The organism is Pseudomonas sp. gcc21, assembly GCF_012844345.1.
Lineage (GTDB): Bacteria > Pseudomonadota > Gammaproteobacteria > Pseudomonadales > Pseudomonadaceae > Halopseudomonas.
The window spans coordinates 1,316,679-1,547,364 of record NZ_CP051625.1 but is presented as its reverse complement, the minus strand read 5'-3'; the positions used below and the strand labels follow the sequence as shown (position 1 = coordinate 1,547,364).

At 57.2% G+C, this 230,686-nt stretch carries 182 protein-coding genes, 4 tRNA genes and 1 pseudogene (2 of these 187 only partly in view); 112 read left to right on the top strand and 75 right to left on the bottom strand.

What is annotated here, in order from left to right; translation table 11 throughout:
• The 4 genes from surE to HG264_RS07145 all read right to left on the bottom strand — a co-directional run.
• Positions 1–616, bottom strand: partial view of a 5'/3'-nucleotidase SurE gene (surE, locus tag HG264_RS07160; RefSeq protein ID WP_169407022.1) — the 5' portion only. It extends 215 nt beyond the left edge of the window; 616 of the gene's 831 nt are visible here — the first part of the coding sequence; the start codon lies at positions 614–616; the stop codon falls past the left edge of the window.
• A gap of 104 nt (positions 617–720) precedes the next feature.
• On the bottom strand, positions 721–1,770 hold the full coding sequence (locus HG264_RS07155; RefSeq protein WP_169407021.1) for a phosphotransferase: 1,050 nt from the start codon (positions 1,768–1,770) through the stop codon (positions 721–723).
• Positions 1,771–1,860: 90 nt separating this feature from the next.
• Positions 1,861–2,625 carry an SDR family NAD(P)-dependent oxidoreductase gene (locus HG264_RS07150; RefSeq protein ID WP_169407020.1) on the bottom strand — a complete coding sequence of 255 codons (765 nt, stop codon included), beginning with the start codon at positions 2,623–2,625 and terminating at the stop codon, positions 1,861–1,863.
• A gap of 75 nt (positions 2,626–2,700) precedes the next feature.
• Positions 2,701–3,897 carry an acyl-CoA dehydrogenase family protein gene (locus HG264_RS07145; RefSeq protein WP_169407019.1) on the bottom strand — a complete coding sequence of 399 codons (1,197 nt, stop codon included), beginning with the start codon at positions 3,895–3,897 and terminating at the stop codon, positions 2,701–2,703.
• Between the two features lie 433 nt (positions 3,898–4,330).
• Between HG264_RS07145 and HG264_RS07140 the strand changes: the two genes are divergently transcribed.
• Positions 4,331–5,185: a class I SAM-dependent methyltransferase gene (locus HG264_RS07140; protein ID WP_218573049.1), complete on the top strand. Its 855-nt coding sequence runs from the start codon at positions 4,331–4,333 to the stop codon at positions 5,183–5,185.
• Positions 5,186–5,275: 90 nt separating this feature from the next.
• On the opposite strand, the gene HG264_RS07135 is transcribed toward HG264_RS07140, so the two are convergent.
• Positions 5,276–6,286 carry an AraC family transcriptional regulator gene (locus HG264_RS07135; protein WP_169407018.1) on the bottom strand — a complete coding sequence of 337 codons (1,011 nt, stop codon included), beginning with the start codon at positions 6,284–6,286 and terminating at the stop codon, positions 5,276–5,278.
• Positions 6,287–6,756: 470 nt separating this feature from the next.
• Here HG264_RS07135 and HG264_RS07130 point away from each other — a divergent pair, with 470 nt between their 5' ends.
• The 4 genes from HG264_RS07130 (at position 6,757) to HG264_RS07115 (ending at position 13,437) form a co-directional block, all read left to right on the top strand.
• A complete protein-coding gene (locus tag HG264_RS07130) occupies positions 6,757–8,646 on the top strand; it encodes a DUF1302 domain-containing protein (RefSeq protein ID WP_169407017.1) in 1,890 nt (629 codons plus the stop codon).
• 25 nt (positions 8,647–8,671) lie between these two features.
• On the top strand, positions 8,672–10,042 hold the full coding sequence (locus HG264_RS07125) for a DUF1329 domain-containing protein (RefSeq protein WP_169407016.1): 1,371 nt from the start codon (positions 8,672–8,674) through the stop codon (positions 10,040–10,042).
• A gap of 153 nt (positions 10,043–10,195) precedes the next feature.
• Positions 10,196–12,019, top strand: a complete 1,824-nt coding sequence (locus HG264_RS07120; protein WP_169407015.1) for a DUF1302 domain-containing protein — start codon at positions 10,196–10,198, stop codon at positions 12,017–12,019.
• Positions 12,020–12,075: 56 nt separating this feature from the next.
• Positions 12,076–13,437, top strand: a complete 1,362-nt coding sequence (locus tag HG264_RS07115) for a DUF1329 domain-containing protein (protein WP_169407014.1) — start codon at positions 12,076–12,078, stop codon at positions 13,435–13,437.
• A gap of 464 nt (positions 13,438–13,901) precedes the next feature.
• Here the strand turns inward: HG264_RS07115 and HG264_RS07110 are convergent, their stop codons facing one another.
• Complete coding sequence (locus HG264_RS07110) at positions 13,902–14,951, bottom strand: AraC family transcriptional regulator (protein WP_169407013.1); 1,050 nt, start codon at positions 14,949–14,951, stop codon at positions 13,902–13,904.
• Between the two features lie 267 nt (positions 14,952–15,218).
• Between HG264_RS07110 and HG264_RS07105 the strand changes: the two genes are divergently transcribed.
• From HG264_RS07105 to HG264_RS07090, 4 genes are all read left to right on the top strand, one after another.
• Positions 15,219–17,129 (top strand): DUF1302 domain-containing protein, encoded by a 1,911-nt coding sequence (locus HG264_RS07105; RefSeq protein WP_169407012.1) that lies wholly within the window; start codon positions 15,219–15,221, stop codon positions 17,127–17,129.
• 32 nt (positions 17,130–17,161) lie between these two features.
• Positions 17,162–18,526 (top strand): DUF1329 domain-containing protein, encoded by a 1,365-nt coding sequence (locus HG264_RS07100; protein WP_169409042.1) that lies wholly within the window; start codon positions 17,162–17,164, stop codon positions 18,524–18,526.
• A gap of 1,320 nt (positions 18,527–19,846) precedes the next feature.
• Positions 19,847–21,178, top strand: coding sequence for a DEAD/DEAH box helicase (locus HG264_RS07095; protein WP_169409041.1), 1,332 nt, complete (start codon positions 19,847–19,849; stop codon positions 21,176–21,178).
• Between the two features lie 512 nt (positions 21,179–21,690).
• Positions 21,691–22,329, top strand: coding sequence for a transposase (locus tag HG264_RS07090; protein WP_169407011.1), 639 nt, complete (start codon positions 21,691–21,693; stop codon positions 22,327–22,329).
• 194 nt (positions 22,330–22,523) lie between these two features.
• Here HG264_RS07090 and HG264_RS07085 read toward each other — a convergent pair whose 3' ends face one another.
• The 8 genes from HG264_RS07085 to HG264_RS07050 form a co-directional block, all read right to left on the bottom strand.
• Entirely contained in the window at positions 22,524–22,922 is a 399-nt protein-coding gene (locus tag HG264_RS07085; RefSeq protein ID WP_169407010.1) for a VanZ family protein, read from the bottom strand.
• Between the two features lie 258 nt (positions 22,923–23,180).
• The gene (locus HG264_RS07080) at positions 23,181–25,268 is read right to left on the bottom strand and encodes a YjbH domain-containing protein (protein WP_169409040.1); all 2,088 of its coding nucleotides are present in this window, start codon (positions 25,266–25,268) and stop codon (positions 23,181–23,183) included.
• A 25-nt stretch (positions 25,269–25,293) separates the two neighbouring features.
• Positions 25,294–26,079: a capsule biosynthesis GfcC family protein gene (locus tag HG264_RS07075; RefSeq protein ID WP_169407009.1), complete on the bottom strand. Its 786-nt coding sequence runs from the start codon at positions 26,077–26,079 to the stop codon at positions 25,294–25,296.
• Positions 26,076–26,735 carry a YjbF family lipoprotein gene (locus HG264_RS07070; RefSeq protein WP_169407008.1) on the bottom strand — a complete coding sequence of 220 codons (660 nt, stop codon included), beginning with the start codon at positions 26,733–26,735 and terminating at the stop codon, positions 26,076–26,078. Before HG264_RS07070 ends, HG264_RS07075 begins: the two co-directional genes overlap by 4 nt.
• A gap of 12 nt (positions 26,736–26,747) precedes the next feature.
• The gene (locus HG264_RS07065) at positions 26,748–27,857 is read right to left on the bottom strand and encodes a polysaccharide biosynthesis/export family protein (protein WP_169407007.1); all 1,110 of its coding nucleotides are present in this window, start codon (positions 27,855–27,857) and stop codon (positions 26,748–26,750) included.
• A 79-nt stretch (positions 27,858–27,936) separates the two neighbouring features.
• The gene (locus HG264_RS07060; RefSeq protein ID WP_178102806.1) at positions 27,937–28,305 is read right to left on the bottom strand and encodes a hypothetical protein; all 369 of its coding nucleotides are present in this window, start codon (positions 28,303–28,305) and stop codon (positions 27,937–27,939) included.
• An 88-nt stretch (positions 28,306–28,393) separates the two neighbouring features.
• On the bottom strand, positions 28,394–30,601 hold the full coding sequence (locus tag HG264_RS07055) for a polysaccharide biosynthesis tyrosine autokinase (RefSeq protein WP_169407006.1): 2,208 nt from the start codon (positions 30,599–30,601) through the stop codon (positions 28,394–28,396).
• A 29-nt stretch (positions 30,602–30,630) separates the two neighbouring features.
• Positions 30,631–31,068, bottom strand: coding sequence for a low molecular weight protein-tyrosine-phosphatase (locus HG264_RS07050; RefSeq protein ID WP_169407005.1), 438 nt, complete (start codon positions 31,066–31,068; stop codon positions 30,631–30,633).
• Between the two features lie 742 nt (positions 31,069–31,810).
• Between HG264_RS07050 and HG264_RS07045 the strand changes: the two genes are divergently transcribed.
• The 32 genes from HG264_RS07045 (at position 31,811) to htpG (ending at position 71,854) form a co-directional block, all read left to right on the top strand.
• On the top strand, positions 31,811–33,217 hold the full coding sequence (locus tag HG264_RS07045) for an MBL fold metallo-hydrolase RNA specificity domain-containing protein (RefSeq protein WP_169407004.1): 1,407 nt from the start codon (positions 31,811–31,813) through the stop codon (positions 33,215–33,217).
• Positions 33,218–33,438: 221 nt separating this feature from the next.
• Positions 33,439–33,945, top strand: coding sequence for a transcription/translation regulatory transformer protein RfaH (gene rfaH, locus HG264_RS07040; RefSeq protein ID WP_169407003.1), 507 nt, complete (start codon positions 33,439–33,441; stop codon positions 33,943–33,945).
• Between the two features lie 451 nt (positions 33,946–34,396).
• A complete protein-coding gene (locus tag HG264_RS07035) occupies positions 34,397–34,606 on the top strand; it encodes a type II toxin-antitoxin system RelE/ParE family toxin (protein ID WP_256663803.1) in 210 nt (69 codons plus the stop codon).
• Complete coding sequence (locus tag HG264_RS07030; RefSeq protein ID WP_169407001.1) at positions 34,596–34,886, top strand: helix-turn-helix domain-containing protein; 291 nt, start codon at positions 34,596–34,598, stop codon at positions 34,884–34,886. The genes HG264_RS07035 and HG264_RS07030 overlap by 11 nt, the downstream gene beginning before the upstream one ends.
• A gap of 591 nt (positions 34,887–35,477) precedes the next feature.
• Positions 35,478–37,307: a glutamine--fructose-6-phosphate transaminase (isomerizing) gene (gene glmS / locus HG264_RS07025; protein WP_169407000.1), complete on the top strand. Its 1,830-nt coding sequence runs from the start codon at positions 35,478–35,480 to the stop codon at positions 37,305–37,307.
• Positions 37,308–37,334: 27 nt separating this feature from the next.
• Positions 37,335–38,570, top strand: a complete 1,236-nt coding sequence (locus tag HG264_RS07020) for a lipopolysaccharide biosynthesis protein (RefSeq protein WP_169406999.1) — start codon at positions 37,335–37,337, stop codon at positions 38,568–38,570.
• Entirely contained in the window at positions 38,567–39,709 is a 1,143-nt protein-coding gene (locus HG264_RS07015; protein WP_169406998.1) for a polysaccharide pyruvyl transferase family protein, read from the top strand. The genes HG264_RS07020 and HG264_RS07015 overlap by 4 nt, the downstream gene beginning before the upstream one ends.
• 132 nt (positions 39,710–39,841) lie before the next feature.
• Entirely contained in the window at positions 39,842–41,188 is a 1,347-nt protein-coding gene (locus HG264_RS07010; RefSeq protein WP_169406997.1) for an O-antigen ligase, read from the top strand.
• Between the two features lie 2 nt (positions 41,189–41,190).
• A complete protein-coding gene (locus tag HG264_RS07005) occupies positions 41,191–42,195 on the top strand; it encodes a glycosyltransferase (protein WP_169406996.1) in 1,005 nt (334 codons plus the stop codon).
• Between the two features lie 148 nt (positions 42,196–42,343).
• A complete protein-coding gene (locus HG264_RS07000) occupies positions 42,344–43,336 on the top strand; it encodes a hypothetical protein (RefSeq protein WP_169406995.1) in 993 nt (330 codons plus the stop codon).
• 6 nt (positions 43,337–43,342) lie between these two features.
• Entirely contained in the window at positions 43,343–44,230 is an 888-nt protein-coding gene (locus tag HG264_RS06995; protein WP_169406994.1) for a hypothetical protein, read from the top strand.
• A 206-nt stretch (positions 44,231–44,436) separates the two neighbouring features.
• Positions 44,437–45,741, top strand: a complete 1,305-nt coding sequence (locus tag HG264_RS06990; RefSeq protein WP_169406993.1) for a hypothetical protein — start codon at positions 44,437–44,439, stop codon at positions 45,739–45,741.
• Between the two features lie 3 nt (positions 45,742–45,744).
• The gene (wecC, locus tag HG264_RS06985; protein ID WP_169406992.1) at positions 45,745–46,962 is read left to right on the top strand and encodes a UDP-N-acetyl-D-mannosamine dehydrogenase; all 1,218 of its coding nucleotides are present in this window, start codon (positions 45,745–45,747) and stop codon (positions 46,960–46,962) included.
• Complete coding sequence (gene wecB, locus HG264_RS06980; RefSeq protein ID WP_169406991.1) at positions 46,962–48,098, top strand: non-hydrolyzing UDP-N-acetylglucosamine 2-epimerase; 1,137 nt, start codon at positions 46,962–46,964, stop codon at positions 48,096–48,098. Before wecC ends, wecB begins: the two co-directional genes overlap by 1 nt.
• 79 nt (positions 48,099–48,177) lie before the next feature.
• Complete coding sequence (locus HG264_RS06975) at positions 48,178–49,833, top strand: heparinase II/III family protein (protein WP_169406990.1); 1,656 nt, start codon at positions 48,178–48,180, stop codon at positions 49,831–49,833.
• Positions 49,830–51,008 (top strand): glycosyltransferase family 4 protein, encoded by a 1,179-nt coding sequence (locus HG264_RS06970; protein WP_169406989.1) that lies wholly within the window; start codon positions 49,830–49,832, stop codon positions 51,006–51,008. The genes HG264_RS06975 and HG264_RS06970 overlap by 4 nt, the downstream gene beginning before the upstream one ends.
• 1 nt (position 51,009) lies before the next feature.
• Positions 51,010–51,963, top strand: a complete 954-nt coding sequence (locus HG264_RS06965; RefSeq protein WP_169406988.1) for an SDR family oxidoreductase — start codon at positions 51,010–51,012, stop codon at positions 51,961–51,963.
• Positions 51,964–52,023: 60 nt separating this feature from the next.
• Positions 52,024–53,043: a glycosyltransferase family 4 protein gene (locus tag HG264_RS06960; protein WP_169406987.1), complete on the top strand. Its 1,020-nt coding sequence runs from the start codon at positions 52,024–52,026 to the stop codon at positions 53,041–53,043.
• The gene (locus tag HG264_RS06955) at positions 53,040–53,612 is read left to right on the top strand and encodes an acetyltransferase (RefSeq protein ID WP_169406986.1); all 573 of its coding nucleotides are present in this window, start codon (positions 53,040–53,042) and stop codon (positions 53,610–53,612) included. The genes HG264_RS06960 and HG264_RS06955 overlap by 4 nt, the downstream gene beginning before the upstream one ends.
• A gap of 922 nt (positions 53,613–54,534) precedes the next feature.
• On the top strand, positions 54,535–55,659 hold the full coding sequence (locus tag HG264_RS06950; protein WP_169406985.1) for a Wzz/FepE/Etk N-terminal domain-containing protein: 1,125 nt from the start codon (positions 54,535–54,537) through the stop codon (positions 55,657–55,659).
• Between the two features lie 148 nt (positions 55,660–55,807).
• The gene (locus HG264_RS06945) at positions 55,808–57,052 is read left to right on the top strand and encodes a hypothetical protein (RefSeq protein WP_169406984.1); all 1,245 of its coding nucleotides are present in this window, start codon (positions 55,808–55,810) and stop codon (positions 57,050–57,052) included.
• 157 nt (positions 57,053–57,209) lie between these two features.
• Complete coding sequence (locus tag HG264_RS06940) at positions 57,210–57,959, top strand: glycosyltransferase family 2 protein (RefSeq protein ID WP_169406983.1); 750 nt, start codon at positions 57,210–57,212, stop codon at positions 57,957–57,959.
• A 76-nt stretch (positions 57,960–58,035) separates the two neighbouring features.
• Positions 58,036–59,265 (top strand): oligosaccharide flippase family protein, encoded by a 1,230-nt coding sequence (locus tag HG264_RS06935; RefSeq protein ID WP_169406982.1) that lies wholly within the window; start codon positions 58,036–58,038, stop codon positions 59,263–59,265.
• Positions 59,249–60,082 carry a glycosyltransferase family A protein gene (locus tag HG264_RS06930; protein WP_169406981.1) on the top strand — a complete coding sequence of 278 codons (834 nt, stop codon included), beginning with the start codon at positions 59,249–59,251 and terminating at the stop codon, positions 60,080–60,082. Before HG264_RS06935 ends, HG264_RS06930 begins: the two co-directional genes overlap by 17 nt.
• 61 nt (positions 60,083–60,143) lie before the next feature.
• On the top strand, positions 60,144–61,130 hold the full coding sequence (locus HG264_RS06925) for a glycosyltransferase family 1 protein (RefSeq protein ID WP_169406980.1): 987 nt from the start codon (positions 60,144–60,146) through the stop codon (positions 61,128–61,130).
• 264 nt (positions 61,131–61,394) lie between these two features.
• On the top strand, positions 61,395–62,273 hold the full coding sequence (gene galU, locus HG264_RS06920) for a UTP--glucose-1-phosphate uridylyltransferase GalU (protein ID WP_169406979.1): 879 nt from the start codon (positions 61,395–61,397) through the stop codon (positions 62,271–62,273).
• Positions 62,274–62,286: 13 nt separating this feature from the next.
• A complete protein-coding gene (locus tag HG264_RS06915) occupies positions 62,287–63,582 on the top strand; it encodes a UDP-glucose/GDP-mannose dehydrogenase family protein (protein WP_169406978.1) in 1,296 nt (431 codons plus the stop codon).
• A 9-nt stretch (positions 63,583–63,591) separates the two neighbouring features.
• Positions 63,592–65,244, top strand: a complete 1,653-nt coding sequence (pgi, locus tag HG264_RS06910) for a glucose-6-phosphate isomerase (RefSeq protein ID WP_169406977.1) — start codon at positions 63,592–63,594, stop codon at positions 65,242–65,244.
• A 9-nt stretch (positions 65,245–65,253) separates the two neighbouring features.
• A complete protein-coding gene (locus tag HG264_RS06905; RefSeq protein ID WP_169406976.1) occupies positions 65,254–66,648 on the top strand; it encodes a phosphomannomutase CpsG in 1,395 nt (464 codons plus the stop codon).
• A gap of 102 nt (positions 66,649–66,750) precedes the next feature.
• A complete protein-coding gene (gene galE / locus HG264_RS06900; protein WP_169406975.1) occupies positions 66,751–67,767 on the top strand; it encodes a UDP-glucose 4-epimerase GalE in 1,017 nt (338 codons plus the stop codon).
• Positions 67,768–67,812: 45 nt separating this feature from the next.
• Positions 67,813–69,816, top strand: a complete 2,004-nt coding sequence (locus tag HG264_RS06895; protein WP_256663802.1) for a nucleoside-diphosphate sugar epimerase/dehydratase — start codon at positions 67,813–67,815, stop codon at positions 69,814–69,816.
• Positions 69,817–69,949: 133 nt separating this feature from the next.
• Positions 69,950–71,854 carry a molecular chaperone HtpG gene (htpG, locus tag HG264_RS06890; RefSeq protein ID WP_169406973.1) on the top strand — a complete coding sequence of 635 codons (1,905 nt, stop codon included), beginning with the start codon at positions 69,950–69,952 and terminating at the stop codon, positions 71,852–71,854.
• A 577-nt stretch (positions 71,855–72,431) separates the two neighbouring features.
• On the opposite strand, the gene gnd is transcribed toward htpG, so the two are convergent.
• Positions 72,432–73,337: a phosphogluconate dehydrogenase (NAD(+)-dependent, decarboxylating) gene (gene gnd / locus HG264_RS06885; protein WP_169406972.1), complete on the bottom strand. Its 906-nt coding sequence runs from the start codon at positions 73,335–73,337 to the stop codon at positions 72,432–72,434.
• 40 nt (positions 73,338–73,377) lie between these two features.
• Positions 73,378–74,082: a succinate dehydrogenase iron-sulfur subunit gene (locus tag HG264_RS06880; RefSeq protein ID WP_169406971.1), complete on the bottom strand. Its 705-nt coding sequence runs from the start codon at positions 74,080–74,082 to the stop codon at positions 73,378–73,380.
• 181 nt (positions 74,083–74,263) lie between these two features.
• On the opposite strand from HG264_RS06880, the gene HG264_RS06875 reads away from it, so the two are divergent.
• From HG264_RS06875 to HG264_RS06845, 7 genes are all read left to right on the top strand, one after another.
• Positions 74,264–75,043 carry a dienelactone hydrolase family protein gene (locus HG264_RS06875; RefSeq protein ID WP_169406970.1) on the top strand — a complete coding sequence of 260 codons (780 nt, stop codon included), beginning with the start codon at positions 74,264–74,266 and terminating at the stop codon, positions 75,041–75,043.
• Positions 75,044–75,358: 315 nt separating this feature from the next.
• Positions 75,359–76,438, top strand: a complete 1,080-nt coding sequence (locus HG264_RS06870; RefSeq protein ID WP_169406969.1) for an efflux RND transporter periplasmic adaptor subunit — start codon at positions 75,359–75,361, stop codon at positions 76,436–76,438.
• Positions 76,439–76,459: 21 nt separating this feature from the next.
• Entirely contained in the window at positions 76,460–79,576 is a 3,117-nt protein-coding gene (locus HG264_RS06865) for an efflux RND transporter permease subunit (protein WP_169406968.1), read from the top strand.
• A 179-nt stretch (positions 79,577–79,755) separates the two neighbouring features.
• Complete coding sequence (locus tag HG264_RS06860) at positions 79,756–81,105, top strand: hypothetical protein (protein ID WP_169406967.1); 1,350 nt, start codon at positions 79,756–79,758, stop codon at positions 81,103–81,105.
• 803 nt (positions 81,106–81,908) lie between these two features.
• The gene (locus tag HG264_RS06855; RefSeq protein WP_169406966.1) at positions 81,909–83,693 is read left to right on the top strand and encodes an ABC transporter ATP-binding protein/permease; all 1,785 of its coding nucleotides are present in this window, start codon (positions 81,909–81,911) and stop codon (positions 83,691–83,693) included.
• A 369-nt stretch (positions 83,694–84,062) separates the two neighbouring features.
• Positions 84,063–85,565, top strand: coding sequence for a DUF3237 family protein (locus tag HG264_RS06850; RefSeq protein WP_169406965.1), 1,503 nt, complete (start codon positions 84,063–84,065; stop codon positions 85,563–85,565).
• Positions 85,566–86,071: 506 nt separating this feature from the next.
• Positions 86,072–86,440: a PH domain-containing protein gene (locus tag HG264_RS06845; protein WP_169406964.1), complete on the top strand. Its 369-nt coding sequence runs from the start codon at positions 86,072–86,074 to the stop codon at positions 86,438–86,440.
• 221 nt (positions 86,441–86,661) lie between these two features.
• On the opposite strand, the gene HG264_RS06840 is transcribed toward HG264_RS06845, so the two are convergent.
• The 6 genes from HG264_RS06840 to pyrC form a co-directional block, all read right to left on the bottom strand.
• Positions 86,662–87,492, bottom strand: a complete 831-nt coding sequence (locus tag HG264_RS06840; protein ID WP_169406963.1) for an SDR family oxidoreductase — start codon at positions 87,490–87,492, stop codon at positions 86,662–86,664.
• A gap of 252 nt (positions 87,493–87,744) precedes the next feature.
• On the bottom strand, positions 87,745–88,173 hold the full coding sequence (locus HG264_RS06835; RefSeq protein ID WP_169406962.1) for a universal stress protein: 429 nt from the start codon (positions 88,171–88,173) through the stop codon (positions 87,745–87,747).
• Positions 88,166–90,775 (bottom strand): TRAP transporter permease, encoded by a 2,610-nt coding sequence (locus tag HG264_RS06830; protein ID WP_169406961.1) that lies wholly within the window; start codon positions 90,773–90,775, stop codon positions 88,166–88,168. The genes HG264_RS06835 and HG264_RS06830 overlap by 8 nt, the downstream gene beginning before the upstream one ends.
• Positions 90,776–90,838: 63 nt before the next feature.
• Positions 90,839–91,813: a TAXI family TRAP transporter solute-binding subunit gene (locus HG264_RS06825; RefSeq protein ID WP_169406960.1), complete on the bottom strand. Its 975-nt coding sequence runs from the start codon at positions 91,811–91,813 to the stop codon at positions 90,839–90,841.
• A gap of 287 nt (positions 91,814–92,100) precedes the next feature.
• A complete protein-coding gene (gene rnt, locus HG264_RS06820; RefSeq protein ID WP_372240206.1) occupies positions 92,101–92,772 on the bottom strand; it encodes a ribonuclease T in 672 nt (223 codons plus the stop codon).
• A gap of 9 nt (positions 92,773–92,781) precedes the next feature.
• Positions 92,782–93,831 carry a dihydroorotase gene (gene pyrC, locus HG264_RS06815; protein ID WP_169406959.1) on the bottom strand — a complete coding sequence of 350 codons (1,050 nt, stop codon included), beginning with the start codon at positions 93,829–93,831 and terminating at the stop codon, positions 92,782–92,784.
• A 232-nt stretch (positions 93,832–94,063) separates the two neighbouring features.
• On the opposite strand from pyrC, the gene HG264_RS06810 reads away from it, so the two are divergent.
• Complete coding sequence (locus tag HG264_RS06810; protein ID WP_169406958.1) at positions 94,064–94,915, top strand: OmpA family protein; 852 nt, start codon at positions 94,064–94,066, stop codon at positions 94,913–94,915.
• Positions 94,916–95,337: 422 nt separating this feature from the next.
• Here the strand turns inward: HG264_RS06810 and HG264_RS18810 are convergent, their stop codons facing one another.
• On the bottom strand, positions 95,338–96,063 hold the full coding sequence (locus HG264_RS18810) for a methyl-accepting chemotaxis protein (protein WP_372240224.1): 726 nt from the start codon (positions 96,061–96,063) through the stop codon (positions 95,338–95,340).
• Between the two features lie 129 nt (positions 96,064–96,192).
• Positions 96,193–96,978: pseudogene (locus HG264_RS18805) on the bottom strand (cache domain-containing protein); the annotation flags it as partial.
• Positions 96,979–97,297: 319 nt separating this feature from the next.
• Here HG264_RS18805 and HG264_RS06800 point away from each other — a divergent pair.
• A complete protein-coding gene (locus HG264_RS06800) occupies positions 97,298–97,978 on the top strand; it encodes an ATP-dependent zinc protease (RefSeq protein ID WP_256663800.1) in 681 nt (226 codons plus the stop codon).
• Positions 97,979–98,069: 91 nt separating this feature from the next.
• On the opposite strand, the gene HG264_RS06795 is transcribed toward HG264_RS06800, so the two are convergent.
• Together HG264_RS06795 and HG264_RS06790 are read right to left on the bottom strand one after the other, a co-directional pair.
• Complete coding sequence (locus HG264_RS06795; RefSeq protein ID WP_169406956.1) at positions 98,070–98,600, bottom strand: DUF2058 domain-containing protein; 531 nt, start codon at positions 98,598–98,600, stop codon at positions 98,070–98,072.
• Positions 98,601–98,645: 45 nt separating this feature from the next.
• Positions 98,646–98,822, bottom strand: coding sequence for a DUF2897 family protein (locus tag HG264_RS06790; protein WP_169406955.1), 177 nt, complete (start codon positions 98,820–98,822; stop codon positions 98,646–98,648).
• Positions 98,823–98,914: 92 nt separating this feature from the next.
• Here HG264_RS06790 and HG264_RS06785 point away from each other — a divergent pair, with 92 nt between their 5' ends.
• Positions 98,915–100,201: a D-serine ammonia-lyase gene (locus HG264_RS06785; RefSeq protein WP_169406954.1), complete on the top strand. Its 1,287-nt coding sequence runs from the start codon at positions 98,915–98,917 to the stop codon at positions 100,199–100,201.
• A gap of 64 nt (positions 100,202–100,265) precedes the next feature.
• On the opposite strand, the gene HG264_RS06780 is transcribed toward HG264_RS06785, so the two are convergent.
• A complete protein-coding gene (locus HG264_RS06780) occupies positions 100,266–101,498 on the bottom strand; it encodes a CaiB/BaiF CoA-transferase family protein (protein ID WP_169406953.1) in 1,233 nt (410 codons plus the stop codon).
• A 363-nt stretch (positions 101,499–101,861) separates the two neighbouring features.
• On the opposite strand from HG264_RS06780, the gene HG264_RS06775 reads away from it, so the two are divergent.
• The 4 genes from HG264_RS06775 to HG264_RS06760 all read left to right on the top strand — a co-directional run bounded on the left by HG264_RS06775 (position 101,862) and on the right by HG264_RS06760 (position 106,030).
• Positions 101,862–102,695: an IclR family transcriptional regulator gene (locus HG264_RS06775; protein WP_169406952.1), complete on the top strand. Its 834-nt coding sequence runs from the start codon at positions 101,862–101,864 to the stop codon at positions 102,693–102,695.
• 62 nt (positions 102,696–102,757) lie between these two features.
• On the top strand, positions 102,758–103,912 hold the full coding sequence (locus HG264_RS06770; RefSeq protein WP_169406951.1) for an acyl-CoA dehydrogenase family protein: 1,155 nt from the start codon (positions 102,758–102,760) through the stop codon (positions 103,910–103,912).
• Between the two features lie 117 nt (positions 103,913–104,029).
• Positions 104,030–105,307, top strand: a complete 1,278-nt coding sequence (locus HG264_RS06765) for an MFS transporter (protein WP_169406950.1) — start codon at positions 104,030–104,032, stop codon at positions 105,305–105,307.
• A gap of 330 nt (positions 105,308–105,637) precedes the next feature.
• Positions 105,638–106,030 carry a septal ring lytic transglycosylase RlpA family protein gene (locus HG264_RS06760; RefSeq protein WP_169406949.1) on the top strand — a complete coding sequence of 131 codons (393 nt, stop codon included), beginning with the start codon at positions 105,638–105,640 and terminating at the stop codon, positions 106,028–106,030.
• Positions 106,031–106,084: 54 nt separating this feature from the next.
• Here the strand turns inward: HG264_RS06760 and wrbA are convergent, their stop codons facing one another.
• From wrbA to HG264_RS06745, 3 genes are all read right to left on the bottom strand, one after another.
• The gene (wrbA, locus tag HG264_RS06755; RefSeq protein WP_169406948.1) at positions 106,085–106,693 is read right to left on the bottom strand and encodes an NAD(P)H:quinone oxidoreductase; all 609 of its coding nucleotides are present in this window, start codon (positions 106,691–106,693) and stop codon (positions 106,085–106,087) included.
• A 131-nt stretch (positions 106,694–106,824) separates the two neighbouring features.
• A complete protein-coding gene (locus tag HG264_RS06750; RefSeq protein ID WP_169406947.1) occupies positions 106,825–107,658 on the bottom strand; it encodes an SDR family oxidoreductase in 834 nt (277 codons plus the stop codon).
• 14 nt (positions 107,659–107,672) lie between these two features.
• Positions 107,673–109,148: an NAD(P)/FAD-dependent oxidoreductase gene (locus HG264_RS06745; protein WP_169406946.1), complete on the bottom strand. Its 1,476-nt coding sequence runs from the start codon at positions 109,146–109,148 to the stop codon at positions 107,673–107,675.
• A 91-nt stretch (positions 109,149–109,239) separates the two neighbouring features.
• On the opposite strand from HG264_RS06745, the gene HG264_RS06740 reads away from it, so the two are divergent.
• Positions 109,240–109,848, top strand: a complete 609-nt coding sequence (locus tag HG264_RS06740; RefSeq protein WP_169406945.1) for a TetR/AcrR family transcriptional regulator — start codon at positions 109,240–109,242, stop codon at positions 109,846–109,848.
• Positions 109,849–109,853: 5 nt separating this feature from the next.
• Here the strand turns inward: HG264_RS06740 and HG264_RS06735 are convergent, their stop codons facing one another.
• Positions 109,854–111,539, bottom strand: coding sequence for a murein L,D-transpeptidase (locus HG264_RS06735; protein ID WP_169406944.1), 1,686 nt, complete (start codon positions 111,537–111,539; stop codon positions 109,854–109,856).
• A gap of 201 nt (positions 111,540–111,740) precedes the next feature.
• Here HG264_RS06735 and HG264_RS06730 point away from each other — a divergent pair, with 201 nt between their 5' ends.
• Positions 111,741–112,463, top strand: coding sequence for a murein L,D-transpeptidase catalytic domain family protein (locus tag HG264_RS06730; RefSeq protein ID WP_169406943.1), 723 nt, complete (start codon positions 111,741–111,743; stop codon positions 112,461–112,463).
• Between the two features lie 4 nt (positions 112,464–112,467).
• Here HG264_RS06730 and HG264_RS06725 read toward each other — a convergent pair whose 3' ends face one another.
• Positions 112,468–113,100 (bottom strand): TetR/AcrR family transcriptional regulator, encoded by a 633-nt coding sequence (locus tag HG264_RS06725; protein WP_169406942.1) that lies wholly within the window; start codon positions 113,098–113,100, stop codon positions 112,468–112,470.
• Between the two features lie 118 nt (positions 113,101–113,218).
• Here HG264_RS06725 and HG264_RS06720 point away from each other — a divergent pair, with 118 nt between their 5' ends.
• The 3 genes from HG264_RS06720 to HG264_RS06710 all read left to right on the top strand — a co-directional run bounded on the left by HG264_RS06720 (position 113,219) and on the right by HG264_RS06710 (position 117,699).
• A complete protein-coding gene (locus HG264_RS06720; protein ID WP_169406941.1) occupies positions 113,219–114,307 on the top strand; it encodes an efflux RND transporter periplasmic adaptor subunit in 1,089 nt (362 codons plus the stop codon).
• Positions 114,304–117,342, top strand: coding sequence for an efflux RND transporter permease subunit (locus tag HG264_RS06715; RefSeq protein ID WP_169406940.1), 3,039 nt, complete (start codon positions 114,304–114,306; stop codon positions 117,340–117,342). Before HG264_RS06720 ends, HG264_RS06715 begins: the two co-directional genes overlap by 4 nt.
• 280 nt (positions 117,343–117,622) lie before the next feature.
• Positions 117,623–117,699, top strand: a tRNA-Asp gene (locus HG264_RS06710).
• A 278-nt stretch (positions 117,700–117,977) separates the two neighbouring features.
• On the opposite strand, the gene HG264_RS06705 is transcribed toward HG264_RS06710, so the two are convergent.
• Both HG264_RS06705 and fdhF read right to left on the bottom strand, forming a co-directional pair.
• Positions 117,978–118,460, bottom strand: coding sequence for a DUF1641 domain-containing protein (locus tag HG264_RS06705; protein WP_169406939.1), 483 nt, complete (start codon positions 118,458–118,460; stop codon positions 117,978–117,980).
• On the bottom strand, positions 118,460–121,435 hold the full coding sequence (gene fdhF, locus HG264_RS06700) for a formate dehydrogenase subunit alpha (protein ID WP_169406938.1): 2,976 nt from the start codon (positions 121,433–121,435) through the stop codon (positions 118,460–118,462). The genes HG264_RS06705 and fdhF overlap by 1 nt, the downstream gene beginning before the upstream one ends.
• Positions 121,436–121,719: 284 nt before the next feature.
• On the opposite strand from fdhF, the gene HG264_RS06695 reads away from it, so the two are divergent.
• Together HG264_RS06695 and HG264_RS06690 are read left to right on the top strand one after the other, a co-directional pair.
• Positions 121,720–122,508: a hypothetical protein gene (locus HG264_RS06695; RefSeq protein WP_169406937.1), complete on the top strand. Its 789-nt coding sequence runs from the start codon at positions 121,720–121,722 to the stop codon at positions 122,506–122,508.
• Positions 122,505–123,719 (top strand): hypothetical protein, encoded by a 1,215-nt coding sequence (locus tag HG264_RS06690; protein WP_169406936.1) that lies wholly within the window; start codon positions 122,505–122,507, stop codon positions 123,717–123,719. The genes HG264_RS06695 and HG264_RS06690 overlap by 4 nt, the downstream gene beginning before the upstream one ends.
• A gap of 234 nt (positions 123,720–123,953) precedes the next feature.
• Here HG264_RS06690 and HG264_RS06685 read toward each other — a convergent pair whose 3' ends face one another.
• Positions 123,954–125,003, bottom strand: coding sequence for an AraC family transcriptional regulator (locus HG264_RS06685; protein ID WP_169406935.1), 1,050 nt, complete (start codon positions 125,001–125,003; stop codon positions 123,954–123,956).
• Positions 125,004–125,214: 211 nt separating this feature from the next.
• Between HG264_RS06685 and HG264_RS06680 the strand changes: the two genes are divergently transcribed.
• Together HG264_RS06680 and HG264_RS06675 are read left to right on the top strand one after the other, a co-directional pair.
• On the top strand, positions 125,215–127,260 hold the full coding sequence (locus tag HG264_RS06680) for an NADPH-dependent 2,4-dienoyl-CoA reductase (protein WP_169406934.1): 2,046 nt from the start codon (positions 125,215–125,217) through the stop codon (positions 127,258–127,260).
• Between the two features lie 200 nt (positions 127,261–127,460).
• Positions 127,461–128,324: a hypothetical protein gene (locus tag HG264_RS06675; protein ID WP_169406933.1), complete on the top strand. Its 864-nt coding sequence runs from the start codon at positions 127,461–127,463 to the stop codon at positions 128,322–128,324.
• 35 nt (positions 128,325–128,359) lie between these two features.
• Here HG264_RS06675 and HG264_RS06670 read toward each other — a convergent pair whose 3' ends face one another.
• Complete coding sequence (locus tag HG264_RS06670; protein ID WP_169406932.1) at positions 128,360–129,307, bottom strand: DUF1853 family protein; 948 nt, start codon at positions 129,305–129,307, stop codon at positions 128,360–128,362.
• Between the two features lie 105 nt (positions 129,308–129,412).
• Between HG264_RS06670 and HG264_RS06665 the strand changes: the two genes are divergently transcribed.
• The 8 genes from HG264_RS06665 (at position 129,413) to HG264_RS06630 (ending at position 139,849) form a co-directional block, all read left to right on the top strand.
• On the top strand, positions 129,413–130,297 hold the full coding sequence (locus tag HG264_RS06665) for an NAD(+) kinase (RefSeq protein WP_169406931.1): 885 nt from the start codon (positions 129,413–129,415) through the stop codon (positions 130,295–130,297).
• 2 nt (positions 130,298–130,299) lie between these two features.
• A complete protein-coding gene (locus tag HG264_RS06660) occupies positions 130,300–131,268 on the top strand; it encodes a metallophosphoesterase (protein WP_169406930.1) in 969 nt (322 codons plus the stop codon).
• Between the two features lie 39 nt (positions 131,269–131,307).
• Positions 131,308–132,120, top strand: a complete 813-nt coding sequence (locus HG264_RS06655) for a rhomboid family intramembrane serine protease (protein ID WP_256663799.1) — start codon at positions 131,308–131,310, stop codon at positions 132,118–132,120.
• Positions 132,121–132,297: 177 nt separating this feature from the next.
• Complete coding sequence (locus tag HG264_RS06650) at positions 132,298–132,570, top strand: YeaC family protein (protein WP_169406928.1); 273 nt, start codon at positions 132,298–132,300, stop codon at positions 132,568–132,570.
• Positions 132,570–133,415: a DUF2797 domain-containing protein gene (locus HG264_RS06645; protein ID WP_169406927.1), complete on the top strand. Its 846-nt coding sequence runs from the start codon at positions 132,570–132,572 to the stop codon at positions 133,413–133,415. Before HG264_RS06650 ends, HG264_RS06645 begins: the two co-directional genes overlap by 1 nt.
• A gap of 10 nt (positions 133,416–133,425) precedes the next feature.
• Positions 133,426–136,077 carry an aminopeptidase N gene (pepN, locus tag HG264_RS06640; RefSeq protein ID WP_169406926.1) on the top strand — a complete coding sequence of 884 codons (2,652 nt, stop codon included), beginning with the start codon at positions 133,426–133,428 and terminating at the stop codon, positions 136,075–136,077.
• Positions 136,078–136,291: 214 nt separating this feature from the next.
• Complete coding sequence (locus HG264_RS06635; RefSeq protein ID WP_169406925.1) at positions 136,292–137,470, top strand: YCF48-related protein; 1,179 nt, start codon at positions 136,292–136,294, stop codon at positions 137,468–137,470.
• A gap of 24 nt (positions 137,471–137,494) precedes the next feature.
• Positions 137,495–139,849, top strand: a complete 2,355-nt coding sequence (locus HG264_RS06630) for an RND family transporter (RefSeq protein WP_169406924.1) — start codon at positions 137,495–137,497, stop codon at positions 139,847–139,849.
• Positions 139,850–139,936: 87 nt separating this feature from the next.
• Here HG264_RS06630 and HG264_RS06625 read toward each other — a convergent pair whose 3' ends face one another.
• From HG264_RS06625 to HG264_RS06595, 7 genes are all read right to left on the bottom strand, one after another.
• Complete coding sequence (locus tag HG264_RS06625; RefSeq protein ID WP_169406923.1) at positions 139,937–140,953, bottom strand: SDR family oxidoreductase; 1,017 nt, start codon at positions 140,951–140,953, stop codon at positions 139,937–139,939.
• Positions 140,954–141,046: 93 nt separating this feature from the next.
• Positions 141,047–142,714: a BatD family protein gene (locus HG264_RS06620; RefSeq protein WP_169406922.1), complete on the bottom strand. Its 1,668-nt coding sequence runs from the start codon at positions 142,712–142,714 to the stop codon at positions 141,047–141,049.
• Positions 142,711–144,504 carry a VWA domain-containing protein gene (locus HG264_RS06615; RefSeq protein WP_169406921.1) on the bottom strand — a complete coding sequence of 598 codons (1,794 nt, stop codon included), beginning with the start codon at positions 144,502–144,504 and terminating at the stop codon, positions 142,711–142,713. Before HG264_RS06615 ends, HG264_RS06620 begins: the two co-directional genes overlap by 4 nt.
• A complete protein-coding gene (locus HG264_RS06610) occupies positions 144,494–145,486 on the bottom strand; it encodes a VWA domain-containing protein (protein ID WP_169406920.1) in 993 nt (330 codons plus the stop codon). Before HG264_RS06610 ends, HG264_RS06615 begins: the two co-directional genes overlap by 11 nt.
• Complete coding sequence (locus tag HG264_RS06605; protein WP_218573048.1) at positions 145,479–145,940, bottom strand: DUF4381 family protein; 462 nt, start codon at positions 145,938–145,940, stop codon at positions 145,479–145,481. Before HG264_RS06605 ends, HG264_RS06610 begins: the two co-directional genes overlap by 8 nt.
• Positions 145,937–146,893, bottom strand: a complete 957-nt coding sequence (locus HG264_RS06600; protein WP_169406918.1) for a DUF58 domain-containing protein — start codon at positions 146,891–146,893, stop codon at positions 145,937–145,939. Before HG264_RS06600 ends, HG264_RS06605 begins: the two co-directional genes overlap by 4 nt.
• A 2-nt stretch (positions 146,894–146,895) precedes the next feature.
• Complete coding sequence (locus tag HG264_RS06595) at positions 146,896–147,855, bottom strand: MoxR family ATPase (protein WP_169406917.1); 960 nt, start codon at positions 147,853–147,855, stop codon at positions 146,896–146,898.
• Between the two features lie 185 nt (positions 147,856–148,040).
• On the opposite strand from HG264_RS06595, the gene HG264_RS06590 reads away from it, so the two are divergent.
• From HG264_RS06590 to HG264_RS06580, 3 genes are read left to right on the top strand one after another with little or no spacing between them, the layout of a single operon-like run.
• Positions 148,041–152,885, top strand: a complete 4,845-nt coding sequence (locus HG264_RS06590; RefSeq protein ID WP_169406916.1) for an NAD-glutamate dehydrogenase — start codon at positions 148,041–148,043, stop codon at positions 152,883–152,885.
• Between the two features lie 16 nt (positions 152,886–152,901).
• The gene (locus tag HG264_RS06585; RefSeq protein WP_169406915.1) at positions 152,902–153,126 is read left to right on the top strand and encodes a DUF2835 domain-containing protein; all 225 of its coding nucleotides are present in this window, start codon (positions 152,902–152,904) and stop codon (positions 153,124–153,126) included.
• A gap of 54 nt (positions 153,127–153,180) precedes the next feature.
• Complete coding sequence (locus HG264_RS06580) at positions 153,181–154,203, top strand: quinone-dependent dihydroorotate dehydrogenase (protein WP_169406914.1); 1,023 nt, start codon at positions 153,181–153,183, stop codon at positions 154,201–154,203.
• Positions 154,204–154,337: 134 nt separating this feature from the next.
• Here HG264_RS06580 and rmf read toward each other — a convergent pair whose 3' ends face one another.
• Positions 154,338–154,553, bottom strand: a complete 216-nt coding sequence (gene rmf / locus HG264_RS06575) for a ribosome modulation factor (protein WP_169406913.1) — start codon at positions 154,551–154,553, stop codon at positions 154,338–154,340.
• 270 nt (positions 154,554–154,823) lie between these two features.
• On the opposite strand from rmf, the gene rlmKL reads away from it, so the two are divergent.
• The gene (gene rlmKL, locus HG264_RS06570; RefSeq protein ID WP_169406912.1) at positions 154,824–157,070 is read left to right on the top strand and encodes a bifunctional 23S rRNA (guanine(2069)-N(7))-methyltransferase RlmK/23S rRNA (guanine(2445)-N(2))-methyltransferase RlmL; all 2,247 of its coding nucleotides are present in this window, start codon (positions 154,824–154,826) and stop codon (positions 157,068–157,070) included.
• A gap of 37 nt (positions 157,071–157,107) precedes the next feature.
• Here the strand turns inward: rlmKL and dacB are convergent, their stop codons facing one another.
• The 3 genes from dacB to HG264_RS06555 form a co-directional block, all read right to left on the bottom strand.
• Entirely contained in the window at positions 157,108–158,580 is a 1,473-nt protein-coding gene (dacB, locus tag HG264_RS06565; protein ID WP_169406911.1) for a D-alanyl-D-alanine carboxypeptidase/D-alanyl-D-alanine-endopeptidase, read from the bottom strand.
• A 119-nt stretch (positions 158,581–158,699) separates the two neighbouring features.
• Complete coding sequence (locus HG264_RS06560) at positions 158,700–159,506, bottom strand: TatD family hydrolase (protein WP_169406910.1); 807 nt, start codon at positions 159,504–159,506, stop codon at positions 158,700–158,702.
• Positions 159,507–159,517: 11 nt separating this feature from the next.
• Entirely contained in the window at positions 159,518–161,227 is a 1,710-nt protein-coding gene (locus tag HG264_RS06555) for a DEAD/DEAH box helicase (protein WP_169406909.1), read from the bottom strand.
• Between the two features lie 143 nt (positions 161,228–161,370).
• On the opposite strand from HG264_RS06555, the gene HG264_RS06550 reads away from it, so the two are divergent.
• Positions 161,371–162,306: a glutathione S-transferase family protein gene (locus HG264_RS06550; protein ID WP_169406908.1), complete on the top strand. Its 936-nt coding sequence runs from the start codon at positions 161,371–161,373 to the stop codon at positions 162,304–162,306.
• Positions 162,307–162,579: 273 nt separating this feature from the next.
• On the opposite strand, the gene greB is transcribed toward HG264_RS06550, so the two are convergent.
• From greB to HG264_RS06535, 3 genes are read right to left on the bottom strand one after another with little or no spacing between them, the layout of a single operon-like run.
• Positions 162,580–163,083 carry a transcription elongation factor GreB gene (gene greB / locus HG264_RS06545; protein ID WP_169406907.1) on the bottom strand — a complete coding sequence of 168 codons (504 nt, stop codon included), beginning with the start codon at positions 163,081–163,083 and terminating at the stop codon, positions 162,580–162,582.
• Positions 163,084–163,085: 2 nt separating this feature from the next.
• Positions 163,086–165,587, bottom strand: coding sequence for an ABC transporter permease (locus HG264_RS06540; RefSeq protein ID WP_169406906.1), 2,502 nt, complete (start codon positions 165,585–165,587; stop codon positions 163,086–163,088).
• Positions 165,584–166,264, bottom strand: a complete 681-nt coding sequence (locus HG264_RS06535; RefSeq protein WP_169406905.1) for an ABC transporter ATP-binding protein — start codon at positions 166,262–166,264, stop codon at positions 165,584–165,586. The genes HG264_RS06540 and HG264_RS06535 overlap by 4 nt, the downstream gene beginning before the upstream one ends.
• A 12-nt stretch (positions 166,265–166,276) precedes the next feature.
• Between HG264_RS06535 and HG264_RS06530 the strand changes: the two genes are divergently transcribed.
• The 3 genes from HG264_RS06530 (at position 166,277) to HG264_RS06520 (ending at position 168,366) form a co-directional block, all read left to right on the top strand.
• Entirely contained in the window at positions 166,277–166,897 is a 621-nt protein-coding gene (locus HG264_RS06530; protein ID WP_169406904.1) for an arylesterase, read from the top strand.
• A gap of 187 nt (positions 166,898–167,084) precedes the next feature.
• Positions 167,085–167,429 carry a hypothetical protein gene (locus HG264_RS06525; RefSeq protein ID WP_169406903.1) on the top strand — a complete coding sequence of 115 codons (345 nt, stop codon included), beginning with the start codon at positions 167,085–167,087 and terminating at the stop codon, positions 167,427–167,429.
• Between the two features lie 4 nt (positions 167,430–167,433).
• Positions 167,434–168,366 carry a L,D-transpeptidase family protein gene (locus HG264_RS06520; protein ID WP_169406902.1) on the top strand — a complete coding sequence of 311 codons (933 nt, stop codon included), beginning with the start codon at positions 167,434–167,436 and terminating at the stop codon, positions 168,364–168,366.
• Between the two features lie 48 nt (positions 168,367–168,414).
• On the opposite strand, the gene HG264_RS06515 is transcribed toward HG264_RS06520, so the two are convergent.
• Positions 168,415–168,675 (bottom strand): Lpp/OprI family alanine-zipper lipoprotein, encoded by a 261-nt coding sequence (locus HG264_RS06515; protein ID WP_169406901.1) that lies wholly within the window; start codon positions 168,673–168,675, stop codon positions 168,415–168,417.
• Positions 168,676–168,906: 231 nt separating this feature from the next.
• Between HG264_RS06515 and HG264_RS06510 the strand changes: the two genes are divergently transcribed.
• Together HG264_RS06510 and HG264_RS06505 are read left to right on the top strand one after the other, a co-directional pair.
• A complete protein-coding gene (locus tag HG264_RS06510; protein ID WP_169406900.1) occupies positions 168,907–170,292 on the top strand; it encodes a GntP family permease in 1,386 nt (461 codons plus the stop codon).
• Positions 170,293–170,435: 143 nt separating this feature from the next.
• A complete protein-coding gene (locus HG264_RS06505; RefSeq protein WP_169406899.1) occupies positions 170,436–170,720 on the top strand; it encodes a GNAT family N-acetyltransferase in 285 nt (94 codons plus the stop codon).
• 73 nt (positions 170,721–170,793) lie between these two features.
• Here the strand turns inward: HG264_RS06505 and HG264_RS06500 are convergent, their stop codons facing one another.
• On the bottom strand, positions 170,794–171,870 hold the full coding sequence (locus tag HG264_RS06500) for a 3-deoxy-7-phosphoheptulonate synthase (RefSeq protein WP_169406898.1): 1,077 nt from the start codon (positions 171,868–171,870) through the stop codon (positions 170,794–170,796).
• A gap of 264 nt (positions 171,871–172,134) precedes the next feature.
• On the opposite strand from HG264_RS06500, the gene HG264_RS06495 reads away from it, so the two are divergent.
• The 3 genes from HG264_RS06495 to cysB all read left to right on the top strand — a co-directional run bounded on the left by HG264_RS06495 (position 172,135) and on the right by cysB (position 175,119).
• On the top strand, positions 172,135–173,085 hold the full coding sequence (locus HG264_RS06495) for a putative 2-dehydropantoate 2-reductase (RefSeq protein ID WP_169406897.1): 951 nt from the start codon (positions 172,135–172,137) through the stop codon (positions 173,083–173,085).
• Positions 173,086–173,103: 18 nt separating this feature from the next.
• Positions 173,104–174,009, top strand: a complete 906-nt coding sequence (locus HG264_RS06490) for a 5'-nucleotidase (protein ID WP_169406896.1) — start codon at positions 173,104–173,106, stop codon at positions 174,007–174,009.
• A 135-nt stretch (positions 174,010–174,144) separates the two neighbouring features.
• The gene (gene cysB, locus HG264_RS06485) at positions 174,145–175,119 is read left to right on the top strand and encodes an HTH-type transcriptional regulator CysB (protein ID WP_169406895.1); all 975 of its coding nucleotides are present in this window, start codon (positions 174,145–174,147) and stop codon (positions 175,117–175,119) included.
• 189 nt (positions 175,120–175,308) lie between these two features.
• On the opposite strand, the gene HG264_RS06480 is transcribed toward cysB, so the two are convergent.
• A complete protein-coding gene (locus HG264_RS06480; RefSeq protein ID WP_169406894.1) occupies positions 175,309–176,040 on the bottom strand; it encodes a phosphoadenylyl-sulfate reductase in 732 nt (243 codons plus the stop codon).
• Positions 176,041–176,253: 213 nt separating this feature from the next.
• On the opposite strand from HG264_RS06480, the gene thrH reads away from it, so the two are divergent.
• Complete coding sequence (thrH, locus tag HG264_RS06475) at positions 176,254–176,883, top strand: bifunctional phosphoserine phosphatase/homoserine phosphotransferase ThrH (protein ID WP_169406893.1); 630 nt, start codon at positions 176,254–176,256, stop codon at positions 176,881–176,883.
• Positions 176,884–176,969: 86 nt separating this feature from the next.
• Here the strand turns inward: thrH and pabB are convergent, their stop codons facing one another.
• From pabB to HG264_RS06460, 3 genes are read right to left on the bottom strand one after another with little or no spacing between them, the layout of a single operon-like run.
• Positions 176,970–178,298, bottom strand: coding sequence for an aminodeoxychorismate synthase component I (gene pabB, locus HG264_RS06470; protein WP_256663798.1), 1,329 nt, complete (start codon positions 178,296–178,298; stop codon positions 176,970–176,972).
• A gap of 13 nt (positions 178,299–178,311) precedes the next feature.
• Positions 178,312–179,328 (bottom strand): alpha-L-glutamate ligase-like protein, encoded by a 1,017-nt coding sequence (locus HG264_RS06465; RefSeq protein ID WP_169406891.1) that lies wholly within the window; start codon positions 179,326–179,328, stop codon positions 178,312–178,314.
• Between the two features lie 10 nt (positions 179,329–179,338).
• Entirely contained in the window at positions 179,339–180,868 is a 1,530-nt protein-coding gene (locus HG264_RS06460; RefSeq protein WP_169406890.1) for an inactive transglutaminase family protein, read from the bottom strand.
• 268 nt (positions 180,869–181,136) lie between these two features.
• On the opposite strand from HG264_RS06460, the gene HG264_RS06455 reads away from it, so the two are divergent.
• The 5 genes from HG264_RS06455 to prpF all read left to right on the top strand — a co-directional run bounded on the left by HG264_RS06455 (position 181,137) and on the right by prpF (position 187,814).
• The gene (locus HG264_RS06455) at positions 181,137–181,820 is read left to right on the top strand and encodes a GntR family transcriptional regulator (RefSeq protein WP_169409036.1); all 684 of its coding nucleotides are present in this window, start codon (positions 181,137–181,139) and stop codon (positions 181,818–181,820) included.
• Positions 181,813–182,697 (top strand): methylisocitrate lyase, encoded by an 885-nt coding sequence (prpB, locus tag HG264_RS06450; RefSeq protein WP_169406889.1) that lies wholly within the window; start codon positions 181,813–181,815, stop codon positions 182,695–182,697. The genes HG264_RS06455 and prpB overlap by 8 nt, the downstream gene beginning before the upstream one ends.
• A gap of 81 nt (positions 182,698–182,778) precedes the next feature.
• Entirely contained in the window at positions 182,779–183,942 is a 1,164-nt protein-coding gene (gene prpC, locus HG264_RS06445) for a 2-methylcitrate synthase (protein ID WP_169406888.1), read from the top strand.
• Positions 183,943–186,555 carry a Fe/S-dependent 2-methylisocitrate dehydratase AcnD gene (gene acnD / locus HG264_RS06440; RefSeq protein WP_169406887.1) on the top strand — a complete coding sequence of 871 codons (2,613 nt, stop codon included), beginning with the start codon at positions 183,943–183,945 and terminating at the stop codon, positions 186,553–186,555. It begins immediately after the preceding gene.
• A gap of 80 nt (positions 186,556–186,635) precedes the next feature.
• Positions 186,636–187,814 carry a 2-methylaconitate cis-trans isomerase PrpF gene (gene prpF / locus HG264_RS06435; RefSeq protein WP_169406886.1) on the top strand — a complete coding sequence of 393 codons (1,179 nt, stop codon included), beginning with the start codon at positions 186,636–186,638 and terminating at the stop codon, positions 187,812–187,814.
• 144 nt (positions 187,815–187,958) lie between these two features.
• Here prpF and folD read toward each other — a convergent pair whose 3' ends face one another.
• Positions 187,959–188,813 (bottom strand): bifunctional methylenetetrahydrofolate dehydrogenase/methenyltetrahydrofolate cyclohydrolase FolD, encoded by an 855-nt coding sequence (gene folD / locus HG264_RS06430; RefSeq protein ID WP_169406885.1) that lies wholly within the window; start codon positions 188,811–188,813, stop codon positions 187,959–187,961.
• Positions 188,814–189,085: 272 nt separating this feature from the next.
• Between folD and HG264_RS06425 the strand changes: the two genes are divergently transcribed.
• The 11 genes from HG264_RS06425 (at position 189,086) to HG264_RS06375 (ending at position 201,827) form a co-directional block, all read left to right on the top strand.
• Positions 189,086–189,162 (top strand) — tRNA-Arg (locus HG264_RS06425).
• Between the two features lie 53 nt (positions 189,163–189,215).
• Positions 189,216–189,291: transfer RNA gene (locus HG264_RS06420), tRNA-His, on the top strand.
• Between the two features lie 53 nt (positions 189,292–189,344).
• Positions 189,345–189,429 (top strand) — tRNA-Leu (locus HG264_RS06415).
• Positions 189,430–189,663: 234 nt separating this feature from the next.
• Positions 189,664–190,140, top strand: coding sequence for a type IV pilin protein (locus tag HG264_RS06410; protein ID WP_169406884.1), 477 nt, complete (start codon positions 189,664–189,666; stop codon positions 190,138–190,140).
• 3 nt (positions 190,141–190,143) lie between these two features.
• The gene (locus tag HG264_RS06405; protein ID WP_169406883.1) at positions 190,144–192,945 is read left to right on the top strand and encodes a bifunctional diguanylate cyclase/phosphodiesterase; all 2,802 of its coding nucleotides are present in this window, start codon (positions 190,144–190,146) and stop codon (positions 192,943–192,945) included.
• A 150-nt stretch (positions 192,946–193,095) separates the two neighbouring features.
• Complete coding sequence (gene tig, locus HG264_RS06400; RefSeq protein ID WP_169406882.1) at positions 193,096–194,436, top strand: trigger factor; 1,341 nt, start codon at positions 193,096–193,098, stop codon at positions 194,434–194,436.
• An 89-nt stretch (positions 194,437–194,525) separates the two neighbouring features.
• Positions 194,526–195,167, top strand: a complete 642-nt coding sequence (gene clpP / locus HG264_RS06395) for an ATP-dependent Clp endopeptidase proteolytic subunit ClpP (protein WP_150299014.1) — start codon at positions 194,526–194,528, stop codon at positions 195,165–195,167.
• A gap of 171 nt (positions 195,168–195,338) precedes the next feature.
• Positions 195,339–196,619, top strand: a complete 1,281-nt coding sequence (clpX, locus tag HG264_RS06390) for an ATP-dependent Clp protease ATP-binding subunit ClpX (protein WP_169406881.1) — start codon at positions 195,339–195,341, stop codon at positions 196,617–196,619.
• Positions 196,620–196,815: 196 nt separating this feature from the next.
• Positions 196,816–199,227: an endopeptidase La gene (gene lon / locus HG264_RS06385; RefSeq protein WP_169406880.1), complete on the top strand. Its 2,412-nt coding sequence runs from the start codon at positions 196,816–196,818 to the stop codon at positions 199,225–199,227.
• A gap of 209 nt (positions 199,228–199,436) precedes the next feature.
• Positions 199,437–199,709 carry a nucleoid-associated protein HU-beta gene (gene hupB / locus HG264_RS06380; protein WP_169406879.1) on the top strand — a complete coding sequence of 91 codons (273 nt, stop codon included), beginning with the start codon at positions 199,437–199,439 and terminating at the stop codon, positions 199,707–199,709.
• A gap of 231 nt (positions 199,710–199,940) precedes the next feature.
• Positions 199,941–201,827 carry a SurA N-terminal domain-containing protein gene (locus HG264_RS06375; RefSeq protein ID WP_169406878.1) on the top strand — a complete coding sequence of 629 codons (1,887 nt, stop codon included), beginning with the start codon at positions 199,941–199,943 and terminating at the stop codon, positions 201,825–201,827.
• 316 nt (positions 201,828–202,143) lie between these two features.
• On the opposite strand, the gene fabI is transcribed toward HG264_RS06375, so the two are convergent.
• From fabI to gloB, 8 genes are all read right to left on the bottom strand, one after another.
• Positions 202,144–202,938 carry an enoyl-ACP reductase FabI gene (fabI, locus tag HG264_RS06370; protein ID WP_169406877.1) on the bottom strand — a complete coding sequence of 265 codons (795 nt, stop codon included), beginning with the start codon at positions 202,936–202,938 and terminating at the stop codon, positions 202,144–202,146.
• 34 nt (positions 202,939–202,972) lie between these two features.
• Positions 202,973–204,592: an ABC transporter ATP-binding protein gene (locus tag HG264_RS06365; protein WP_169406876.1), complete on the bottom strand. Its 1,620-nt coding sequence runs from the start codon at positions 204,590–204,592 to the stop codon at positions 202,973–202,975.
• A gap of 1 nt (position 204,593) precedes the next feature.
• Complete coding sequence (locus HG264_RS06360) at positions 204,594–205,628, bottom strand: ABC transporter permease (RefSeq protein ID WP_169406875.1); 1,035 nt, start codon at positions 205,626–205,628, stop codon at positions 204,594–204,596.
• Positions 205,629–205,630: 2 nt separating this feature from the next.
• Positions 205,631–206,704 (bottom strand): microcin C ABC transporter permease YejB, encoded by a 1,074-nt coding sequence (locus HG264_RS06355; protein ID WP_169406874.1) that lies wholly within the window; start codon positions 206,702–206,704, stop codon positions 205,631–205,633.
• Positions 206,705–208,654: an extracellular solute-binding protein gene (locus HG264_RS06350; RefSeq protein ID WP_169406873.1), complete on the bottom strand. Its 1,950-nt coding sequence runs from the start codon at positions 208,652–208,654 to the stop codon at positions 206,705–206,707.
• Positions 208,655–208,668: 14 nt separating this feature from the next.
• Entirely contained in the window at positions 208,669–210,507 is a 1,839-nt protein-coding gene (locus tag HG264_RS06345; RefSeq protein ID WP_169406872.1) for an extracellular solute-binding protein, read from the bottom strand.
• Positions 210,508–210,655: 148 nt separating this feature from the next.
• On the bottom strand, positions 210,656–212,200 hold the full coding sequence (locus tag HG264_RS06340) for a LysM peptidoglycan-binding domain-containing protein (RefSeq protein ID WP_169406871.1): 1,545 nt from the start codon (positions 212,198–212,200) through the stop codon (positions 210,656–210,658).
• A 145-nt stretch (positions 212,201–212,345) separates the two neighbouring features.
• Positions 212,346–213,125: a hydroxyacylglutathione hydrolase gene (gene gloB / locus HG264_RS06335; RefSeq protein WP_169406870.1), complete on the bottom strand. Its 780-nt coding sequence runs from the start codon at positions 213,123–213,125 to the stop codon at positions 212,346–212,348.
• Positions 213,126–213,199: 74 nt separating this feature from the next.
• On the opposite strand from gloB, the gene HG264_RS06330 reads away from it, so the two are divergent.
• The 7 genes from HG264_RS06330 to HG264_RS06300 all read left to right on the top strand — a co-directional run bounded on the left by HG264_RS06330 (position 213,200) and on the right by HG264_RS06300 (position 219,414).
• On the top strand, positions 213,200–213,973 hold the full coding sequence (locus tag HG264_RS06330) for a class I SAM-dependent methyltransferase (RefSeq protein ID WP_169406869.1): 774 nt from the start codon (positions 213,200–213,202) through the stop codon (positions 213,971–213,973).
• Positions 213,970–214,431: a ribonuclease HI gene (gene rnhA, locus HG264_RS06325; RefSeq protein WP_169406867.1), complete on the top strand. Its 462-nt coding sequence runs from the start codon at positions 213,970–213,972 to the stop codon at positions 214,429–214,431. The genes HG264_RS06330 and rnhA overlap by 4 nt, the downstream gene beginning before the upstream one ends.
• Positions 214,424–215,146 (top strand): DNA polymerase III subunit epsilon, encoded by a 723-nt coding sequence (dnaQ, locus tag HG264_RS06320; RefSeq protein ID WP_169406866.1) that lies wholly within the window; start codon positions 214,424–214,426, stop codon positions 215,144–215,146. Before rnhA ends, dnaQ begins: the two co-directional genes overlap by 8 nt.
• Positions 215,147–215,370: 224 nt before the next feature.
• A complete protein-coding gene (locus tag HG264_RS06315) occupies positions 215,371–216,183 on the top strand; it encodes a crotonase/enoyl-CoA hydratase family protein (RefSeq protein ID WP_169406864.1) in 813 nt (270 codons plus the stop codon).
• A gap of 44 nt (positions 216,184–216,227) precedes the next feature.
• Entirely contained in the window at positions 216,228–217,889 is a 1,662-nt protein-coding gene (locus HG264_RS06310; RefSeq protein ID WP_169406862.1) for a ferrous iron transporter B, read from the top strand.
• A gap of 7 nt (positions 217,890–217,896) precedes the next feature.
• Entirely contained in the window at positions 217,897–218,736 is an 840-nt protein-coding gene (nudC, locus tag HG264_RS06305) for an NAD(+) diphosphatase (RefSeq protein ID WP_169406860.1), read from the top strand.
• Positions 218,737–218,763: 27 nt separating this feature from the next.
• Positions 218,764–219,414: a hypothetical protein gene (locus HG264_RS06300; protein WP_169406858.1), complete on the top strand. Its 651-nt coding sequence runs from the start codon at positions 218,764–218,766 to the stop codon at positions 219,412–219,414.
• 31 nt (positions 219,415–219,445) lie between these two features.
• Here HG264_RS06300 and HG264_RS06295 read toward each other — a convergent pair whose 3' ends face one another.
• From HG264_RS06295 to HG264_RS06285, 3 genes are all read right to left on the bottom strand, one after another.
• Positions 219,446–220,213: an SDR family oxidoreductase gene (locus HG264_RS06295; RefSeq protein WP_169406856.1), complete on the bottom strand. Its 768-nt coding sequence runs from the start codon at positions 220,211–220,213 to the stop codon at positions 219,446–219,448.
• A gap of 266 nt (positions 220,214–220,479) precedes the next feature.
• Complete coding sequence (locus tag HG264_RS06290) at positions 220,480–220,794, bottom strand: SCP2 sterol-binding domain-containing protein (RefSeq protein WP_169406854.1); 315 nt, start codon at positions 220,792–220,794, stop codon at positions 220,480–220,482.
• 50 nt (positions 220,795–220,844) lie between these two features.
• Entirely contained in the window at positions 220,845–221,549 is a 705-nt protein-coding gene (locus tag HG264_RS06285; RefSeq protein WP_169406852.1) for a histidine phosphatase family protein, read from the bottom strand.
• A 165-nt stretch (positions 221,550–221,714) separates the two neighbouring features.
• Between HG264_RS06285 and sohB the strand changes: the two genes are divergently transcribed.
• Together sohB and HG264_RS06275 are read left to right on the top strand one after the other, a co-directional pair.
• Positions 221,715–222,734 carry a protease SohB gene (gene sohB / locus HG264_RS06280; protein ID WP_169406850.1) on the top strand — a complete coding sequence of 340 codons (1,020 nt, stop codon included), beginning with the start codon at positions 221,715–221,717 and terminating at the stop codon, positions 222,732–222,734.
• A gap of 8 nt (positions 222,735–222,742) precedes the next feature.
• On the top strand, positions 222,743–223,729 hold the full coding sequence (locus HG264_RS06275; RefSeq protein WP_169406848.1) for a YhdH/YhfP family quinone oxidoreductase: 987 nt from the start codon (positions 222,743–222,745) through the stop codon (positions 223,727–223,729).
• A 55-nt stretch (positions 223,730–223,784) separates the two neighbouring features.
• On the opposite strand, the gene HG264_RS06270 is transcribed toward HG264_RS06275, so the two are convergent.
• The gene (locus HG264_RS06270; RefSeq protein ID WP_169406847.1) at positions 223,785–224,282 is read right to left on the bottom strand and encodes a DUF934 domain-containing protein; all 498 of its coding nucleotides are present in this window, start codon (positions 224,280–224,282) and stop codon (positions 223,785–223,787) included.
• Positions 224,266–225,924, bottom strand: a complete 1,659-nt coding sequence (locus tag HG264_RS06265) for a nitrite/sulfite reductase (protein WP_169406845.1) — start codon at positions 225,922–225,924, stop codon at positions 224,266–224,268. Before HG264_RS06265 ends, HG264_RS06270 begins: the two co-directional genes overlap by 17 nt.
• Before the next feature lie 250 nt (positions 225,925–226,174).
• Here HG264_RS06265 and HG264_RS18590 point away from each other — a divergent pair, with 250 nt between their 5' ends.
• Positions 226,175–226,297: a hypothetical protein gene (locus HG264_RS18590; RefSeq protein ID WP_256663796.1), complete on the top strand. Its 123-nt coding sequence runs from the start codon at positions 226,175–226,177 to the stop codon at positions 226,295–226,297.
• Positions 226,298–226,340: 43 nt separating this feature from the next.
• On the opposite strand, the gene HG264_RS06260 is transcribed toward HG264_RS18590, so the two are convergent.
• The 5 genes from HG264_RS06260 to metH form a co-directional block, all read right to left on the bottom strand.
• Positions 226,341–226,532: a DUF2970 domain-containing protein gene (locus tag HG264_RS06260; RefSeq protein ID WP_372240223.1), complete on the bottom strand. Its 192-nt coding sequence runs from the start codon at positions 226,530–226,532 to the stop codon at positions 226,341–226,343.
• Positions 226,533–226,629: 97 nt separating this feature from the next.
• Positions 226,630–227,922: an MATE family efflux transporter gene (locus HG264_RS06255; RefSeq protein ID WP_256663795.1), complete on the bottom strand. Its 1,293-nt coding sequence runs from the start codon at positions 227,920–227,922 to the stop codon at positions 226,630–226,632.
• Positions 227,923–228,140: 218 nt separating this feature from the next.
• Positions 228,141–228,677, bottom strand: a complete 537-nt coding sequence (locus HG264_RS06250) for an AAA family ATPase (RefSeq protein WP_169409033.1) — start codon at positions 228,675–228,677, stop codon at positions 228,141–228,143.
• Positions 228,668–229,237, bottom strand: coding sequence for a nicotinamide riboside transporter PnuC (gene pnuC, locus HG264_RS06245; protein ID WP_169406843.1), 570 nt, complete (start codon positions 229,235–229,237; stop codon positions 228,668–228,670). The genes HG264_RS06250 and pnuC overlap by 10 nt, the downstream gene beginning before the upstream one ends.
• Before the next feature lie 61 nt (positions 229,238–229,298).
• A protein-coding gene (gene metH, locus HG264_RS06240; protein ID WP_169406841.1) for a methionine synthase crosses the window boundary here: on the bottom strand, positions 229,299–230,686 show its end. 2,305 nt of this gene lie beyond the right edge of the window; the window shows 1,388 of its 3,693 coding nt (coding positions 2,306–3,693); the start codon falls outside the window, past its right edge — the gene reads right to left on this strand; its stop codon occupies positions 229,299–229,301.

Genomic DNA, 230,686 nt, shown 5'->3' with positions numbered 1-230,686 from the left:
AGGGCACATCGCGGGTGTCGCGCCGGCATTCGATATTGATACCGCCGATGCTGCCCGCGCGGGCGCGGCAGGTGGCGACACCGGTGACCTGTTCAGGGGTGCAGGCAGGGAAGTTCACATTCATGGCGGAATCGGTCGGCCAGCCCTTCTCCAGAAGCGCACGCACGATGCCGGGACCGAACTTGCGCGCCGTATCCCATTGGATTTCGCTGCCTTTGTGATAAGCCTGCGACAGGGCAATGGAGGGTATTCCCATCAGCGTCGCGGTCAGTGCGCCACCAATGGTGCCCGAATAGGCCACCGAATCGCTGATATTGGCGCCGGCATTGACGCCGGAGAGCACCAGGTCGGGCATTTCCGGCATCAGCTCGCCCACGGCCAGCAGTACGCAGTCACTGGGCGTACCGCTGATGCTCAGGCGATTCTCGCCCATGTGGTGCACGCGCAGCGGCGAATGCAGCGTGATCGACATGGACACGCCGCTCTGGTCCAGATCCGGAGCGATGATCCACACTTCTTCGGCAATTTCTCTGGCGATTTCTTCCATGATGGACATGCCGGGTCCGCGCCAACCGTCATCGTTGGTCAGCAGGACGCGCTTGATTGGTTTGCTCATGGCTGTGTTCGCTCATTGTTCTAATCGACATCCGGTGCAGCGCAGGCGCGCCACACCCCAACACCTGGCGTAGCGCAAGCGCGCTACGCCCCCGGCAGGCTGGTTTACTTGCGCTGGGCGATTTCCCAGCCAATGTCGGCCAGCAGGCCGGCGCGCTTGCCGACTTCCAGCGCATCGGCGTTGCTCGCGTTACCCTGCAGCGCGCGGTGGTACACGCCCTGGACAATGGCAGCGAGACGGAACAGTGAGAAGGCCAGGAAGAAGTTCCAGTCCGGCACTTCAGTGCGGCCGGTGAACTCGCAGTACCAGTCCAGCACCTGCTGCTCTTCGGGAATATTGCGCGCCTTGAGATCCAGCCCCTGCATGCCACGCATGCCTTCGGCGCTGGCGGGCTGGTGATAGGGCAGGCAGCAGTAGGCGAGATCGGACAGCGGGTGACCCAGCGTCGCCAGCTCCCAATCCAGGATGGCCACGACCTTCGGCTCGGTCGGATGCAGGATCAGGTTGCCCATGCGGAAGTCGCCATGGGCGATGGTGGTGTGGTCATCCTTTGGTGCGTTTTCCGGCAGCCAGGCCATCAGCGCGTCCATGGACGGCATATCGCCGGTGCGGCTGGCTTCAAACTGGCCGCTCCAGCGCTTGATCTGGCGCGGTACATAGCCTTCGGCCTTGCCGTAGGTTTCCAGTCCAACGGCTTTCCAGTCTACGTTGTGCAGCTGAGCCATGGTCTGGATCATCGACCTGTGAATCGGCATGCGCTGCTCGATGGCGACATCCTGCAGCAGCGGCTGCGAGTACACCCGGCCGTCCACATGGTCCATGACGTAGAACGCGGTGCCGATAACCTCGGGGTCTTCACATAGCAGGCGGGCAGCGGGGACCGGGACGTCAGTCTGGCCCAGGGCATTGATCACCTGGAATTCACGCTCGACCATGTGCGCGGAGGGCAATAGTTTGCCCGGTGGCTTCTTGCGCAGAACGTAGCGCTTCTCGCCAATGGTCAGGAGGTAGGTCGGGTTGGATTGGCCGCCCTGGAATTGCTGAAGCTGCAGGCCTTTGTCCACATCGGGCAGTTTGTCTTTCAGATAAGCCGCCAGCTTCGCTTCATCGATGCGATGCGCGGGTAGTACGTCAATCAGGGTTGCTTCGCTCATTTAGCAGGTCCTGTCTCAATTTTCCGTGCGTTAACGTAACACGCCAGGCAGTGCCTGGCGCGGTTCAGCTGAGCGGTGAATCGTCGGCCATCAGGTAATGGTATCGCCACCATCGGCCACGATAGTCTGGCCGGTAACGTATGCTCCAGCGGCCGAGCCGAGGAAGAGGGCAACGCCGGCGATATCGACCGGCTCGCCAACGCGGCGTAGCGGGAGCTTCTCTTCGACGCGCTTGAGGCGGTCCGGATCGTCCAGCAACGCCTGGGCGAAATCGGTACGAATCAGACCAGGTGCGATGGAGTTGACGCGAATGTTCTTCGGGCCCCACTCCAGCGACAGGTTACGTGCGAGGCCGGCTTCGGCCGCTTTGGACATGCCGTATACGCCGATATTGGCGCTGGCACGGATGCCGGCGATGCTCGACAGCAGCACGATGGAGCCGCCGCCCAGTTCGACCATCTGCGGGATAACCATATTGCACAGCCAGAAAGTACCCTTGACGTTGGTGCCCATGATCTTGTCGAAGGCTTCGTCGCTGACGTTGTGGGTAGGTCCATACACGGGGTTGGTAGCGGCGTTGCAGACCAGAATGTCGATCTTGCCCCAGGTCTCCAGTGTCTTGTCGACCAGGTTCTGCAGCTGAGCCTTATCGCCAACATGGCAAGCGATTGGCAAGGCATCGAAGCCTTGCTCTTTCAGTTCGTTGGCAACCTTCTCGCAGGCGTCTGCCTTGCGGCTGGAAATGACCACCTTGGCGCCGGCTTTTGCATATTCTTCTGCGATGGCCTTGCCGATGCCTTTGGTCGAGCCAGTGATGACCGCCACTTTGCCGGTCAGATCAAATAATTTACTCATGAATCTTCCTCGAAAACGGAGCATCAGTAAGAGGAGCAGCGCCAGGGAAAACCCACTGGCGCTGCCTGGGAGAGCTTACTGGTAACGCTTCAGTTCCAGCTTGGCGATGGTGCCCAGGTGAACTTCATCCGGACCATCAGCCAGGCGCAGCGTGCGGGCCTTGGCGTAAGCGGAGGCCAGGAAGGTGTCCTGACATACGCCCTTGGCGCCGAAAACCTGAATCGCGCGGTCGATCACGTTGCATGCCATGGTCGGTGCGACAGCCTTGATCATCGCGATCTGCTGACGGGCAACCTTGTTGCCGAACTGGTCCATGCTGCGTGCGGCCATCAGGGTAAGCAGGCGAGCCTGGTCAATTTCGCAACGCGAGCGGGCGATGTTTTCAGCGGTGCTACCGTGCTGAGCCAGCGGCTTGCCGAAAGCTACACGTTCGTTGGCGCGGCGGCACATGGCTTCCAGAGCGCGTTCCGCAATGCCGATGCTGCGCATGCAGTGGTGGATACGACCCGGCCCAAGGCGACCCTGGGCGATTTCGAAGCCACGCCCTTCACCCAACAGGATGTTGGAGACGGGTACGCGAACGTTCTCGTAACGGATTTCCGCATGACCGTGCGGCGCATGGTCGTAACCGAATACGTGCAGGTCACGCACGATGGTTACGCCGGGGGTGTCCAGCGGAACCAGAATCATGCTCTGCTGCAGGTGCTTGGGAGCATTGAAGTCAGTCTTGCCCATGACGATGGCGATCTTGCAGTTCTCCGACATAGCTCCGGAGGACCACCACTTGGTGCCATTGATCACATACTCGTCGCCTTCGCGGCGAATTTCGCACTCGATGTTGGTGGCGTCAGAGGAGGCAACATCAGGTTCGGTCATGGAGAAGCAGGAGCGGATCTCGCCTGCCAGAAGCGGCTTGAGCCATTTTTCTTTCTGCTCTTCATTACCGTAGCGCTCGATGGTCTCCATGTTGCCGGTGTCCGGCGCGTTGCAGTTGAACACTTCAGGAGCGATGGAGGAGCGGCCCATGATCTCGCACAGGTGGCCGTACTCTTCGTTGGTCAGGCCCGCACCGCGCTCGCTTTCAGGCAGGAACAGGTTCCACAGACCCTGGCTCTTGGCTTTAGCCTTGAGCTCTTCCTGGATGGCCGGCGCGCCCCAGCGGTTTTCTTCTACTTGCTTGTAGAAAAGGGCTTCGTTGGGATAGATGTGCTCGTCCATGAAGGCTTCGAGCTGTTGCTTGAGATCCTTTACGCGGGGGCTGAGTTCGAACATGTTTGATCCTTGCTTGAAGTAGAGAAGGCGCTGTACCAGACGGCGTGTGGAGTGACCTTATAGTCAGTTAATCCGGGCGTGAACTATGTCCTACGGATGGAATGGAGCTGCATAAGCAGCTTTGATAACGAAGGCCTACTATTATTCGGAAAAATGCGGCTTGAAGTGACGGAGGGCTAACCAGCACCATCGCGACGAGTGGGCTTCATAGAGAGCGGCTTCAGTTGGAAGGACGCGTCTGAATGTCGGATCTTGAAGCGGTGCGGTGGCGGCAAGAGTGGTGAATCGGTTGATACGAACCAACATCCTGATCGCCGGTCTGCTTAAGCATGCCCGGGCTCGGCAGGCCACACGGCCCGCGGTCGGCATAGGAATTGTCATCGCCTACCTGTTAGGCTGGAACCTTTTGAAAGCACCGAGCTGGAATGCAACCATGTCGAAAATCGCTATAGCCGCTGCGGCCTTACTCTTCTCGGGTCTGGGTTTTGCCCAGGAAAAGGCCATGGCGCCCCCGCCACCGGAGTTGTCCTTCGAACAGCGTGACGCCGTTCGCCAGGCAGTCGGCAATCCGACTCGGCGGATATCAAATGTCATGCGCGACGCCTACCGTAACCCGGAAGCCACACTGGGTTTTTTCTCGGTGATGCCAGATCACACTGTCGTGGAAATCTGGCCAGGGGAGGGCTGGTATACCGAAATACTCGCTCCCATGTTGCATGAGGAAGGTAGGTTGATCGCTGCGCATTTCGATCCTGAAAGCTCGGTGGAGTTTTTCCGGAAAAGCCGTGCGGAATTCGAAAAAAGACTCGAGCAAGGTCGCGGACAGTTCGACAAGGTCGAGTTGGCGGTACTGGACTATGATCCGGCCAACCCCATTGCCGAGCCGGGTATAGCCGACCGGGTATTGACCTTTCGCAACGTGCACAACTGGATAGCCGCCGGCAAGGAAGAGGCCCAGATTGTGTTCAACAAAATGTATGAAGTGTTGAAGCCGGGCGGGTACCTCGGGTTGGTCGAGCACAGTGCCCGCCCCGGGACTTCCCTCGAAGAAATGATCGAGACCGGGTATGTCAGCGAAGCGCTGGTTATCGAGTTGGCGACCGAGGCGGGCTTTGAGTTGGCCTCGCGCAGCCCGGTCAATCAGAATCCGCAAGACACCAAGGACTACCCCGAAGGTGTATGGACCCTGCCGCCGACGCTGCGCCTGGGTTATGACAACCGAGCGCACTACATGGCGATCGGTGAGAGCGATCGCATGACGTTGTTGTTTATCAAAAGGGCCGAGTGATACGGGGCTTTGGCGTAGCGCAAGGCGCATTACACTCCCGGTTCTACCACCGTGAGCTCCCGCGCCGCACAGTTAGCGGCGGATCCGTCATTACTCGGCTTCAACGACCTGGCGTCGGAAAGCGGTTGGGCTCATATCGGTCCAGCGGCGGAAGGCCCGAGTAAAACTGCTTGGGTCGAGGAAGCCCAGCTCATAGGCAATGCTGGTCAGGGATAGCTCACCGCCGGTGATCATGCGTACCGCTGCATCCCGCCTGACCTCATCAACCAGTTGCTCGTAGGATGTCCCTGCCTGACTCAATTTGCGCCGCAGGTGCCGTGAACTGATATTCATCGGCGCAGCGATGCGTTCAGCCGATACATCGCCGGAGCCGAGCAACTGCTGTATGCGACGCTTGACCTGTTCGACCAGGTCGTCACTTGGCAGGCTTGCCAACAGGTCCTGCATGGCGTCGGTGAACCTCGACAGCAGGAAGGCATCGGCACTTGCCAGAGGGCTGTCAAACAAGTGCCCGGCCAGTCTGAATCGGTAGTCATCGCCCACGGTTATTTCAGAGCAGCCCAGCAACCTGGCGCATTCGGACAATTCTTCCGGCATGCGACCAAGCTGGATTGATCGCACCAGCTCCTCGTTATCCAGATCCAGCATCCTGAACAGCCGGGCCAGAAAACCCATCAAGCTTTCCAGATGCTGGGTATGCGGCTCGCCGACCGGGTGCACCATAACTTCGGTGTAGTCTTCGGTCGGAAGTAACTCGACCGCAACCTGCGTGGTCACCACGGGTAGGAACCGCGAGATATTGTGAAGTGCCGTGCCGATGGTGGGACTTGCCTGGGCCACCAGGGCGATAGCATTGAAAGAGGTGGGGCAGAACATGCGATACAGACGCATGCCGAACAGATCGTCCTCGGTCAGCCGGGCTGCTTCATCCCATATAAGGGAGCATGCATCCTGATCCATGAGCCTGGACGCGTCACGGTGTTCCTCCATCAGCTTGTAGGCTGGGCTGGTCTGCTGCAGCGATGTGCCGTAATGATGCAAGGCCTGAGCTATCACTGACGCCCACAACGGGCGTTCGCGCACCCGAGCGTTATAGTTCATGAGCACTTCCGGCATCTGTCATCCTTGTCGTTCTAAAAACAGAAATCATTTCTGTATCATCGGCTCAGCCTATAGCCGCCGCGTTTTATCGTCAAACGTCTACACATTGTTGCCTGCTTGGCGTCACTCCCGGCTGGTTTGTGCGGTCACCGAACCTACTGATGCCCAGAACGGTCAGTCACGAAACGCCTATCCCAGGCGCTTGAATTAAGTGAGCCGCTGGCGGCCTTCGCCATTGCAACCTAATCCATCGTTCAGCTAACGCCGTGTCTCTATCTACTCCAGAGTGACGGTGCGACGCAAGCCTCAATATCGCACTGATGAGACGAATTCATTGCATGAATGACCGTTTCGGTCAACTAAATTGGCCTTTGCGGGCAAGTCTTTTCCGTCAGGCTCATGACAGACTGCCACTGTCCTGAACGTGTCAAAGGATACACAGGTTCATGTCACCCAAACGGAGCAGCACAATGACAAAAAAAATCAAAGCATGGCCCCTTGCGGCCTTGCCATTGGCCATCGGTCTGGCCAGTTTCGCAGGTTCTGCCAATGCAGTCAGTTTCAATATCGGTCCGGTCGATGCGCAGTTTGATTCGCAGATGTCGATTGGGGCGAGCATGTCGACAGCAGGACGCGATGACCGTCTTTACTATGGTGATCCGGCCAATACGGACTTTGGTCAGGGCTATGCTACGGCTCGTACTTCCGACGACGGTCGCCTGAACTATAAGAAAGGCGACGTTTTCTCCAAAATTTTCAAGGGCTCCCACGACCTCGAACTGCGCTATGGCGATTCTGGTGCCTTCATTCGTGGTAACTACTGGTATGACTTTGAAACCAAAGACGGTAGCCAGCGTTTCTATGACATCGATGACTCTGGCCGCCATCCCCTGCAGAAAGGTTCGGGTGTCCAGCTTTTGGATGCCTTCGTCTATCACAACTACTCCATCGGCAATAACCCCGGTAACGTCCGTGTGGGCCGCCAGGTAGTCAGCTGGGGTGAGGGTGTCTTCATCCAGAACGGCATCAACTCCATCAACCCGGTTGACGCTTCTGCGTTCCGTCGTCCAGGTGCCGAACTCAAAGAAGGTTTGATGCCGGTTGAGATGCTTTATTTGTCCCAAGGTCTCACCGATAACCTGAGCATGGAAGCGTTTTATCAGCTGAAGTGGCACGGCACCATTGCAGATAACTGCGGTACCTTTTTCTCGACGGCAGACGTAGTGGGACGCGGATGTAATGACCGACTGGTGGTAATGCCAGGTGGACCAGACTATGTACCTGGTGCTACTCCTGAGGGGCACTATATTGCAAGGTCCAAGAAAGATCAGGACGCTAGCGACAGCGGTCAGTTTGGTGTTGCATTCCGTTGGTTCGCGCCTGCGCTGAATGATACTGAGTTCGGCTTCTATGCCATGAACTATCATAGCCGTACTCCGCTTGTCTCTAACGAAGCTGGTAGCTTTCTAGGTAACGCTCAGCTTGCCGCAGCGGTTCCCGCCTACGCGGGACCTCTAATGGAAGCTGCGGCAGCCGGTATGATTGAGGGCTATGATGGTGGCATGGGTGCCGCTGGTTACTTCTTCGAGCATCCAGAGGACATTCGCCTGTACGGTATTAGCTTTGGTACTGATATCGGGGGGGTATCTGTTGCCGGTGAGTTGAGTTACCGCCCGAACATGCCAGTGCAAATCAATACCAGTGACACGAGTCGTACAGCCCTGTTGGCTGCTGGTGCAGCTAGCTTAACCGGCCTCCCTGATGTCTCTTACGATAATACCTATCGCGGGTTAGCAGGCAATGTTGTCGCCGGTGATTATCTGCAGGGTTATGAGCGTAAAGAGTTCTGGCAGGCGTCCATGAGTGCGGTGCACTTCATTGACCGGGTGATGGGGGCCAGTCGTCTTGCTCTGATAGGTGAGGTGGGCGCCAACTATATCAGCGGTATTGGCAGCGGTAACGGCGAAACAAAATATGGTCGTGATTCGCTGTTCGGTCAAAGCCCATCACCTGATGGCACCTGTACTTCGCAGGATCCAGCCAACTCTTACAGCAATAGCTGGTGCGAAAACGACGGCTTCTACACCGACTTTTCCTGGGGCTACCGCCTGCGCGCTTCCCTGGATTACAGCAACGTTATCGCCGGCATCAACCTCAGCCCGAACGTAGCTTTCTCGCATGACGTTGAGGGTTACAGCCCGAACTTCGTCGAGAACGCCAAGTCCGTCAGCATCGGCTTGAACGCAGATTATGCGAACAAGTACAACGCCAGCTTGAGCTACACCAACTTCTTTGATGGCAAATACAACACCTTGGTCGACCGCGACTTCGCAGCTGTCAGCTTCGGCGTAAGCTTCTAAGTAACGGATCAGGAGATATAATAATATGCGTATAGCAACAACTCTTATCGGTGCTGGCGGTCTGGCTCTCAGCCTGTTGGCTACCAGCGTTATGGCCCAAAGTGTTACTCAAGCCGAAATCAACAAGCTCGGCAACGAACTGACTCCGGTCGGTGCCGAGAAGGCCGGTAATGCCTCCGGCACTATTCCCGAGTGGACCGGTGGTCTGCCGACTGATGCCGGCAGGAAACTTGAGCGTAACTTCTGGGAGAACCCCTACGAAAACGAGCAGCCTGAGTTTGTTATTACCGCGCAGAACTATCAGGAACACCGCGACAAACTGACACCTGGTCAGATCGCTATGTTCGAGCGCTATCCTGATACGTATCAGATGCCGGTTTATCAGACCCATCGTAGCGTCGGTTATCCGCAGGAAGTCTACGACCAGGTCAAGGAAAACGCTGGTAAGGCACGGCTGGTCAACAACGGTGATGGTATTGAAAACTTCACCCACGGCAGTTTCGCCTTCCCGGTTCCAAAGGTCGGCGCCGAGGTGGTGTGGAACTATCTGACCCGTTACCGCAAGAACGTGCAGCGTGAATACGCACAGGCCATGCCGCAAACTAACGGTTCCTATACGCTGATCAAGTTCCAGGAAGACGTTGCCTACCCGCAATACATGCCTGACGTTGATCTTGAAGACGCCGCCAACGTGCTGGTTTACTTCAAGCAGCGCGTTAACGCTCCGTCGCGACTGGCAGGTAACGTATTGCTGGTTCACGACACACTCGATCAGTTGAAAGAGCCGCGCATGGCGTGGGTTTACAACGCTGGTCAGCGCCGTGTTCGCCGTGCCCCGCAGGTTGCGTACGACGGTCCGGGTACTGCCTCCGACGGCATGCGTACGACTGATAACTTCTCCATGTTCAGTGGCGCGCCTGACCGGTACGACTGGAAGCTGATTGGCAAGAAGGAAGTCTACGTTCCTTATAACGCCTACAAGATCTCCGATCCGCGTGTTAAGTACGACGATATCCTGCAGGCTGGCCACATCAACCCGGAGCACACTCGTTTCGAGCTGCACCGCGTGTGGGAAGTCGAGGGAACCGTCAAACAGGGCCAGCGCCATATTTATGCCAAGCGTAACTTCTTCTTCGACGAAGACTCCTGGCTGTTGGCGTTGGCTGACCACTACGACAGCCGCGGTACCCTGTGGCGTGTGGGTGAAGGTCACGTGAGCCACTCGTACAACGAGCAGCTGCCGGGCTTTGGTATCGAGACGTTGTACGACCTGCTCGCAGGCCGCTACATCGCGCTGGGGATGTATAACGAAGAGAGCTCCGCGCCCAGCTTCGGTTACTCTCCGTCGTACCGTGAGTTCACCCCTGCAGCGCTGCGCTCCTCGGGTGTTCGCTAAGCTTTAGCTTCATCTGGGTGATTGAAGGGGAGCCTCGTGCTCCCCTTTTTTATTTGTGAACCATGCAATGAATGTCCGTTCATTATTTTGCTAGTCTCAGCGCACCCCGTCGAAGAACGGGCTCGGTTGTTGCTCAAGACAAGGATAAAAATAATGGCAATTTCATTGGCTCCACGGCCTCTCGCCGCGCTCCCGCTCGCGATCGGTCTCGCGCTTTCCCCTATGTCCTTCGCCGCGACGTTCACGCTTGGTGGAATTGAAGGGCAATTCGACTCAGAACTTTCTATCGGTGCAAGCTGGGCGACCGAGGATCCGGAACAGGACTTCATTCACCCTGACAACGGCGGCCGTGCGTCGGCACGAACCACCGATGACGGGCGGCTGAATTACGAAAAAGGCGATGCCTTCTCCAAGATCTTCAAAGGCTCGCACGACCTCGAACTACGTGCAGGCAACACGGGCGCTTTTTTCCGCGGCAAGTATTGGTACGACTTTGAAACCAAGGACGGGCACCAGAACTTCTACGATATCAGTGACTCTGGCAGAAACCCTTTGCAAAAGGGCTCCGGTGTCGAGTTGCTGGACGCGTTCGTTTATCACAACTATTCGATCGGCACCAATCCCGGCAACGTGCGTCTCGGACGGCAAGTAGTCAGCTGGGGCGAGAGTCTGTTTATCGGCAATTCCATCAATACCATCAACCCGATTGACGTGTCCGCGTTCCGCCGGCCGGGTGCTGAGATCAAGGAAGGTTTGATTCCGGTGGAGATGCTGTATATCTCACAGGGACTGACCGCCAACCTGACCGCAGAAGCTTTTTATCAGCTGAAGTGGGCACCGAGCGTGGTTGATAACTGCGGCACCTTCTTCTCCACCAGCGATACCCTGGCCAAAGGTTGTAACGATCGGTTGGTAGTAGCAGGGTTGGATTTGCCCCACGGCGATCCGCTTTTGCGCACGGGTGGCCCCGCCGGGCTGGCGATGTATAACCCGCGCTATGACAAGGACCGGGAAGCCAGCGACAGCGGGCAATACGGCGTCGCGATGCGCTGGTTCGTTCCGGCACTGAACGATACCGAGTTTGGTGTGTACGCCATGAACTACCACAGTCGCACGCCTTCTTTCTCGGTTGTGCGTGGCTATGACACTGTTGCGCCTGGCGTGCCGGGCATAGACGGTGCACGGGGCGCAGGCGGTTATTTCCTTGAATATCCTGAAGATATACGTCTGTACGGCGTGAGCTTCCAGACCAGCATTGCCGGGGCCACGGTGGCGGGCGAAGTAAGCTACCGGCCGAACTACAACCTGCAGATCAATACGTCTGACCTTAGCCTGACCGCACTGCCCGGCGCGATTCTCGGCGGCTTTGACTACGGTGCGATCAGCCCGGTATTCAACAGCGAGAACGTTGGCCTGGCGCCGGAAGACGAAATCAACGGATATCGTCGCAAGGAGTTGTGGCAGGCACAGGTATCGGCGATTCATTTCATCGATCGCGTGCTGGGTGCGAGCCGCCTGGCGCTGCTTGGCGAAGTGGGCGTGAACTATATCGGCGGACTTGAAAGCGGTAAGGATGGCAGCACTCGCTATGGCCGGGACCCGTTGTTCGGGCAAAGCCCGATCAGCCCGCTAACGGGTGGCCTCTGTCTGGCGCATCAGCTTGATAATGCCGAGCGTTGGTGTGATGACGAGGGCTATGTGACCCGCACATCCTGGGGTTATCGAATTCGAGCTGGCCTCGATTACAGCAACGTGTTCGCCGGCGTGAATCTGTCGCCGAATATTGCCTGGTCGCACGACGTTTCTGGCTATGGTCCCAACTTTATCGAGGACGCGAAGTCGGTAAGCCTCGGTTTGAACGCTGATTATGCCAACCGGTACACAGCCAGCATCAGCTACACCAATTTCTTCGACGGAAAATACAATACTCTCAAGGATCGGGATTTTGCCGCTTTAAGCGTTGGCGTTAGCTTCTAGTTGAATAAATACAGCCATTTACCCGAGTGGCACCTTCATCGTTTGGAGAACGAAACATGCATTTTCGCAAAACAATAATTGGGGTAGGCGGGCTGGCTCTCAGCTTGATCGCAACGGGCGTGATGGCTCTGAGTCAGGACGAAATTGCTCAACTGGGCAATAGCCTTACCCCGATTGGTGCCGAAAAGGCCGGTAACGCCGCCGGTACGATTCCAGAGTGGACCGGCGGTCTCAGCCCGGAGGCCGGAGCCGAGCTGGAACGTGGTTTTCGGGACAATCCGGTCAAAAGCGAGCCGGAGTTCGTGATTACTGCGCAGAATTACAACGAGCACAAGGAGCATCTAACGCCTGGCCAGGTTGCGATGTTCGAGCGGTACCCGGACACCTTCAAGATGCCCGTCTACCAGAGTCATCGTACTGTTGCTTTTCCTGCTGACGTGTATGAGCAGGTCAAGCAGACCGCCGGCCAGGCCAGCCTGGTTAACAATGGCGACGGGATAGACAACTTTAGCCACGGCAGTTTCGCCTTCCCTATTCCGAAGTCCGGCGCCGAAGTGGTCTGGAATCACCTGACCCGTTATCGCAAGAACGTGGAGCGCAGTTATGCGCAGGCCATGCCACAGGTAAACGGCTCCTTCACGCTAATCAAGTTCCGTGAAGAAGCTGCGTATCCGCAGTTCATGCCTGACGTGAATTTGGAGAAGGCGGCCAATACCTTGCTGTATTTCAAGCAGCGGGTTGAAGCGCCGCCGCGTCTGGCCGGCAACGTATTGCTGGTCCATGACACCCTTGATCAGGTCAAAGAGCCGCGCATGGCGTGGGTGTACAACGCCGGGCAACGTCGCGTACGCCGCGCCCCCCAGGTGGCTTATGACGGCCCGGGTACTGCCTCTGACGGCATGCGTACCACTGATAACTTTTCGATGTTCAGTGGCGCGCCTGACCGTTACGACTGGAAGCTTGTCGGCAAAAAAGAGATCTATGTTCCCTACAACGCTTATGAGCTATCCAGCCCCGAGCTGAAGTACGACGATATCCTCAAGAAAGGGCACATCAATCCTGAACATACCCGTTATGAACTGCACCGGGTCTGGGAGGTGGAGGGCACGGTCAAGAGCGGACAACGCCATATCTACGCGCAACGTAATTTCTTTGTCGACGAGGATTCCTGGTTGATCACTCTGGCCGATCATTATGACGGTCGTGGTGCGTTGTGGCGGGTGGGCGAAGGTCACATCGCTCATGCCTATCACGAGCAATTGCCGGGCTACGCTATCGAAACCCTGTACGACCTGCTGGCAGGCCGCTACATAGCATTGGGTATGTACAACGAAGAAGAGTCAGCGCCGAAGTTTGGCACCTCGCCCTCGATGAACGAATTCACTCCAGCCGCATTGCGAGCCTCGGGCGTGCGTTAAAAGCTTTGGGGAAAGTGGTCGCGATGGACGCGATCGTTTGGGCATTGGGGCACCCGTGGGGTGCCCCTTTTTTACGTGTTCATGCTGAAGATGCGACGACCTGTGCGGCGAATGCACGCCGTACAAGGCAATGCCATCCTGGGGGTGTAGCGCGCCCGCGCTACGCCAAAGCCAGTAAAAACTCAGAGTCCGTTTGATAAGTCTCAGCGTTGCCCCATCGGCGCGTCCGAACGCGGCCCAAACCGCACGCCAACCCCAGGGAGCCCGTACAAGGCAATGCCATCCTGGGGGTGTAGCGCGCCTGCGCTACGCCAAAGTAGGGTAAAAACTCAGAGTCCCGTTGATAAGTCCCGCCGTTGCCCCGTCCGCGCGTCCCAACGCAGCCCGAGCCGCACGCCAACCCCAGGGAAGCCCGTACAAGGCAATGCCGTCCTGGGGGGGTAGCGCGCCTGCGCTACGCCAAATCAGCCAATCAAGCCCGTTGCCTTGCCCTGTAATTCACTGCGAAACGCCGTAGGGCTCATGCCTGTCCAGCGGCGGAATGCGCGCGTGAAGCTGCTTGGGTCGAGGAAACCAAGTTCAAACGCGATTCGGCCCAGGTTCAGCCGTCCTTCCTGAATAAGCCGCATTGCAAGCTCCATCCTGACCTCGTCCAGCAGCTTTTCATAAGTCGTCCGGGTTTCGCTGAGCTTGCGCCTTAGATGGCGAGGGCTCATGTTGAAGGGTGTAGCAACCAGTTCCTCGGAAATCTCCCGTTCGGAGACCAGAACGCGAATGCGCTGTTTCACTTGTTCGGCAAAATCCACATTAGGCAGATCATTCAGCATGTCTTCCAGGGCAAAATCGAGACGCCGACGCAGAAAGGCATCTGCCGAAGGCAGCGAATTACTCAACAAGCGCCGGTCCATGCGTACAGCTACTCGTTTCGATCCGAAGCGTACCCGACCGCCCATCAATTCCTCGCAGCGGCCGCGTTGTTTGTCGTGCTCTGTTGTCAGGCGGGTCTCCAATACCAGCGGATGTCTTCCGTCCTCCAGCACCTTCCAGATTTTCTGGCATTGCGCAGCGACGGACTCCAGGTGGAGAGCATGGGGTGTACCGCGCGGCTCGAAATACAGCGTCAGGAAATGTTCATCTTCGAGGGAAAACAGCTGAACCTGGGTACTGAAGACAGGCATGTAGCGAACCATGCGCTGGATTGCATCGCCCACCGTTTCGCTGCTGCTCGCTGCGAGGGTGAGGAGTTCGATGGTACTGGAATGATATCGGTTGCCCATCAACAGCCCGAAGGTGTCATCCTGAGTCAATCGGCCAGCGATATGCCATAGGCGATTCATGTCAGTCTGGCTGATCTGGGCAAGGCTTAGATCGCTGGGTGCGCAATGCGCCCGCAGATCTGCCGGGAGATCTCTTACGCTTTTACCGAAAAGCTCAAGTGTTTTACATATTCCCTGCGCCCAAAACGCCCGTTCCTGAAGCCTTTGGCAGGGTAGTGGGGGAAAAGACTGGTTCATTTGGTTGCCTGTTATTGTTGTTCTGAACAGCAGAATCGTCTTGGAAGGATGTAATAAAAAGTAATATATGGTTGGCCATTAGGCAAAAAATAAGAACAAAGTATTCCTGATATGTGATCTGTGTCATTCCAGCGGTGAATGTCCTCCTCAGTAAAAGAATCGGTCCCATTCGGACAAAACAAGCAAAAATGCCATGACAGACTAACCATCGATGCAGGGACCCATCCCCACCCGTGCATTCAAGGTTAAATCTAATGGAGCAGCACAATGACAAAAAAAATGCATGCCTGGACGCTTTCGGCGCTACCGCTGGCAATAAGCCTGGCCAGCCTTTCAGGAGCGGCACATGCGGTTAACTTCAATATTGGACCTATCGACGCACAATTTGATTCGCAGCTGTCGATCGGGGCGAGTGTCTCCACTGCAGACGCCGACGAGCGTTTCATCCACTTTGGTACCTCTGTCGACGGCGTGCCTCAAGGTGGCGAAGCCGTAGCGCGGACTAGCGATGATGGCCGTCTCAACTACGAGAGTGGCGACGTATTTTCCAAGATTTTCAAAGGCTCCCACGACCTGGAGTTGCGTTATGGAGATAGCGGCGCCTTCTTCCGTGGCAACTATTGGTACGACTTCGAAACCAAGGATGGCAGCCAGCGATTTTACGACATTAGCGATTCAGGTAGGCACCCGTTGCAGCAAGGCTCTGGTGTGCAATTGCTTGATGCCTTCGTCTATCACAACTACTTCATTGGCAATAATCCCGGCAACGTTCGACTCGGCCGCCAGGTAGTGAGCTGGGGTGAAAGTACCTTCATTCAGAATTCAATCAATTCGATCAACCCTATCGATGTCTCCGCTTTCCGCCGGCCTGGTGCTGAAATCAAAGAAGGATTGCTGCCCGTTGAGATGCTGTATCTGTCCCAAGGGCTGACGGACAACCTGAGCATGGAGGCCTTTTATCAGTTGAAGTGGGCGCCAACGGTGGTTGATAACTGCGGCACCTTCTTTGGCACAGATACTGCCGGTAGAGGCTGTACTGACCGCCTGGTTGTAGCGGGTCCGGACCGACCACAAGGTGATCCAACGCTGCAAGCCGGCGCATTGGCCGGTTTGGGTGTGACTGACTACATAGTACGTCTAAAAGATAAGGAAGCTAGCGATAGCGGCCAGTACGGTCTTGCGTTCCGCTGGTATCTGCCTGCTTTGAATGACACTGAGCTCGGCTTCTATGCGATGAACTACCACAGCCGTGCGCCTCTTTACTCAAATATCGCTGGCCGGGCGTTGGGGCCGAACGCCTTGGTAGGCGCCGGAGCGATACCAGCTGCTGCGTTGGCAGCTCCCGGTGTAATCGCACCAGTCGAAGGCTATCAAGGAGACTTGGGGCCGGCCGGGTATTTCTTCGAGTTTCCTGAAGACATCCGTCTTTACGGTTTGAGCTTCCAGACCTCGCTCGGTGGTACCTCCGTTGGGGGCGAAATCTCTTACCGGCCAAACATGCCCATGCAAATCAGTACCGGTGATATGAGCCGGGCCGCATTGCTGACAGCTGTAGTGCCGCTCGGCGGCGGGATCGCCGTACCCGGAAGCGACAACACCCATCGTGGCCTGGCCGGCAACGTAGACGCTGGAGATTACATCCAGGGTTACGAGCGTAAGGATTACATCCAAGCCCAGCTTACAGCGGTGCATTTCATCGACCGCATTTTTGGAGCAAGTCGTCTTGCCTTGGTCGGGGAAGTGGGTGTCGCCCACATCGGCGGCATCAGTGACGCTCCCGGAACGACAAAATATGGGCGTGACTCACTATTTGGCCAAAGCCCATTCGCCGATGGAAGCTGCTCATCTAACGATGGCGCTTCGCCAAGAGGCGCTAGCTGGTGCGAAACGGATGGCTTCTACACCAGTACCTCGTGGGGTTATCGCATTCGCTCGAGCCTGGAGTACAGCAACGTTTTCGCCGGCGTGAACCTCAGTCCGAGCTTGGCATGGTCGCATGACGTGGAAGGCTACGGTCCGAGCTTCCAGGAGGACGCAAAGTCTATCAGCGTCGGTTTGAATGCTGATTACGCTAACAAGTACAACGCCAGCCTGAGTTACACCAACTTCTTCGATGGCAAGTACAACACCATGGTTGACCGTGACTTCGCTGCGTTGAGCGTTGGCGTCAGTTTCTAAGAGCGCAACAGGAGAAAATAAAAATGAAGCGTATGCGAAAAACTCTATGTGGTGTCGGTGGTCTGGCTTTGAGTCTTGTTGCATCTGGCGTGATGGCGCAGTCATTAACTCAGGATGAGATCAATAAGCTGGGTAACGAGCTGACGCCAATCGGCGCAGAAAAAGCGGGCAATGCCGACGGGACCATTCCTGAATGGACTGGCGGTTTGCCCACCGATGCAGGGCGAGCGTTGGAGGATAACTTCTATGCAAACCCGCTTGCGAATGACCAGCCAGAATTTGTTATTACTGCGCAGAATTACCAGGAATACCGCGAGAAGCTTACGCCTGGGCAGGTAGCCATGTTCGAGCGTTACCCCGATACCTTCCAGATGCCGATCTACGAAACCAAGCGGACTGTCGGTTATCCTGAAGAGACCTACGAGCAGGTCAAGCGTACGGCCGGACAGGCCAAGCTGGTTAACGGCGGCGATGGCATCTCCGATTTCGCCCACGGCAGTTTTGCTTTCCCGATTCCAAAATCGGGCGCGGAGGTGGTCTGGAATCATATGACTCGCGCGCGTAGCAACGTCAAACGCTGGTATATGCAGGCCATGCCGCAGACCAATGGGTCCTACAACCTGATCAAGATGGAAGAAGAGGTTGGCTACCCGCAGTACATGGACGATGTGAATGAAGCAGAAGTGCCCAACACGCTGCTTTATTTCAAGCAACGTGTGAATGCCCCAGCGCGTCTGGCTGGTAATGTTCTGCTGGTTCACGACACGCTGGATCAGCTGAAAGAGCCGCGTATGGCCTGGGTATATAACGCAGGACAGCGTCGGGTTCGCCGGGCTCCTCAGGTTTCCTATGACGGCCCGGGTACCGCGTCGGACGGGATGCGTACTTCTGATAACTTCTCCATGTATAACGGCGCACCCGACCGTTATGACTGGAAATTGGTCGGCAAGAAGGAAATTTACGTCCCATACAACGCGTATAAACTGACCGAGAAAGGCGTCAAGTACGACGACGTGCTAAAGGCTGGCCACATCAATCCTGAGTTCACCCGATATGAGCTGCACCGTGTGTGGGAAGTACAGGGCGACGTCAAGCAAGGGCAGCGTCATATCTATGCTCAGCGTAACTTCTTCGTCGATGAAGACTCGTGGATGATTAATCTGGCTGATCACTATGATGGTCGCGGCACCCTGTGGCGTGTAGGTGAGGGGCATATCGCATTTGCCTACAATCAGAAGCTGCCTGGCTACGCCATCGAAACGCTGTACGACCTGCTGGCTGGCCGCTATATCGCTTTGGGCATGTATACCGAAGAAACGTCCGCACCTCAGTATGATTTCAAACCGTCCTACAACCAGTTCACCCCTGCAGCTCTGAGGGCCTCTGGTGTGCGTTAAGCAGTAATGTGATTTACCGTTTGGGTTTTAAGGGACATCTTCGGATGTCCCTTTTTTATGTGCGTTTCTCAAGAGTACGTGCGCTGCGGACCGCGCTCGGACTAGCCAATGTTCTTTGGGATGGTGTGCGGCTCTGGCCGCGTTCGGACTCGCCGATGGTTCCTGGGGTTGGCGTGCGCCTGCGCGCCGACAGGGTTTGGTATGACCTCGGCCCGCGCCCGTACGCACTGGCGAGTCCGAGAAGAGTTTCGTGGTTTAAACAACCTTGGCGTAGTGCAGGCGCGCTACACCCCTAGGTTGGCGCAGCAGCTTCGGACTGGATTTTTTCATGGGATCGGTGTGCGGCTCTGGCCGCGTTCGGACTAGCAGACGGTTTTCTGGGGTTGGCGTGCGGCTGCGCGCCGACAGGGTTTGGTATGACCTCGAGCCGCGCTCGGACGCACCGGCGAGGTCGAAAAGAGTTTCGTGGTTTTGAACAGCCTTGGCGTAGCGCAGGCGCGCTACACCCCCAGAGTGGCGCAGCAGCTTCGGACTGGGTTTTTTCATGGGATCGGTGTGCGGCTCTGGCCGCGTTCGGACGCGCCGACGTTTTCCTGGGGTTGGCGTGCGCCTGCGCGCCGACAGGGTTTGGTATGACCTCAGACCGCGCCCGGACGCACTGGCGAGGTCGACAAGAGATTCGTAGTTAAACAGCGTTGGCGTAGCGCAGGCGCGCTACACCCCCAGGTTGGCGCAGCAGCTGCGGACTGAGTTTTTTCCTGGGATCGGTGTGCGGCTCTGGCCGCGTTCGGACTAGCCGATGGTTTCCTGGGGTTGGCGTGCGTCTGCGCGCCGACGAGTTTGGTATGACCTCGGGCCGCGCCCGGACGCACCGGCGAGGTCGAAAAGAGTTTCGTGGTTTTGAACAGCCTTGGCGTAGCGCAGGCGCGCTACACCCCCAGGGTGGCGCAGCAGCTTCGGACTGGGTTTTTTCATGGGATCTGTGTGCGGCTCCGGCCGCGTTCGGACTCGCCGCTGGTTCCTGGAGTTGGCGTGCGCCTGCGCGCCGACGAGTTTGGTATGACCTCGGGCCGCGCCCGGACGCACTGGCGAGTGCGACAAGAGTTTTGTGGTTTGCACAACCTTGGCGTAGCGCAGGCGCGCTACACCCCCAGGCGGCGCAGCAGCTGCGGACTGGGTTTTTCCTGGGATCGGTGTGCCGTCGATATTGTTACGAGCAGCCTTTCCACGACCGATGCGCTACATCATCACCGTCAACGCTTCTACTGTTACACTGTCATCAATTACCATTCCGAAGATTCCAGTAGAGCGAAGCCTGCCTTGTTCACCGAATTAAACCTGCACCAACGCCTCCTTAAAGGCCTCGAAGCGCTGTCATTTGAAACGCCCACCGACGTCCAGAGGGCGGCGATTCCGGCTGCGATCAAGGGCGACGATCTGTATGTCATCGCACAAACCGGAAGCGGCAAGACAGCTGCCTTCGTATTGCCTATCCTGCAGCGCATTCTGAATGAAGAAGGACAGCCGCAAGCGCCGCGGGCGCTGATTTTGTCTCCGACTCGCGAGCTGGCCAGGCAGATTCTGCAAGACATTCAGAAGCTCGCGAGCTTTACCTTCATCAAGGCTGAACTGGTTATTGGCGGGGAAGACTTCAAAGTACAGGCGGCTAAACTGCGTAAGAACCCGGACATTATTGTTGCTACACCGGGCCGTGCGCTTGAACAACTGGGTGCCGGCGTGAATCTGGATCTGTCGCAGGTGCAGACGCTGGTCATCGATGAAGCTGACCGCATGCTCGACATGGGCTTCAGCGAAGACGTTATCAAGATTGCCGAAGCCTGCCCGGAAGCGCGGCAGACCATGCTGTTCTCCGCCACCAAAGGCAGCGCCGGTTTGCAGCGTCTGGCCAAAAGCGCCATGCGTGAGCCGGTGATATTGGAACTGGACAGCGTGCGCGACGATACGCCGGCAATCAAACAACAAGTCATGGCCGCAGACGACGCAACGCACAAGGAAAAGCAGCTGAAATGGCTGCTGACGAATGAAAACCCCGGCAAGGCCATCGTGTTTACCAACACACGTGTAACGGCGGATCGGTTGAATGGCGTACTGCGTGCCGACGACTCGATGCGCGTCTACGTATTGCACGGTGAGAAGGACCAAAAAGACCGCAAGCTGGCCATCGAACGCTTCAAGGAAGGCAAAAGCGGCGTGCTGGTAGCGACCGATGTGGCCGCACGTGGGTTGGATATCAGCGAGCTGGATCTGGTTATCAACTTCGACATGCCGCGCAGCGGTGATGATTACCTACACCGCGTCGGCCGCACAGGCCGTGCAGGGGCAGAGGGCATCGCGATCTCTCTGGTGGCACCGCACGAATGGAATCTGATGTCGAGCATCGAGCGCTATTTGCGGCGCAACTTTGAGCGGCGGGTGGTCAAGGAAATAGAAGGAAGCTTCAAAGGACCGAAAAAGGTCAAAGCCTCCGGCAAACCCGTAGGCAGCAAGAAAAAGAAAGACGACAAGAAGAAAGATAAAGCTAAAAAGCCCAAATCGAAAAAGCACGCCGGCCGGCGCAAATCATCCCCCGCGCCGGTTGGGCAGGTTGTGACCAGCGCAGACGGGCTGGCACCGCCTAAGCGGCGGGATTGAAGCGCTTTCTGATATTTCGGTGGTGCTCAGGATAATGGCGTAGCGCAGGCGCGCTACACCCCCAGGCTGGCGCTGCGTTGTATGAGTTATCCCGGGGTTGGCGTGCGGCTCGGGCCGCGTTCGGACGCGCCGACAAGGTGGTCCGCATTTGGGCGTGCCGACGTGGTCGGTGTCGAAGCCCGGTGTTATCGCATAGATTGGCGTAGCGCAGGCGCGCTACACCCCCAGGCTGGCGCTGCGGTTGTGGGCTGGCTTCTCCCTGGGGTTGGCGTGCGCCGGCGCGCCGACAGGGTGGTCCGCGCTCGAGCTAGCCAACGAGGCTGAATGGCAAGTCGGGGCGCTGTTTGGGCGCGCTGATAGATTGAGCTTCTCACGCTTGAAATAGATCTTCGCTCCGCCATAGAGCACCGGGATCTAGTCCACAACACGATTTCTGAAACTGAGCATAAGCTCGCGTCACTCGCAAACCTCGCTTGCTAACCTCGTCTTTCTAATAAACAGGGAAGATGATCATGCGCTCGAACCGCGAGCCCACCGATACCTCATGGAAAGGTTGGTATTACTCCGGCTCCGCCCCACATCGCGATGACCCGCACTGCATTCAATTTATTACCTTCCGTTTAGCCGACTCGATTCCCCAGCATTTGCTTCGCGAGCTAGCGCGAGAGTCGAAGACGCTTCCTGAGTCCGAACGCGGCAGCTACCAGCGCAGGAACATTGAGCTTTGGCTGGATAGCGGGCTTGGTTGTTGTGCTTTGCGTAACCAGAAGATGGCTGCCGCGTTGGAAGATGCCTTGAAGTATCACCACGGGCAGCGTTATAGGCTTATTGCGTGGTGCATTATGCCGAACCATGTCCACGTGCTAATCGATACCTGGTATTCATTGCCAAAAATCGTCCAAACATGGAAATCGGTGACTACGCGGTGGATGTTCTTAAACAATGATCGATTGCGCTTGAGAGTTCCCACTCGTAGCTTATGGATGCGGGATTACTGGGATCGTTTTGTACGTGACGAGCATCATTTCCGGACGGCTGTTGAATATATCCATCAGAATCCGGTTAAGGCTGGGCTGTGTCGGACCGCAGCGGAGTGGAAGTGGTCTAGCGCATATTCCGAAGGTTCGTGGGGCGATCAAAGCATGGCGTAGCGCAGGCGCGCTACACCCCCAGGCTGGCGTGGCGTTGGTAGACTTGCGTCTTACTGGGGTTAGCGTGCGGCTCGGGCGGCATTTGGGCGTGCCGACGTGGTCGGTGTCGAAGTGCGGTGTTATCGCTGGCGTAGCGCACGCGCGTTACACCCCCAGGCTGGCGTTGCGAACCTGGATGGGCTTTCCCCGGTGGCTCAAGCCCTTGAACTGCTCGGATGAAAGCGTTTGCGGCTCCAGCTGCGCCACGCCCAGATCATGGCCAGTCCTATCGCTACGCCAATGCTGTTGGCGTACAGATCGTAGACATCAGCGCTGCGTGTTGGGTGGAAGGATTGCACCATCTCTACTGCCAACCCCACAGCAAACATCAGCACAAAACGCACCCACCATTCCCATCTGGGATGCCCGAGGTAGCTCAGCAGGGTACAGGCGCACAGACCGCCGGCGTGATAGAGCACTGCCATACCGTTGAAAGCTACCGGTGGCGGCGTAGGGCGCATGCCGAGAAACATACCGAGACAGACCAGCGCGTAGAACATGATACGGAATGCCGGACGCCACCGGACCCAGCGTCGCATTAACCTAAACCACATATTTGCTCCATTTTCACACATAAGTCCGGCCATGCAGTTCTGCACGTCGCCACATGCGATGCGGTGATTCGATAGGACGACAAATCATTTGTTTGGCTGCGGACCTGGTAGGAGGGGGCGACCTCGCCGCGACGGCGTCCGCAGGGCGCCCCGATTTTGTGCAGCGATATCGGCTAGCCTGAGAGCCAGTGTCGCGGCGTTGATTCGGCGACTTGGTCGACATTCCGGAAAAATCAGCCGAAGCATCCCTTTTCCCACTCATTCCAGAATTCGCTCAAACCCTTCGTTAAACCGGTCGGTATTGCGCGATTCGGTCATGTCATACAGTTGATGGTATCGAGCCAGGCGGGCGCCGCCGTCGCGGGTAAGCGGATTCCAGGCGATAGTACCGTGCGAGGTGGAGGATCTGGCGAAGAAGGCATCGAAGGGAAAGGTGAAGTAGATACCTTTGTCGAAGCTGCCTTCACCGAAATCCTCCGAAGGCACGTCGGTTTTAGTCGCCCAGGCCCCAATGGTGATGCCGTTATTGAATCGACGGGAGAGCTCCAGCGTGGCGCCGTAATCGCCTGCCAGATACCGCCCCACACTGCCGCGCGCCAATACATTATAAAAGTCGGTCTGCAGGTAGCCGGTCATGTGGCCTGTCCAGACTGAGTAATCCTGGAAGCTGAAATCCTGCCGGAAGCCGCGCTTTTTCACCCAGTTCGCATCAACACCCACCGCCCAGTCAGAGCCATGTGGACGTAGCAATACTTCGCCACCGACACCGCCAAACATGCTCTCGAGCAAACCGGCATAGCCCATTACAAACAGGTCGCTACCCATGCGCTGGGTCTGGGTGTATTGCAGGCGCTCAAGCACCACGTCCGAGGTGGTTAGATATTCGCGAATGTTGGTGCGTACGCGGGGCAGTTTGCTGGGCGCGTCGTACTCGAATCTGTCAAAGTTATTCAGCAAATCCACGCCGACACTGCCATCCACCCAGGCATTGCGACTGAACCGGTATTCGCCACTAGCCCGAGCTAGAAGCTGATAGAGAATAAAGTCATCCGGGCCGCCCACGTTCTGGTTGTAGCCCAGCGAGATCCCGGCATCGAACCTGTCGAGTGGCTCGCGGTGTACCACGTCCTTGCTCACCACGCTAGGCATGGCATTGACCGTGGTGCGGCGCATCTGCTCCAGCGTGAGGCGATTTTCTTCAAGTGCATGCAGCCGATCAGGGCGGATACTGCTTTCGCTGGTTTCCATACCCCGTGGCTTGTTAACCAGCGTGTACCAGTCATAGGTCCCTTCACCGAGGCTGTTATCCAGCACGCGCGCCGCGCGGCCGAGTCCCTTCGCTTCCTCGCGATAGGTAGTCTGGTTCCCGGTAACGATGACTTCACGATCCTTGACCGCAATCTCTTCAACGGCAAAACCGGCATTGTCGCGTAGACGGTTGCTGACATCCTGCCAATCCACTTGGCTGGCCGTTACGCCGGCCGGGAGTTCGTGTTTTGGCTCGGGCGCTGGGTCCAGTACCTTGGGCGGATGCGAGCCGGTCTTGAGATTGGTCGAAAAACTGATCCCGAACATCGCAGTATTGCCGCGTTCCCAGCCCGCCGTTAGATCTATGCCTTCACTGAGCCGAAATACCGCAGCCAGGTTGAGGGGTGAGTCCTGATCCTGATTGTTGCGTTGGGGCTCCGATTTATAATCGTTGCCCTCGACTTCCGCCTTCAGGCGAAGACGATCCCAGGGCGTCTGATATTCAACGCCGCCGAATACGCCCACGGGGCCGCTGAAGAATGCGCTGGTGTTGAATTCGCCGCCCACTTCGCCGGTTGAGCCGGCGCGTTGCTCGTCGCGTAATCCGAGGTCGGCCAGGGGATTGCTGACGTCGCCGCGATTACCGATATATCCCCATGCAACACCTAGGCTCAGGTCCAGGTCGTAGAAGCGTTTGTTGGCCACCAGGAATTCGCTGGAAAACAGACCGGTACCACCCATATCCCGAAAGCCCAATGCTACTTGCGGCAACCAGTAACTTTCTTCCCACAATCTGAACTTGGCGTCGATGGCTTTATCTTTCAGACTTTGGCCCGTCGACGAAGCAGAATAGTCGCGGTTGGTAATGGCGATATACCGAATATTCGTCTCAAGCCAGGGCAAGGGCTGCACCGAAATGCTGTAGCGGCTATAGGGCGAGGTGCGATTGGCGTTGAAGCTGAAAGCACCTTCAGGCGCCATGCGAGCGGTCGGCGTTTGTAAAAGGCCAACACCTCCAAAATCATGCTGAGTTGTACGATAACGATCCGCATGGCCGACGGCAGGCCAGGCGAGACCCGTCAGTACCAGAGGAATCACCAGCGACCTTTTGAATATTACGTTGTTACTCACCAAAACGGCCCCCGAGCTGATACTGCGTCGCCATGAATTCAGCAAGCTCCTGGTTCAGATCTGATGTCTGGGCGGAAAGCTGATTTGTTCGAATCGGCACGTAAATCATGGCGCCCACCGCCACGTTGGCAGGCTCGGCATTCCAATGGGCGACGCCTTTGCTATGCAGCGTACCGTCTGGCTGGATGACATATACCGTGTCGCGATCCGCCACAGGTGAGGAGGCGCACTGCTTCAGGTAGTCGACTGGCTGGTGCGCCGGCACAAAGGCCAGCTTGCAGTCCTGCTCAACTGCGCCAATCACTGTGACGTGGTTCGGTCGGTGGGGGTAGAGAATGCGGTCGCCGGCTTCCAGCAAGCTGTCATTAGCTGGAATCAGCTGTTGCAGCGGGTTCAGTTGCGCGTTCACTCGGCCTGTCACTGGGAGTGGTTCGATCGCTTGTATCAGCCGATCGACCAATGCTTCCAGCGCCGGATTTTCGTCCGCAACCGCATGTACGTGGTTAATCCGCAGATCAAACAGCACGCCAGCTTTAAGACGCACTTGTGGCTCAACCGCCGACTGACGCAGCAAGGCAGCACCCAGCGGCCAGGCATCGCTACGCACTTGTGCGCTGCTCGATGCATCATGCAGCCGAGCGCCCTCGGAGAGTGAATAAGTTCCGGGGGCGAGCACAACACCGCTGATCTCAACAGTCGGGGAGGCGCTTTGCGCGAGACAGTTGAGTGATGCGCCCAACCCGAGCAAAAACACCAGGGGTTTTGCAAGACGCCTCATGGCTGCCCCACCGACTGAGTCAGCTCGACCAGGTGCACGGGCGGAAATCCGGGCGCCAGATGCTGCGCGCTGACCAGCACATTTCCGGTGTCAGGGTCGAACCAGTAATGATTAGTAGCGCGGAAGGAGATACTTGGCATGCGGATAATCTCGTCCATGCGTTGCAAGGCGCGCTGTTCACCCATGATCTCCAGCGTCTCGACCGGGCCTTTGCGATATCGGGCATGCTGGGGCACGCTAGTCAGATAACGCCCCGGAAAGTCCACCAGGCGCGTTACTTCCACATCCTCTGGAAGAGCGCGTAGATCCTGCAGGAAGGGGTCTGCCACGGCGAGCGGTGCAATGATGTCGGCTTCATCGGGTAACCCGGCGGTCTGAATCAATCGGCCGTTTTGCGTAACAAGCGCCTGACTCCGGCCATGCCATTCAGCGACACCATCGTTGCGGGCGGCCAGCACCAATAGCGCTTCCGACTGCTTCAAGCGCGCTGAAAGCGCGGGCCGATCAAGGCTGTTTACATAGTCAGCCGTAATGATCGACTCAGGCCCGCTTATCGCGAGCCGAAGCGTCTCGTAGGAAGAGGATGCGACCGACGTGCAGCCGCTCATCAGTAACGCCGCGGCGGCAGACATGCCCGCAAGTAGAAGGACCTTCAATTTCCGATCCCCTTAGTTGCGGTTTGTCATGTCTTCATCAATTTCGAGTGTGGTGCGGAAGATATTCGCTGAGGGGAACAGTTGGCTGATGAAGCGGTTCCAGCGAGTGATCCCTGCAGCCCCGACAAACACCACATCCTGCGGCTGCATCTCAAAGCGTTCGGCCAGAATGAATGAAGCAGGTGACTTCGCGTCCAGCTGGAATACAGTTGCCTTCTCGGTCTCGATATTCTCAACTCCGCGGATCACGTATACCTCGCGTCCACTGGACGTCTCAGGCGACGGGCCGCCGACAGTCGCCAGCACTTCGCTCAGGGACATGCGGCTGGTGCGGTAGGGCAGGGCACGAGGAGTTTTCACTTCGCCCATCACGAATATCTTGCGATTGTCATTCAGGCCCAGATGCAGCTTGTCACCAGCGCGCATATACACGTTACCGATCTCGCTTGGCATGCTGGTGAGGCGGTCGTAGTCCAGCTCGTAGGTGCGCCCTTCACGGGTCAGCTTCAGGCTGGACAGGTCGGCGCGCTCCGGATCAATACCGGCCAGACCCACAGCTTGCAACAGAGTAAGTTGCTGAGCGTTCACTGGCAGATAGCCCGGGTTCTGGAATGCGCCGCTGACGATGATCTTCTGGCTGTTGTATTCCATTACGTTTACATCCACCTGCGGCTGCTCGATAAAACGAGCCAGGCGGCTGGCGATGATTTCGCGTAGCTCTTCCAGCGTCAGACCGGCAACCTGAACGTTGCCGATGAAGGGGTAGAAGAGGGTGCCGTCATCACGAACGATACGCGCGTTGGCGGCGTCGGTCTGTTGGTTACCACCCGGGACCGTTAGCTCGGGGTGATCCCAGACGGTGATAAAGAGCGCGTCGTTGGCGCCTATCCGGTAATTCTCCGGCTGAAAGTTCAGCAGCTCCTGCGGGATGGTAAGACGCCGGGCGGCCGTCTGGTCCTGGGCAAGCAACTTGGGCGTAATTTCTACTAATTCCACCATGCTGCTTTCGGCAGAATCCTGGCTCATCAAATCGTTCTTGTCCATATGCATGCCAGGGGAGAACACGCAGGCTTGAAGCAACAGAATGGACGCCCCCAGGGCGGCACGTGGAATTAAGGTCATGAGCAGTCTTTCATCAAGGATAAGCAGGAATGAAAAAGCCACTCAGAGTCGAGTGGCCTGTTCAGGCGGCGACCAACTATCAGTTGGTGCCGGTAGTGCCAGTAGTGCCAGTAGTGCCTGTAGTGCCGGAGCTGGACCCGCCGCCACCGCTGGAGGCTGCGGCTGCGGCCGCGCCGGCTGCTGCTGCGCCAACGGCAACGGTAGTCAGGCTCAAGCCGCCAATAGTGGCACCGCCAACGGCTGCCGCGCCGGTACCTGCCGCTGCGCCTGTAGCCGCAGTGCCAGTAGCGGTAGTAGTCCCAGTAGCGGTGCCTGTAGCCGTAGTGCCCGTGGCGGTGCCAGTAGTGCCGCCCGCTTCAGCTGCTGCGGCTTCTTCAGTCTGCGCAAAGCTCATGCTGGATGCCAACAGCAAACCGGTAGCCATCATCGCCAGTGCTTGCTTCTTCATTATTCTACTCCCTGTCATGTAATGCATTCGATTATACGCAGATCGCCATGCCGGGGAACCCCGGACGGGTACTGCCTCTAACCCGTCGTCAATTGGTTTCGGATTTATATTCGTACTGATAATAGCCGTAATTACCATAGGCCGATGCTTTCTTCTCGATTGCGTTGAAGATCGCGCCTTTGATCTCAATACCGTTATTGCGGAACCGCTGCAAGGTCAGCTGGATTTCCTTTGCCGGGCTCATGCCGAAGCGGGTTACGATCAGACTTGTGCCGCAGAAGCGACCGACCAGCGCCGCATCCGTTACAGCCAGGATCGGTGGCGTATCGACGATGACCATGTCGTAGTGTGCACTGAGGTACTTGATCAGCGCCTCGAAGTTGGCGTGCATCAAAAGCTCGGACGGATTCGGAGGAATGAGCCCACGCGAGATAACGTGCAACCCTTCAACCTCAGTCTCATGTACTACCTGTTTGAGCGTATGGGTTTTTGCCAGCAAGCCGGACAGGCCTATATTGGGGTCCGCCCCAAGTAGCCGGTGTATGTAACCCTTGCGCATATCGGCATCAATCAACAGCACCTTCTGACCGGCCTGGGCAACGACTGCAGCCAGGTTGGCGGAAACAAAGGATTTACCGACCTGTGGGCTTGGGCCGGAGATCATCAATACGTTGTTCTTCGATTCCAGCATGGCGAAATGCAGGCTGGTACGCAGGCTGCGCAGTGATTCGATGGCGAGATCCGCTGGATTGGTCTTGGCGAGCAGCGCGTGGTGGCGACGCCCCCCTTTGCTCGTGCCGCTGCGTTCCAGCACTTCCTGATCCTTGCTTAGCGGAATGCTGGCATATACAGGCAGGCCCAGCTGTTCGATCAAGTCAGGGTTTTCGATACCGCGGTTCAGCGCATGCTTGAGCAATGCAATCGCCACACCCAGCATGCCGCCAAGCAGGGTAGCCAGCACAACGATCAGCGGCTTCTTCGGTTTGACTGGCTGGGTTGTGTCCACCGCTGCATCATCAATGATGCGCACATTGCCCACGGTGCCGGCGCGCATGACGTCCAGCTCCTGGCTCTTGTTGAGCATCTGGGTATAGATCTCGGTGCTAACCTGCACGTCTCGCGCTAAACGCAGTAATTCCTGCTGGGTGTCCGGCAGCTCTCCAATACGGCTGAGAATTCTGTCACGGCGCTCTTCCTGCTGGGCAATCTGGCTCATCAGTGCCTGATAGCTCGGGTGGTCGGCGGTGAATCGGCGCTGGAGTTCTTCCTGACGAAGGCGCAGTTCAGATATAGCGGTTTCCAGCTCAACGACCTGACTCAGGTATGACTGGGTCTCGATACTGATATCGACCGAGCCAGCGGACGCCTGGTAGGCGTTCAGTGCTTCTTCGGCGCGTTCCAGGTCGCGACGCACCTGTGGCAGCTGATCCTGCAGGAACTCAAGGCTTTGCTGGGCCTCGGCGGACTTGCGTTCGACATTCTGGCGCACATACAGACGGCTCACTTCATCAAGCGTGCGCATAGCGTGTTCAGGTTTAGTGCTTTCCAGGCTCAGAGACAGGATGCCGGAATCGCGGCCCTTTTCACTTGCGCCGATAGCTCTTTGATAAGCAAGCACAGTGCTCAAGCGATTCTTTTTCGATACCAGGAACTCCGTGCCGGGCCGTGCAACCAGTTCAGCGATCTGAACCTTGAAGCCGTCCGTGACAACGGCTTCGCCGACTGCACCGGTCAGCAGGGGAGAGCCCTCACCGTCAAGCAAGGTGTAGCCGTTATCCGTTTCGGCGCGCAGGGTCAGGGCTTTACCCACGTAAGCGGCCGGCACCTCAAGCTGGAATACATCGAGCTGCTCGCCGCCCCAGGCGTAGCTGTCAAAGCCCAGTAACGCATCGGCAACCGGGGCGTCGGCGCTGGGGCTGAAGCGACGATGCACGAAGGGGCCGATTACGGGGAACAGCTTGGGTTCAGCCACAACCGTCAGCTTCAGGTTGTCGACCGCCTGACCAATAACAGTGCGGGACTTCAATAGCTCGATTTCAGTGACTGCCGGCGAGGCGGTGGATAGCAGATCGCTTTCGCCCAGCAGGCTGCTGATACCAGCCTGCTTTTCTTCGATCTGAATAACGGCCGTAGCGACATAAACCGGTGTGGTGAGCAGAGCGTAGGCGATACCGATGACCGCAAACAGCCCCGTGCATGCCGCAATGATCCATTTATGATCCAGGAGGGCGCCTAAAAGGGCTAAAAGATCAATTTCCCCGTTGTTACGCTCCGGGGAGGCGACAGCATTTTGCATCGGCTTCTTCTTTCAGTAGAGATGAACGTTCACTTCAGATAAGGCAGCCAGGCATCGGCTGCCTTTTCTAGAATCTTGTATACATGCACAAAGGCGGGGCGGGCCTGGCGGTATGGATCAGGCGCTTCGCAATTGTTCAGCCAGCGGCCGAACAGGAAAGTCTTGCCGCGGGCTTCAGGGGCAAGTTTGTAAACCGATTGTATGTGTCGGTTTTCCATAACCAGGATCAGGTCTGCTTCGCGGATCATCCTTGCGCTGATCTGCCGTGCGCGGTGCATCGGCAATGAAAGCCCCGCTTCAGCCATGACGGCCGCAGCGTTCGGCTCAACCGGTTTGCCAACCAGAGCGCCCAGGCCGGCGGAGCTTACCTTGATGTTCCGGCCTTCAAGCCTGTTTTTCAGCAGGGCTTCGGCCGTTGGGCTACGGCAAATATTGCCAACGCAGACGATCAATATCGAGTCAAACATTCAGGTAGAGCCATCCGAGGTTAGCGCAGGGTGGGCAAACACGCCCGCAACTCTAAGTACATACACCGTCCGGGTCAATACTGTTTCGCAAAGCCTTGGCAGTGTAGTCAAAGTCTTGACTAAAAAAGCCAAACCGCCAATTCCCGACAAAGCATGCGGATATAGGTATCGTCTGGTTCGAAGGCTTTGTCTCGGTTGATAAGCAGCACGCCAACCGTTCGTCAGCTGGCGATGCGAGTTGTAACGCGCTGAAGCCACATCGCTCGCGATTGGCTGCTAACAGCCAACGCCAGTTCAGCGCCAGTGCACACCCCCTGGGGGTGTAGCGCCCCTGCGCTACGCCAAGACCTCAGAGCCACACCAATCCAGAGCCCAGAACGCCGCCCCCTGGGGGTGTAGTGCGCCTGCGCTACGCCAAATCCCGCAGTCACACCGATCCCGCGATCATGAAGCCGAACGGCCCGCAGCATTGACCTGACCCTCGTCGGCGCGCAGGCGCACGCCAACCCCAGGTAAAACCCGTCGGCGCGTCCGAATGCGGCCCAAGCCGCACGCCAACCCCAGGTAAAACCCGTCGGCGCGCCCGAATACGGCCCAAGCCGCACGCCAACCCCACGTAAGCCCGTCAGCGCATCCAAATGCAGCCCAAGCCTGGCATCGCCCCCCTGGGGGTGTAGCGCCCCTGCGCTACGCTGATTCTCCAGCTACACTCCAAGCTCCCCAAGCAAAAGGACTTGCTACCATGCCAACCGAATACCCCTATATCCAGCACCACGGCGCGGTAAAAGGCGTCACCGGCTCCTGCCATCAGTTATGGCTTTCCCCAACCGCAAGCCTGCTCATTGATTGCGGCCTGTTCCAGGGCGCAGAAACCTCAGGCAACGGCGCAGACGCCAACAACCTCAACGTCGAGTTCAGCCTGGACTCCGTCAAGGCGCTAATAGCGACCCACGTACACATCGACCACATCGGCCGCTTGCCCTGGCTTATTGCCGCCGGCTACAAGGGTCCGATTCACTGCACCGAACCCTCAGCGCTGCTCATGCCCACCGTCCTGGAAGACGCCTTCATGGTCGGCATCAAGCGAGATGCCAATCTGGCAGACCGGTTCGTCAGCCTGGTAGAGCAACGGTTGCAAGGCCACCCCTATAAAACATGGGTGCCCCTGATAGAAGAACCCGAGCTAACCTGTCGAATCCGCTTCCAAAGGGCAGGGCACATACTCGGGTCTGCCTACATCGAGTGCGATATCCACTATCCCGCCACCGGCCGCAAACGCCGCATCGTATTCTCCGGCGATCTCGGCGCACCCCATGCTCCAATGTTGCCGGCACCCAAACCGCCACATCGCGCGGACGTAGTCGTGCTCGAAAGCACCTACGGCAACCGTAACCACGAAAACAGGCGCACCCGCCAGGCCCGCCTGAAACAGGTATTGGAGCAAGCCTTGTCAGACGGCGGCACCGTACTGGTCCCAGCCTTCAGCATCGGCAGAACCCAGGAACTGCTCTATGAGTTGGAAGACATACTCAGTACCGGAACCTGGCGGAAGCTGCCGATCATTCTCGATGCTCCGCTAGCCACCAAATTCACCGCCCTGTACCGCGAACTCAAACCCTATTGGAACGACGAAGCCCTCAAGCGCGTCAGCCAAGGCCGCAGGCCTTTAACCTTCGACCAACTACTAACCACAGAAAGCCACGCCCAGCACCTCGCCATGGTCAACCGTCTCGCTCACACCTTTCAGCCTGCGATCGTTATCACCGGAAGCGGCATGTGCAACGCAGGCAGGATTATCAACTATCTGAAAGCCATGCTCGGCGATCCCAGGCATAACGTGCTTTTTGTCGGATACCAGGCAAAGGGCACGCCCGGCCACGCTATCCAGCAATATGGGCCCACCGGAGGCTATGTCGATCTGGATGGCGAGGTCTTCGATATAAAAGCCGGGGTCCATAGCATCGGTGGCTACTCCGCTCACGCTGACCAAGCCGGATTGGTGCAGTTTATAACCGGGATGCGCCATGGCCCTGAAGAGGTGCGGTTGGTGCATGGTGACAGCCAGGCCAAGCAGATATTGGCTGCCAAGCTGACCGAGCAGTCACAAACAAAAGGCCGCCAGGTAAAAATAGTCATACCGTCACAATAAAATCATGAGCCGCCGCGCCGCCAGCAAACTGGCTGGCCTGAGAGTAGTGGCATTAGGCGGGCACAATACCGCTGATCAAAATCCAAACCTTCACATCTTGTAACCTTCAGTAATTCGACAGTAATATGCCGGCCTGTCGCACGGCGCCGTTTCTTTGGCTCGACCATTAACGTGCAGGTAATCAATGCGCAGTCACCGGCTGACGCCGGAAGCAGGACAGGATGCCTACTAGCATTACTAATCCGCAGTGGTACGTTGTGCAGTGTAAAGCGAGGCAGGAAGCCCGCGCTGAGGACAACCTACGCAACCAGCACATCCCTTGCTATCGCCCTGTGCGAACAGTGGAGGCGATTCGTCACGGCAAGCGCGTGCTTATAGAAGAGGCGCTCTTTCCTGGTTACGTATTTGTGCATTTGTGCCGCCTGACTGACAGCTGGCACACCATCCGCTCCACCCGCGGCGTACTGCGCCTGGTTGCCTTCGCGGATACGCCAGTGCCAGTCGCCCCTGGCCTGATTGACCAGATCAAACAGCGCCTGGCCGACACAACAGACCAGCCCCTGTTCGAACCCGGCAGCCCCGTCACGTTGACCGAAGGCCCGTTCAAAGACCTGGACGCCATCTTCAGCAAGGCGGACGGCGAAGAGCGCGTGATTATCCTGCTGAACGTACTGCAGCGCCAACAGGCCCTCAGCGTTCCGTTAAAAACCATCAGGCCAGCAGACTAAACCGAATAACTGACATATAGACGGACTAACCTCCGTCCGGCTCCGCCATTGCCTATGCATTCCCAGGCCCGCAGAGTCAGAAAAAACTTGAAGTACTGTTCTCAAGAAACCAACAGAAAATCTTGTGGCGGTAGCGTGTCTGAAGACGAATAAGCAGCACCGCACGGGCAAGGTTTTTGTGGGAGGGCCGCCCTCGGCGCGACGAACCGCCGGGACGATGACGTCCGAAGGACGCGCAGAGGCTGGACAACCCAGGCGTCCTAACGGACACCATCGCGGCGAGGTCGCCCCTCCCACAATTAAGCTAAGCACAGTACCAATCTGTAGGAGGCCCGACTCGGGGCGATGCAAGCAACTCGGCCTGTCAGCAAGAATCCGCAACCATGGAATGTCGAGTTCCATCTCGACCAAAACCAGCCAGCAGCACGGGCCGTCACCCCGGGGACCATGTTTGACGGCTCACACTAAAGCAATGGGGAATGGGCTGTTCGAGCTTCGTGCCAAGGCAAAAGAAGGGATTGGGCGAGGCTTTTTCTGCTACATGGAAGGTGAGCGCATCATGGTACTTCACGCTTTCGTGAAGAAAGACCAGAAAACACCCAAAAAAGAACTGGAGCTTGCGAAAGCGCGGCTTCAAGAGGTGAAAAAACATGAGTCTTAACGCACTTAAACACGAAGCATTCAAAAACGAAGCTGTCCGCGCCGAGTACGACAATCTCGCCGACGAATTCGAGCTCATCGATCAGCTGACCAGCATGCGTTCAAAGGCTGGGCTTACCCAGGAACAACTGGCAAAGCGCATCGGAACCGCAAAAAGTAATATTTCCCGACTGGAGCGAGGCCGCGGCAACCCTAGTTGGGAGACGCTGAAGAAATATGCGCATGCGTGCGGCTTCCGGGTGAAGCTAGAAGCCGTCGAAGACACCGGCAAGATCGCGTAGCCCCAACGCGAAATACGGCGAGATGAAAACCAAAGACTTCGACAAAAAATTCGATGAAGGCTCGCAGGACATCGTTGATGATCTTGATCTGTCGACTGCGCGACGAGTGAACCAAAAGCAAAAGCGCAGTACCGCCCCCGACAGGACAACATCAGGAGCACCAAAAAAGTAGCATTGATTTTTGTAGGAGGGCCGCCCTCGGCGCGACGGCGTCCGAAGGACGCCTTGGGTGGTTAACCAGAGCATGCAGCACCAGAAAACCAAAGGCGTCCAAACGGACACCATCGCGGCGAGGTCGCCCCTCCCACAATTGATCCGAGCACGATACAAATCTGTGGGAGGCCCGACTCGGGGCGATGCAGGAAACTCCGACCATCAAACCAAACACGGTACCAACCCGTGGGAGGCCCGACCCGGGGCGATGCGGCACCAACCCGTGGGAGGCCCGCCCTCGGGGCGATACAAGCAACTCGAACTATCAGCTAAAAAACTAAATCATTGAGCCCAGACAGTCAGCAAACCAGCCATCTCAACCCCGGCTGGCTTATCACCCATCAACAAGAACCAAGAAAACCAGGACACCCCAACACCATGTGCGGAATCGTAGGCGCAGTCGCCAAACGCAACATCACCCCCATTCTGCTGGAAGGCCTGCATCGCCTCGAATACCGCGGTTACGACTCCGCCGGGCTGGCTGTACTGGCGGAGGGCAATGGCCTGCTCCGCGTACGCGCCAACGGCAAGGTCGCTGAGCTGGAAGCAGCACTACAAGCCACACCCGCCATCGGCCACCTGGGCATCGCCCACACCCGCTGGGCCACCCACGGCAAACCCGCCGAACGCAACGCACATCCGCACCTGTCAGACCGGTTGGCAATCGTTCACAACGGCATTATCGAAAACCATGCACAACTGCGCAAAGAGCTGATCGAAGCCGGCTACACCTTCACTTCGGACACCGATACCGAAGTCGTCGCACACCTGGTGGCTTTCCACTACAGCCGCAAACCAGACCTGCTGTGCGCCTTTCGCGCCACCCTTAATCAGCTGCACGGCGCTTACGCGCTGGGCCTGATTCATGAGGATGAACCCGACACCCTGTATTGCGCCCGCATGGGCAGCCCGCTGGTCATCGGAGAGGGTAGTGAAGAACACTTTATCGCCTCCGACCCGCTGGCCCTGCTGCAGGTAACCGATCAGTTCATCTATCTGGAAGAGGGCGACTACGCACGCCTGACATTAACCAGCCGTGACGTATGGAACCGCCAGAACCAACCGCGCAACTACCCGATTACCCGCTACGAACATGCAGCTCACAGCATGGACAAGGGCGAGTACCGCCACTACATGCTAAAGGAAATGTATGAGCAGCCTGCAGCCATAGCCGACACCCTGAGCGGCATACTTGGTGAAAACAGCGTACTCACCGCCGGCCTGGGCCCGGATGCCGAAACACGGTTTAAAGACGTGCAAGCCATCCACATTGTCGCCTGTGGCACCAGTTACCATGCCGGCCTGGTTGCCCGTTACTGGATTGAAGAACAAGCCGGCCTGCCATGCCAGGTGGAAGTGGCTAGCGAGTTCCGCTATCGCCGGGTCTCCGTCCCAACCAATACCCTGTTGATCACCATTTCCCAATCCGGTGAAACAGCTGACACCCTGGCCGCCCTGCGTTATGCCAAGCAACAGGGTTATCTCGCCAGCCTTGCCATTTGCAACGTAGCCGGCAGCTCACTGGTACGTGAAGCCGACTGGCGTCTGCTGACCCACGCCGGCCCGGAAATTGGCGTGGCATCCACCAAAGCCTTTACTACTCAATTGGTAGCGCTGCTATGGTTAACCACCGCTCTGGCCCAGGCCAACAACCGCGCTCCGGAAATGATCAGTGCCAACGTGCGCGCACTGCGCGGCTTGCCAGCACTCATCCAGCAAACACTAGCGCTGGATAGCGAAATCGAAACACTGGCCGCCACCTTCGCCAACAAGCATCACGCACTCTTTTTAGGCCGCGGCACCCATTACCCCATCGCCATGGAAGGGGCGCTCAAGCTCAAGGAAATTTCCTACATCCATGCAGAAGCCTACGCCGCCGGTGAACTCAAGCACGGCCCCCTGGCTTTGGTGGATGAAGACATGCCCGTGGTGAGCGTCGCCCCCAGTGACAGCCTGCTGGAAAAACTTAAATCCAACCTGCAGGAGGTCCGCGCACGCGGCGGCCAACTGATTAACTTTGCCTGCGAAAGGGCAGACCTGGACGACGGCGAAGGCATCACTCACATCAAGATGCCCTGGGTATATGAAAGCGTATCCCCAATCGTCTACACCATCCCGCTACAACTGCTCAGCTATCACGTAGCGCTGGTTAAAGGCACAGACGTTGATAAGCCAAGAAATCTAGCTAAGTCCGTTACCGTTGAATAACATGTTGACCAAGAGGGCAAGTTAGCGATGACCCTAATCAGGAAAGCAGTTGCCAACGGGCTCTTGCCGGGTGTCAAAATAATAGTAGCTTTTTATCTGACTAGATTGATTCTTAATAGTATCGGGCCTGTAAACTTTAATGTCCTAAAAGAAGTTATGGCATTATTAAGCATGACGTGGGTGCTCCAGTTGGGACTAAACTCATATCTAACTAGAAGGTTGCCCAGTCTATTCAAAAATGGCGACGAGCGGGGTCAGAGAGAGATTGTTTCAACTGTGGCGTTTTTTTACAAAAGTCTGGCTGTTCTGATCCTGTTGTTCGGCACGGTCTGTGTGCTATTTTATGTTGATGACCAAAATTACAAATACGCGTATTTTGTTTGCGTAGTGGCATACTTTTTCTCTACCGCGCTATCACACCAAAAGGCAGTGCTATCGTCCCGGCAAGATTTTGAATTAATCGCAAAGCTCGAGATATCTTCATATCTAATATTTGCTGCTGCAATGTATGTCGTGTGTAGCTACTATGATGACTACAGATATGTTTTTGCTATCTCGGTAGTGCCGATAATACTTCCTCAATTGTTCATGCTCGTGACGCTACGAAAAGAAGCTCCAGTAAGCATGAAACTATTTTCGCTATCGATTCTGAAGGACTCTATCAAGTACAGCTACGCTAATGTGCTTTTTACGGGTGCGGTCTTATTAATAACTCAGATGTCATTCGTTTTCATAGTTAGAATTCTCGATACGAATCAAGCAACCGGTTATGTGCTCGCCTATCAACTTATCACGGTATATTCATCTGTAGTCGTGTTGATGCTTGCGACACTGAAACCAGAATACTCAAAAGTTTACGACAGTAGAGAGATATTAGATAATACGATTAAGAAGAATGTAACAATAGCCTTATTGGTGCTCTCGTTAACGTACTATTCGCTGTTGTTCGCATTTATTGATGATGTGATATTATTATGGATCGGAAGTGACAAGTATAGCGTCGGTCGTGCCGAGCTGGCCTTGTTAATGATCTACAATATATTGTACGTAATGGTCTATTCGGAATATATATATCTCAGCTCTGTCGATCGGCATAGACATTTTGGGTTGGGTTTCTTTGTTCTAAGCGTAGCTGCTTCCGCTTTTATATTGCTATTCGTAAAGGATGCGAAACACATTTTGATACTCGTGGATATAGTGGCCTTTTCTGCCTTAATGGGAGCTAGGGTTGTGATCAAAAATTCAAAAAAGGTCGTGGCTTGAATATATCAATAGTTGGTTCGTTCATGACACCTAACTTTGGAGATGAACTCCTCCTGGAAGTTATGGTTAGAAGAGTCAGAGAATTTTATGGTGAAGGTTCTCGTATCTTCGTCCCCTATTGTTTTGACGATATCAAAAAGATGGAAAACGTCAAATATGGAGGTGGTGATGAAGATTTACTTGAATCTGACTTGGCTATCTTTGGTGGCGGGGGGTATTTAGGCGAAAATCCGGCGTATCAGGAAACCCCAAAGAATTCGAGATGGTGGTTTGACCGGAATGATGATCTATTTATCTTCAAGGTACTGCGAATAAATAGGTATATTGGTAAAGGTATTCCAAAAAGACAATCTATAAGATCGTTTTACAGATATCATAACATCGTTGAGAAATGTAAAAGAAATCACATACCTTATGTTATTTTTGGGGCAGGGTGTGGGCCGCTTGATTCTTACATCAATAGAATATTCGTTAGAAGTATTTCAAAGGCTGCGAGACAGGTTTTTTTGAGAGATTGCGAGTCCGTCAAGGCATTTAACTCTGTATCTAAAAAGAACGACGCGAATCAAACTTGCGATATTGTCTTAAGTGAGCTGATAGAACATATTCCTACTAAACAAAAAGTCGAAACGGTCGCGTTCCATATAGGTCAGATAAGCTCTGAAGCACAGCTCCGTGCGATATCAGAGATTATAGATTTTGTCAGCCAGAAAAACGTGAATATAAAGTTGATATGTGATTCGTTCTCGATACATCAAGTAATACCTTCTAAAGAGTTAAGTGCGGAAAAAGCTCTCCTTCTTTCAGAGTACAAAGGGGATACGCAATCATTTGTCGATGAAATCAAGAGTGCGGACTTGCTAATAACAACTAAACTGCATGCTGCAATAGTTGCATATTCCGTGGGTACGATACCGATATCGATCCCATCGCATGGTAAGACAAGAAGGTTTTTTAAACAAATCGGTATGGTTGATTATTGCGCCCCAGAATACTCAGTCGACCCATCCCAGGTCAAAAGAGTAATTGATATGGTTATTAGAAACCCGAATTCCTCTATTGTTAAAATGCAGGGGTCGAGAGTAGCATTGAAAACACTTGTTTTAACTCAGATTTCGGATTGCTTTAGAGGCGTCTAGCCTCGCCTTGCTGTCGAATGTGTTCCGTGCTCAACTAAACTGAATTGCGAGTAAGTCTTGAGTGCATACAGCAAAAAGTCAATTTGTTGATCGGAGTAAGAAATTGGCTTGTCGTAAAATTAAGGCGAAAACGTGATCAATAAAATGAAGCTGGGAGATTTTTTATTTTTGTGTTGGTGGGGGGTTGTCGTACTTAATTCAATAACGGATCTTGGTTATCTATATGCTCTCTGCTGGTTGGTATTGGTAATAGGCTTGCTGTTCATCGACTACAAGTATGGGTTGATACTAATAGGTAGTACCTTTTATCTTCCGTCGACCCCAAGCACGTTAACATCTCCTTTTTTGCTGTTGCATATTCTGACACTTTTAGCTGTAGTTGGTAGCGGGACGCCACGATCGATATCGATGTTTGCCACAAAGAAAATAGTACCTTTTGGCCTGTTTTTGGTTTTTTCAGTTGTCTACTCCGTTTTGTTTTTTGATTCAGCACTAGCTGGTGGGGTGGGGCACTATATGTCGGCAACGTTGTTCCTTATAGTATGTTTCTTCTTATTCGAAAAAATTCAAAACCTAGATCAGATAGATTTTATCCTGAAAAGGGTTCTTGTTGTCGCTGCGTCATCTATAGCGGTAGCGCTGATCCACAACTATTTAGGAGCAGAGTCTAATTTGTATCAGAAAATACTTTCTACCGGTGATTCAGAACAGTTTCAAATGAAGTTGCACACCACTTCCGATAAGTCTGTATCCAGATTGATATGGCCAGGCGTAGATCCAAATTTTTTTGCTTCGAATTTATTTGTAGTTCTCGCGCTAAGCCTGTACTACAGCCATAAGAATAGAGCCTTTCTTCTCGTTGCTGCATTGATTGGGATGTCTGTGATTGGAAGCTATTCCAGGAGCGCGTTTATCACTATGGTTTTGATGTCTTTCTTGCTGTTTTTGAAAGGAGATAATAAAAAGCTTGTTATGGTTTTGGTGGCAGCTTTGTCAGTCTTGGCGGGCATATTTGCCGTCGATTATGTAGAGAGAATATTATCTATATCAGATAATCTGGCGAATTCTGGGGGTAGCGGTAGGTTCGAAAGGATTGGCTACGGAGTAGCGGTGGTGGCGGATAATATACTAGGCGTAGGAATTGGCAACGTTTCTCAGGCACTCTGGACTGGGGTCATGAGTGAAGGATGGACAACGCACAACACCTACTTACAAGTTTTGGTAGAGTCTGGAATATTGCTTTTTTTGCTGTTTATATGCTCGCTTTATCATCTTCTTTCCACAGGGTGTGTTATAAAGTCGGAGCCTTTGATAGCCTATATGAAGGTTGGTTTATTGGCTACGCTATTTTTCTACGTCACAATACCAGTTATGGATTGGCGATTTTTTATATTCTACGTGTTCATTTATGTTTACGCTTTTAGGTTATCTGAAGAACAGCCGCCAGTTATGGTTGGACCGACTATTAACAAGGTTTAGAGATGAAAGTATTATTCGTGTCCTATCCTCATGTAGGGCTAGGTAAAGGTGGAATGGCTCGCCAAATAAATTTCACTAAACAGTCCTTAGAGAGAATTGGTCATCAAGTTTTTGTACATAATTTTCTTATGGATGAGTTTGATAGTTACGATGTATGCCATGTGTTTGGTTCGCATTCGTCTTCAAAAAAAGTTGCAGATCATTTCCGAATTCTAGATAAGCCTGTTGTAGTGTCATCAGTTATCAATATGTTTGGCGAAAGAACTATAAAAGGTAGGATGAAGAATGCTCTGGCTAATAAAGTTCCTGGTTTTTTAACCGAAACCAAACTTAGCAAGCTGATGTTGAAGTCTGCGGACTGTTTAATTGCTTTGAATAAACAAGAGTCCGCGTTACTTGTAGACTTTTTTGATATCCCGCAAGAGAATATTCGAATTATCCCAAATGGTATAGATATAAACCTATCTGGCGGGCAATCTAATACGCCTAAAGAGCAGTTAGTGCTATGTGTGGGAGAGGTGTGTGAACGCAAGAACCAGCTTTCCTTAATAAAGGCTTTTAAAAATATAGATTATGATCTAGCTCTTGTCGGCCCTATGAAAGACGAGTCTTATAAGCTGCGTTGTAGTGTTGCTGCCGAAGGGCTCCCAAACATTAAGTTCTATGGTGAGCTGGCCTATGGCTCGGAGCAAATGCGAACTTTGTATGAACGTGCCGCGGTTTTTTGCTTGCCAAGCATATCGGAGGTTCAACCTTTAACCTTGATTGAGGCGGCTAGCTTCGATTGCAATTTAGCTGTATCAAACCAGTTTCCATTGCAACCGTTTTTAGAACAAGGTACGACGAAGTTCCACCCGATGGACACCGCTGATATTACGAAGGCGATAGCTAAAGCTATGGGCCAGAGTTCTTATTCTAGAAGTAGTTTGATCGAGCAGCCTACTTGGGAGGGGGTGGCTTGTGAATTGGAGTCTATATACAAAAAACTGTTGGAGGTCCCTCATTGAATGACCGTTGATAGAGTTCGCTTTGATGTGAATAACATGCCGATGAGCTGAGCGGCTCTGCATGACCGCCTATTGCTATAATTCATATATCCCGCATCCGATTGCAACTGGTCGGCCATTCTTTGAACAATTTTGATGGAGCTCGTTGGTGGGTAAACTATTGGTGGTTGTACCTAACGGACTATCAGACGGTGTGGTGAGCTCTCAGGTTTTCGATAAATTTGAAGGCGTGGAGGACGTTATATTCTTCATGCGCAAGGCTCATCAAGATAGTTCAGCTCTGGATTTGAAAAGCATTGCGCTCGTAAGCACGTTTTTTGAATTTGTTAAAGAGTTGAGAGCCTCTGATATTGTCTATACTCGTAGTGTCTTTGATTATTTATATGTGTATTTTCTAGTGCGCTGTCTGCTTATGAAAGCTAAGATAACGATAGATGTCCGTGGTTTGGTCGCTGAGGAGTCTAGGACAAGGGGCCGTGGAAACTTAAGATATTTAGTTCTCGATTCACTGCAGACGTTTTCCGTCCGGTCGGCGAATATAGTAGAGACAGTATCCGAGAATATGAAAAAACACTTGGAATCGCGTTATCCCATCTCGGTCTCCCGGGTAACACCGTGTCTGGTCTCTAAAAGAAAAGTCAGGCGGAAAATTATCGATGAGGGTAACGGCGCATTAGATGTATCACGTTTTATTTACGTCGGATCGATGAGTGAATGGCAGCGATTTGATATGGTATGTAAGATTCTTTCGAATTTCGATAGCGAATATTCTCTAACAGTCGTCACTAGGCAGGCTGTCAAGGCAACAACCATATTGGAACGCTTCGGTCTACAGGCGAATGTGGTTGGCGGTGACTGGGAAGTTGTCCGTGAGGAACTAGATAATGCAGATTTTGGCTTTATATGCAGGGATAACAATTTGGTGAATGTCACTGCTTCACCGATCAAGTTTTTGGAGTATGCGGCACGAGGTGTAATTCCTATAATGACCAAGTGGGTTGGTGACTATTCAGATATCTTCCATGATTGTGCTGTGGTTATGGAAGATGGTGCGTTTGTAAATTCCTCTGATTTGAAAAAAGTATATACACAGGAGACACTGGATCTGATCCATAGAAAAGTTTCCCAGTACGTTTGGTGAATGACTATGATTAGAGTCGTTAGTACCGGTGGCTTACCTCCACCGGTGGGTGGTGTGACCGTGTTTCTGAAATACTTTTCTCAGGCGATTAGGTCAAAAAAACACGCAAATCATGAATTTATAAAATTGCGCAAACTGTTTTTGTATCATGACAGTATTTTACATATAAATTGCTCTAATGAGGTGAAGCGGCTTGTATATGTGCTGATCGGTAAGCTCTTCTTTGATAAAGTTTTCATTGTAAAGCATGGCGGAGAGTTTGAGTTAACAAGCCTTCTTGTCAAGTGCTCATTATTCCTGGTTGATGGCGTTTTTTGTTTAAATCAAAAAGTGCGAGATCAACTCATTGGTTTAGGTGTAAAGACCTTCATGCATTCAACCATTTTCCGTGAAAACCAGTTTCCCGGCAAGGTTGATTCTACAAGGCCGACTGGGCGAGAAGTTTTGCTTTATATTAATAATAGTTCAGAAAAAGATCGTAAGTCGGTGTATGGGGCTGATTTTATACTGGACTGTCTCGATGATATTGTAGCGGTTTGTAATCTCACAATTATAGATTTGAGTAGGTCCTATCGACAAAAATTTGAGGGTCGTCCAGGTGTCTCGTATATTGATGAGCCGCAGGATTTTATGAGGATGGTTCGTGAGTTCGATTTGTATATAAGGCCCACTCGAAGCGATGGTATGTCCGTGGCTTTATTAGAGGCGGGTCTGTGTGGTGTTAAATGCTTGGCTAGTGATGTGGTCGATAGGCCTGGGTTTGTATTTACATACGAGCTGGACAATAAAGACAGTTTTCTGGGTATGTTGAACTATGTTTTGGATTATGAAGGTTGTCCGAACGTGACGGGCCTTTCATCTATACAGGATGTCTTGGACGTGATGCGTGGTTGATGCGCAGAGTGTGGCTAGAAGCGTAAACGCCAATTCAAACAAATAGATTAAATCTGGCGGGTGCGCTTCATGGTGAAAATTATATGTGCCGAATTTGTGTTCAAGCCCAGAAGTAATGTGTAATTATGCAGTGCTTGCCACGATGTTGATCAAGGAGCTGAGAATTAAATAAATATTAAACTATCACATCTGAGGTGCGCAGATCGATGCTGAGTATTTTGAAGAAGATATATGATGGTACCCCTAAGAAGTTTCTAGGGTTTCTCAAGTTTACGCCAGATGCAATTCTTTTTGGAAAAAAATATCGACCAACCCTAGATAACATTACTACAAAAGATTATGTGGCTGGGCGCTACCTTGCGGAAACATTGAACTACGCTCGAAAGTATACGCAATACGGTAAGGATAACATACCGAGAGACGTGAATGAGCATAACGCTTTAGCAGTCCTGGAAAATCTTCCTCTAGTTTCCGCAGATGAACTGTCGCAAAATCTCGATTACTACGCGTCCTCAGAGTATGGATCACTCAACTCATTTATTACGACCACCGGCGGGACTGGTCGACGACCTACAACCATAAGGATCGCTAATGAGCTGTTTGGCATCGAATGGGCGTACGTTCACTCAATATGGGGTGTGACAGGGTACAGTCGTAAGAAGCATACGAAGCTTACTCTTAGGGGGAAAAGCTTATCTGATGAGAAAGTTGTGGAGTACAGTCCGGTATACAATGAGGTGGTGGTTGATACCTTTAAGTTGTCTTTTAGCAATGCTCATCAGCTAGTTAGCGCGTTCTCTCGGTTCAATATTAAATATATTCATGGTTACCCTTCGCTAGTCTTGGAGTGTATCCAATATTTCAGGTTTTTGAAGTTTTCTCCCACTTTAAAGGGAGTGTTTCTTGTTAGTGAGGCTGCTGACGTTCATTTGAAACGCCGTATAAAAGAGTTTTTTAGTTGCCCAGTGGTGTCCTTTTACGGTCAATCTGAGAGGGCCTTGATAGCGGCGGATTTCGATGCCAGTGGGCACTATAAGGTATTCACTAGCTACGGCTGGCCTAGAGTCGTAGGAGGGGAGCTGGTGGTTACGTCGTTTGTTAATAGAGCGTTGCCGTTGATCAATTATAAGGTTGGGGACGGTGCGCAAATAGTATTTAGAGATGATGCTGTTTTTTTGACTGATGTGACTAGTCGCTGGGGAAAGGACTTTGTTTATTTAAGCAAGGACAAAAAGATTTCTAGTGCAGCCCTTAATCTGCATTCTGCAATGCAGTCTGAGGTATTGTACTACCAGATACACCAATACGAATACGGCGCTATAGAGCTGCGTATCTTGCCGCGGCACGATACTAAACTTCCTTTCGACGAGATCCGGCGTGAGATACATGATGAGTTCTCTAGAAATCTAAAGGATTTTCGTGTTTCGAGTAGAATAGTGTCCGATGACGAGGTTGAAAAAAGTTCGAGAGGTAAAATGATGTATTTGGTCCAACATTTAGATGTGAGGTGATTAATGAATTATGAAGCCAAGGTGTGTACGCTGGGGTTGGGTTATATCGGTCTTCCAACATCTGCCTTAATCGCGTCAAATAATATACCGGTACACGGTGTAGATATCTCCCAAAAAGTGGTCGATATCATCAATGCTGGTAAAATCCACATCGTTGAACCTGATTTAGATGCTGCGGTGGGGAGTGCTGTCTCAGCAGGTTTTTTGCGTGCGGACACCAAAGCAGTAGCGGCGGATGTTTATTTGGTGGTCGTGCCTACGCCTTTCAAGGGCGGAAGCCACGAACCGGACGTCTCTTATATTCAGGCAGCTACAGAAAGTATTTTACCGCTACTGAAGGAAGGAGACTTGTACATTATCGAGTCCACGTCCCCGGTGGGCACTACTGAGCGCATGGGCGACTTCATCTACGCACGACGTCCAGAGCTAAAAGATAAGCTGTACGTTGCCTACTGCCCGGAACGCGTGCTGCCCGGTAATGTGATGTACGAGCTGGTACATAACGACCGTGTGATCGGCGGCGTGGATGAAGCTTCCACGCAAAAGGCATGCGCGTTTTATCAGCAATTCGTTAAAGGCGAGCTTCACCGCACCAATGCGCGTACTGCCGAGATGTGCAAGCTGACGGAAAACGCCAGCCGTGATGTGCAAATTGCTTTTGCAAACGAACTATCGCTAATTTGTGACAAAGCTGGCATTGATGTTTGGGAGCTTATCCATCTGGCCAACCGACACCCTCGGGTGACCATATTGCAGCCGGGAAGCGGAGTAGGGGGGCATTGCATCGCTGTTGATCCTTACTTCATAACCTCTGAATTCCCCATGGAGTCGCAGATCATTGGCAAGGCGCGAGAGATTAACAACTACAAGGCGTTCTGGTGTGCTGAGAAGGTAAGGCATGCGATTCGTGACTTTGCCGTCCAGCAGGGTAAGGCTCCTTCCGTTGCCTTGTTGGGCCTCGCCTTCAAGCCCAATATCGATGATTTGCGCCAGTCTCCTGCCGTTTATATCGCGCAAAAAGTACTGCAAGAAGCGGGCGATGAAGCTTATTTTATCGTTGAGCCGAACATTCATGAACACGCCTATTACAAAATTACCGAGGTAAATCAAGCGGTTGAACATGCGGATATTGTAGTGTTCCTGGTTGCTCACAAAGAATTCAAGCAACTCGAAATTCCTGGCGACAAGGTAGTGCTGGATTTCTGCGGGGTGACAAAGTAATGAAGGTTCTGTCCATCTTCGGTACGCGTCCGGAAGCTATAAAGATGGCCCCCTTGGTTAAAGCCTTGGCCGAAGACAGCTATTTTGATGCGAAGGTGTGCGTGACAGCCCAGCACCGTGAAATGCTTGACCAGGTGCTTGAGCTGTTTGAGATCACCCCCGATTTTGATTTGGACCTGATGAAGGGCGGGCAGGACCTTTACGACATTACCTCTGGGGTATTGCTTGGCCTCCGTGATGTGCTGAAGGATTTTCAGCCGGATATGGTTCTGGTGCATGGCGATACAGCCACCACCTTTGCTACAACGCTGGCTGCCTTTTATCAGCAAATTCCGGTAGGACACGTTGAAGCAGGCCTACGTACCGGGAATTTGTATTCACCGTGGCCGGAAGAGGCTAATCGTGTTCTCACTGGGCGATTGGCTGCTGTGCATTTCGCGCCTACCAAGCGCAACCAGGATGCTTTGCTGCATGAGCATATTGCAGCTGACACAATCACTGTTACTGGCAATACGGTCATTGACGCGCTGCAGTGGGTGGTAAAGAAGATTGAGCAGTCCACCGAATTGCAAGCAAACATACAATCAGCTTTGCAGGACGCGGGGCTCAAAACTGATGTATTGAGCAATCGGTATGTGCTGGTAACAGGTCATCGCCGGGAGAATTTTGGTGAGGGTTTTGAGAATATCTGCAAGGCGCTAAGCCAATTGGCCGTGGCGAACCCTGAAACACACTTCATTTATCCGGTGCATCTAAACCCCAATGTGCAGGAGCCTGTAAAGCGTTTGTTGGCTGGGTCCTCTAATGTGCATTTAATCCAACCGCTGGGTTACGAGCCCTTTGTGTATTTGATGAAAGGCGCTTATCTGGTGCTAACCGACAGTGGCGGCGTTCAGGAGGAGGCCCCTGGGCTTGGGAAGCCTGTCCTGGTAATGCGAGATACAACTGAGCGGCCAGAAGCGGTTGAAGCAGGTACGGTGAAGCTTGTTGGGACCAATGCCGAGGTTATTATTTCTGCCGTCCAGGAACTCATAGATGATGCCGACCAGTATGAGCGAATGTCTGCAGCTCATAACCCTTATGGGGATGGGAAGGCAAGCCAGCGCATCCTCGAGTTTCTGAAGAATCTTCCGTAAGGACTAGCCGTAGGTAGTCGGACAGCCATGGGCTACTCGTGTGCTCCGTTGCCAATCACCTTCTGTCCCTGGATGACGCATGCCAAGCCGCACCAAATTATTATTTGAAACTGCCCGCCATCTTACTGCTCGCCAAATCGTTTACCAGATCTATTACCGGTTTGTTACCAGAAAAACACCCGAGGTGATGGAGCTCGTGTCTCCACGTGGAGCTGAGCAGTGGGAGTTTCCCTCGTATGCTTATCGGTCCACGCTGGACGGTGAAAAGTTTACGTTTCTGGGAAAAACCGCAACGTTGGGCGGGCAAGGCGAATGGAACGACCCGGCCCTCGATAAGTTGTGGCTTTATAACCTCCACTACCTAGATGATTTGAACGCAGTGGATGCGGAAGATGACCGGTTAGCCAGGGAGCTTGTGGATGCCTGGATAGCAGGTAATCCGCCTGTTACCGGGAACGGCTGGGAGCCTTATCCGCTATCTCTGCGAATTGTGAATTTGGTTAAGTGGCTTGGGCGTCAAACAAGTTTGGACCCGCGGTGGTTGTCTAGCCTTGCGATGCAGGCTCAATCACTGAGCCGGCAGATCGAGCACCATATCTTGGGGAACCATATTTTCGCTAACGGTAAGGCGCTGGTGTTTGCAGGCGCTTTTCTGAATGGGCCTCTAGCTGATTCGTGGCTTGCGCAAGGCTTGGGTATTCTTGACAGACAGGTTGACGAACAGTTCTTAAGTGATGGGGCTCATTTTGAACTGTCCCCCATGTACCACTCGATACTGCTTTGGGATATGTGCGACCTGGTAAAACTCGCACAATCTTCAAGTCTTCCGGGTCTGACGCTGCGCGCGAGACAATGGCGTGCTGTGGTGGAGCGGGGTTTGAAATGGCATCTGTCGATGCTTCACCCGGACGGTGAGATTCCTTTCTTCAACGACGCAGCGTTTGGTATAGGGCCTTCATTTGCAGCGCTGAGCAGCTACGCAGAATCGCTGGGTTTGGCGCCGCCAAGTGCTGTTCCCGCTGACCTCGTTACCGCTACCTTCAATGCCCCGAGCGGGTACGCTGCGGTTTCGTTGCCTGGCGAGACCAAGGCGCTGATTGATCTGGCGCGAGTCGGGCCAGATTATCAGCCGGGCCATGCTCACGCGGACACGCTTAGCTTTGAGATGAGCATATTTGGCAAGAGGGTCTTCGTGAACTCGGGCACCTCGCAATACGGGGAAAATGCCGAGCGCCATCGACAACGAAGCACCGCTGCCCACAACACCGTTGAAATTGATGGAAAGAATTCGTCAGAAGTATGGGCGGGATTTCGCGTGGCGCGCAGGGCTTATCCAACGGTCGAGAGCTTCGCGGATGGGGATAGGGTTGTTGTCATAAAGGCAAAACATACTGGCTACCAACGGCTGGTAGGGCGGAACGTCCATTCACGGGCATGGCAGTTTGAAGAAAGATCACTCGAGGTCAGCGACGCCGTTGACGGGCCTCATGGGGTGGCTGTTGCGCGTTTATACGTGCATCCGGATGTCACATTTGTAAACCGGGACGGTGTGTTCACCGCTGCGGTCGATACAGCAGACCATGTTCAAGTCATATTTGAGGGCGCGGAGCAGGTGCGTTTAAAGCCCGCGACCTGGCACCCGCGGTTCGGTGAGGTCATCGAAAACCAGTGCATAGAGGCGGTCTTCAGCTGCGGAAAACTGGTAACACGTATTCAGTGGAGTAGCAGTGAATGAGGTTTTTGATATTGAGTTTCTACTATCAGCCTGACCTTTCGGCTGGCTCGTTCAGAACAACCGCGCTGATAAAAGCTCTACTGCAAGAGCTGCCGGATGATGCGCACATCGACCTTATTACCACATTACCTAATCGGTACAGTTCGTTCTCTAGCGATGCCCCTCAGCGCGAAGAATTTTCCAGACTCACTGTGCACCGGTTAGCGCTGTCAGCCCACAAAAGCGGCATGATAGATCAGTCGAAAGCGTTCATCTCCTACGCCAAGGGTGTGATGGATTTGGTGAAAGGCAAGAAGTATGACCTGGTTTATGGCACCTCATCCCGGCTGATGACAGCAGCACTGGCAAAATATGTAGCTTGGCGTGCTAAAGCGCCGCTGTATCTTGATATCAGAGATATTTTTGTCGACACCATCAAGGACGTGCTGCCGGGGAAGTCGAGGATGGTTATCAAGCCCATAGTCACTCTGCTTGAGCGCTGGACGCTTAGGTCGGCGGGGAAAGTAAATCTAGTGTCGGGAGGTTTCCTCCCATACTTCGAGCAACGCTATCCAAACAATAGTTACTCCCTATTTACTAACGGTATCGATGATGAATTCATTGAGGCCGGGGCCCAGGAAAGTGACCGGAGTTACGGGTCTTTAACCGTTTTGTATGCAGGCAATATTGGTGAAGGGCAGGGGCTGCATTTAATTATTCCTCAACTAGCTGCGCATTATGGCGGACGGCTCCGTTTTCAAATCATTGGCGATGGAGGAAGGCGCCAGCAGCTTACTGATGCGCTTGCAGCGAAGGGTTGTCATAACGTGGAGATACTGCCTCCAGTGAAAAGAAACGAGCTTATCGCAGCCTATCAGGCGGCGGATATTTTATTCCTGCATCTCAATGATTACGAAGCCTTCAAAAAAGTATTGCCGTCGAAGGTTTTTGAGTATTCGGCTCTCGGTAAACCGATCTGGGCTGGCGTGGCGGGCTATGCGGCTGAATTCATCAAGTCTCATGTCAGTAACGCAGCGGTATTCGAGCCGTGCAACGTAGGGCAGGCGATTGAATCATTCGAAACAATTCAGCTTGATATAACCCCTAGAGCAGAATTCATAGAGCAGTTTGCGAGGCGGAACATAATGCAATCAATGGCCAAGGATGTCGTTCTGGCTTCCGCGGAGCGCTGTTGATATGGATATCTTGTTGACCGGTGCCACTGGTTTCGTCGGACGTGCTCTACTCGCCCGGCTTCTAGACGATGAGTACCAGGTAACGGCGGCTGTGCGTGATACCAGCACCAGTATTGACACGCGTGCAATTAGTGCCCATGTGCAAGGTTTATCCGCAGACACTCAATGGGCATCTGCACTGGCAGGTCAGCAAGTGGTTATCCATTCCGCTGCCCGCGTTCATGTCATGGATGACACTGCCAGTGATCCCTTACAAGCCTTCAGGCAGGTAAACACAGAGGGCACGCTCGCACTAGCAAGGCAAGCCGCTCTGGCGGGTGTAAAGCGCTTCATATTTATCAGTTCAATCAAGGTTAATGGTGAAGGCACTGCGTTGGGCCGTCCCTACACCGCCTTCGATAAGCCCGCGCCCCAGGATCCCTATGGCATATCCAAATTCGAGGCAGAAGAGGGGCTCAAGGCTCTAGGTGTTGAAACGGGGATGGAAGTAGTGATCATCCGTCCCGTGCTGGTGTATGGGCCAGGCGTGAAGGCTAACTTTCAGAGCATGATGAATTGGATGAACAAGGGTGTGCCGCTGCCGCTCGGTGCGATCAATAACAAGCGCAGCATGGTGGCGCTGGATAATCTGGTTGATCTGATAGTGACCTGCGTAGATCATCCTGCTGCCGCAAACCAGACATTTTTGGTGAGCGATGGGGAAGATCTGTCGACTACGGAACTGCTCAAGCGTACAGCCCGTGCATTGGGCAAGGCGCCGCGGTTATTGCCGGTGCCGGCGGGATTGTTAGAGCTGGGTGCGGGTATGTTGGGCAAGCGTGCAGTCGCGCAGCGGTTGTGCGGGTCTTTGCAGGTGGATATTCGACATACCTGTGAAACGCTTGATTGGCAGCCGCCCGTGTCGGTGGATGACGCGTTGAAAAAAACCGCTGATGCGTTTTTAGCGGGCCGTTGAGTACGTGCGGCTATAGGTTCCCGCGTTCGCGGGAATAATGAGTCACTGAAAGGAAACTGTATGCTCTGGTTGCTTTTGATCCTGGCCGTGGCCGGGATTTCTTGTTTATTGACCTATGCTCTTCGCCGTTATGCCCTGGCTAATAGCCTGATCGATATCCCCAATGCACGTAGCTCGCATTCGATACCTACCCCCCGTGGGGGTGGTGTGGCGATTGTGGCGGTGTTTCTTGCTGCGCTCCTGTTGTTGCCTTTCGTCAGCGAGGTGTCCTGGCAGTGGGTGATTGGTCTCGGCGGCAGTGGGTTGTTGATCGCGATGGTTGGCTTTCTCGACGACCATGGGCATATCGCTGCTCGTTGGCGGTTGCTGGCGCATTTCTCCGCTGCTGCCTGGGCGTTGTTCTGGGTGGAGGGTGATCTGGTGCTGCAGTTGCCGGGCTTGACGGTCGAGCTTGTCTGGTTGGTCTATGCCCTGGCGGCGTTCTTTCTGGTGTGGTTGCTCAACCTATATAACTTCATGGACGGCATTGACGGCATTGCCAGTATTGAGGCGATTACCACTTGTCTTGGTGGTGCTCTGATCTATTGGTTGCTTGGGCATGATGATCAGATACTCGTGCTGCTGGTACTCGCCGCTGCTGTGGCGGGTTTTCTGTGCTGGAACTTCCCGCCGGCGCGGATATTCATGGGGGATGCCGGAAGTGGCTTTCTCGGCCTGATGCTGGGTGTGCTGACGGTGACGGCGGCGATGGTTGAGCCGCAGTTGCTGTGGAGTTGGCTGATTCTGCTGGGCGTGTTTGTACTGGATGCCACCTGGACGCTGTTTCGCCGGTTGGCGCGGGGCGACAAGGTGTATGAGGCTCATCGTAGCCATGCGTATCAGTTTGCGTCGCGCGAGCTGGGTTCTCATTTGCCAGTAACCCTGGTGGTGCTTGGCATAAACCTGTTTTGGTTGCTGCCCTGGGCCTGCGCTGTAGCGCTAGGGTATGTCGATGGTTTGCTGGGCCTGCTGATTGCGTATGTGCCGTTGGCCATATTAGCTGTGAGGTTCAAGGCCGGAGCGCTTGAGGTGCAGGCATGAGCGGCACCTTGCTGGTGTTGGGAGCAGGTGGCCATGGTAAATCTGTGGCCGAGGCTGCGTTATTGGATGGGCAGTGGGATCAGGTGCTGTTTCTGGATGATGCCTGGCCGGATGTGACTGAGGCTTTGGGTTTTGACGTACTGGGTAAGGTTGCGGATGTTGCTCAGGTTGCTGAGCGTTGTCAGGGCGCGATCGCTGCGGTAGGGAACAACGCGGTGCGGGAGCAATGGATTGGTTTGATTGAGGGTGCAGGGGTTGAGCTGGTTTCTGTTGTGCATCCCAAGGCTTGGGTAAGTCCTAGTGCAGTCGTCGGAGCAGGTACTGCTGTGATGGCTGGTGCTGTCGTGGGCACGGTTGTTGAGGTGGGTAAGGGCGTGATTATTAATGCCAACGCGACGGTGGACCATGATGTGGTGATGGAAGAGCTATCGCATATTGGGGTGGGTGTGCAGCTCGCTGGCGGTGTGCGTGTCGGTGCCCGGGCTTGGTTGCAGGCTGGTGGTAGCTGCGGGTACGGCGTTGTGGTGGAGGCTGGGGTGGTGTTGGGGGCGGGAACGGTGTTGGGGTAGTTTGGAGCTACGGTTCCCGGAGGGCGGTGTTTCTGAAACATTGGCGTAGCGCAGGCGCGCTACACCCCCAGGCAGGCTTGGCGTAGCGCAGGCGCGCTACACCCCCAGGCAGGCTTGGCGTAGCGCAGGCGCGCTACACCCCCAGGCAGGCTCGGCGTAGCGCAGGCGCGCTACACCCCCAGGCAGGCTTGGCGTAGCGCAGGGGCGCTGCACCCCCAGGATGGCGCAGAGGCTGCGGATTGGTTATCCCTGGGGTTGGCGTGCGCCTGCGCGCCGACGCGCTAATTGGCGTGCGGTTCCGGGCAATTGGACCGCGGACCGGGTTGGGTTTAGTGACCCCGTATGACGCTGGCGTAGCGCAGGGGCGCTCAACCCCGGCTCAAGTCGTGCAGGGGCGCTATACTCCCAGGATGGTGCCGAAGGTGCTGGGTTGGCTTTCCCTGGCTTGGGCCGCATTCGAAGCCGCCAACAGGTTTTGATATCCTGCGGATCTCGGCGTACCGCAGGGGTGTAACATTTCTTCCGCCGATCGACGATGTTATCAGCATTGGTTCGCAGATTTGCGAACAGCTCCTCCCTTGCTCTATCCAACTCCATTCTGTAAGAAGCCGACCGCCAAAAGCTCTGGCTGGAACCAATCGAGCTCTTGCTACTCCTAAGCCATCCTGACTGGACAGGCTCTCCTCTGGTCTTCCCTAGGCGACAAAGTTGTAACTAGCCAATCCAACGAGATAGTATTCGCGCCGGTACTGGGCGGGAAATTAACGTTTTGGAACAGCCGGTCTCAGTCGCGAGCTCAGAATCTGGCTGATAACAAGCGATTGGAGCATCGATTGGTGATGTGGCATCTGGGTCTGTTCTCGAGAAACGACAGCAAATCTTGGGGCGGTAGCGTGTCTAATATTTCCATTATGAGGTTACTGTGCACGAAGACATAAAAAAACCAACGCTACGCGACAATGCGGGCGAAATGGATCTATATGAGCTTTGCACCAGCCTCTGGAAAGAAAAGTGGTTGGTCCTCGCAGTGACTGCTCTCGGTCTTCTGCTTGCTGTTGCGTATGCTTTGCTGGCTACTCCGGTATACAAAACCGAAGCCACTGTCATTCCTCCCCGCCAGAGCGACATTGCTGCGTTTAATTTGGGCCGGTTGTCCGTCACTGCCGCTCAAGGGCAGAGTCAGAACGCTGTAGCGCTTAGCGAATACACGGCAGACCAAGTGTATAGCGTGTTCAAACGTAACTTGCTTTCCTCATCCCTCAGAAACGCCTTCTTTGAGCAATATTATTTGCCGTATATCGGGGTCGATATGGCAGATGAGGACACGGATGCACGAGACAATCTGCGCAGGGATTTCGCTGAAAAGTTGATCGTGAGCCAGCCCGACCAGCATGGGCGCCCAGATTATTATCAAGTTGTCGTCGAGCTGGAAGATCCCCATCTGGCAGCGACCTGGGCGAACGAGTATGTGGCTCTTGCTGCAAGCAACGCTACACATGAAATGGTCAATAACGTACTGAGTGAGGTGTCCATCCGGAGTAGGGTTGCCGAACGCCGGATTCGCGGCCTTCGCAGCTTGGCGCAGCAGCAGCGTCTGGATCGCATAGCGCGATTGAGAGAGGCATCTGCCATTGCGTCGTCACTGGGCATCGATCAACCGCAGGCTACCGTAGGTCGAGCGTTTGCGGACAGTGAGCTTGCCGCTTTCGTAGAGGGCGACCTGATGTATATGCGCGGATCCAGAGCCCTGCAGGCAGAGCTGGCGATACTGGAAGCCCGCGAAAACGATGCGCCGTTCATTCCTGAGTTGAGGGAGCTGGAGAGCCAGCTCGCCATGTTACGCGGGATCAGCGTGGACGAAGATGCCGTTTCGGTCTTTACCCTTGATGGTGCGGCTGAGGTGCCGGAGACGCCGGTGAAGCCGAGGAAGGGGCTGGCGATACTTCTAGGAATAGCTCTGGGCGGTCTCTTAGGGGTAGGGATAGCGTTGCTTCGCATTTCGCTCAGGTCCTCGTCAGCCAAAGCGCGCTACGTGCCACGTCGCTAAGCCTTCATCAAGCGGAGAGCGTCAGGGCTATGAACTGCATAGCAAATCTCTCGCCTCAAGGGAATCGCATGATGCATTTGGGCTTAAATAGGCGTCGGAGCACCGCATCGGTCCGCCTCCAAATACCTATCGGGAGAATTCGCGGTTAATGTCTATGTTCGTTTATGCGACGCTTTTCATTTCCGTCATCTTTCTCCCTAGTCTGGTTATGACCTCTACCGGACAAAGCTCTATGGCGGCGGGCTTGGCGCTCTGCTTTGTGGGCTTGGCTTTGACCTTCTGTTTCGATCGTGATCGCGAGATTATTACGCCATTACCTATAGCTTCAGGGTGGCTGATCGGCATTCCTTTCGTAGTTCTATTGCATGCCGTAGTAGGGATTCTGTTCGAAGAAGGCTTCGCTTTGGGCAGGTTCATCGGAAGTTATCTCCTGCTGATCATGATGCTGATTGCCTCATGGATCGCCGCTAACAAACTCATTCCTTTATCCTGGCCCACAATGGACAGGCTGGTTGAGCTAGGGTTGTGGGGCCTGTTGATCAACTCGGTGTTTGGGTTGTTGGGCATGAGAATATTCGCTTACACGACCCACAAACCGGTGGGGCTCTTTGCCGAACCATCGCATTTTTCTCTAATCTTGGCGCCGCTATTGATATATGCGTTCGTCTCTCGATTACGATTCAACGTCATCTATTTATGCTATTTGGCAGTGTGGGCGGTCCTGGTTCAAAGCTTGACCACCGTTCTGGTGGTTTTGATGTGTGTCGTATTGAGCATAAAAATAACCCTGTCGAGGGTCTTCATATGCTTGTTTGCGGTTGTTGGATCAATCTACGTACTCCGCACTGATTATTTCGCGTCCCGTCTTACGTTTTCAGCATCCTCTGATAATCTCTCGGTACTCACGCTCATTCAAGGCTGGGAGTCCACTTTGCTCATGCTCGATGCCACTGGGGGGTGGGGAGTGGGGTTTCAACAATATGGTCTGGAAGATTTCTTCGGGGAAGCGGCATATCGGATGAAAGAGCTAGGCATCGAAGTGATTACCCGCCTCGATGGTGGTACAACCGCCGCTAAACTGGTCGGGGAGTTCGGCATCATAGGGTTGGGTTTTCTGGGTCTTTACTGCGTCGGCTTACTCATTGCGTTCTTAAAGATCCGCTACGCCTACAACCACCATCATGCCGGCGGGAAAGTGTTTATTTTTGTATGCTTTTACGCATCCTTCATTGAATTCTTCGCCCGTGGGGCTGGTTATTTTACGCCGACATTTTTTCTTTTTGCAGTTTCGGTATTGGGCTGGCTGGTTATCGCGAGTCGCTCTGGAATGCGGCTTGAAGGCGACTCGAATGACACATTAGGCAACCAGTTATACTCTGAAACAAGGCAGTGATAAGGAGATTCACCCGTCTTTTTGAAAAGGTAGATATAATCATTTGTCAAGAAAATCGACGTCGGAACCAGGTTCCGACAACGATTAGATGGCAGCTCAACTCATAAAAACGAGTGGTCGCTTTGAAGCAAAAATTGGCTGCATCTAAAGGATGAGCATGAAAGTATCGGTTATTACAGTCTGCTATAACAGCGAGACCACTGTTCGGGAAGCCATCAATTCTGTGCTTTCTCAAGATTATACTGACCTGGAATACATCGTGGTCGACGGGTGTTCTAAAGATTCGACCCTTAACATTATTAATGAGTACTCAACCCGAGTGACTCGGATTGTGAGCGAGCCGGATAAAGGTCTGTGGGACGCGATGAACAAGGGCATCGAGCTTTCCACCGGGGATTGTTTTTGTTTCCTGAACTCGGATGATTTTTTCGCCGATCCGGGTGTGGTTACCCGTATGGTCCGTCGCTTGACGCAGACAAACGCTGACGCCGTGTATGGATATGTTGATATTGTCGACCCAATAGCTACCGACAAGGTAATTCGACGATACAGAATAAGCTACTGCAACAAGACTATTTTTCGCTTGGGTATGATGCCTGCTCATCCTGGATTTATGTGCAAACGTTCTTTTTTCGAACGATATGGTGGGTTTTTGCTGGATGATGCGATGCCGCAAGACTTTGAGCTGTTAGTTCGATATTTGGCAAAAGGTAATATGAAGGCAAAGCTTTTGCCTGAGGTTATAGTCAGAATGCGCAATGGTGGAGTTAGTAATCGATCCTTTATGGATCGCGTTAAACGGGTTAAAGCGCTGGTCGATGCGTGCCGAATGAACGGAGTGTGGACGAGTATTTTCATTGTTCCTCTTAAATATCCAGTTAAAATATACGAGTACGTACGAAAATGATCGCGTGTTCTTATGACCTGGCGCGCTCTCAGATATCCAGGGCAACGAGCTGAGCGTGGTCGGACGATACTTTCAGATGATTCGTAACATTGCCTGGCTCGCTATTGAGCGCGGCGGGATCATCGCGTGCGGGTTGTTATCTAGTGCACTGATTGCGCGGGCGGTGGGAGTTGAGGGCTACGGTAGTTTCCAATATGGATTGGCGGCTTTTAATATATTTCTTGCTTTTACCTATTTTTGTGGTGCGGAGGTAATAGTTCCGAAGTTGAGTGCTAATCCGCAAGATGAACGAAAAATCTGTGTTAATACTTTTGTGTTGCGATTCTGGTTGGCGTTCGTGACCTTTTTTTCTTTCATTTGTTACGTCTTGCTGTTTGGCCCAGAAGAAAAACTATATATTGTTATCTTTGGGCTGATGCTGTTTCTTAAAGAGCCGTTCGGAGTGATAATTGCTCTGTTTCAGTCTCGCACTGACAATAAGAAAACAGCCCTCATCCAGCTGCTTGGAACTATAGTCAAGACTGTCTTGGTAGTTGTTCTGTTCTATATGGGTGTCGCTGCACTTGAAGTCTATGCGCTTGCATGGTTGCTCGAGTCACTTGCGGTTGCTTTGGCGCTGACGTACTTGGGATATAAGGTACTTGGCAAAATTAATATAAGCAACGTTTCGTCTGAATACATGCTCAAGCTGCTGAAGGCTGGCGCGCCGATTGGTTTGGCGTTCTTTTTGCTTTCGGCTATGCAAAGGATTGACAGGCTGATATTGCCTGGCCTCATAGATGCGGGGGATTTTGGAGCCCATGCCGCTGCGATGCAGATCACCGAGAACCTGTATCTGCTGGGCAATATCGTAATTATCAGTCTGGCTCCGCTGTTGATATACAGCGTTGGGTCTATCGAAGATGTGCGGCGTAATATGATAACCGTGGTTGCGGTGATGGTCGCGTTGGGGCTGGGTGTCGTATCTTTGTTCTACGGTTTTGGTGAGTTTATAATACGGGGGCTTTTCGGTGCCGATTATTATGCGGCTGCGTTAAATATAAAATATGCGGTGCTTGTGGTTTTTTTGTATTTCGTGGAGCTATCGCTTTCGATTTTTTTCTATAAGTACTCGCTGGGGCGGCTGGTGCTAATTAAGTATGGTTTGGGGTTGCTCGTAGTATTGTTGGGTAATTTTTCCCTGGCTCCTGTTTATGGAGCGGCAGGATCGATACTGTCGCTTGCCCTAGGTTATATTATATTAATAATTTTCAGCCTGGTAGTTGTCTGTACTTTCACGGAGTCGACGAATGAAGCCTCGATTTAGCCTGGTTATAGCGACCCTCGGACGTGTCGAGCAGCTACGTGCGTTGTTCAAGTCGATAGTAAGGCAGTCCTATTCTAACTTTGAAATAATATTGGTGGATCAGAATCAGAGGGGCATGCTGGATAAGCTGGTGAGTGAGTTTTCCAGCCTGAATATACATCATCACGTAGTGGCTTTCAGGGGGGCGGCGAGAGCCAGGAATTACGGACTTGAACATAGTCTGGGCGAATTTATTTTCTTTCCTGATGATGATTGTGAATTCGTTAACGACATACTTCAAGACGTTGATGAGTACTTCAAAGCTAACCCGTCTGTGTCAGTTTGTGCTGGCAGATGCATAGAAAGAGATGGTAGCGACAGCGTGATCCAGTTTTCAGGTTCTGCATCCTACCTGACCCTGGATGATCACGCAGGAAAGTTCGTTGAAGCCACCATGTTCTTTCGTCGGGATGCTATAACTCGAGTTTTGTTTGATGAACAGCTCGGGGTTGGCACTTTCCATGGTGCGGAGGAGGGGCGAGATGTTGTAATTCGGATGCTGAAAGAAGGCTTTTCGATTTATTACGATCCGCGTTTTAAGGTTTATCATCCGAACAAGATAAGGGACTATTCCAATCTTGATGAGTTACGAAGAGTATTTACTTATAGGTGTGGGTTCTCAAGGCTATGTGTAAAGCACAGGTTACACAGGGAGCTGGGGAAGCGCTTGCTAATGGTTACTTGTTATATTCCATATGCGGCGGTTGTTGATAGAAGGAAAGCTCGATATTACAGCGCCGAGCTGCTTGGTCTCTTGGCTGGCGTTGTTATTCCGTAGGTCGAATCGGCAGTGATTTAGCTCGTTCTACCCCTGTTCTTTAGCGTTAGGTGTGTGATGCATGATTCTTTATGATGGGGTGATATACAAATTGCAACAGTCAGGGGGCGTTTCCGTTCTTTTTAATGAGCTGATTCAGCGCCTGCCTCCTGAGAGCTACCGCGTTGAATGTGAAGATTTGAAATATCCATGGCAGCGGTACATGGCCTTTCCAGTGAAAGCACCATACGACATATTTCACAGCACTTATTATCGAGTACCCTCCCGCAAGCACGGGGCTGTAGTTGCGACCGTCCACGACTTTACGTATGAAAGGTATGTAAAAGGTCCTCGCCGATGGGTTCATACTCTGCAAAAACTAAGATCAGTAGCCAGCGCAGACCGGATTATATGCGTTTCCGAGAGCACAAAGCGGGATCTCCTAGAGTTCTTCGGCCATCAATACGAAGCTCGTATCGTTGTGGTTCATAACGGTGTCTCCGAAAATTACTTTCCTGTTGCAGGTACTCCGCGCTGTGCTCAATTACTGTTCGTTGGCGCACGCGGCGGGTACAAGAATTTTTCCGCGGTAGCCGCTGCGATTTCGCCTCTGCGCGATTTGGAACTCCTTTGCGTCGGGGGGGGAGCTTTCACCCGTGATGAAGTAGAGTTCCTGGAACGGACGTTGCCAGGCCGTTATCGGCATGCCGGATTTTTAAGCAATGAAGCTCTGAATCTCGAATACAACCGGTCTCTGGCTCTGGTGTATCCGTCGCTCTATGAAGGGTTCGGTATTCCCGTCCTTGAAGCGATGCGTGCAGGATGCCCTGTTATCGCTGTCAGGAGCTCATCTATCCCAGAAGTAGCTGGGGAAGCAGCTTTGTTACTCGATACGGGTGAGGTGGAAGATATCCGGTGGGCGGTGGAGAGAGTCCTGGATCCTGTTCATTGGGGCGAGCTGAGCCGGAAGGGCCAGGAACAGGCCAGCCGTTTCAGTTGGGATGTAACCTATCGTAATACCTTGGAGGTTTACGAGGATATTCTCGGCAGGTCGTTAACACATGACTGACGTAATTTGACGTTTTGTCCGAAGCGCCGGTCCGTGAGCTGAGCTTGTTTTGGACGGTCTTCACAGGCGGCTCCGCGGCCGGGGTGTCTCGCGCTTCAGACGGCGCGTTCGCTTGATTACAATTTGGTTCTTGACGGAACTTACCTGCTGAAAAACGTTCCACACAACAGGCAGGTTGGCGTCCCTTTCATGGCTGGCTTGCACCCCCGCAGGCTTATGGCATGCATGGACTACTGACATCGATTTCTACTACATGGAGTTTCCGTGAAGGTTACTAAAGCCGTTCTCCCCGTCGCAGGTCTTGGTACTCGTTTCTTACCCGCAAGCAAAGCTATTCCCAAAGAAATGGTCACCGTCGTAGACAAGCCGGTGATTCAGTACGTGGTTGAGGAAGCGCTCGCCGCCGGTATCAACGAAATCGTGCTGGTAACCCATTCCAGCAAGCGCGCAATTGAAGATCATTTTGACAAGAATTATGAGCTCGAAGCCGAGCTCGAGCGCCGCGGCAAGCATGAATTGCTCGAGGTGTTGAAGGAAACCGCCCCCGCTGGTTTGAAAGTATCGGTGGTGCGTCAGGGTTCGGCTCTGGGTCTTGGGCACGCAATCAACTGTGCCCGCGCCATCATTGGCGATGCGCCCTTTGCAGTCATGCTGCCCGATGTGCTGGTCCAGCAGGCAGGCACGCGCACTGACTTGGGTGTCATGGCCGAGCATTTCCATGAAACCGGTAATGCCCAGATCATGGTTGAGCCGGTGCCCTATGACCAGGTCAGCTCCTACGGCGTGGTGGATATCAGTGGCGCAGAGCTCGAAGCGGGCGACGGCGCGCCGATGCATCGTGTGGTGGAGAAGCCGCCGCGTGATGAAGCGCCTTCCAACCTGTCCATCGTCGGACGTTACATTCTGCCGGCACGCATTTTTGATCTGCTCGACAACACCCCCCCAGGCGCTGGCGGCGAAATCCAGTTGACCGATGCCATCGCTACGCTGATGGAAGAGCAGGGCGTTGATGCCTTCCGTATACGTGGTCGCTCCTTCGACTGCGGGAGCAAACTCGGCTACCTCGAAGCCACTCTGGCTTATGGCCTTAAACACCCCAAACTCGGTAGCGACTTCCGGGACTTGTTAAAGCAGTACCAGTGAGGATCTAAGCGCAATGTATATCGATGTGTATGGAGACACGCTGTGCGCGCTCGTTAGTGCTGCCGGCCTGGCTTCCACAGGTCACAACGTGTGTTTGCACGTGCCGGAAGGACCCGCAGCAACAACCCTGGCCAATGGCGGCTGCCCTTATCGTGAGCCGGGGCTGGCTGAACTGGTCACCGAACAAACCATAGCCGGCCGCTTCAAACTGGCTGCCGGTGATATGCCGCCCGATGAGCGCGCCGCGATCATCTGGCTGGCGCTGTCGCCCACCGACGTCGATCTCGCCTTCGAAATCATCGGCAAGCTGCCGACCGAAAGCGGCCGCAGCTGGGTGGTGGTGAATCAATCAACCTTCCCGGTCGGCACTACCGAAGCGCTGGAACGCGCATTGGCTGAGCTACCCGGCAGCGAGTCCACCCAGCGTGTCGCCGCCAGCCTGCCGGATCTATTGATCGAAGGTGCTGCAGTTAAGAGTTTTACCGCAGCAAACCATTGGCTGCTGGGCTGTGATTCGGCCTGGGGCCGCCGCATGGTTGCCGAGGCACTACGGCCGTACAACCGCCGCCGCGACAACATCATGATGATGCGTCCGCGCGAGGCCGAGTTCACCAAGCTGGCCATCACCGGCATGCTCGCGACCCGCCTGAGCTTCATGAACGATATGGCCAATCTGGCGGACATGCTGGATGTGGACATCGAGCGTGTTCGCCAGGGTGTCGGCAGGGATCAGCGGATCGGCGATAGCTATCTGTACCCGGGTTGCGGTTTTGGTGGGCTGAGCTTCTCGCAGGATGTGATGAATCTGGCGTCGACGCTGAAGCACAGCGGGATCCAGGCACAGCTGCTGGACCAGGTAATGCGCATCAATGAACGCCAGAAGGAATCGCTGTTCCGCAAACTGTGGCGCTATTACAGCACCGATTTGCAGGGTAAAAAGGTGGCGATCTGGGGCGTGGCATTCAAGCCTGAATCAGCCCGTATCGACAATGCTCCTGCGCTGAAATTGATCGAGGCGCTCTGGGCGCAGGGCGTGCAGGTGCATGTTCATGATCCGCGTGCGTTACCTGCATTGGCAGAGTGGGCCGGCAATCGCCGCGACCTGGTTCTGCACAAGGATCCTTACGCGGCGCTTGTGGATGTCGACGCGCTGATGCTGGTAACCGAATGGGATGCATACATGAGTCCTGACCTGTCTCATATGAAGGCCACCATGAAGCAGCCGTTGCTGCTCGACGGTCGCAATATCTGGGATCCGGACTTCATGAAGCAGAACGGGTTTGAATATTTTGGGATTGGACGACGCTGAGTGACCCTGATGACTGAAGCCAGAGACAAGCAATGGGACGAGCTGATCACTCACGGTAAATCGGTGGAGAAACAGCATATTGCCGATTTCTTCGCCGAAGACAGCGAGCGATTCAACAAGATGCATCGGCAGTTCGGCCCGCTGATGTACGACTTTTCCAAACAACGGATGACCACCCAGACCCTGCGCCATCTGATCGATCTGGCTGACGCGCACGATCTGCAGGGTTGGATCGACAGGCTATTCAGCGGTGAGCAGGTCAACTGCACCGAGGGCCGCGCGGCCATGCACTGGGCGCTGCGTTTGCCGGCCGAGGCCAAGTGCCAGGTGGGTGACGACAACGTAACTGCACAAGTGCATGGCCAGTTGCAGCAGATGGAGCGGATTGTTGCTCAGATTCATGCCGGGCAGTGGCGCGGTGCAACCGGTGAAGTGATCACTGATGTGATCAATATCGGGGTAGGGGGGTCGGATCTCGGGCCCTTGATGGTCACCGAAGCGCTGAATGATTTCACCTGTCCGACCAAGCATCGGTTGAACGTGCATTTCGCGTCGACGATCGACGGCAGTCAGCTTTCTCAGCTCCTGCGTGACAAGAAACCGCAATCGACGCTGTTTGTAATCTCATCCAAATCCTTTACGACCATTGATACGCTGACCAATGCGGCGACGGCTTTACAGTGGTTACAGCGGTCCTTTGGCAAGCGCGCCAGTTCCAGCATCCTGCATTGCCACTTCATCGGCGTTTCGGCATCGCCGAACAAGATGACCGAGTGGGGCATTGCCGAGGAGAACCAGTTGGATTTCTGGGGCTGGGTCGGCGGTCGCTACTCGCTGTGGTCGGCAATCGGTCTGCCGATCGCGTTGAAGATCGGTATGCATGGCTTTCGTCGCCTGCTGGCCGGTGCGCACGATATGGATGAGCACTTCAAGACCGCGCCCTGGCAGGACAACCTGCCGGTACTGATGGGCATGATTGGCGTCTGGAACACCAATATTCTGGATATCAACGCACTGTCTATCCTGCCCTACGACGGTCGCCTCAAGCAGTTGCCCCTGTATCTCGAGCAGCTCGAGATGGAATCCAACGGCAAGAGCGTGACGCGGGAAGGCGAGCCGGTGGCTCGTTCGACCTGTCCGATTATCTGGGGGGACGTCGGCCCCAATGCCCAGCACGCGTTCTATCAGCTGCTGCATCAGGGCACCGAAGCGGTTACCTGCGACTTTATCGTCCCGGTACGCCGGTACCACGAAGCCGAGCACCACGAGGCCGCGGAAGAACTGGCTGCCCAGCATCAGCTGTCGTTGGCCAACTGCCTGGCTCAGTCGCGCTTGTTGGCGCTCGGGGATGCGGCACTCAAAGATGCCGAGGACATGCCGCTGCACATGCGCTATCGCGGCAACCAGTCCAGCTCGACGGTCCTGCTCGACGAACTCAATCCCTACAGTCTGGGCGCACTGATCGCCCTGTACGAGCACAAGGTGTTTGTGCAGTCGGTGATCTGGGGCATCAACCCCTTTGACCAGTGGGGCGTGGAAATGGGCAAGAAGATCGCCATGAGCACCCTGGCGAAGATTCGTGGCGAAGACTCAAGCCTGGATGACACTGATGTGTCCACCGCCGGACTGTTGCGGCGGATCAAGGCAGAATGGAAATCATAGGAAACTGACATGACACAGCTTACGTGCTTCAAGGCATACGACATTCGCGGCCAGCTCGGGACCGAACTGAACGAAGACATCGCTTACCGCATTGCCCGCGCTTTCGCCAAATGGCTGAAGCCCAAGCGCATCGTGCTGGGTGGTGATGTGCGCGAAACTTCTCCGCAGCTCAAAGCCGCCCTGGCCAATGGCCTGCGTGATGAAGGCGTCAACGTATTGGATCTGGGCCTCGCCGGCACCGAAGAAGTCTACTTTGCGACCTTCCATTTGGGCGTGGACGGCGGTATTGAAGTCACTGCATCGCATAACCCGATCGATTACAACGGTCTGAAGCTGGTGCGCGAGGGCAGTCGCCCGATTTCAGCCGACACCGGCCTGAAGGATATCCGCGAGATGGCCGAAGCCAGCCATTTTCAGCTAGTGGATGGTCGTGATCCGTCGGTACCGGATGGTCAGCGTGGCAGCTATGAGCTCGTTGATACCCGTGCGGACTTTGTTGAGCACCTGATGGGGTATATCGAGCCCGAGGCATTCACACCTTTGAAATTGGTGGTCAACGCAGGGAACGGCGCAGCCGGCCCGGCCATTGATGCCATCGAAGCGGCCTTCAAGGAAAAGAACATTCCCGTCACATTCGTGAAAATCTGCCACGAACCTGACGGCACCTTTCCGAACGGGATCCCCAACCCGATCCTCACCGAGAATCGGGCTATTACCAGCGAAGCGGTGCTGGAACATGGCGCTGATATGGGTATTGCCTGGGACGGCGACTTCGACCGCTGCTTCCTGTTCGATGAGCAGGGCCGATTCATCGAGGGCTACTACATCGTCGGTCTGCTGGCCGAGGCCTTCCTGAAGAAGGAGCCGGGCGCAGCCATCATCCACGACCCGCGTCTGGTGTGGAATACCATCGAACAGGTCGAGCAGAATGGCGGCCGTGCAGTGCAGACCAAGGCGGGCCACGCGTTCATCAAGGAACGTATGCGCAAGGAGGACGCGGCCTACGGTGGCGAGATGAGCGCCCACCATTACTTCCGTAACTTCGCCTACTGCGACAGCGGCATGATTCCCTGGTTGCTGGTAGCCGAGCTGCTGTGCCGCAAGGGCAAGCCGATGTCGACGCTGGTTGATGAGCGTATCGCTGCGTTTCCCTCTTCCGGTGAAATCAACCTGACGGTTAGCGACGCACCGGCGGTACTGAAGGCCATCGAAGGGCAGTACGCCAAGGATGCGCTGGATGTCGACTACACCGACGGCGTCAGCATCCGCTTCGATGAGTGGCGCTTCAATCTGCGCGCCTCCAACACCGAGCCGGTGATCCGCCTGAACGTGGAGAGCCGTGGTGATGCCGCATTGATGGAGCGTGAGACACAGAAGCTGCTCGATAGTATTCGCGCATTGTGACGTAGCTATGAGGCGGGTGCCGCTATTGGTCGCACGCCTCATTGATCGCTCTGCCTGTCTGATATACTCCCCTCACTTTTTTGGGTGAGGGATACGCGGCGAATGAGCAAAACCATTCTCGTGACCGGCGGTGCCGGTTATATCGGTTCGCATACCTGTATCAAGCTGCTTGAAGCGGGATATCAGGTGCTGGTGCTGGACAATTACAGCAATAGCAGCCCCGAGGCTACGCGCCGGGTCGAGCAAATCACTGGCAAAACGGTATCGGTTATCGAGGGCGACATCAACGACGCGCCGCTGCTCGATAATGTGTTCTCCTCCAATGAAATTCATGCCGTCATTCACTTCGCCGGTTTGAAAGCCGTGGGTGAATCTGTTGCGCAGCCGCTGCGTTATTACCATAACAATGTAAGCGGGACTGTCGTTTTGTGTGACTCGATGCGACGCGCCGACGTCAAGAACCTCGTGTTCAGCTCATCCGCGACGGTTTACGGTGATCCAGCCACCCTTCCAATCAACGAAGCCTTTCCTACCAGCGCGACCAACCCTTATGGTCGCTCCAAGCTCATGATTGAAGAACTGTTGGGGGATCTGCATGCGTCTGATCTCGGATGGAATATTGCATTGCTGCGGTATTTCAATCCCGTGGGGGCGCATCCGTCTGGTCTCATAGGGGAGGATCCTGCAGATATCCCCAATAATCTGATGCCCTATATAGCTCAGGTAGCTGTCGGCCGTCGTGAACGGCTGAATGTGTTCGGTGGCGACTATCCAACACATGACGGAACCGGCGTTCGCGACTACATTCATGTAATGGATCTGGCTGACGGGCATGTGCGTGCACTGGAATGGTTGAACGCCCAAGCAGGTATTAGGGCATTCAATCTTGGCACAGGTATCGGCTACTCGGTGCTCGATATGCTCAAGGCGTTCGAAAAGGCTTGCGGTAAGACATTGGATTACGTGATTTCCGACCGTCGGCCGGGCGATGTGGCCAGCTGTTACGCTGATCCACAGCGTGCAGCAGCCGAGCTGGGCTGGTCAGCCAAGTTAAACCTGGAAGCAATGTGTGTTGATGCCTGGCGATGGCAGGAAGGCAATCCGCAAGGTTATAAATAAATCCTCCCGTGTAATGGAATGCTCCAAGTGCGAAACAAGGTCTCTATGATCAAGGAAAAACTGATTGGTTTGAGCTACGGCCAGAAACGTAGTCTTCAGATTGTTGCCGATGTGGTCTTGATGTGGGCTGCGTTATGGATAGCTTTTGTGATTCGCCTGGGTCCGGAAGGATGGATATGGCCGGAGGGTAGCCAGGGTTGGCTGTTCGTGCTGGCTCCTCTGGTTTCTGTCCCGTTTTATGTGCGCATGGGCATGTATCGCGCAGTGATGCGGTATTTCGGCAACGATGCGCTGAAGTGCATATTCCGGGCGGTGACCGCTGCTTTTATTGGCTTGGTGATCGCAGTAATGGCATTGCGAGTGTCGGGTATGGACCTGTTCCAGTCGCGATCCATTTTATTCATGTACTGGTGTCTGAGTCTGGGCATGCTTGGCGGGCTGCGTCTTGTTGCTCGCGAATATTTCACGGGGCATTGGTTTACCGCAGGCAAGCAAATTGCTCACGAAATGCTGCACAAGGAGATGGCGGGCAAGCCCATCGCCATCTACGGGGCTGGCGCAGCAGGCAATCAGTTGCTGGCGTCAATCAAGGTGGGCCGTTTGTATAAGCCCGTGGCATTTGTGGATGATAACCCGGCTCTTGCGGCGCGGACTGTGTCCGGTTTACCAGTATTCAGTGCTACTGATATCGATCGCATGATCGACTCTACGGGTGCGGAAGAGTTATTTCTGGCCATTCCCTCGGCAACCCGTGCGCATCGGCAGCAGGTGTTGGCAAACCTGCAGCAGTACCCGTTGCACGTAAAAACCATCCCGGGTTTATGCGATATCGCCAGTGGCAAAGTCAAGGTAGATGACCTGCAGGAAGTGGATATCGCCGACCTGCTCGGAAGGGACGCAGTGCCGCCGGAAGCTTCGTTGTTTGAGCGCTGCATCAAAGGCAAGGCTGTCATGGTTACTGGTGCGGGCGGCTCGATCGGCAGTGAGCTATGCCGCCAGATCATGACGTCACGTCCCACTACTTTGGTGCTGTTCGAACACAGCGAGTTCGCGCTCTATGCAATACATGGCGAGCTCGAGAACTTCCTGAGGACCTGTGATTTCGAAGTAAATCTGGTGCCGATACTGGGCTCAATCCGCAACAGCACGCGGCTGCGACACGTGATCAGTGCCTGGAGTATCAAGACGATCTACCATGCCGCAGCGTATAAACATGTGCCGCTGGTTGAGCACAATGTTGCCGAAGGGATCATGAATAATGTGTTCGGTACATTGAACGTGGCCCAGGCGGCTATCCGTTGCCAGGTTGAGAATTTTGTACTGATTTCCACTGACAAGGCAGTACGACCGACCAATGTAATGGGCTCGACCAAGCGTATGGCAGAGCTGGTATTGCAAGGACTGAGCGCAGAGCAAGCGCCCAATCTGTGGAACGAGGATCCGTCGGTGAAACACTTGAATCGCACACGGTTCAGTATGGTGCGCTTCGGTAATGTGCTGGGGTCGTCCGGTTCGGTGATACCGCTGTTCCGTAACCAGATCCGTATGGGCGGCCCGATCACGGTGACCCATCAGAAGATTACTCGCTACTTCATGACCATCCCCGAAGCGGCGCAGCTCGTCATCCAGGCCGGTGCCATGGGTGAGGGCGGTGATGTATTTGTGCTGGATATGGGCGAGCCGGTGAATATCGTCGATCTTGCGAAGAAGATGATTTTGCTGTCTGGTCTGTCGGTTAAGGATGAAGAGAATCCGAACGGTGACATCGAGATTGCTTTCACCGGCCTCCGTCCCGGCGAGAAGCTGTATGAAGAGCTGCTGATCGGCGACAATCCGAAGGAAACGGCGCATCCGAAAATCCGCAAGGCCAATGAGGCGCTGTTGCCGTGGAGTGAGCTGTTGCCGGTCCTCAATACCATCCGCCAGGCGGTGCGGGAGGATGATTACGACACCATTCGTGAGTTGCTGCTGAAGACTGTACAGGGCTACAAGCCTAGCAACGGTATCGTCGATCTGCTGTACGAGCATCACCGTCGCGCAGTCGATTAAGATTTTCCTCGCTGTATCCCCTCAAGGCGTCTTGAAATAATCAGGCGCCGTCCCCATCAAGGGTTCATCTCGCCGCTCCGGGCTTAGCTCGGACAGGCCAAGCCATAGATGAACCTGATGGAGATCAAGCAACATGACCGTGGAAGCCCATAAGGAAACGCTCGGATTTCAGACTGAGGTGAAGCAGCTGCTGCACCTCATGATTCACTCGATGTATTCGAACAAGGAGATCTTCCTTCGCGAATTGATTTCCAACGCATCGGATGCCTCCGACAAGCTGCGTTTCGAAGCCATTGCCAACCCTGATCTGCTGGAAAACCAGCCTGACCTGCGCATTCGTATCAGCGGTGATGAAGAAGCCAAAACGCTGACCATCGAGGACAACGGCATCGGCATGTCCCGTGATGAAGTGATCGAGAACCTCGGCACCATCGCCAAATCCGGCACCGCCGCCTTCATGCAGCAGCTGACCGGCGACCAGAAGAAGGATGCGAGCCTGATCGGTCAGTTCGGTGTGGGTTTCTACAGTGCCTTTATCGTTGCCGACAAGGTTGAAGTCTTTACCCGTCGCGCTGGTCTGGATGCGTCCCAGGGTGTGCGTTGGGAATCCGCTGGGGAAGGCGACTTCACCATCGAGACCATCGAGAAGCCGGAGCGTGGTAGCCGCATCGTATTGCACCTCAAGTCCGGTGAAGGTGAGTTTGCCGATGGCTGGCGCCTGCGCAATGTGATCAAGAAGTACTCCGATCACATCTCTCTGCCGATTGAGCTGCCCAAGCAGCATCATGGCGAGGAAAAAGACAAGCCCACCGAGGTTGAATGGGAGACCGTCAACCGTGCCAGCGCGCTCTGGACCCGTTCGCGTACCGACATCAAGGACGAGGAATACCAGGAGTTCTACAAGCACGTTGCCCATGACTTTGAGGACCCGCTGACCTGGAGCCATAACAAGGTTGAAGGCAAGCTGGAATATACCTCGCTGTTGTACGTGCCTGGCCGTGCGCCCTTTGATCTGTATCAGCGCGAAGCGCCCCGTGGCCTCAAACTGTACGTTCAGCGCGTGTTCATCATGGATGACGCCGAGCAGTTCCTGCCCTTGTACCTGCGCTTCATCAAGGGTGTAGTGGACTCCAATGATCTGTCGCTGAACGTATCGCGGGAGATTTTGCAGAAGGACCCGGCCATCGACAGCATGAAGTCTGCGCTGACCAAGCGTGTGCTGGATATGCTGGAGAAGCTGGCGAAGAAGGATCCGGAAGAGTACAAGAAGTTCTGGAAGAGCTTCGGTAGCGTGATCAAGGAAGGCCCGGCGGAAGATTTTGCCAACCGTGAGAAGATCGCTGGCCTGTTGCGCTTCGCTTCGACTCAGCAGAATGATGACAGTGAAGTGGTTGGTCTGGACACTTACATCGAGCGCATGCAGGAAGGTCAGGACAAGATCTACTATCTGACCGGCGAGCGCCACAGTCAGGTCAAGAACAGTCCGCACCTGGAGATCTTCCGCAAGAAAGGCATCGAAGTGCTGCTGCTGACCGATCGTATCGACGAGTGGCTGATGAGCCATCTGACCGAATACAAGGACAAGCAGTTCGTCGATATCGCCCGTGGCGATCTGGATCTCGGCAAGCTGGAAGGCGAGGAAGACAAGCAGGCTCAGGAAGAAGCGGCCAAGGCCAAGGCGGATCTGGTGCAGCGCATCAAGGACGTGCTCAAGGAAAATGTCGAGGACGTGAAGGTCTCTCACCGCCTGACCGATTCACCGGCGGTGCTGGTAGTGGTCGAGGACGGTATGGGCCTGCAGATGCGCAAGATTCTGGAGGCGACCGGGCAGCAAGCGCCTGAGAGCAAGCCGATTCTGGAGATCAATCCTGCCCACCCGCTGCTGGAAAAGCTGGACAGTGAGCAGGACGAAGAGCGCTTCGGTGATCTGACGAATATCCTGTTTGATCAGGCGGCTTTGGCTGCGGGTGAGAGCCTGCAGGATCCCGGCACTTATGTGCGTCGGCTGAATGCTTTGTTGGTGGAGCTTAGTAAGTAAGCTACCGCTCTGGTGGTATCGAGGCCCGGACATGAGAGTGTTCGGGCTTTTTTGTGGGTGGTTGGTTTTGATTGTTGGTTTGTGAGATAGGGTGTGTCGGATGGATTGCCGTAGCGCAGGCGCGCTACAGCCCCAGGGTGTGGGCGGCGTGTTTTTCCCTGGGGGTGTCGAGCGCCTCGGGCCGCGTTCGGACGCGACGCCGGGGTTGGCGCGGATTCGTATGTTGGCTCGCTGGTGTGAGTGGTGTCTGCAGCGGCCGTGCGTATCGGATGGATTGCCGTAGCGCAGGCGCGCTACAGCCCCAGGGGGTGCCTTGTTGCTGGTAGGGTGTGCTGTCGCGGAGCATGACATGTTTGGTATGTTTGATGATGGCACGGCGCTATGTTGCGGGAGGGGGCGATCGGGACGCCGAACCGCCGCCGCGATCTGGCCGATAGGCCAGTTGTTTTATTGTCTGAAATAAAACCCCAAGGTGTCTTTCAGACACAATCGCGGCGGGTCGCCCCTCCCACAAAATGAGACAGAGCGAGTACTCGACGCAGGGGTTGCGCTGGGTTGCGGCGATCCCGGTAGCGCTTTATTTGTGGGTTATGTCATGCCCACCAAACCCTTTACGCATGGCAGCGAGGAGCTTGTCGCTGTAGGAGTCGGTTTCGCGTGAGCGTAAACGTTCGAGCAGGGCCAGGGTTATGACGGGTGCCGATACATCCAGTGCAATGGCCTCGGCGGCTGCCCATCGGCCTTCGCCGGAGTCGCTGACATGGGGTGCTATGCCGGCCAGCGTCGGGTTTGTTTCCAGTGCTGAAGTCGTGAGATCGAGCAGCCATGAACGGACAACACTGCCTTCGCGCCAGAGGTCGGCTATCTGATGTAAGTCCAGCTCGAACTCCGTCTTTTTGTTTAGCATGGCGAAGCCTTCGGCATAGGCTTGCATCATGCCGTACTCAATGCCGTTATGGATCATCTTGGTGAAATGCCCGGCGCCGGGCGGTCCGACGTGCGCCCAGCCACGGTCGGGTGCGGGGGCTAGCGCCTGGAACAGCGGGGTCAGCTGTTCGACCGCTTTGCGCTCACCGCCTATCATCAGGCAGTAGCCTTCCTTCAATCCCCAAACGCCGCCGCTGGTGCCGCAGTCCAGGTAATTCAGCTGATGCTGTGCGTATTCCCGGGCGCGGCGGACGCTGTCCTGATAAAAAGAATTGCCGCCATCCACCAGCGTATCGCCAGGTGCGAGCAGCGGCAGCAACTCATCGATCATGGCCTGGGTGATGGCGCCGGCAGGCAGCATCAGCCATAACACGCGGGGGGCGGGTAATTGTTGTAGCAGTGCGCGTAGTGACTCCACGCTCTGGCCGCCTTGCTGCTCGAACGCCTGGCGTGGCATGAGCTGTGCGTCCAGGCCAACCACTTCATGTCCGTCCGCAAGCAGGCGTTGCGCCATATTCGCGCCCATGCGTCCCAGGCCAATCATGCCAAGCTTCATCGATATCTCCTGGAAATGACAGGCGAAATGGATGCTGGGCTCAGGTTCCGCTTTTGAACAGCATGAGCTTGATGCGGCCAATCGCAGCCATCGGGTTGAGCCCCTTGGGGCAGACATCTGTGCAGTTGCCAATCACGCGGCAGCGAAACACGCTGAACGGGTCGTCCAGTTCCTTGAGCCTTTCTTCTGTCGCGGTGTCGCGGCTGTCGATCAGAAACCGGTAGGCATTCAGCAAGCCGGCCGGGCCGATATAACGCTCCGGATTCCACCAGTAGGACGGGCAGGCTGATGAGCAGCAAGCACACAGGATGCATTCATAGAGTCCATCCAGTTTGGCACGGTCTTCCGGACTCTGCAGGCGTTCCATCCCTGTGGTGGGCGTGTCATTGATGAGATAAGGCTGAATTTTCTGGTACTGCTTGAAGAACTGCGTCTGGTCCACCACCAGATCGCGGATGACCGGCATGCCTGTGAGCGGTCGAAGGGTCAGCATGCCGTTGGAGTCAATAACATCGGCCACCCGGGTGATACAGGCCAGGCGGTTGCGGCCGTTGATGTTCATCCCGTCCGAGCCACATACACCTTCCCGGCAGGAACGGCGGAAGCTGAGGCTATCATCCTGATTCTTCAGGTGCATGAGCACATCCAGCACCATACCTTCGCGCATCGCGTCGTCGACAGCGTATTGCTGCATGGTCGGCGCGTCGTCGTGTTCAGGGTGATAGCGATAGATGGAGACCTGCATGTCGTTATCCTTGGTGCGGCAGATGGTCGATGCGAGTGCACCCAGTATGGCTGCTCCAAACGGGTCATGCATGGATCATAAGCGGTACCTCCCGGCAGTCATGAAACAACGACTGCACTGCATCAGCAGATCCCTGGGCTATGCTTCTGAATGATATGAATCCCGGACAAAGGACCGCACCATGCGTAAAACTCTTTCCACGTTGTTGATGGCGTCTGCCGGCCTTGCGCAGGCAGAGATGGTAACCGAGCCGGTTTCCTACGAGATCGATGGCGAGCCCTATGAAGGTTTGCTGGTCTACGACGATGCCACCAACGAGCCGCGGCCCGGATTGCTGATGGTGCCGAACTGGATGGGCGTGACCGAGAACTCTGCGAAGAAGGCCTACCGCGCTGGCGGTTCGGATTACGTGGTGTTTGTGGCTGATATGTACGGCAAGGACAAACAACCAGCCAATGCCGAGGAGGCCGGTAAGCTGGCAGGTGCGCTGCGCAAGGACCGTGACCTGATGCGCAAACGGGTTAATACGGTTCTGGATGTCTTCAAATCGCAGGCTGACCAGGTGGCGCTGGATACCAATCGCATAGGGGCGATCGGCTTCTGTTTTGGCGGCGGGACGGTGCTGGAGCTGGCACGTTCGGGGACTGACATAGGTGGTGTGGTGTCATTCCATGGCAACCTGGACACGCCAAATCCGAAGGACGCCGAATCCATCAAGACACCAGTGCTGGTCCTGCACGGTGACGCAGACCCTTCTGTGCCGCCGGAACAGGTGGAAGCCTTCAAACAGGAAATGCGCGGCGCCGACGTGGACTGGCAATTAGTCGTCTACGGCGGCGCGGTGCATTCGTTCACCAACCCGACAGCCAATACGCCCGGCAAGAATGAATACCATCCTGTGGTCGCTGAGCGCGCCTTTACAGCAATGCGCCAGTTCTTCAGCGAAACGCTGGAGGATTGAAGCTAGGAACCGTTTGTCGAGCCCATGGTGTTCGAGGCTCCCAGTGGCACCTCCCCAAAGGTTCGAGCCCCAGCTCGTACCCGGCAGCACGGTAGTTCAGTGGCCGGGACTAATCGACAAGCTTCATTGTGCCGATAAATCCGGCGTAGCGCAGGCGCACTACACCCCAGGAAAGGCGAGCCACGCGTCGAGATTGTGACGAAAGATGATCGGACTCTATTTCCCTTGCTATGATGACCGCGCACAAGGCAGTGGCGGGCGTGGGCAATGACCGGCACGTGAGCCGTTTCGTTCACGAGTATTGGGATGGTGAGGATGTCGAAACCGATCGGAGCCTGGAAATATCTACTTCTGTTTGTCGCCTGCAGTCTGAGCTTTTCGATACTGGCGGAACAGGAGCCGTTGGCGGTGGCTGTGGCCGAAGTGCGGCAGTGGGAAATGGCCAACCAGATCGAAGCTCTGGGTACCCTGCGCGCCAGCGAAACGGCTGATATCACCGCTGACATCACCGAGACCGTGTCGGCGATTCATTTCGATGATGGTCAGCGGGTGGCGAAGGGTGAGTTACTGGTTTCCCTGACCAACAGTGAACAACAGGCTCAGCTGAACGAGGCCCGCGCTACGCTGGCGGATGCCGAGCGTCAACTCGAGCGCACCCGCGGACTGGTCGAGCGCCGCGTGCTGCCGCAACAGGAACTGGAAAACTGGACGCGCGACCGTGACATTGCCCGCGCGCAACTCCAGGCGGTCGAAGCGCGACTTGCGGACCGGCAGATTCGTGCGCCCTTCGATAGTGTGGTGGGGCTTCGCCAGATCAGCGTCGGCACCTTGCTGACGCCCGGCACCCTGGTTGCCAGACTGCACGACGATAGCCAGATGAAGCTCGACTTCAGCATCCCCGAAATCAAACTCTCCCAGGTTGCTCCAGGCCGCACAGTCATTGCGACGACGCGGGCGTTCCCGGATGCAAGCTTCCTTGGCGAGGTCACCGCGCTCGATAATGAAGTCGACCCGGCGACCCGGTCTGTCGAGGTGCGTGCCACCTTACCGAATCCGGAAGGCGTGCTGCGACCCGGTATGTTGATGTCGGTGCGGTTGCGCGGTGCCACGCGCGAGGCGCTGGTGATACCCGAAGAGGCGCTGTTGCCGCTTGGCAGCAGACAGTTCGTGATGCTGGTAAACGAGCGGGACGGGCAGCTCATTACTGAGCGCCGTGAAGTAGTGATTGGTTCCCGTGAGCCGGGCATCGTGGAGGTAGAAGAAGGGCTCGAAGCCGGGCAGCGGGTCGTCACGCATGGCAACTTCCGCGTGCAGTCTGGTCAGCCGATTCGCATCATCGCCGAACAGCAACCCGGTGAATCTGCCGAATCGGTGCTGTCCGACGATGCGCCATAAGCCAGCGGGAGCGAACTGCCCATGATTCTCTCTGATACCGCTGTCGTACGGCCGGTCTTCGCTACAGTCGTGGCGATGTTGCTGGTCATCTTCGGGCTGGTGGCCTACAGCGCCTTGCCACTGCGTGAATACCCCGATATCGACCCGCCCATCGTCACTATCGAAACCCAATATATTGGCGCCGCCGCAAGCGTGGTGGACTCACAGATCACCCAGGTGATCGAAGAAAGCGTGGCCGGGATTGAAGGCATCGAGTTCATCGAATCGAGCAGCGAGGACGGCCAGTCCGAAATCACCATACGTTTCAGCATCAGTCGTGGCGTGGATGAGGCGGCGAATGACGTGCGCGATCGCGTCTCCAGCGTTGCCGACAGGCTTCCCGTCGAGGCAGACCCGTCTGAGGTCGAGAAGCTTGATGCCAACCAGGATGTGATCATCTGGTGGAACCTGACCAGCGACCGGCTCACCTTACCCGAGCTCACCGATTACGCTGAGCGCTATCTGGTTGACCGGTTTTCAACACTTTCAGGCGTGGCCCGAGTGCGAGTCGGGGGTGATCAGGCGTACGCCATGCGGGTCTGGCTGGACCGCGAAGCACTGGCTGCGCGCAACCTGACAGTCGCTGATGTAGAACAGGCGCTGCGCGCCGAGAACGTCGAGCTGCCCGCCGGCACCATCGAATCCATAGACAGACAGTTTACTGTTCGCGTTGCCCGCAGTTTCACCGAAGCGGATGAATTCGCCCGCCTGGTGGTCGCGCGCGGGGATAACGGCTATCTGGTGCGTCTGCGCGACGTCGCGCGCGTGGAGCGGGGCACCGAGGAAGACCGCAACCTGTTCCGCGGTAATACCGTACCCATGGTCGGGCTCGGCCTGGCGCGGCAATCGACTGCCAATACCCTGGATATTTCCCGGGCTTCCCGCGAGTTGGTCGACAAGATCAATCCCACCTTGCCTGAGGGCATGGCAATCCAGCCCAGCTTCGATAGCTCAGTATTCATTGAGGGCGCGGTGAACGAGGTGTTTTCGACGCTGGTCGTGGCGTTGATCCTCGTGGTGTTGACCATCTTCCTGTTCCTCGGCAGCCCGAGGGCCATTCTGGTTCCGGCAGTAACCTTGCCGGTGTCCATTACCGCGACTTTCATTGGACTGATGCTGTTCGGCTTCACGGTCAACCTGCTGACGTTGCTGGCCCTGGTACTGGCCATCGGACTGGTGGTCGACGATGCCATCATCGTGCTGGAAAACGTGCGCCGGCGCATCGACGAAGAGGGCGAAACACCGCTGGTAGCAGCGTTTTACGGTGCGCGGCAGGTAGCCTTTGCCGTGGTGTCCACGACGCTGGTGCTGATTGCGGTATTCGTGCCCATCGCTTTTCTGCAGGGCGATGTCGGACGATTGTTCTCCGAGTTCGCGCTGACCATGGCAGCGGCGGTGGTGCTGTCGAGCTTCGTGGCATTAACCCTGTCGCCGATGCTGGCTTCCAAATTGCTCAAGGCACATGAGAAGGAGACCTGGCTGACGCGCTGGGTCGAACTTGGTTTGCGATCCAGCCGGGCTTTCTATGCCGGCATTCTGGTTCGGGTACTGCGCCATCGCGTGCTGGCGCTGATGATATTCGCGGGCATGTTTGCCGGCAGTGCCTGGCTGTTCAGCCAATTGCCCAGCGAGTACACGCCACGTGAAGACCGCGGCGCCTTCATGATCATCGTCAATGGTCCGGAAGGCGCTACCTATGAATACATGCGCGAATACATGGATGAGATCGAATCGCGGATGATGGAGTTCGTCGAAGCGGGGGAGGTCAGTCGGTTGCTGGTACGTGCGCCGCGCTCCTTCGGCGCTGCCACCAGTTTCAACAGCGGCATGGCAATCGTGGTACTGGAGGAGTGGGGCGAACGCCGGCCGGGTAGCGAGATCATGGCCGATGTGCAGAAGCGTTTGTCGGATTTGCCAGGCGTCAGAGCCTTCCCGGTGATGCGCCAGGGCTTTGGCAGTTCGCAGGATCAACCGTTCCGCCTGGTGCTGGGTGGCGCCAGCAGTTATGACGAGCTGGCGCAATGGCGCGACATCCTGCTGGAGAAGATCCGCGAGGACAATCCGGGCCTGAGCAATATCGATTCGGATTACAAGGAGACCCAGCCACAGCTTGAGGTAAGCGTCGATTACGACCGCGCCGCCACGCTGGGAGTGAACGTCAGCCATATCGGCCGTACGCTTGAAACCATGCTGGGTTCGCGCCGCGTCACCACCTATATCGATCGCGGCGAAGAATACGACGTCATTCTGGAAGCCGAGCGCGATGACAAGCGCAGCGCCGATTCGCTGGCGAATATCTACGTGCGTTCGGATACCTCAGGTGAACTGATTCCGCTCTCCAACCTGGTGACGCTGAAAGAGTTCGCCGGCTCCACTACCTTGAACCGCTACAACCGCAACCGAGCGATCACCATTGAAGCCTCGTTGGACGATGGCGTCGCCCTGGGGGATGCGCTGGAACATGTCGAACAACTGGCGCGGGACAATCTGCCGGAAACTCTGGTTATCGACTACAAAGGGCAGTCCCGCGATCTGCGCGAGGCGGGCGGATCCTTGATGTTTGTTTTCGCTCTGGGGCTGGTGGTGGTGTTTCTGGTACTGGCCGCCCAGTTTGAAAGCTTCGTGCATCCGCTGATCATCATGCTCGGAGTGCCTCTGGCGATTGGCGGCGCGATACTCGGCCTGTGGCTTACCGGTAACAGCGTGAACCTCTACAGCCAGATCGGCATGGTCATGCTGATCGGGCTGGCGGCGAAGAACGGCATTCTGATTGTCGAGTTCGCCAATCAGTTGCGCGACGCCGGCAAGCGATTCGACGATGCGCTGCTTGAAGCCGCCACGCTGCGCTTGCGCCCTATCCTGATGACGGGTGTCACCACCGTCGCCGGTGCCCTGCCTCTAGTATTCGCAGTGGGAGCGGGCGCCGAGACGCGGGCGGTCATTGGCATCGTCGTGGTGTTCGGGGTCAGCATGTCAACATTGCTGACGTTGTTCGTGATTCCCGTTCTTTACAGCTTGCTGGCGCGCAACACGGGATCGCCCGGCGACGTGCGGCATAGGCTGGACCAGGAGGATCAGGCTTCGCTGGAAGTACGCTGATATTCATACGGGTGATGCAGGGCGCCAAGGGCTTCAGCACAGAGCGGTTTGTCATAATATGAACCAAGCCGCCTGTTGCCCATACACATTTTCGGACAAAGCGGCATAATGCTACGCGTCCTGGACAGAAATGGAATCTGTCCGACCGACAAGAATAATATAAAGCCCAGGAGTACGAGATGTCGCAACCCGAATTGCCCGGCTGGCGCTGGGGTCCGTTTACCTTCCGCTTACCTTTCTACCACACCCGCTTCTACTGGCAGGAAGCCCTGCAGGGGCTGTTCATCGCTGCGGCGACGGGACTGTCGCTGATCCCGTTGATGACCATGTTCTTCGGCCTCAGCTTCGAAGAGGCCGTCGCAGTCTCGATGATTCACTCGATATTGATAGGCTCGGCCCTCATTGTGTTCGGAGAACCCTATGCGCCGGGCTGGATTACCCCGGCGCTGCCGCTGGTGCTGGCTTTCGTGCTGGGCAATTACGAAGATCCAACCATGCGCTTCCAAGCGATGACCGCGGTGTCGCTCAACTTTGCGCTGTTGTTGTTTGTGCTCGGGGTAACCGGGCTGGGCAAGAAATTCGTTTTCTGGCTGCCGGATACGCTCAAGGCAGGGATTATTCTTGGTGCGGCGATTGCTGCGCTGAAGCGCGTGTTCATCGACGATGCCGAACGCTTCCTGCTGCAGCAGCCGATCGCGACCACGCTGGCCTGCGCGGTCTGTCTGATATTCGCTTTTTCTCTACCGATGCAGAAGCTCAAGGAAAACTATCGGTTCTTCGCGCTGCTGGGCGCGCTCGGTTTACTGCCCGGGTTCATCCTGGCCGCCGTGATCGGGCCAATGGTCGGTGAGGTCACATACGATATCCAATGGGGTTTCATGGTGCCGCCGGTGATGGAGACCTGGGCCAAGGTATCGCCGTTCATGATCGGCTGGCCGAGCCTGGACATGTTCGTCCAGAGCATGCCGCTGGCGCTGATTACCTACGTGATTTTCTTCGGTGATTTGGTTACCGGCAACGAGATCATCCGTGAGGGGCTGCAGACGCGCAAGGATGAGCACATCGACATCAATCCCACCCGTTCACACCTTTCGATGGCCATTCGCAATGCACTGATGGGCGTTGCTGCCCCGTTCTTCCCGACCCAGGGCTCAATGTGGGTTGGCGTGCATGTGATCGTCATGCAGCGCTGGAAGTCCGGCAAAGCAGCAATGGACAGTTTGCACAGCGGCCTGGCGTCCTACTATGCGATGGGCATTCCGCTGTTGTTCTTCGTGCTGCCGCTGCTCACAGGGCTGCGGCCACTGCTGGGGATCGCGCTCTCGCTTACGCTGGTACTGACCGGTTTCGCCTGTGCGTATATCGCCATGGCTATACCGCGCAACAACGCCTCCCGCGGCGCGGTGCTGCTCATCGGCGCCGGGTTAGCCTTCTTCGAGCCGTGGATCGGGCTGTTGTTTGGTATCGCAACCACCTTGTTGCTGGTCGGCTGGGACCGCAATATAGAACCGATTCCGCAGGAAGAGTAAGCGGGCTGAGCGAGGTTGGGTGGGGTTTGGCTGGCTTTGGTGTGCTAACCGTTGAATCCCCCCTAACCCCCCTTTTCCAAAGTGGGGGACTGGTTTTGCGTTGCTGCGGGTGTTGGTGTCAGCCTGATAGTTGTAGTTGTAGTTGTAGTTGTAGTTGTAGTTGTAGTTGTAGTTGTAGTTGTAGTTGTAGTTGTAGTTGTAGCTGTTGTGGCTTTAATCAGCATCGCAACCCTGAAGAGCCAGCCAGACGCCTGCATGCAGTATCAGATAAACGCCAACGTCATCAGCCACTCGAACGTTCTCCCTTTGGCAAAGGCGCTAGGAGAATTCGGGTTTTGTCTCCATCCGCACGGCCATAGCCAATCCTGGATTTCTGGAGCTAGTCTGCATCTGAGTGTGCACAGTGCCGCATTTACAAGCCAGCCAGACGCCGGCGTGCAATATCAGATAAACGCCAACGTCATCAGCCACTCGAACGTTCCGCTTTGACAAAGGGGCTAGGGGAATTCGGGTTTTGTCTCCATCCGCACGGCCATAGCCAATCTTGGATTTCTGGAGCTAGTCTGCATCTGAGTTTGCACAGTGCTGCATTTACAAGCCAGCCAGACGCCGGCATGCAATATCAAATAAACGCCAAAGTCATCAGCCACTCGAACGTTCCCCCTTTGGCAAAGGGGGCTAGGGGGATTTGGGGTTTGCCGTGTACTGCTTTAACGTCAATGCAAGCGACGCCGCACCAGAACCAGCATTCCCCGAGCACCTGGCCCTATACTGTGCATTTTCCGCAGTAACAGGAATCCCGCGTGCGCCCAAGCAGTGACAGTCAATACGCCGGTGGTCCGGTCAACTGGAGAATCATCTCCAGCCTCATTCCCTATCTGACAGAATTTCGTGGCCGCGTCGCGCTCGCTATGGGCTTTTTGCTGATCGCCAAGCTGGCGGGCGTGGCGGTGCCGTGGATGCTGAAGCTCATCGTCGAGCACTTCGAATCGGCAACCGATGCGCTGGTGCTGGTCCCGGTAGCCCTATTGGCGGCTTACGGATTGCTGCGCTTTTCCTCGGTGTTCTTTTCCGAGCTGCGCGATGCCGTGTTTGCGCGGGTAGCGGAGCGTGCGATGCGGCGCGTCTCGCTGCGGGTGTTCGAGCACCTGCACCGACTCGATCTCGGATTCCATCTGTCGCGACGTACCGGTGGGCTGGCACGCGACATAGAGCGCGGCACCAGCGGAATCAGTTTCCTGTTGCGCTTCATGGTGTTCAACATTCTGCCGACCTTGGTCGAGATTGGCTTGATTGCAGTCATCTTGCTGATCAATTTCAGCTCCATGTATGCGCTAACAGTGCTCGGCGCGGTGCTGATTTATGGTGGGTTCTCGATCTGGTGCACCGAGTGGCGCAACCATTTTGTGCGCGAGAGTAACAGGATGGACAACCGCTCCAACACCCGGGCGGTGGATAGCCTGCTGAACTACGAAACGGTGAAGTATTTCGGCAATGAGGCATTCGAGGCGCAGGAATATGATCGCTACCTTGCAGGGTGGGAAGCTGCGCGGATGAAGAACCGCCTGTCACTGGCGGCGTTGAATTCCGGGCAGGCGTTTATCATCGCTGGATCAGTCACACTGATGATGTTCATGGCGGCGGGGCAGGTGGCGAGCGGCGATATGTCGTTGGGCGAATTCGTGATGATCAACGCCTATATGATCCAGCTGTTCATTCCGCTGAATTTTCTGGGATTCATCTATCGCGAGATCCGCGAGGCGTTGACCAATATCGAGCGACTGTTCGGTCTGCTGGGCACGCCTGTGAAGGTGGCTGACGCGCCGGATGCTACTGCGCTTACCCTGCACGGCGGGGCGGTTCAGTTCGAGGGAGTCAGCCATGCCTATGATGAAGAACGGTTGATCTTAGACAACGTGACCTTCGAGATTCCGGCGGGGCAAACACTCGCTATCGTCGGCCCCAGCGGTGCTGGCAAATCCACCCTGGCGCGCCTGCTGTTTCGGTTTTATGACATCAGCCAGGGCGCCATCCGTATCGATGGTCAGGACATACGTTCGGTCACCCAGGACAGCCTGCGCCGCGCTATCGGCGTGGTCCCTCAGGATACGGTGCTATTCAACGACACCATTGGCTACAACATCGCCTACGGAAGCCCGGGTGCGAGTGAGGATGAAATCTGGCGCGTACTGCGTATGGCGCAACTGGAGGACTTTGTCAGCCGATTGCCGCAGGGACTGGATACCCAGGTGGGCGAGCGTGGGCTGAAATTGTCCGGGGGCGAGAAGCAGCGCATTTCGATTGCCAGGGTATTACTCAAGGATCCGGCCATCTTGATACTGGATGAAGCGACATCTTCATTGGATACCCATGCTGAGCGACTAATTCTGGACTCACTGAATCAGATATCGCGTCGCCGCACGACCCTGGCGATAGCGCACAGGCTTTCCACCATCGTGCACGCTGACAATATCCTGGTGCTCGAGCAAGGGCGGGTAGTCGAGCAGGGGAATCATACGGATCTATTGGCGTTGAACGGGGCTTACGCGCAGCTTTGGGCTAACCAGCAGCGGGAGGCTGGTGGTTGATTTTTTACAATCTGAATCCCCCCTAACCCCCCTTTTTCAAAGTGGGGGACCGTTTGTGCAGGCTTGACGATCCATGTCGTTCTGAGAGATCGGCTCATACCGGGAATACAACACCGGCCGCAGCTAACCAGCTACACACTTTTGCAATACCCGGCCACATGTAAGCGCCAGTGCCTGGGCCCATAGTCTGCAGCTGCTCGGACCAGTCCCCCCACTTTGAAAAAGGGGGGTTAGGGGGGGATTCGGGTTTCGTCCCGTATGCCGCCTGAGACTCAGTCGAGGTTCCACTAAGCTCGCAGGAACGGAATGATCGTTCACTTCATCGAATCGGCGTATGACTCACTTCAATCAACTGAGGACGACGACGTTATGAATGATATGGATAGATCGCGGTTGGCGGCACTTTCTCCGGCCGGGCGGATCCGGCAAGGTGTCGCTGGGCTGGCGCTGGTTTGCGCCGCTCCGTATGCCGTTTCGGATGTGCTGTACGAAGAAAATTTCTCCGGCGATGACAAGGGCTTCACCACGGACGGGCGCGTTACGCTAAACAATGGTTATGCGCGGCTGCATGGCAGTTTTGCCGCGACATCTGCCATCACCTCTGGTGTTATTCGTACACAGGGTGCTAGCAACTTGTCGCTGACTTATACGCGGGAAACCTTTGGTCTGGATGTTGGTGAGTCCTTGAACGTCGAGGTGTCTGTCGACGGCAGCGCTTTCACCGTTGTGGAGTCTTCGCGCACTGCATCAGGTAATACGACTCTTTCCCTCCCGCAGGCTGACAACGAGCTCAGGCTGCGTTTCAGCCTCAATGCCAACACCTATTTCGATCGGGCAGAATTGCGCAACGTTGTGCTTAGCGGCGAAGTAGATGATGACGATGATTGCGGAAATATAGCCTGTGAGGAGCCGCCACAAGACCGGCGCACAACCATCGTCCCGGATCGCAGCTGGGACTGCGGCATGCCCGGCGGGATTCCGGACCCCAGAAGTGGCGAACTGTTGTTTACCGCGCTGTTACCCACAGGCAGCGTCAAAGATCTGGGACAGACGCCTTATGGCCAACGCAGCGTGGTGAACGTCAATGGCGGGCGGCTCAATGACACCAGTAGCGATCTGAATGGCAGCATCCAGTCCGGCGCGCTTGATTTCAACCTGGCATTGCCGAGCGGGGCGGTTGAGCATGAAAGCCGCTATACCATCCGAACGGCTGACGGGACGCAGATATATATGCGTAATTGCGGTGTGGCCGACGGTGACAGCATTCGTTTCGTGGCGGATTTTGAAGCACCCAACAACAGTGCCGTGAGTTGGTTGCACGACGGCATTTACGTGGGCGTCAGAGAGCAGACGGAGGAAGGAGTCCGTCTGAGTGTGTACCAGAATCCACAGCCAGGCAGCAATGATCAGGTCGTGACGACACCCAGTGATAATGGGCTGCGCCAACAATCTTGGGATTGTCCGGCGCTTCCTGCTGGTGCGGATAGCGGCAACCAGGTGCTGCAGGCCAGAGTTGGCATTGGCGGGTTCCAAAGCATAGGGGATTCGAAGTACGGCTCGCGGCGCATTATTCCAATCACTGGGGGCAGTTTTTCCGGCGATTTTGCCGGAGAGGTCAACCCGGGCGGAGCGGATTATCAACTGACAGTTGACGGTGACCTTAGCCTGGAGGCCCGTTACACCTTGCAGACCAGTGATGGCGAAACCATCGTGGTGCGAAACTGTGGCGACTATGGCAATTCATCGTTGACACTCCCATTGTTCGAGACGAGCACTTCAGGCAGATATGCTTGGCTGAACGATCGCGAATTCGTTGGAACCATCACCCCGGGGCTTTCGTCGGTTACCATCACGGTTTTTGACAGGCAGTAAGCGAGGAGCGGAGCGCAGCTTGCACCGGTTTCGTTGGCACGATTAAACGGAGCTGGCTGCACGGGTATGTTTATCCTGAGGCTGTTACGACAGGATATGACTGGACCTTTATCGGGACGCTAACAAATAAAGCTGAATCCCCCCTAACCCCCCTTTTTCAAAGTGGGGGACTGGTCCGAGCAGCGGCAGACTATGGGCCCAGGCACTGGCGCTTACATGTGGCTGAGTATTGCAAAAGTGTGTAGCTGGTTAGCTGCGGCCGGTGTTGTATTCCCGGTATGAGCCGATCTCTCAGAACGACATGGATCTTCAAGCCTGCACAAACGGTCCCCCACTTTGAAAAAGGGGGGTTAGGGGGGATTCGGGTTTGCCTGGCAATCCATATGCACAAGACACTGGCCAACCCTGCCCAGGTTCGCGACACTGTTCCGAGGCGCCCGCTGCGGTATGGCGCGCGAATTCCCATCCAGTGGCGTTATCAAACGCTGTGAAGACAAGGTTGCGCAATGATCGATTTCGAAAACAAGGGTTTCTTCAAGCTCAAACAGAATATGGAATATGCAGACAGGGTGGCCGAGCTGCTGATGGAGGGCGAGCAGGTTATCGACTCGTACAAATCCATGCGCGATGGCGTGGTATTTACCAATAAGCGCATCATCGCGGTCAATGTGAAAGGACTGACCGGAAGTAAAAGGGATTTCACCTCTTTGCCCTACAAGGACATCGTGGCGTATTCAATTGAAACCTCCGGCACCTTCGATATTGATTCCGAACTGCAAATATATTTTTCTTCACTGGGCAAAGTGCAGTTCGAATTTACCGGCAGGACAGCGATTGTGGAGATATCGAAACATATATCCCGGCATGCGCTTTAAGGGACCTCTGCATAACTACTGCGCTCGGCCATACTGCGTTGAAATCTTCCCGAAACTCGGCGTCTCAAAATGCTCGTTTACAACATGTAAACTGGTACGCCGGCCCGGTCCGTTTTTCGTCGGATTTCGCCTTGCCTGATCTTCGCTCGCCACGTTCTTTAGAGGCTCCTAACTGACGAAGCCCTGGAGTAAACCGGCGCTATATAGCGCCGGTTTGTTCATCAGAGACCGAAGGTCTTCTTCACTTTGGATTCAAATGTTTTGTCGTCCATACTCTTGCGCAGAGGCACGAATTGCTCGGCTTCGGTGCCTACTTTGATAGCAATGTCGCTGTCGGCATTCTCGATAACGCTCTTTACAGCTTCGGCGATTGGCTGAGGTGAGGGGCCTTCATTGATTGCGGCGGCTACAATCGGGACGAAGTGCGAGACCAGGTTCTTGTAGGGCGAATCCTCACTGGTGGTGCGAGCGTTGGCAACAAGGCCCTTCTTGACGAAATTGGTACCGAACAATCCGGCAAGTATGGAGTGTACGCGGATGCCGAAGGGCGCCACTTCAAAGCGCAACGAATCGGTGATGCCCTCAACCGCGTACTTGCTGGCATTGTAGTGGGCGAGCAACGGCAGCCCCATCCTGCCGAGGAACGACGATATATTGATGATGACGCCACCACCGGCCTGACGCATATGGGGCAGCACCTCCCGCGTCATCTTGATCAGACCGAATACGTTCACATCGAACTGCTTGAATATTTCTTCGTCGGTGCCGTCCTCAAGCGTGGCAAGCAGTCCGAAGCCCGCGTTGTTCACCAATACGTCGATCTTTCCTTCCCTGGCCATGATATACCTGACCGCATCGCGAATAGAGATGGTGTCCTGTACGTCCAGCTTCAAGGTGTTGATTGTCAGCTTGCGACGCTGCGCTTCGCTCATCAATTCATCGCTGTTATCCCGGACCCCGGCATAAACGGTATAACCACTTTCAGCCAACAATAAAGCTGTTGCTTTGCCCATTCCGGAGGAAGAGCCAGTAATCAATACAACTTTGTTCATATATACGTACCTACATGTAGTTATATTGCGCAGTGAGTATTGCTGTGTATCGTAGTGGGTCATGGAAGTTGCACAATGCAGGCAGCATAACACTTAAAGCTGTTCGGATTGTTAGCGAAAGTTTGATGGTTCAGACAAGAAAGGGGCGATAAATACGCGGTTTGAAGTGACCAAAGGCAGAGGGCGCATTATCACACCGATGATCCAGACGATGGCATAACCGGCGTCAACTCGCCGGTTATGCCACACGGGCTACCGCACAATCATGACCGACCGTTTCGACTGCTGCACAACGCGTAGCGCGTTGGTGCCCAGAACGTAATCTTCAAGGCGTTTGCGTTTGTGTGACGACATGACAATGAGGTCTACACCCTGCTTCTTGGCGACCCGCAGTATTGCTTCATAGGGTTTGCCGTCTGCCACCACGCGTTGCACTTTCACATCCTTGGGGACCATCTCCTTGACGAACTCACGGAGGTTGTCGCTGAAAGCCTTCCTGGCCTTTACCGCGAAATCCTTGGGGAAGAAGCCGCCCACCAGCGGCAGGCCAAAATCGGGTAATACGGTGACGATGAATAGTGAAGCCTCGTGGGCCCGGCACAGCTCCAGCGCAACTGGCAGCGCTTTCTGCCAGGACGCCTTATGGTTCAGGTCGATGGCCAGCAGGATCTTGTTATACACGGGCAGTTGCCTCCACTCGTGGCGTGTCGGTGGGCTTGCGGCGCGACCACTGCAGCCCGACGATAATGGCGAACAGCATCAGACCGGGTATCCACATCCACTCCTTGGCGATGCGGTCCACGGGCGCCAGTACTTCGAGGATTTCCTGATCGAAGTCGAACCCCAGATCGGCGGCGAGGCTGCCGTAGGTGACCATGTCCACCAGTGTCCGTTCGCCATCCTGCATCAGCATCAAGCCCAGTTCCTCCATTTTTTCCTCTCCGGTTGCGCCATCAGGCACAGGGACCAGCAAATGAAAAGTGCGCGGATCGCCGATCTTGTCCAGGCCAGATACCTGCATGCGCAGGTGACTGCCCTCGTCGACTCGGTCCAACGCCTGGGTCAGTTCTGCGGGCGGAATTGACTGGTATGGGTCATCGATTATGTCCATCCAGAAGCCGGGCCGGAACAGCGTGAATGCCACAAGAAGCAGGAGAATATTTTCGTACCAGCGGTTGCGCACTATCAGCCAGCCCTGGGTTGCTGCGGCGAAGATGAGCATCGCAATTGTCGCGATGATGAAGACAACGACCCCGTGCCACAGACTTACATCAATCAACAGAAGATCAGTGTTGAAGATGAACAGGAACGGCAGGGCGGCGGTGCGCAGACTGTAATAGAACGCCTGAAAACCTGTGCGGATCGGGTCGCCGCCGGACACCGCAGCAGCGGCGAAGGAAGCCAGGCCAACCGGAGGCGTGACGTCGGCCATGATGCCGAAGAAAAATACGAACAGGTGGACGGCGATCAAGGGGACGATCAACCCGTTCTGCTGACCGAGTGTGACTACAACAGGGGCGAGCAGCGCTGAGACCACGATGTAGTTCGCGGTTGTCGGCAATCCCATGCCCAGAATCAGACTCAGCAGGGCGGTCAGGATGAGCATCAGCATCAGATTGCCCATCGACAGCAACTCGACCAGATCCGCCAGAACCAGACCCACACCGGTCTGTGAGACTGCGCCAACGATGATGCCGGCGGTGGCTGTAGCTATACCGATGCCGATCATGTTGCGTGCACCTGCGACCAGCCCTTGCCACAGGTCGCTTAACCCGTGTTTCAGGTCGTCAACCAGTGCGCTCTGGCCGCGAAACAAGGCGATCAGGGGGCGCTGGGTGAGGATGATGATGATCATGAATACGGTTGCCCAGAATGCGGACAGGCCGGGCGAGAGCCGCTCAACCATCAGGCACCAGATCAGCACGATCACTGGCAGGATGTAGTGCAGGCCGGACATCACCGTTGGGCGGGTCTGCGGAAGCTTCACCACCGGCGAATCCGGATCGTCCAGTTCCAGCTCCGGATACTTTGAACCCAGTTTCAGCAACCCGATGTAAACCGCCATCAGGATTGCGGATATCACCCAGAAGGCACTGTCACCCAGAATCGGCTTGAGCCAACCGAGGCCGTAATAGACGATCAGCGACAACCCCATCAGTAATAAAAGGCCGGTCAGGAAGCCAAGCACCTTGCGCACTAAAGGACGGGGCGGGTTGCTCGACTCTAACCCCTGCATGCCGGCCTTCATGGCTTCCAGATGCACGATATAAACCAGTGCTATGTATGAGATCAGTGCTGGCAGGAAGGCATGCTTGATGACTTCAACGTAGGAAATACCCACGTATTCGACCATCAGGAAGGCTGCCGCGCCCATTACCGGCGGCATGATCTGGCCGTTCACCGAAGAGGCGACCTCGACCGCGCCGGCCTTCTCCGAGGAAAAGCCGACGCGCTTCATCATCGGAATCGTGAAGGTGCCGGTGGTCACTACGTTGGCGATGGAGGAACCGGATATCAGGCCGGTCATGCCTGAGGCCACCACCGCGGCCTTGGCCGGGCCACCTCGGTAGTGACCGAGTAACGAGAACGCGACCTTGATGAAATAGTTGCCGGCGCCTGCCTTGTCGAGCAGCGCACCGAATAAAACGAACAGGAACACGAAGCTGGTTGAGACGCCTAGCGCGATACCGAACACGCCTTGGCTGGTCAGCCATTGATGGTTGGTGAGAGCTTCTAGGCTGACGCCACGGTGCGCCAGAATCCCCGGCATATGGGGGCCGGCGAGGGAATAGATGATGAATATCGCGGCGACGATCATCAGCGGCGGGCCGAGCGCACGCCGGGTTGCTTCAAGCAACATGATCAGGCCGGTTACACCTACCACAACGTCTGTTGTCGTCGGGCTTCCGGGGCGGCTGGCCAGCTCGGAATAGAATATGAACAGATAGGCTGCGCAGAAAGACGCGACCAGGGCGAGAACCCAGTCGAGTATCGGCACATGATCGCGGGGTGAGCGCTTGAGCGCCGGGAAGGCCATAAAACCGAGGAACACGGCGAACGCCAGGTGGATCGAACGCGCCTCGGCGCTGTTGAACACGCCGAAACCCACCATGTAAGGCAATGGCGAGGCGATCCACAGTTGAAATAATGACCAGGTGGCCGCGATACAGACCAGCAATTTGCCGGTAAAACCACCGGGTTTACGGGCACCGGTATCGGAGGAGGCGATCATATCCTCCAGTTCGGTATCCACTTCGTCGCGTTGGAGATTCTGTTCGCTCATGGCAGACCCTGCGTCAGCTGTTCCAGAAAATAAGCGGGCCGCAATAAGCGGCCCGGTACAGGGTTACATCCAGCCTCGTTCCTTGTAATAGCGCACTGCGCCATCGTGCAGCGGTACGGAGAGACCTTCCTTGATCATTTCTTCTTCGGTCAGTGTTGCGAAAGCCGGATGCAGGCGCTTGAACCGGTCGAAGTTCTCGAATACGGCCTTCACAGTCTGGTAGACGGTTTCTTCAGGGGTGTCGGCTGAGGTGACCAGCGTGGCGCGTACACCGAAGGTCTCCACATCTTTGTCATTACCGCGATACAGGCCGCCCGGGATGGTTGCCTTGGCGTAGTAAGGGCGTTCCTCTATCAGCTTGTCGATCTCCTCACCGGATACCGAGACCAGTACCGAGTCAACGGTGGTGGTGGCTTCCTGGATAGAGCCGTTCGGGTGCCCGGCAACATAGACCATGGCGTCAACGTTGTTGTCACCCAGCGCGGCGGCCTGCTCGGCTGCGTCCAGCTCGGATGCCAGAGCGAAGTCGGAACGCGTCCAGCCCAGAGCGTCCATTACCACATCCATGGTGTCACGCTGACCCGAACCCGGGTTGCCGATATTGACGCGCTTGCCCTTGAGGTCCTTGACCGTGTTGATATTGGCGTCGCGGCGGGCAACCACAGTAAGCGGCTCGCCGTGCAGCGCAAAAATGGCGCGAAGTTTTTCAAAGGCGCCGGCATCTTCAAAGTTTTCGATACCCTTGTGGGCTTTGAACTGAATGTCGGACTGGACCACGCCCATGTCCATCTCGCCGCCGCGGATGGCGTTGACGTTGGCTACCGAACCGCCGCTCGACGGCGCATTACAGCGGATTCCATGATCATTACTGTTGCGGTTGATCAACCGGCACACTGATTGGCCGACAACGTAATACACGCCGGTTTGTCCGCCAGTACCTATGGTGACAAAGTTTTCCTGAGCGACTGCCGGGGTAGCGGTGATGCCAGCGCAGGCAATCGCGGCGGAAAAAAGTACGGCAAGTGAAGTGCGTTTCATCAGGGATGACTCCTTTTTCTGATCGAGATCGACGTGCGTGTCGCACTGCCGCCTCCATCCAATTATTAGCTGTTGCCGGAATAACAACTGAAGTGTAGCGGAAGTTTAGTGCCATCTCTGAAAATAGCCGCCGCTTACCATTCCTGCAAGTTACCGAGCCAGGGTGTTGTTATCGGGAAATTGAATAAGCGAGGGCAAGCGGGATGGGGAGGCGTTGATCCGCAGCATTCAGGGCCAGCACTTGCCGGTGTCTGGATTGAATGCTGCGGGGGAGGTACGGAATGGTCTCAGACTGGAGGCCAGCCGCCCATTTCCCGCCAGCGGTTGACGATGGCGCAGAACAGATCCGCCGTTTTCTCGGTATCGTAGCGCGCCGAATGTGCTTCACGGCCATCGAAGTCGATCCCCGCCGCAGCGCAGGCCTTGGCCAGGACGGTTTGCCCGTAGGCCAGACCGCCCAGGGTGGCTGTATCAAAGCAGGAGAAGGGGTGGAAGGGGTTGCGCTTGATCTGGGTGCGTTCAACTGCTGCGTTGACGAAACCCAGGTCGAAAAAGGCGTTGTGTCCGACCAGCACTGCACGTTTGCATCCGGCAGATTTCACCGCCTTGCGAATGTGCTTGAAGATCTCGGTCAATGCATGTTGCTCGCTGACCGCCATGCGTAGCGGATGGTCCAGCTTGATGCCGGTGAACTCCAGCGCGGCCGGTTCGACGTTTGCGCCCTCGAAGGGCTCTACGCGGAAGAAATGCGTGTGGTCCGGGTAGACCATGCCGTCTTCATCCATGCTGATGGTGGTGGCGGCTATTTCCAGCAACGCATCGGTAGCGGCATTGAAGCCGCCGGTCTCGACATCCACTACAACCGGCAAAAAACCGCGGAAGCGATAGGCCATGGGCGGCTTGGGGCCCGAGGCCTGGGTTGCATTATCGATATTGTCGTCGAATTCAAACTCGCTCACTGGCGATCCTTAGCTTGCAGGCGATTCTACAACTCGCCAGTTGATTGTTTCGCCGGCACGCAACGGGACCACAGACTGGCCTCCGAACGGCAGCGTGTGCGGAGCATTCCAGCTCTCGCGAACCAGGGTAATACGATCGGTATTGCGCGGCAGGCCATAAAAATCCGGACCGTTGAAGCTGGCGAAGACCTCGAGCTTGTCCAGTACCCCAAGCGAGTCGAATGCTTCAGCGTACAGCTCGACCGCGGCATAAGCGGTATAACAGCCAGCGCAACCGCAGGCAGCTTCCTTGGCATGGCCGGCGTGCGGCGCCGAATCAGTACCCAGGAAGAACTTGCGAGAACCGGTAACGACTGCATCACCCAGCGCCTGTTGATGACGCTGGCGCTTGAGAATGGGCAGGCAATAGAAGTGCGGGCGGACCCCGCCTGCCAGCAGATGGTTGCGGTTATACAACAGGTGATGCGCAGTGATGGTGGCTGCAACGCGATCGGAAGCGCCCTGTACGAACTCCACGGCATCGGCAGTCGTGATGTGTTCAAACACTACCTTGAGTGTGGGGAAGCGTTCGACCAGGCCAACCAGCTGCTGGTCGATGAAGCTTTTCTCACGATCAAAGATATCGACATCAGCGTGGGTCACTTCGCCATGCACCAGCAGCGGCATACCGACTTCGGCCATTGCTTCCAGCGCCGGGTAGATCTTCTCCAGCGCGGTGACACCGGAATCGGAGTTGGTGGTGGCGCCGGCGGGGTACAGCTTTGCAGCGATGGCCTGCTTGTTGTTCCAGGCCTGACGGATGATCTCCGGGCTGGTCTGGTCTGTCAGATACAACACCATCAATGGATCGAACGCTGAGTCACCCGGGCGGGCGGCCAGAATCCGGGCCTTGTAAGCCGCTGCTTGCTGGCCATCCCGTACGGGGGGCACAAGATTTGGCATGATGATCGCCCGACCGAATACGCGTGAGGCGTCTGCGACCGTATCGGAGAGCACATCGCCGTCACGCAGGTGGATGTGCCAGTCGTCCGGCCGAATGAGGGTAAGGGTGTCGGTCATTGCGATGTTCCAGGCTGTTGCAATGGCGCCATGCTACCGGAATTGCCCCGATTTTACACCGAGGGTTATCGCAGGTTTTGCCTGTACGCGACCTCTGTCGCGCACTGGACGTCACAGCACCGCCACGGCTGCCAGCCGCCTACGACGGTTACCACGCGCTACACATCAGTAAAGTTTCGGCTGGTGCGGCCGATGAATTACGCAACGGAAAGTTCATCGCCCGGAGATTTACGTGGTTCGATTGTATCTGGCTATACCGCTGCTTGGGCTGGCTTTGCCTGTTCTGGCGACGACCTACGAGACGCGTATGGAAGATGTCGAGTGGGCAGTCGAAGGCGACCAGTTTGAATGCCGGTTGAGCCAGGCTGTCACCGGCTACGGCGAAGCGGTATTTGTGCGCCGGGCCGGTGAGCAGCCAACCTTCCAGCTCAAGGCATGGGATAACCTGATGCGCGCGGGATCGGCGTCTTTATATAACGCTGCGCCGCCCTGGCGCCACGGGAGTGCCGCGCGCTATCTGGGCGAAACCGTGGTGCAGCAGGGCGCAGTGATGTCCGTGCCGTATCAGCAGGCTGGTCAGATGCTGGCTGGCCTGGCCGGCGGGTTTCATCCGACCATTCAGCGTAGCGGTTGGGCCGGCTCGGAGGCTTCGGTGCGCATAGTCGTGTCCAGTGTCGGCTATCAGCAGGCCTGGCTCGATTTCCAGGAATGCGTTAGCGGCTTGCTGCCGGTGAACCTGGATCAGATAGCGGCGACCCCGATACGCTTTGCCAGCGGCGAGCGGACGTTGGATCACAAGGCCCGCGCGTTTCTGGACACGGTGCTTGCCTATCTGGAAGCGGATCCGGGTATCGATCGTATCGAGATAAACGGACACTCCGACAACTATGGTGATCGGCTTTCCAATCATGAGCTCTCCAGGCAACGTGCTTTGGTGGTGCAGGCATATCTGGTCGAGCGTGGGATTGACCGGGACATCATCAGCGTGCGCTTTCATGGCGGGCGTTATCCGATTGCAGACAACCGCACGGAAGCGGGCAGGGCGGCGAACCGACGGGTATTGGTGTCGCTTGGGAAAGGCTGAGATTGTTAGTCTTGATTGTGGTGCTCTGAGCTAAGCCCCGGGGTGTTGGACTGAGCCTCGGCGTACTGGACTGCACCCCGGCGTAGCGCAGGCGCGCTACACCCCCAGGATGGGTCGTCCAGTCGCGGCATATTTCGTCCGGAATCCAAGGTGGCACACCGGGCTGGGTTGTCCCTGGGGTTGGCGTGCGCCTGCGCGCCGACAGGGTTTGATGTTGTTGTAGCCCTCGGCGTAGCGCAGGCGCGCTACACCCCCAGGATTGGTCGTCCAGTCGCGGCATATTTCATCCGGAATCCAAGGTGGCACACCGGGCTGGGTTGCCCCCGAGGTTGGCGTGCGCCTCGGGCCGCGTTCGGACGCGCCGACAGGGTTTGATGTTGTTGTAGCCGCTGGCGTAGCGCAGGCGCGCTACACCCCCGGGTTCACACCTTGAATCGTCCGACCAGCGAGTCAATCCGCTGACCGATATTGGCCAGATGCTGACTGGCCTGGGCGGTTTCACGGGCGCCGTCGGTTGCTTCGCGGGCCAGGTCGGCGGCTTCGATAACGTTGCGATTAACCTCTTCCACGACGGTTGATTGCTGCGTTGTGGCGCTGGCAATCGAGGCGTTCAGGGCGACCATCTGCTCCATGGATCGGGAGATCTGCGCCAGTGCTTCGCCGGCGTGGTTGACCTGCTCCACACTCAGGGCGGAATAGCGGCTACTGCTGTTTATGACCTCGACCACGGTCTGCGTGTTGTTCTGCAGTCGGGCGATCATGTTGTTGATCTCTTCAGTCGACTTCTGGGTGCGCTGCGCCAGGTTGCGTACCTCATCGGCGACGACCGCAAATCCACGTCCGGATTCCCCGGCCCGTGCCGCTTCGATGGCTGCGTTGAGCGCCAACAGGTTGGTCTGTTCGGCGATATTGCGGATGACGTCCAGCACAGCGGTAATATCCCGCGCATCGTTGGACAGCGTCTGCATATGCTGCACAGCAGTGGCGACGCTCTCGGAGAGATGGTCAATCTGCTCGATGGTTTTATTCACCTGCAGCTGACCATTACTGGCGCCCTCGCTGGCGATCTCGACTTCCTGCGCAGCGGAACTCGCGTTCTGCGCAATATCATGTACACCGTAGGTGATTTCGTTGATGGCCGTTGCCATCTGCTCCATGCGCTCGGATTGCCGTGTCATGCCGTCGAGGCTGCTGCCGCTGATACGGTCGAGTTGCTGGCCGGCGCTGCTGAGTTGCCGCGAGTTATCGCCCAGCTGGCTCACGATGTCCTGAAGGTTGGCGGTGAAGGCATTGAAATGGCGGGCGATCATGCCGACTTCATCACGCGCATCTTCTGCCAGGCGGCGGGTCAGATCGGCTTCGCCGCTGGCAACGTCGCGCATGGCGCGCACGACCTGATCCAGCGGCTTGGCAATGCTGCGCCCTATGACATACAAGGTAGTGGCCATCAGGGCCGTAATGATCAGGGCTGAGAATAATAATTTTCTCACTTCGCCGAGGAACCTGGCTTCCATGTCAGCAACGAAAATCCCCGTTCCAACCATGTAACCCCAGGGTTCGAAGTGCTTGAACGCAGCGATCTTGCCCAGCCCCTTGTCTTCGCCGGGCACGCCGCCAGGGCGCACCCAGCTGTATTCGTGATAGGCCGAGCCTTGTTCCCGGACTTTTTGGGTCATCTCGACGATGACATTGGGTTCGCCGTTGGGGCTTACCATCTTGGTCAGATCTATCCCTTCGGTTTGCGGCGCCATGGGATGCATGATCATGACGTTATTCATGTCATTCACCCAGAAGTATTCCTGTCCGGCGTAACGTAACCCGCGCAGAGCCTCGATCGCTTCCTTGCGGGCAGCCTGTTCGCTTAGCTCGCCACGCAGCTGCTTGTCGTGGTAGTGGGCCAGTAAATCATGTGCGGTGTCGACCAGATGGGTGGCCTTGGTAATTTCGGCCTGGCGCAATTCTTTCTTGATGCTGAGGAGCGTGCTCAGCGAAAGGAGGGCCAGGCTGATCAGCGCGACAATAAGGATCAGCCAGATCCGCTGGTTAATCCTGAGTGTTCGCATCATTTTCATTATTCTGCTCCATGCAGTCGGCTGGTTCTCAACGATAGCGTGCCCGCTATGCTGGGCTTGTCAGCCTTATCGGCTGCATCTGATAGATCTGGAGGCATTTTGTCGCAGAAATCGCAGTTTTTTGACGCCATGGGTTTGTTGGCTGCGGTCTTTGGGTAGGGCGGCCAAGAGCAGATGTCGAGTCCTATCACAGGCTGACGCTTCGTCAGACTGATTCGCAGTATTCAGAAATAATATAGAATCGCCGCCGTTGGGACTTTTGAACGATTCCTCTGTCTACCACCACTGTCGCCATTCCTTAGGACCTTTTATGCGGTTATCAATCAAACAGTTTTCCGTGGCTGCGTGTTTCGCCGCCACCCTGGCGCTGGCCGGCCAGGCTCATGCTGAACCTGAAGTCATGGAAGATGATGCCAAAAGCGCCGTCAAGCCCGAGCAGCTCGGCGGGCAGGTAGTGGTGGGCTGGATCGAGAAGGCGCGAATTCTGCCGGAACTGGCGGCAGTGAAACTCAAGGTGGACTCCGGAGCACTGACCTCGTCAATGCATGCAGTCAACATCGAGACCTTCACCCGTAAAGGCAAGGAATGGGTGCGCTATGACGTGCCGGTGAAAGATGCCGATACCGATGAGCTGGTTCGGATGGAATTCGAGCGCCCGGTGTATCGCCGGGTGCTGGTACGCGGTGCCGGTGGCAAGGAGCGGCGTCCGGTGGTCAAGATGTCGATCTGCCTGGGTGATCAGGTATATGAAGAGCAGTTTTCGCTGCGTGACCGGGGTGACATGACCTATCCGGTTTTGATTGGCCGCCGCACGATCGAACACATCGGCCTGATCGACGTATCCGAGACCTTTCTGCTCCCGCTGGAATGCCCGGCCGAAGCAGGCGAGGAGGAACGCAGCAAGCAAAAGCGCATGCAGCGTGATGAATCCCTGGTTGATGACAGCAAAATGAAAGAGCCGGAAGAGACCGAGGAAGAAGACGAGGATTGATGCGTTTTCCGGCTGCTTCTTTTGTCTGAATTGATTGCGGCGTGCACAGAGCACGCCGCAGCCTCGATATGAGTACCGAAAACCCGCCTGGTTACCACATCAGGTCGTCTGGCACCTTGAACGCCGCGTAAGGATCGTCCTCTGCCGGCGTTTCGTCTTCAACCTTGGCAATGATTACCGGCCAATGGGGTGCGCGCTCCATGACCTTCTGCGCAACGTCCACCGGGATCAGTTCGAACTTGCCTGACAGGCGTACAATCCCCAGTTTGCCCCGGCTCAGCTGGTTGAACTGCTCGTCGGTCACGTGAATCTTCTTGATCTTGTTCTTGCTGGCGAACTGATAGGGGGTTTCGCCGCCGCTCCGATCAATTTTCGCCTGTTCAATGATCTGTTTGACCTGCGCTTCGCTTTCCTTGCGAGCACTTTCCAGCTTGCGCTGCTCATTCAGCTGGCGATCACGCTCTGCCTTTTCGGCGCGCGCTTTTTCCACCGCTGCGGCGGTGTCATGCACTTTGTCCGGCTCGTTCTTCGCGGCTTTCTTCTTGGCGCGCTGGGCCTGTTTCAACTTTTTCTCGTCGACCAGACCGGCCTTGAGCAATTGGGCTTGTAGGGAATTGACCATGCTGTAGGGCTACCTGCTTGAGACTGAAGATCGGCCATTCTAGCCTTAATCGCGGTTCTTTTCGCGTGCTTCCTGCGCTTCCATTTCGGCCTTGCGTGCCTGGACGCGCTTCATGGTTTCAGGGTCGATGGGCATCTTGTTGGCGGTCTTGCGCAGCATATACAGCGTGCCAAGCAGAGTGGCCACGGCGATGGCGATGAAAATCCAGCCGATGGTAGGCATGTGCGCGCTCCTGTTGCGAATTTACAACTATGATGACTCAAAAGAGCTCCGGTGAGCAGGATAAACGCTGCCGCCATGAATCCAGAGGTTCCATGACAGAAGATAGCAAGCAAGTGCCGTTCTCGCTTCCGCCAGATCTCCTGCAGCGGTTGCAGGCGATGCAGCCATTATTGTGGGTGAATTCAGGGCTACGCACCCAGTCGGATCCGGTCACGCCAGAAGAAGTTGATGCGGCTGCACAGCGCTTCAGCAAGGCCGGGCCGTTGCTGGCGCGGCGTATTGCCGAGCTGGAGCACCCGGAAGGCCTGATCGAGTCGCCCCTGTTGTCGGCGGATACGGTGCGCGATGCGTTGAATGGGACGGGTCGTTGGCTGCTCAAGGCGGATCATCAGCTGCCGCTGGCCGGCTCGGTCAAGGCGCGTGGCGGTTTTCACGAGGTCCTGGAATTTGCCGAGCGCACAGCCAGACAGCTGGGGTGGGATGGGCAGTCATTCGCGGAGCTGGGCAATTCAGTCTGGCGCGAGCGGTTCGGACAGTATCGGCTGGTAGTGGGCAGCACGGGTAATCTGGGCATCAGTGTCGGGTTGTTATCCCGCGCGCTGGGGTTTGGCGCCGAGGTGCATATGTCCAGCGATGCCAGTGAATGGAAGAAACAATTATTGCGTGAGCGCGGCGTCGAAGTGGTCGAGCATGATGGTGACTATGCCAGTGCAGTAAAGGCGGGGCGCGCCATAGCAGAGGCTGATGACCATGCGCATTTTGTCGATGACGAGCGTTCGGCATCTTTGTTTACCGGCTATGCGGTGGCGGGGCGGCGTCTCGCCGCGCAGCTGGAAAGACAGAATATCGAGGTTTCCCTGGAGCATCCTCTCATCGTTTATCTGCCTTGCGGCGTCGGCGGTGCGCCGGGCGGAATCGCCTTTGGCCTGAAGCTGATATTCGGCGACCGGGTGCATTGCTGGTTTGCCGAGCCGGTGAATTCTCCGAGCGTGCTGGTACAGCTGGCTTCAGGCAGTGTGTCGCCCGTGTCGGTGTATGACATCGGTCTGGATAACAGAACGCTGGCCGACGGGCTGGCAGTCGGACAGGCTTCGTTGCTGGCGACTGCGAGTATGCAGGACCGGCTGGCCGGCGTGTTTACGGTAAAGGATGCTGCATTGCGAGAGTACGTGGCACTCGCTGGTAAGCTGCTCGGCGAGAAACTGGAACCCTCTGCTACGGCCGGTTTTGCTGGCCCGGGGTGGCTGTCCGATTCGACGGCGGGACGGGAATGGTGCGCCACACATAAGGTCGATCCTGCGAACGCGACACATGTGTTGTGGAGCACCGGGGGAGGGCTGGTGCCCGACGCGGTTTACCAGCGCTGGCTGGCGGGTTAGCCCGCCAGCCGGGTTGCCGTATCGCCGGGCGAGCGACGATAGCGGCAACAGACCAGGCTTTAATTTACTGGTGCTGCTCAATCACGCCTTGCTGTTTCAGACTGGCCAGCTGTTCGGCTGTCAGATTCAGGCGCTCACGTAAAACGTCATCAGTATCCTGCCCCAACAGCGGCGCGGGCCGGTGATACTCGACCGGAGAGCCCGACAGTTTCAACGGGCTGCCGACCATGGTGAAGTCCTGATTCAGCGGATGCGGGATATTGACCAGCATATCGCGCGCCTTTACCTGCGGCTCATCCAGCGCCTGTGCAATATTGTTGATCGCCCCGACCGGCACCTTGACCGGATGAATCTTGCTCACCCATTCATCGGCTGTGCCGGTAAGGAAATGCGCGGAGAGAATCTCGACGATTTCGCTGCGGTGCTTGACCCGGTCGGCGTTGCGCGCAAAACGCGGATCGCCGGGCAGCTCCGGCAGTCCGATGGCGTTACACATCGCAATGAACTGACTGTCGTTGCCGCAGGCAATGATGAAGTCGCGGTCTGCGGCGCGGAACACCTGATAGGGCACGATGTTGGCGTGCGCATTGCCGTAGCGCCCCGGTACCTTGCCTGAAGCCAGATAGTTCATGCTCTGGTTGGCCAATGTGGCCACCTGAACATCGAGCAACGCCATGTCGCAGTGCTGTCCGAGGCCGGTCTTTTCTCGGTTGAGCAAAGCAGCCTGAATGGCAATGGTGGAATACAGCCCGGTGGTCAGGTCAGCAAAGGCTACCCCGGTTTTCTGCGGGCCGCCGCCGGGCAGATCGTCACGCTCACCGGTGATGCTCATCAATCCGCCCATACCCTGAATGATGAAGTCGTAACCCGGCTCGGCGGCCCGCGGGCCGGTCTGGCCGAACCCGGTGATGGAGCAATACACCAGACGAGGGTTGATCTCGGCCAGAGTGGGATAGTCCAGACCGTATTTGGCCAGCGAGCCGGCTTTGTAATTTTCGATCAGCACGTCGCAGTCAGCTGCCAGGGCGCGCACCAGTTCCTGACCTTCAGAGCTGGCCAGATCGATCGCGATCGAGCGCTTGCCACGGTTGGCTGACTGGTAATACGAGGCTTCTGTGGTCCATTCGCCCTGAGGATCCTTCATCCACGGCGGCCCCCAGCCACGGGTGTCGTCGCCACTACGTGGACGCTCTACCTTGATCACTTCGGCTCCAAGATCCGCCAGGATCTGGCCACACCAGGGCCCTGCCAGCACCCGGCTCAGGTCCAACACTCGTATACCTGTCAGCGCACCCATATCTTTTCCCGTCATTAACGGCCGGCAGGAGCCGACCTCTGTGGCTCGGAACAGCGCACATTGCAATCTACCGCCAACACTGAAAAGCCATGCTGAAATCCGATAGGTAGCTCTGTTCCACTGTGCAGTACCAAGTACTGAAAAACGTCGGGCCGATCATAGTTTGCACAGCAGGGGGAGTAAAGGCTCTATCCGGCAGGCGGTATAGACCTTGGTATAAGCCCGTCTGGACAGCTTCTGCATTGTGGAACACAATTCGGCTCCGAATCTCAGGCAGTTCCACTGTGCAGTACTGCGTTTTGTTTTGTTGAAATCTTATAAAAACTGGCGCTAACATGCGCCCCTCTCGGAGAGCCCGAAGCCATGAGCGAAGTGGATAACAACGCCAGATCCAGTATCGAAACAGCGATGCTGGATCCGATGAGCACCGTTGAGGATGAGGCAAAGGATCGCCATCTGGTAACGGCACTGGCCAGGGGCGTGGAGATTTTGCGCTGTTTCAACCCGCGAGAAACCATGCTGGGTAATCAGGACCTGGTGAACAAGACCGGCTTGCCGAAGGCTACGGTCACGCGCCTGACACACACACTGATGCGTCTTGGTTGCCTCAAGCGGCAGCCGCAGACCGGTAAGTATCAATTGGATGTGGGCGTGATGGGGTTTGGCTATGCGCTGTTATCGAATCTGTCGGTTCGCGCTACGGCGCATCCGCTGATGGAGGAAATGGCTGCCTATTCAGAAGCCTCTGTGGCAATGGCCGCCCGCGACCGGTTGCAAATGGTTTATCTGGATGTCGCCTACGGAAAGGCGAACATGAGCACACGGCGGCATATCGGCACCTACCTGCCGATATGTTTCACCTCCGTGGGCAGGGCTACGCTGGCGGCCATGCCAGAGGCGGAGCGCGATTACATGATGGATCATCTGCGCGGGACCATGGGGGACCAGTGGCCGTCTACACGCCGATCGCTGGAGCGCTCCTTCCGTGATTTCGCCGACTTCGGGTATTGCCTGTCGATCGGCGAATGGCACCGGGACATCAATTCTGTCGCTGTCCCGATGCTGCATGCCGAACACGGATTGTTGGCATTCAACTGTGGCGGACCGGGGTTTCATCTGCCACAGGACAAGCTTGAGGACGACATCGGGCCTCGGCTTGTAAACATGGTAACTAACATAGGATCCGCTACCCGCTGACCACGGTCCGGGTTACGTAGTGTGGATAACCAGCCTGCATGCAGGCCAATCAGGAGAAACATATGATTCGTGATCCGGAAACGCTGGGTATTCTGCTCGATTCCATCGGCCAGTTCGTCACGCAGGAGCTGATCCCGCGTGAACACGAAGTGGCGGAAACCGACCAGATTCCTGCGGATATCGTCGAGCAGATGAAAGCAATGGGTCTGTTCGGCTTGACCATCCCCGAGGAGTTCGGTGGCCTGGGTGTGACCATGGAAGAGGAGGTGAACATCGCCTTTGAGCTGGGTCGTACCTCACCTGCCTTCCGCTCGTATATCGGTACCAATAACGGTATCGGCTCCATCGGCATCCTGCTGGATGGCACCGAGGAGCAGAAGGCGCACTACCTGCCCAAGCTGGCAGCCGGTGAATACCTGAGCTCCTTCTGCCTGACCGAACCCGATTCGGGTTCCGACGCTGCCTCGCTGAAAACTGCTGCGGTGCGGGATGGCGATTTCTATGTGCTCAACGGCACCAAACGCTTCATTACCAACGCACCCCATGCCGGCATTTACACCGTCATGGCGCGCACCAACCCCGATATCAAGGGCGCTGGCGGCATCAGCTCCTTTATCGTCGAGCGCGGCACGCCGGGCCTGACCATCGGCAAACCGGACCAGAAGATGGGCCAGAAGGGCGCTCATACCGCAGATGTCATCTTCGACAACGTCCGCGTGCCCGCCGGGAACCTGATCGGCGGCAAGGAAGGCGTTGGCTTCAAGACAGCCATGAAGGTGCTGGACAAGGGCCGCCTGCACATCGCGGCGCTGTCCGTTGGTGCTGCTGAACGCATGCTCGATGATTCACTGCGGTATGCCGTTGAGCGCAAGCAGTTCGGACAGCGTATCGCTGATTTCCAGTTGATACAGGGCATGCTCGCTGACAGCAAGGCGGATATCTACGCCGCACGCTGCATGGTGCTGGACGCTGCGCGTAAGCGTGACGAGGGGCTGAACATCAGCACTGAAGCATCCTGCGCCAAGATGTTCGCGACCGAAATGTGTGGCCGGGTAGCTGATCGTGGTGTGCAGATTCATGGCGGCGCCGGTTATATCAGTGAATACGCCATCGAGCGGTTCTACCGCGACGTTCGTTTGTTCCGTCTGTACGAAGGCACTACCCAGATCCAGCAGGTGATTATCGCCCGCAATATGATCCGCAGTGTTGAAGGCTAACTAAGAAACCCCTCTGGGCTGGTTGGCGATTCGCATCAGGGTGTAGCGAGTCGTCAGCGAACCCGAACCTCACCATCAGAATGTAGAGGGCCTGTCCCTCAACCACCGGGTAAGTTTATGCAATCTACCGCTCAGACCGCCGTTGCTGCGCCGGTCAAGAACAACATCTGGATTATCGTTTTTATCTTCTGCTTCCTGGGTCTGCTGATCGATGGCGCAGATCTCATGCTGCTGTCGTACAGTCTGACCAGCCTGAAGCAGGAATTTGGCCTGACCAATATGCAAGCCGGCAGCCTGGGCAGCTTTACGCTCGCGGGCATGGCTATTGGCGGCATATACGGCGGTTGGGCCTGTGACCGTTTCGGTCGGGTCAAGACCGTGGTGTGGACCATTGTGCTGTTCTCGATCGGCACTTGCGCGCTGGGTTTTACCCAGAACTATTGGCAGTTCGCGGTGTTCCGTTTCGTCTCATCCCTTGGGCTCGGCGCTCTCTACGTCGCCTGTAATACCCTGATGGCCGAATACGTACCGACCCGGTTTCGCACCACCGTTCTGGGCACGTTGCAGGCTGGCTGGTCGGTGGGCTACATCGTCGCCACCCTGCTTGCCGGCTGGTTGCTGCCGACCTATGGCTGGCGTTATCTCTTCTTTGTCGCCATCATTCCGGTGACGCTGGCTATAGTCATGCAGCGCTTGGTTCCGGAACCGCCGGCCTGGGTCAAGGCCAAGGCTGAACGGGCCAACAAAGCCGCCAATGATGTGCGCGAAAACAAGCAGCCGGAAAAGCGCGAGAGCGCCTACAAGATGATCTTCGGCGATCCAGGTGCCCGTAGCATGTTCATCTTCTGGTGTCTGACCGCGGGCTTTCTGCAGTTCGGCTACTACGGCGTCAACAACTGGCTGCCGGCGTATCTGGAAACCGAACTGTCGATGAACTTCAAGTCCATGACGGCCTATCTGGTCGGAACCTACACGGCGATGATTCTGGGCAAGGTCCTGGCCGGTATCGCGGCTGACCGTTTCGGACGTCGGGTAGTCTACGCATTCGGTGCGCTGGGTACGGCGCTGTTCCTGCCGCTGATCGTGCTGTATCACAGTCCGGAACATATCCTCTGGATGCTGGTGGTATTCGGCTTCCTGTACGGTATCCCTTACGGTGTGAACGCGACCTACATGACCGAAAGCTTTGCAGCCCGGTACCGTGGCACAGCGGTCGGTGGTGCCTACAACATCGGCCGTATCGGTGCGGCAATCGCCCCGGCAGCCATTGGCTTCCTGGCGACCCAGTACTCGATTGGCCTGGGCTTCCTGGTCATGGGCGCGGCATATTTCATCTGCGGCGTAATCCCGTCCTTGTTCATCAAGGACAAGCAGTACGATCCGCAGAGTCAGTGATCGGGCGAGCATTAATGGGCTTGGCGTAGCGCAGGCGCGCTACCCCCCCAGGGAGGCGCTGCGTATCGCCATGTTGGGGTTGGTGAGCAGCGCGGTACTGTGCTGCGTTGGACCGAATTGTGACAAACCCTGATAAAACCGGAGCCTGGCTCCGGTTTTTTATGTGCGTTACAGACTGCTCGAAGCCCAGCCGGTAGAATCGCTGCACCGCGATAGCTGCCTGGGGGTGTAGTGCGCCTGCGCTACGCCAGATTTTCGCAGGGTTCCAAGCCCTATCGGTGAGCCCACACAGGTCGCCGAGCGTTATCCATCACTCCAATAAACTGAGCTATGAACTTATTCAAATGGCTGTCTCTGGTTGCCGTCATCCTGGCAGTGACCGGTTGTTCCACCGCGCCGTCGCCCTCGGCCAGCCGGGGCGAGTGGGTTGGCTATAAACGGTCCGGCCAGGCCTCGTTCTATGCAGACAAGTTCCAGGGCCGCAAAACCGCCAACGGCGAGCGATACAGGCACGGCGCAAACACCGCTGCCCATCGCAAGCTGCCCTTCGGCTCCAAGGTAAAAGTGACCAACACCCGTAACGGCAAGAGCGTAGTGGTCAGAATCAATGACCGCGGCCCCTTTGTAAGAGGGCGCGTGATCGATCTGTCCAAATCAGCCTTCGCCCGCATCGGCAACCCCTCTGCGGGTCTGCTGAATGTGAAGATCGAGGTCGTGCGCTGACAGGCCCATGTTAGCGGGCTGATTGCGCGCTTACGCGTTATCCAGCTCGCTCCGTCAGGCCGCTTGACCGCTCAGCTTGCCGGCGATCTTCGCTACCAGCTCCCCCTGATAACGGGCGATGGACAACTCCGCCTCAGTCGGCTGGCGCGAACCGTCACCCCCCGCCAGTGTCGCCGCACCATAGGGCCCGCCACCGCGAACTTCCGAAATATCAAACAGCTCCGGCGCACCGTAACCCAGCGGCACGATGAGCATTCCGTGGTGGGCGAGTGTGGTCCAGGTGCTGGTGAGCGTCATCTCTTCACCGCCGCCGGTGCCGGTGGAGGTGAACACGCTGGCCACCTTGCCATGCAGTGCGCCCTTGACCCAGTGACCGCCAGTCTGGTCGAGAAAGGTACGCATCTGGCCGCTCATGTTGCCGAAGCGCGTAGGCGTGCCAAAAATGATGGCATCGTAATCGACGAGTTCTGCGATGGTTGCCTCCGGCGCAGCCTGATCAACCTTGCCGCCGGCGTTCCTGAATGCTTCCTCGGGCATGGTTTCTGGCACGCGCTTTACGCTGACTTCCGTGCCGCTGACTTTGCGTGCGCCCTCTGCCACGGCATTTGCCATGGTTTCGACGTGCCCGTACATCGAGTAATACAACACCAGTATCTTTGCCATCGGGATGTTCCTCCTGTGCGTGAAGCTATGTTCAGCCAGTGTAGAAGGCAGCCCGACGGTGTGCTCCGGGTTGGGCTATTTATTTCTCAGGTGGTCAGTCAACTGGCTGAAGGTGCGTGCGCGTTACAGCGTTACCGTCGGTCGGTGGGCTGGGTTGATTTTCTGGCCAGGCCGGGTAACAGGCGCCAGTAATTCACCAGCGAGAGGCGTTCAATCCACGAAAGAATCCGCGCATCGTTGCCGACCAGAACCCGGGCCTTGTTGCGCTCAATGCCATTTACAATGATTTCCGCCGCGCGCTCAGGAGGCATCCGCAGGAGTTTCTGCGCCTGTTTCAGGTTCTGCGCGGCGGTTTCCTTGGGGATGTCTGACGCCAGCCGTGCACTGGTAGCGATGGAGGTCGCCACGCCACCCGGATGTACGACGGTTACCCCAAGGTTGCTGCCCTGCAATTCCAGCCGCAGCGCGTTGGAAAACCCGCGAACGGCGAATTTACTGGCGCAGTAGGCGGTTTGCCCGGCGGGGGTGATCAGCCCGAACAGGCTTGAAACATTCACGATGCGCGCCTGGGGGCGTTGTTGCAGAAGCGGGAGGAATACCCGCGTCAGGCGTACCACCGCCTGGAAGTTGATTGCCATCAGCCAGTCGAAGTCTTCTTCGGACACCTGGTGAAAATGCCCACCCAACGCAACGCCGGCGTTATTGATCAGTATGTCGACCTTACCGTGCTCGGCCAGCACCGCCTGGGGCAGGGCGGCGATATGTTCCCGGTTGGCGACATCGAGGCAATGTTCGCTGACACGCACACCCTGCGCGCGGGCCAGGCGAGCGGTTTCAGCCAGTCCCTCTGGGTTGATGTCGACCAGTGCCAGATGGCAACGGCGGCCTGCCAGTGACTGCGCGAGGGCGCGCCCAATCCCACTCCCAGCGCCCGTCAGTACGGCAACCGAATCATTGATTTGCATGGATAGCGTCCCTGTTATTGGAATTGCATGACGCCGTCATTGATACGGCCGTATTGGATAGTGAGCTTGTCCTGCGTGTAGTTCTGGTAGACCTGCCAGGGTCTGCGGTCACCTTGCCTGGGCAGCAAATCAGCCGCGCGCTGTACGTAGCCGGAAGTGAAATCCAGAAACGGAACCGCCTGCACCTGCGGATCGCGCCGCGGCACAGCGATGCGATATCCCTTGCGGTCCATGTAACGCAGTAAACGGCAGGTGTAGTTTGCCGTGAGCTCGGCCTTCAGCGTCCACGACGAATTGGTATAGCCGAAGGTCAAAATGAAGTTGGGTATGTCGCTGAGCATCATGCCCTTGTAGGCCATGCTCTGACCGGGTTCGACAGCCTGCCCATCCACCGTGACAGTCATGTCACCCAGCGCATTCAGCTTGAGGCCCGTGGCGGTGACAATGATGTCGGCTTGGATTTCCTGCCCCGAGGCCAGGCGGATGCCGGTCGGGATGAACTGATCGATAGTGTCAGTCACGACAGAGGCGCGGCCTTCCCGAATGTCCTGGAACAGATCACCGTCGGGTACTGCGCACACGCGTTGGTCCCAGGGTTTATAACTCGGCGTGAAATGCCGGATGTCCACCGAAGGGCCCAGCTCATCCCTGGCCATCTGCAGGATGCGTTGTTTGAACATTTCCGGCTTCTTGCGTGCGATGCGGTAGAAAAAGCTGCCGACCAGCACGTTCTTCCAGCGGGTCAATGCATGCGCGGCGGGCATTGGCAGCCACTTTTGCAGGCCCTGCGCTATCGTATCCTGCAACGGGCGCGATACCACGTAACTGGGCGAGCGCTGGAGCATGGTGACATGTGCGGCGGTTTTGGCCATGGCCGGCACCAGCGTGACGGCGGTGGCGCCACTGCCAATCACAACGACGCGCTTGCCGGCGTAATCCAGATCTTCGGGCCAGAATTGCGGGTGGATGATCTGACCGGTGAATGCGGATTCGTTAGGGAAAACCGGTCGATAGGCTTCGTCGTAACGGTAGTAACCCGCGCACAGTGAAAGCAGACGGGCGCGCAGAATCCGCTCCTCTATCTGGCCATCGGCCTGGGGCACTTGCGCTGTCAGGGTCCAGCAGGCGTCTTCGCTGGACCAGGCTGCGTTCGTCACCTTGTGCCCGAAATGGATGTGCTGGGTGATGCCGGATTCTTCCGCGGTTTCCTCGATATAACGTTTGATATCCGGCCCATCGGCAATGGCCTTGCGGTGTAGCCAGGGCTTGAAGCTGTAGCTCAGCGTATACATGTCCGAATCAGAACGGACGCCGGGATAGCGGAACAGATCCCAGGTGCCGCCGATGGCCTGCCGCGCTTCCAGAATGGCGTATTGCTTGTCGGGACACTGGCTGCTGAGTGCGCGCGCTGCGCCGATACCGGACAGGCCGGCACCGATAATCAGCACGTCATAGGGTGTGGGCGTTAATTGTAATTTTTGTTGGTTCACGTTGTTCTGCCGTCAGTAGCGGTAGTGACAATCTAAATTGTCGCTTATGCTTTGACAATACACATTGTCAGACAGGCTTGGATTCGACGGGATGACTACAGAGACTGCATCGCCGCGGCGTTATCGCGGGGCCGCTATTGAAGCCCGCCGGGCTCAACGCCGTCAGCAGCTGATAGATGCTGCGTGCGAAGTCTATGGCCGCAATGGTTACCGGCATTCCAGCGTCAAGCAGGTGTGCGACGCGGCAGGCTTGACGCAGCGGTACTTTTACGAGTCCTTTTCCCACAGCGACGAACTGCTTATTGCCTGCTACGAGCAGGCCGCAACGGCCCTGCGTGAGGAAATCACTGGCGCAGCGGAAAGGGCAAGCGTGGACCGGGCGGAGCGGGGCAGGGCGATGCTGCTCGCGTATTTCCAGGCATTGAAGGCGCGTCCGCTCATCGCGAATCTGTTGCTGGTTGAGATTCGCGGCATCAGCCCGGCAGTGGACAAGGCCATCTTCCGCGCGTTACAGGCTATGAACCGGGATCTCACACGGGTGGTGGCGCGCCCCGACCACCAGCCTGACGAACTCTTGCATGCCGGCGTGATGGGTGGGGTAATTCATATTGCGTTGCATTGGATGGCCAGCGGCTACAGACAGCCCACCGAGGTAGTGGCTAACACGGCTTTCAAGTTGAGTGCTGCCATGCACGGCTGATTGGCTTAGTGCAGGGTGCGTTCTGCGTCACCGTCTGTTAACGGTTGGTGGTACAGCAGCTGATCAGGTTCAACTGCAGGCAATCTGGCCGTGGCGGCCCGGTCTGCTTCCTCAAAGCGCTCGATCAGGGCGGAGTCCATTTCGTAGGGGTCAAGCAGGTACGTCAGGCGCCCATCTTCGTTCACTTCGGCAGTCCAGTATCCCAGGATCAGCTGTGGCCCGTTAGGTACGGCGAGCTCATAGGTCTGGCCACGGTCGAGCAATTGCCGGACCCGCCGCTGCTGCGCCTCGCCCATTTCCGCCACCAGCCTGTCGGCAAGCGCACCGGCCGATTCCACCCTGACGCAACCGGAGCTGAGCGTGCGTGCCGCCCGGCTGAACAGATGCTGGCTCGGCGTGTCATGCAGATACACGGCAAACGGATTGGGGAAGCGAAACACCATGCGTCCGAGCGGATTGTCCGGGCCGGGACCCATTCGTAGCATGATGCCGCGGGGATTGTTCCAGTCGATATCCAACGGATTCAGGTGGCGCCCGGAGTAATCCAGTACCTGTAAACCGTGGGCTTGGAGGTATTCCGGGTCGTTGCGGATCTGGGGCAGTTTGTCTTCGCGCAGGATGGTCGGCGGAATGGTCCAGCTCGGGTTCAGAGTCAGGCGATTGATCCGCGAGACCAGCAGCGGCGTTTGCCGTGACTGAGTACCGACTTGAACGCGCGAGGCCCAGACCCGCTCATCGCCACGATACAGGCGGACATCGCCACCGGCTGAGTTCACCAGCACGGCATAATCTTCCTTCAGTGCGCTCAGCCAGCGCAGCCGCTCAAGGTTGATACGTACCTGCTGGCGGCGGTCGGAGGCAGTGATATTGAGCGCTGCCAGTGTTTGTCTGCCAACCAGCCCGTCCACTTCCAACGCATGATCAGCCTGAAATGCCCTCACTGCCTGTTCCAGGCTATCGTCATAAAGCAGCGGTTGGGCGCTGATGCGTTGCCATGGCTGCTCTTTCAGGTATCCGCGAGAAATCAGATGGCGCGCCAGTTGCGGCAGTCGCGGATCGTCCTTGTCGGGCTTGATGGTGGGCCCGGCGGGCAGAGGCAGCAAATCAACGGACTGAGCCGGCAGCTCGGCATAGGCGGCGCGCAGTTGTCGGTACAGCCGCATGGCTGGGCGCGCGCGATTGAACGCCTCGGCGGGGTCGTCCACCGCTGCGGCGGCGAGTTCGATCAGGCCGGGCGACAGGTTCGGTGGTTGGCCGGGCGCGAACCATACCGGCTCATGCGAGTTCTGTACAAACCGGCCGTGGCGCAGGTGCTCCAATGCCAGCAAATACTCACTGCTGATCCGCAGGTCATCACAGAGATCTTTCGAAGCACGAGCGTGCAGCGCGTAGGCGTACTCCGTCGGTATCAGACCGTCCTTCGACAAATCTGTCAGCTCGCTGCGCAGCACATCCATTCGTCGGGAAGTTTTCCAGATCGGGCGGTAGTCGCTGTACTTGTAGAGCGCACCGAGTGCGCCATGAATATCCAGCGTGCGCAGCGCTGCAAGGCCCGTGCAGCCTTCTGCGAAGGGGCGAACAGGCAATTCCATGGCGTTGCGGACAGCGTCGGCGGGGGGGAGATCTGCCTGGAGAGGGCCGGCCACGCCAAGCAGAGATGTCAGGCAAAATACTGTACATTTCTTGAACAACAGGTAACCTCCCGGCATCGTTTGCAGTGCGAACCGGCGTACCCGGGCGTCGTTCCTGCAAAACAGCCATGCCACAGCTTTAGGCTGCCAGAAGGCTGGTTGGTTCATTGGAAGGCGGCGGATTGTTTCCCGTTTCTGGCCGCCCGTTGTGTTTTACTGCCTTGATTGGTCTCGCATTTCGAGACCTGGGGGATCTTCTTGATGTTTAGTTTCTTGCGCCGCACCGGCGCATTGGCTGTGTTATGCATCAGCCTTGGCGCAGGCTATAGCCATGCCGTCACACCCGCTACCAATACACCCGGCTCGCTGGTTGATCAGCTTACCCAGGTTGCTCCTCAGCTCAACCGGCAAGTCCTCAGCAAAGCCGTAACGGCCATGGAATGCGCCATCACGCATGGCGCGGCACCCGCCAGCCGTCTGGCAGTTGTCGACTTTTCATTACCTTCCTCCGAGCGCCGATTGTGGATCTTTGATCTGGATACGCGGGAGCTGCTGCTAGAGGATCTGGTCGCCCATGGGCAAGGATCAGGCGACAACTACGCGCGGGCCTTCTCGAATATCGAAGGCAGCCATCAGTCGAGCATCGGGCTGTTCCGCACGCAGGAAAGCTATTTCGGTAAGCACGGTTACTCGTTGCGCATGGATGGGCTTGAATCCGGAATAAACGATCTGGCGCGTCAGCGTGCCATCGTCATCCATCCCGCCGACTATGTGGATCCCGACTGGATTACCCGGCAGGGTCGGATCGGCCGTAGCCAGGGCTGTCCCGCTGTCAGGCCCGAGATTGCCAACATGGTAGTCGATAGCCTGAAGGGCGGACAGTTCATGTTTTCTTATTACCCGGACGAGCACTGGTTGGCGACCTCCGAATACCTGAATTGCCCACCGCGCAAGGATGGTGATCTGTTCGCGAGCGCCGACTGACCAGTCAGCCGCGCATGGAATGGCCGAGCATGTCGATGGTGTAACTGATCAGACGCTCGGCCTCCGGCAGTTCCAGGGTACGGCGTTCCGCATGGCGAACCTCCATGATCACGCCATGTAATGCGCCGCGCAGAAAGTAAGCGGTCTGCAGCGGGTCGCTTACCCGCTCCGGGCTGATACTGCCATCGGCCAGCCCGGCCTCAAGGGCGTCGACCATCAATTGCATGATCTCTGTACCGCAAGCGTGCAGCGCCTGGCGATGCTCCTCGTCGTTCGTCAGATGCACAAAGGTGCTCGACTGGGTGAGAACATCGAAGTAGTGGGTGTCCTGTTGGCTGAAGTCGTAATAGGCGCGGGCGATGTTGGCGATCTGGTCGATGCCCTGTTGCTCGTCTAGCACGGCAGCCGCAAAACGGTCGCGCAGCCGGCACGCCGAGCGCAATACAATGGCCTGCAACATCGCTGCCTTGTCCTTGAAATACACATAGAGTAACGCTCGGCTGAGTTCAGCCGTGCGGGCTATGTCGTCCATCGAGCAACGCTCGTACCCCTTGTTGAAAAACATGTCCTCCGCTGCATCCAGTATGCGTTCTCTGCGCTCGCTCTTCTCTCTCTCTCGACGCGAAATCCGACTCATGGTCTTTCCTCAACGGCTGTATTCAATGTGTTGGCAAAGAGTCTGCTCTGGATATTGACAAAGTGTCAATCAGTGACAGTATGTCAAAAATCGTTATTTCATATTCGAGGAGCTCGGCATGTTCACTTCATCGCAGGCATCGTTGCGTTTGGTTCGGACCGTGTGTCTGGGCTTCGTCATGGCGAGCCTGGCAGGGTGCGGTGATGAGCGGGGTGTCAGTGCCAGCGAACAGGGCAGAGCGGTCCCGGTGCGGGTTGCGGAGGTGCTTCGGCCGACTGGAACCGAGCCACTGTACTTCGCCGGAGCGGTGCGTGCCCGCCAACGCGCCAGCCTGACGTTCCAGGTGGGCGGGGTGCTGAGCGACCGCGCCGTCGAACTTGGCCAATCGGTGGAAAGCGGCCAGGTATTGGCCAGGCTCTACAACCCAGAGCTGGAACCAGCAAGAGACGCAGCCATTGCCCGTACCCGCGAACTCGAAGCCCAGGCCTCACAGGCGCGCCGTGATCTGCAGCGCACTGAGCGCCTGTTTGATAAGGGCGTGGTATCCGCGCATGAGCGTGAACAGCAACGGGCGCGCTTGGAGGCATTGCTTGCAGGCGTCAGCAGCGCCCGGGCAGCTGCCTCGCAGACCGAGCGTTTGCAAATGGAGAGCCAATTGCGCGCGCCTTTTGCCGGTCAGGTCGAAGCAGTGCTGGTCGAGCCCGGCGAATTCGTCTCGCCGGGGCAACCGGTGTTCCGAATCGCTACCGCCGGCGGGCTGGAAGTGGAAGTGCGGGTGCCGGGCTCAATGCTTGGATCATTGCAGATAGGTCAAAGCGTGCCCGTGCGCAACGGCTTGAGTAATACCCGGTTTACCGGCCGGGTCGTGGAAATCGGTCGCAGCGCGTCGCAGGTCAGCGCACTCTATCCGTTGGTCGTCAGTCTCGAGAATGCCGACCTGCAGAGCGGTGATGCAGTCGAAGTTGGGCTGCAGCGTGCCGAGGGTGACGCCCTGGCAGTGCCGCTTGCGGCTGTTATGCGTTCCGCCGATGGTCTGGCCGTATTTCGAGTGAATGACGGCCAAGTGCGGCGGATTCCGGTCGAAGTAGAATCGGTACGCGGCGAGCTGGCGATGCTCGGCAGCGACACGCTGGCAGCGGGCGATCAGGTGGTCTACGCGGGCTTGACGCGGTTGGCGGACAATGACCGCGTGGAGCTGCTGCCATGACGTTGCGCATTCTGGCGCGGCCGCGGCTGATTGGCCTGGTTGTGGCGATGCTGTGTTTGCTGGGCGTCGCCTCCTATCTCACCATGGCCCGCCAGGAGGATCCGAGCTTCCCTTATCGGGCCGGCCTGATCACCGTCGTCTATCCAGGTGCAATGGCTGAATCGGTAGAGCGCCTGGTACTTGAGCCATTGTCCGACGAACTCTCGCAGGTGGAAGAAATAGATTATTTCACCGCAACTGTCCGCACCGGCGTCGCGCTGGTTTCGATCAACCTGGCCGACGCGATCTACGACACCGACTCGGCCTGGGACCGTGTACGCCAGGCGATGGAGCGTGCGCGGTTGGAGTTTCCTGATGGCGTGCAGCAGATGTCGCTGGATGACCGGTTGATCGATATCCCGGCAGTCGTGCTCGCGGTGCGCGGCAGTGATTCGCTGGTGCATCTGAGCCGGCAGGCGGAGCAGCTCAAACGGGCGCTGGCGGATGTGCCCGGCCTGTCGCGTATCGAGCTTGATGGCGAAGCGGACCAGCAAATCACCATCGCATTGCGGGATTCCGAAATGCAGCGGCTGGGCATTTCCCACGGGTTTCTCGCCGAGCTGCTGGCGGGCCGCAATCAGGTGATTCCGGGTGGTTTCGTGGTATCGGCTGGCAAGCGGCTCGGGGTATTGCCCAACAGCGAATTCACCAGTATCGATTCACTTATCTCAACGCAAATTCCCTTGCCGGAGGGCGGCAGCGTTCCCCTGGCAGCGATTGCTGACGTATGGCGTGGCCCGCTCGAGCCGGCTCAGCCGAAAGCTTGGTTTGACGGCGAGCAAGCAGTGCTGATCAGTCTGATTGTGCAGCGCGGCCAGGTCGATGCGATTCGTTTTGGCGAGCAAATCCGCCAACGGCTTGAGGTGCTGCGTCCTGACTTCGCACCCCTGCAGATCGATGAGATGTTCTTTCAGCCTGACCAGGTGAAACAGCGCCTCGACGGCTTGGAATGGAGTCTGCTGGGCAGCGTGTTGATTATTGTACTGGTGGTGTTCATCGGCATGGGCTGGCGCATGGGGCTGCTAGTGGCCAGCATGTTGCCGCTGGTGGCGGCGATCAGTCTGGGGATCTACAACCTGGGTGGCGGAATTCTGCACCAGATTGCGATCATCGCCATGGTCATCTCACTGGGCATCCTCATCGACAACGCCATCGTTATGGTGGAAAACATCCAGGACCGATTGAATCAGGGCGAGTCGCGTCAGCAGGCGGTGTTTAACGGCGTGCGCGAGTTGGCTGGCCCGTTGGGTGCCTCGACGGCCACCACTCTGGCGGCGTTTACCCCCTTATTATTATCCAAGGGCGGCACGGCAGATTTTACGCGCGGCATCCCGATAATGATCATGCTGACGCTGACGGTCAGTTATCTGCTGGCGATCAGTGTTGCGCCCATGCTCGCTGGCCGCTATCTCAAACCTACGGCAGGTAATGGCAGCGATATCATGGAACGACTGGGCGGTCGTCTCGCCTGGCTAAGCACCCGCTATCCAATCTGGATCATCGGTCTGGGGGCGATGATGGTCATCGCCAGTCTGGCGCTGACGCCCTTCATGCAGATGCAGTTCTTTCCCAAGGCCGACCGCCCGCAGGTAGTGGTTGAACTCTATATGCCAGAGGGCACAGATCAGCAGCGCACCGAGTCGGTGGCGGCGGATCTGGAGCGACAACTGCGACAGCGTCCACACGTACAGAGCGTGCACCGGTTCGTCGGCTCCGCCGGCCCGAGCTTCTACTACAACCTGCTGCGTGCACCCCAGGCGCCGAGCCGCGCCAGGCTGGTGGTGAATACCACGGATCTTGCAGCGACCGACGGGGTGATCCGCTGGGTGCGTGAACGGGTAGCGAGCAGTATGCCCGAGCTGGAAGTGGTTGCCAGCACACTGGGGCAGGGCCCGCCAACCGCCGCGCCAGTGGAAATCCGGCTTTATCACCATGATGATCAGGTGCGCATTGCCGCCGCCGAGCAGGTGTTCAGCATCATCAAGTCGGCCGCAGGTGCGGTAGATGTCCGGCATGACATCGATCTCGGCGTCCCGGTGCTCGAAGTGAATGTCGATGACGCGCTGGCCCGGCGCTACAACCTCGATCGAAGCGACGTGGCGCGCGCACTGTTTACTCACAGTCTGGGACTGACGGCTGAGCAATACCGCCAGGAGCTTGATCCGATGCCGATTGTGCTGCGCTCCCACGAGGGGACGCGCCAGTCCGTCGAACGGTTGCTTTCAGCCGGTGTGTTTAGTGGAAACGGCGAGATGGTGCCATTGACCGCGGTCGCGAATATCGCAGCCAGCTGGCAACCGGCGGGCATACGCCAGCGCAACGGCGTACGGGTGTATACCGTCACCGCCGGACTGGAGGAGGGCTACAGCTTCAATCAGGTACTCGATCAATTACACCGCCAGCTGGAATCGACTCCATTGCCGGAGGGCGTGCGCAAGGAATTGGGGGGCGACAGTGAGGGGTCCGGTGATGCCAACCGCGCATTGGCAACTACTGCGCCAATCGGGCTTCTTCTCTTACTGTTCTTTCTGCTGCTGCAATTCAATTCGTTCCGCCGTCTGGGCATCATCCTGCTTACCGTACCGCTGGCTGCCGTAGGTGTGTTTCCGGGGTTGGTGCTGTCCGGCTCGCCCTTTGGCTTTCAGTCAACGCTGGGCATCATTGCGCTGGTGGGCATCGTGGTGAACAACGCGATCGTGCTGCTGGATGTCATCGATCAGCGACTCGCAACCGGCGTGCCGGTCCGCCAGGCGGTGGCCGATGCAGTGGCCCGCCGTACACGGCCGATCCTGCTGACCACCGCGACCACTATTGCAGGTCTGTTGCCCTTGGCCTTTTCGTCTTCGACGTTGTGGCCGCCGATGGCCTGGGCGATTATTTCCGGCTTGCTGGCCTCCACGGTGCTGACTTTGCTGGTCGTTCCGGCTGTGTCCTGTTTTGTGCTTAGATCGGCGGCTGAAGGGGAGGTTGAGGCGGCCGTGTTGGTTCAGGAGTGAGCAGAGAGCAGAGAGCAGCTTGGTTAACGGAGGGCCGTGCTGATTAGAACCCTATAGGTTGATTTGTCAGTCCGCTGGTCGGGATGGAACCCGACCCTCCATAGACCGATGACCTGGGAGAGGTTTGGTTCTTTAAGGGGCTTCGGTCGCCTGATAACTTTTTATACGAAAGCGCTTCTAACTGCTTGACGAACCTACAGGAAAGTTTACAATGCGCGCCTGTTCAGACAGACGGATAGAGAGGAAACTCTCCTGTTATACCGATCTTGATGACAGATGCGCAGCGGTAGTTCAGTTGGTTAGAATACCGGCCTGTCACGCCGGGGGTCGCGGGTTCGAGTCCCGTCCGCTGCGCCATATATGAGAAGCCCCTGAGTCGAAAGATTCAGGGGCTTTTTGCTGTCTGGGTGGTGTGGGTCTGTCTGGTGATCCGAGCCGCTGCGGGATTGGCGTAGCGCAGGCGCGCTACACCCCCAGGGTGGTTCCGCGGGCTCGTCGAAACACGGTTTTTCCTGGGGTTGGCGTGCGGCTCGGGCCGCGTTCGGACGCGCCGACAGGATTTGGTGCTGCTGCGGAGTTTGGCGTAGCGCAGGCGCGCTACACCCCCGGGAGTTGGCTCTTCACCGGATTTCTGCTCAATTATCCGTAGGCTTGCCGGTAAATTCGGTGATGGGTTTGTCGGGTTCCTTGCCCATGCGGTCGGCGAATACTTTTATTGCCTTCAAGATGGGTTCGAGTGATGTCCAGAGCTTGTCATCCTGCAACATCTTGTAGGTGCCGCTGATGCCGGGTGCGTCGCTTTTTTCGTCGGCTTTGGTGTGGCGATTCAGCTCCTCGACGGTGTCTTTCATGCCGAATACCACCTTGTAGAACTGCTCCGGCGGAATGCGCGAGAGCGCCATACCGAGAATGGACAGGTTCTGGATCGTGTTGAGTGTGCCTTCCTTACCCAGACCGCCCACCAGCACATGCGCCAGATCGGTTTTGGAACACACGACGTCGTTGGCGAAGCGCAGCACGCCGTGCTCGTGCAGGCTTTGCAGCAGGCGATCCAGTTCCTGATAGGCATCGGGGCCGATGGGTGTGGGCTTGACGTCATAGTTGATACGATCGGCCATCAGAGTTTCTCCGGATTGGATTGTTCAGCGGGCGGGACGATGTACTGAGGCTGTGCCCATTTGATTTCCACCGGTACGCCGTCGTTGGGCGTCCTGTTTCCGTAACGGAAGTTGTTGGGTGGAAGAGGGGGCTCGCCGGCGGGTCGCGGTATGACTTCAAGCTTGACCGCTGTCTCCTTGTAAGCCGGTGTGTTGACGTCGGGATCATGGTGCTCACCGGTCAGCAGGTTCAGACCCGGCTTGCCCTGGTGAATAGACATGAACAGCACGTTGCCATGCACGCGATCGGTGACCGTCGCGCGCACTTCCAGAGTGCCGCGCCGTGAACTGACCCGCACCCAGGTACCATCCTCGATGTTGTACTGCTTCGCCAGCTCGGGACTGACCTCGACAAACCAGTTGGGTAGCTGATTGTCGATGCCCGGGGAACGGCCGGTCTGGTTGGTGCCCTGGAAGTGCTCCAGCATGCGGCCGTTGTCCAGCATCAGATCGTATTCATCATTAACTTGTTCGTCCGGCGCCTTCCATTCCAGCGGATAGAGCACGGCCTTGCCGTCATCGGTATGGAAGCCGTCTGTGTAGAGCAGGGGGGTGTCCGTACCGTCTGCCTTGACTGGCCAGCACTGGGATTGCCATCCTTCGAGGCGCTCATAACTGACGCCTTTGAATATTTCGGCAATGCCAGCCACCTCGTCCATGATCTGCGAGGGGTGTTCGTAGCCCCAGTCGTGGCCCATGCGTTTTGCCAGCTCGGTGAGGATCTTCCAGTCTGGCCGGCTGTTACCCAGCGGCGGCATCACTTCGTAAAAGCGCTGGATACGCCTTTCTGTATTCACGAAGGTGCCATCCTTCTCGACGCTGGGACAGGCGGGCAGTACGACGTCGGCGAACTCTGCGGTGCGGCTGAGAAATATGTCCTGCACCACCATGAAGTCCAGACTCTCGAAGGCGCTGTGTACGTTCTGGCTATGGGCGTCGGAGAAAGCTGTCTCTTCGCCGATGATGTACATGGCGCGGATCTTGTCCTCTTCAGCTTGCTTGACCATGAGGAAATTATCCGAGCCGATATCAGGCGATAACTGCTGCTTGTCGACGCCCCAGGCCTTCGCCCACTTCTCGCGCACCTCGTCATCGGTGACCTTTTCATAGCCCGGATACATGTTCTTCAGGCAGCCGAAATCACTCGCGCCCTGAACATTGTTATGCCCGCGCATGGGGTAACCGCCGGTGCCGGGTCGGCCGTAATTGCCGGTCACGACCAGCAGGTTGGACAGGGCGGTACTGGTGTCGGCACCGTGGCTGTGCTGGGTTATACCCATGGCCCATAGCAGACACACCGATTTGGCCTGGCCGATCATCTCGGCCGCGGCAATCAATTCTTCCTCGGGGATATCCGTCATCTGGGCGGCGTATTGCATGGTGAAGGGCTCGAGCGAGTTGCGGTATTCTTCGACCTGGTTGACCTTGTTATCCAGAAAATCCTGATCGGCGTAGCCATGTTCGAACATGTAGCGGGACATGGCCGATGCCCAGATCATGTCGGTGCTCAACTTCGGTCGCAGAAATATGTCAGCGCGTTCGGCCATCTCGTGTTTGCGTGGATCGACCACGACCAGCTTCTGCCCGCGTAGCTTCTTCGCTGCCTTGACCTTGGAGGCAATCACCGGATGGTTCTCGGCCAGATTGCTGCCGACCAGTACGACCAGCTCGGCCTTTTCGATATCTTCTATCGTGCCGGAATCGCCACCGTAACCGACGGTGCGGAACAGGCCTTTGGTCGCCGGGTTCTGGCAATAACGTGAGGAGTTGTCGACGTTGTTGGTGCCGATGACCAGCCGCGCGATCTTTTGCGTGAGGTAGGCCTCCTCGTTACTGGCTTTGCTCGACCCGATGAATCCGATGGCATTGGGTCCGTAGCGGTCGCGATCTTTCATCAGGCGAGTAGCGACCAGGTCCAGCGCCTCGTCCCAGCTGGCCTCGCGAAATTGGCCGTTTTCTCGGATCAAGGGCGTAGTCAGGCGCTTTTCGCTGTTAACGAAGTCCCAGGCAAACTTGCCTTTGACGCAGGTGGAAATGCCGTTCGCCGGCGCATCGACCACCGGCTGCACCTTGAGGATATGTCGGTCGCGGGTCCACATTTCGAACGAACAACCCACACCGCAATAGGTACAAACAGTTTTGGTGCGCTTGATTTCGGGTTGCCGCCAATACATATCCATATTGGACACAGCCGTGATGGGCGGCGCACCGATGGTGTGTTCAATTTTCTTGACGATATCGATCAGCGGACGTTTGAGTGTCTGCGGCAGCGCAGTGAAGGGGCCCGCGTCAGGCTGCATCGACTTTTCCATTAGCGCATTGCATGGGCAGACGGTGACGCAGTGGCCACAACTGACGCAGCTGGAATGATCGATGGACTGGCCTCCATCCCAGAGCACGCGCGGGTGCTCCATGTTGTAATCGATGCTTAGGGTCTCGTTGACTTCGACGTTCTGGCACGCCTCGACGCAGCGACCGCAAAGGATGCATTGGTCTGGATCGTAGGTGTAAAAGGGGTTGGATTCGTCCTTCTCATAGGGCTTGCGTTTGAACTCGTAACGCTGGATCGGCATCTTCATGTCGGCGAAAGTGTTATGCAGTGTGCAATCGCCGGTGTTGTGTTCGCACAGCGTGCAATACAGCTCATGCTTGCCGAGCAGTCGATCCATCCCCTCATGCCGTGCAGCGCCGGCCCGCTCGGTCTCGCTGTTGATAATCAGGCCGTCTTTCGAGGTCACCGCACAGCCTCGCTGCAGCGCGCCGTCTATCTCGACCCAGCAGACGTCGCAAGTCTGCAGTGCGCCGAGCGACCGGTGATAGCAGACGTGGGGAAGATCGATACCGTGACCGGCGAGGAAGTCGACCAGCGGTTGATCGGCCTCGCCAGTCAGTGGTTTGCCGTCAAAGAAGATGGTGCAGTCTGCAACCTTATTCATCAGGACACCTTTGTTATTGGCGGCCTGGATTCGCTCGGTAACTGCGCTTGCTGTCACGCGCGAGACTGCGCGCAGCCGGCAGATGACGTTTGCCCCGTCAGTGCGTCCTTGTCATGCAGATGATCAACTCCAGCCAGGCGAGCGAGCCCATGGCCTGCTATGTCATTTCGACGCGCTGGTAGCGCTTGAAAGTGGGACTGACGTCGGCTGGAATCGTTCAGGAAAAGAGGCCGGCGTGTCATGGGGTACACTCATGGCCTTCCGGTTCGACCGCAGGACTTTCAGTGCAGCGACAGCTAATCTTCAGTGCAAGCATGTTCCTGCTGGTGTGGGGTTGGAGCCTGCTGCCCGCTCCACTGCGGGGCTGGTCCATGTTGCCGCTCTGGATAGTCTGTACGGCGCTGATCTTCACTGGCGGCTTTGAGGCTGCACGGATGCGGCGACGCGTCTGGCTGGATCAATATCTGCGCGCCGAATCGCCGTGGCATCGGTTGCTGCGCGGCGGCGCGCTCATGGCGGCCTGGCATGTGCTGATTGGCGCGCTGTTGAGTCTGTTCATGCTGATCAAATTGCAGTATTCAGATGCTGCGCTATGGGCTGTTCTTGCGCTTGGCCTGCCCTTGCTTGCCTGGTTCTCGCGCATGTTGAACAGGCGTATGCGTGAGCATGTTGCGCCGCAGGCTTTACCGGCGCTGGTTCGGCGGTTCAGCGTGCCGCTGGCGGTAGGCGTGTTGACTGCACTCTATCTCATGGTAACGCTGAACCAGGGCCAAACGGATCTGCGTGGCTTGAGTTGGGAGCTGGTCATGCTTGAATACCTGCAGCCGTCCGCCAGCGAGCTGACAGGCCTGCGTGTTCTGGAGCGGTCATACATGATGCTGGATCTGACGCTGCACTGGGCGCTGCAGAACGGATTGGGTGGAGCCGAGCGCAATGGCTGGCTGGCGCTGGTGGGCTGGTCGCTATTGCTATTAAGCGGTAGCGCCTTCATTTGGGCATACGTGCGCCTGCTGGTGGGTCTGGATGCATTGCTCGATCAGCGAATACAGCCATCGTGGAAGGAGGCGGCATGAGCAGTAACCCCCCTCGACGCCTTGTCTTGTTATGCATCGCCACAGCGGCTGTTTGTGTTGTGTTGCTGGGTCTGGGTGCGGGGTATCGGCTGCTCGCGCAGAAGTGGGCTGATAACCGGATCTTCGCCGTGCTGGTAGATGACCAGACATTGATGCTCGATGGTAAAACGCTCGACGCGTTCAATGCCGATCTCCAGCGTCTGGGCATGCAGCATCAACAGTCTCTGCAGCGACAGATGGATGCCTGGGTCGATCAGTGGCTGGATGACACCTTCGCTTTGGCGCTCGATGCTGTGCCCGGTTATATGGACTGGTATTACTCCATGCCCGGTTCATACACCCGGTTGTACTACGCCGTCAGTGGCGACCTGGATGCTGCGCTGCGTGAACGGCTGGAAAACCGGCTGCTGGTTGAGAGTGGATTCGAGCAGCGGCTGGCTGAGTTCGATCGCGCGCTGACCGAGCAGCTACACGGTCTCATCGGGGAGAAGAGCAGGGCGCTTCGGGCAGGACTTGTTGAGCGCTATACCGACCGGCAGGTGAAGCTGGCCGAACCGAAGATTGATACCGAGCGGGTGATAGACGTAAACAGCGCAATGGATCGCGCTTTTGGCGCCAGCGCCGGGGATCTCCAACGCTGGAAGATCAGTAGTCAGGCCTCCGTTGTTGCCGGGGTGGGTTCCTTTGCATTGCTGGCGCGGCATGCGCTTCTGCCGAGGCTGATGCGTCTTGGCAGTGTTCAGGCAGCGCGGCAGGTAATAGCCGGTTTTGCCGCGCGTCTGGCACCGCGCATGGCCGGTGCGATTTCCATTGGCGGCAGTGCTGCGGCGGTCGCCGCGCCCTCGGGCCCCGGTGCGCTGATAGCTGGCAGCATTGCCTTTGCCACGGCAGCAGGCACCATCGTGATCACCGATTTCGCCCTGTTGAAGGCGGAGGAAGCGGTGCTGCGTGACGAGCAGGCGCGTCAGCTGCGCGATGAACTGGTGAGTTTCAGGGAGTCCATTCGCGATCAGCTTCAAGCGCAATTGCATGCTGCTTTTGCGGCGGCAACGCACTCATACTGGCAAGGCGTGGGCGAGCTGGATGAGCAAACCCGCTCGAAACGACAGTTTCATATTCTCGATCACTGGCGCTTCTGGGGGGCTCAGCTGGACGTGCGCAAAACACGGCCCCGGTCGCAGCCGGATCCTTTGGCTCACAACCTCGCCTGAACTTTTCGTAAGCGCTTTCATCTCACTGTAATGCAAGGACATTAGTTTGAAGTCCGAAGCATGAGAAAACCAAAAGATGAGATAAAGAGGCCGGGATATGAATGACTATTACGAAGAGTTGATTGAGCAGCATGCGCAGGAATGGGATCAGGAAGTAGAAGACGCCGAAGAAATGTAAGTTCGGCATTTTATGTTGGAACAGCAGTGCACGTCTGTTATCTCCCGCAATACCGGCTAAGGTTCACTACGCCGATGTTCAGTATTTTCCGCCGCCAGGGTATGTCGGTACTGGCGTCGGAAAGCCCCGGGCGGTTGTCCCGTCCATTTTCTGAACCCCCTCTGAAATGCCCCCTGGGATGAAAACCCCAGCAGGAAGGCAATCTCCCCCAATGCTAGATCAGTGTCCCTGATATAAGTGACCGCCAGATCACGCCGCGTTTCGTTGACGATATCCTGGAACCGCGTGCCGGCCTCTGCCTGTAGCCGTCTGCGTAACGTCCAGGTTGGCATGCCCAGCTGTTCTGCTACTTCGGACAGGGTGGGCAGGCGACGATGAAGTTCCGGCGAGACGATTTCTTCGACCTTTTCCCGAATGCGCCGATGGCGGTCGAGTTGCTCCAATTCACGCTCGCATAGTTGGACCAGCTGAGCGAATGTGGCGGGTGCGCTTTGCACCAGGGGCAGTTCGAGGCTGGCAGGATCCCATAATAATTGATTGGCGGACTGGCCGAACAGAACAGGGCACTGGAAGCAGGCTTCGTATGCTTCGGCATAGGCCGGTGCGGGAAATTCGATGTGTACTTCTCTCACTCTGGCTTGGCCGGACGTCAGATGTTTACCCAGTTGTGCGCGGGCGGCCAATGCCGAATCGACCACGAACAGATTGAAGGCGTTGTAAGGGCTGATGGAATAAAACTGCAAGGCCGGCGGCGCGAAGCCCGAGTGTCCACGGTAGTTCTGGCTGGTCAGCCGCTCATAACGCACCAGCGTGGCGAAAGCTTCATGCATGGATGGCGCGCATTGTGCAGCCATGCCAGCCAGTCCGAAATGGCTGATCTGAATCTGCTGACCCATCAACAAACCGATTTCCGGCCTGCCGCTTTGACGGATGGCCGCATGGCCCAGGCGCATGAATCGCGGAATACTGATGCGCGCCTGGGGCTGGGCGAGCAGCTCGGAAGTCACGCCGTATCGCGCGAATAACGGCTGTGGGTCCTGGCCCAGACGGTTCAGTGCAGCCTGCAGGCTGTACAGGTGCCCGACGGCCAGATCGCCCAGTTTCACGTGCTGATCCTTTCAGGCATCCGTATTGCTCCAAATCCGAGAGTCATGGCGTCCTGCATTGAAGAGTAATCCCCGATGGCAGAAAAACGATTGTAAGAAACGGTTATGAATATGTCACTTGCGGTAATTGAGCCAGGACTGTCTCCGGCCTATCGTCTCGTCATTCGACCTGGCGGCACGGACTCCAGGCAAACCTGATGACGGAGCAATCATGACTGACCACGCCCCCCACCAACTGTACCCGCACCTGTTGGCACCCCTTGATCTTGGCTTTACCACTCTGCGTAACCGCACCCTGATGGGTTCCATGCACACCGGGCTGGAAGAGCGGCCGCAAGGCTTTGAGCGCATGGCTGCGTACTTTGCCGAGCGCGCCCGTGGCGGCGTGGGCCTGATCGTGACCGGTGGTATTGGTCCAAACCTGGAAGGCAGCGTAGGCAAGGGCGCCGCCAAGCTGACCACGCAGGATGAAGCGGAACAGCACAGGATAGTTACCCAGGCGGTGCACGAGGCGGGCGGCAAGATCTGTATGCAGATTCTGCATGCGGGGCGTTACGCCTATAACCCCAATGGCGTCTCGGCCAGCGCAGTGCAGGCGCCGATCAATCCGTTTACGCCCAAGGAACTGGATGAGGCCGGCATTGAAAAGCAGATAAGCGACTTCGTGAACTGCGCGAGATTGGCCCAAAGCGCCGGTTACGATGGCGTAGAGATCATGGGTTCGGAAGGCTACTTCATCAATCAGTTTCTCGTGAAGCATGTCAACCAGCGCACCGACCGCTGGGGCGGCAGCTACGAGAACCGTATGCGCCTCGCGGTTGAAGTCGTTCGCCGGGTGCGTGAAGCCGTGGGGCGCAATTTCATCATCATCTATCGCCTGTCGATGCTGGATCTGATCGAAAATGGCAGCACCTGGGATGAGGTCGTGATACTGGCCAAAGCGGTCGAGCAAGCGGGTGCCACGTTGATCAATACCGGTATCGGCTGGCATGAGGCACGGATTCCCACCATCGCCACCAAGGTGCCCCGCGCGGCATTCACCAAGGTAACAGCGCGCCTGAAGGGCGAGGTCAACATTCCGCTCATCACCACCAACCGGATCAATACGCCCGAGGTGGCCGAGCAGGTTCTTGCTGGCGGCGATGCCCATATGGTCTCCATGGCGCGGCCGTTTCTGGCTGACCCGGATTTCGTCAACAAGGCGGCTGAAGGGCGTGCTGATCAGATCAATACCTGTATCGGCTGTAACCAGGCCTGTCTGGATCACACCTTTGGCGGCAAGCTGACCAGTTGCCTGGTTAATCCGCGCGCCTGTCACGAGACCGAGCTGAACTATATTCCGACGACTGCCGTGAAAAAGATCGCAGTAGTCGGTGCCGGTCCTGCAGGACTTGCAGCGGCGACCGTGGCGGCGCAGCGTGGCCATGAAGTGACATTATTCGATGCAGCCGATGAGATTGGTGGCCAGTTCAACATCGCCAAGCGTATTCCGGGCAAGGAAGAGTTCTACGAAACACTGCGCTACTTCGGCAGAATGATTGAGATCAATGGCGTCACGCTGGAGCTGAATCGCCGCGTGACGGCGCAGGACCTGCGCGGCTTCGATGAGGTGATTCTCGCCACAGGTATCAAGCCGCGCACGCCGGATATTCCGGGTATTGATCATCCGAAAGTGCTTGGCTATCTGGACGTGATTACCGGGCGCAAGCCGGTGGGTAAGCGTGTCGCAGTCATGGGCGCGGGCGGCATTGGCTTCGATGTGTCCGAGTTCATTACTCACCAGGGCGGTTCACCCAGCCAGGATATTGCGCTGTTCTGGAGAGAGTGGGGCATCGACCCCGCTATGGAGGCGCGTGGCGGCATCGCCGGCATCACCGCCCAACCCCAGCCACCCGCCCGCGACGTCTACCTGTTGCAGCGTAAGTCGAGCAAGGTGGGCAAAGGTCTCGGCAAGACCACCGGCTGGATTCACCGTGCGGGACTCAAGAGCAAACAGGTGAAGATGCTTAATAGTGTCGAGTACCTGAAGATTGATGACGAAGGCCTGCACATTCGTATTGGCGAAACGGGCGAGCCGCAGGTGCTGCCGGTTGATAACATCGTTGTGTGTGCCGGACAGGAGCCGCTACGTGAACTCGAGCAGGGTCTTGAGACCCTGGGTATTAAGGTTCATCTGATAGGCGGTGCCGACGTGGCTGCGGAGCTGGACGCCAAGCGTGCGATTGATCAGGGCTCACGCCTCGCTGCGGCGATCTGAGTCGGTCACACCTCGCGGATCCCTGCCAACCCGATCACATACAATCGCCGGTCACGTCATTTAAACTGTGACCGGCGGATGCAATCAGCCGATAAATGACGCAAAGTTGCGGTGGGGTTGGTTGACCATGGCCCCTGATTGCATCTCAAGATTGCATACGGGAATGCATGTTGCTGAAGGGATTTGGCGGAGAGCGATTGATGAGCACAGCACCAAAGTCATTACTGACAGAAGCGGTAATGTTTTTTTCGGAGCGTGGCGTATGCAAGGAAGTACTTTATACCGAATTTGAGGCACTACTGGACGGGCTGGTAGCCACACCAGAGTTCGCTGACGAAACGATCGAAGCCGTTTTTCTACAGATCAATAACCGCCTGCAGGTTCGCGCAGCGGTATTCTTTACCATGGATTTTGACATGGACGGTCACGTAAACCGTCTATGGAACATGCCACTTCGCCAGTTGGCAGAAAAGGCCGGCCGCGGCCCGGATATGGGCGGCGGCCCGATCCGGCTGGTTTGTCTGGGTTTTACTACGGCGCCGCAATACCGTGAGAATTTGTGGAAGCCCGGTCAGCGTAACGGGCGCGCAGATCTTGCCCTTATCAAAGAGGCGGTAAACCGCAATGCTCTGGGCATCATTGGCGATGAGGAAGAGGCTTACACGCCAATCCCGGCCGACCGTTTGCGTGTGGCGGCCGAAGACGCCTGGTATGACGACTCCCGCGGTATCAACGAACCCGAAACAGAGTCCCCGGTTAAAGCAGAGTCGCAGCCAGCAGTTGAAGCGGCGATAGAGGATCAGGCGCAGCGCGAGCGTGACGAGCATTTGAAGAAGATCGCGCTCTACACGCGCCAGATCCTGACATTGCAGGAGAGCCTGAAACAGGCAGAAAACCGCCGTCTGGCTGACCTCGACCAGTTACGCAAGGATCACACTGATCACCTCAATCTGATTCGTGGCGAGATGATCGACATCAAGAATGAGTTGGCGAACCAACAGAAGATCAACGCATCGTTACGCCGCGAACTGGCCAAGGCGCAAAACCGCACCTCCATCGACTGATTCGGTTAGCCAGGCTCAGCAGCGAGTGGTTCAGCTCAGTTTGAAACAGGCCAGCTATCCGGCATACAGATGAGCCGCTGCGCGCTCATTGCCCGATAATTCTCTATATCCTCACAGCGCACCAGCATAAGCGCCCGGTTCGGGTGCAGTTGCTGCGCATCCAGCATCTGCAGTATTTCCTCGATCGTTCTGATCTGCTCGCGCCCCGCGGATGGTGGCATCAGCCATTGCTTGTGCGGCATGACCAGCCAGTGCCTGCCCTCGATCTTCCGCAATTCTGATTGCCTGCACCACTGGTGGTTCTGCGCGTTCGGGCGCGTGTCGACAGCCGGAGGCATAGCGGTATCGTGCGGCCCGAACAATACGCCTTGCAGCCAGGCGGCGGATAGATCGGGACGGGGCAAGGGAGTGGCTGCCAGATGCAGATGGTCGACGAGTTTGAGCTGATGGTCACGTAACCGCTTGACCTTGTCATCCAGGGTGTCGCGTGGATCGGGGCCCAGCCAGGCGCTATGAGGGCTGGAGCTGGCGACGACGGATTGATCGATTGTTCCCGCAGATTGCGGCTGCGCAAGCTGCTCGGGGACACCAAGATAGAATTTGACCGCGAGCTCCAGGTGAATGACGGCTCCGGCAGGATCTTCCATCAATAAATCCAGCTCGCCAAGGGTGCGACCGTTGCCCCGCAGAGCGACATTGTGCGCCAGCAACCGGACGTCCGGTGCCAGATGCAGGAGCGCGTGCCAGAGCCGCTCGTAATAGTTACCCAGGCGCAGGTCACGCGATACCGGAATCAGCTGCTGCAAGGGAACCGGGTCCGCGTCGAGTTGTTTAAGCCTGTAGAGTAGCGATTCCGGATCCTGTCGCCAGACCGACCCTGTGAGGGGATCGCGTACAGCCAAGATGCCCGGTTTCAGCAGTGACTCCGAGCAGGCAATCCAGGCCAGGTCACGTACCTGAGGATGAGAAAATAGGTCAAGCATCAGTCGTCTCGTTTGCCAGCATCGAGCCGGCTGCGGATAATTCAGGCGTACTGGGCAGTGTCAGCCACGCCCGTTAATCCTACACGTTGATATAGAGAGAGTGGCATGGAGCAATTCCGCAACATCGGGTTGATCGGGCGTCTCGGCAGTGGTCGGGTCGTGGATACCCTCAAACGTCTCAAGCGGTTTCTGCTCGATAACGGCCATTGCGTGATCCTCGAAGATGCCGTTGCAGACCTTTTGCCAGGCCACCAGCTGCAAGTCTGTACCCGGAAGATGATGGGCGAGATCTGCGATCTGGTGATCGTCGTGGGCGGCGACGGCAGCCTGCTTGGCGCCGCGCGTGCGCTATGCCGCTATAACGTGCCGGTGCTGGGCGTTAACCGCGGGGGGCTGGGTTTTTTAACCGATATTTCGCCTGACGAACTCGAAAGCCGCGTGGGTGAAGTGCTTGCCGGGCGGTATATGGTCGAGAATCGCTTCCTGCTCGATGCCTTTGTGCGCCGCGGAGAGGAGCAGCTCGGCACCAGCGAGGCATTGAATGACGTGGTTCTGCATCCGGGTAAATCCGCCCGGATGATCGAATTCGAACTCTATATCGATGGGCAGTTCGTCTACAGCCAGAAGTCCGACGGTCTTATCGTCGCGACGCCGACCGGCTCGACTGCCTACGCACTGTCGGCCGGGGGGCCGATCATGCATCCCAAGCTGGACGCGGTGGTGTTGGTGCCGATGTTCCCGCACACGCTGTCCAGTCGCCCGATTGTGGTGGACGGCAACAGCGAGCTCAAGATCATCATCTCGTCGCAAAACGGTATCTATCCGCAGGTCAGTTGCGATGGCCAGGTGCAGATTGCCTGCGCGCCGGGGGACACCATCTATATCCGCAAGAAGCCGCAGAAACTGCGTTTGATTCATCCGTTGGATCACAATTTCTATGCCATCTGCCGGGAGAAGCTGGGCTGGTCGAGCCGGCTGACGGAGCGATGACCATGCACGCACCGGCCGAGCATTCGGGCTACGACATCATCGGGGATATTCACGGCTGTGCCCGAACGCTGGCGCGATTGCTGGAACAGATGGGCTACCGGCTGCAACAGGGCGTATGGCGTCATCCAAGCCGGCAGGCGTTGTTTCTGGGCGATATCATCGACCGTGGTCCGCGAATCCGTGAAGCGCTGCACCTGGTCCACGATATGGTCCAGGCGGGCACTGCACGCTGCATCATGGGGAACCACGAGTTCAATGCGTTGGGCTGGACGACCCCCGCGGCACCTGGCAGCGGCAGGCGATATGTGCGTGAACATACCGACCGCCAGCTGCGGCAGATCCAGGATACGCTGGAACAGTTCGCGGCCTATCCGGATGAGTGGCGCTATTTCCTCGACTGGTTTTTTTGCCTGCCGCTATTCCTGGATATGGGCGCATTCCGCATGGTTCATGCGTGCTGGGATCAGGGACTGATCGATACCTTCCAGGCCCAATATCCGGACGGGTGCCTGGATCGGGAATTCCTGCAGGCCTCGGTAGACCCGGGCACATTCGCATGCCAGGTACAGGACCGGCTGCTGCGCGGTACGGGGATGCCGCTACCGCACGGGCTGACCATGACCGGCAAGGACGGCTTTACCCGGCAGTTCTTCCGCACCAAGTTCTGGGAAGAGGATCCGCAAACCTACGGCGACGTGCAGTTCCAGCCGGACCCCTTGCCCGAGCACATTGCTGCCCGCCCGCTGACCCCGGACCAGAAGGCCGAGCTGCTGGTGTACGGCAAGGATGAGCCCATCCTCTTCGTCGGACATTATTGGCAACAAGGAAAGCCCCATCCGATCAGGCCAAACCTGGCCTGCCTCGACTACAGCGCAGTCAAATTCGGTAAACTGGTCGCCTATCGATGGGACGGTGAAGAACGTCTCGAGCGGGATAAATTTGTCTGGGTCGACGTGCCGCGATTGGCATAGGGTCAACCCGACCGGCGAGAGGTCAAGATGTACCGAGCAATGAATCGTCCGCTTGATGAGGACCTGAGCAAGCTGGCCCGCTTTCTCCGTAGCCGTGGTGTGGTGCATCGCATCACCGAGGAGGGCGGTCGACAGGTCGTCTGGACGCTTGATGAAAACGACGGTCAGGTCGTCCAGCAGCTATATCAGGAAGGCGTACCGGATATTGTTGAAGGCGAACCCGCTGCGAAGCAGGTGCCGGGCTGGCAGGCGCGGGCGCGGTTGATACCGGTTACGCTGGCCGTGCTGATTCTCACCGGTATGGTCGCCCTGCTCACCGGGCTGGGTAGCCGGCCTGAAGCGATCGTACACTTCACTTTCACGCCGTTGGCTGCCGATGGTTATCTGGCGACCGAGATCGACATGAGCCAGTGGTGGCGGTTGGTCACGCCGGCGTTGCTGCACTTCAGCATCATGCATCTGGCGTTCAACGCGCTGTGGTTCTGGGAACTGGGCCGTCGAATAGAGATTCGCTCCGGTGGCATGTGGTTGTTTGGATTGAGCGTACTCTTTGCGCTGACCTCAAACTTTGCCCAGTGGATGACAAGCGGTAACGCATTGTTCGGCGGTATGTCCGGCGTTGTGTACGGTCTGCTCGGTTACTGCTGGCTGCATCAACTGATCGCCCCGAGCGTGCATTTCGATCTGCCCCGGGGTGTGGTGGTGTTGATGCTGGCGTGGCTGGCACTGGGTGTTTCCGGCTTGATCAGCATGCTGGGCTTCGGCGCTATCGCCAATGCAGCTCATGTCGGCGGTCTGGTCACCGGCTGCCTGGTGGGCGCGGTGGTCGGGGCACTGCAGCGATTCCGCTGAACAGCGTACAATACGCGCTTTGAATCATCGACCCACTGAAACCAGTACGGCAAGACATGTGCATAGACGCCGGCACATTGGCTATTTACCGTCGGTAAATACTCTCATGTTGCCCGGTTGCGTCTCGCCCTGATCTGCCGGTTTGCTGGGCTCTGAAATCTGTCCCGCGGAGGCAAAATGAACGACTTCCTTGAAATGTTGCGCACGGTTACGCCGGACGTCTACGCCAGTCTCAAGCTGGCAGTGGAGATCGGCAAGTGGCCGGATGGCCGCAAGCTGACTCAGGAACAGAAAGAATTGTGCATGCAGGCAATGATCGCCTGGGAGCAGGAAAACCTGCCTGAGGAAGAGCGCACCGGCTACATGGCGCAGACCTGTAAATCGCAGAAAACCGAGCAAAAAACAGTACCTGAGTCGATGTTCGTCAATGCCTCGGACACCTTGCACTGATGTCGTTTTTGTCAGCCGAAGGCTCAGTCAAGAAGATGCTGGGCGTGCTCGACGATAGTCATGCCGCGACAGTCGATTATCAGTTACCCATCGGTGAACAGAAGCTGCCGCTTAATGAGCTGCTGGGTAAAACGATTCGCCTGGAGGCGCTGGGCGATATTCACTGCCTGCACTGTGCACGCCGCACCAAGAAAAGTTACAGCCAGGGCTATTGCTACCCCTGCTTCACCAAGCTGCCCCAATGCGATCTGTGCATCATGAGTCCTGAACGCTGTCATTACGAGCTGGGCACCTGTCGCGACCCGGCGTGGGGCGAGCAGTTCTGCATGACTGATCACATTGTCTATCTGGCCAATTCCTCCGGCGCCAAGGTAGGCATCACGCGCGCCACACAACTACCGACGCGCTGGATCGATCAGGGCGCGAGCCAGGGCTTGCCAATCATGCGCGTATCGGCCAGGCAGCATTCAGGTTTGCTTGAAGATCTGTTGCGTAAGCAGGTGGCTGACAAGACCAACTGGCGCAAGCTGTTGCGTGGCGAGCCGGAGCCGATGAACCTCAAGGCGCTGCGTGACACCTTGCTCGAAGGCGCGAAGGAGGGCATCGGCGCGTTGCATTCGCGCTATGGCCTACAGGCATTTCAGCCGTTGGATAACGCCGAGGAACTGGAAATCCGCTATCCGGTGCTTGAATACGTGGAAAAGCCCAAGTCGGCTAATCTCGACAAGGAGCCGGTACTGGAAGGGACGCTGCTGGGTATCAAAGGGCAGTATCTCCTGCTCGATACCGCGGTCATCAATATTCGCAAATACACCGCCTACAATATGGCCTTCTCGGTTCATTGAGGACAGACGCATGCGCACCGAACAACCGAAGACAATCTATCTCAAGGATTACCAACAGCCCGACTACTGGATAGATGAAACCCATCTGACCTTCGAGCTGTTCGATGATCATGCGTTGGTTCATAGCCGTCTGGCGATGCGGGTCAACGAAGATAAGCCATCGGCAAATCTGCCGAAACTCGTGCTCGATGGACAGGAGCTTGAGCTGCTTTCTGTGGCGCTGGACGATCATCAGTTGGGCGAAGCCGACTATCAGGTTACCGCGGACAACCTGACGTTGCAGCCAGTCAGCAGGCAGTTCGAGCTATCAATCACCACGCGCATTCACCCGCGCGAGAATACTGCACTGGAAGGGCTGTACCAGTCCGGCGACATGTTCTGCACCCAGTGCGAGGCGGAAGGCTTTCGCAAGATCACCTATTACCTGGACCGTCCTGATGTGATGAGCCGGTTCACCACTACAGTAATTGCTGACCGCGGCGGATTCCCCGTGTTGCTGTCCAACGGCAACCCCATCGCCTCGGGTGAACATGAGGGAGGTCGTCACTGGATCACCTGGGAAGATCCCTTTCCCAAGCCCGCTTATCTGTTCGCCCTGGTTGCCGGCGATCTATGTCTGATCCGCGACAGCTTCACGACCATGAGCGGCCGTGAGATTGATCTGCGCATCTATGTCGAGTCGGAAAACCGCGAGCAGTGTGATCACGCGATGGACAGCCTCAAGCGCTCCATGCGCTGGGATGAGCAAGCCTATGGTCGCGAATATGATCTCGATATCTTCATGATTGTCGCGGTGAATGATTTCAACATGGGTGCGATGGAAAACAAGGGATTGAATATCTTTAATTCCAGCTGTGTCCTGGCGCATGCCGATACCGCCACCGATATGGCCTTCCAGCGTGTCGAAGCGGTGGTTGCCCATGAATATTTTCACAACTGGTCGGGCAACCGCGTGACCTGTCGTGACTGGTTCCAGCTGTCACTGAAAGAAGGCTTCACGGTCTTTCGTGACGCGCAGTTCTCCGCCGACATGAACTCGGCGACAGTCAAGCGTATCGAGGACGTGACCTTCCTGCGCGCCAATCAGTTTGCTGAAGATGCCGGCCCGATGGCGCACCCGGTCCGCCCGGATTCCTTCATCGAGATTTCCAACTTCTACACCCTGACCGTGTACGAGAAGGGCGCCGAAGTCGTGCGCATGCTGCATACGCTGTTGGGTGAAAAGGGTTTCCGCAAGGGCACCGACCTGTACTTCGAGCGTCATGATGGCCAGGCAGTGACCTGCGATGATTTCGTCAAGGCGCTGGAAGATGCCAACCAGGTAGACCTGACCCAGTTCAAACGCTGGTACAGCCAGGGCGGGACGCCGCGACTGAAGGTCAGCAGCCAGTATGACAGTAGCGCAGGTACCTTCAGTCTGACATTCAGCCAGAGCTGTCCGCCCACGCCGGGTCAGCCAGACAAGGCGCCCTTTGTAATCCCGGTTCGCATGGCACTGCTGGACGCGCAAGGCAAGGAGTTGAACCTGAAACTGGTTGACGAACAACAGCCGCGCGGCACCGAGACAGTGCTGTCCGTGACCGAGCCGGAGCAGACCTTTGTTTTCGAAGGGCTGACCGGCGAGCCGCTGCCCTCGCTACTGCGCAATTTCTCGGCCCCGGTGAAAATGCACTACCCGTATAGCCGCGACGACCGGGTATTCCTGGCCAAGCATGATCCGGACGGGTTCAACCGTTGGGAAGCGGCGCAGAGTCTTGCGGTGGATGTTCTGCAAGGGCTGGTTGAGATCCATCAGGCTGGTCGGCCGCTCTTGCTGGATCAGCGCCTGCTGGAAGTCTATCGCAGCGTGCTGACGAACGAGGCGCTTGATCCGGCGATGGTGGCGGAGATTATCCGTCTTCCAACGGAGTCCTATCTCGTGGAGCTGGCAGAGGTAGCGGATATCGACGCCATCCATCATGTACGGGAATGGGTCCGTTTCGAACTGGCCGATGCGCTGAATGCGGAAATGTGGACGGTGTTCAAGCGTCTGGATGATCGCGCCCCCTATAGTCCGGACGCCGCGTCGGTGGCTCGCCGCAGTCTGAAGAACACGCTGCTGGGCTATCTCATGCAGAGCGGTTCGGCCGAGGCGCTTTCAGCTTGCGTTCGACAGTTTGTTGAAGCAAACAACATGACAGATCGCCAGGCCGCCTTGTCAGCGCTGGTCAACTCCCGGCACGAAGAGCAGAAAGCCGCAGCCCTGGCCGAGTTTGCGGAGCGCTGGAGCGGTTATCCGCTGGTCATGGATCAATGGTTCGGTGTGCAGGCAGCAAGCTCGTTGCCTGGCGGGCTGGAGCGCGTGCAAGGACTGATGGAGCATCCTGCCTTTACCTTGCGCAATCCGAACAAGGTGCGTGCGCTGATTGGCAGCTTCGCGGCGCAGAACCTGATCAATTTCCACCGCAAGGATGGAGCAGGGTATCGCTTCCTGGCCGATCAGATCATTGTGCTCAACGAACTGAATCCGCAAATCGCCTCGCGACTGTTGACGCCGCTGACGCGCTGGCGCAAGTACGATTCAGCCCGGCAGATTTTGATGAAAGCCGAGCTGTCGCGCATTCTGGCTCAGCCGGATCTTTCCGCTGATGTCTATGAAGTCGTTAGCAAATCTTTGGCTTGATAACACCGCCACGAGCGCTTTTGCCCCGTCCGGCCATCTCACTGAGGTGGCTGCTCAAAACCCGTTTTTTACCCGCGCGTGAGACAGCACTCATCATTGGGATGATTAACAAAAGATAACGGAGGGGCCGTTGTTACCGCTTGTTATTCCCCGTTAGTATTAGGGCTCCTGCCATCTGGGTAGGGGTTCCTATAAGAATAAGGGGGAGTGATGTATGCGTAAGCCCATTAAGCGGCGCGCTTCATCCTGTCGTCCGGCCGGTTTTCCCGGTCAGCTCGCTCAGGGTGGCAAACAATCATTAACACGTCAGGTATTGGCCGCTCTGGGCCTTTCCGTCGTGCTTGCCGGTATTTCGGCTCCAGTTGCTGTAGCGCAGGAAGCGCAGGAACCTGCAACCAGTGCAGCGGTAATGACACCCAAGGCCAGCTCCGCGCTGCTCCTTGACGTTGATCGTGCGGGCGATCGCCTGGTGGCGGTTGGCTCTCGTGGTCATATTCTCTATTCAGATGATAAAGGCGAAAGCTGGCAGCAGGCTCCGGTTCCGACCCGCCAGTTGTTGACGGCTGTCGATTTCGTGGACGAAACCCACGGCTGGGCAGTAGGCCATGATTCGCTGATTCTGCATTCAAGCGACGCCGGTGAAAGCTGGACTGTTCAGTACCGCGACCCGGAGCTTGAGCAGGAAGTCGATCCTGACGGTCCCGGCCTGCTGGAAAAACCCTTGATGGATGTCTGGTTCAGAGACACCCGCACCGGATTCGCAGCGGGCGCCTATGGCCTGTTCCTGCGCACCGATGATGGCGGAAAGACCTGGGATGACCTGACCTACGAGATCGATAACGAAGACGGTTTCCATTACAACGCCATCGCGGAAATTCCCCAGACTGGCCTGTTCATGGTGGGCGAACTCGGCATGATGTTCCGTTCCGCGGACTTCGGCGACACCTGGGAAGCCATTGAAGAACTGCCCTATGACGGATCGCTGTTCGGCGTTACGGGTACTGGCGAGCCGAACGTCGTGCTGGCCTGGGGCCTAAGGGGCAACATGTTCCGTTCCGAGGATTTCGGCGACACCTGGGAGGAGGTCAGACTGATGACGCCGCACAATGGTCCGCTGGAAGCCACCCTGTCGGGTGGTGATTATTCCGAGGATGGCAAGGTCGTCGTGGTGGGTGCTGGGGGCTTCGTGGTAACCAGTGACGATCAAGGCCGCACTTTCACTGTAGCAAGCCGTCCCGACCGGGCTGCTCTGGCAACAGCCACGGTATTGGATAACGGCAATCTGCTGCTGCTTGGTCAGCGTGGCGCAGTGAAGGGTGATTCGACCGGGATGCCGCAGAACGGTTCTGCAGCTGACAGGATTCCTGCGGCCGGTACGCCCGCGGTCCAATAATAATTACACGCCAGGAGAAACTGGATGTCCAAACATCATCAGGAAACCGCTCCGTTTATCGAGCGGTTGATCTTCAATAACCGGCTGGTCGTATTGCTGTTCTTCTTACTGGTTACCCTGTTTTTGGGGTATCAGGCAGCACAGGTCAAGCCGGACACCAGCTTCGAGAAGATGATTCCTCTCGAGCATCCCTACATCGTCAACATGATCGAGCACCAGGACGAGATGGCCAATCTGGGCAACTCGATCCGTATCGCGGTTGCCATCAAGGACGGCGATATCTTCTCTACCGAGTACATGGAGACGCTCAAGCGTATCAATGACGAGGTGTTCTTCCTGCCCGGTGTCGATCGTTCCAGCATGCGCTCGCTGTGGACGCCCAACGTACGCTGGACAGAAGTAACCGAATACGGCTTCGATGGTGGACCGGTGGCCAACCGTCCAGCCTATCTGACCGAAGACGACCTCAACGAACTGCGGACCAACATCCTCAAGTCCGGCGAGATTGGCCGCCTGGTAGCGAACAACTTCAAGTCGACGATCATTGAAGTACCGCTGCAGGAAACCTACCCGAACCCGGAAAACCAGAGCGAGCAGATCCGCCTCGACTACGGTGAATTCTCGCGCCAGCTTGAAGAGAAGATCCGTACCGAGTTCCAGGAAGAGAACCCGAACATCAGCGTGCATATCGTTGGTTTCGCGAAGAAGGTCGGTGACCTGATCGAAGGCATCATCAAGGTATTGATGTTCTTCGCCGCAGCGCTGGCCATCACCTTCGTGTTGCTGCTGATATTTACCCGCTGTGTAAAAAGCTCGCTCACGGCACTGGTTTGCTCGGTCATCGCGGTCGTCTGGCAGCTGGGTCTGTTGCGCACCCTGGGCTATGGTCTGGATCCCTATTCGATTCTGGTACCTTTCCTGGTATTTGCCATCGGTATTTCCCACGGTGTGCAGATCATCAACGGCATGGCCATCGAGTATGCGACGGCCGAAGATGCACCCACTGCCGCACGTCGCGCTTTCCGGTCGCTGTACATCCCGGGCATCGTGGCGCTGCTGTCTGACGGTGTCGGCTTCCTGACACTGCTCCTGATCCAGATTGAAGTGATTCGCGAGCTGGGTATTGCTGCGTCGGTCGGTGTGGCGGTTATCATTCTGACCAACCTGATCCTGTTGCCCGTGCTCATGTCCTATATCGGCATCAGCAAGCGCGCTGTGGAACGCAACCGCAACATGGCATCGCGCCCGCAGAAACTCTGGCTGACTGTCGCCAAGTTTGCGCACCCGACGGTTGCGCCGATTTCCGTGGTGCTGGCTATCCTGGCCTTCGGTTTCGGTATCTATCATGGTCAGAAGGTCGAGATCGGTGACCTTGATCCGGGCGCGCCGGAGCTGCGTGCAGATTCGCGCTATAACCTGGATAACGACTTCATCATCAGCAACTATTCCACCAGCTCGGACGTGCTGGTCGTCATGGTCAGCACACCGCCGGAAATGTGCTCGACCTACGAGACCATGGACGCTATCGATCAGCTGGAATGGCGCATGGTGAATCTGCCAGGTGTGCAGTCTGCCGTGTCGATGGTAAGCGTTGCCAAGCAGGTGATCATGGGTAACAACGAGGGCAGCCTGAAATGGCAAACGCTGTCGCGTAACCAGGACAACCTGAACAACGCGATCAGCCGTGCGCCGTCGGGCATGTTCAACTCGGCGTGTTCTCTGGTACCGGTCATGCTGTTCCTCAACGACCACAAGGCCGATACGCTTGAGCGTGTCACCGCAGAGGTCGAAGCCTTCGCTGAGGAATACAACACTGACCAGCTGGAATTCAAACTGGCAGCAGGTAACGCAGGTATTGAAGCAGCTACCAACGAGGTGATCGAGAAGTCACAGACCAAGATGCTGATCACGGTTTACGTGGTGGTTATCCTGATGTGTCTGATCACCTTCCGTTCGATCCGTGCGGTGCTGTGTATCATCATCCCCCTGGCGCTGACCTCGGTTCTGGCCAACGCGCTGATGGCCTTCCTCGGTATAGGCGTGAAGGTCGCAACCCTGCCGGTAATCGCATTGGGTGTGGGTATCGGTGTCGACTACGGCATCTATATCTACAGCCGTCTGGAGACCTACCTGCGCCAGGGTCTGCCGCTGCAGGAAGCCTATTACGAGACGCTGAAAACCACAGGTAAGGCGGTGACCTTCACCGGCTTCACCCTGGCCATCGGTGTAGCGACCTGGATCTTCTCTGCGATCAAGTTCCAGGCTGACATGGGCATTCTGTTGACCTTCATGTTCCTGTGGAATATGTTCGGCGCCCTCTGGCTGTTGCCTGCTCTGGCACGTTTCCTGATTCGTCCGGAGAAGCTGCGCGGTAAGTAATTGATTGTGCAGTGAAAAAGCCGCTCCCTGGGAGCGGCTTTTTTATGTTTGCGCGAAACACATTGGGGCTTAGCGCAGGGAAGGGTACTAGTGGCGGCCTTGACGGCTCTTCTTCACTCCGGCTGCCAGCGTAACAGCCGCTGCGGCCACCGCTGTCACCACCAGCGGATGACGTGACGCGTAGGCGTAAAGACTCCACTTATGTACACGACCCGGATAGTCGCCACTGGCCTGTCCGGCTTCGCCAGTGCGCACGTCGGCGTTATGCAGGCTGCCTTGTGGATGGCGGTCGCGTCTGCCACTGTGCAGTACATCGTAGATGATGTTGGTATTGATCATATCCGTCAGCCTGGGCGCAAGCTGCACCATGCGGGTGAACATCTTCGAATTGCCGATGTAGATATCCCGGCGGGGGTGTTCACAGGCGTCGAGGATGCTGCGCGCTACTACCTCGGGGGAATACACCGGTGGTGGGAAAGTGGGCGCGCTGCTCAGATAACTTTTTGCGTGGTCGTTGAAAAGGGTGTTGATCGCCGGAGGGCGGACCAGCGTAACGGATACGGGTGACCCGGACTGGGCCAGCTCCACGCGCAGGGAGTCGGTCATGGCTTTTACGGCATGTTTGCTTGCGCTGTAGGCTGCATGCAACGGCAGCGCAGCAGCCGACTCGAGGCTGCCGATATTGATAAGCGCGCCGCCCTTGTTCCGCAGATGCCGGACCGCAATAGTCGAGCCGTAATGGGTGCCCCAGAAGTTGGTCTGCATCACCCGGTGTACGTCTTCGTCCTTGACCTCGTCCATGCGGCCCCAGACAGAACTGCCGGCATTATTGATCCAGGTATCGAAGCCGCCGAAGCGGTTGATCGTCTCACTGGCGACGCGCTCAAGATCTTCACGCTTGCCCACGTCGGCAACCACGTGCATGACCTTATCGCCGGCCGCCAGTTCACGTTCGATTTCAGTCAACGCCTGCTCGTTGCGTGCTACCAGCGTCAGTTTCGCGCCAGCTTGCGCCGCTGCCCGGGCAGTTGCCAGGCCGATACCGCTGGAAGCGCCGGTCACCACGATAACCTGTTCGTTCAAGGGTTTGAGCTTGATCTTCATCGGTCCTCCTGAGTGCGCGCCCTGATGGGGCTTGCGTGGGCTTCATTTATAGAAGCCCTGGCGGAGGGGCGGTTCCCGGTAGGGGACGAGTGGCTAAACGTCAGGGTAAAGCGTGCCGAGCGGATCAGCCGGCGCTTCTGCTGCGCGCTGGCGGCTCTGGATGGTCATGCGCACTGCGCGCCAGAGCGGTTTGCCGCGCCAGGGACTTTCGGTCTGGCTGAACAGGCAGGCGTTGAGCTCGTCCAACGCGTCGGCAAGCTCCTGATTATGATGAGTCAGGGCTATCAGCCCTTCGCTGTGCTGTTGTCTTGCCCACGCCTCAAGGGCCTTGCGGGCTTCGGCGGGGTGGTTGGCGCGGCAGGCGATTTGCAAATCGCCGAGAGGATTACCCTGATGCTCTTCGCCAAGGATTTCTTCCTCTTCAATCATGTCGCCCTCACGCAGGGCACGCCGCGCCCGGTAGAGCAGCAACAGACATACACTCAGGGCGATGCTGAGCAGCAGGCTGGCAAGTTGCCAGGGCCAGACCGCAGCACCCGTTTCCCCGCCTGTGTCTGCAAGCCCCGGCTCGTTGATTGACTGGGCAACGTTGTCCAGCCCGCTCACATTCAGGGTAACGCTGTCCAGCCGCTCGGTACGTAGACGGTCTTGTGTCGTGTCCCACCAGTGCACTTCCAGCTCAGGGACCTGGAATACGCCTTCAGCCTGGGCTACCAGCGCAGCGCTGTCCTGGCGGATGCCGCGAATACCATCGGCGCGGGTGTGGTTTTCCAGCTTGGGCTGATCGGTATATTGACGCAGATGCTGCTCCGTGCCGGGCACCAGGCTAAGCAGAATCGGCAACTGGCTGGCACTCAATCCCTGGGCTTCCACAGTCAGCGTGCGGGTAAGGGGTTCCCCTGTTATGAGGTCCGCGCCCGGGTCCGGCTGCCAATGTTGGGAAAGCGTGAGTTCGCTGGCTGGAATCCAGGGCGCTCCGGATGGGTAGCCGTCAGGCACAGGCCGGACGTTCAGCAGTATGCTTGGCGAGCGCACCTGCACCAGCCGCCCGGTGCGTGCCGAGAACCGGGCGGAGGGATCCACCGGTTGCAGCGTGGTGGCGCTGAACAATTGCGAGGGTATCTCCAGCGTGCCGCTTTGCTGGGGATAGATAGCGTAGCGGACCTCAATGACCCCGTGGCGAACGCCGTTGATTAACTGTTCCGACTGTTGGGCAGAACCGAGCGTCTCTACGCGGGCGTCGGGGATCTCCAGGCCACTCAGGGTCGAGTCATCGTATAGCGAGACTGAATGGTAAACCCTGAGCGTCAGCAGCACCTGAGCCTGGACATAGGGGTTTTCAACGTCGACTTCGCTGTCAATGAATATGGGTGCCAGCTGCGCCACGGAGTCCTGGGCTGCCTGCGCGGCGGTCAGTATCTGCAGACCGATCGGTTCGCTTCTAAGGTCGCCCAGGCTGAGCGGCGGTATCGCAACATAGCCGGTGCGCTTGGGTACCAGGGTCACCACCCATCGGGTCGTGCGCTGGGCAGCGCCGTTGGTCTGGCTGACCAGGTTCAGCTGCCGGGTGCTCTGAATGCGGAAATGTTCCTCCAGTGGGCTGAAATCCGGGCGTGTGAACCGGCTGGCCTGCGGCGTTTCGAGCGTCAGCTCCAGCGTATCGCCCTCGACCAGACGGGTGCGATCAACGCTGGCGAGCAACGCGGCGTGCGCCCAGGTGGGCAACATCAGCAGGACAAGCAGTAACAGTAGAGATTTCATGGCTGCGCTTCCTTACGCTGCTGATATTGATACAGGAACTTGCGCCGCAGTAATTCGGCAGGTTCGTCGGGGATTGCTTCCAGCCACTGATCAAGTGCCTGTTGTTGCTCATCGTGCATCCCGTCCGGGTTGTTCGTCGGGGTGCTGGCTGCGCCAGGCGCGCCATTATCAGTTAGAGCACCCTGCGGCGTACTCCCCGACTGGCCTTGTTGAGCATCAGGCCGCGTGCCTGTTTCACCTTCATCGCTGAGGGCCGATTCGGGCTGGCCATTTTGCAGGTGTTCATCGTTACGAGTCTCTGCGGGCGAGGGCTGCGGGGTTTCGCTGGGTTCAGACTGGCTGGAGGCAGGCCCGGTGGGATCGCCAGGGGAGTTGTTTTCGGCTTCGCTGGCCGTGTCCTGCTCTGCCTGTTGGCGCTGTTGTTCTTCGAGCAGCGCCTCGATTCTGTCGCGGTTGTGACGTGCAGGATGGTGGTCCGGGGCGCGGGTCAGCGCCTGTTCAAAGGCTTCCAGCGCCTCGGGATAACGTCCGCTCATGGCCAGGGCGGTACCATAATTGAAATGGCTGTCGGCGTCATCGGGCTGCTTGTTCAACTGTTCTGCGTAGGCCTCGGCTGCCTGTGGATAGTCACCGGCCTGATACCACGCCCAGGCACGCCAGGCGGGATCTTCAAATTGCGCCGCTGCAGCGTCTGGTTTGTTCTGCTCAAGCAAGGCGACGCCCTGCTGGTCGGGACGCTGCCAATAGTCAGCCCAGTCAGCCTCGGCTGGCACCGGTAGCAAAACAGCGCAGAGCAGCAGACCCAGCCAGCCCCGGCGGGCGCCGAGTGCGGCCAGTGGCAGCAATAGCAGCGCCAGCCAGACGCCGTAGTCCTGGAGCGCTTTGCCCGGTTGCCCATTACCGGCCTGGCTGGCAGGGCGCGGTGCGGCTAGCAGGCGCAGCAGGTCGCGGTTATCCAGCGTCATGCTCTGGTAGCTTGCCCCGTGCCGACGGACCGTACCGGCCAGCGCTCGAGCATTGAGCCGGGGCAGCACTATACGGCCCTGATCATCACGCATGAATCCGCCTTGCTCCAATGCAACGGGCGCGCCCTCGAGGGTGCCTGCACCCAGCACTGCGAGTTGCTCGCCGAGGGCCTCGGCGTGTTGGCCCAGTGCCGCCAGTTCCGTGTCATTGGCGCCGCTGGTAAGTAACAACACCCGGGTACTACGTGGCAGGTCGCTGATGCTGGCTCGCGCCAGTTGCAGGGCCTGATCCAGGTCGCGCCCGGACGATGGCATGATAGCCGGTTCCAGGGCCTCCAGCAGGCTGGTGAGGGTGGCAGGGTCATTGCTCAGGGGCGTGACGGTATGTGCGCTTCCGGCATAGGCTATCAGCCCTACCTGATAACCATCAGGCATGGCGAGGATGTCGCGTATCTTGCGCTTGGCACGGGTAAGCCGGGTAGGCCGCAGGTCATCTGCAAGCATGTTGTGCGACACGTCGAGCACGATCATCACGCTGGGCTGGGCCTGGGGAGTCGACGCCATGGTGACTTCCCTGGACGGACCCGCCAATGCGAGTATGGCCATCACCCAGCAGCCCCCTAGCAGCAGATACCGGCTGCGGTGAGTGCCGCCGGATCCCCGTCGCAACAGTGGGCGCTGCAGATGCGCGGGTAGCACGGATTCCCAGCCCGAGCCCCGATAGGCGTGCTGAAAGGCCAACCAGCACAGTGCCAGCGCCGGCAGCAGTGCAAGCAGCCATACGGGCCGGGTGAAACTGAAGCCGGCAAGCGATTCAAGCCACATTTGACCTCCGATACCAGCCGGTTAGTGCCATGCTGAGGAGCAGGGCGATGCCCAGCGGCCAGGGGTACAAGGGCAGGCTCTGGCGCTGGGTCCGGCCTTCGTGCAATGCGGGCTCCAACCGGTCCAGCTGCTGGTTGATCGCTTCAAAGCTTTCGCTGTCGCGGGCGCGGAAGTATTCGCCGCCGGTAAGCAGGGCGATTTCCTTGAGGGTGCCTTCGTCCAGCTCGACAGATGGGTCGCGCTCGGGCGTGAGCCATGCGCTGGTGTTAGCTGGCGGCTGCTGCGTCTCGGCGCCAATGCCTATGGTAAATATGCGGATCTGCCGTTCAGCTGCCAGTCTGGCAGCCTGAACGGCGCTGATGCGGCCCGCGTTATTGGCGCCATCGGTTATCAGCAATAACACGCGGCGCTCGGCTGGCTGTTGCTCCAGCCGCTTGATGGCCAGCCCTATGGCATCGCCGATTGCGGTCTGGCGGCCGGCTAACCCGATAAAGGCCTCGTCAAGCCATTTCCTGACGCTGTTGCGGTCATGCGTGAGCGGCGCCTGCACAAACGCCTGGGACCCGAACAGGATCAGGCCCATACGGTCTCCGTGACGGCGATCAATAAACTGCCCCACCACCTGTTTCACCAGGCTTAGCCGGTCTACCTCGTCGCCATCAAACTGCATGTCACGAAATTCCATGCTGCCAGACAGGTCGATTGCCAGCATCATGTCGCGGCCGGTGACCTCCATGGGTAACGGGTCTCCGAGCAGCTGGGGCCGGGCTGCCGCGCTCAACAACAACAGCCATATCAGCAAGAACACCCAGGGGGTGCGGCGCACGCCGGGCTCGGCTGGTTCAGGCTGAACGGCCTGCAACCGGGACATGAACGCCACCTGCAGCGCGGCCGGACGATTCTGCGCCGGCGGGGCGAAGCGCCGCACCAGCCAGGGCAGCGGTAGCAGCAGGAATATCAGAGGCCAGCCGAATTCAAACATGGTTGTGTCGCAGCCAGCGTTTCAGCTCATGCTCGAGGTCGCGGCGCTGGCCGCTTGAGAGCGTTATATCCGGGCGATACAAATCGGCGGCCAGAGGCGCGAGCACCTTGCGCTCAGGTTTTGGGTACGTGGCGCACAGGTAGTCGAGCCAGGCGTCACCGAACAGGCGGGTCGCATGGTCCTTGCCCTGACGCTTGAGCAATTGCTTGAGGGTCTTGTTGGCTGCTGCCAGCCATTCCCGGTCGGGTAGTGAGTCGGATAACCCATGCAGCGCCTGCGTGATCCGGGTCCGTTCAAGCCTCCGTCGCTGAACGCTGCGGAGTATCCGCGGCAGAGCGACAAGCAGCAGCAGCGACACCCCCAACACTATCCACCAGCCGGGGGCCGGCGGCCACCAGGGAACCGGCGGGGGCGGCGCTGGATGGATCAGCGCGTCTCTCAATGCGCTACTCATCGGCGGTGGGCACGCCCGGCATGGCTACCAAGCATGACGCTCAGTTGATCGACTGCCGACAGCGAGCTGTCGAGCATGCTCAAACCACAGCGCAGGCGCCTGGCCAGTCGCTGCCAGGCGTGCTGTTGATCAATGAATTGCTGTTGCCAGGCGCTACGCACCGCAGCGTTTTCGGTATCCAGGCTGAAGCGTTGCTGGCCCTGGATGAAGTCCAGAATGCCGGCTTTGGGCAAATCGGCATCCAGCGGATCGAATAGCGGCAGCAGAACGATATCGTTATGTGCAGCGAGGGGCGCCAGCAGGGACTGGTTCATGGTGTCGATGGCGCTGTGATCACACAGCAGATACAGAATGCTACCGGGCCGAATAATCTCCCGGCTGTGACGCAGCGCCATATCCAGCGGCTCGGCGGTGGCTTCGCTGTGCATCTCGAGTGTTTCAGGTATGCGCTGGTTGGCCTGGAGCAACAGGCGAAAGAGCTGCAGGATGGCCTGGCGACTGCGCCGCGGGCGAACTTCATGGCAGGCGTCGGCGGTGAAAACCATGCCGCCGACCCGGTCGTTGTGCGACAGTGCGGTCCAGGCAATCAGCGCGCAGGCGTCGGCTCCCAATACGGACTTGAGACAATGCCGGCTGCCGAGATAGAGGCGGCTGCTTTGTTCACAGATGATGAAGACCGGCCGTTCCCGCTCTTCGTTGAAGACCTTGGTATGCACCTTCTGCGTCCGTGCGGTAACGCGCCAGTCAATGGTGCGTATATCGTCGCCGGGCTGATACGCCCGCACCTGGTCGAAATCCATTCCGCGGCCACGAAGTCGCGAATATTGGCGACCGGTCTGGCGGCTGGTACGCATCGGCCGGCTGAACAGCGGCAGCGCCTGGCAATGCCGTCGGGCATCCAGCAACGATTGCAGCGTGACCCTGACCAATGCATCGGCGCCTTCGATATCCATGCTCAGACGACTGCGACGGATTCTAGGAGGAGCGCGATGACCCGGTCAGCATCAATGCCTTCGGCTTCCGCTTCGAAACTGAGAATCAGGCGATGACGCAGCACCGGATGAATGACTGCCTGCACGTCCTCAGGGCTGACAAAATCGCGCCCGGCAAGCCAGGCATGAGCCCGTGCACAGCGATCCAGCGCAATGGTGCCGCGCGGACTGGCGCCCAGTTGCAGCCAGTCGGCGAGCTGCGGGCTGTACATCTCCGGTCGGCGGGTCGCCATGATCAGCTGAATCAGATATTCCTCTACCGCGTCAGCCATGAACAGTTCGAGCACCTCCTGGCGGGCGGCGAGGATGGTTTCCTGGCTGATGCGCCGGGCCATTCGCGGCTCCTCGCCACGTGCTTCTCCGCGCGCCAGTTGCAAAATCTGCCGCTCCAGAGCGGCGTCTGGAAAACCAATGCGCACATGCATAAGAAAACGGTCAAGCTGCGCTTCGGGAAGCGGGTAGGTCCCTTCCTGCTCGATCGGATTCTGGGTTGCCATGACCATGAACAGGTCCGGCAGCGGGTAGGTCTGCCTGCCGATGCTCACCTGCTGTTCAGCCATCGCTTCCAGTAAGGCAGACTGCACCTTTGCCGGAGCGCGGTTGATTTCATCGGCCAGCACCAGATGGTGAAAGATGGGGCCTTGCTGGAAGCTGAAGCTGGCGGTCTCGGGCCGGTACACCTCGGTGCCGGTTATATCGGCCGGCAGCAGATCGGGGGTGAACTGAACCCGATGAAAGTCAGCCTCGATGCCCTCCGAAAGCACCTTGATCGCGCGGGTCTTGGCCAGGCCGGGCGCGCCTTCCACCAGCACATGCCCGGCTGCAAGCAGGCAAATCAGCATGCGCTCGATGAGCTGTTCCTGACCAAAAATCTGCTCACCCATGAAGGCCTTGAGTTCGAGCAGAGCGTTACGGTGCGTCATGATGAATTTCCATGGATTTGTGCTCCTGCTGGCAGTCACTGCCAGAACATCCTTTTGGTCTAGACTGGGGCTGGTGACGCTGCGTACTCCGGGCCGGCACCAAGGTCGGCCTGGACGCTGTATGTTAACCCAGCTATGCCTCGAAGGTCTGTTGCAGGCCTGTCCCAATCACTGCCGGAGGAAACATGGCATTAATAATGGCCAGTAGTAAAGATGAATTGCTTGCATTGCTCGGCAATCGCTTGCAAGCGCTTGTTGAGCCAGGCGATGCGGAAAACGTGGTGCGATTCAGCCAGCAATTCTTCGGCATCGTTCCGCTCGAGGAGCTGCGCGGCCGGCATGATTCTGATCTGCTTGGCTGCACGCTGTCCTCCTGGCGGTTCTTCCAGCAGTTTGACGGCACCGAACAGAAAATACGGGTCTTCAACCCCGATACCCAGCAACACGGTTGGCAAACCACCCACTCGGTGGTCGAGATACTGCATCGGGACGCACCCTTTCTGGTCGATTCGGTTCGCATGGAACTGAAGCGACAGGGCTACCTCGTGCATACCATGCAGAACAGTGTGATGCGTGTGGAGCGGGATGAGCAGGGGCAACTGCTGCAGGTGTACAGTCGCAACGATGCGGACGCGCAGGGCCACGCCGAATCGGTGATGTTTATCGAGATCGATCGCTGCGCGAGTACACAGGAGCTGCGTACTGTTCAGGCGGGCATAATCGAGGCGCTAAGCCATGTGCGCGCGGCGGTGACGGATTTCGAACCCATGCAGCAGCGCATGGGCGAACTGGTCGAAATGCTTAATGTTGAAGGCGCCTCGCAATTCCCGGCTGAGGAGCGTGCCGAGGCGGTGGAATTCCTGCGTTGGCTGCTGGCTGATCATTTCACCTTTCTTGGCTACGAGCGCTTCCGTATACATGAAGGGCTGCCGAACGGGCGCCTGGGTATTCAAAGTGAGCACAGCCTGGGCGTAGCGGTGCGCGATCCGCTCGACGATGTGACGTCTGACCTGCCGGAAGAGGTGCTGGATTATCTTCGCGCGCCCCTGTTGTTGTCCTTCGCCAAGGCTTCTCGTCTGAGCCGCGTGCATCGTCCGGCTTATCCGGATTATGTCTCCGTGCGGGAAATCGATGAAAACGGCAAGGTGCTCGTCGAGCATCGTTTCTCCGGCCTGTATACCTCGCGAGTGTACTCCGAGGACGTTTCGAGGATCCCCCATCTGCGGCGCAAGGTTGAGCTCGTCAGGCAGGAAGCGGGACTCGATCCGCATAGTCATCTCGGCAAGGATCTTGAGCGGGTGCTGCAGGTCCTGCCGCGGGATGATCTTTTTCAGATGTCCAAGGACCAGCTGCGTGATACCGCTCTGAGCATTGTGCAGATCCAGGAGCGTGCCCGCATTCGCATTTTCTTGCGGCGTGGTAACTATGGGCGCTTCTACTACTGCCTGGCCTATGTGCCGCGCGATCTGTATTCCACCGATATCCGTATGAGGATCCAGGCGGTACTGATGGATCGGCTTAAGTCCAGCGAGTGTGAGTTCTGGACGTACTTCTCCGAATCGGTACTGACGCGCACCCAGTTCATTCTGCGCGTCGACCCCAAAAACGGTCAGGAACTAGATCACGTGAAAATTGAGCAGGATGTTATCCAGGCATGTCGCGGCTGGCACGATGATTTCAGCGACCGTTTGCACGAAACCCTCGGCGAGGCCGATGCCACCGAGGCCTGGGACAACTTCTCCGACAGCTTTCCGGCCGGATACAGTGAACGCTTTACCACCGCGTCCGCCGTGGTTGACCTCAAGCATCTGCTGAACCTGAGCGAGGAGAATCCGCTGGGGATGAGCTTCTACCAGCCGCTCCGGCAGAAGCAGGGCGTGCTGCACTGCAAGCTGTATCACTTGCATGAGCCGCTGCCCCTGTCGGACGTGATGCCGATCCTGGAGAACCTCGGGCTGCGGGTCATGGGTGAGTTTCCCTTCCGGATCGCCAGCGCCAGCGGGCCGGTGTACTGGATACACGATTTCGAGTTCACCTATGCGCTGGACAGTGCGCAGGACATCCAGGAAGTCAACGAGCTGTTCCGCGACGCTTTCATCAATATCTGGCGTGGCCATGCGGAGAACGATGGGTTCAACCGCCTGGTGCTGCTGGCCAGCATGTCCTGGCGCGATGTGGCGCTGCTGCGAACCTATGGTCGCTACATCAAGCAGATCCGCATGGGCTTTGAACTGCCTTATCTGGCCAACACGCTGGTTACCCACTCGACCATTGCCCGGGAGCTGGTACGACTATTCAAGACGCGTTTTTATCTGGCGCGCAAATCCTCGGCAGCCGAGCTGGAGGAGCGTCTCGAACAGGCAATCATCAATGCGCTGGACGACGTGGCAGTGTTGAACGAGGACCGCATCCTGCGCCGTTATCTGGATCTGATCAAAGCCACGCTGCGCACCAACTTCTATCAGAGCGATGAGAGCGGTGGTCCGAAGGATTACATCAGTATCAAGTTCGATCCCCAGCGAATTCCGGAGTTACCGCTACCTCGGCCAATGTTTGAAATATATGTCTACTCGCCGCGCTTCGAAGGGGTTCACCTGCGCGGTGGCAAGGTGGCCCGTGGAGGGTTGCGCTGGTCGGATCGCGAGGAGGATTACCGCACCGAGGTGCTGGGTCTGGTCAAGGCGCAGCAGGTCAAGAACGCGGTCATCGTACCGGTTGGGGCGAAGGGCGGATTCGTACCGCGCCGCTTGCCGGCTGGCGGATCGCGGGACGAGATCCAGCAGGAAGCTATCGCATGTTATCGCCTATTTATCAGAGGTTTGCTTGATATAACTGATAATTACGTTGAGGGTGTCGTGGTGCCGCCGGAGCAGGTTGTTCGTCACGATGACGATGATCCTTATCTGGTGGTCGCGGCGGACAAGGGCACGGCGAGCTTCTCCGATATCGCCAACGCCATCGCCGCGCAATATAACTTCTGGCTGGGGGATGCGTTCGCCTCCGGCGGCTCGGCGGGTTATGACCACAAGGCCATGGGCATCACGGCGCGGGGTGCATGGGTGTCGGTGCAGCGGCATTTCCGCGAGCTGGGGGTCAATGTTCAGGAACAGCCGGTCACGGTCGTTGGCATTGGCGATATGGCGGGTGATGTGTTCGGCAACGGCATGCTGTTGTCGCGCAAGTTGAAAGTGGTTGCGGCGTTCAACCATATGCATATTTTCATTGATCCGGACCCTGATCCGGAGGCGAGCTTTGTCGAGCGTGAGCGGCTGTTCAACATGCCCCGTTCCAGCTGGAGCGATTACAGCAGCGAGTTGATTTCCGAAGGCGGCGGTGTATTTGAGCGCAGCCTCAAGCAGATTCAGCTCACCTCGCAGATGCAGGCGTTGTTTGACATCAGCGAGGACACGCTCACTCCAGCCGAGCTTATCAATCGCCTGCTCAAGGCGCCGGTTGATCTGATCTGGAACGGCGGTATCGGTACTTACGTCAAGAGCGCTGCAGAAAGCCATGCCGATGTGGGCGACAAAGCCAATGACGGAGTCCGGGTCGATGGAGCGGAGCTGCGCTGCAAGGTGGTCGGGGAGGGCGGCAACCTGGGGATGACGCAGCGTGGCCGCATCGAGTACAGCCTCAACGGTGGCCGCTGCAATACCGACTTTATCGATAATGCCGGTGGCGTCGACTGCTCCGACCATGAGGTCAATATCAAGATCCTGCTCAACGAAGTGGTCGCCACCCAGGAGATGACCGGCAAGCAGCGTAACCGCCTGCTGGCCAGCATGACCGATGAAGTCGCAGGCCTGGTGCTGGCCAATAACTACAAGCAGACCCAGGCGATCAGTCTAGCTGAGCGCCAGGCACGTCTGGCCATGGGCGAATATCGCCGCCTGATCAGCGCGCTGGAGGCCTCCGGCAAACTGAGCCGTTCGCTGGAGTTCATTCCCGAGGACGAGCACCTGGCCGAGCGCTCGGCACGCGGCGAGGGCCTGACCCGTGCGGAGCTGGCGATCCTGATTTCCTACTCCAAAGCTGATCTCAAGGAAACGCTGGCTGCCTCCGATGTACCGGATGACGAATACTTGGGTGAGGAACTGCATACAGCCTTTCCGTCGACCCTGGTGGAACGTCATGAAGATGCGTTGGCCGGACACCGCTTGCGTCGCGAGATTATCGCTACCCAGCTGGCCAACGACATGGTCAACCACATGGGTGTGACCTTCCAGCGGCGGTTGGAGCAATCAACCGGCGCATCGGTCGGAGAAATCGCTCGGGCCTATGTGGTCGCCCGCGACGTGTTCCGTCTGAATTATCATTTCGCGACCATCGAAGCGCTGGATTATCAGGTGCCGGCGCAGGTCCAGTTTGATCTAATGGATGATCTGATGCGTCTCGGCCGCCGGGCCACGCGCTGGTTCATCCGCAACCGTCGGCTAGACCTGCGCGCGGCTGATGAGGTGGCGCATTTCGGGCCGCGGATCGTGGCGCTTGCCGAACAGTTCGACGGCCTGTTCGAAGGCCCTAAGCGAGGCGTGTGGGAGACACGTTACAACAGCTATCTGACGGCGGGTGTTCCAGAGCAGATTGCTCGCATGATTGCCGGGACCGGGCTGTTCTATTCAATGCTCGGCATTATCGAAGCGGCGGACGCCACCGGTCAGCCAACGGAGCGGGTGGCGCGGGTGTCCTTCGTGCTGGGTAGCGAGTTACAGATCCCCTGGTTCGGCCAGCTGGTGTCCAACCTGCAGGTGGACAATCACTGGCAGGCGCTGGCGCGGGAGAGCTATCGCGACGATCTGGATGGCCTGTTGCGGACCATGACCGTCTCGGCATTGCAATCCTCCAGCGAGGATACGGACGTCGATGCGGTGGTTGACAACTGGATGGAGCGCAACGAGCAATTGCTGGTGCGCTGGCGCAGTATGCTCACAGATCTCAAGAGTGCGACGACCGGGGACTATCCCATGATCTCGGTAGCTATGCGAGAATTGCTGGATCTGGCACAGGGGGCCAACAACCACATGGGTTGATCCAGCAAGGAGAGCCATGCAGCAGTTGATTTTTGATCTGTCGTTGCCCGCCGAGCGGTTCCTCGAATGGTATCGGGGAACCGCCAAGCGGGTCACGATGCTTAGCCGGGACGGTCGGCGCATCAGCCTGCCGGCCCACCATCTACGCCGGTTTCTGACGCACGAAGGTATTTATGGCAGCTTTGTCATGACCTTCACCGCGCAGGGTCAGCTGGTGTCACTCGAGCGCTTGAAGCCTTGAGCGCTGCAAGCCGGTATACTCTCGCACCGACATTCCCCACCAAGGCCTGACTTCATGTATTCCACGTTGCGCTCCCTGCTGTTTCGCCTGCCTGCAGAAACTTCCCATGATCTTGCTCTGGACATGATCGGTGCCGCCGGGCGGCTTGGGCTGGAAAAGCATCTGGCGCAGCCGGTAGCACGCCAGCCGGTGGAAGTCATGGGACAGGTTTTTGATAACCCCGTCGGGTTGGCCGCAGGGCTGGACAAGAACGGTGTCGCTGTTGACGGCCTGGCAGGGCTGGGGTTCGGCTTCATCGAAGTCGGCACGGTGACGCCTTTGCCGCAACCCGGTAACCCGCGGCCGCGGCTGTTCCGTTTGCCGGAGCGCAACGCGATCATCAACCGCATGGGCTTCAATAACCAGGGTGTGGATGCGTTGCTCGAACGGCTTGCCAGGGTGCGTTACAAGGGCGTGCTGGGGATCAATATAGGCAAGAACGTGTTCACGCCGGTTGAGCGCGCGGTGGACGATTATCTGGTATGTCTGCGCAAAGTTTACAGCCGTGCGGGCTACGTGACAGTCAATCTGTCCTCACCCAACACCCCCGGGCTGCGCACTCTGCAATTTGGCGACACGCTCAAGGAACTGCTGGAACAGATTAAAACCTGCCAGCTGGAACTGAGCCGGCAACACGGGCGTTACGTGCCGGTGGCGATCAAGATCGCGCCGGACATGAACCCGGAGGAGCTGACAATGGTCGCGCAAACGCTGGTCGACCAGGGCATGGATGCGGTCATCGCTACCAACACCACGCTCGAGCGCGGCGCAGTGGAAGGCCTGAAGCATGCCGAGGAAGCGGGCGGTCTGTCCGGCGGTCCATTGACCGAGGCATCGACGGAAGTCATCCGCGTGTTGGCCTCAGCGCTTAACGGACGCTTGCCGATTATCGGCGCCGGCGGGATTTTATGTGGGGCGGATGCAGCGGATAAGGTCAAGGCGGGTGCCAGTCTGGTGCAGCTCTATAGCGGCTTTATCTACCGTGGCCCTGAACTGATACGTGAATGTGCGGATGCGATTGCAGCTATCCGAACCTGATCAGGCGATAACGGAAAGAACCGGTAAGCAGGGAGAAGTGCCGTCTGGTTGGCCCCCGCACTGCGGGGGCCGGTTGGGCCTGCAAGGCCCGGCGCTTGGAGAGAGCGCCTTTGGAGAAATCGTACTCGGGGGAATTAACCTACGGCGCGCATTTCGTTCAGGCGATGCACGCCGGATATGCCCTTGAAGCCGGCCCAGTGATCGGCACGGCCCTCCCGCCAACCGTTAATCCAGTTCTGTCGTGCGGCGGCGCTATTGAAGGGGCAGGAATCTTGGGACTTGCCATGAACACCATTCTGGTACCCGCGGAGGAATGCTCTTTCCACAGGATCACGCTTCAGTCTTCTCATAAGGTAGAACCCTCACTTGATATGACATACCCGTCTCGCAACCAGCGAGGCGGGCGGTTGGCTCCAGAGCAAATGCCCTGGAACCCATGCGCCGCCGCCTGTCAGGCCCGGCTGCATGTTCTGCAGCTTGCAACACAAAAGCGATTGCTCTGTTGTACCCTAACCAGAGCGGCCTGTCCAAATATCAAAATGGCATGAATACATTGTTACTTAAGCGTGAAGATCCTGTGCTCTCACGCTCAATCGAAACACAATCTGGAAATCAATTAGATGCGCTCCACTGTTGAATTTTTTATTACCTGTCCAAAGGGCCTTGAAGGTCTGCTTCTGGACGAACTGCTGGCCTTGGGTGCTGGGAGCGCCAAGGAGACCGTAGCGGGTGTCAGCGTCAGCGGTGATCTCGCGCTGGGCTACCGCATCTGCCTGTGGTCGCGTCTGGCGAACCGGGTATTGCTGGTTCTCGACCGCTTTGCTGTCGGCGACGTCCAGGACCTCTATGACGGCGTGGCGCGCATCGACTGGGCCAGTCATATGCGTGCCGACGACAGTCTGGCCGTTGATTTCACCGGTATTCTGCCGGGGGTGGATAACACCCACTTCGGGTCGTTGAAGGTCAAGGACGCGGTGGTTGACGTGCTGCGCCAGGCAGACGGCACCCGGCCCTCGGTGGACAAGAACAATCCTGATCTGCGCATCAACGTGTTCTGCCGCAGCAATGAAGCCCAACTGGCGATCGATCTGTCCGGCCAAAGCCTGCATCAACGCGGTTACCGCCTGCAACAGGGTGCCGCGCCGCTCAAGGAAAACCTGGCGGCGGCGATCCTGCTGCGCGCGGGCTGGCCTGCACTGGCGGCTGAAGGCGCTGCGCTGGCCGACCCGATGTGTGGCTCGGGCACCTTCCTGATCGAAGCGGCGCTGATGGCTGCTGACGTTGCGCCGAACCTTCAGCGTAAGCATTGGGGCTTCAGTAACTGGCTGCAGCACGATCCTGATCAATGGCAGCCCGTGCTTGAGCAGGCACAGCAGCGGGCGGAGGCCGGACTGGCAAAACCGCCACTGTGGATTCGGGGTTACGAGGCCGATCCGCGCATGCTGCAACCGCTGCGTAACAACATCCAGCGCGCCGGATTGAGCGAATGGGTGAAGGTCTATCAAGGTGAGTTGGCCACCTTTGCGCCGGCACCGGATCGTGGCCAGAAAGGGCTGGTGGTGTGTAATCCGCCCTACGGCGAGCGTCTGGGCGAGGCGGCCAGTCTGGTGTATCTGTATCAGAAACTCGGCGAAGTGCTGCGTCAGCAGTGCCCCGGCTGGCAGGCGGCAATATTTACCGGTAACCCTGATCTGGGCAAACGTATGGGTATCCGCAGCCATAAGCAGTACTCGTTGCTGAACGGGGCGATCCCCTGCAAGCTTCTGCTGATGGACCTGGTACCCGAGCGTTTTGTCACGGGCGACAACCCTGTCCGTGGCAATGACAGGGCCGAGCAGCGACCGGCAGTCGAGAATCCGCAACCGGCATCCTCGCGCACCCGCACAGACACGTCTGCAGCGCCTGCGTCTTCTGCCCCGACTGCAGCGCGGCTCAGCGAATCGGCGCAAATGTTTGCCAATCGTCTGAAGAAAAACCTCAAGGCGCTGGGCAAGTGGGCACGCCAGCAGGATATTTCCTGCTATCGCGTGTACGACGCCGATATGCCCGAATTCGCCGTTGCGATTGACCTCTACGACGGCTGGGCGCATGTGCAGGAATATGCCGCGCCGGCGAGCATCAGCGAAGCGAAGGCTCAGGCCCGCTTGCAGGATGTATTGGTTGCTCTGCCCGATACCCTCGGCATTCCCGCCGACAGGGTGGTATTGAAGCAGCGCCAGAAGCAGGCCGGCAAACAGCAGTATCAGCGCATGGATAGACGCGGCGAGTTCATGACGGTGCGGGAAGGGCAGGTCAAGCTGCTGGTCAACCTGACCGATTATCTGGATACCGGCCTGTTTCTGGATCACCGTCCGCTGCGTTTGCGGATTGCCCAGGAAGCACAGGACAAGCGCTTCCTCAACCTGTTCTGTTATACCGCCAGTGCCACGGTGCATGCGGCGGTCGGCGGCGCGCGCAAGACCACCAGCGTTGACCTGTCACGAACCTATCTGGATTGGGCCAGACGTAATCTGTCGTTGAACGGACTGTCAGACCTGCATGAACTGGTTCAGGCTGATGTAATGGAATGGCTGGAGGCGGCCGAGGGCGAATACGATCTGATCTTTGTTGACCCGCCGACTTTCTCGAATTCCAAGCGCATGGAGGATGTTTTTGATATCCAGCGTGACCATGTGCACTTGATTGACATGGCCATGGCCCGGCTAGCGCCCGGCGGTACGCTGTATTTCTCAAATAACTTCCGACGCTTCCGCATGGCGCCGTCGCTGGAAGCCAGCTACCAGGTGGAGGATATCTCGGCGGCAACGCTTGACCGGGATTTTCAGCGTAATACGCGCATCCACCGGACCTGGCGCATCACTCGTTGAAGGGGGAGTGGTCGGGGCCTTAACCCCGACCATCTAGTCACTGGCTGGCAGCGATATCAGTGGGTGCGCGACGGTGAACGTCCTGTAGCACCAGATCAAGCGCCTCGCGGCTGGCACCAGCGGTGGCGTGGTTGACGAAGGCGGTAACAGCCCAGCTTTGTCCATTGGCATCCCGGGTAATACCCGCGATCGCCCGCACGCTGTTCAATGCGCCTGTCTTGATATGCGCCTGGCCTGCAACGGGCGTGTTGCGCAAGCGTTTACGCATGGTCCCGTCCATGGCCGCCAGCGGCATCGAAGCGATGAACTCGGCGGCATAGGGGCTCTTCCAGGCCTGCTCCAGAAGCTGCGCCATATCCCGGGCGCTCATGCGTTCGATCCGGGACAGGCCCGATCCGTTGTCCAGCACCAGCCCATTGGGCTCGATATTCTTGTCAGCCAGCCACGACATGATGGTGCGATTGGCTGCCTGGAAATCATCCACATCGTCGGCGCTGCGGTTTTCACGGCCAATGGTCAGGAACAACTGGCGCGCCATGGTGTTGTTGCTGTACTTGTTGATATCACGCACTACCGAGACCAGGTCGGGCGACAGGCTTGTGGCCAGCCGACGCGCCTTCGGTGGCACTTCGCCGAGTCGGGTCTCGCCACGGATCTGGCCACCCATTTCCTGCCACAGCGTACGCACCAGACTGCCGGTGTAAGTCTGCGCATTCAGCGCAGAGAGATAACGCTGGGTCGAGCAGCCCTCGTGCAGCGCGCCCGTCAGCGTGACCTGCGCCTGTCTGCCATTATCTTTCACCGAATACGCGACGTTGGGCCAGGGGCAGGACTTGACCGCCGGGAGCGTCTTGACCTGATTATCCAGCTTCACTTCGGGCAGCGCCGGGTCCAAGTGAACCCGCGTCTTGTCACCCTCGGCAAAGGTGCTCAACGTAAACAATTTGAGGTTGGTCAGCAGCGGGTCAGGTTCCACCAGAAACGGACGGCTGGGGTCATTGCCGTCGTCATCAAAGGGTGCTGCACCGAGCGGCAGCAACAGATCGCCGGGTTTGAGTACCAGGTCACCCTTGATCTCGCGTACGCCATTGGCGCGCAGCTCGCGCAGCATTACCCATACGCGATCCATGGTCAGCTTGGGGTCGCCATCGGTATCAAATACCAGATCACCGTGCAGAACGCCGTCACGTACCGGACCGGTTCCGTACAGGCCGGCACGCCACTGGTAGGTCGGGCCAAGAATTTCCAGCGCAGCGTAGGTCGTGACCAGTTTCATGGTCGAGGCAGGGTTGAATGCCTGGTCAGCGTTGATGAACTGGGACATGCCCTGGCCTTCAAGGGGGATCACCGCTAACGAAAACGCGCTGGCTGGAACGCGGGCTGCTGCAAGGGCGGAGCTGACTTTGGCAGGTAGCTTGCCGACATCTTCAGCGCTGAGCGGCGCAGCCGCCAGTGCCAGGGCAAGAGCGGGAATCAGGCTACGAAATGTGGACTTGAAGAAAGATGACATGACCGAAGAACTCCACGTACGGCCTGAATGCAGGTTGAGCCTGAACAGGCTCGCGTAAGTTCCCATCATTGCTCGGATTTTAAGCTACGCCAAGGGCTGTGCGACTAGCGGTAGCGGTACTACTGAGAGGTTTGACCAGGCGGCAGATTGAAAAAGCGTCGCGCGGTGGCGCAGGTATGTTCGCTAAGGGTTTCGAGGCTTTCTTCACGACACTCCGCCACCATCTCGGCGACCCATGGCAAATAGCCTGGCTCGTTGCGTCGATTCTTCGGCTTGGGCGACAAGGTCCTGGGCAGAAGCCAGGGTGCGTCGGTTTCCAGCATCAGCCGGCCGGCCGGAATGTCCTTCATCAACGGACGCAGATGGGTACCGCGTCGCTCGTCACAGATCCAGCCAGTGATACCTATATGCAAGTCCATATCCAGATAGCGATACAGCGCCTGTTTATCTGCCGTGAAGCAGTGCACTACTGCGGCGGGCAAACGGTCGCGGAAGTCGGCGAGCAGCTCTATCAAGGTCTGGCTCGCATCGCGTTCGTGCAGAAATACCGGGTAACCGAGTTCGGCTGCCAGGCTTAATTGATCTTCCAGTGCTTTGAGCTGGAGTGGGCGGGGAGAGAAGTCGCGGTTGAAATCCAGGCCACATTCGCCGATCGCCTTGACGCTGTCTGCTGTGGCAAGAGAACGAAGGTCGGATGCCTGGGCGGCATTCCAGTGGCGGGCCTCATGGGGATGAACCCCGGCGGTACAGAAAAGTTGATCAGGAGCCTGGGCGCAGAGCGCCTGGGTAACCGGGCAGCTTTCCAGCGAAGTGGACGTCAGCACCATCTGGCTGACGCCCGCTTCACGGGCCCGGTCCAGCACGGCCTCACGGTCTTTATCAAAAGCGGCGTCAGTCAGATTGACGCCGATATCGATCCATTCCATGGGCAGGGCTATCAGGCGCTACGTGGCGGCCGCGGCGCACGGGGCTTGCTGGGGAAGTCCCTGCGCGGCGGGCGGCTGCTACGTGGCGGCCGGTCTGTTTCACCGGGCGGCAGTGGCCAGGCGCGGATCTGCAGTGCAACGCCATTGATCTCAACATTGGCCAGCTTGGCCAATGTTGCGTCATCCAGCGGCGGCAAGTAGACGCCGGTGTGCTCGGTGAACATCTTGATGTGACCAATCTGACCACGCTGCAGCCGCGCATGGCGAACCAGAGCGTCAACCAGAGGCTTGGGCATCAAGCCATTGGAGCGTCCGCCCTGTACCTTGTAGCGAATCAGTCCGCTGTCGCGGTCATCGCTTTGTTCACGACGTGGCGGGGCAGCAGGCAAGTCAGCGACCGGCTCGACCAGCGTTTTCGCGCTGGGCAGAATCGCCAACAGGCTGGCTGCCAGTTCATTCGGCTCCATGTTGGTCAGCTCGAGCAGGTCATTGACCAGCTGCTGCTGCAACGCGCCGGTGTTCTCACGTGCAGCATTCAAACGCCCGGCGAGCTTGCTCAGACGACCGGTACGCACGGCATCGGCACTCGGCAGCTGCTGTGGTTCGATCTTCTGACCGGTAGCCTTTTCCAGCAGGTGCAGCAAGCGACGCTCACGCGGCGTGGCGAAGAGGATTGCTGTCCCGGTACGGCCCGCACGACCGGTGCGACCGATACGGTGAACGTAGGATTCGCTGTCATGGGGCAGGTCGTAGTTGAGAACGTGGGTGATGCGGTCCACGTCCAGACCACGCGCGGCAACGTCAGTCGCAACAACGATGTCGAGCAAGCCACGCTTGAGGCGGTCAACAACCTGCTCGCGCAGCTGCTGGCTCAGGTCACCATTCAGCGCAGCAGCGGCAAAGCCTCGTGCTTCCAGCCGCTCGGCCAATTCCATGCTGGCGGTCTTGGTGCGTACGAAAACGATCATGGCTTCGACCGGCTCGACTTCGAGCAGGCGGGTCATGGCGTCCAGTTTGTGGTGATTGGACACTTCCCAGACTTTCTGGGTAATGGTGTCCAGGCTGCTGCTCTTGCCGCTGTGCAGGCGAATTTCCTTCGGCTCGCGCATATGTTTGCGCGCGACGGTGCGTACACCAGCCGGCATGGTGGCGGAGAACAGGGCCTTCTGCGTGGTCGCAGGGACTTTCTCAAAGACAGCATCCAGGTCGTCGGCGAAGCCCATCTTGAGCATTTCGTCGGCTTCGTCGAGAACCAGGAAGCGCATGTTTTCGAACTTGATGCTGCCACGACGCATGTGGTCGGTGAGGCGGCCCGGGGTGGCGACCACGACATGGGCGCCGCGCTCCAGTGCCTTGAACTGCGGCGCGAAAGCGGATCCGCCATACAGTGCCAGAACCGAGAAGCCGCGCATATTCTGCGCATAACGTTGCAGTGCTTCAGCGACCTGCAAGGCCAACTCGCGGGTTGGTGTCAGTATCAACGCCTGAGTGGCGCGCAGGCTGACGTCAATACCAGCCAGTACCGGCAGCGCGAAGGCTGCGGTCTTGCCGGTACCTGTCTGGGCCAGACCCAGCAGGTCATCGCCGGCCAGAAGGGTAGGAATGGCCTCGGCTTGGATCGGTGAGGGTGTTTCATAACCGAGGCTGGCAAGAGCCTCAAGGAGCGGTGCAGGCAAGCCAAGATCGGCGAACTGCGGTGCCGCCGGAGCGGTATCGGACATACTTGAAGTGAACCTTGGGGAATAATTAGATCGAATAGTATACGCGCACTGCAGGGTTTTTGCCGCAACGTTTTTTCGAAACTGGTCATCGCGCCTGCCAGCTGTCAGGCTGGAAAGCCGCACGACAGACAGGAGGATGAGATATGGGGCGCCTCGTGAAGGGTACCTGGCACGATGAGTGGTACGACACCAAGAGCACCGGCGGAGCCTTTGTACGTGAGGATGCGGGGTTCCGCAACACCGTCGAGACGGGCGGTCGGTTTGCACCTGAGTCAGGGCGTTATCACCTGTACGTTTCGCTCGCATGTCCGTGGGCGCACCGCACTCTGATCATGCGCAAACTCAAGGGGCTGGAGCAGCATATCGACATCACCTGGGTCGAGCCACCGATGCTGGAGGAGGGCTGGACCTACGATCCGCCGGAGCCGCTGTATGGCTTCACCCGTCATTATCAGCTCTATACGCGCGCCAAATCCGACTATACGGGGCGGGTCACGGTGCCCGTACTGTGGGACAAGCACGAAGAGACCATCGTGAATAACGAGTCGGCTGAGATCATTCGCATCTTCAACAGCGCTTTCAACGAGCTGACCGGCAATAGCGATGACTACTATCCCGAACCGCTGCGAAGCGAAATCGATGCAATCAACCGCCGAGTCTACGACCACATCAATAACGGCGTATACAAGGCTGGCTTCGCCACCAGTCAGGACGTCTATGCGCAGGAATGCACCGAGCTGTTCGAGGCGCTGGACTGGGTCGAGAATCTACTCAGCGAGCGGCGGTATCTTGCAGGCGATCAGCTCACCGAAGCGGACTGGCGACTGTTCACTACGCTGGTACGCTTCGATCCGGTGTACCACGGTCATTTCAAGTGCAACATCCGGCGCATCGAAGACTATCCGAGCATCACGGGCTTCGTGCGCGAGCTTTATCAGATGCCAGGCATCGCCGAAACGGTGAACCTGGACCATATCAAACAGCATTACTACTACAGTCACGCAACGATCAATCCGACACGAATCGTTCCGCTGGGTGACGGGCTGGATCTGACCGCTCCGCACGGGCGGGGCGGCTGAGCTGGTCGATGGACAACTGCGTATCTGAAGGGATCTCCGCCTCGCCTGCGGCGGCGGGCTGTCGCGCAGCAAACTGGGCGCACGGCTCGTAGGAGGGTCGCCCTCGGCCCGACGGCGTGCGTAGCGCGACTTGGGTTTGCTGTTAGTCGACTCCGTGCCCGCCGATTCCAGCTGTCCTGCGGACTGCGTTGGCCGGCCTGTGGCCAGGTCGTGCCGAGGGCGACACTCCTACCGGGATCGGTGCTTCGGACAAGACCCGGCTGGATCTCGGCTTCACAGCCCCGGATACTCAATGGCAATGATGTAGTAGCTGCGTTCGCCGGAGGGGGCACGCACTATTACTTCATCGTCCAGGGTCTTGCCTAAAAGCGCCCGAGCCATGGGGCTGTCGATGCTGATGTGCTGCAGTCTGGGTTCGATTTCGTCGGGCCCGACGATACGCACTGCGTGCGCCTCACCGTCCTCATCCTCGAGCTCAACCGTCGCGCCAAAGAACACCTTGTTGCGGTCAGCCGGGGGCTGGTCGATGACCTTGAGGTTTTCCAGACGACGGCGCAGGAAGCGCACACGACTGTCAATCTGCCGCAGCATCTTTTTCCCGTACGTATATTCTGCGTTCTCCGAACGATCGCCTTGAGCAGCAGCCTCGCTGACCGACTGGGTAACGGCGGGGCGCTGGACATGCCATAGCTCATGCAATTCATCGCGCAGGCGCTGGGCACCGGCAGCAGTAATCAAAGGCGTTCCGGCGGAACGTGGTGGACGGTAACGGCTCATGTTCAGCTTCCCTGATTGATCAGTCGCATGGGACTTTGATTGACAACCGCTCGGGTGCCAAGAGCGCCGGCGATGCCGATCAACAGTGCACCGGCCAGCGGGACCAGTAGCCACAGCAACCAGTGTGGACGCCATTCCAGATCCAGCGCAAAGCGGTACAGCAGCAAGGTAATCAGCTCTGCTGCGGCGATAGCCAGCAGCCCTGACAGCGCACCGAGCAGGGCGAATTCCAGGCGGTTGGCCTGACGCAGCAGCGATTTGCGGGCGCCCAGTGTACGTAACAGCGCGCCTTCGTACAGCCGAGTATCCAGCGTCGCCTGCAAGGAGGCAAAGAGCACGGTAAAGCCTGCCAGCAATACGAAGATCAACACATACTCCACTGCCAGCGTGACCTGCGAAAGGATGTCGCGGATCTGCTGCAGGATGGCTTCAACCTCCAGCAGCGTCATGGCCGGAAAAGCCCGTACCAGCTCGCGCAAGTCTTCGCGTTGGTCAGTTGGCAGGCTGAAGCTGGTCAATAGCGTGGCCGGTGCATCGTCGAGCGTGCCGGGGGAGAAGATCATGAAGAAGTTCGGCGTGAAGTTATCCCACTCAACCTCACGGATGCTGGCCACGGGTGTCTCGATGACCATGCCAGCTATGACAAAGGTCAGCACATCCCCGACCTCGACGCCCATGTTGTCCGCCAGCTCGGCTTCGATCGACACCCTGGGTGCGCCGTCCTGCGGCAGCTGGTCCCACCACTGGCCGTCGCGCACCCGGTTGTCTGGCGGTAGCTCCGCCGACCAGGTCAGGCTCAGGTCACGGTTTATGGCGCGCTCCGCCTGCGTTTCCTTGGTGACCAGCTCGCGCACCGGCTCGCCGTTGACTTCAGTCAGGCGCCCCGGGGTGATCGGGTAGAGCGGGGCAGCCACCGCGCCGATCGCGTCCAGCTTGGCGCGGAAGGCCTGTTCTTCGGCGGGCAGAATATTCATTGCGAAGTGGTTGGGCGCATCGTCGGGCAACTGAGCCTGCCAGGCATCAAGCAGTTCGGTACGCAGAATCAGAATGACCACCATGGACATCATGATCAGGCCGAACGCCAACACCTGCCCGGCAGCAACCATTGGTTGCTTGAGCAGCTGACCGGTGCCCAGGCGCCACGCCAGACTGGCGTGGCGTAGCCGCTGGCCAATCAGACGCAGCAGTAGCCACGCCAGCAGGCCGAGCAGTAAGGCGGCGACAGCGCCACCGAAAACCACAGCGAGGGTAATCTGCAGATTGCCGGTGAACTGCCACATCAGAATGGTCAATGCAGCGAATGCCAGGCCGTAGATCAGCCAGGCGCTGCTCGGCAAGGGCGCGAGATCGCGTCGCAGGACGCGCAAGGGCGCAACCTGGCCAAGACGTATCAGCGGCGGCAAAGCAAAGCCAGCCAGACCAATCAAACCTGTAGCTGCGCCAACTGCCAACGGCTTGAGTCCTACACCCGGCAGATTCGGCGGTAATAGATCGCGCAGCACCAGCACCAATCCCCACTGCATAAGCCAACCCAGCGCTAGACCGATCAGCGTGGCGAACAGACCGATAACCGCTAACTGAATGGTAAAAATGCTCATCACGCGGCGGCGACTCGCGCCCATGGAGCGGAGCAGGGCGCTGGTATCGAAATGTCGAGTGGCGAAACGGCTGGCCGACAAGGCAACTGCCACGCCGGCAAGTACCACAGCGGCAATGCTGGCGATGCCCAGGAACTGACTGGCACGGTCGAGCGCATTACCGATACGCCGATTATCGTCACCCACCGTTGTAAGCCGTTGATTTTCCGCCAGACGTGGCGTCAACCATTGCCGGTAAGTCGAGTGGGCGTCTTCGCTGCCGCTGAGCAACAGACGATAGCGTTCCCGGCTGCCGGTCTGAATGACGCGTGTCGCCTCGAGGTCTGCCAGGTTCATCAGTACGCGGGGATTGAGGCTGTAAAAATCCCCGGCCCGGTCCGGTTCGTGGGTCAGCAGTGCACTGATACGGAGATTGCTGTAACCAATCTCCAGCGTATCGCCGGGTTCAAGCCCGAGAATGGTCAGCAGGCGAGCCTCAATCCAGACCTCACCCGGTGCCGGAATGCCGTCAGGTACACGTTCGGGACCGAACAGCTCATCGCTGATGCGCACCTGACCGCGCAGCGGGTAGCCTGGTCCGACTGCCTTGATGCTGGACAACTGCATGTCGTTCGCGCTGGCCGTGACGCTGGCAAACTCGACCATGCTGGTGTGCTCGAGGCCGAGCTGGACAGCTTGCTGAAGGAACTCTTCAGGCAGCGGCGCGCGCGACGACACCACCATGTCGGCACCGAGAAATTCCGCGGCGCGACTGACCATGCCGCGTTGCAGACGGTCGGTAAAAAAGCTGATCGCCGTGCTGACCAGTACCGCGATGACCAGTGCCAGAATCAGTACGCGCAGTTCGCCTGCCCGCCATTCCCGAGCGAGCAGTCGGGTTGCCAGCGGGATGCTCTGGCCGTTCATGCCGCCGGCTCCAGCAGTCGGCCGGCCTCCAGTTGCAGCGCTGATTCGCAGCGTTCGGCCAGGCGCTGGTCGTGGGTAACCATCACCAGTGTCGCGCCCTGTTCGCGGTTCAGCTGAAACAGCAGATCGGTGATGCGCTGGCCGGTACCGGCATCAAGATTGCCGGTCGGCTCGTCCGCAAACAGGATGTCGGGTTCGCTGGCGAATGCCCGGGCTATCGCCACCCGTTGCTGTTCGCCGCCGGACAGTTGGTTGGGATAATGCGTGGTCCGCTGACCCAGACCTACCCGGTCAAGCAGTTGAGCCGCGCGCTCGCGCGCGTCAGTGCGGCCGTGTAGTTCCAGCGGCAGCATGACATTCTCCAGCGCTGTCAGGCTGGCGAGCAGCTGAAAGGACTGAAATACAAAACCGACATGCTGCGCGCGCAGCGCAGCCCGCTGGTCTTCATCGAGGGAGCCGAGCGGTTGCCCCGCCAGGGTTACTTCACCGGTCGTTGGCAGATCCAGCCCGGCGAGAACACTGAGGAGGGTGGATTTACCCGAGCCGGAGGCACCGACAATCGCCACGCTGCTGCCGCGTTCAATGCTCAGACTGAGGTCATCGAGAATGGTCAGCTCTGCTTCCGAGCTACGAACGACTTTGCTAAGGTGGCGGGCGATTATCACGCTTTCGGACATGGTGGATGCCTTATGAAGTTTCTGAAGAAATGCCTGGCTACCTGCCTGTTTTGTCTGCTTGCTTTCCCTGCAGCGGCGGTCCAGAACATACTGATTGTCGGCGATAGTATCAGTGCCGCTTTCGGTCTGGAAATTGAACAAGGCTGGGTTGCGCTCCTGCAGGAGCGGCTTCGAGAGCAAGGCTATCCCCATGAGGTGGTGAATGCCTCGGTCAGTGGCGACACCACAGCCGGCGGCCACGCCCGCTTGCCGGCGCTGCTTGATAAGCATGAGCCGGAGCTGGTGGTGATCGAGCTGGGCGGGAATGACGGCCTGCGCGGGTTACCGCCCACCGAAATGAAACAGAATCTTTCAGCGATGGTGCGCAAGGCGCGTGATGCCGGCGCGGACGTTGTTCTGCTCGGCATGCGGATCCCGCCTAATTACGGCATACGCTACACCCGCGCCTTCGAGCAGGTTTTTGCTGACATCCAGGATGAACAGGATGTCCCGTTGATGCCTTTTTTCCTGGCTGACGTTGCGGAGGTAGCGGATTTGATGCAATCGGATAGAATTCACCCGACTGCCAGGGCGCAACCGATATTGCTGGAAAATGCCTGGCCGCTGATCAAGGACTGGCTCGATCAGCAGTAGCATGGAACGGCAGATGGGGACGCCGTCGGTCGTGTCCTGTCGAGATCGGATCCCCTATTCAGTATGGCGCACGGCACGAGGAGAGCAGTTTGGTGATGTGGAATGGACAGCAGGCAAGGCAGTATGGTGTATCGCCGGAACGGTCCTTTGACCTGCGCTCTGTGCTGCCAGTGTGGCGGGTTTGCCAATGATTGCGCGGGGCGGGGTATCGCTGTCGTGGATGGCCAGACGCTGGTGCGTGGTTGAGCAGGACGAGCAGCGTGACCTCTTTGTGAGTGATCCCTGGCATCAACACCTGGTGGATATCAATATGCGCCTGGATGTGCCGCGTGAGCGAACCTTGTGCGGTGACCTGCTACCGTCGCGTCCTGCCTACCGTGAGCTGAGCAGGGCGCTGCTGAAAGGTCTGTGCCCTGATTGCGTGACGCTGGCGCACAGTATGCGTGGCGGTAAACGCGTCGCAGCGGTGCGCAAGGCCACCGGCCCGGTCGAGACCGGCCAGTTCGAACTCTACGCAGCCTCCGGAGCCTGAGCCTATGGCAGCGTCGTCTCGCTCTCGACCACTAGCCTGCGCCACGCTGCTCGCCTGCCTGGCCCAGAGCGGCGCCTATGCAGCTGAATATCCGCTTACGGCACCTGAGCAGACGTTGATCGGTTCGGTTTATCAGGTGAATACCCGCTACGAAGATACCTTCGCTGCGCTGGGCGATGAGCATGGATTTGGTCAACTCGAACTGATAGCGGCTAATCCGGGTGTCGATCCCTGGCTGCCCGGCGAGGGCCAGGACGTAGTCATGCCTGGGCTGCACGTACTGCCCGCTGCTCCCCGGGAAGGCATCGTCATCAACCTGCCTGAGTACCGGTTGTATTTCTATCCTCCCGATGGCGGAAAGGTCGTGACTTATCCGGTGGGTATCGGTCGCGAGGGCTGGTCGTCGCCGATAGGCGAAACCCGTGTCGCGCGCAAGCAGGCCAATCCGTCATGGTATCCGCCCAAGTCGATCCGGGAGGAACACGCCGCCGAAGGTGACTTCCTGCCCGAAGTCGTGCCGCCCGGGCCCGACAACCCGATGGGACCGTTCAAGATGAACCTGGCAATGAGTGGCTACGTTATCCATGGCACCAACAAGCATTTCGGCATCGGCATGCGCGTCAGCCATGGTTGCTTCCGGATGCGCAATGAAGATATCACTCAGCTGTTTCCGCAGGTCCCGGTGAATACCGAAGTCCGCATAGTCAATCAGCCCTACAAGCTGGGTGAACGAGACGGCGAGTTATTGCTTGAAGTCCATACGCCGCTCGACGAGCATGGCCTGCCGTCCACGCTGGATCGTCAGGGTGCGATTCAGGCGCTGCTGGATGAACGTGCTGAATGGGTGCGGAACTATCGGCTGGACTGGACTGCTATCAGGGATACCGTGTACGCAGAGGAAGGCATTCCGAGGGTGATCGGTACTGCGCTGAATTGATCAGGCGCTGGCAGATCCGGAGTGGACCTGCCAGCGAAGCGCTGATGCTTACTTGCGGCTGGTGCGATCAAGCATCCGCAGCGCGCGTTCGTTCGCTTCGTCTGCTGTCTGTTGAGCACGCTGGGCAGCGGCCAGAGCTTCTTCGGCCTTGGCATAGGCTTCGTCGGCGCGTGCCTGGGCACGGTTCACCGAGCTTTCATTCTGGGACAGGCGCGAAGAGGTTTCTTCGTATTGTTTGTTGTTGCTGGCGCACCCGGTTGCCAGCAGGGCGGACAATGCTACGGCGGAGATCGTGAGTACTGATTTCATATTTTTACCCTCGTTTGAGTTGGTTCCTTACTTCGCCACTGATTCTAGCAGATCGCGACACAGTTCCATTGATCCAGAGCATTAGAGCCTGTTCCTGCTTATCGCGGCCGCGATGAAGCAGGGGCAGACCCCAGGCACTTATAACCGCAGTTCAGCCGCGTGAATAATCAGTGTTCCGTATCGGGATGCCGAGTATCTTGGCGACAAGAATAATACAACCAAGGAACGTTCATGCTGGGTAATTTTGGTCTTCTCTTCGGCCTGGGGCTGTTGATTTTCATGGCGCTGCGAGGCGTCAATATCTTCATCGCATCGATTGTCTGTTCGCTGGTTGTTGCGGTGACCAATGGCATGCTGATCCCCAGAACCCTCCTCGAGCATTATCCCGCCGGACAACTCGGCGCCTTCACCTTTGCCGGACGGTTCTTTCTGTTGTTCCTCTGCGGGGCGATCTTCGGTAAGGCGATGGCGACCAGTCAGGCGGCCAAAAGCATTGCGCTGGCCATCACCCGCAGTTTGGGCACCAAACACACCTTGTTGGTAGGGATGATCGTCTGTGCGTTGCTGACCTACGGCGGCGTAGTGGTATTCGTCGTGGTGTTCACCATGTATCCGCTGGGTATCACGCTGATGCGTGAAGCCAATCTGCCAAAACGCCTTTGGGCTGCGGCGACCTCTGTCGGCGCCGGAACCTTCACCATGACGGCGCTGCCCGGAACGCCGTCGATCCACAACGTCATTTCCGCCAGCTCGCTGGGTACGGATCTGTTTGCTGGCGGCTGGATTGGTATTTTTGCCGCGCTGATCATGGGTGGCCTGGGTATGTGGTATGTCGAGCGCGGCTGGAAAGTGGCGCGCGCCAATGGCGAAGGCTTTGAGGAGAACGCTCAGGATCGCCGTATGGAGCAGCTGGTTGGCGATCCGGATGATGCGCCGCCGTGGCAGCTGGCGATCATACCGATGATTGTCGTACTGGGTGTGATCATGCTGCCGCGCCTGTTAATAGGCATGGCCGACTGGTCGGAGAGCGACAGCTTGATGGCTCAGGCACTGCGCTTCAGCCAGGCCCAGCCGATTATCTGGCCAAGCATGGCGCTGATCATAGGTTCGCTGGTATGCATCGTGCTGTTCCCGAGCATGCGTCGCAAGATCGCGCAGGTCTTCGGCCAGGGCGCTGAGGACTCGATCATGCCGTTGTTCAACACCGCTGCGGTGATTGGTTTCGGCGGAGTGGTGACCCAGACTGCAGGGTTCGGCGAGTTTGCCCAGTGGATACTCGGCGCGGACCTTCCGCCTTTGCTCTCGGTGTTTGCCTCGGCCAGCGTGGTTTCCGGCATCGTCGGCTCATCCACTGGCGGGTTGCAGATCTTCATGCAAACATTGGCGCCGCATTACCTTGAAATGGGCATCCAACCGGAGATCCTGCATCGGATCGCTGCGATTGCATCGGGTGGCTTCGACTCGCTGCCGCATTGTGGGGCGGTAATCGCGACTTTCGTGATCATGGGGTTGTCACATAAGGAAGCCTATAAGGATATGTTTGCCGTGACCGTAGCGATTCCGGTGATTGCCTGCCTCTCGTCGATCGGATTGCTGATGCTGCTTGGAATGGGTTAGGGCATGCTGAAAAGCGGAGTTGCTCCGAGACGTCTAAACCGGTACTTTTGACGTCAAAATGGCGTTTCGGGTGAATTTTTCCGTCAGTAAAATGTCATTAATTATTCGCGGCTGTACGTCAACCCGCCAGGAGACCAATAATAATGAGCACTGACAACCGCATCGTGCACGACCCGGAGCGTCAACAGTTCTACACCATCGTCAACGGCGCTCGTGCCTATCTGGCGTATATGGATCTGGGCAAGCAGACTCTGGATATCTATCGTACGTTCGTGCCGGATTCCCTGCGTGGACAGGGCGTCGCCGCGCAATTGACCGAGCATGCTCTACAGTACGCACGCATACGCGGTTACGAGGTGATTCCCTCGTGCTCATACGTCGAAAGCTATATGGAGCGCCAGGCTGTCGGAAAGTCCGATACGGGCTGATGATTCCTCGGCCATAAAAAACCCGCCTTACCGGCGGGTTTTTTGTTTCTTCGGCGCGCTGGCCTGTCAGGGCCTAGTCGCGCTGACGTTCAGGTAGAACATTCTTCAGCTTGTCGTGCATGCTGCGAATGCTTTTGACCGTTGTATCCCAGTCGATACAGGCATCGGTGATCGATACGCCGTACTTCAGGTCCGCCAGGTCGGCCGGGATCGACTGGTTACCCCAGTTGATGTGGCTCTCCACCATCAGGCCGATGATCGAGTTATTGCCTTCAAGGATCTGGTTCGCAACGTTATCCATTACCAGCGGCTGCAGACCGGGGTCCTTGTTCGAGTTGGCATGGCTGCAATCGATCATGATATTGGTCGGGACGCCGGCTTTCTCCAGTTCCTGCTCGCATAGCGCCACGCTGACAGAATCGTAGTTGGGTTTGCCATTGCCGCCGCGCAGTACCACGTGGCCGTACTGATTGCCCTTGGTGGTAACAATCGAGCACTCACCGGCCTGGTTGATGCCCAGAAAACGGTGCGGGCTGGATACCGATTGCAGGGCGTTGATGGCCACAGCCAGACCGCCGTCCGTACCGTTCTTGAAGCCGACCGCGCAGGACAGGCCTGAGGACATTTCCCGGTGGGTCTGGGACTCGGTCGTGCGTGCACCAATAGCTGACCAGGAAATCAGATCCTGCAGGTACTGGGGAGAGATCGGGTCGAGCGCTTCGGTAGCGGTAGGCAGGCCCATCTCGGTGAGATCGCGCAGCAACTGACGGCCGATGTGCAGCCCGTCCTCAATCTTGAAGCTGTCATCGAGGTAGGGATCATTGATCAGACCTTTCCAGCCTACAGTGGTGCGTGGCTTCTCGAAGTACACGCGCATGACCAGATAAAGGGTATCGCCGACTTCGTCTGCCAGTTCCTTCAGTCGCCGGGCATAATCCTTGGCGGCTTCGACATCATGGATCGAGCAAGGGCCGATCACAATGAACAGCCGGTGGTCCTTGCCATCGAGGATGTCGCGGATCACCTGGCGGCTTTCTACTACGGTTTTTTGCGCAGCTTCGGTCAACGGGATCTTGGCCTTGAGGTCGGCAGGCGTGATCAGTACTTCGTTCGAAGCAACGTATAAGTCATCAATCGGTAAGTCGGCCATCTTCCTTCCTGAACATGTCATAGAGACTGTCAACCGGACAGCCTTACAGAGAATGTGCGTCAGCTTAATCAACGTAGCCTTTGCCGGCTACCCCGTGTCGTTGCATCGCTTCGATAAAGGGTGTCGATCAGCTCCGACGCCTATGATAAACCTTTTCCGCCGGACCTTTGTCGCCCTCATGACTGTTTTCCGGGGTTGGTGTCTCTATCATGGTCATCTCGGATATGCTTACCAACCCCAGACAGTGGAGCTTAGAGGATTCTTATGCAGAACAAACCGCGTATCGGCATCATCGGCACCGGAGCAATGGGCGGCTTTTATGGCCTGATGCTCGCCAAGGGCGGTCATGATGTGCATTTTCTGCTGCGCAGTGAGTACCAGGCGGTCGTCGACAAGGGCATCACTGTGAACAGCATGGTGCATGGTGATATGGCACTTGATCAGGTCCAGGCATATCGGGATGTAGCCGAGATGCCCGCGTGCGACTGGCTGTTGATCGGCGCGAAGGCGACTGCGAACGAGGAGCTGGCACCTGTCATTGCCCAGGCCGCCGCCGATGGCGCCAAGGTCATTCTGCTGCAGAATGGTCTGAATAACGAGAGCCTGCTGCGCCCATTGCTGCCAGATAATGTTCACCTCATCGGAGGCATGTGTTACGTCTGTCTGTTCCGTGAAGAGCCAGGTGTCATTAACCATCAGTTCAATGGTCAGGTAGACCTTGGCTACCATTCAGGCCCGGCCGATGAGGCTGGCGCAGCCGCGATAATCAGCGAAGCAGCGGAATTGTTCAAAAGCTCCGGTATCAAGTCCCGGACGATGGAAAACGTCGACGCAGCGCGCTGGCACAAGCTGGTGTGGAACCTGCCGTTCAATGGTATGCACGTTGTGCTGAACGCCGGAACTCGTGATCTGCTGGGGAACCCGTCCAGCCACCGATTGATCCGCGACATGATGGCGGAGGTGGTCACGCTGGCTGCGGCCTGCGGATGCGAGATCCCTGAAGATTTTCCCGACAAGCTGCTGTATGGCACTTCCAAGATGCCGGACTATCACGCCAGCATGTACCATGACTGGCTGCACAAGCGGCCGATGGAGCTGGATCTCATGTACGGTGAGCCCCTGCGCATAGCGGCGAAACAGGGCGTCAGCATGCCGAAAACCGCAGCACTGCTGGCCATGCTCGAGTTCATCCAGGCTGGTTATCTCAAAGACTGACACAACCGGAACGAATAGATGGCGGCCCTGCTCGGCGACAAATTGGTAATAGCGATTTCCTCTCGTGCGTTGTTTGATCTCGACGAGAGTCATCTGGTCTATGAGCAGGAAGGTCTGGAAGCCTATCGGCAGTACCAGATTGCCCGGGAAGATACCCCGCTGGAACAGGGGGAGGCCTTCGGGTTGGTGGAAAAGCTGCTGCGCATCAACACTCTGCTGGAGGGCGACACCCGGGTCGAAGTGGTGTTGCTGTCCCGTAACAGTGCCGACACAGGGTTGCGCATATTCAATTCCATTCAGCATTACCAGTTGGATATCACCCGGGCCGCCTTCGCCGGCGGCCGCAGCCCCTATACCTATATCCCGGCCTTTGGCTGTCACCTGTTTCTGTCCACCCATGCCGAGGACGTGCGCAGCACACTGGAAGCAGGTTTCGCTGCGGCAACCATCCTGCCCTCAGGCATCCGACGTGAGACCGGCAATGAACTCCGCATCGCCTTTGACGGCGATGCGGTGTTGTTCTCCGATGAGTCCGAACAGATCTTCCAGCGCGAAGGCCTGGCTGCGTTTCAGGCCAGCGAGCTGGCAGCCGCGCGCCAGCCGCTCGGCGGCGGTCCATTCAAGGCTTTTCTGGCGGCGCTGAATCGCATCCAGACCGAATTTTCCACTACCGAGTGCCCGATTCGCACTGCGCTATTCACTGCCCGCAGCGCACCGGCACATGAGCGGGTTATTCGTACGCTGCGTGAATGGGATATCCGGCTCGACGAATCGTTATTCCTCGGTGGTCTGGATAAAACACATTTCCTGCGCGCCTTTGGCGCCGATCTGTTCTTTGATGATCAGGAAGGCCATTGCCGCAAGGCGGTGAGCTCTGTTCTGACTGGCCACGTGCCCCACGGCATCAGCAATCTCAAACGCTGAACCCCGACCAACGGTGCCTCCGTTCGTCCCGACTTCCGAACCTGTCAGCTACTTATGGTCTAACCTGAGATCAAAACCCGCTAAGATGGTTATAAAAGCTGCTGCCGGGTGGCGCGTAACGGGACAGGGGATATCATGAAATTGCAACAATTGCGTTACATCTGGGAAGTGGCTCACCACGACCTCAATGTTTCAGCAACGGCTCAGAGTCTGTATACCTCGCAGCCAGGCATCAGCAAGCAGATACGCCTGCTCGAGGATGAGTTGGGTGTGGAAGTGTTTTCCCGCAGCGGCAAGCATCTCACCCGTGTGACCCCGGCAGGCGAACGGATCATCGCCACGGCGGGGGAGATATTGCGCAAATGTGAAAGTATCAAGCAGATCGCCCAGGAGTTCAGTAACGAGCGCAAGGGCACCCTGACCCTCGCCACTACACACACGCAGGCGCGTTACGCCTTGCCGCCGGTGATCAGCGGTTTCATCAAGCGTTACCCTGATGTCGCCCTGCATATGAACCAGGGTACGCCGGTGCAGATCTGCGAAATGACCGTTAACGGCACCGCCGACTTCGCCATTGCTACCGAAGCCCTCGAGCTGTTCTCGGATATGGTGATGATGCCCTGCTATCGGTGGAATCGCTGCGTCATTGTTCCGAAGGGGCACCCGTTAGCCGATATCGGCGAGCTGACACTCGAAGCTCTGGCTGAACATCCACTGGTCACTTACGTGTTCGGCTTTACCGGGCGGTCCAAGCTGGATGAAGCGTTCAGCAACAAAGGACTGGAGGCGAAGGTGATCTTTACCGCAGCCGACGCCGACGTGATCAAGACCTATGTCAGGCTGGGATTGGGCGTGGGTATTCTCGCCGGCATGGCAGTGGATCCCGAGCAGGATGCGGACCTGGTGCGCATCGACGCAAGCAAATTGTTCGAGTCCAGCGTAACCAAGATAGGTTTTCGCAAGGGAACCTTCCTGCGCGGGTTCATGTACGACTTTATTGAAGCTTTTGCGCCGCATCTGACCCGCGAGCGGGTGGAGCAGGCGCTGCTATGTTCCAACAAGGCTGAGGTTGAACAGCTGTTTCAGGATATTGTATTGCCGGTGCGCTGAGATATTCGGTCAAGTGCTGCCAGGACAAGAACAGCTGGCCTGGCGGCCAGCATCTCCGCGGCGGTTCGGTGATCCGATCGCGCCTTCCTCAAAATGGTTGCAAATCATGCGGATACCTCTGTGGCAAGGCATGATTGGGATGCTCAGGTTTTGATCTGTGATCCTAGACTTGCTAGGCGGCCAGCAATCTCACACCTTGGTGATCAGATTACCGCCATGCAACCCGCATTCCTTTTGAGTGGATTCTTCCCACCACCAGCGGCCTTCACGTTCGTGCTGGTTGGGAAGCACCGGCCGGGTGCAGGGCTCGCAGCCGATGCTTACGAATCCGCGTTCGTGCAGGCTGTTGTAGGGGATCTCCAGCATGCGGATGTAATTCCACACATCCTCGCTGGTGTAGTTCGCCAGCGGATTGAACTTGACCAGTGAGCGCCCTGGCCCGCTGAAACCGGTATCTGCTTCGATAACCGGCACGTTAGTACGTGTCGGGCTCTGATCCTTGCGCTGACCGGTAATCCAGGCGTCGACGCCGGCCAGCTTGCGACGTAAGGGTTCGATCTTGCGAATGCCGCAGCACTCCTGATGACCACGTTCGTAAAAATCAAACAGGCCTTTCTCGCGCACGTAGGCATCAAGCTTGTCGCGGTCAGGGGAGAGCACTTCGAGCTGGATGCCATAATGCTTGCGCACCTGCTCGAGAAACCGGTAGGTCTCGGCGTGCAGGCGGCCCGTGTCCAGCGTGAACACCTTGATGTCCGGATTGATCTTCCAGGCCATATCCAGCACGACGATGTCATCCGCTCCGCTGAATGACAGCCACAGATCATCGAAGCTATCGATTGCCAGTTTCAGGATCTGCTGTGGTGACTGGCTGGCGTACTCGTCTGCCAACGCAATCGGATCGAAATTTTCGCTTAACATCAGGCTCTCCAGGCTCGGCATGGGTTGTGCGGACTGCCGTTTTGCGAAAGTCTAACAAAGCCGGCTTATATCATCGCCTTGTATTTGGTTATATTTTTAGTGTTATCTGGTTATAACGCTCAGCAGTCTCCCAATGGCTTCGGCATTGCGCAGCGGCACGCTTGCCGGTAGATTGTGGCGCCAATTCAAATACCCAAACGCCAGGAGTGCTGTGTGGAAATCGCTTGCCTTGATCTCGAAGGTGTTCTCGTCCCGGAAATCTGGATCGCCTTTGCTGAAAAAACCGGTATCGCCGAGCTCAGGGCGACCACACGGGACATTCCCGATTACGACGTACTGATGAAGCAGCGGCTGCGTATTCTGGACGAACACGGACTGAAACTGTCCGACATCCAGGAAGTGATCGCAACGCTCGAACCGCTTGAAGGCGCTGCCGAGTTCGTCGACTGGCTGCGCGAACGCTTCCAGGTGGTGATTCTCTCGGACACTTTCTACGAATTTTCCCAGCCGCTGATGCGCCAGTTGGGCTTCCCGACGCTACTGTGCCACAAGCTGGTGACGGATGAATCCGGGCGTGTCGTGGATTATCAACTGCGACAGAAAGATCCCAAGCGCCAGTCGGTGATTGCGTTGAAGAGCCTCTATTACCGCATCATCGCCGCCGGCGACTCGTACAATGACACCACCATGCTGGCCGAAGCCCATGCGGGCATCCTCTTCCATGCGCCGGATAACGTGATTGCCGAGTTCCCGCAGTTCCCCGCTGTGCAGACCTTTGAGGACCTGAAGAAGGAATTCATCAAGGCGTCGAATCGTCCGCTGAGTCTGTTAACTCTTAACTGATGAGCGCCTGGGGTCGGGTCCGGACTCGTTTACGGGTTTAGTGGGTTCGAATAGCTGGCGTAGCGCAGGCGCGCTACACCCCCAGGCTAAGCCAGTGCGTCCATCAACACCTGCACCTTGGTCAGCGTCTCCTGATACTCCGCCTCGGCCTGGGAATCCGCTACGATGCCGCCGCCTCCCCAGAGATAGAGCCTGTCATCCTGATGGACCAGGCTGCGGATACTGATGTTCAGATCCATCTGACCTTCGCAACCGATGTAGCCGATGCTGCCGCAATACAGGCTGCGTCGGACCGGTTCCAGCTCTTCAATAATCTGCATGGCGCGGATCTTCGGCGCGCCAGTGATCGAGCCCCCGGGAAATGCACCGGCCAGCAGATCGAGCGGGTCGTACTCAGGTGCTAGCTGACCGGTGATACTGCTGACCAGATGGTGCACGTTGGGGTAGGTTTCGAGGCTGAATAACTCGGGCACCTTGACGCTGCCTACTGCACAGGTGCGACCAAGGTCATTGCGCAGCAAATCTACAATCATTAGGTTCTCCGCCTGATCTTTCGGCGAGGCCAGCAATTCCTCGGCCAGCGCGCGATCTTGTTCAGGGTTGCTGCCGCGCTTGCGCGTGCCTTTGATGGGCCTGGTTTCAACCATGCCGTCCCGGCAGCTGAGAAAACGCTCGGGGGAATGGCAGAGGATGCTGAAGCCCGGGTCTTCAAGGTAGGCAGAAAACGGAGTAGGGCAGGCGCTGCGCAGCCGCTGGTAGGCTGTCAGCGGATCACCCTGGCAATGCGCAGAGAAGCGCTGGGCCAGATTGATCTGGTAGCAATCCCCGGCATGGATATAGTGCTGAATGCGCTCAAAGGCGCTTTGGTAGTCCTGCCTGCTTTGTTCGGCGCTGAAGGCTGTTGTCAGGCGGAAGCCTCGGTAGGTCGCCTCAGCGCTATCCAGACGTTCAAGCAGCTCGGTACGCAGGCCGGGCTCCAGCTGCGGGTGGCAGACCAGCCAGCTGCGCTTTTGCTGATGATCGCTGGTGACATTCCAGTCATACACCCCCATCTGCAAACGCGGAAGCCGTATGTCAGCCTGGGCATCCGCCGGGAGTTGTTCCAGCAGGCGGGCAAAGTCGTAGCTGATGAAGCCTAGCGCGCCGGCGCCGAACGGCAATGCTTCACCGTCAGGCCAGCGGGCTGAACCCAGTGTGTGCAGCGCGTTGCGCAGGCGATCAAGTACCTCGCGGCCCGATTCACCTACGGCAGGGCGCACCCTACTCAGCGGGCCGGCAGACATAATGCTGTAGCGTCCTGGCTGGCGTCCGGAAGCGGCTGAATCAAGCAGAACCGGGAGACCGAGGGGACGGATTGCGGCGAACCCTGGCAAAGGGTCCGCCGCGTAGGGCAGTTCAGTTAATGTGTAATACACGACAGGTGTCCGTTCAGGAGGATGCCTGTTCGCTGGTTTCCAGTGCTTCGGTTGAGGCCGGGATCGGCTTGCCGAAGTGCTTTTGCGAGAACGCCATGCGCTCGTCCGCGTTTTCGACCTTGCCATCCTTGGCGAGCTCGGCAATGCGCCGTTCCACGGCATGGCAGCGGTGGGTGAGGCCTGCATCGTTGGCAATCTGAATGTTCAGGCCGGGACGCGCATTCAGCTCCAGAATCAGCGGGCCTTGTTCCTGGTCGAGTACCAGGTCGACGCCGATGTAGCCCAGGCCGGACAGTTCATAGCAGGATGTGGCCAGCCGCATGAAGCCGTCCCAGTCGGGCAGCTGCACGCCGTCGACGGGATTGGTGGTGTCCGGGTGCTTGGTGATTTTCTGGTTCAGCCAGGTGCCTTTCAGCGTGATACCGGTCGTCAGGTCCACGCCGACGCCAATAGCACCCTGGTGCAGGTTAGCCTTGCCGCCGGACTGACGGGTCGGCAACCGCAGCATTGCCATCACCGGGTAGCCCATCAATACGATGATGCGTATATCCGGCACGCCTTCGTAACTGATGCTCTTGAAAATCGGGTCCGGCTTGACGCGATACTCGATCAGCACCCGGTCGCGATGGCCACCGAGTGAGTAGAGGCCCGACAGAATGCTGGAAATGTGATGGCCGATCTCTTCCTCGGTAACAATCTTGCCGCCGACAGTCTTGTAGCGACCCTCGAACCGATCCCCAATCACCATGATTCCGTCACCGCCGGCACCCTGCGCCGGCTTGATGACGAAGTCGCGGTAGGGGGCGACGATCTTCTCGAAGCGATCGATGTCCTTCTCGGTCTCGATCACGCCGTACATTTCAGGCACATGTATGCCCGCGGCAATCGCGCGCTCCTTGGTCAGGATCTTGTCGTCCACGACCGGGTACAGGTGCCGCTTGTTGTACTTCAGTACGTAATCGGCGTTGCGTCGGTTGATGCCCATGACGCCATTCGCCGTGAGCGTTTTCCAGGTTTTCCAGAAGAACATGCGTTTCTCCTCAGCCCTGTTTGGTCAGCGCTTTGAAACGCATCAACTCGGTTAAGCGATAGCCACGATAACGTCCCATGGCGAGCATGAAGCCAACCAGTACCAGCAGTATCGCCGGGAAGGTAAAGACGAAATAGGCCAGTGCCGGCACAGTCATCAGCAGGTGCGCCAGGGTCGCAGCGATGATGGTACCCAGTGCCACCTTGAACGAATGGCCGCCGCCGCGCTCTTCCCAGTTGATCGACAGGCGCTCGATGGTCATGGTCAGAATCACCATCGGGAACAGCGAAACAGACAGGGCCCGTTCAATGCCCAGCTTGTGGCTGAACAGGCTGATGCCGGCGATAACCAGTACGACAAACGTTAGGACGATAGACAACCGCGGCAGCATCTGCAGCTTCAGGTGCTCCAGATAGGAGCGCAGCGATAGACCCAATGCGGTAATCAGGGTGAACAGCGCGATACCCCAGCCAACCTGGGTTTCACGGAAGGCCAGTGAGATCAGGACCGGCGTAAAGGTGCCGAGCGTCTGAATGCCGATCAGGTTGCGTAGAACCAGAATCACCAATACGCCAACCGGAATCATGATCATCACGCGGTAGACCTGTTGCGCGTGCAGTGGCAGGCCGTACAGGGAGTATTCAAGCAAAGCAGAAGTGCCGTTGTCCGAGCTCATCTGCGCAAGGCGCAGCGCGTTCATTTCGCTGTTGGTGATGGTTACGCTGACCCGACCCTGGCGACCGCCTTCCAGGCTGAACATTGGCGCTGATCCGGTCCACCAGACCATGCGGTTATCCGGGATGCCCTGTTGTCCGGTTTCCGGATGGAAATACAGCCAGCGATCGCCGTTGTGGCTGCGCAGCCACAGCTCAGGCTCCTGGTTAGGAGTGCTTTCCAGGCGGATGGTGCGCACCAGCTCGAGCGGGATGCGCGCATTGGAGAGCAGGATGTCAATAACGCGGGCCTTGTCCAGCACTGTGTCGCCGCTGCCCATCAACAGTCTGACATTATCGTCGGTCGTGTCATTGACGCGTCGAATGGCTTCGGCGATGAATGTTTCGATGTCCGCGGAATGCTGGCGGATCGGATCAACCAGCGCGTCCGCTGCAACTTGTTCCGGTCCTTCCAGCACGATGGGTACGCGCGGGGCAGGGGGCGGCACTTCAACCTCATCCGGGCTATAGCGTTTGGTCAGCACCAGACGGTAGTACAAGGTTTGTGGACCACTAGCTCGCCGCGCAGACCAGGTCACGCGCCGATTGCCGTCTACCTGACCGATGCTCACACCGTAGTTGTTGGAAATGAAGCTTTCGTTGAGGCTGGTGTAGTCCTGATTGAGCGGCGGGATGAACATCTGTGCCTTCACGGGAACGCCTTGCACTGCCTGAAATTCCAGCCGGGCGTCGAGACTCCAGATATCGTCTGTCTCGTCTTCGGTTACGGGGATTTCCAGAAAGTAGATCTGGTAACCGGTGATCAGCAACCCGAGGCTGACAAGTATGGCAATTAGAATTTTTAGATGAAGATTGATCGAATGCATGGGTGTTCCCGGTAAGTTTAGAACAGTGCAGCTCACTCACTACAGGCAGGACGGGCGGCGGCAAGCAGGTCCGCATCTTAGCACGCCTTCAAGCGCTTCCTAGTAGGGCAGCTAAACAGGCGTTTGAGACAATATTAATCAGGTAAACTGCGGATTGTTGACAATCCATTTGGCGGGATGCAGTATTGCTCACATAAAGCCTTATAAAAACCCGTAAATTCTAATAGGTTGTCGACAATTGACCGATTCATTGAGTGTTTCGCCTGCCATGACATTGTCCGACGGTGCCTTTCAGCGCATCCAGACAGCGATCGTTAAAGGTGAAATTCCGCCCGGCACGCGCATCAGCGAACAGTACCTTTCCAATACCTTCGGTATCAGCCGCGGACCTCTGCGTGAAGCGATACGTCGGCTCGAAGGGCGTCGCCTTGTCGTGCGGGTTCCCCATGCCGGGGTCAGGGTGGTTGCGCTTGAATATGCAGAGCTGATTGAGCTGTATCACGTTCGCGAAGCGCTGGAAGGAATGGCCTGTCGGCTGGCTGCGGAAAACATGACCGAGCAGGAAATCGATGGCCTGCGCGAGGTGCTTGCGACTCACGAAAAACACAGTGGACTCAAGGCCAATGAATCCTACTATCAACAGGAAGGCGACCTCGATATCCACTACGTGATTGTGCAGGGCAGCAAAAACAAGACGCTCAGCGATATGTTATGCGGCGATCTCTATCACCTGGTCCGCATGTACCGCTACAAGTTTTCGTCCACGCCCAAACGCCCGCAACAGGCCTTCTCAGAACACCACAGAATCATTGAAGCCATCGCCGATCGTGATGGTGAACTCGCGGAAATGCTGATGCGCCGTCATATCAGCGCTTCACGCCGCAACATCGAGCGTCGCATGCAACAACAAACGATGCTTTCACTTCCTCAGGAGGGACAGTCTGATGTCTAAAACACCCGGTCAGAAATTTCGCGACGCGGTAGCCGAAGAACATCCTTTACAGGTGGTTGGCGCCATCAATGCCAATCACGCACTGCTGGCCAAGCGCGCCGGTTTCAAGGCTATCTATCTGTCGGGTGGCGGTGTTGCTGCCGGCTCGCTGGGTCTGCCGGATCTGGGCATTACCGGATTGGATGACGTATTGACGGACGTGCGCCGTATTACAGATGTATGCGATTTACCCTTGCTGGTGGATGTGGATACCGGCTTCGGCTCCAGCGCCTTTAACGTTGCCCGTACCGTCAAGTCGATGATCAAGTTCGGCGCTGCAGCGATTCATATTGAAGACCAGGTGGGTGCCAAGCGCTGCGGTCACCGTCCCAACAAGGAGATTGTCAGTCAGCAGGAAATGGTCGACCGGATCAAGGCGGCGGTCGATGCGCGGACCGATGACAGCTTTGTGATCATGGCGCGTACCGATGCGCTGGCAGTCGAGGGGCTTGAGTCCGCACTTGAGCGCGCGGCGGCCTGTGTGGAGGCGGGGGCCGATATGGTGTTCCCGGAGGCTATCACCGAGCTGGATATGTACAAGCTGTTCGCATCCAAGGTCAAGGCGCCGATTCTGGCTAATATCACAGAGTTCGGTTCTACACCTTTATATACCACCGATGAGCTGGCTTCAGCCGATGTCTCCCTGGTGCTGTATCCGCTGTCGGCATTCCGCGCCATGAACAAGGCGGCCGAGAACGTCTACACCACGCTGCGCCGCGAAGGCACGCAGAAGAATGTCATCGATACCATGCAGACTCGCATGGAGCTGTACGATCGCATCAATTATCACGAGTTCGAGCAGCATCTCGACGCGCTGTTCGCCGCCGGCAAGAAGTAAATCAGATCGAGCTGCCCCGCCTGCGAGGCAGCCATACAAAGACAAGAATGCCCCATAGGGTCAGACGAGGAGATCTTCGCGATGAGCGACACCCCCGAAACCACCGCACCGACTTTCAAGCCGAAAAAATCTGTCGCACTGAGCGGCACCGCAGCGGGTAACACTGCACTCTGTACTGTCGGCCGCAGCGGTAATGATCTGCACTACCGTGGCTACGATATTCTGGACGTCGCGACGACTTGCGAATTTGAGGAAATTGCTCATCTGCTGGTGCATGGCAAGCTGCCCAACGCCGCAGAACTGAACAGCTACAAGGCCAAGCTGAAGGCCATGCGCGGTCTGCCCGCTGCAGTGAAGACGGCCCTCGAGCAGCTACCGCCCTCGGCCCATCCAATGGACGTGATGCGTACCGGCGTGTCCATTCTCGGTTGTCTGTCCCCGGAAAAGGATGATCACAACCATCCGGGCGCGCGTGACATTGCCGACAAGCTGATGGCATCCCAGGGTTCGATGTTGCTGTACTGGTATCACTTCAGTCACAACGGCAAGCGTATCGATGTCGAGACCGATGATGATTCCATCGGCGGACACTTCCTGCATTTGCTGCACGGTGAAAAGCCACGGGAATCCTGGGTGCGCGCCATGCACACCTCGCTTATTCTCTATGCAGAGCATGAATTCAACGCCTCGACCTTCACCGGCCGGGTCATCGCGGGTACGGGTTCGGACATGTTCTCCTGTATTGCCGGCGCCATCGGCGCTTTGCGTGGCCCCAAGCATGGCGGTGCCAACGAAGTGGCTTTCGAAATCCAGAAGCGCTACGACACTCCGGATGAGGCTGAGGCTGATATCCGCGCCCGGGTCGAGAAGAAGGAAGTGGTCATCGGCTTTGGTCACCCGGTCTATACCGTATCCGACCCGCGCAACGACGTGATCAAGGAAGTTGCCCGGGATCTGTCCGCCGAGCAGGGCAATACCAAGATGTTCGATATTGCCGAGCGCCTGGAGAGCGTCATGTGGGAGATCAAGAAAATGTTCCCCAACCTCGACTGGTTCAGCGCCGTCAGCTACCACATGATGGGCGTGCCCACTGCCATGTTTACGCCACTGTTCGTAATCGCACGCACCTCGGGCTGGTCCAGCCATGTCATCGAACAACGTATCGACGGGAAAATCATTCGCCCGAGCGCCAACTATGTTGGTCCGGAAGATCTGAAATTCGTCCCGTTGAAGGATCGTACCTAAATGAACACCCAATACCGCAAGCCTTTACCGGGCACCGATCTGGATTACTACGACACCCGCGCGGCGGTCGAAGATATCCAGCCGGGGGCCTATGACAAACTGCCCTATACATCCCGCGTGCTGGCTGAGCAGCTGGTGCGTCGCTGCGAACCTTCCTTGCTCACCGATGCGCTCAAACAACTGATCGAGCGTCGGCGCGATCTGGACTTTCCATGGTATCCGGCGCGCGTGGTCTGTCATGACATTCTTGGCCAGACCGCGCTGGTGGATCTGGCGGGCCTGCGTGATGCCATCGCCGAGAAGGGCGGAGACCCCGCGCTGGTGAATCCGGTGGTGCCAACCCAGCTGATCGTCGACCATTCGCTAGCGGTTGAGCACGCCGGCTTCGACAAGGATGCTTTTGCCAAAAACCGCGCCATCGAAGATCGTCGCAATGAAGACCGTTTCCATTTTATCGAGTGGACCAAGACCGCGTTCAAGAACGTCGATGTTATCCCGGCCGGAAACGGCATCATGCACCAGATCAATCTGGAGAAGATGTCGCCAGTCATCCAGGCGCGCGATGGCGTGGCGTTTCCAGATACCTGTGTAGGCACTGACAGCCATACGCCGCATATTGATTCGCTGGGTGTGATCGCAGTCGGGGTTGGCGGGCTGGAGGCCGAAACGGTCATGCTGGGCCGCCCGTCCATGATGCGCCTGCCTGATATCGTTGGCGTCAAGCTGACCGGCAAGCGTCAGCCGGGTATTACCGCTACGGATATCGTGCTGGCGATAACCGAGTTCCTGCGTCAGGAACGGGTAGTGGGTGCCTACGTGGAATTCTTTGGTGAAGGCGCCAACAGCCTGACCATCGGTGACCGCGCGACTATTTCGAACATGTGCCCCGAGTACGGGGCGACCGCCGCGATGTTCTATATCGACAAGCAGACCACTGATTACCTGACGCTCACCGGTCGTGAACCCGAGCAGGTGGCATTGGTCGAGCATTACGCCAAAACCACTGGTCTGTGGGCCGATGCGCTGGTGACCGCCGAATATGAGCGGGTGCTGGAGTTTGATCTGTCGACAGTGGTGCGCAACCTTGCTGGCCCGTCCAACCCGCACCGCCGTCTGCCGACGACTGCACTGCATGAACGCGGCATCGCGGTGGATCTGGACAAGGCACGTGCCGAGGAAGCCGAAGGTCTTATGCCTGATGGTGCGGTGATCATCGCCGCCATTACCAGCTGCACCAATACCTCCAACCCGCGCAACGTGGTGGCAGCCGGGCTGCTGGCGAAAAAAGCCAATGAGCTGGGACTGGTGCGCAAGCCCTGGGTCAAGAGCTCCTTTGCGCCTGGCTCGAAAGTCGCCAGGCTGTATCTGGAGGAGGCCGGCCTGCTGGCTGAGATGGAGAAACTTGGGTTCGGTATCGTCGCCTACGCCTGTACCACCTGTAACGGCATGTCCGGCGCGCTTGATCCGAAGATCCAGCAGGAAATCATCGATCGTGATCTGTATGCCACGGCGGTGCTATCGGGCAACCGTAACTTCGACGGACGTATCCACCCCTATGCCAAGCAGGCCTTCCTGGCCTCGCCGCCGCTGGTGGTTGCCTACGCTATCGCTGGAACAGTGCGCTTCGATATCGAGCGCGATGTGCTGGGACACGATCAGAACGGCAATCCGGTGACCATCAAGGAGCTGTGGCCTAGCGACGAAGAGATTGATTCAATCGTTGCCGCCAGTGTGAAGCCGGAACAGTTCAAGCAGGTCTACATCCCGATGTTCGACCTGGGCGCCATCACCGAAGCGGAGAGTCCGCTGTACGACTGGCGACCGCAGTCGACCTATATTCGTCGGCCGCCTTATTGGGAAGGGGCGCTGGCGGGTGAGCGGTCGCTCCAAGGCATGCGTCCGCTGGCGATCCTGCCGGATAACATCACCACCGATCATCTGTCGCCGTCCAATGCCATCATGCTGGACAGTGCTGCGGGCGAGTATTTACACAAGATGGGCCTGCCGGAGGAGGACTTCAACTCCTACGCAACGCACCGTGGCGATCACCTGACGGCACAGCGCGCAACCTTTGCCAATCCGAAGCTATTCAACGAAATGGTGCTGGATGAACAGGGCAACGTGAAGCAGGGTTCGCTGGCGCGGGTCGAGCCGGAAGGCAAGGTCATGCGCATGTGGGAAGCCATCGAAACCTATATGGAGCGCAAGCAGCCGCTGATTATCGTGGCCGGCGCCGATTACGGGCAGGGTAGCTCGCGCGACTGGGCTGCCAAGGGCGTGCGTCTGGCCGGGGTTGAAGCGATCGTTGCGGAAGGCTTCGAGCGTATTCACCGTACCAATCTGATCGGTATGGGCGTGCTGCCGCTGGAATTCAAGCCCGGGACCACGCGCAAGACCCTGGAACTGGACGGCACTGAAACCTACGACGTCATTGGTGAGTGGACGCCCCGCGCCGAACTGACATTGGTGATCAACCGTCGTAACGGCGAGCGCCTCGAAGTGCCGGTCATTTGCCGCCTGGACAGCAACGAGGAAGTGCTCATCTACGAGGCGGGTGGCGTGTTGCAGCGTTTCGCCGAGGACTTCCTGGCTGAGACGGTCGAGGCGGTTTAGGCACCGAACCGGAGCGCTCTCTTTCTGAATATCAGGAAGAGAGCGCCTGTTCGCAATACTCATATCCGGAGTCTGGATACATGACCCACGTTCCCCAAATCAGAATTCCTGCCACCTATATGCGCGGTGGCACCAGCAAAGGCGTGTTTTTCTGTCTGCAGGATTTACCTGAGGCTGCGCAGAAACCTGGTCCTGCTCGGGACAAACTCCTGATGCGCGTGATCGGCAGCCCCGATCCCTATGGCAAGCAGATTGACGGTATGGGCGGCGCTACATCCAGTACCAGCAAGACCGTTATTCTGGCGAAAAGCACCCAGCCTGATCACGATGTGGATTATCTTTTCGGTCAGGTCTCCATTGATAAACCCTTCGTGGACTGGAGCGGTAATTGCGGCAACCTGTCTGCGGCGGTGGGTGCCTTTGCCATTGCCAGCGGACTGGTGGACGCCAGCCGCATTCCGCAGGATGGTACGGCCGTAGTGCGGATCTGGCAGGCCAATATTGGCAAGACCATCATTGCGCATGTGCCGATCACCAACGGTGAGGTTCAGGAGACCGGTGATTTCGAGCTGGATGGGGTGACCTTTCCAGCGGCCGAGGTGCAGGTCGAGTTCATGGACCCGGCCGACGGTGAAGGTGCCATGTTCCCCACCGGTAATCTGATTGATGACCTGGACGTGCCGGGCCTGGGCACGCTCAAGGCGACCATGATCAATTCCGGGATCCCAACGATCTTCGTCAACGCTGAAGATATCGGCTATACCGGAACGGAGCTGCAGGAGGCGATCAATGAAGACCCTGCAGCGCTGGCCAAATTCGAAACTATCCGCGCCTTCGGTGCCGTCCGCATGGGCTTGATCAAGGAAGTTGACGAGGCGGCGAGCCGCCAGCACACGCCAAAGGTCGCCTTCGTCGCGAAGCCTGCCGACTATGTGTCATCCAGCGGCAAGCGCATTTCGGCCGATGAGATCGATCTGTCGGTTCGCGCACTGTCGATGGGTAAGCTGCACCACGCAATGATGGGCACCGCAGCGGTGGCAATCGGTACCGCTGCGGCAATTCCTGGAACGCTGGTGAACCAGGCGGCTGGTGGTGGCAACCTTACCGCCGTCCGCTTTGGTCATCCTTCGGGAACCTTGCGGGTCGGGGCAGAAGCGACTCAGGTTGGCCAGGATTGGACGGTAGTGAAGGCAATCATGAGCCGCAGCGCGCGGGTCCTGATGGAAGGTTGGGTACGTATCCCGGGCGATACGTTCTGAGCTGGATGCCGCGGTGTTGAACTATGCAGGGCGCCTTTATGGCGCCCTTGCTTTTTTATTGGTCCAACACTTCACTTTCGCGGGCATAACGGTCTGGCAGGGAGCCTGGCATCAATCGATACCAGATTCCTGGTCGAAGCAGGGTCAGTCGTGCAGGTGTTCGCAGGCGTGCAGGGTGTTTTCCAGCAAGCAGGCACGGGTCATCGGACCGACGCCGCCCGGAACGGGGGTTATCCATGCGGCGCGCTCGGCAGCAGGTCCGAACTCGACGTCACCGCACAGCCGGCCATCCTCCATCCGGTTGATGCCCACATCGATCACGATCGCGCCGGGCTTGATCCACTCGCCCTTGACCAGGCCGGGCTTGCCTGCTGCCACGACAACCAGGTCAGAGCGGCTGACGTGTTCGGCCAGGTTCTTGGTAAAGCGATGCGTAACGGTGGTGGTGCAGCCAGCCAACAGCAATTCGAGCGCCATCGGGCGCCCTACTATGTTCGATGCGCCGATGACGGTGGCATCCAGTCCGTAGGGATCAACCCCGGTGCTCTTGAGCAACCGGATAATACCCAATGGCGTGCAGGGGCGCAGAAGCGGCATGCGCTGGGCCAGGCGGCCAATGTTGTAGGGATGGAAGCCATCGACGTCCTTGTCCGGACGGATGCGTTCGAGCAGCTGCGACGAATCCAGGTGCGCAGGGAGGGGCAGTTGCACAAGAATGCCGTCAATATCGGAGGTCTCGTTCAACGTGTCGATCAGGCTGAGCAGCTCTTCCTGGCTGGTGCTTGCTGGCAGGTCGTAAGATCGGGACAGAAAGCCTACCTCCTCGCAGTCCTTGCGTTTGTGCGACACGTAGACTTGCGAGGCAGGGTCTGTCCCTACCAGAATGACAGCGAGGCCGGGCAATCTCAGGCCCTGATTCCTGCGTTCGTTGACCTTGGCGGCGATTTCTCGACGGAGATTGGCAGCGATTTGCTTGCCATCGATGAGCTGAGCGTTCATTGGCTTCCTGACGAAACATAGAATGGTGCGATTGTCGCATGAGGCGGGCCTCAGGCAAAAGGGCGAACCATCAGGCAGGCCTAACTTACTCAAATATCTGAAAAAGATTGCTGTGACCGTTGACGGGGGGGAGGTGGCTGAGTATTATTCGCCCCGCTTCACAAACACAGTGATGTGGGTTTGGAAGGCGATCAGGCTCCAGCGTTTTACTGGCTCCGGCTTGTACAGCGAGCATTTTCAGATACCCTTGTGGTGTTGATGATGTGAACCAGGCGCCCGTAGCTCAGTTGGATAGAGCATCCGCCTTCTAAGCGGATGGCCGCAGGTTCGAATCCTGCCGGGCGCGCCAGTCGCATAGTAGTCAGTTGCGCTGGGTGTGAAGCGAAGCAGTAGCGGTATATGGTGGGCGTAGCTCAGTTGGTAGAGCACAGGATTGTGACTCCTGGTGTCGTGGGTTCGAAACCCATCGTCCACCCCATATTCTTTAAACGCCAGGCTCCAGCCTGGCGTTTTTGATGTAAGACCGGTTTAGCGGATGTGGTGGAATTGGTAGACACACCAGATTTAGGTTCTGGCGCCGCAAGGTGTGGGAGTTCGAGTCTCCCCATCCGCACCATTTGTTTATTCTTCATTTGAAAATCGACGCTCTGGCTGCTTTTTGACTTTGCCTGGTTAAAACAGCGAGAAATCTGCTGGTGCTTTCCCTCCTGCGTTTCTGACTCTATCGGGTATCACTCTTTTTCCCGGTTGATCTTTGTCCGACACCTCTCGTCGCCGTTCATTGCCTGATGGTTGGCAGTTTGCCATTACGGCACTACACTGCGGTGATGCTCCTGAATCAGGCAACGGAATGCTACCGCGTACCTTTGATATCAAACGACTCGACGGCCTTACCCTGATAGAGCTTCTGCTTGCGTTGGTAATTGTCGGGCTGTTGGCTGCGATTGCTCTTCCTGGCTATCAGCGTTATGTAGAGCAAGCGAAAGTCACCTCCGCAATAGCGGATATCGTCACCATAGAAGCCAGTATCGAGCGCTTCCGCGCGATCAATCGCAAACTCCCTTTGAGTCTCGCCGAGGTCGGGTTGGCTCATATGCGCGACCCGTGGGAAAACCCTTACCAGTTCCTCAATTTCTCGACCTTGAAGGGAAATGGGAAGGGCGGGATGCGTAAAGACAAGAACATGGTGCCGGTTAACACAGATTACGACCTCTACAGTATGGGCAAGAACGGCGTCACCAATCAGACGTTCACTTCCGCTCCAGGGCGGGACGATATTGTGCGGGCTAACAACGGCAGTTTTGTCGGACTGGCTTCAGAGTATTGATCGGTGAGAATCAATTTCCAGACATTCAACAGTCGCTTCGCTCGCCGTCTTTTCAGCTTTCTTTTCCTTGCGATTACGCTGCCCGTGGCGGTGCTGGCTTCTATAACCTTGTTGCAGGTCTCCGACCAGCTGACCGTTCAACATAGAGACCAGCTGCACAAGGATGCCAAGCATATCGGCATGAGCTTGTTTGAGCGGCTGCAGCGGGTGGTCGGTGACATGCAGCTGGCTGCGCTGCGCCCGGAGCTGACCGCTACCGCCGCGAGTGCAACCTGGTTTCGTCCGGCTTTCGATTCCGATGGGGCCAGTTTGAATCCCCCCTGGCTGGAGCTGGCGGCACCTGAACCGTGGATGCTTGAAGCAGCGCTCGGCGGGTTATCTTCGACCCAGCAGTCGGATGGTGTCTGGGTTCGCATGCTTCAGAGCGGCGGCGAGCCCTCGGCATTCATGGTCGTGATTCGCTCAGGCGGTGAGACGCTGGTTGCGCAAGTGCGTGAAGACTACCTCTGGGATGCTGAGCAGCTAGCTGAGGATCAGCTGATCTGCATTATCGATGCGGAGTCGATACCGTTATTCTGCAATCGGTCGGACGGGCGTGAGGCATTAAAAGCTTTGGCGGCGCAAGGGCTGGGCGGCGCGTCGGGTTATTACACCTGGCGCAATGCTGAGCGCGGCATGCGTTCTGTCTATTGGGAGGTGTTTCTTCGCGGCCTGGGTATGAACGATAACTGGACCGTGGTTCTCAGTGAGCCCGAGCAGCGCTTTTTTGCGCCTTCAGGCCGCTTCGGTTTTTCGATGGTTGTGATCATTCTCGTCTCGATGCTTGCTGCCTTGATGTTCAGCATCAGGCATATTCGCCGCGTGCTCAGACCGCTGGACATTCTTCGCCGCGCGACCGCCAGGGTAGGGGAAGGGCATCTGGACAAGCCTGTGGTGGTAGACAGTGACGATGAGTTTGAAGAGTTGGCGGACTCGTTCAACGGCATGATGGGCAAGCTGGCGCTTCAGTTTCATCAGCTTGAAGCGCTCGCCGATATCGATCGACTCATCCTTTCCACCATGGACCCCGATCTGGTCGTCGGTCAGGTGGCGGAGCGTATAAGGCAATTGCTTGGTAGTGAACTGTTGGTGGTTGTCGCGGAGCAACAGCATAAACAGCCGCTGATAATAGGCGTGGCCGATTCGCCTGTTGAGGTTGGCATCATCGATTCGGAACGGTTCAGCCAGGCCGTCGATAAGCTCACGCAACAAGGTGAAATGCTTGTCTCCGAGCGGCCCGCCTGGTTGTCCTGTTCACCCTTGGGGCAGAAGGTTGCAAGCTGGACGCTGATCCCGATTCAGGTGCGCGACGTAAAGGGCATGGTTGTGCTGGGTAGTCGACAATCACGTGACCTCGCCGCGTTGCATTTGCCGGCTGCCCTGCAATCTATCAGGCGCATATCCATCGCCTTGACGCGCGCCCGCTGGCAAGCCGAGCTCTATCAGCAGGCGCATCATGATGAGCTCACAGGTCTGCCAAATCGTTCCGCATTGAAGATGAAGCTGAGTGAAGCGCTAGCACGGGCCACTAAGGACGGGACGCGGGTAGCGGTCATGTTCATTGATCTGGATCGATTCAAGTTAATCAATGATGCGTTAGGCCACGCGGCAGGCGATGAATATCTCTGTCAGATCGCCGAGCGCATCCGGCAATGTGCGCGGCCTGCTGATCTGGTCGCTCGGCTAGGCGGAGATGAATTCACGATTGCGGTGGCTGATATCCCCAGCGACCACGACGTGCCGGCGATGGTAGAGGCTGTGATCAGTCGGCTACTGGCGGTTGTGCCTCAGCCAGTACGGGTCGGTCTGCATGAGCTGCGCAGTACCTTGAGCATCGGCGTGGCGATTTTTCCAGATGACGGTGAGAACCTGGACGATCTAATGAAGCAGGCTGATACGGCGATGTATCAGTCCAAGCGGCGCGGCGGAAACAGTCATCACTTTTTCGTCAACGATATGCATGTGGCGGCCCAGCAGCGCATGGAGCTGGAAAGCGACATGCGGCATGCGCTGGAAACATCCGGATTCGAGCTCTATTACCAGCCGCAAGTATCCGCCGAAACCGGCTTGATGGTCGGTGCGGAGGTGTTGTTACGCTGGCAGCATCCTACGCGGGGCAATATTTCACCCGGAATATTCATTCCCATCGCGGAGGAATCGATGCTCATCGCCGAAATTGATCGCTGGGTACTGGATGCAGCGTGTCGGCAAATTCGCAGCTGGCTTGACGAAGGACTCACCCCGGTACCCTTGTCGATCAATATTTCCGCCGCTCATTTTCAGCAGCCAGCCTTTGTCGGGCGCGTCCGCAATAGTCTGACTGACTACCAGTTGGGGCCGCAGCGTATCGAGCTTGAAATTACCGAAGGCGCGTTGATCAATGATTTGTCCTTCGCCCTCCAGTCCTTGCAGGGTTTGCATGACGAAGGCGTGAAGCTTGCGATTGATGATTTTGGCACCGGTTATTGCTCGCTTGGTTATCTCAAGGATATGCCCATCGACAAGCTCAAGATTGATCAGTCATTCATACGCAATGTCGATCGTTCGGGTCGTGACGCGGCAATCGTTGAGGTTATTCTGCAGCTATCGCGCCGGCTTGGTCTTCAATGCGTGGCTGAAGGAGTGGAAACCGAGGAGGAGCGCCTTTGGTTGCATGCCAACGGTTGCGATGCCTATCAGGGTTATTTGTTTCACAGGCCGATGGCGCTGGCAGACTTCCGGATGTTGCTGATACGCGACGCCAGAGACCTTGAGCTGACGAACTGAATGGTGGCGCGCTCGCCGGTGTTCTGAAAACGCCACCACAGCCCTTGTATCTTGTTCGCTGGCAAAGGATGACTTCTGCTTTCTGAGCGAATAGAATGTCGTCCCCTTAGAATTCGTCCAATCACACTGTCTGTACAACGAGGACTCTCCATGCAAGTTTCGGTTGAAACCATCTCCGGCCTCGAGCGCCGTATGACCGTTGGCATTCCTGCCGAGCGCATCGAAAACGAAGTCAACAAGCGCTTGCAGCAAACTGCCAGCCGCGCCCGTGTCGATGGTTTCCGTCCCGGGAAAGTACCGATGAGCGTGATTCGCAAGCGTTTTGGCGGTTCTGCTCGTCAAGAAGTCATCGGCGAAGTGATTCAGTCTTCCTTCTATGAAGCCATCATGCAGGAGAAGCTGAACCCCGCTGGTGCACCGAGTGTTGAGCCCAAAGAGCTGAACGAAGGCAAGGATTTCGAATACATCGCCACCTTCGAAGTGTATCCCGAGCTGACGCTGAGCGACTTCGGTGATATCAGCGTAGAGCGTATCGAATCTGAAGTAACCGATGCCGATCTCGAAAAAATGCTTGAAATTCTGCGCAAGCAGAACACTGTTTATGAAGCAGTGGAGCGTGCAGCGCAGAACGAAGATCAATTGACTGTCGATTTCACCGGTCGTGTCGATGGTGAAGCCTTCCAGGGCGGAACTGCCAGCAACACCCAGATTGTACTGGGCTCTGGTCGCATGATTCCTGGTTTCGAAGAAGGTCTGGTCGGTGCCATGGCCGGCGATTCGCTGACCTTGAACGTGACCTTCCCAGAGGACTATCAGAACCTGGAGTTGGCAGGCAAGGCCGCCGAGTTCGAAGTGGTAGTGCACAGTGTCGCAGCGCCGGTTCTGCCTGAGCTGAACGATGAATTCTTCGCCAAGTTCGGTGTTGAAGAAGGCGGCTTGGAAGGTTTCCGTGCCGAAGTTCGCAAGAACATGGAGCGTGAGCTGCGTCAGGCCATCAAGGGCAAGACCAAGACCCAGGTGATGGACGGTCTGTTGGCCACCAACCAGGTTGAAGTTCCGAAAGCGCTGCTCAACAGCGAGATTGACCGGTTGCGCGAGCAGGCGGTACAGCAATTCGGTGGTGGCAACATCAAGCCAGACCAACTGCCCGCTGAATTGTTCGAAGAGCAGGCCAAGCGCCGCGTCAGCCTGGGTCTGATTGTTGCCGAGATCGTCAAGCAAAACGATATCAAGCCTGATAACGATCGGGTCCGCGCGATGATCGAGGATCTCGCATCGGCTTACCAGGAGCCTGAGCAAGTGGTCAACTGGTACTTCCAGAACGAGCAGCAACTGGCCGAAATACAGTCGGTTGTGCTGGAAGAGCAAGTCGTGGATACTGTGTTGCAGAAGGCTAAGGTGACCGATAAGCAGGTCAGCTATGAAGACGCCGTCAAACCCGCCCAGGCAGCTGCGCCAAGCGGTGAGGCGGAAAGCGGCGCTGACGAGTAAATCGTCGCCATATTACGCAACGCATGGAGCCAGCCTTAGGGCTGGCTCCTGTGTTTATGCGACAGGCTAAATTGGAGTAATAGCGATCCATGACCCAACATACATTTAACCAGTTTGCACCCGACGTTCAGGCTGCGGGTGGCTTGGTCCCGATGGTGGTAGAACAGTCGGCACGCGGCGAGCGTTCGTATGATATCTATTCGCGCCTGCTGAAGGAGCGCGTGATCTTCCTCGTGGGTCAGGTGGAAGATTACATGGCCAACCTGGTCGTGGCGCAGCTGCTGTTCCTGGAGTCGGAAAACCCCGACAAGGACATACATCTGTACATCAATTCGCCGGGTGGCTCGGTCACTGCGGGTATGGCGATCTATGACACCATGCAGTTCATCAAGCCGAACGTCAGCACCCTGTGTATCGGTCAGGCCGCCAGCATGGGCGCTTTTCTGCTGGCAGGCGGGGCGGAAGGCAAGCGTTTCTCGCTGCCGCATTCGCGCATGATGATCCACCAGCCGCTTGGCGGCTTCCAGGGTCAGGCTTCAGATATCGAGATTCATGCCCGCGAGATTCTGTTCATTCGGGAACGCCTCAATCGCATCATGGCTCATCACACCGGCCAACCGATGGAAGTGATTGAGCGCGATACAGACCGGGATCGGTTTATGAGCGGCACTGAGGCAGTGGAATACGGTCTGATTGACCGTGTGATTGAAAGTCGGGAAATGGCCGGTTAACGGTCAGACTCGGCGCCGGCTTTGATGCCGGCTGGGCGCAGCATTGGGTGCGCTCAGGAAGTACCGCTAATCTGAATGGATGGGCGGCGTGCGTTGACAGGATCGCGCTTGCAATGCAGCGTTGATGCCTTCATCTTTGTGATAAGAGTGAACCGTAAGCAGGGGTTTTCGATGACCGATATGACTGGGAAGGGTGACGACAACGGTAAGTTGCTGTATTGCTCTTTCTGCGGCAAGAGCCAGCATGAAGTGCGTAAGCTGATTGCCGGCCCCTCCGTATTTATCTGCGATGAGTGTGTTGACCTGTGCAACGACATCATTCGTGAAGAAGTGCAGGAAAACCAGACTGAGAGCAGCAGCCAGAAGCTCCCATCGCCAAAGGAAATCAGTGGCATTCTGGATCAATACGTGATCGGCCAATTGCGCGCGAAGAAGATTCTGTCCGTAGCCGTTTACAACCACTACAAGCGTCTCAATCAGCGCGAAGGCAAGGATGACGTCGAGCTGGGCAAGAGCAATATCCTGGTCATTGGTCCGACTGGCTCAGGCAAGACGTTGCTGGCTGAAACGCTGGCGCGTCTGCTCAATGTGCCTTTCACCATTGCTGATGCGACGACCCTCACCGAAGCGGGTTACGTCGGTGAGGATGTCGAAAACATCATCCAGAAGCTGTTGCAAAAGTGTGATTACGACGTAGAAAAGGCCCAGATGGGCATCGTCTACATCGATGAGATCGACAAGATCTCACGTAAGTCCGACAACCCGTCGATCACGCGTGATGTGTCAGGCGAGGGCGTGCAGCAGGCGCTTCTGAAGCTGATCGAGGGCACGGTTGCCTCCGTACCGCCTCAGGGTGGTCGCAAGCATCCGCAGCAGGAGTTCCTGCAGGTCGATACGCGCAATATTCTGTTCATTTGCGGCGGTGCCTTTGCCGGACTGGAGAAAGTGATTCGCGATCGTTCCGAAAAGAGCGGCATCGGTTTCAGTGCGGCAGTGCGTAGCAAGGATGAAGGCAAGAAGGTGGGTGAGGCGTTGAAGGACGTGGAACCGGAAGATCTGGTGCGTTTTGGCTTGATCCCTGAGTTCGTCGGTCGTTTGCCGGTTGTTGCAACGCTGGATGAGCTGGATGAAGATGCGCTGATCGAAATTCTGACTGAGCCGAAGAATTCCTTGACCAAGCAATACGCCCGACTGTTCGAGATGGAAGGGGTAGAGCTGGAATTCCGCACGGATGCACTGCGGTCTATCGCCAAGCGTGCATTGGAGCGTAAAACCGGTGCCCGGGGATTGCGCTCTATTTTGGAAAATGTCTTGCTGGATACCATGTATGACATTCCTTCTGCTGAGCATGTCAGTAAGGTTGTTATTGACGAGAATGTCATCAATGGTGATGCCAAGCCGCTGATGATCTACGAGTCGGTTGAACAGCCCAAGGCTCTTCCGGAAGACTGAAAGCACTTGTAGTAACTGCGCCACCGCCCGGTGGCGCAGGCTTTTCTTTATATTTTCTGTATTTCCTTCGTTTTCTTCCTGTAACACATCATGTGAAGCCGCTTGTTTTTTTCGTTTTGAGCCTCCATCTTTGTTTCATGGACATTTCATATACGGACGGGTCCAGGATCCGTCCCTCTGCTAGCGAGCCTCTGTCATGACGACTCTCAGCGATTTTCCCTTACTGCCGCTCCGCGATGTGGTGGTGTATCCACATATGGTGATTCCTCTCTTCGTCGGGCGTGACAAGTCCATCGAGGCGCTGGAGGCGGCAATGGCTGGCGACAAGCAGGTTCTGCTGGTCGCGCAGCGTGAACCCGGTGATGACGATCCGAAACAGGACGCCTTATACGGTATGGGCACCGTGGCCACGATTCTGCAACTACTCAAACTTCCGGATGGCACCGTCAAGGTGCTGGTGGAAGGCGAGCAGCGCGCGCGAATCGATGAAGTCCGGGAGCTCGCGCTGTATCAGGAAGCCAGCGTTGAGCTGTTCGACGAGGTCGCGCTGGACGACCGCGAGTCCGAGGTGCTTATCCGCAGCCTGATGAGTCAGTTCGAGCAGTTTGTGCAGCTAGGCAAAAAAGTGCCCTCCGAGGTCGTCTCTTCACTTTCGAGTATCGAAGAGCCAAGCCGCCTGGTAGATACGATGGCGGCGCACCTCACACTCAAGCTGGAACAGAAACAGCAGATTCTCGAAATTCTGCCGCTGCGTGAGCGGGTAGAGCACGTACTGGGCGTATTGGATGCCGAGATAGACCTGCTTCAGGTTGAAAAGCGCATCCGTGGCCGCGTGAAGAAACAAATGGAGCGCAGCCAGCGCGAGTACTACCTTAATGAACAGATGAAGGCCATCCAGAAGGAAATGGGTGGGCTCGATGATGGTAACAACGAGCTGGAGGGCATCCAGAAGCGGATTGATGATGCCGGAATGACCAAGGAGGCGCACGGAAAGGCAATCGCCGAGCTGAACAAGCTCAAGATGATGTCACCGATGTCTGCTGAAGCGACGGTGGTGCGGTCCTATATCGATTGGCTGTGTAACGTCCCTTGGAAGAAAGCCAGCAAAGTCCGTCATGACCTCAAGCGTGCGCAGGAAGTGCTTGAGAATGATCATTACGGTCTCGAGGAGGTCAAGGAGCGGATCCTTGAGTACCTCGCCGTACAGATGCGTGTACGCAAGCTCAAGGGGCCGGTGCTCTGCCTGGTGGGTCCGCCTGGTGTGGGTAAGACGTCGCTGGGCGAATCCCTTGCCCGCGCAACCAACCGGCAGTTCGTGCGCATGGCTCTCGGCGGTGTCCGTGACGAAGCCGAAATCCGTGGTCATCGCCGGACCTACATCGGTTCGCTGCCTGGTAAATTGATTCAGAAAATGACCAAGGCCGGGGTCAAGAATCCGCTGTTTTTGCTCGATGAAATCGACAAGATGGGGCAGGACATGCGGGGCGATCCTTCTTCAGCGCTGCTGGAGGTTCTGGATCCCGAGCAGAATCACGCCTTCAACGACCATTATCTGGAAGTCGACTACGATCTTTCGGATGTCATGTTCATCTGCACCTCTAACTCGATGAACATCCCGGCACCACTGCTCGACCGGATGGAAGTCATCCGCATCCCCGGATACACCGAGGACGAGAAGATCAATATTGCCCAGCGCTATCTGATTCCCAAGCAGACCAAGAATAACGGTCTCAAGGAAGGCGAATTGACCTTTACTGTTGAGTCTCTGCGAGATCTTGTCCGGTATTACACACGGGAAGCGGGGGTGCGCGGACTGGAACGTCAGATCGCCAAAGTCTGCCGTAAAGTGGTTCGGGAACAATTGGCCAAGGGCAAAGCTAAATCGAAAGGGGCTGAAGTGGTCCTCGATAGCGAGCTCGTCGAGCACTATCTTGGGGTTCGCAAGTTCAAGTACGGACTGGCTGAGGAAGCGGATCAGATTGGTCAGGTAACGGGGCTGGCATGGACGCAGGTCGGCGGCGAGTTGCTCAGTCTCGAGGCTGTGGTCGTGCCCGGCAAGGGTCGTCAGATCAAGACCGGCTCGCTCGGTGATGTGATGCAGGAATCCATCAGCGCTGCGTTGACCGTGGTGCGTAGTCGCGCCGCAAGTCTCGGAATTACCTCAGATTTTCATGAGAAACACGACATTCACATTCACGTGCCGGAAGGGGCGACTCCAAAGGATGGGCCGAGTGCGGGCGTTGGCATGTGTACCGCATTGGTGTCGGCGTTGAGCAAGATTCCCGTGCGTGCGGACGTGGCGATGACGGGTGAGATTACTCTGCGCGGTCAGGTTCTGCCGATCGGTGGACTGAAGGAAAAGCTGCTCGCGGCGCATCGTGGCGGTATCAAAACCGTCATCATTCCCCATGACAACGTGCGGGATTTGAAAGAGATCCCGGATAACATCAAGGAGAATATTGAGGTCAAACCGGTGAAATGGATTGACGAGGTGTTGCAGATTGCGCTGCAATACATGCCGGAGCCCCTGCAGGAAGGGGTTGAAGAGATAGTTGCAAAGGATGACAATCGTGAGGCCGACGCGAAGGAGCGTATCAGTACTCATTGAGTGTGAACGGTCTGCTCGGGCGGGCAGCCTTGCAACGCGGGGCTCCCTGCCACACGCCGTGACGCTCAAGCATTCCTTGACACGGTTTTTGAGCGCTTGCTATAAAGCGTGCTTCGACCCATGCGGTACGCTGACTGGCTAGAGCTTTGCTAGGACCATAAGCTTACATAACGACTAACTACTCATTGAAATTATATAAGGGGACTTAAGTGAACAAGTCTGAACTGATTGATGCCATCGCAGCATCCGCCGATATTCCGAAAGCTGCTGCCGGTCGTGCTCTGGACGCGGTCATCGAGTCTGTCACTGGTGCTCTGAAAGCCGGTGATCCGGTTGTTCTGGTTGGTTTCGGTACATTTGCCGTGAAAGAGCGTGCTGCGCGTACTGGTCGCAATCCTCAGACTGGGGAACCGATTGAAATCAGCGCTGCCAAGATTCCTGGTTTCAAGGCAGGCAAGGCACTGAAGGACGCAGTCAACTGATCGCGTCCTGACATCGAAGGGCATCCGTCACTCCAGAGTGATGCGGTGCAGACGGAACCCCGATCGGCTGACAAGCCCTCAGGGGTACCAGGCAACATAAAGGTTGTGGTTCCGTAAACTTCCAGAAGGCGCATCACAGACGATGCGCCTTTTTTGTTTTAGGGTTAAGCGTTTTGGCAAGACCGACAGCCGCCGGAGTGGGCTGTTGACAATGGGATCTTCGGGGGCAAGATGCTGCAAAAAATGAGGGACAATGCGCAAAGCTGGGTCGCGAAAGTGATCGTCGGCGTCATTGTGCTGATATTCGCTTTAACCGGATGGGAATCGATCAGTCGTTTCACCAGCGACGACGATAAGGCGGCAGAGGTAAACGGCACTGTTATCACTCAAATGGAGCTGGAACAGGCCGTTGCTCTACAACGCCAGCAATTGATTCAACAGCTTCGCCAGATGGGTAACGAGAACTTCGACCCGAGTCTGATCGATGATGACCTGTTACGTTCCTCGGTACTGGACAGCTTGATCGAACGCGCCGTACTGCTTGATGGGGCGGCTGATGCGAACCTGAAAGTGTCCGAGCAGATGATTGATCAACTGATTCTCGGGACGCCCGATTTTCAAGTGGACGGACAGTTCAGTGCTGACCGCTTTGATATCGTTATCCGTAATATGGGCCTCGCCTCACGCATGGCCTTCCGCGATCTGGTTCGCCAGGAATTGCTGATTGCCCAGCTGCGCAACGCTTATCAGGCGACAGCTTTCGCCACCCCAGCCGAGCGCGAGCGCCTGGCGCAACTGGAGAATCAGACCCGTGACTTCGCGGTGATAGAAGTGGCTGCCGAGCACGAAGCAGTCGATATCAGCGAGGAAGACATTCAGCAGCACTACGAAGAGAACAAGGAGCAGTTTAAGTCGCCTGAGAAGGTGGTGCTTGAAACCGTGACGCTATCTCGTCGGGACTTTTTTGATCAGGTAGAAGTCGATGATGCGGCAATTGAGCAGCTGTATCAGCGCGAGGTGGGCAATCTGATTGAGCAGCGCCGCGCCGCGCATATCCTGGTCGAAATCAACGACGACGAGGATGCTGCGCTGGCACGTGCACAGGAGGCCTATGAGCGCATCGAGGCCGGTGATGACTTCGCTGACGTAGCGAAGGAATACTCTGACGACAGCGGCAGCGCCAATCGCGGCGGAGACCTTGGCTTTACGGTTGAAGGAAGCTTCGATCCGGCGTTCGACGAAGCGCTATCTTCGCTGGAAGAAGGCCAGGTGTCCGAACCGGTTCGTACCAGTTATGGCTACCATCTGATCAAGCTGACCGATCTGCAGGCACCCGACTTGCCTACATTCGAAGAGATGCGTGAGAGCCTTGAGCAGGAGCTGAAAACGGAGCTGGTCGAGCGTCGCTTCGTCGAGGCATCGCAGGAGCTGGCGGACCTCGCATACGAGTCGCCTGATCTGGTTGGGCCGGCTGAAAGCCTCGATCTGACGATCGAAACCATTGGTCCGGTTGAACGTTCCGGCGGGGAAGGGCTGACCAGCAATCCCAAGGTCATGATGGCTGCCTTTGACGAGGAGGTTCTGGTCGATGGGCGTAACAGTCCGCTGCTGGAGCTGGATGCCGATACAGTCGTCGTGCTGCGGGTCAAGGAACACATGCCGCAGGAGACACTCTCGCTGGATGAAGCTCGCGAAGAGATCGTTGATGTGTTGCGCTATCGGCGTGCCACCGAGAAAGCCGAACGTATAGCGGAGGAAGCGGTGTCCGAACTGCGTTCTGGCAATGTTCAGCCAATGCAGTTGGCCGCATCCCTGGAGGTCGGTTGGCAGCAGCATGAGGCAGTTGGTCGGAGCAGCCAGGAAGTGCTGCCTGCCTTGTTGCGCAACGTGTTCGCTATGCCACGCCCGGATGAGGGCGAGAATGGCTATGCACAATTCCGCAAGCCGGACGGCGGACGCTGGATTGTTCAGCTGAAAGGCGTTGCGACGCCTGAGGAAGCCTTGTCCGAAGCCGAGTCGCCGATGTTTGAACGTTTCATTGCGGGCCAGACCGGGGAGCAGGACTTTGCTGCTGTTCAGCAGAAGCTGAAGGAAGAAGCGGAGGTCGAGCGCTTCTAGTCTATCGAACGTTTCAGTTGCGGCATCACGAAACCCGGTCCATGGACCGGGTTTTGCGTTTTCGCGTACTCATTCCGCCGGCGTAAAGAAGGGGCACCTGAATCAGGCACGGCCTATGGAGTGTCGAGTTCCACCTCGACCATGAACGTTGCCGGCGAGTACGTTGGCCGGGATGGAACCCGGCCCCCCATCGAGCGTTGCGCTATGAGACAGCGAGTTCACCGCAACCGGTAACATAGTCGGTGGCGAAATATATCGGGCTGCAGACACAAAAAAGCCGCTCTCTCGGGAGCGGCTTTTTTGCGCGGCGCGCTGTTTACTCTTCGATATTGCCCATGGCGGTGGTGTTGAAGCCGCCATCTACGTGCATGATTTCTCCGGAAATGCCGGAGGCCAGATCAGAACACAGGAAAGCACCGGCGTTACCTACTTCCTCAATAGTGACGTTGCGGCGCAGCGGGGTCTGGGCAGCGTTATAGGCCAGCATCTTGCGGAAACTCTTGATACCGGATGCAGCGAGCGTCCGGATAGGGCCTGCAGACACCGCGTTCACACGGGTGCCCTCCGGGCCGAGGCTGCTGGCGAGGTAGCGTACGCCGGCTTCAAGGCTCGCCTTGGCCATGCCCATCACATTGTAGTTGGGCATGGTGCGCTCGGCGCCCAGGTAGGAGAGGGTCAGCAGGCTGCCGTTGCGGCCTTTCATCATCTCCCGACCTGCCTTGGCCAGTGCGACGAAGCTGTAAGCGCTGATGTCGTGGGCAATGCGGAAGCCATCGCGGGTGGTCACGTCGGTAAAGTCACCGTCCAGCTGGTCGCCCGGGGCAAATCCCACCGAGTGGACGATACAGTCGAGCCCGTCCCATTTCTTGCTGAGTTCGGTAAAGACCTGTTCGATCTGAGCGTCGTCCGCTACGTCACAAGGGAAGCACAGCTCCGCGCTGGAGCCCCAGTCGGCAGCGAAGCCTTCAACCCGGCCCTTGAGCTTGTCGTTCTGATAGGTGAACGCCAGCTCGGCACCTTCGCGGTGCATTGCTGCAGCGATGCCTGAGGCTATGGACAGTTTGCTGGCTACGCCAACGATGAGTACACGTTTCCCGGTTAGAAATCCCATATGTGCTTCCTGTTTTGATTCCGGACCTGAATGTTCAGGCCATAGTGACTGTTGCCGGTGCGGCGAAAGCCGCTTCGAGCAGCTGACGAGTATACTCGTGCTGCGGTGAAGCGAAGATCCGCCTGGCCGGCCCCTGTTCGACAATCTCGCCCTGGCGGACGACCATCAGCTCATGGCTGAGAGCGCGTACCACGGCCAGGTCGTGGCTGATAAACAAATAGCTTAACCCGTATTTGCGCTGCAGCTCGCGAAGCAGCTCGACCACCTGGCTCTGTACCGTACGGTCCAGCGCAGAGGTGGGCTCATCAAGCAGGATAAGCGAAGGCTTGAGCACGAGTGCCCGTGCGATTGCTATTCGCTGCCGTTGGCCGCCGGAGAACTCATGCGGATAACGATGACGGCTCTCCGGATCCAGTCCTACTTCCTGCAAGGCTTGGATGACCATTTGCTCGCGTTCTTCTACCGTTCCCATGCGGTGAATTTCCAGGCCCTCGCTGATGATCTGAGCAACAGACATCCGCGGACTCAAGCTGCCAAACGGATCCTGGAATACAACCTGAATCTGCCTGCGCAGCGGGCGGAAAGCGTCCTGACTCATGCCATCGAGCCGTTGACCGTTGCTCTCGATCAATCCCTGGCTATCGACTAGTTTGAGGATTGCCATGCCCAGCGTGGTCTTGCCGGACCCGCTTTCGCCGACGATACCCAGCGTATGCCCGCTGCGCAGGCTGAAACTGGCATCGGTGACCGCCTTGATATGGTCAACGGTCTTCTTGAACACGCCTTTCTTGATCGGAAACCATACCCGCAACTGCTCTGCACGCAGAATGACCGGCGCATTCCGGTCAGCTTCAACTGGATCTCCAGAGGGATCGGCGGCGAGCAGTTGACGGGTATATTCATGTTGAGGTGCGTCAAAAAGCTCAGTGCATTCGTTTTCTTCGACGACGCGACCTTGATACATGACACATACGCGATGGGCTATTTTTCGCACCAGGTTCAGGTCGTGGCTGATAAGCAGCAGCGCCATGCCGAGCTTTTCCTGCAACGATTTAAGCAGCTCCAGTATCTTCAGCTGGACGGTTACATCCAGTGCCGTCGTGGGTTCATCAGCGATCAACAGCTCGGGTTCGTTGGCCAGCGCCATGGCGATCATCACGCGCTGTCGTTGACCACCGGAAAGTTCATGCGGGTAGGCGGTCAGTCGTTTGGCCGGCTCGGGGATGCCGACCAGTTCCAGAAGCTCAAGCGTGCGCGCCCGCGCGGCTTTCTTGTCCAGACCCTTATGCAAAAAAAGCACTTCGTTGATTTGCCGTTCCACCGTATGCAGCGGATTCAGCGATGACATGGGCTCCTGGAAAATCATCGAGATCCGGTTGCCGCGCACCTGCCGCAGACGCTTGAGCTTGGCAGTAAGCAGGTCTTCGCCCTTATACAGAATCGTGCCGCTGGGGTGTCGGGCCATAGGGTAGGGCAGAAGACGCAGTATCGAGTGTGCGGTGACGGATTTGCCCGAGCCGCTCTCTCCCACCAGCGCGACGGTCTGGCCCGGATAGATGTCCAGGCTCACGTCGCGCACCGCCATGACTTCCTCCTGCTCGCTCTGAAAAGCGACACTGAGGTTTTGTACGCGGATCAGAGGTTGTTCCGACATCTTATTTCCTTGGGTCGAAGGCATCGCGAAGCGCCTCGCCGATGAATACCAGCAATGAAAGCATGACCGACAGCACCACGAAGGCGGTAATGCCCAACCAGGGTGCCTGAAGATTGGCTTTGCCCTGCGCAATAAGCTCGCCTAACGAGGGCGATCCAGCCGGTAAGCCAAAACCCAGAAAATCGAGGGAGGTCAGAGTGATTACCCCGCCGGTCAGAATGAACGGGAAGAAAGTCAGGGTGGCTACCATGGCGTTGGGCAGAATGTGCCGGAACATGATGATCCGGTTGCTGGCTCCCAATGCGCGCGCAGCCCGGACGTATTCGAGATTCCGACCACGGAGAAATTCGGCTCGCACCACGTCGACCAGGGACATCCAGGAAAACAGCAGCATGATGCCCAGCAACCACCAGAAGCTTGGTTGAACGAAGCTGGCCAGGATAATCAGCAGATAGAGGACCGGGAGTCCTGACCAGACCTCGATAAACCGCTGGCCAAACAGATCGATACGGCCCCCATAGAACCCCTGGATGGCACCGGCGATCACCCCGATAATCGAGCTGACAATGGTCAGGGTGAGGGCAAACAATACCGAAATCCGGAAGCCGTAGACCACCCGCGCAAAAACATCTCGCGCCTGGTCATCGGTACCTAACCAGTTGTCAGCAGAGGGTGGAGCAGGGGCCGGTACGTCCAGCTCATAATTGATTGTCGAGTAGTAGTAAGGGTTAGGCGGCCAGAGCATCCAGCCGTTACCCTTTTCCTCGATCAGTTCGCGTACATAACTGCTGCGGTAATCCGCTTCGATGGGAAATTCCCCACCAAACTCCGTCTCTGCATAGCGCTTGAAGATCGGAAAATACAGCTCGTCCTGATAGCTCACCAGCAGGGGTTTGTCATTCGACAACAGCTCTGCGCCGAGGCTGAGGACAAAGAGCACCAGGAAAATGTGCAGGGACCACCAGCCACGCCGATTGGCCTTGAACCGTGCGAAACGGCGACGATTGAGGGGTGAGAGAGTGAAGCGACCGCCCATGCTCAGCCCTCCCTGCTTTCAAAGTCGATGCGTGGATCAACCAGGGTATAGGCAATATCGCCGATCAGTTTTACCACCAGGCCGAGCAGGGTGAAGATATAAAGGGTACCGAACATAACCGGATAGTCGCGGTTGATGGCTGCCTCGAAACCAAGCAGTCCCAGACCGTCGAGGGAGAAGATGACCTCTATGAGCAGGGCGCCGGTGAAAAACACGCTGATCAGCGCCGATGGAAAGCCGGCGATAATGAGCAGCATCGCATTGCGGAACACGTGACCATAGAGCACGCGGCGTTCGGACAGACCCTTGGCCCGCGCAGTGGTCACGTACTGTTTGCCGATCTCGTCGAGAAAGCAATTCTTGGTGAGCATGGTCAGCGTAGCGAAACTGCCAATGACCATCGCGGTGATCGGCAACACCAGGTGCCACAGGTAATCCTTGACCTTGCCCCAGGTGTCCAGCTCTTCGAAGTTGTTCGAGGTCAGACCGCGTAACGGGAACCAGTCAAAGTAACTGCCGCCCGCAAACAGCACTATCAACAGAATAGCCAGCAGGAATCCGGGAATGGCGTAGCCGACAATGATCAGTGAGCTGGTCCAGACGTCAAATGCCGAGCCGTGGGTGATTGCCTTGCGGATACCCAGCGGAATGGAAATCAGGTAAGTCAGTACGGTCGTCCACAGGCCCAGGGAAATGGAGACCGGCATCTTCTCGATAATCAGATCAATCACGCTGGCGTCACGGAAAAAACTGTCGCCGAAGTCAAAGGTCATATAGCCCTTGATCATCAGCCAGAATCGCTCATGCGGTGGCTTGTCGAAACCGTACATCCGCTCGATCTCGGCGATGATGTCCGGGTCCAGACCCTGCGCGCCGCGGTAATTGCTGCCGCTCGCCACCTCGCCCTGGGCGCTTCCCGAGATACGGCTGGTAGCGCCTTCAAAACCCTCAAGCTTGGCTACCATCTGTTCTACAGGGCCGCCGGGTGCGGCCTGGATGATAAGGAAGTTGATTAACAGAATGCCGAACAGGGTTGGGATGATCAGCAGAAGCCGACGAATGATATACGCAAGCATCTACTCGGTATCCTCGCTCTGATCCGTACCGGTAGAGGAGGCTGGCGAATCGGCAGGGCGTGAGGATGTGACATCCTTCGCCTGCTCGGCTGAGTCTTCAGCGTCGCTGTCGGCGTCAGTCGGCTCTGGAAGCAGCATAGGCTCGCTGATAGCGCCCGGTTTGTCCTTGTCGACCCACCAGGTAAAGAGGCCGATGTCGTATTTGGGGGACTGTGCGGGGTGCGCGAACTTGTTCCAGTAAGCGACGCGGTACACGTCCGTGTGGAAGTTGGGGACCAGCAGGTGGGTGACCCGCAGAACCCGATCCAGCGCACGGGTATGGGTAACCAGCGCTTCGCGACTGTCAGCCTGGATCAAACCCTCAACCAGGCTGTCGATTGCGGGGTCTTTGAGGCCCATCAGGTTGCGGCTGCCAGGGTTGTCAGCGCTGGAGGAATGCCAGTACTCGCGTTGCTCATTGCCCGGCGAGTTGGACTGGCCAAAGCCCGTGACCACCATGTCGAAATCCCGTGAACGCAGGCGATTGATGTACTGCGAGGTATCAATCCGACGGAGCTCCATGTTGATGCCCAGCGACGCGAGGTTGCGTTTGAAGGGCAACAGAACGCGTTCAAAATCGGCTTGCACCAGCAGAAATTCAAAACTCAGTGGTTCGCCCTGTTCGTTGACCAGTTGATCGTTCTCGATCCGCCAGCCGGCATCCTGCAACAACGCATAGGCTTTGCGCATCTGCTCGCGGATATTGCCGCTGCCATCGGTCGTGGGAGGAACGTACGCAGAATCGAACGCTTCGGCAGGCAATTGATCTCGCAACGGCTCGAGCAGATTGAGCTCGGCCTCATCGGGCTTGCCCTCGGCGGCCAGCTCCGAGTTGGCGAAGAAACTGGCGCTACGGGTGTAGGCACCATGGAAAAGTCGCCCGTTGGCCCATTCGAAATCAAACAGCAGGCTAATCGCTTGTCGGACTCGGCGGTCCTCGAAATGCGGGCGGCGCAGGTTGAAGACAAACCCCTGCATGCCCTGAGTATTCTGGTTGGGGATTTCTTCCTTGATAATCCGACCGGCCTGAAGCGCAGGACTGTCGTAGCCTGTGGCCCAGTTGCGCGCACTGACTTCCTGATTGAAATCAAACTGTCCTGCTTTGAAGGCTTCCAGCGCCACACCGGTATCGCGATAGTAATCGACGACCACTCGGTCGAAGTTGTAGAAACCTCGCAGAGCGGGCAGGTTCGCACCCCAGTAATCCTCGACACGTTCGTAGCTGATCGAGCGGCCGGGGCGCACGTTTCCGACCCGATAGGGTCCGCTGCCCAGGGGTGGCTCCAGTCCGGTGCGATCGAATTCACGTTCAGCCCAGAAATGCGCGGGTAATACCGGTAACTGCCCCAACACCAGCGGTAATTCCCGGTTCTGGCCATTATGGAAGTGGAAGGTCACGCTGCGCTCGCTGTCTGCGATGACCTCTTTCACATCGCCATAATAAGCCCGATAGAAGGGTGCGCCTTTCTCGAGCAGAGTGTTGAAAGTGAACACGACGTCCTCAGCGGTAACAGGCTCGCCGTCGTGGAATCGCGCTTCTTCACGCAGATGGAAACGCACCCAAGTATTGTCTTCAGGCCGCTCGATGCGCTCGGCCAGCAAGCCGTACTCGGTGAAGGGTTCATCCAGTGAGTGAAAGGTCAGGGTGTCATAAATGAGACCGAGCTGGTCGGCCGCAGCGCCGCGGCTGATAAAACCATTCAGCGAGTCGAAGCTGCCAAAGCCCGAGAGCCGCAGGGTGCCGCCTTTGGGCGCTTCCGGGTTGACGTAATCAAAGTGGCTGAAACCTTCCGGATACTTGGGTGGCTCGCCATAAAGCGTGAGGGCGTGGCTTCCAGCATCCTGTGCCTGGCTGAATGTTGCCAAGGTCAGCAGGATAAGTCCGGTTGTTGTTTTCAGCGTGGCAAGCATTTTGATGACCTTGATTATTGTTCGACCGCTTTATCAATCCACCAGGTGCGGATTGCCAGCGAATAAGGCGGTGTTGATTCTGAGCGCAACCAGGAGCGGTGCGCTATGCGGTGGTAGTTTATATACCAGTTCGGGATTGTATAGTGTTCCCACAGCATCACACGATCGAGAGCCCTGGTCGCAGCAACCTGCTGTGCGCGAGTGCCGGCCGACAGCAGATGCTCAAGCATGTTGTCCACAACCGGGTTGGCAATGCCGGCATAGTTGCGGCTGCCACGTACGTTGCGTTGGCTCGAGTGGAAATAGCTATGTTGCTCCATGCCGGGTGATAGCCCCTGCGGCAGTGTCGCAAGAATCATGTCATAGTCGAATTGATCCAGCCGTGCCCGATACTGTGCGCTGTCGACGGTCCGGATATGCATGTCGATGCCCAGGCGCGACAGATTGTTGCGGTAGGGTTGAAGGATACGTTCCAGACTCGGGTTAACCAGCAGGATCTCGAAAACCAGCGGCTGGCCGTCGGCATTGCGTAGCCTTCCATTACGCAGTGACCAGCCGGCCTCCTCGAATAGTTTTACGGCGTCCCGCAGGGTTTCGCGAGGTATGCCGCGCCCATCGGTTACTGGCAGGCTGAAAGGTTCGCGGAACAGTGCGTCTGGAAGTTGATCGCGGTGCGGCTCGAGAAAGAGGAACTCCTGACCCGAGGGTAAATCCTTCGCCGAGAAGGGACTGTTGGGGTAGTAGCTTAACGAACGCTCATAAGCCCCATAAAACAGGACCCGATTGGACCACTCGAAATCAAAGAGCATGCCTAACGCCTGACGTACGCGGCGGTCATCGAATGGCATGCGCCGGGTATTGAAAAACATGGCCTGAGTAGGGCTGGGGATTTCGTGGGGTATGGCGCGCTTGAGAACGTCGCCCCGGTGCACGGCGGGAAACGCATAAGCATTGGCCCAGTTACTGGCCTTGTGGTCGAAATAAATGTCGAATTCGCCAGCCTTGAACGCTTCGAAGGCCACGTTATTGTCGCGGTAGAACTCCACTTCCATTCGGTCAACGTTGTACTTGCCGAGGTTGATTGGCAGCTCGCGTCCCCAGTAATTCTTGACTCGCTCGAACACCAATCGGCGACCGGGACGGATTTCGCTGATGCGGTAAGGACCGCTATTCAAGCCAGCCTGGTAGGTTGTTGCGCCGAAGTCACGACCCTTCCAGTAGTGCTCCGGCAATACCGGCAACTCTCCCAAACGAAGAATCAGCATAGGGTTATTGCTGTGATTGAAAATGAAGCGGATCCGGTGGGAGCCGAGAATGTCGATGCGTTCTACTGCTTCCAGCATGGTCCGGTAGTTCGGATGGCCCTGCGTTTTCAACAACTGGTAGGAGAAGGCAACGTCCGCTGCGGTGATAGGCGTCCCGTCATGGAAGCGAGCCTCCTCCCGCAAGTTGAAGACCACCCAGCTACGGTCGTCGGAAAACTCCAGGGTCTGCGCAATCAGCCCATAGGCAGAGTAGGGCTCGTCTGCAGAGGGGTCGTAGACGCCACTGCCCACCATGAGCGGCTCGTTCAGCTCGCTGATGCCATAATTTGCGAAGCTGCCGGTGCTGATCGGGCTGGTGCCCTTGAGCGTATAGGGATTGAGCGTATCGAAGGTCCCACTGCCCATTACGCGCAGCGTTCCGCCCTTGGGAGCGTGCGGGTTCACATAGTTGAGGTGCTCGAAGTCATCCGGGTAAGCGGGTTGACCGTATAGCGCGTAGCCGTGCTGTTTATAGACGGCAGCGTCGGCTGGGGTCCAGGGCAGGGAAGCGAGCAATATGGCGAGGATAAAAGCAGGGAGAAACGTCATGAGCGGCCGTTCAGTGAATGCAACAGCAACGCTACCATTGCTGTTGGGCCAACGGAAGAGCCGCCTGGCTTATGCCCACTGGCGCGGGGCAATGGCCGGGCAGTCAGCCACAGGCTGTGGCTCGCTCACAATCCTCGGAACTGCACCATCAAAGCAGATGCAAAGTGAGCTGCTGCCCGGGACGCAGTACCGAGCCCAGTTCGTTCCAGTCCCGTATATGATCGATCCGGACCTTGAATTCACGTGCAATGCTGTAGAGCGAATCGCCTGGCTTGACCGTGTAGACCACCTTCCGGCCGCCTGCCGATGCGTCGGTGTCAGCACTTGCCAGCTGTAACTGTTGGCCCACGCGCAATACTGGCGTGCTCAGGCCGTTATCGCGGGTAATCGCATTGACGCTGACGCCATGGCGTTTCGCAATGGCCCAGAGGTTATCGCCTGGCTTGACTTGATAGGTCAGCGGCTCAGCCATAGCCAGGGACCTGGCTGAGGCTGGTGCTGTCATGCCTTCGGCTGTGGTCGGCAGCATCAGGGTCTGGCCCACCCGGATGGTATTGCCGCTCACCATGTCGTTAGCTTGCTTGATCGCGTTGACACTCAACTGATAGCGGTCAGCGATCTGTGAAAGCGTATCGCCACGGCGTACGTTGTAGCGGTGAAAGCTAACGTATTCGCTGGCCGGCAGTTCCGCCAGCCCCGCGACGAACTGGTCTGCTGTCACGACGGGGACCAGTAACTGGAAAGGCCCCTCCGGTGCGGTAACGCGTTGTTTGAAGGCTGGATTCAAACTCAGCAGTTCTTCGGGTGTTATAGAGGCCAGTTCTGCAGCCTTATGCAGGTCCAGCTGCTGTTCAACGGTCACTTCCGTGAAGTAGGGCTCATCCTTGAGTTTCGGCAGCGACGCGCCGTAGGCAGTTGGGCTCTCGATCACCTGTGCCATCGCCAACAGCTTCGGAACGTAATTCATGGTTTCGCGCGGTAGCTGCAGGTTCCAGTAATCGGTTGGCAAACCGCGTTCCCGGTTACGTTTGATTGCACGGCCAACACAGCCCGGACCACAATTATAGGCAGCTAGCGCGAGGAGCCAGTCGCCATCGAAGGTCTCGTTCAGGCTGGTGAGATAGTCCAGCGCTGCCTGAGTGGAGGCGGTGACGTCACGGCGCCCGTCATACCACCAGTCCTGCCGCAGGGAAAAAATCTTTCCGGTAGAGGGGATGAACTGCCAGAGACCCGCAGCATGGGAGCTGGAATAGGCCATGGGGTTATAGGAGCTTTCAACGAAGGGCAGAAGCGCCAGCTCCTGGGGGAGGCCTCGCGCATCAATCTGTTCGACCACGTAGTGCAGATAGAGCTGGGAGCGGGCAGAAGTAGATTCGAAGTATCGCGGCTGGCTGGTGTACACCAATCTCTGCTGGTCGATCCGCGGGTTATCGATCACCGCGGGATCAAGCTTGAAGCCTTTGCGTATTCGGGACCACAGGGTCGGGGTTGTTTCAATCTCTGCCAGTGCCCTTCGCACGCGTCCCCGGTCAGGTTCGGTTCCGAGGATTCGCTCGGCCTGCGTGAGTGAGATGCGTGGAGCATCCTCCGGATGGGTCGGTCGGTTCTCTGGAGAGGTCTGGCAGCCGGCGAGAACCAGCAGCCCCAGCGCCAAAAATCCTTTTTTGAATGCGTTGGTTGTCGTCAACAGCATGAGCAGGTCCCTGAAAGTTTGCCCGATTCTAGGTAGTGCCCCTCGGAGGGTCAAGAAACCATACGGGCAAACGCCAACTGATATGCGTATTCAAACGGCGCAGCCCGCAGCAGCCGCTACCGCACGCCACATCGACATAACTGTGTCAAAAGTTATCCTTCCATTGGCGAATGGCGGCCAGCGTCTGTTCCCCAGGCTCCAGTCGGTTTCCGACATGCTGGCTGGCGGCCGCGATAACGGCCGGTTGATCGCAGCGCAGGAAGGGGTTGGTCAGTTTTTCCAGACCGATGGTGGAGGGCAGAGTGATACGACCGCCGGCACGCAGATCGTCCACGACTTCCAGGCGCACCTTTATATCCTTGTTCTCCGGTTCTACCGCCCGGGCGAACCGCAGATTGGCTTGAGTATATTCGTGGGCGCAGAACACCCGCGTTTCGTCAGGAAGCGCTGCGAGCCGTTGCAGTGAATGGTGCATCTGTTCCGGTGTGCCTTCGAACAGACGGCCGCACCCGCCGGCAAAGAGGGTGTCGCCACACAGCAACCAGGGATCCTTTGCATCGTTACAGAACAGGGCGATATGACCGCTGGTATGTCCCGGGACGGATATTACCTGCACAACCGAACCGAACAGTCTGAACTCGTCACCGTCTTTCAACCGGCGATCAATGCCGGAAATATCCTCTTCAGCAGGCCCATAAACCTTGCACTCGGTGGCGGCCTTGATGGCGGACAGGCCACCGGTATGGTCCCGATGATGATGCGTGATCAGTATGGTCTTGAGGCTGTATTCAGGGTGGCGGCCCAGCCAGCGCACAACCGGCACCGGGTCGCCGGGATCGACCACTGCGGCCTGGCTGGTATGCTCGTCGAGTAGCATCCATATATAGTTATCCTGAAACGCTGGCAAAGCGATGAACTGTGGCATGGTGACGGCGCCTTTTGGGATATTGTGTTTTATCTTATAGGAGGTTCGCCGTCAGAGGCCAACCCGGAGGCGACATGGCAATTCCCGGAATTTCCCGATCCATCAGTCAGGACGATTTGCTCAGGCTCCTGGCGGGTGCCCGTGCCTGGCTGGACTCGCCACCCGGACAGATGCTCATGGCAACCGAACGCGATGTCATGCAGCAGCAGATTCAGCGTTGTTTCGGTCAGCATCTGGTGCAGTACGGGCTGGCGCCCGACCTGCTGGATACCGATCGCAGCGTGCTGCGCAATCATTGGCAGCTGGATTTGCTTGCCGGACGCGAAGCCATCCCGGCGGAAGAGACCCAGTGGCCGTTTTCTCCGCAAAGCCTTGATGTCGTGCTGCTGCATCATGGTCTGGATTTCTGCCTGACGCCCAGAGTGCTCCTTCGAGAAGCAAGTCAGGCAGTACGTGCCGGCGGACATTTGCTGATCTTCGGCTTCAACCCATGGAGCGCCTGGGGCATCAGCCATTTTACCGGTCGGCAATGGTTCAGCGAAGCCGGTTTTGTGTCGCCGTCGCGGCTCGTGGACTGGCTGGAATTGCTCGGGTTTTCGGTGGAGAAACGCATTGATGGATGCTATCGTCCGCCGCTTATGTCCCAGCGCTGGCTCGAGCGATTGCAGGGTCTGGAGGAGTTTGGCGGCAAACACCACCTGCCTGGTGGTGGCTTTTATTTCCTCATGGCCCGCCGGCAAATGCTTGGTGTGACGCCGCGTCGCCAGCGCGGCCGGGTTTTTCCCGCGCTGACCTTGCCGCCGGTAGTGGCCGGGGCGAGGCGAGCGCAAAAACGGAACAAGAAATGACGCATACCATAGAGATTTTCACCGACGGTGCCTGTAAGGGGAATCCGGGACCGGGCGGTTGGGGCGTGCTGCTGCGCCTTGGACCCCATGAAAAAACGCTGTACGGCGGAGAGCTGCAAACGACCAATAACCGCATGGAGCTGACCGCTGCGATACGTGGCCTGGAAGCGCTCAAGCGGCCCGCGCAGGTCGTGCTGACAACCGATTCCGAGTACGTTATGAAAGGTATCCGCGAATGGATGCCGAACTGGAAGAAGCGTGGCTGGAAAACCGCCAGCAAACAGCCCGTCAAGAACGCCGACCTATGGCAGGAACTGGACAGCCTGGTCAATCAACACCAGGTCGAGTGGCGCTGGGTCAAGGGCCACAGCGGGCATCCGGAGAACGAGCTGGCCGATGAGTTGGCCAATCTGGGCGTAGAAAAGGTCCTTGCCGAACGGAGACTGCACAATGCGTGAGGTGGTACTGGACACGGAAACGACCGGTATCGAGGTCAGAGAAGGTCATCGAATCATTGAAATTGGTTGTGTCGAGCTAATGGACAGGCGTCTGACCGGACGCCATTTTCACGTCTATATCAATCCCCAGCGCGAGGTTGAAGAGGGTGCGTTCGCGGTGCACGGCATCAGCGACGAGTTTCTTGCTGACAAACCCCTCTTCGCCGATGTCGTCGACGATTTCATGCAATTCGTCAGTGGGGCCCGCCTGGTTATTCATAACGCAGCGTTCGATATCGGCTTCCTGGATGCAGAGCTCGGACTGTTGAATGCCGGGCATGGTTTGATGGCTGATCATTGCTCGGTAGTCGATACCCTTCTATTAGCGAGGAGTAAGCACCCGGGCCAGCGCAACAGCCTGGATGCACTCTGTAAGCGTTACGGTGTTGATAACTCGCAGCGTGACCTGCACGGCGCCTTGCTGGATGCCGAGATTCTCGCAGACGTCTATCTGATCATGACTGGCGGTCAGACCGCGCTGACGCTCGCTGGCCAGGGCTCTGACGAAGATACCGGCGCCGATGGTATCAGCGTCATTCGTCGTCTGGATCCTGAGCGGCCGCGTTTGAAAGTCATTCAGGCGAGCCCTGCCGAACTCGAAGCGCATGGGCAGCGGTTGGCAGCGATCGAAAAGGCGGCTGGCTTCTCGGCGTGGAATGCTTCGCCGGTTGAGTGAGCCGGATGTCGGCCGTTTTGAATAACTGAACTGGGATGAATATCACAAAAGCCCAGCTGTAATAACGCGGAAAATAGCACCGAAACGAGTATTGTCTCCAGCGTGTGACGATCTGTGTGTTTCGGAGCCGATCTGAGTATTCAACCCGTGCGACCGAATGGATTTTTGTCGGTTGTTTTTCTGTTACGAACTCACCCGTTTTGAACCCTGTAAGGAGAGCTAGCATGCCGAAATACCAGACGCTGCTTGTTGAACAGATCGACAAGATTGTGCATATACGCATTAATCGGCCAGAGAAAGCCAATGCGATGAGCAGACCTTTCTGGGATGAAATGGTGCAGGTGTTTGATTGGGTTGATCAGACTGACAATGTTCGCGTTGTGGTTATCTCTGGAGCCGGCAATCATTTCTCCGCCGGCATCGATCTTGCCATGCTGGCAGGGGCCAAGGACGAGCTGAGTACCGATATCGGACGCAACGCTGAAACGCTGCGCAGGCAGATCCTGCGATTGCAGAACACCTTCAACGCGGTGGATCGCTGTCGTAAGCCGGTGATTGCCGCCGTACATGGTTATTGCATAGGTGGTGCGATTGATCTTATCTCGGCCTGTGATATGCGCTACTCGACTGTCGATGCGCTGTTTTCAATAAAGGAAATCGACATGGGAATGGCGGCGGATGTTGGCACGCTGCAAAGATTGCCGCGCATCATAGGGGATGGCATGATGCGGGAACTAGCCTACACCGGGCGCATGATTGATGGTGTAGAGGCGGAGCGCATAGGCCTGGTTAACCGGCACTATGCGTCATCTGACGCGTTGTTCGAGAGCGTAATGGAACTGGCGGGGACTATAGCCGCCAAATCGCCGCTCGCAGTGCGTGGTACCAAGGAGATGATACGCTACAGCCGGGATCATAGTGTCGAGGATGGCCTCAATTATATCGCCAGCTGGAACGCGGCTATGCTGCAGTCTGAGGATCTCAAGGTAGCGGTGGCTGCTCACATGACCAGAAAGACTGCTGAATTTGCCGACTGAGCGCTATCAGTCAGATTGCAGGGACGATGGGGAGACGGAATGCGATGTTAACGGGTGCCACATCACTTGATCTTGTCAGGGATGAGCTCTTTGCCAGCATGGGCGAAGCAGAAGATCTGCTACAGCAATTTCTCGAGGACAGACACAATGGCAGCTTGTTGCAGCAGGCCATCGAAAGCTTGCAACAACTGCGCGGTACCTTTGAACTAATCGAACTGAATGGCGCCACTGTTCTGCTGACGGAAATGGTCGCCCTGGCCACCGATGTGCCAGAGCACGACGGCACCGAGCGTAACGCGCCGCTCTCTTCTCTGTGTGATAGCCTTTTCCTGCTGGAACGCTACCTGGAGCAGTGTCGCCAGCAGGGATTCGAGCGCCCGGAACTGTTGTTGCCGGCGATCAACGAGTTACGCAAACACCGCATCGACGCCGGCCCGCTTCCCGAAAGCTTCTTTTATCAACTGGATGTCGACCGCCTGAATCCGAACCTGCGTCCGGGCTCGGATGAGGGGATTGAGCCGCGGGCATTCAACCGGCTTCGGCAGATGTATCAGCTCGGCTTACTGGCGCTGATCCGCGATGATGGTATCGCTGCCGCAACGCCGTTGATGAAGCGGGCGCTGCAGCGCTGGGAAAGTTATCTGAGCAGTCCTGTCGCTACCCTTTGTTGGGTTGCGACGGCCGCGCTCGAAGCGATGGAGGAGACTCCGCTGCATCTGACCAATCCACGTAAGCGCCTGTTTGCCCAGGTGGACCGAGAGGTCAAGAAGCGCAGCGGCTTGCACCCGTCGGGTGATCTTCAGCCTCCACGCCAGTTATTGGGGGAGTTGCTGTATCTGGTGGCGCTCGCCGACGGCAGTAGCCCTCGTTCTACGGAGGTAAAGGCTGCCTTTGCACTGCCTGATCCGGGGTATACCGAGCGGGAGATTCTGCAGGCGTTCGATCGTTTGCGTGGGCCCGGCGTGGATGTGATGCGCTCGGTGGCCGAGGCGCTCCGCGAGGAAATCGCCGCCATAAAGGATCTGCTCGACTTGCTCGCTCGCAATGCCGGCGATCCGGAACAATCCCTTGAGACGCTGAAAGCGTCGCTCCAACGTCTCTGGAAAACCTTCAGAATGCTCGAGATAGAGGCAGTCTCTTCATATCTTGAGAGCGCATCAGGGAAGCTGAGTACGTGGCGCATGGGCGATAACGCGCTGTTGGAAGAGGTGGCCGATGCCGTACTGCAGGCCGAAACGGCGGTTGATCGTCTGGATGGTGAGGGTGAGGCGGACGCAGCGACCGGATCTGAAGAGGCTGACGAGCCGCTAGCGCTGAAGGAAGCACGCATCGTTCTCATAGAAGAGTCGCAGGCCGGGCTGGCACTGGCCAAGCGCGCGGTGACCGCCTATATGGAATCAGGTAACGACATCATGCATCTGATGAATGTGCCGGATTCGCTTGAAACCGTCCGTGGCGGGCTTATCTTTCTCGGGATGAGTCGCGCTGCCAACGTGATTCGCCTGGCGGCATGTTTCATCAAGGAAAACATGCTTGACCGGAAGCTGTTACCGCATCCGCAACAGCTCGAAGTTCTGGCTGATGCGCTGACTGGCATTGAGTTTTATCTTGAGTCGGCCGAACGGTGTTCGGTGACTACTGCGGATGTGCTGGCGCTGGCTGAAGACAGTCTGGCCGAGTTGGGCTTCAATATTACCGAGGTGTAGTCGTTGTATGCATAGACCAGGCAGTCGTTTTGTGCCGGCGAACAGTGCCGGGGAGTCGTGCGCTGATGGTCTGGTAATCGTATACCACCAGCAAAGCTTCGCCATGCTCGACGGGCGGCTGCTGCTTGATCCGGATATGGCGCGCTATCTGGGTGATCCTGATCTTGATCTGTTGCTCGGTTTTTTTGATGGCAAGCCGTGCCGGCTGCTGCGTCTGGAACAACCAGTCGAACTGCCCGGCCTTAGTTGGCATGGTCTGCGAGGGCTGATCGGCCAGGTCGATGATGATACGTTCCGCATGCTGGGGCTGGCACAACAGTTGGACGCCTGGCATGACACGCATCGTTTCTGCGGTCGCTGTGGACAGCCGATGCAGGCGCGGGTTGAGGAGCGGGCCATGCAGTGCACGGCCTGCGGGCTTCGGCAGTATCCGAAGCTCGCTCCGTGCATCATTGTCCTGATTACCCGCGGTGATGAGGTGCTGCTGGCCCGATCTCCGCATTTTCGCGCTGGTTTTTTCAGCACCCTGGCCGGATTTATCGAGCCGGGAGAGTCTGCGGAAGAGTGCTTGCACCGAGAGGTGATGGAAGAGGTCAACCTGGAGGTTGATCAGCTGGAATACCTGGGCAGCCAGAACTGGCCGTTCCCCAACTCGCTGATGCTGGGCTTTCATGCCTGTTATGCGGGCGGCGAGATCGTACCCCAGCCAGGTGAAATTGAAGAGGCGCGCTGGTGGCATATCGACCAGCTGCCGGCTATACCGCCACGGGGCACCATTTCTCGCTGGCTTATTGATTGTTATCTGGCTCGTCGACAAGGACAACCGTTACCGTCAGTACCTGCATAAGCGGTACGCGGGCGCGCAAGGAGTAGCATGCAATATCTGGGATTGGCCGCTTTGCTGGGAAGCGTTGGCCTCGCATTGTTGTTCGTCATGGCGCGGATGGGTTGGCGTCTGGACTGGTTGCTTGGATGGTTCAAGGGATGTTTTCTGATTATGCTGCTCTCGCTGTCGGCGCTGCTGGGGCTGGCGGCCTGGGAGTTGCAGCAGTTCCGTCCCATTACGCAGCAAGGCCCGGTAGCAGTACTGGAGCTCACTGAAGCGGCCCCCCAGCGTTATGCTGCCACCCTGGCGGCAAATGGCACCAAGCGTCATGTTCAGCTTGAAGGTGATACCTGGGAGCTGCAGATTCAGGTGCTGCGCTGGACAGGGCTGGCCAAGGCGCTGGGGCTATCCGATGGCTACCGTCTGGCTCGAATAAATGGCCGCTATGTCACGCTTGAGAAGCAGCGAGGTCGCAATGCAGCGCTCTCGGGGCGGCTATATGGCACGCCACAATGGCGCGATCTGTGGCACTGGCTGGATGGGCTGGACAATCCGCAGTTTATTGAAGCTGATGCCTTCGTCGTGCGGTATATGCCCATGGCGGATAAAGCGCGGTTCGCTATTGATCTGGATGCCGCCGGAGCGAAGCCGGCGGCGCTTAATCCGGTCGCACTCCATGCGTTGAAGCCCGCCGGTTAACGGAGCCGGGTTCGCACCCGGCCAGCCTTGATCAGGACAGCATGCCGCCGTCTACGTTGATCGCGGTGCCGGTGGTATAGCTTGATGCGTCGCTCACCAGGTACAGCACAGTACCGGCCATTTCACTCGGATCGGCCGCGCGGCGCAGCGGGATACGTTGCAGCGCGCCTTTCAGTATCGAATCGTTCGAGGTAAGCGCCGAAGCGAACTTGGTGTCGGTCAGTCCCGGCAGGAGCGCGTTGCAGCGTATCCCGAACTGAGCGCATTCCTTGGCGAAAACCTTGGTCATATTGATGACGGCCGCCTTGGTGATCGAGTAGATCCCCTGCATGTCGCCGGGCACCACGCCATTGACCGAAGCCACGTTCAGAATCGCGCCGCCACCCTGGGCGCGCATCAGTTTGCCCGCTTCGACCGACATGAAGAAATAACCCCGGATATTTACATCGACGGTTTTCTGAAAAGCGCCGAGATCGGTATCCAGTACGTTGCCGAAATAGGGGTTGGTTGCTGCATTGTTTACCAGGATATCCAGCTTGCCGAACTGATTGCGGATGGTTTCGATCGTCTCGCTGATTTGGTCCATTTCACCAATATGGCATGCGATGGCGCTAGCCTTGCCGCCTGCCGCTACAATGGCATCGGCAACTGCCTGGCAACCTTCGATTTTACGGCTGGATACGATAACGTGTGCGCCTTGCTGGGCGAGGAGTTTGGCGATCGCTTCGCCGATGCCTCGGCTGGCTCCGGTGACCAACGCAATTTTGCCGTCAAGATCGAATAGCTGAGTCTTTTGCATGAGAGTGTCCTTGTGATGAGAGCGGGTGCCTGGCCTGGAGCGCCCCGGCGACAAGGTAATCTAAAGGAGCGCGGGGCGCGCAACAACCTCAAACACCTGTTTGAATGGGTTTATCAGCTGGAGTGTTGACGCGCGATCGTCCCGATCAATTAAAGGCTAGCCAGTTGCTTAGGGCGTGGCATAAAGGGCGCGGCTGGGCGGTAGAACGAAATCAGGTGTGATAAAAAAACCGGAGCGCCAGGCTCCGGTTTTTTTAGTGATCAGCTTCAGGCAGGGAACAGCTCGCTCAGCTTCAGTGCAAGCATCATGTCGCCTTCGGCGCGCAGCTTGCCAGCCATGAAAGCCTGCATGCCATCGGTTTCGCCGCTGATAACGCCGGACAGGGTTTCGCTGTCCATGATCAGGGTCACGTCAGGGGCAGTGGCATCGCCTTTTTCGGCGCTATAGGTGCCGTCCTTGACAGTGACAAAGAAGTTGTCGTCGTCCTCTATGTTGAACTGGAATACCAGATCCAGGCCCTTCGCGGCGGCGGGGTTGAACTTGGAATCCATGCTGCTGATGATGTCTGAAACAGTAGCCATTAGCCTGTCCTTTCTTGGTTGAAGCGACGGTCCCATGATCGTCGCGAGGGTTATCTGAAGGTGACCCACTCCGAGCGCTTGTGTACATCAAGATGGGCCTGGTTGTTGAACGAAGCCAGACTGATCTGATCCTTGCGGTACTGGAACCGGCTGACAGAGGTATTCACAATCTGCCAGTTAAGCTCGAAGGCGCTGGTCGCGGGCATGCCGGTGATCAGTTGCAGGGTGGCGGTAATAGTGCCGCCCGAAGTGAATATCGCGATGTTCTGGCCACGTCCGGCAGCGGCGAGAACCCGTTGCAGGCCACCTTGAACGCGCTCGACAAAATCCGACCAGGGTTCGCAATCGTCGGGGCGGTTGGTGTCGGTAATCCAGTGATTAATCACCTGGCTGAAGATACGCTGAAACTCCTTGCGGTGCTGGCCTGCGTTCTGAACGTAATGCAGGGCATTGGGCTGGGTTTCCAGCACGCGGGGCAAGTATGTCGCCATGACCCGGTCTGACTGGTATTCGTTGAAAGCCGGCTCGATATCAATCTGTCGGGTCTGAGTACCAGGCATTTCTTCAAGGGCATGCTTGCCGGTGTCAATCTGGCGGACCATTTCACCGGCGACACACCGATCAAAGGTCACCCCAAGATCGTCCAGGTAGCGCCCCAATAGCTGCGACTGTTTTATGCCTACCGGTGACAGCACGTCATAGTTTTCAGCGCCGAGGGACGCCTGGCCATGCCTGATCAGATAAATATCGCCCACGTGTAAAAGCCTTTTGTTTGGATGAATCCGAGGTTATGGATAGCTGCGAACGCTGTCAACCAGAATCATACGATCGTTTGAATTCCGCTGCGGACCGTTACGTGCCGAGGACTTGATACATCCTGTATGCTTGGTTGCAACTATCGACGTGCTGGAGTGATGTTTGTGGAATGGCTAGCTGAATACGCCCTGTTTCTGGCGAAAGCCTTCACCATTGTGGTGGCAATTTTCCTGGTATTGATGATGCTGGCTGCATTGAAAGGCAGATCACGTCGTGGCGAAGGCGTGCTCACTGTCAACAGACTCAATGAGCAGCTGGCCCGTTCCACTGAACGGCTTGGCAGTGCGGTGCTCGACAAGGCAGCGTTCAAGTCGATGCAGAAAGCGCGCAAACTCGCCGAGAAAGGCCGGGCCAAAGGAGATTCTGCTCGCGACAAGGTTTTCGTGTTGAATTTCGACGGGGATATCAAGGCGTCTGCGCTTGAAAACCTTCGGCACGAGGTGACGGCGGTGCTTGAGTTGGCTACGCCGAAAGATGAGGTAGTGGTCAAGATCGAAAGCGGCGGGGGGATGGTGCATGCATACGGCCTGGCAGCTTCGCAGTTGGTTCGAGTTCGCGACGCAGGCGTGCCGTTGACCATATGCGTGGACAAGGTAGCGGCAAGCGGTGGATACATGATGGCCTGTATCGGTGACCGCGTACTGGCCGCGCCCTTTGCAATGTTGGGCTCGATTGGTGTTGTTGCACAGATTCCGAATTTCAACAAGCTGCTGCGCAAGCACGACGTAGACTACGAGATGCTCACTGCTGGCGAATACAAGCGGACGCTAACCCTTTTCGGTGAGAACACCGAAAAGGGTAGGGAAAAATTTCAGGAAGATCTGGAAAGCATTCACCGGTTATTCAAAGACTTTGTCAGTCGGTATCGACCGATACTCGATATAGAGGCGGTGGCTACCGGTGAGGTCTGGTTCGGGCTCGAAGCTCTCGAAAACGCCCTCGCTGACGAGCTGAAAACCAGCGACGAATATATCAGCCAGCGCATCCGGGTAGCGGACGTGTTCGAGGTGCACTATGCGGTGCGCAAGCGCATGCAAGACAAGCTGGCGTCAGGGCTCGCGGCTTCGTTGGATCGATTGGTGTTGACCTGGGCGTCGCGCTTTCATAATCAGCGTTTCTGGTAGGAGGCAATATGTCGGAATTCAAGGCTTTGGTAGTGAGCGAGGAGGGCGGTAACTATGTCTCCCGCGTGCAATCGCGCCATATTGATGATCTGCCGCAAGGCGAGGTCCTCATTCGCGTCAGGTATTCCTCCTTGAATTACAAGGATGCGCTGTCGGCGTCTGGCAACAAGGGCGTGACTCGTCAATATCCGCATACGCCGGGCATTGATGCAGCAGGGGTTGTCGAGGCGAGCTCGGTCAGCGAGCTGGCAGTCGGAGACGAGGTCATCGTTACCGGTTATGACCTCGGTATGAGTACTGCAGGCGGTTTTGGTCAATATATTCGCGTGCCTGCCGCCTGGGTCCTCAAGCGCCCCACGGCCTTGGGTCTGCGCGAAAGCATGTTGCTCGGCACCGCCGGGCTCACTGCCGCGCTATGCATCGACAAGCTGGAGCAAGCCGGGTTGCAACCTGGTCAGGGTCCGGTGCTGGTCACTGGCGCCACCGGGGGTGTGGGCAGTATTGCAGTGGCGATGCTGGCGAATCTCGGATACGAGGTGGCTGCCCTAACCGGCAAGGCGCTGCAAAGTGAGTTTCTTAAAGGTCTTGGCGCTTCACAAATCATTGACCGCACTGCGCTGGAGGCTGGAAGCGAGAAGCCAATGCTCAAGGAGCAGTGGGCTGGCGCGGTGGATACCGTAGGCGGTGAGATTTTGTTTAATGCGGTCAAGTCCCTGCGCTACGGAGCCAGCGTAGCCTGTTGCGGGTTGACGGCGGGTACTGCCTTCAGCGGTAGTGTGCTGCCCTTTATTCTGCGCAACGTAAATCTGCTGGGAATTGATTCGGTGGAACAGCCGCTGGTAGTAAAGGCTTCGATGTGGGATCGGTTGTCGCTGCAGTGGAAAGTGGATCTCGAGGTGCTGGCGCAGGAGGTATCGCTGGATCAGCTGCCCGAGCAGATCGAACGCATTCTGGCAGGGCGGATGGTAGGGAGAGTACTGGTTAATCTGGACTGATCAGGCAACCTGCTGGCCGATCCCGTGGCAAGGAGCCGGGATCGGCAGTTCATAGTTAGCCGCGACGACGGAACAGGGGCAGGGGTTCGTCCGTTGCAGCCTGATAGGTAACCGAGAAATCCTTGAGGCTTTCCAGTGCCTCGTACGGATCGCGATCCGCGCGCACGGCAAACGCATCGAAGCCGCAGCGTTTCATGTAGAACAGCTGATCGCGCAACACATCGCCGATAGCGCGCACTTCTCCCTGATACTTGTAGCGTTCACGCAACAGGCGCGCGCTGGAATAGTGCCGGCCATCGCTGAATACCGGGAAGTTCAACGCTATGACCTGAAAATGTTGTAGGTCATCCGCGATGAGCTCGACCTCTTCGTCAGCCTCCAACCATACGCCCAATCCACCGTCGCGGGCCAGAAGAGCATGAGAGTGCTCCTGCCAGAGTGGCAGAGGCACAAGCAGGTCGTCAGAATTGGACACCTCGGCCAGGGTTACTTCCCGCGGGAGCAGGTGCCAGGTCTCATCAATGACCTGGTCGCCTTTAATGATTCGCTGCATAGACTCTCTCCTTGAAAGGGGCCATGCCGATACGCTCGAAAGTGTCGATGAAGCGTTCTTCAGGGGTGCGGTTCTCGACATAAACGTTAATCACATTCTGGACCACGGCGGGCATCTGCTCGGCGGCAAAGGACGGCCCGAGAATCTGGCCGATGGAAGCATCGCGACCACTGCGGCCGCCCAGTGAGACCTGGTAGAACTCCTGGCCTTTCTTGTCTACCCCGAGAATGCCGATATGGCCAACGTGGTGATGGCCGCAGGCGTTCATGCAGCCAGAAATGTTCAGCTCCAGCTCACCGATATCATGCAGGTAATCCAGGTCGTCAAAGGTGCGCTGGATGGCTTCGGCGATCGGGATGGATTTGGCGTTCGCCAGCGAGCAGAAGTCGCCGCCCGGGCAGCAGATGATATCCGTCAGCAAACCGATGTTGGGCGTTGCAAAGCCCAGCTCGCGGCATTTCTGCCAGAGTTCAGGCAGATCGCGCTGCTGCACATAGGGCAGCACCAGATTCTGATAGTGCGTAGAACGAATCTCGCCAAGGCTGTACCGGTCTGCCAGATCGGCAGCTGCGTCCAGTTGCTCGGCGGTGATATCCCCAGGCGAAACAGCAGTCGGCTTGAGTGACAGCGTAACGGCAGCATAACCGGGCGCTCTATGCGGATGCACGTTGCGCATTGCCCAGTTATCGAACGCCTTGTCTGTACGGCGCTTCTCCAGATATGACGCGTCATCGCCATCGAAGGCCTGATATTCGGGCTGCTGGAAGTACTGGCTGACGCGATCGACTTCCTGCTGAGTCAGAGTTGCTCCCGAGTCCTTCATGCTGGCCCATTCGGCTTCGACCTTCTCTGCGAAGACTTCAGGGGTCAGTGCCTTGACCAGAATCTTGATGCGCGCCTTGAACTTGTTGTCGCGGCGGCCATAGCGGTTGTACACCCGCAGAATGGATTCCAGATAGGTCAGCAGATGCTGCCAGGGCAGGAAGGGACGAATAACCGCGCCAACCATGGGTGTACGGCCGAGACCACCGCCGGCCAGCACTTCGAAGCCGAGCTCGCCGGCTTCGTTGCGTATGGCATTGAGTCCGATGTCGTGCACGCCAACCGCAGCACGGTCCTCGCGGGCACCGTTGATGGCGATCTTGAATTTGCGCGGAAGGAAGGCGAATTCCGGGTGGAATGTCGACCATTCCCGCACAATCTCACACCAGGGCCGGGGATCAATGACTTCGTCTGCGGCAACACCGGCGAACTGATCCGTGGTGGTGTTGCGGATACAGTTGCCACTGGTCTGGATAGAGTGCATCTGAACCGTCGCAAGCTCAGCGAGGATGTCTGGCACATCTTCAAGCTGAGGCCAGTTCAGCTGGATATTCTGGCGGGTGGTGATGTGCGCGTAGCCTTTGTCGTATCGACGGGTTACGTGAGCGAGCTTGCGCAACCGTGCCGAGGACAGCACGCCGTAGGGAACGGCGAGACGCAGCATCGGAGCGTAACGCTGGATATACAGTCCGTTTTGCAGGCGCAGGGGCAGCATTTCCGCTTCGCTCAGCTCGCCCTCAAGGTAACGGCGGATTTGATCGCGGAACTGCTTGACGCGGTCCTCTACGATCCGTTGATCATATTCGTCGTAAATGTACATGTCGCAACCTGTTCGTGGGGCATCTGCACGCCCCTGATCTAAGGATGGCTTCGCCCCTGCAGGGCTCTGAAGCGGGCAGACGATAGCAGTTTTCCGTTATGCACAAAAGGAATGTTTATCTATATGGTTAGACCGAAACCGTATTCTTGCGGCGGGATCTTGTACTTGTGTGCGTGATGGGCTTAACTGCGTAGGGTAAGTAAGGTACATGTTCTGCGCAACAATAATAAGACATTACGGGGATAGCTTTATGATCGAACACAAGGATTCATCCGACTCGCATCACGCCGACAGCCATCTTGATGCGTTTGCCGCCGTTGCACTTATCCTGGTCGCCGTACTCACCGCTGTATTCTGGGTAAGTCAGCAATAAAAGCTGACGCCTGCCCGAGCGGGTGCCTGGGCATGAAGGCGATTCAGACGCCCGCAAAATGCAGCACCAGGCTTACCACGCCGAGGATGACCAGAACAAACACCACCAGAAAGGCGATGCCGAGACCAATGAAATGGCTTGGCTTGCCTTTGGTGAAATCGCGCTCCCTGGCTTTGCTGCTCTGAACGCCGAGCGCGCCGAATAGCACACTGCTCAAGGTTTCTCGAAAACGCATCGGCCGTGATTCGTCATCTGATTGTTGTTTTTTGTCCGCCATGACCACCTCATCACCTGATTGCTTCGGCGTTCGCCGTGCAGACATACATCCTGCCTTATATGCGGATCTCTGCCCAGTGCCGACGTCGCCACATCACCGCGAAGATAACGGACGTCATCGCTCGATAAAGACTCTGCATCAACCAGATGGTTAACAGGCCGCCGCCAAGAACGGGGCCGGCCAGATAGGCGCAGGGCAGAAAGATCAGCCACTGACTGCCCAGATTCACACCCATAACCGTACGACTTGCCCCGGCCCCCAGGAGGGCCTGGGTCAGCACCAGGGCAGTCGCGTCCAGCGCCATGCCGAGGCCGGTGATGCGCAAGGGCCACTCGCCCAGCGCCAGTAGCTGGAGGTCACGGGTGAAAAGTCCGAGTACCTGTTCGGGCATCAGCCAGAACGGCATTCCCATGATGAAGAGGGCGCAGGCTGCAACGCGCACCACGTCCCAACCCCAGCGGTAGGCCTCTTCCGGCTCGCGTTCTCCCAGGCTATGGCTGACCAGCGTAGTCGCTGCCATCCCCATGCCAACCCCCGGAAGAATTAGGAACAGTGCCAGGTTGATGAGTATGTGAGCGATGGCCAGTTCGGGTGTGCCCACCTGGCCGATGATCCAGAACAGGGTGGTTATGCCTGTCGCAAAAAAGAACTGCTGCAGCGAATTGGGAATCGACAGTCTGAGCATCGCCCGCAATCCGCGGCCGCGTGGGCGCGTGCGCAGGAAGCCATGGTCGCGTCCGGAACGCCAGGTCATGAAGGCGTAAAGCAGAGAGCCCAGGAACATGGCTATGCAGGTGCCCAACCCCGATCCGGCTGCGCCCATTTCAGGCAGGCCGAGCTTGCCGAAGATCAGCCCATAGCTGATTACGACGTTGCATAGATGCATCACGACCAGTATCTGCAGGTATCGGCCCGACCGCCGAATGCCGTTCCAGTAGCCACGAAACGCAAAGTTGGCTCCCACCGCGATGATCGCCAGGGTGCGCCATTGGAAGTATTCAGTACCGATATCAATGACGGCGGGGTCTTCAGACAGAAAGCCGATGATCCGGCTCGCGTTCAGCCAGCACAGTAGCGTCAGCGGGACCGACAGCAGAGCCGCAATCAACAGCCCTTCATTGAGCGGGCGGGCGAGGTTGCCGGTGTCGCCTTCACCGCCACGTCGCGCCACCATCGCTTGAACCCCGGCGCCAAGTCCCATGACCAAAGCAATAGACATGAACGTCGCATAACTGCCGAGACCCACGCCGGCCAGCGCTTCGCTGCCGAGCGTACCGACCATGGCGGCATCTACCAGATTCAGCAGGCTTTGGCTGAGCATCCCGCCCATGATGGGCAGACCAATCAAACCAATGCTCTTGAGGCGGTCGGGGCTGGGAAGAATACGAAGGCGGGAATTTCTCGAAATCACGGCGTACCAGTAAACGATGGCTTGTCAGCTGCCCACGCCGAAGACGCTGATGATGGACACATGGTTGTTCGAATATAACAAAGATGCAGCCGTCTCTGCACGGTTGCCGGGCTGGCGCGTTGCGATCGTAGGCAGGCCGGACGCGGCACCCCCGATCAACCCCGGCGTTCACTCGATAGCAGCTCTGTCACCACTTTGCGGCAACGCTCTTGCCGGGCTGTCCAGGAGCCACCCACTTCAACCACAGGTTGCTGGTGGTGGCTTAGCCAGTCCTTGCAGTCCTGATAGAACGCGCGCCGATGTCCAGCCTCAGGCTGGCAGCGCTGACCATCCGCGGTCCAGGGCACGCCGTCTGGAGAGAGCAGCAGGTATTGGTCGTAGTGACGCGCAAGCAGTTCCTTCTCTAGCCATGCGGGGCAATCGCTGAACAGTGTTCTGCTCCAGAGCATATTGCTCAGCAGGTTGGTATCCAGTATCAGGAGTTCAGGCCGTTGCTGGCGCGCGGCATCCTCCTGAATAAGTTGCCGGCGTGCGATAACCGCCACATCGGCGTAACAGGTATCGCGCTTTTCGTTATCGATGAACTGGCGAACATACTCCCCAACCAGTAACCCACCGAACCGGCGATGCAGATCATTCGCCAGCCAGCTTTTGCCGGTTGATTCAGGGCCGGACAAGACCACTACACGCATCGGGTGCTGACCATCGAAGCGCGCCATTGACGCCAGCCGAGAACGGCCAGCAGCACGAATATCACATAGAGCGCGGTGGTCAGATAGAAGCCCTGGTGGAAGAACAGCGCTACGTACATTACATCCAGCACGATCCACAGAATCCAGCATTGCAGACGCTTGAGCGCCATTGCCAGTTGCGCCAGCAAACTGAACGCGGTCAACGCAGCGTCAAGGCGCGGGTAGACCGCATCCGTATAACCGGCCATCAGGGCGCCGAGCGCAAGGCTGGCCAGCGCAGCCAGCGCCACACCAGTGGCGATCTCCACTGGGCCGGCCAAGGACACTTCAAGTCGCGTGTTCGATGCACCGCCACGGGTCCATTGCCACCAGCCGTACAGTTGCAGTGCTGCATACACACTATGCAACAGTACCTGCGAATACAGGCCGGTGCTCTGGAAGAACCACGCGTACAGCACGACCATACATAACCCGACCGGCCAGCAGAGCGGGTTCTGTCGAACCGTCAGCCATACCGATAGCGTGCCGAGCAATGCGGCGGCGATTTCAAGTGGAGTCATGGGAGTTTCAGAGGAGGGCGGTGACGCAGCGCAGACGGCTGCGCCACCGTTCGTCCTGTTGCTACAGGTCGTAACCGAGATTGGGCATCAGCCAGCGCTCGGTGATTTCGATATCCTGCCCTTTGCGTTGGCTATAGCTCTCGACCTGATCCTTGTCGATCTTGCCGACCGCAAAATATTGCGCTTCAGGGTGAGCAAAATACCAGCCGCTGACCGCAGCAGTCGGGAACATGGCGAAATGTTCCGTCAGCGTCACACCGGATTCACCCTGCGGATCCAATAGTTCGAAGAGTGCTGCTTTTTCTGTGTGATCGGGGCAGGCGGGGTAGCCAGGAGCCGGACGAATCCCCTTGTACCGCTCCTTGATCAGCTCCTCATTGCTTAGCTGTTCCTCTGGATCGTAACCCCAATATTCCCTGCGGACCTGCTGGTGCAGCCATTCAGCGCAGGCCTCCGCCAGCCGGTCAGTCAGCGCCTTGACCATGATCGCATTGTAATCGTCACCAGCGTCCTGATAGGCCTTGGATACTTCCTCGGCGCCAATGCCCGCCGTGGTGATGAAACCACCCACATAGTCGGTCAGACCGCTATCCTTCGGTGCGACGAAATCCGCTAGCGAGAAGTTGGGCTTCCCATCGGTTTTCTCGATCTGCTGGCGCAAATGGTGCAACCGCTTGATAGGTTGTCCGGCTTCGTCGTACAGCTCGATATCGTCATGATCGACCTGATTGGCAGGCCAGAAACCGAACACCGCCCGGGCGCGGACCAGCTTTTCATCGATGAGCTTGTTGAGAATGGTCTGCGCATCATTGAACAGAGATGTAGCGGCTTCGCCGACGACTTCGTCATCGAAGATGCGCGGATATTTACCGACCAGGTCCCAGGAGATGAAGAACGGCGTCCAGTCGATGTAATCAACCAACACTCTGAGGTCGATATCATCCAGAACCCGGGCGCCGGTAAAGGTTGGCTTGACCGGAGTGTAACCATCCCAATCGAATTGCGGACCGGCGGCAACGGCAGCCTTGTATTCAAGGCGCTTGGTACGGGCGGAGCGGTTGGCGGTGCGCTCACGGATAAGCGCATAATCCTCCCGCGTTTTGCTTGCAAAGGCTGGTTTCAGCTCCTTGGAAAGAAGCGTTGTGGCGACACCTACTGCGCGCGACGCGTCGGTAACGTAAACCACCGCATCGTTCTTGTAGTGCGGGTCGATCTTGACCGCGGTGTGCGCCTTGGAAGTGGTGGCGCCGCCGATCATTAACGGCAGGGTAAAGCCCTGTCGCTGCATTTCGCGGGCGACATGGACCATTTCATCCAGCGAGGGCGTGATCAGGCCTGACAGACCGATGATGTCGCATTTTTCCTCGATGGCGGTTTTCAGGATCTTGTCGGCGGGCACCATCACGCCCAGATCCACCACATCGTAGCCGTTGCAGCCCAGCACCACAC

Excerpts from the sequence above, each read along its gene's own strand:
- HG264_RS07155 (WP_169407021.1), bottom strand. The coding sequence starts at position 1,770 with ATGAGCGAAGCAACCCTGATTGACGTACTACCCGCGCATCGCATCGAT.
- HG264_RS07150 (WP_169407020.1), bottom strand. The coding sequence starts at position 2,625 with ATGAGTAAATTATTTGATCTGACCGGCAAAGTGGCGGTCATCACTGGC.
- HG264_RS07145 (WP_169407019.1), bottom strand. The coding sequence starts at position 3,897 with ATGTTCGAACTCAGCCCCCGCGTAAAGGATCTCAAGCAACAGCTCGAA.
- HG264_RS07140 (WP_218573049.1), top strand. The coding sequence starts at position 4,331 with ATGTCGAAAATCGCTATAGCCGCTGCGGCCTTACTCTTCTCGGGTCTG.
- HG264_RS07135 (WP_169407018.1), bottom strand. The coding sequence starts at position 6,286 with ATGAACTATAACGCTCGGGTGCGCGAACGCCCGTTGTGGGCGTCAGTG.
- HG264_RS07130 (WP_169407017.1), top strand. The coding sequence starts at position 6,757 with ATGACAAAAAAAATCAAAGCATGGCCCCTTGCGGCCTTGCCATTGGCC.
- HG264_RS07125 (WP_169407016.1), top strand. The coding sequence starts at position 8,672 with ATGCGTATAGCAACAACTCTTATCGGTGCTGGCGGTCTGGCTCTCAGC.
- HG264_RS07120 (WP_169407015.1), top strand. The coding sequence starts at position 10,196 with ATGGCAATTTCATTGGCTCCACGGCCTCTCGCCGCGCTCCCGCTCGCG.
- HG264_RS07115 (WP_169407014.1), top strand. The coding sequence starts at position 12,076 with ATGCATTTTCGCAAAACAATAATTGGGGTAGGCGGGCTGGCTCTCAGC.
- HG264_RS07110 (WP_169407013.1), bottom strand. The coding sequence starts at position 14,951 with ATGAACCAGTCTTTTCCCCCACTACCCTGCCAAAGGCTTCAGGAACGG.
- HG264_RS07105 (WP_169407012.1), top strand. The coding sequence starts at position 15,219 with ATGACAAAAAAAATGCATGCCTGGACGCTTTCGGCGCTACCGCTGGCA.
- HG264_RS07100 (WP_169409042.1), top strand. The coding sequence starts at position 17,162 with ATGCGAAAAACTCTATGTGGTGTCGGTGGTCTGGCTTTGAGTCTTGTT.
- HG264_RS07090 (WP_169407011.1), top strand. The coding sequence starts at position 21,691 with ATGCGCTCGAACCGCGAGCCCACCGATACCTCATGGAAAGGTTGGTAT.
- HG264_RS07085 (WP_169407010.1), bottom strand. The coding sequence starts at position 22,922 with ATGTGGTTTAGGTTAATGCGACGCTGGGTCCGGTGGCGTCCGGCATTC.
- HG264_RS07075 (WP_169407009.1), bottom strand. The coding sequence starts at position 26,079 with ATGAGGCGTCTTGCAAAACCCCTGGTGTTTTTGCTCGGGTTGGGCGCA.
- HG264_RS07065 (WP_169407007.1), bottom strand. The coding sequence starts at position 27,857 with ATGACCTTAATTCCACGTGCCGCCCTGGGGGCGTCCATTCTGTTGCTT.
- HG264_RS07060 (WP_178102806.1), bottom strand. The coding sequence starts at position 28,305 with ATGAAGAAGCAAGCACTGGCGATGATGGCTACCGGTTTGCTGTTGGCA.
- HG264_RS07055 (WP_169407006.1), bottom strand. The coding sequence starts at position 30,601 with ATGCAAAATGCTGTCGCCTCCCCGGAGCGTAACAACGGGGAAATTGAT.
- HG264_RS07050 (WP_169407005.1), bottom strand. The coding sequence starts at position 31,068 with ATGTTTGACTCGATATTGATCGTCTGCGTTGGCAATATTTGCCGTAGC.
- HG264_RS07045 (WP_169407004.1), top strand. The coding sequence starts at position 31,811 with ATGCCAACCGAATACCCCTATATCCAGCACCACGGCGCGGTAAAAGGC.
- rfaH (WP_169407003.1), top strand. The coding sequence starts at position 33,439 with ATGCCTACTAGCATTACTAATCCGCAGTGGTACGTTGTGCAGTGTAAA.
- HG264_RS07030 (WP_169407001.1), top strand. The coding sequence starts at position 34,596 with ATGAGTCTTAACGCACTTAAACACGAAGCATTCAAAAACGAAGCTGTC.
- glmS (WP_169407000.1), top strand. The coding sequence starts at position 35,478 with ATGTGCGGAATCGTAGGCGCAGTCGCCAAACGCAACATCACCCCCATT.
- HG264_RS07020 (WP_169406999.1), top strand. The coding sequence starts at position 37,335 with ATGACCCTAATCAGGAAAGCAGTTGCCAACGGGCTCTTGCCGGGTGTC.
- HG264_RS07005 (WP_169406996.1), top strand. The coding sequence starts at position 41,191 with ATGAAAGTATTATTCGTGTCCTATCCTCATGTAGGGCTAGGTAAAGGT.
- HG264_RS06995 (WP_169406994.1), top strand. The coding sequence starts at position 43,343 with ATGATTAGAGTCGTTAGTACCGGTGGCTTACCTCCACCGGTGGGTGGT.
- HG264_RS06990 (WP_169406993.1), top strand. The coding sequence starts at position 44,437 with ATGCTGAGTATTTTGAAGAAGATATATGATGGTACCCCTAAGAAGTTT.
- wecC (WP_169406992.1), top strand. The coding sequence starts at position 45,745 with ATGAATTATGAAGCCAAGGTGTGTACGCTGGGGTTGGGTTATATCGGT.
- wecB (WP_169406991.1), top strand. The coding sequence starts at position 46,962 with ATGAAGGTTCTGTCCATCTTCGGTACGCGTCCGGAAGCTATAAAGATG.
- HG264_RS06975 (WP_169406990.1), top strand. The coding sequence starts at position 48,178 with ATGCCAAGCCGCACCAAATTATTATTTGAAACTGCCCGCCATCTTACT.
- HG264_RS06970 (WP_169406989.1), top strand. The coding sequence starts at position 49,830 with ATGAGGTTTTTGATATTGAGTTTCTACTATCAGCCTGACCTTTCGGCT.
- HG264_RS06965 (WP_169406988.1), top strand. The coding sequence starts at position 51,010 with ATGGATATCTTGTTGACCGGTGCCACTGGTTTCGTCGGACGTGCTCTA.
- HG264_RS06960 (WP_169406987.1), top strand. The coding sequence starts at position 52,024 with ATGCTCTGGTTGCTTTTGATCCTGGCCGTGGCCGGGATTTCTTGTTTA.
- HG264_RS06955 (WP_169406986.1), top strand. The coding sequence starts at position 53,040 with ATGAGCGGCACCTTGCTGGTGTTGGGAGCAGGTGGCCATGGTAAATCT.
- HG264_RS06945 (WP_169406984.1), top strand. The coding sequence starts at position 55,808 with ATGTCTATGTTCGTTTATGCGACGCTTTTCATTTCCGTCATCTTTCTC.
- HG264_RS06940 (WP_169406983.1), top strand. The coding sequence starts at position 57,210 with ATGAAAGTATCGGTTATTACAGTCTGCTATAACAGCGAGACCACTGTT.
- HG264_RS06935 (WP_169406982.1), top strand. The coding sequence starts at position 58,036 with ATGATTCGTAACATTGCCTGGCTCGCTATTGAGCGCGGCGGGATCATC.
- HG264_RS06930 (WP_169406981.1), top strand. The coding sequence starts at position 59,249 with ATGAAGCCTCGATTTAGCCTGGTTATAGCGACCCTCGGACGTGTCGAG.
- HG264_RS06925 (WP_169406980.1), top strand. The coding sequence starts at position 60,144 with ATGATTCTTTATGATGGGGTGATATACAAATTGCAACAGTCAGGGGGC.
- HG264_RS06915 (WP_169406978.1), top strand. The coding sequence starts at position 62,287 with ATGTATATCGATGTGTATGGAGACACGCTGTGCGCGCTCGTTAGTGCT.
- pgi (WP_169406977.1), top strand. The coding sequence starts at position 63,592 with ATGACTGAAGCCAGAGACAAGCAATGGGACGAGCTGATCACTCACGGT.
- HG264_RS06905 (WP_169406976.1), top strand. The coding sequence starts at position 65,254 with ATGACACAGCTTACGTGCTTCAAGGCATACGACATTCGCGGCCAGCTC.
- galE (WP_169406975.1), top strand. The coding sequence starts at position 66,751 with ATGAGCAAAACCATTCTCGTGACCGGCGGTGCCGGTTATATCGGTTCG.
- HG264_RS06895 (WP_256663802.1), top strand. The coding sequence starts at position 67,813 with ATGATCAAGGAAAAACTGATTGGTTTGAGCTACGGCCAGAAACGTAGT.
- htpG (WP_169406973.1), top strand. The coding sequence starts at position 69,950 with ATGACCGTGGAAGCCCATAAGGAAACGCTCGGATTTCAGACTGAGGTG.
- gnd (WP_169406972.1), bottom strand. The coding sequence starts at position 73,337 with ATGAAGCTTGGCATGATTGGCCTGGGACGCATGGGCGCGAATATGGCG.
- HG264_RS06880 (WP_169406971.1), bottom strand. The coding sequence starts at position 74,082 with ATGCAGGTCTCCATCTATCGCTATCACCCTGAACACGACGACGCGCCG.
- HG264_RS06875 (WP_169406970.1), top strand. The coding sequence starts at position 74,264 with ATGCGTAAAACTCTTTCCACGTTGTTGATGGCGTCTGCCGGCCTTGCG.
- HG264_RS06870 (WP_169406969.1), top strand. The coding sequence starts at position 75,359 with ATGTCGAAACCGATCGGAGCCTGGAAATATCTACTTCTGTTTGTCGCC.
- HG264_RS06865 (WP_169406968.1), top strand. The coding sequence starts at position 76,460 with ATGATTCTCTCTGATACCGCTGTCGTACGGCCGGTCTTCGCTACAGTC.
- HG264_RS06860 (WP_169406967.1), top strand. The coding sequence starts at position 79,756 with ATGTCGCAACCCGAATTGCCCGGCTGGCGCTGGGGTCCGTTTACCTTC.
- HG264_RS06850 (WP_169406965.1), top strand. The coding sequence starts at position 84,063 with ATGAATGATATGGATAGATCGCGGTTGGCGGCACTTTCTCCGGCCGGG.
- HG264_RS06845 (WP_169406964.1), top strand. The coding sequence starts at position 86,072 with ATGATCGATTTCGAAAACAAGGGTTTCTTCAAGCTCAAACAGAATATG.
- HG264_RS06840 (WP_169406963.1), bottom strand. The coding sequence starts at position 87,492 with ATGAACAAAGTTGTATTGATTACTGGCTCTTCCTCCGGAATGGGCAAA.
- HG264_RS06830 (WP_169406961.1), bottom strand. The coding sequence starts at position 90,775 with ATGAGCGAACAGAATCTCCAACGCGACGAAGTGGATACCGAACTGGAG.
- HG264_RS06825 (WP_169406960.1), bottom strand. The coding sequence starts at position 91,813 with ATGAAACGCACTTCACTTGCCGTACTTTTTTCCGCCGCGATTGCCTGC.
- pyrC (WP_169406959.1), bottom strand. The coding sequence starts at position 93,831 with ATGACCGACACCCTTACCCTCATTCGGCCGGACGACTGGCACATCCAC.
- HG264_RS18810 (WP_372240224.1), bottom strand. The coding sequence starts at position 96,063 with ATGGCAACGGCCATCAACGAAATCACCTACGGTGTACATGATATTGCG.
- HG264_RS06800 (WP_256663800.1), top strand. The coding sequence starts at position 97,298 with ATGCGGTTATCAATCAAACAGTTTTCCGTGGCTGCGTGTTTCGCCGCC.
- HG264_RS06795 (WP_169406956.1), bottom strand. The coding sequence starts at position 98,600 with ATGGTCAATTCCCTACAAGCCCAATTGCTCAAGGCCGGTCTGGTCGAC.
- HG264_RS06790 (WP_169406955.1), bottom strand. The coding sequence starts at position 98,822 with ATGCCTACCATCGGCTGGATTTTCATCGCCATCGCCGTGGCCACTCTG.
- HG264_RS06785 (WP_169406954.1), top strand. The coding sequence starts at position 98,915 with ATGACAGAAGATAGCAAGCAAGTGCCGTTCTCGCTTCCGCCAGATCTC.
- HG264_RS06780 (WP_169406953.1), bottom strand. The coding sequence starts at position 101,498 with ATGGGTGCGCTGACAGGTATACGAGTGTTGGACCTGAGCCGGGTGCTG.
- HG264_RS06775 (WP_169406952.1), top strand. The coding sequence starts at position 101,862 with ATGAGCGAAGTGGATAACAACGCCAGATCCAGTATCGAAACAGCGATG.
- HG264_RS06770 (WP_169406951.1), top strand. The coding sequence starts at position 102,758 with ATGATTCGTGATCCGGAAACGCTGGGTATTCTGCTCGATTCCATCGGC.
- HG264_RS06765 (WP_169406950.1), top strand. The coding sequence starts at position 104,030 with ATGCAATCTACCGCTCAGACCGCCGTTGCTGCGCCGGTCAAGAACAAC.
- HG264_RS06760 (WP_169406949.1), top strand. The coding sequence starts at position 105,638 with ATGAACTTATTCAAATGGCTGTCTCTGGTTGCCGTCATCCTGGCAGTG.
- wrbA (WP_169406948.1), bottom strand. The coding sequence starts at position 106,693 with ATGGCAAAGATACTGGTGTTGTATTACTCGATGTACGGGCACGTCGAA.
- HG264_RS06750 (WP_169406947.1), bottom strand. The coding sequence starts at position 107,658 with ATGCAAATCAATGATTCGGTTGCCGTACTGACGGGCGCTGGGAGTGGG.
- HG264_RS06740 (WP_169406945.1), top strand. The coding sequence starts at position 109,240 with ATGACTACAGAGACTGCATCGCCGCGGCGTTATCGCGGGGCCGCTATT.
- HG264_RS06730 (WP_169406943.1), top strand. The coding sequence starts at position 111,741 with ATGTTTAGTTTCTTGCGCCGCACCGGCGCATTGGCTGTGTTATGCATC.
- HG264_RS06725 (WP_169406942.1), bottom strand. The coding sequence starts at position 113,100 with ATGAGTCGGATTTCGCGTCGAGAGAGAGAGAAGAGCGAGCGCAGAGAA.
- HG264_RS06720 (WP_169406941.1), top strand. The coding sequence starts at position 113,219 with ATGTTCACTTCATCGCAGGCATCGTTGCGTTTGGTTCGGACCGTGTGT.
- HG264_RS06715 (WP_169406940.1), top strand. The coding sequence starts at position 114,304 with ATGACGTTGCGCATTCTGGCGCGGCCGCGGCTGATTGGCCTGGTTGTG.
- HG264_RS06705 (WP_169406939.1), bottom strand. The coding sequence starts at position 118,460 with ATGGCCGATCGTATCAACTATGACGTCAAGCCCACACCCATCGGCCCC.
- fdhF (WP_169406938.1), bottom strand. The coding sequence starts at position 121,435 with ATGAATAAGGTTGCAGACTGCACCATCTTCTTTGACGGCAAACCACTG.
- HG264_RS06690 (WP_169406936.1), top strand. The coding sequence starts at position 122,505 with ATGAGCAGTAACCCCCCTCGACGCCTTGTCTTGTTATGCATCGCCACA.
- HG264_RS06680 (WP_169406934.1), top strand. The coding sequence starts at position 125,215 with ATGACTGACCACGCCCCCCACCAACTGTACCCGCACCTGTTGGCACCC.
- HG264_RS06675 (WP_169406933.1), top strand. The coding sequence starts at position 127,461 with ATGAGCACAGCACCAAAGTCATTACTGACAGAAGCGGTAATGTTTTTT.
- HG264_RS06670 (WP_169406932.1), bottom strand. The coding sequence starts at position 129,307 with ATGCTTGACCTATTTTCTCATCCTCAGGTACGTGACCTGGCCTGGATT.
- HG264_RS06665 (WP_169406931.1), top strand. The coding sequence starts at position 129,413 with ATGGAGCAATTCCGCAACATCGGGTTGATCGGGCGTCTCGGCAGTGGT.
- HG264_RS06660 (WP_169406930.1), top strand. The coding sequence starts at position 130,300 with ATGCACGCACCGGCCGAGCATTCGGGCTACGACATCATCGGGGATATT.
- HG264_RS06655 (WP_256663799.1), top strand. The coding sequence starts at position 131,308 with ATGAATCGTCCGCTTGATGAGGACCTGAGCAAGCTGGCCCGCTTTCTC.
- HG264_RS06650 (WP_169406928.1), top strand. The coding sequence starts at position 132,298 with ATGAACGACTTCCTTGAAATGTTGCGCACGGTTACGCCGGACGTCTAC.
- HG264_RS06645 (WP_169406927.1), top strand. The coding sequence starts at position 132,570 with ATGTCGTTTTTGTCAGCCGAAGGCTCAGTCAAGAAGATGCTGGGCGTG.
- pepN (WP_169406926.1), top strand. The coding sequence starts at position 133,426 with ATGCGCACCGAACAACCGAAGACAATCTATCTCAAGGATTACCAACAG.
- HG264_RS06635 (WP_169406925.1), top strand. The coding sequence starts at position 136,292 with ATGCGTAAGCCCATTAAGCGGCGCGCTTCATCCTGTCGTCCGGCCGGT.
- HG264_RS06630 (WP_169406924.1), top strand. The coding sequence starts at position 137,495 with ATGTCCAAACATCATCAGGAAACCGCTCCGTTTATCGAGCGGTTGATC.
- HG264_RS06625 (WP_169406923.1), bottom strand. The coding sequence starts at position 140,953 with ATGAAGATCAAGCTCAAACCCTTGAACGAACAGGTTATCGTGGTGACC.
- HG264_RS06620 (WP_169406922.1), bottom strand. The coding sequence starts at position 142,714 with ATGAAATCTCTACTGTTACTGCTTGTCCTGCTGATGTTGCCCACCTGG.
- HG264_RS06615 (WP_169406921.1), bottom strand. The coding sequence starts at position 144,504 with ATGTGGCTTGAATCGCTTGCCGGCTTCAGTTTCACCCGGCCCGTATGG.
- HG264_RS06610 (WP_169406920.1), bottom strand. The coding sequence starts at position 145,486 with ATGTTTGAATTCGGCTGGCCTCTGATATTCCTGCTGCTACCGCTGCCC.
- HG264_RS06605 (WP_218573048.1), bottom strand. The coding sequence starts at position 145,940 with ATGAGTAGCGCATTGAGAGACGCGCTGATCCATCCAGCGCCGCCCCCG.
- HG264_RS06600 (WP_169406918.1), bottom strand. The coding sequence starts at position 146,893 with ATGGATATCGAAGGCGCCGATGCATTGGTCAGGGTCACGCTGCAATCG.
- HG264_RS06595 (WP_169406917.1), bottom strand. The coding sequence starts at position 147,855 with ATGACGCACCGTAACGCTCTGCTCGAACTCAAGGCCTTCATGGGTGAG.
- HG264_RS06590 (WP_169406916.1), top strand. The coding sequence starts at position 148,041 with ATGGCATTAATAATGGCCAGTAGTAAAGATGAATTGCTTGCATTGCTC.
- HG264_RS06585 (WP_169406915.1), top strand. The coding sequence starts at position 152,902 with ATGCAGCAGTTGATTTTTGATCTGTCGTTGCCCGCCGAGCGGTTCCTC.
- HG264_RS06580 (WP_169406914.1), top strand. The coding sequence starts at position 153,181 with ATGTATTCCACGTTGCGCTCCCTGCTGTTTCGCCTGCCTGCAGAAACT.
- rmf (WP_169406913.1), bottom strand. The coding sequence starts at position 154,553 with ATGAGAAGACTGAAGCGTGATCCTGTGGAAAGAGCATTCCTCCGCGGG.
- rlmKL (WP_169406912.1), top strand. The coding sequence starts at position 154,824 with ATGCGCTCCACTGTTGAATTTTTTATTACCTGTCCAAAGGGCCTTGAA.
- dacB (WP_169406911.1), bottom strand. The coding sequence starts at position 158,580 with ATGTCATCTTTCTTCAAGTCCACATTTCGTAGCCTGATTCCCGCTCTT.
- HG264_RS06560 (WP_169406910.1), bottom strand. The coding sequence starts at position 159,506 with ATGGAATGGATCGATATCGGCGTCAATCTGACTGACGCCGCTTTTGAT.
- HG264_RS06555 (WP_169406909.1), bottom strand. The coding sequence starts at position 161,227 with ATGTCCGATACCGCTCCGGCGGCACCGCAGTTCGCCGATCTTGGCTTG.
- HG264_RS06550 (WP_169406908.1), top strand. The coding sequence starts at position 161,371 with ATGGGGCGCCTCGTGAAGGGTACCTGGCACGATGAGTGGTACGACACC.
- greB (WP_169406907.1), bottom strand. The coding sequence starts at position 163,083 with ATGAGCCGTTACCGTCCACCACGTTCCGCCGGAACGCCTTTGATTACT.
- HG264_RS06540 (WP_169406906.1), bottom strand. The coding sequence starts at position 165,587 with ATGAACGGCCAGAGCATCCCGCTGGCAACCCGACTGCTCGCTCGGGAA.
- HG264_RS06535 (WP_169406905.1), bottom strand. The coding sequence starts at position 166,264 with ATGTCCGAAAGCGTGATAATCGCCCGCCACCTTAGCAAAGTCGTTCGT.
- HG264_RS06530 (WP_169406904.1), top strand. The coding sequence starts at position 166,277 with ATGAAGTTTCTGAAGAAATGCCTGGCTACCTGCCTGTTTTGTCTGCTT.
- HG264_RS06525 (WP_169406903.1), top strand. The coding sequence starts at position 167,085 with ATGATTGCGCGGGGCGGGGTATCGCTGTCGTGGATGGCCAGACGCTGG.
- HG264_RS06520 (WP_169406902.1), top strand. The coding sequence starts at position 167,434 with ATGGCAGCGTCGTCTCGCTCTCGACCACTAGCCTGCGCCACGCTGCTC.
- HG264_RS06515 (WP_169406901.1), bottom strand. The coding sequence starts at position 168,675 with ATGAAATCAGTACTCACGATCTCCGCCGTAGCATTGTCCGCCCTGCTG.
- HG264_RS06510 (WP_169406900.1), top strand. The coding sequence starts at position 168,907 with ATGCTGGGTAATTTTGGTCTTCTCTTCGGCCTGGGGCTGTTGATTTTC.
- HG264_RS06505 (WP_169406899.1), top strand. The coding sequence starts at position 170,436 with ATGAGCACTGACAACCGCATCGTGCACGACCCGGAGCGTCAACAGTTC.
- HG264_RS06500 (WP_169406898.1), bottom strand. The coding sequence starts at position 171,870 with ATGGCCGACTTACCGATTGATGACTTATACGTTGCTTCGAACGAAGTA.
- HG264_RS06495 (WP_169406897.1), top strand. The coding sequence starts at position 172,135 with ATGCAGAACAAACCGCGTATCGGCATCATCGGCACCGGAGCAATGGGC.
- HG264_RS06490 (WP_169406896.1), top strand. The coding sequence starts at position 173,104 with ATGGCGGCCCTGCTCGGCGACAAATTGGTAATAGCGATTTCCTCTCGT.
- cysB (WP_169406895.1), top strand. The coding sequence starts at position 174,145 with ATGAAATTGCAACAATTGCGTTACATCTGGGAAGTGGCTCACCACGAC.
- HG264_RS06480 (WP_169406894.1), bottom strand. The coding sequence starts at position 176,040 with ATGTTAAGCGAAAATTTCGATCCGATTGCGTTGGCAGACGAGTACGCC.
- HG264_RS06465 (WP_169406891.1), bottom strand. The coding sequence starts at position 179,328 with ATGTTCTTCTGGAAAACCTGGAAAACGCTCACGGCGAATGGCGTCATG.
- HG264_RS06460 (WP_169406890.1), bottom strand. The coding sequence starts at position 180,868 with ATGCATTCGATCAATCTTCATCTAAAAATTCTAATTGCCATACTTGTC.
- HG264_RS06455 (WP_169409036.1), top strand. The coding sequence starts at position 181,137 with ATGACATTGTCCGACGGTGCCTTTCAGCGCATCCAGACAGCGATCGTT.
- prpB (WP_169406889.1), top strand. The coding sequence starts at position 181,813 with ATGTCTAAAACACCCGGTCAGAAATTTCGCGACGCGGTAGCCGAAGAA.
- prpC (WP_169406888.1), top strand. The coding sequence starts at position 182,779 with ATGAGCGACACCCCCGAAACCACCGCACCGACTTTCAAGCCGAAAAAA.
- acnD (WP_169406887.1), top strand. The coding sequence starts at position 183,943 with ATGAACACCCAATACCGCAAGCCTTTACCGGGCACCGATCTGGATTAC.
- prpF (WP_169406886.1), top strand. The coding sequence starts at position 186,636 with ATGACCCACGTTCCCCAAATCAGAATTCCTGCCACCTATATGCGCGGT.
- folD (WP_169406885.1), bottom strand. The coding sequence starts at position 188,813 with ATGAACGCTCAGCTCATCGATGGCAAGCAAATCGCTGCCAATCTCCGT.
- HG264_RS06410 (WP_169406884.1), top strand. The coding sequence starts at position 189,664 with ATGCTACCGCGTACCTTTGATATCAAACGACTCGACGGCCTTACCCTG.
- tig (WP_169406882.1), top strand. The coding sequence starts at position 193,096 with ATGCAAGTTTCGGTTGAAACCATCTCCGGCCTCGAGCGCCGTATGACC.
- clpP (WP_150299014.1), top strand. The coding sequence starts at position 194,526 with ATGACCCAACATACATTTAACCAGTTTGCACCCGACGTTCAGGCTGCG.
- clpX (WP_169406881.1), top strand. The coding sequence starts at position 195,339 with ATGACCGATATGACTGGGAAGGGTGACGACAACGGTAAGTTGCTGTAT.
- lon (WP_169406880.1), top strand. The coding sequence starts at position 196,816 with ATGACGACTCTCAGCGATTTTCCCTTACTGCCGCTCCGCGATGTGGTG.
- HG264_RS06375 (WP_169406878.1), top strand. The coding sequence starts at position 199,941 with ATGCTGCAAAAAATGAGGGACAATGCGCAAAGCTGGGTCGCGAAAGTG.
- fabI (WP_169406877.1), bottom strand. The coding sequence starts at position 202,938 with ATGGGATTTCTAACCGGGAAACGTGTACTCATCGTTGGCGTAGCCAGC.
- HG264_RS06365 (WP_169406876.1), bottom strand. The coding sequence starts at position 204,592 with ATGTCGGAACAACCTCTGATCCGCGTACAAAACCTCAGTGTCGCTTTT.
- HG264_RS06360 (WP_169406875.1), bottom strand. The coding sequence starts at position 205,628 with ATGGGCGGTCGCTTCACTCTCTCACCCCTCAATCGTCGCCGTTTCGCA.
- HG264_RS06355 (WP_169406874.1), bottom strand. The coding sequence starts at position 206,704 with ATGCTTGCGTATATCATTCGTCGGCTTCTGCTGATCATCCCAACCCTG.
- HG264_RS06350 (WP_169406873.1), bottom strand. The coding sequence starts at position 208,654 with ATGCTTGCCACGCTGAAAACAACAACCGGACTTATCCTGCTGACCTTG.
- HG264_RS06345 (WP_169406872.1), bottom strand. The coding sequence starts at position 210,507 with ATGACGTTTCTCCCTGCTTTTATCCTCGCCATATTGCTCGCTTCCCTG.
- HG264_RS06340 (WP_169406871.1), bottom strand. The coding sequence starts at position 212,200 with ATGCTGTTGACGACAACCAACGCATTCAAAAAAGGATTTTTGGCGCTG.
- gloB (WP_169406870.1), bottom strand. The coding sequence starts at position 213,125 with ATGCCACAGTTCATCGCTTTGCCAGCGTTTCAGGATAACTATATATGG.
- HG264_RS06330 (WP_169406869.1), top strand. The coding sequence starts at position 213,200 with ATGGCAATTCCCGGAATTTCCCGATCCATCAGTCAGGACGATTTGCTC.
- rnhA (WP_169406867.1), top strand. The coding sequence starts at position 213,970 with ATGACGCATACCATAGAGATTTTCACCGACGGTGCCTGTAAGGGGAAT.
- dnaQ (WP_169406866.1), top strand. The coding sequence starts at position 214,424 with ATGCGTGAGGTGGTACTGGACACGGAAACGACCGGTATCGAGGTCAGA.
- HG264_RS06315 (WP_169406864.1), top strand. The coding sequence starts at position 215,371 with ATGCCGAAATACCAGACGCTGCTTGTTGAACAGATCGACAAGATTGTG.
- HG264_RS06310 (WP_169406862.1), top strand. The coding sequence starts at position 216,228 with ATGTTAACGGGTGCCACATCACTTGATCTTGTCAGGGATGAGCTCTTT.
- nudC (WP_169406860.1), top strand. The coding sequence starts at position 217,897 with ATGCATAGACCAGGCAGTCGTTTTGTGCCGGCGAACAGTGCCGGGGAG.
- HG264_RS06300 (WP_169406858.1), top strand. The coding sequence starts at position 218,764 with ATGCAATATCTGGGATTGGCCGCTTTGCTGGGAAGCGTTGGCCTCGCA.
- HG264_RS06295 (WP_169406856.1), bottom strand. The coding sequence starts at position 220,213 with ATGCAAAAGACTCAGCTATTCGATCTTGACGGCAAAATTGCGTTGGTC.
- HG264_RS06290 (WP_169406854.1), bottom strand. The coding sequence starts at position 220,794 with ATGGCTACTGTTTCAGACATCATCAGCAGCATGGATTCCAAGTTCAAC.
- HG264_RS06275 (WP_169406848.1), top strand. The coding sequence starts at position 222,743 with ATGTCGGAATTCAAGGCTTTGGTAGTGAGCGAGGAGGGCGGTAACTAT.
- HG264_RS06270 (WP_169406847.1), bottom strand. The coding sequence starts at position 224,282 with ATGCAGCGAATCATTAAAGGCGACCAGGTCATTGATGAGACCTGGCAC.
- HG264_RS06265 (WP_169406845.1), bottom strand. The coding sequence starts at position 225,924 with ATGTACATTTACGACGAATATGATCAACGGATCGTAGAGGACCGCGTC.
- HG264_RS18590 (WP_256663796.1), top strand. The coding sequence starts at position 226,175 with ATGATCGAACACAAGGATTCATCCGACTCGCATCACGCCGACAGCCAT.
- HG264_RS06260 (WP_372240223.1), bottom strand. The coding sequence starts at position 226,532 with ATGCGTTTTCGAGAAACCTTGAGCAGTGTGCTATTCGGCGCGCTCGGC.
- HG264_RS06250 (WP_169409033.1), bottom strand. The coding sequence starts at position 228,677 with ATGCGTGTAGTGGTCTTGTCCGGCCCTGAATCAACCGGCAAAAGCTGG.
- pnuC (WP_169406843.1), bottom strand. The coding sequence starts at position 229,237 with ATGACTCCACTTGAAATCGCCGCCGCATTGCTCGGCACGCTATCGGTA.